Raw genomic sequence first — 230686 nt, forward strand, 5'->3', positions numbered from 1 at the left:
AATTCACAAGAAAAATTGCGACATACATAATATAAAATTCCAGAACCAGCTCCTCTTCCCGTAAGGAGTTCTAGTTCTTCTTCGAGTGATTTCGCTTTCGATTCTTCAATCACAAGCCAAACCAAATTAGGATCCTTTAAAGCTGCCAATTTTTTTCGAATGGATCCAACTTCCTTAGGGTCTTTGTCTCTATACACCACTAGAACTCCTTACGGGAAGAGGAGCTGGTTCTGGAATTTTATATTATGTATGTCGCAATTTTTCTTGTGAATTGCCAAAGGACAATTGGGAAGAAACACTCACTCTTATACAACAATAGGAGTGGCGTCGCCCCAGAGACGATCGAGCGAATAGTAGGTTCTCATTTCGTCTGTCATGATATGAACACAAATTTCACCGTAATCGAGAAGGATCCAACCTGTGGCATCTTTCGGAAGGTCGGCGAGGTTTTGTCTTTTGACTGCGAGTTTTAATGGTTTCATGTATTTATCGATGTCTTTTGCACAAGACCGGCCTTGGGTTTCGGTTTTGACAGTGGCGAGTACAAATAAAGATAAATAACTATGGACATCTTTTAGATCCAAAAATTGGATATTTTCACATTTTTTGTCAATTAACGTCTGTTTGATTTTTTTGAGATGTTCTAATGTCTCGGTGCTGATATTCGGCATTTTAGTCCTTGGAATTTTGAAAATCTTCCCCAAGAATCACAGTGGCATCAAGCCCCAAATCCTTTCGGAGTGCGAAGTAAACCCTTCGTCCTTGGAAAGTATCTGAGATAATATCTGTGTACTGTGTGTTTCCGGAGCGGTTAAGGATGATACTGGATTTAAAACTAGAATCCCAGGCATTGTCAACGGAGAGGACTTTCAGACCCTTATCATTCAGAAGCACCTTACCGTATCTGGCAAGCCCATTTTTCGGGGTTCCGTTCAGGACTTCAATCCTAGCTCTTTCCCCTTCGCTAAAAGAAAGGGATCTAAGTTCGCTTGTAAATTTATGAAAGGCTACCTTTACCGTTTCTTCATTGGCTTTTAGAATTTCATCTTTTTGTTTGGGTCTTCCTGTTGGTTCGCCCGGAACTTCGGAAACTCCAAAATGGATTTTTTCTTTTTTCAAGAAATCAATCAAAGTTTCCCATTCCTTAGCTGATAGATTGGTTGTCATTTGAGAGTGGAGGTAGGCAACTCTTTGTTTTCCTAGTAAGTCTCTTTTTTCGTGAATGGCTTCGAGAAGAGTTAAAAATACTGTTTCTTGAATTTCAAGCCTACGGATATAAGAAAGCATTGATTCATCCGAAAGGGAACTCATCCAATCAAAACAATCATCACCATCTAAAACATAAGTTTGTTTGTTCCTAGCGTAGTTTTTTGTTATATGGAGTGACTTTGGTTCAAAGAAAAAACCTAACCCACCCAGTAAATTAATCCAATTTTGAAATTGTGTTTTGGTCCAAACAATTTTAAAAGGAATGTTGGAATCTAAAGTGTCCTCTAAAACAGATTCCACATAAGAAGGAGCAGAACTTCCTTTTTCTTTGAGTGATTTATCTCCATCATCGAAGCTGGTTTTAGGATTTACAAAGAAAAGGGCAGCTTTCTTTTCATTGGGATAAAATTCCGCATACAAAGAAAACAAATATTCATCCTTATCACCTAAGACGGAGAAGAGGATGGGAAGACGTTTGCTTTGAGACAATTTTTGGTCTAAAGAAAATCCACCTTTGGACTTGAAAACTAAAAAAAGAAGGGCAATCAAAAAGAAGGAACCAGCTGTAATGAGTAAAGTTTTGGCAGGAATCGGTTGTTTTTTGGGAGCTTCACGTAACATCTATTTGGTTTCCTTAAGCAAATTTGCAGATTGGTTGTACGTTTGAAACGTAAAAGGATGGATGACTTCCTTTTTTTCCATAAGAAAGGAAATGGTCTGAAAGGCTTTCATAAAAACGCCATAATTTAGATTTTCCATCGTTTTCTCTACCCAATGCGGAAGCTCTTGGTTACGGAAAGCAAAGTCAGATCCTAAAAAATCCGCCGCATAGAGAATTTTGTCCAAAAGTTCGGGAGAACGATTCCCTAAAGTATGAGATGAGATTGCCTTTGTTATTTCTGGATCCGAAAAACCATATTCTTTCTCTAACCATAAAGGCGCAGAAAAGGCATGGAGGGCCTGGGAAGGAATTCCCGTCACATCCAACGAAAATTCTGTGAAAAGTCCTGTATGGATTTCCTGTTTTTTCTGTTTGGTGATGTCATGGCAAAGTCCCGCGAGATAGGCTTTCTTTGGATTGGGATACCCATGAATTTTTGCTAGCGATTCTGCGTAATCGGCAACTCGAAAGATATGTTGGAGGCGAGTCTCTGTCACATGGTTCGGCACTTCTTCTTTAAAAAACGAAATCCAATCTTCCAATGAAAGATTTCCCTCTAGGGTTTTGTTCATTTTGAATTACCGCTTTCCTTTAATTCTAAAAATCTCAGAAGCCGTTCCTTGGTTTGGGGAAGAAGAAATTCGTTCACCAAGTTTCCGTAAAAAATCCTTCGAATCTCCGTGCTACTAATGGGTAAAACTGGATTTGATAATATGTTTACCTTTGTTTTGGGAATCAAACTAGGAATGAAAATTTCTTTAGGATAGGAAGTAACTCTACGCACAACAATGATTTGTTTAATCAAATCTAGAATTTCCAAATAGGATTTCCATTTGCCAAAAGAATCTAAATTGTCTTCACCCATCACGAGGGAAATCTCTGATTTTGGATGGAGATTTCGAAGCGTTTGTAAACTATCAATTGTAAAACTTGTATTTGGTTTTTTGATCTCTTCGTCCCAAAGAATCACATTCTTTGAGAGTAAACCTTCAAATTCAGTAAGACAAAGTTCCCAAATTTCGCTCGCACTAAACTCCTTTCCACCTTCCTTAAAGGGCGAAACAAAATTAGGGCAAATATAAAGAAGAGCCTTTGGATAGGATTTGGAAACGGTTTCAATCACGTGTCTATGGCCCAAATGGGGTGGATTGAAACTTCCTCCAAAAAACAATACTTCCATTTTTAACCGCGGACTTGTCCACTTCCTGTTACATAAGTTGTCGTAGTTGTTAGGTGGATGAGACCCATTGGACCGCGCACATGGAGTTTTCCAGTGGATATTCCCACCTCAGCCCCAAGTCCATATTCACCACCATCATGAAACCGAGTGGAACAGTTGACAAAAATGGCAGCACTATCTAGTTCTTTTTGGAAGGTTTGGATTTCCGTTACATCTTCGGACAAAATACATTCTGTATGACCTGAACTGTATTTTCGAATGTTTTCCATGGCTTCTGAAAGAGAATTAACTATTTTTACGCTGAGTCTAGTATCTAAAAATTCTGTATAAAAATCATCCTCTGACGCTGGTTTAGCGGCTGGCAAAAGTTTTGTAACTGATTCATCTCCGAGAATTTGGATTCCCGCAGATTCTAAATCTTCCAATAATTTCCTTAGATTGGGATAGTCTTTATGAATGAGTAGGTTTTCCAAAGCATTACAAACCCCAGGACGTTGGACTTTTGAGTTGATTAAAATGGGAAGGACTATCTCTGGATTTGCCTGATTTGAAAGATAAAGATTGGTCACACCTTTGTCATGTTTGATGACAGGGATTTTACTATTTTCTGAAACAAAACGAATGAGGGCCTCTCCACCGCGAGGGACAATCACATCAATGAGATCATCCAATTGGAAAAAAGGAACCATAGCCTCTCGATTTGTATTCTCTACAAAAGTCACAACGTCTTTTGTCACACCAGGTAGTTTTTTTTCTTCAATCGCTTGGTGGAATAAAGAAGAAAGGATTAAATTCGAATGATAAGCCTCAGATCCACCACGTAAGATACAAGCATTCCCTGATTTGAAAGATAATGAAGCAATATCGATGATCACATTGGGTCTTGATTCAAAAATTGTCATCACCACACCAATAGGAACACGTTTCGTGAGAAGTTCTAGTCCATTGGGGAGGATGGTGCCACGAACCACTTCACCCACTGGATCTGGCAAATTACGAATTTCTTCGATACTTTTTGCCATCGACTTAATTCGTTTTGAATCCAGTAGAAGGCGATCCATCATGGCAGAGGACAAACCTTTTTCTTTTCCATTCTGCATATCGAGTTTATTTTTTTCGATGATAACCGATTCATTTTGGATGAGGAGTTCTTCCACCCGGCCCAATACGGAATTTTTTTCTAAAGTGGTAAGACCTTTTAGGGCTCTACTTGCCAGTTTGGCTTTCGTTGCTAAGTCTTTCGCGTAACTTGTTAATTCATCTGCCATAGTTCACTCCGCTTGAAAGGAAAAAAAATGAGTTTGGATTTCGGATGCATTGGGTACTCGGTGTGACAAAGAAGAATCAGCAACCAAAGTTCCAAAGTTTTCAACTTCAAAAAACTTAGCGATTGCATGTTTTTTTTCACCGTTCACAATCCCAGTTTTGATTCCATATGGTAACAAAAGTTTTGCGGCATTGATTTTAGTAAACATCCCACCAGTTCCAGGTCCTGATGGTCCTGTTGCCAATTTTTCTGTTTCTTTGGTGATTTCTGTGAATAAATCAATTTTAGATTGGTCTTTTAAAAATCCATCCACACCAGTGAGAATGAGGAGTAGGTCAGCTCCTACAATGGAGGCAACAATCGCAGACAGAATGTCGTTATCACCCAAATTGATTTCTTCTGTAGAGACAGAATCGTTTTCATTTACTATGGGCAAAATTCCCCAATCCAGAAGTTGACGAAAGGTTTGTTTTAAATTGGTAAAACTCTTTTCCTCATTTAAATCTTTTCTTCCAAATAAAATTTGGGCAATTGGGACATTGACTCGACTAAAAAAACTTTCGTAAAGATTCAGGAGTTTATTTTGGCCCATGGCAGCAAACGCTTGTTTTTCGGCCAATGTGGTTTTTCCGTTAGGCAGAGAGATAGGCCCACTTTGGTCCACCAGAAGTTTTTTTCCTTGGGCAATAGCACCAGAAGAAACAAGGATTACTTCCTTTCCTTGGTCACGGAGTGTACGAATGTCACCGACTAAATCATATAAAAAATCATTAATTTTAGATTCTTCACCGGAAACACGAGCACTTCCGATTTTGATCACAATGAGTTTGGCCTTCTTTATGGAGTCTAAAAAATCCTTACGTGTTTTCATAAACTAACTTTGCTTTGTCTTCAAAAAATACTTTGTCGATTCGTTCCAGTAAGTAATCTAAATTGGATTCCTTGTCGGCAGAAATACAAATGATTTCCCCTAACTTCGAATAATTCTTTTTGATCTCTTCGGTAAAAGTAGGATCGTTATCCCAAATATCCATTTTGTTAATGACAATTAAGAATTTTTTATTCAAAAGCGACTGGTTGTAGTTCCCAAGTTCACTTCTTAACATTTCCAATTCTTCCTCGAGTTGTAAATTTCCACCATCAAAAAGAAAAAGAATCCCTTGGACTCGTTCGATATGTTTTAAAAAACTAATCCCAAGGCCTACACCCCGAGAAGCACCCTCAATGATTCCAGGAATGTCCGCTACTGTATAACGAAACAAATCTTCATGTCTATGCACCACACCAAGATTAGGTGATAGGGTAGTAAAAGCATATCCCGCAATTTTTGGATGGGCGTGGGTGATTTTTGCGAGTAGGGTCGACTTACCAGCATTCGGTAAACCAACAATACCAATGTCTGCCAGTAACTTTAATTCTAAAATTAGAGAAAACTCTCCACCTTCTTCACCGGGTTGGCTGTATCTAGGTGCTTGTTGGACTGATGTTTTAAAAAATGTATTTCCTTTTCCACCACGTCCGCCGGTCGCTATGGTAAAACTTTCGCCGTCGTGGTTGAAATCATAGATGAGTTCCATTGTCACAGAATCAATGATTTGAGTTCCTACAGGAACTTTGAGAATCAAATCTTCTCCGTTTTTTCCATTTCGGTTTTGACCAAGTCCTGGTTCTCCGTTTTGGGCTGCATACATACGGTCAGGGAGGTAGTTTTCTAAAGTCATCATCCTACCTTCGGCAAGAAAGATGACATCACCACCTTTGCCACCGTCACCACCATCCGGTCCACCAAATTCTACAAATTTCTCTTTATGGAAATGGACAGAACCTGCCCCTCCGTGTCCGGCTCGAATTTGAATGGGTACTTCGTCGATAAATCCGCTCATAATTTCCTTTGGTCAAAAAAAAACCCGTTTAAGGGAGATCCTAAAACGGGTTTTGCCTCTCAAATGTATGAGAGGATTACACTTTCGGGTAAACGGAGATTTGTTGTCTTTCTTTAGTTACATGTTCGAAAGTCACAACACCGTCCACAAGTGCGTAAAGAGTATGGTCACGACCAATCCCTACATTTTTTCCGGGTTTGTATTCAGTTCCTCTTTGGCGAACGATAATGTTTCCAGCAATTGCTAGTTGACCACCATAAACTTTTACACCAAGTCTTTTCGATACCGAATCACGACCGTTCTTTGTGGATCCACCACCTTTCTTTGTAGCCATTGTTTACCCCTTTATTATTTCGTCTTGGATGGAAATCGCTTGGGAATGAGAGTGTCCTAAAGATTTTAATCCAAACTCGACCATGGAAAGTAGGCTTTGGTAGCCATCTCTTTGGGTCGGTTTTACTAAAAACCTCAAGTATCCGTCTCGTTTTTCTTCCGTTTTCAAACTGTTTTGTGATGCCAAATATGAGTGAGCACTCTGAACCAGAGTGGAGACCCCTGCACACAAAAGATTTTCGCCTTTCGAACCTAAGTCCTTGGGAGAATGTCCTTCCAGTTGGATTCCTGCGATTTTCCCTCCTAAATCTTTAAAAATCTTACTATAAATCAATTATCCGTTGATGGAAACTACTTGGAGTTTTTGAAGTTGTTGTCTATGACCCCAAGACTTCTTGTAGTTTTTTCTTTTTTTGTATTTAAAGCCGTGGATTTTTTCACCCTTACAGTCTTCTAATACTTTCAAAGTGACTTTTGCACCAGACAATGCTGGGGAACCAATGTTCACTTTGTTGTTATCGGAAAGGAGTAGGACTTTCGTTTCTACTGTGCTTCCAACCGAGTTTCCTGTTTTTTCTGCGACGAATACCTGGTCAGGAGACACTTTAAATTGTTTGGCTCCAAGTTCAATGATGGCGAACATATAACTATCCTAATCTCTTTCTCGAATGTAGTTCTTACCAGGATTTCTGATGGGCACCTCTTGTCAAACTGAAATCCCCATTTACAGCCTAACCGGATTAGAATTTCTGGTAAAAACAATGGAAATTCGCAACATCGCCATCATCGCACACGTCGACCACGGTAAGACGACACTAACAGATTGTATCCTTCGCCATACGGGCGCCGTAACTGCAAAAGAAGACCGAGAAAGAATCATGGATTCCAACACTTTGGAACAGGAAAAAGGGATCACCATCCTTGCCAAGAACACTTCGGTAAAATACAAAGGCACCCGCATTAATATCGTAGACACTCCAGGTCACGCGGACTTCGGAGGGGAAGTGGAACGAGTTCTGTCCATGACAGACTGTACACTTTTACTAGTCGATGCTTTCGACGGTCCGATGCCACAAACTCGATTTGTGCTTGGAAAATCACTCCAACTTGGCCACAAACCAATTGTTGTTGTGAACAAAGTAGACCGTGAAGGTGCAAGACCAGGATATTCAGTGGACAAAGTATTTGATTTGTTTAGTGACCTTGGTGCCACTGAAGAACAGTTAGACTTTCCTATCATCTATGCATCAGCGAAACAAGGTTGGGCAGTAAACCAACTTTCCGAAGTACCGGGTGTAAACATTGAACCACTTCTGGATAAAGTTTTGGAACATGTGGCTGCCGTAAAAAACGAAAGTGACAAAGCCCTCCAATTCCAAGTCACTGCACTTGATTACAACGAATACGTTGGTCGTATTGCCATTGGTAAAATCTACCAAGGAACCATGAGAAAAGGTGCGGATGTAACACTCGCAAAAACAAATGGAACCACTGCTAATTATAAAATTACAAAACTTTATGGTTACGAAGGACTCACTCGTTACGAAATCGACGAAGCTGGATCCGGAGATATCGTGGCTATGGCTGGGATTCCAGATGTGTTCATCGGGGATACAGTTTGTGATTTAGGAAATCCACTCCCTCTTCCTGCCATCCAAGTAGAAGAGCCAACTGTTTCCATGTTCTTTATGGTCAACAACTCTCCGTTTGCTGGGAAAGAAGGTAAATTTGTTACGACACGTAACCTAAGAGAACGACTTGACCGAGAATTGGAAACCAACGTGGCACTTCGTTTGGAAGAAACAGAAGACAAAGATCGTTTTAAAATTTTAGGACGTGGGGAACTCCACTTATCCATCCTCATTGAAAACATGCGTAGAGAAGGATACGAACTCCAAGTTTCTCGCCCAGAAGTAATCATCAAACAAAACGAACTGGGTGAAAAAATCGAACCTTATGAAACCCTTGTGATGGATCTTCCTGACCAGTATTCTGGTGCTTGTATCCAAGAACTGAACCGCCGTAAAGGTGAGTTAACAGGAATGGACGCTCACACTTCTGGAATCACTCGTGTGGAATACACCATTCCGACAAGAGGCCTAATTGGATTTAGAGGTCATTTTATTTCTGAAACTCGTGGTGAAGGGGTTATGTCTAGCCGTTTCCTACGTTTTGATAAATACAAAGGTGAAATTCCTGGTCGTAAAAACGGAGCCCTTATTTCTATGGACTCAGGGGAATCAACAGCTTATGCTCTATGGAAAGTGCAAGAACGTGGGGATCTTTTCATTGAACCACAAGTAGCAGTTTATCCTGGTATGATCCTTGGAATGAATAGCAGGGATTCTGACTTAGAAGTGAACCCAGTGCGTGAGAAAAAACTCACAAACGTTCGTGCTTCTGGATCGGATGAAGCGATTCGTTTGGTTCCACCAAAGAAACTCACTTTGGAACAATCCATTGAATTTTTGGATGATGATGAACTTTTGGAAGTGACTCCACAAAGTTTGCGTCTTCGTAAAAAAGTTTTGGATGCGAGTATGAGAAAAAGATCTGGTGGCGGAAGATAAGTAGAATTTAAAACTCTAACTGATTTCTAAAACCAAACAAAAAAGGGACTAATGATTTAGTCCCTTTTTTTATACGAAAGGAGAAAAGTGAAGTAATGTTTCTTTAGATTAAAATCCCAATCCTTTGAGAGCATCTCCAGCACCTGGAATTTTTTTCAACGCGTCTCCTGCTTTTCCTTTGATCACTTCTTTGACAGCTCCACCAATTAAATCGGTTAAGGTTCCGAGGCCAACGCCCAGTTCCACACTTGGATTCCGAATGTCACCATAAGTTCGAAAGGGAATGAATAACCTTTCGTCTTTGACTAAGTTCCCAACAATTTTATTGCGGAGTGCTTTGGGATCTCCTTGGCCTTTGGTGGCTTGTTTGATTTTTTCATCCACAGAAGCGAGTGACTTTTTGGATTCATCTTCATCATATAACATTCCCATTTTCATTTCATGGTAGTTCGTAGTGGTGATGATGTAGGATCCTTTGGTGATTTGTAAGTCATAGTTTTTGGTTGGGAAAGTAGGTTCATCGAGAAATGTGACTTTTCCATTGCTATATTCTACTTGGAAGGATACGTCTTTTTTTAGTTCCGCTTTTTCTTTTAGTTTATCTAGTTTTAATCCCGCTTGGTTCAGAGCTGGTAATTCCCCTGCGATGGCATCAAAAGCAGCAAATCCAGAAACGAAGGAATCTTCTTTCATGGTAACTTCATAAATGACTTTAGGATTCACTAGTCCAGTTTTGACAACAAAGGGAGTTACTTTTCCTTCGGTTTCTAATATAAACTTAGCAGCTTCTTTTTTATTTCTGCCAATGATAGTGACATCGGCATCAAAATTCACATTTACATTGTTATGCGAATTAAGATCACTTCCGTCAATGTCAATGTCTTTTAATTCTAAGTCCAATTTTTGAATTTGAATTTGTTGGCCTGTTTTACGCATAAACACTTGGATCGTTCCTTCTTGGATCCCAACAAGTCCCATCTTTATGGCGATTGGAATGTCTTTGATCGAAAATGGGCCAGATGGCGGGGCACTCGCTTTTTCTTTTGCTTCTTCTTCCTCTGCTGCTTTTTTTTCCGCTAACGCTTCTTGGGAAAGTGCTGGGTTCTTTTCTCCATCTACAATTTTAGGTGTTTTGAAAAGGGAAGTTAGATTATTTCCTCCATCCTCATTCATAGTCAGAGAGATTTCTGGTTTTTTTAGAACAATTTTGTTTACCTTTAAGGTTTTGGTCAGAAGGGCTAAAAAAGAAATTTTAACTTCCGCTTTTCCAAGTTGGATGAGGCCTTTTGGTTTGGATTTTCTTTGGTCGAGCGGAATGCCTTTGTTTGCCACTTCATCGCGGGGAGCAAGAATGATACCTTCGATCTCGATTCCAGAAAGAACATTGAACAAACTGATATTGACTGATTCGACATGAGCTCGCACATTGATTGCTGATTCGATTTGTTTGACAAGAAAACTAGGGGTGATGAAACTCCCAGCAAAAACTAACGCGATGATTACGATGAGAAGAATGGCAGCAAAAAAAGCCCCAATTCCATACCCTATTTTTTTCATATTGTCTCCTAATTTCGGCACTTATGAGTGGAATAGAGACTAAGTTCAATTTTGTTTCTGTAAAGTAAAAAAGGGAAAGAAATTAATTCAAAAACCGAACCGAACTTATGATATTGGTTAGCTGTTGGAAGAGTTCATCTCCCACTTCTTCATCGGAGTTGTAAGTGACGAGGAGCATTCTTGTATGGTTGGCCACCATATACACCATCCACACTCGGTCTTCTTTTAGAAATTCACAGGCACGAATGGAGGAACCTTCATTATTTTCAAAAACCGCTACGTTTTCGGCATCGTAGTCAATTTCATGGATTTTTAAATAGTTTTCTAACTCGTAGTCTACGTTAAAATCTTCTTGTTTGGATTCGAAGGCATACACCTGTAAGGCCCCACCGCCATCTGGATGGAAAAAGGCAGGAATTTCTTCCACGACCATATGTTCCCAATTGGCTGGGAAAAGAAAGGAATACCAACCTTGGGGAGATTGAAATTGTTTGTACATAGGTTTTGTCATTAGAAATCCCTTTTCTTTCCAATAAATCTTTGGAGTAATGGCAGTAAATGATTTTCAAAAGAAAATGGTATTTCCTCTCCCTTAGTTTCTATCTCTTTGTCTTTCTACCTGGAAGTATCTTTGCACAAATTTCTGGTAATGAATCCGCATACCCTTCCGCCTATTTGCTTGGTCTTTCGTCCTCCGGTGTGGTTACAAAAAACTCAATGGGAAGTCTCTATGGAAATACAGCATTTCTCGCAGATACTGGAAAACATTTAGTCGATGCGGGAGTAAACGCGAGTTATGCGAATTCAAAAATTTCTCCCCTATATCTTGCCGGGGCTTTATATTTTTCTTATTCTGATTCCTTGGGATTTGGATTTCGCGGAAAACCTGTTTTCCTTCGTTCCTTTCCTGTAGATGAAAGGTTTTCCAATTATGCTTTCCAAGGATTTGTCAGTTGGAAATTAAATGAATATTTATCATTTGCCTTTCACCTAGGTCCAGGAGTTTCTGGAAGGCTTGGAGGGTATAGTTCTTATTCTTGGAACGTATCGGCATCCACAGCTTTCCAATACGGCAATTTTCGACTTGGTGTTATCTTGGAGTCTCCAGGAAGTTATAGGTTTGATAAGTATTTAGGATCGGAAAGATTAAAGGAAAAACTTTCTGAACGTTTGTTAGTTGGTATAGGGTATAAAATCACAGAAACGATAGACCTTCAAATGGAAGGAAATCGAACTTTTTATGAACGTTCCCATATTTCTTTAAATGGGGCAAACAATGATTCAAATTATCCGATTCGCACTATGTATGCAGGTAACATTGGTTTAGCGATTGGGAAAATAGAATCCTTCCAAGTTCTTACAGGACTCGGTCGGGAATTCCGGGCTGACTCCAGTTTGAGGGGATTTTATACTGCCTCTTTAGGAATTGCTGGTTCTATTTTTCCATCTGAGTTAGGGCCAGGGTATTTGTATTCGGTTTCTGTTCAAAGAGCGGGCCTCAGCGTTCCCGAAAGAGAAGGGGCAGAAACCAGAGCAGCAGCACAAATCCAGATTCAGTTCCAATGACGAACAGCATTTGCTTAAAATATAAGCAAATTGGATGTTTTCCATAAATACCTAATAGCCCTTCCGCTCAAATATCGCACATAATGTAGAGAAATATATGATATTCTGACTTCTTTAGGCGAGATGCACTGTCGGTACGATACTTGCATCTAAATCAGAAAGGTATCCTATATGGTTGATTTCAAAGTTTCCAAACGAATGCTCGTCAACTTCCGCGGACAAAACAAAGTCGTGGGAGGATTAACAGATAAAGATAAAATCGCGATCCTTCTCTACATTTCCAAAGAATTTGCTAATTTAGATAGAGAAGACCAACTCTTTTCGAAAGTCATCCTGATCTGTCAGGAAATTTTTGAGTCGGACAACACAACACTCCGACTTTGGGACGGAGAGTTTCTCGTCCCCGTTAAGTTTGTCAAAGAAACAGAACCTCCTCGTCGTAATTTAGTTTCAGGAGAAGGTTATTCTGGTTCCGTCTTTGCCACAAGAGAACCGGTTCTAGTCAATGACCTCACTCGTTCTGCTCACTTCTTTGATGAAGGAGAAACCACTAAATCGGTTATGTGTGTTCCCATCATGCAAAAAGAAGAAATTCTTGGGACACTGGCTGTAGAAAGTGAAAGGGAAAATTTTTATATCACTGATGACTTGGAAATTCTCGAAGCATTAACATCACAGTTAGCACTGGCTCTCTATGGAGTTCGACTGATTGAAGGTCTTGTGACAGCAAGAGCCAGAGAAGCTGCCATCCTAAATCAGTTAGAATGGGATTTGAAGATGGGACGAAATGTCCAAAGCCAAATTCTCCCTCAAGATTTAAGCGCTTGGAACGGAATTTATTTTGCAAGCCACTATGAACCGATGGCAGAAGTCAGCGGAGACTTGGTTGACATAGTGAGACAAGGCCATTCCCTCACGGCAATTAACATCGATGTGTCGGGACATGGAATTCCAGCGGCCCTTGTCACCATGGCCATCCACCACCAGTTTCGTAGATCGGTAATGGCGGGACTTGGACTCACGGAAATTATGGAAGAACTTGGTGAAAAACTAAGGGAACAACTTCCGGAGTCTACTTACTTCACTGCCTTTATGGTTCGTATTTTTAGCGATTACACTTTTGGTTATGTAAATGCAGGCCACCAACGTATGTTACATTACAAAGCTGCTGATGATACTTTCATTCAGTATGATACGAAAGGTGTTCCACTGGGAATTCTTCCTGTAAGAAAAATTGATTACGAAGAAAAACAAGGCAAACTAGAACCTGGTGATTTTTTACTCTTAATTTCAGATGGGTTTAGTGAACAAAGAAATCATATGAAAGATGAAGTGGGAGTGGATCGAATTCTCACATGGTTACAAGACGAAAGAGAAAAACTTGTTATGGAAGGTCGTGGAAAAGTTGATTTAAAAAAATTGTCAGCTGCCTTTGTGAATCGGTTTCGTGCTTACCAAGGTGACGTTCCCAATGGAGATGATTTGAGCTTTTTATTCCTCTATTGTGGGGATTCTATTCCAGAAGCTTCGCATTACATTCAAATGGCGAAACAATCCAATTCTAAAATGAAAATGGAAGAGGCTTATGCACAAGCATTGAAAGCCTTTAGCATTGATTCATCTTTAAAGGAAATTTTGGTATTTTTGGGGAAAATGTATTACCGAGACGGAAAATACAACGAAGCCATTCGGTATTTAGAAGAGTATCTACGAACATCCGGGGACAATACAGCGGCATCTCATTTTATGATGGGACGAGCTTATTATAAAGCCGGAATGATTTCAGAAGCAAAACGAGCGTTAAAGATGGCACTTTCTAGTGACCATAGTTTTGCTAAGGCAAGTATCTTACTTGCGCAATGTTATTTGAAAGAAAATGCGAAACCAAAAGCGATCAAAGTATTGCAACAAGGCGTAAAGAACACACCTCAAAGTATGGAATTAAAAACTTCACTTTTAAGGTTAGAATCACATTCGCAGAAAGTCAGTTAAGGAAAATATATGAAACAGTTTGGAATATTATTTAGTTTAAGTATCCTTCTGATTGCTTCCAGCTTAGGAGCGGAAGAATCGGAAGGTAACAAAGAGAGTCTAGAAACATTGGCAAAAGAAATGGCAGGTATCAAAGTTTCATTAGCAGAGACTAAACTTGCTTTAGAAACCACCAAACAGGAGTCAAACTGGGTTTGGACCTGTATCGCAGCCTTTCTTGTATTTTTTATGCAAGCGGGGTTCGCTTACGTGGAGGCGGGATTCACTAGGGCTAAAAATGCAGTGAACATCCTTATGAAAAACTTTTCTGACTTAACCGTCGGTGCCATTGCCTATTGGGTGGTTGGTTTTTCGATAATGTTTGGGCCACAAGTCCTAACAGGATTTGGAGTTGGAGTTCCTGCTTTTGCTGAAAGTCTGATCAATGCAGAGGATGGAAGTATGGATCCAGCTAAGTATACTTTCTTCATCTTCCAAATCGTTTTTGCAGCAACGGCAGCAACGATTGTATCAGGGGCTATGGCCGAGAGGACAAAGTTCTCTGCCTATTTGGTATTTTCCATTATCATCACCGCCTTCATTTACCCTATCTTTGGATCTTTCGCTTGGGGTAGTTTACTCGGGGTCTCTACGGGATTTTTAGAATCCCTTGGACTTGGCGGCGGTGAAGGTGTTGGGTTTCATGATTTCGCCGGATCGACTGTGGTTCATAGTGTGGGTGCTTGGGCAGGTCTTGCTGGTGCCATAGTGGTTGGACCGCGTATGGGAAAATTCCAAACCGACGGACGGGTCTATCCGATTTTGGGACACAATATGTCGATGGCAGCTCTTGGTGTCTTTATCCTTTGGTTTGGTTGGTTTGGGTTTAACCCTGGTTCGACGACTTCTATCGAAGGTGGAAGTTTTGCAAGGATTGCCGTTGTCACTCACATGTCTGCTTGTGCGGGTGCCATTTCTGCGATGATCCTCACATGGCTTTTGTTCAAAAAACCAGAAATTGGCCTCACTCTCAACGGGGGACTTGCCGGTCTTGTTGCCATCACTGCGCCCTGTGATGTCGTAAGCATTACTGGTGCTGTGGTGATCGGATCGGTAGCGGGTGTTCTTGTGATTGTATCAGTCCTTTTTCTGGACAAAATCAAAATTGATGATCCTGTGGGTGCGGTTTCCGTTCATGGTGTCTGTGGCGCTTGGGGGACACTCTCTGTGGGGCTTTTCAGTTTAGAAACAGGGCTTTTTGCGGGAGCAGGTTTTGCTCAGTTTGCTGCCCAAGCCATCGGTGTGGTGACTGCTTTCTTATGGGCCTTTCCGACGAGTTTCCTTATGTTTTATGTAATCAAAAAAACTATGGGACTTCGAGTTTCGGAGGAAGAGGAATTACTCGGACTGGATATTTTGGAACACGGAAACGAGGCTTACCCCGTTTCTAAATAGTCCTTGACCCTAGGCTTTCCACATGGGAAGCCTAGGGTGTGTTTCGTTTCCTTCCGTTTACCCTCATTTTGTTTTTCCTTTTTGGCTGTTTTGAATACGAAGAAACCATTCTCTTTCGAAAACAAAGTTCGGGAACGGTGGAGATTTCCTATACTGTACCTTTAAAAAAGGACTCAAACGACTCACTCATAAAATTCTTACCGACTTCCAAGGAAGAAATTATAGGTTCTATCAAAAAAAAATCGAATAACAACCTACAGGTGAGAGATTTTACTTTTCGAGAACTTGAAAAATCTGAAACAACAGATATGTATTTCAAACGAAAGGGGAAAGTATCCTATAAATTAGATTTTGAAGATCCCTTACATTTGGAAGGAGTTCTTGTAGGAACTTTTTCTATCAAATCCAAACCAAGAACCCTTCTCATCAAAAGAGATTTTCCAAACCTAACAGATAGTTCTGTTATCGAATCGGGTGCGGGTGAAAAAAAAATCATTTCAGAAACTTCAAGACTACTTAGAGAAGGACGAATTCAGTTCAAAGTTTTATTCCCTAAAGATTCGGAATGTAGCTCCAACAGAGGATTCATTGGACTCGGAAATTTAACTTACCAAATCCCCCTCCAAGAAACATTGGAAAATCCGGAATCCAAAACCTGGGAATATAAAATTCGTTTTTTTTAGATCAGATTTAATTCTTTTGCTGTTTTGATAAATAAATCAAACCCATCTAAGTTTTTCTGTTCCGGAATGTAATGTAACTCCTGTTTGAGATACCTGTCGGTCACGGCAATGGGAAGTCTCTTTTCTTCTTTGATGATCGAGTCGAGTTCTTTCAATCCGTATTCCAAAGCAGTTAAAAAAAGGCGGTCGTCCCAAACTTTTCCTTTGGGAAAGGCCCAAAAAGCAAAACTAAAATAAAGTCCAGTAGAATGATTCCACCATTCCGCAAGGTCTACCACTTGGTATCCAGGAACTGGTGTTTGTAAAAGAGCATGGTCACCAAAAAGTAAGTGGGATCCTTTTCCTTCTTTCATCATTTCTGAAATCTCTGAAGCAGGGGTCGGAACTACCTCCACTAACTTTCCAAATTCTCTGAAAAGTAGGCATTGGAGGAGGGCGACACTCGAACGAGAACCTTTGTCGGTATAAACAACCTTTGGCAAACCAGACTCAGATTCGTGACGGAAAAAGAGAACAGAACGAACTACATCTTTTGCGCAAACTCCCACAATTTTCGTGTAGTCCAAAGTCTCACGATTTCTTTCACATTCAATGGATGATACCAGAGCACAATCTAACTCTCCTTGTTTTAAGAGTTCAATCAGGACACTTGGATTCTCGTAAACTGGTATATATCCGGAAGTTCTCTCAAAATAGAGGGTGAGGGGGCGGGCATTCAGGTGTTTTACGATGCCAATTTTCATTATCTAGTATCCCTTCTAAAAAACAACTTGTCAGAACGAGAAAAACGTGTCGAATCACTTACGAGGGCAAATTGGACTTTCGAACATCTTTAAACACAATCGGTGATGCTGAATTTGAATTCATCAAAAATTTAGTGTACAAACAAGCAGGTATCTTTTTAGCACCCCATAAAAAAATTATGGTGCAGTCTAGACTCAATGCACGACTTCGCACATTGGGAATTGTTAGTTTTGAAAACTATGTTGCTAAACTCAAACTAGATCCGAAGTTTGCAACGGATGAAATGCAAGAGCTCATCAATCGTATAACAACAAACAAAACTGATTTTTTTCGTGAGAACCATCATTTTGAATTTTTAAAAACACAATACTTCCCTGCTTTAGAACAAGCTGCGGCTGCCGGTGGCCCCAAAACTTTGCGGATTTGGTGTTCTGCTTCCTCCACTGGGGAAGAACCTTATTCCATTGCCATTACCGTTTATGAATATTTTAATACCAAACCAGGTTGGAATTGTAAAATTTATGCCTCAGACATCGATACACAAGTGATAGCCACTGCGAAAAAAGGACTGTATCGAGATGAAAGGTTAGAACCAGTTTCTGACGCAATGAAATCCAAACATTTCATCAAAACTACGGATAAAGACCATGTGTTTTATGAAGCCAAACCTCATTTGAAAGCACTCATCGATTTCAAACAAATCAACCTCTTACAATTTCCATTTCCTATCTCTGAAAAATTGGATTTAATTTTTTGTAGGAATGTTGTGATTTATTTTGATAAACCAACCCAGAAAACATTATTTCAAAATTTTGAGTCGAGTTTGAAACCCAAAGGATATTTGATTTTAGGTCACTCAGAAACTATGTTTGGAATTTCCGATAGTTTTAAATTTTTGGGTCATACCATTTATCAGAAAAAAGATTAATCGGTAACTTCTTCCGACCAAAGTTTTTTTAAGTCATCCCACATTTGGTAGGGCTCATAGATAACAATTCTCGTATTGGAAATTACATCTAAAAATCCTGCCTCATTGGGAAACCGGGGAACAATATGTTCATGGATATGGGGGATGGAGCCTCCACTATTTTTCCCGAGATTAAAACCAATATTAAAGCCCTGCACCCGCCATTGTTTCTCTAAAATTCTCATCGCTTTTTGTGTGAGTTTATGAATGTCTAAAGCCTCATCTTCTGTTAACTCTAGGTAATGGATGATATGGCGTTTGGGAAAGATGATGATATGTCCCGGGTTGTAAGGGAAAAGATTGACGGAGACAATCGAAAGTTCTGTTTCTGCAATGGTCAGATTGGGAACAATTTCGTTTTTATCGCGAACTCCACAGAGAATACAGTCCACATTGGGTCTATCTCCTTTGGCATAACCCAATTTTCCTATACTGAAGAGGTTTTTTCTAATGGAGTGTTCTTCATAGGAGCTCATTGATACTTTCAATCTCCCTAAAGGATTAAAGGATTGCAAGGATTTTGACAGGTATACAGTAAGAAAGTAACAGTGTCAGAATCACCTCATATTCCCGTACTTCCCAGAGAAGTCATCGATTTGCTACAAAAAACGGAAAACCCTGAACCGTTGTGGTTCCTTGACGGAACTGCCGGTGAAGGTGGGCATTCCAAACTCATCTTACAGACCTTTCCTAATGCCAAACTCATTTTGATTGATCGTGACTCTGTCATGTTGGAACGAGCTAAAAAAGAAATTTTATCTGTGGTGGGTTCCCTTGACCGGGTGTATCCTTTCCAAATGAATTTTTCAGAAGTAGACAATGAACTTTTGGAATCTTTGGGTTGCCCTGGACTTGACGGTGCCCTCGTTGACTTAGGTGTTTCACTTTTTCATTTTTTACATTCGGGTCGTGGGTTTACTTTTAAAAATGAGGAACCCCTAGATATGAGACTGGAACCCCAGGTGGGAATGAAAACTGCCGCTGATGTAGTTAATTACAGCACAGTCCTCCATTTAAAAAAAGTGTTTTGGGAATATGGAGAGGAACGTTGGGCCTTAAAAGTTGCAAATAACATTGTACAGTCGAGGCATAAGAAGAAATTTGAAACCAACACGGATCTTGTCAAACTAGTTGAGGCATCCATTCCTAGAAAGTTTTGGCCTAAGGAATCACACCCCGCCACAAGGATCTTCCAAGCACTTCGAATTGAAGTCAACGAAGAGCTGTTACACGCTGAAAAAGGAATTCGAACGATTGCTTCTTGTTTAAAAATGGGAGGAGTTTTTGCATGCATTTCCTTTCACTCTTTAGAAGACCGAATTGTGAAATGGACCTTTCGAGACCTAAAAGCAAACGACCAGTTTGAAATTTTGACAAAAAAACCGATCCTCCCAACAGACACAGAAATCAGAGAAAACCGTGCCTCTCGGTCTGCAAAATTAAGAGGCATTCAAAAAATCGAACCGATATTGAAAAAGAGATGGGAAAAGTGAAAGGAAAAATAGGGAACATTCCGGGGCAAATTCTGGATTTTTTTTCTCCGCTAAAACCTGCTTTGGTTTTGTTTCCCTTTCTTATCTTCTTTTATTTTGTTGTCTGGCAAGGCCTAACCAAAGCAAAACTCGCTAGACAAATCCACGAACGAACTTCCACAAAAGAAGAACTAAAACGTAAAAACGATGAACTAAAAATTGGAATCGTGGCTTATACCTCCGCCGAACGAATCGAAACTCTCTATCGTCGAACCTACCAATTTTTACCCATTAGTTTAGGAAACCGAACGGTAACTATCGAACTCCCGCCCATCCCCAACTTGGATCCCAAAAACAAATAATGAAATTATCTGAAATCATCAAACGAATCCCCGAAATCAAACTCATCCAAGGGGATAACTCTCTGGAAGTGGATTATATTTGGGGAGACAGTCGCAAACTAAAACCAAAGGATATTTTTGTTTTACCAGAAGATTCCATAGAAAGACAAGAATCCTTTTTGGTGATGGCCAAAGAAATTGGTGTGAAGGTTGTCCTGGTATCCAAACGCCATTTGAAATTAAAAGGATTGGAATCCTTTCCAGTGATCCTTGAAACAGAAGATCCAGCGGGAGAAGCACATGGGAAAATAGCCTGCTTACTTGCAGGAAATCCCGCCAAAAAACTGAAGATTGTGGCGATCACAGGCACCAACGGAAAAACCTCGTTAACCTTTATCCTTTTCCACCTAGCAAGAAAAGTCGGAAAAAATGCGGCTCTTATCGGAACCGTACAAATCCAAATTATGGATAGAGTTTTAGAATCAGGATATACAACTCCCGATGCTTCCTCTCTCAACCTTCTCCTCAAACAAATGTTAGAAGAAGGAATCGAATATGTGTTTATGGAAATGAGTAGCCATGGACTAAAACTCGGTAGAGTTGCTGGATTAGAAATTACTTGTGCTGGATTTACGAACCTCACCCAAGACCATTTGGATTTTCATTCCAATATGGAAGATTATTTTGAAAGTAAGTTTAAAATTTTTCAATTATTAGAACAATCTTCAATAAAAAACAAATTTGGTCTGGTTGCAGGTGATGTTCCTTTTGGATCCGAGATGATCCAAAGAATCGAAAAGGCAAAATTAAAATCTCCGATTTATATCTTTGGAAAAGCAGGTGAATTCAATTTCTCAAACACTAAACTTTCGTTATTACATAGTGAATATAGGTTTCATAAAAAATCTAAAAACTTACCCTTTGTAGAAGTTCGTTCGATCCGAACCAATCTCCTTGGAAATTTTAACGTTTTTAATACTTCTTTCGCACTTGCGATTGCTTATGAACTTGGATTCCCTTGGGAAGAAGTAATTTCTTGTTTGGAGAACATTCCCACAGTTCCCGGTAGGTTTCATGTGGTTCCGTATCCGGACAAATCAAGAATTGCAGTTGTGGATTATGCTCACACTCCTGATGCCTTAGAAAATATCTTAAAAAGTTGTGTGGAAATCTCTCCCAAACAAATCATTTGCCTTTTTGGTTGTGGAGGGGATAGAGACCGCACCAAACGTCCGCAAATGGCAAAAATTGCAGAAAAATTAGCCGATTTTGTCATTCTTACTTCTGATAATCCTAGAACAGAAAATCCAGAATCCATTTTAGATGAAATAGAAGCCGGTTTTTCGCGTGGTTTCAAACGATATGAAAAAATCACTGATCGCAGAGTAGCAATCCAAAGGGCAGTTTCGCTTTTGGAACGAGATGGGATTTTGGTAGTAGCTGGAAAAGGGCACGAAACCTACCAAATCATCGGAAAAGAAAAAACAAAATTTGTAGACTTCGAAGAAATAGAGAATGCTTTTCAAAATTTAGGATTTAGTCGATAGGGGAAATAGAATGTTCCAGTGGATTTATGAATCGTTTGGAAACGATTACGGTTTTTTAAGAGTATTTAGTTATGTTACGCTAAGGGCAATGATGGCGGGCCTTACTTCTATGTTCATCACCTTTCTTTTTGGAAAGGCATTGATTTCTTTTCTTCTCTCTTTAAAATTTCGAGAGTCTGTTCGTAACGACGGTCCTCAGTCCCACGCAGCAAAATCGGGGACTCCAACGATGGGTGGACTCATCATGATTCTTTCTCTGACCGTCTCTACTTTGTTATGGGGAAATCTTTCTAACTTAAATGTTTTGTTATTACTAATTTCAGCCATTTTATTTGCAGGCCTTGGATTTACTGATGACTATATGAAGTCCGTAAAAAAAATCAAGGGAGGGATGAGAGCAAGAACCAAATTTCTTGTGACCATCTTCTTTGCGGTTTCCATCACCACTCTCTATTTCTATTTTACTGGGAAATCCAATACAATTGCGACTAAAGGTGTTGTTTTTACAATCACCGATTTGTTTTTACCTTTTGTCAAAGGTCCAGTTTGGAATTTGGGACTACTCGCAGTTCCTTTTGCCATCATCGTACTCATTGGTAGTTCTCATGCAGTCAATCTTACCGATGGACTTGATGGACTGGCTTCAGGTACGGTTGTAATTGCGACTGCAACTTTTGCTCTCATTTCTTATGTATCAGGTACTCCATCAGCGGCAAACTATTTACACATTCCTTATCTACCGGGTTCCCATGAGTATTCAGTTTTCCTTGCGGGACTTTCTGGTGCCTTACTTGGATTTTTATGGTTCAATTGCCATCCAGCCCAAGTATTTATGGGTGATACCGGTTCTTTGTTTCTTGGATCCACACTCGGTCTTGTTGCCATTATGTTAAAAAAAGAAATCCTCCTTGTGATCCTTGGGGGGATTTTTGTAGCAGAAGCAGTCAGTGTGATTTTGCAAGTGGGATCATTCAAACTCACCGGCAAACGAATCTTTAAGATGGCTCCCTTACACCACCATTTTGAATTGTCTGGCTGGTCCGAAGAAAAGGTTGTGATTCGATTTTGGATCATTGGAATTATCCTTGCCATCATCACTTTATCCACTCTGAAGATACAATAGTCGACCAAGGTCAAACAGAAAGAATGGAAATTTATAGGTCGATTCAAAACCTCTTTCGATTTGGAACTTCGAGGTTTGATGGGCCAGCTCTGTATGGAATTTTTTTTCTTTTTGGAATGGGTGTTGTCGTGATGTACAGCGCCTCTGTCATTCCGGCGGAAAGAGAGTTTTCTGATTCCAATTATTATCTAAACAAACAATTGTTATGGGGAATGATTGGCATTTTTAGTTTTTTAGTTTTTAGCCAAATCCCATACCAATTTTTAGTTAGGTGGTCTTTCCTATTTTCTGTTTTTAGTTTGTTACTTCTAATTTCTGTTTTTATCCCCGGACTTGGAAAATCGGTGGGAACTAGTTATGGAAGGAGTTTCAATCGTTGGATCCAAATTGGTGGGATTCAAATCCAACCATCCGAATTTTCAAAAATTAGTATTTTGCTTTTTTCTTCTTATTTTTTTTATAATTTTGATTTCAAAAAAGTAAAATGGGATCGGAAAAAAATTGTCTCCGTTCTTTTAATTTTTGCCACCTTAGTTTTGATTGTGATAGAACCTGCCTTTGGGACGACAATCGAACTCCTGCTTGTTTTATTTTTCTTTGTGTTACTTGCTGGGTTTCCCATGAAACGACTCTTTATTTTAGGTGCCTCCGTATTGCCTCTACTTGTCGTTCTTGTCACTCAAGTGGGATACAGGAAAAAACGTTTAGAGATTTGGCTTGATCCTTATAAATTTCGATTTGATGAAGGCCACCAACTTGTGACTAGTTTTCGTGCATTTTTTGATGGGGGAAGTTTTGGTCGTCCCGTCGGCTCCGGTTATGCGCATCGTTATTTGGCCTATAGCCACACTGACTTTGTGATGGCTTCCTTTGTTGAAGATTTTGGTTTTTTAGGGTTTTTTGTATTTTTAACCGCCGTAGTTTTTCTATTCCTTAGGATTTATTTTTTACTCCTACGCACAAAAGACAAACTCGGGTTCTTTCTCGGATCGGGGATTCTGATCCTTTTTGGATTCCAAACCATATTGAATTTATTTGTCATCACTGGGATTGTACCTGTGACTGGAATTTCCCTTCCGTTTTTAAGTTATGGGGGATCATCACTCATCACAATTTTTATCCTATTCGGAATTCTTGCCAACATCACAAGTAAAGAGAATTTGGTATTATGAGTGGTTCTTTATTGATTGCAGCCGGGGGAACCGGTGGGCATATATCTCCTGGTGTTGCACTTGCCGAAGTTTTGGCAGAGAAAATTTCTTCCTTTGGATTTGATGCAGTTTATCTACATTCTCTAGTTCGTAACAAAGACAATCCGGATCTTTTGAATCCTCCATGCGAAGTAATTTGGCATAATGTGCCTCAGTTAGGTGGTCTAAAAACGCTAGTTTATCCACTTTTGTTTCTTTTTCCTTTTATTAAAACCATCCTTCTTTTTCACAGGTTAAAAGTAAGGGCGGTGATTGGGATGGGAGGGTATTCCAGTCTTCCTTCGATCCTCTATGCCATTCTTTTTCGCAAACAATTGTATCTTTGTGAACAAAATTGTGTTCCAGGAAAAATCACTCGTATCTTCTCTCGTTTTTCTAAAAAAATTGCCTTTAGTTTTCCATTGAGTGCTGGTTATGCGATTGAAGGAAAAACAATCGGAAATCCCATACGGAAACGTGTGATCCCTGAACACTTAAATATCCGCCAAAACGAAAACTTACATGAGGGCAAAAAGAATACAGTGAATGTACTTGTTCTGGGCGGTTCTCAAGGGGCGAGACAACTCAACCAAATGATTCTAAAAACTATGGAGAATTCAGAGATTGCATCGAAATACAAGTTTCGATTGCTCACTGGAACTTCTTTGTATGAAGAAACAAAATCTAAATCTTCCGGGAATGCAGAAATCATTTCTTATGCCAATGATATGAAACCCAATTATGAATGGGCCAATATTGTGGTAGCAAGGTCTGGAGCGGGAGTTCTTGCGGAATGTTTGGTATTTGGTCTTCCTATGATTCTCATTCCTTATCCATTTGCTGCAGACAATCATCAAAAAGAAAATGCCAATTATATCGAATCACAAGGTGCTGCGGTTACCATTCATTCCACATCGGAAGATCCAACAAGACTTGTACAAATTTTACTCGGGTGGAAAGACCATTCTGAAATTTTAAGAGAGATGGGTCATACATCCTTAGCTCTTTCGAATGTGAATGCAGCTTACCAAACCGTTTCGTATTTTTTTACTGATAAAGATTAAAGTGATCCCTCGATGAAAGGTCCGATTTTATTTTTAGGAATTGGTGGTAGTGGGATGTCGAGCCTTGCCCATATGGCTCTCGACTTAAAACTTTCTGTTTTTGGTTATGATCAAAAAAATTCAGATACAACTAAGTATTTAGAAGAACGCGGAGCCATCATTAAAAACGAAATTTCAGAAATTTCCTTTGAGGGAATGGAGATGGTTGTATACAGTTCTGCCATTAATGACAAACACAAACAAGTGTTTGATGAAATTAAAGAAAAAAATATCCTCCTCAAACATAGATCTGAATTTATGCACCTTTTGGTATCCAATCAGAAGTCAATTTCTGTTGCCGGTAGCCATGGCAAAACTTCCACAACAACCATGGTTTCCCAAATCCTTTCGGAACAAGGGTATGACCCCACCATTATGATTGGTGGCGATACAAGCCTCCTAGAAAAACGTGGGGGAAAAATGGGAGAGGGGAAGTTTGCTGTTTATGAATCTGATGAATCCGATGGTACTTTTTTAAAACATAAAGCACAAGTTCGCCTTCTTACTAATATCGATAACGACCATTTAGATTATTATAAAACTCGCGAACGTTTAGAAGATGCTTTTTTTGATTACATGGGTTTTGGAGTGGAAGGAACCACTGTGCTTTATGCATCAGATCCAGGAATTCGGGATGTGCTCCTTCACAAAACAAAAAATACTGCCATCCATCCTAATTTCAGACTTTACCTTTGTTTAGATTTAGAAGATACAAAATCAGATTGGTTCCTAAACTTAAAAACAAACTTACTGGATAAACTTACGTCTGTTATTTATCAAATCGAAGAGGATCGCTTGGAATTTGAATTTCCGGGAGATGGAAAAATTTCGCTCCACTTACCATACCCTGGAGTCCATTATCTCACCAATGGCCTTGTGGCAATCGTAGGTGCATACAATGCAGGAGTGTCTCCCAAAGTATCAGCAGAGATTCTTTCTCGGTATATTGGAGTGAAACGTAGACAAGAAACACTTGGGGAATGGAAGGGGATTACAGTAATGGACGATTACGGTCACCATCCCACAGAAATTGAAATGGTGATTCGTTCTCTTAAGAATAAATTAAATTCTAAGGGAAGGCTCGTTGTACTTTTCCAACCACATCGTTATACCCGTACAGAGTTGTTACTTAAGGAACTAGCCAAGTCTTTGGAAAATGCCGACCTTCTTTTTCTTTTACCGATTTATTCGGCAGGCGAAACTCCAATTCCAGGAATCACACATGAGTCTTTTATTCCTTTTTTAGATAAAGAACATACTGAATTTCTAAAAGGGGAGATGGATTTGGATCTTTCCATCATCCAATCCAAATTGAAAAAAGATGATCTATTACTTTGTTTAGGTGCCGGTAATGTAAGAGACTGGGGCCTTCACTTATTAAAAGAAAACCCTAAATTATAAATCATGGAAGAGGGGATTTACTTCCTCTAAACTTCCCTTAAAATTCATATGTCCCATCTTTCTTCCGATTTTAGCATCTTTTTTACCATAAAGATGTAATTGGTATCTATCATCTTTTAAGAGAGTTCTTGCAATAACCAAACTTTCCTCATAATCATTTCCAAGAATATTTTTCATTAGAGTTGGCTTTGGTCTAACGTCTGTTGGGGGAAGATTTCCTGTAATGGCGGATACATGCAAGTTAAATTGAGAAAGACTCTGGCAATCTTGAGTGAAATGCCCCGTATTGTGTGGTCTAGGAGCAAATTCATTTAGATACAAGTGATTGTCTTTTAAAAAGAATTCTACTCCTAAAGTTCCCACATAATCCAAAGAATCTGCAAGTTTGGAGGCCATTTCAATTGCTTCCAAATTTAAAGCCGTGGGAATTCTCGCAGGATAAATTGAAAGATCTAGAATATGGTTTTTATGTTCATTTTCCACAGCACCATAACAAACAATCTCTCCATTTTGAAAACGTGTGAGGATGATACTAATTTCTTTTTGAAAAGAGATGACTTCCTCAACAAGATATTCTTCTTCTCCCCTTGGAAAAGCGGATGCTAAAAATTCTTTGTATTTTGTTTGATCGGCAATTTTTACCTGACCTTTCCCATCATAACCAAACCTTAGAGTTTTGATGATCCATGGATAGGGAATAGCGATTTCAAAATTTGACGTATCCTTTGTTAGGTGAAAAAATTCAGCAGTTCGAAATCCTAATTTTCGGAAATGCGTTTTTTCCAGAGACCTATCTTGGGCGATGATAAGAGCTTTTGGAGGTGGGAAAATTGGAGTTTGTTTGGATTCAGTTTCTAAAAATTCTAATGTGGACTTGGGAATGTTTTCAAATTCAAAACTTAAAACATTCACTTTGGAAAGAAATTCTTTGATTTCAGATAATGATTCGTAAGAGGCCACAGTCGCAATCGCACCAGCTTTCGCGGAAGGAGATTCTTTGTCTGGGGAGTAACAATGAAAATCATAACCCAGAGGAAGGGCTTCCAAACACATCATTTGGCCAAGTTGTCCAGATCCCAAAACACCAATTTTCATATTTTTTCTCTTTAAATGAGTTCGCTATTTTTTGAAAGAGCCAGGTTTCGATTTTTGATTGCATAAGATTCCAATTTTTCATGTAAAGAAGAATCCAATACAGAAAGAATACGAACCGCAAGTAAACCTGCGTTTGCTGCACCACTCGTTCCAATAGCAAGTGTTGCCACGGGAACTCCCTTTGGCATTTGGACAATGGAAAGTAGGCTATCCATTCCATTCAAAGCCTTGGATTGAACAGGAACACCTAATACGGGCAATGTGGTTAATGACGCTGTCATTCCAGGAAGGTGGGCAGCACCACCAGCACCAGCAATGATCACACCAAATCCATTTTGTTTTGCTTGTTTTGCAAACTCTACCATTCGTTCTGGCGAGCGGTGTGCAGAAACAATTTCTTTTTCAAATGGAATTCCAAACTCTGTCAAAATATCACAGGTTTCTTTCATGGTTTCCCAATCGGAATGAGATCCCATAATGACAGCTACTTTTGGTAGATTTGTAGGCATACGTGTAATTTAGGAAAAGGCATTTCTTCATCAACCCTTAAATCTTTCTAAGGCTGCGACAATTCTTTCCATTTTCATCGATCTAGAACCTTTCACAAGAATTACCGATTTTTTGGGAATGTTTGATTTGATAAATAAAATGAGTTCCTCTACATCCGTAAAATTCAAAGCGCCCGGAACTTTTTTTACCATAGCTTTTGTTTCTTCGCCAAACCCAAGTAAGATTCCCTTTTTTAAAGAATGAATTTCTTTTCCTACCTGTTCATGGTAGTACTTGGAAAATTTCCCTAGTTCCTTCATGGATCCAAGGATCCAAACAATATTTTGATTCTTTGCAAATTGGTCAGCGGCTCCAATACTGGATAACATAGATTCTGGATTGGCATTATAACAATCATCAATGATGGTATAATACCCTCGATTGATATTCAACCGTTTGTCAGGGCTTTTGTATTTTTGAATGGTGTTTAAGATTTGGTCTACATCAATTCGAAAATGGAGGCCAACAGCAAACATTCCGCGCACATTACTCAGAAGTTTTTCACCTGGAAGTTTCCATTGGATTGTTTTTTCCTTCCATTCCAAAAGAAACCCATTCGTTTCCTTTTTTTTCACTTTTAGGTCGGGATTTTTTTTATGATTCCAAATTACTAATTTTATGTTTTGTTTTTTGGTTCGGAGTTTGGCCCGATTTAAAAAATCTAAATCATCAGGAACAAATAGTACCGAAGATTTTGACATTCCATTGATGATATCAATTTTTTCTTCTGCAATGGCTTCCCTGGATTTTAAATTTTCAATATGGGCAGATCCAATATTTGTAATGAGAGCATGAGTGGGTTCGGCAATTTTTGAAAGTCGGTCGATTTCCCCCCGGTGGTTCATACCCAGTTCACAAATCGCAACTCTTGTTTCTTCTTTGATTCGAAAGAGGGTAAAAGGGAGCCCAATTTCATTATTGTAGTTTTTTTCCGTAACCACCAGAGATTTAGAATTTAAAAAACCGAAAAGTCCACCTAACAAATCTTTTGTTGTGGTTTTACCCGAAGACCCAGTGACAGCAAGAACAATCGGTTGAAACCGTTTCCTATGGTAATTGGCAAGAATTCCTAATGCCTGCAATGTGTCTGGAACGATAATGGCCTTTGCACGTTCGGAAGTGGAAAGTTCCTTTAAGATGGGATGATTCTTTTCGCAAAGGAATCCGGAAGCACCTTTCGAGAGGGCATCAAGAATAAATTCATGCCCATCTCTTGTCCCTTGTAAAGGTACAAACAAAGTCCTGGGTTTTGATTCCCCTGAGGAGGTTGTGATCCAATCAAATCTTGGATTCTCTTTCCGTTCCCAATGTAAGTCTTTAGAAAACAAACTTAGAATAGTTGACAGGGAATATTCAAATGGTGCGATCATAGCTTCTACGCCAGTTTCTTTCAGAAAGAAAGATTTGGAAGAAAAAGATAAATGAAAAGATCCAAAATCAAAACCATCCTGATCGGTCTAGGACGGATTTGTTCCGGATTGGAAGCGGATCCTTTTCGAAAAAAACCCTGCACACACATGGGGGTTTTACAGTCGGAATGGGGCAGGATGCGGTTTGAGTTTGTACTAGGCCTCGACAGCAAAGAAAATCAATCCGATCGTTTTCATTCCCTTTGGAATGCCAAAACAGAAACCATTCCGTCTGTTCCAAAAAACACAAAATTGCCGGACGGGATCGAACTAGCTGTCATATCCACTCCCAGTGTATACCATGAAGACTGGGCCCTTCACTGCATCCATTCTGGGATCCCCAATTTACTCATTGAAAAACCAGTGGCTTTATCGGAATCGGGAGCCAAACGAATCCAAACAGCGGCAAAAAAACACAAAACAAAAATTTGGATCAACCATGAAAGGCGTTACCACCCAAGTTACAGATTTGTGAAAGACCACCTAACAAAAGGTACTTTTGGAAATCTAAAATCCATTCGTGCTTCAGTCTTTACATCGGCAAAAAACCCTGGCCTTGCTTTTTCCCAATTAGGAGGAGGGCCACTCCTACATGATGGAACACATGCAGTGGATCTCATCCATTGGATTTTAGGAAAACCCAAATTAGTAGATGCTAAATTAGAAATTCCTAAAAAGGGAAGTATTGAATCACGAGCCGTCGCCTGGTTTGAAACTAAAACGGGTGTAGAAGTGTTTTTAGATGTTTCTGGAGAAAGGGACTATTTTCAATTTGAACTGGATTTGCATACAGACACGCACCGGATCATCTGTTCGAATGACGGATTTGAATTTTACAAGTCCGAACCTTCTAAATTATACAAAGGGTTTCGCAGTTTGGTTCCTTACGCGCCAAAACAATTTCCAAATCCAGAAACTTCCAATGCATTTATAGGAATTTATGATGAAATCTTCCAAGTTATCCGTGGCAAAAAACAAACGATGGAAGGAACAATCTCTGACAATGTTGAGATTCTAAATTTAATAGAATCCATTTATAGGCGAAAACGATGAACTCGAAAAAAAACAGGTCTATCTCTATTTATTCTTTTGTACTTCGCACTTGGTTTGAATACCTAGTTCTAACAAAAATCAAAAAAAAACTTCGAAGTAAAACAAATTATGAATCACTTAGGATTCAATTTTTAAAAAGAAAGGGGCAAGAAACAAAAAATCTTTTCTTTCAGTTAGGTGGCGTTTACATCAAAATTGGCCAGTTTGTTAGTAATTTATTCCATATTTTACCGGAAGAATTTTTGTGGGAACTCCAAGACTTACAAGACAAAATTCCACCTAGGGATTTCGCAGATATCGACAAACGTTGGATTCTTGATTATAAAAAATCCATGTCTGAAATTTTTACCGATTTAGACAGAATCTCTTATGCAAGTGCGTCAACCGCCCAGGTCCATATTGGTTTTTACAACGGCAAAAAAGTAGCCATCAAAACATTGTATCCCGGAATCGAAGAAGATGCCATTAGAGATTTAAAAACATTGTCTCGCGTTTTATGGCTCATTGATCAGTTTGTATTTAAAATCTCAGCCAAAGAAGTTAGCGAACAACTCACCATAATGATTCGTTCCGAACTTGACCTTCGTAGCGAACTAAAAAACCTCAAATACACCAAACAATTATTTGCATTAGAAAAAGACTTCTTTTTTCCAAATCCCATCGAGGAACTTTGTAACAAACATACATTAGTCACAGAGTTTGTAGAGGGAAAAAAAATATATGAATTGAATTTATCCGAATCTCACACAAAAAAGAATCCCCATTTAGAAAAACTCATCAGAGCCTATATTTTAATGATCTTTGATTACCGGTTCTTTCATGCAGATCCTCACCCAGGGAATCTTATTTTTATGGAAACGGGAGAACTTTGTTTTATTGATTTTGGTGCGGTTCAATCCATCTCAGAAGAAGAAACTCGAATTTTAGAAAGAATACTAATCGGTGCTATGCGAAAAGATTACCACTCGATTACAGAATCCTTATTTGATTTGGGTGCTGTTACCGATTCATTGTCCAAAGAGGAACTGATTCAAATAGTTAAATATTCCCTAGAAAAACTAAATCGAATTTTGGATTCTACGGATCACTTTCGAAACATTGGTTTTGATACACTTCGTCCCACAGAAGACCTTCGTTTTTTAAAGGAAATCCAAGTGAGCTTGAAACGGCTTCTTTCTAGCTTAAAACTTCCGCCAAATTTTTTAAGTTTACACCGCGTACTCGCTTTGTTACTCGGAAATTTCTCGTATTTGGATCCCACTCGGTCTATGATTGATTATGCTGAAAAACCATTTTCACAAATAGTTTTAAAAGGCAGTTCCTTAAAAAAACTTTGGAAAGATGAAGGAGAGGAATTTATCACCAGTCTATTTTCTTTACCCAAGGAATTTAATGAATTTTTATACAAATGGAACCGCGGTGAGTTCCAAGCTCCCGACGCAACCAAAAAGGAAGAACTTCGCTTAAAAGAAATATTTACCTTTGGTGCCTTGGGTTCGATATTTTTCTTTTTCGGAATGTATTATTCGGAAAAATTCTGGAAAGAACCAAGCATATTATTTTATATACTATCAGGACTTAGTTTTTGGTCACTTGCCAAATCAAGTTTGCAGTATTGGAAACAAAAATAAACGGACTCTCTCTAATTTATGAATCTACCTAAAACCCCATTTTTTTCAGTATTTAAACCAGGATACCTTGCTTTTGTAGCATTTGGACTTTTTTTGGATTTAACTTCCAAATACGTCATCATAACAAAAATGTTAGCTCATGAAAGCATTCCCGTGTTAGGTGATTTTTTTAGACTCTCATTAACTTTTAACACTGGTTTTGTATTTGGTCTTTTTCAAAACAATGCACTTCCTTCTCTTTTTGCAACAGGGTTTGCCATCATTTTTTTAATATTCTACCGTTGGCAAAATGCTGATTTAGGAAACGCCTGGGGTTGGAATTTTGTAATGGCTGGTGCGTTTGGAAACTTTTTAGATAAATTTTTTGTTAAAATCCCAGGAGTTGGGTTTCGATTTGGATTCACTCCGGAAAAACCTGGAATCGAATTCATTGGAGTTGTGGATTTTTTAGACTTTGAATGGCCTGATTTTTTACTTTTTGACCGTTGGCCTGCCTTTAACGTGGCAGACTCTTGTGTTTCCATAGGAATTGTGATTCTACTATTGACTATGGATTGGAAAGAACTAGATAAAAAATAATTCCTTCCTCTTGTTTACGACAGACCACTTAAAACGAAAAAACAGAAATTTTAAGTGGTTTGATTTTCCTTTCCAGTAGTTTATAATAAATAACTTCTCATCACATTGACTGATAAAGTTTTTAATACATCTTTATCTTCCTCTAATTTTCCCACTTTCCAATTGATTCCAGAGGGAGAGGCATAAAGACTTCTTGCTGGTTTCCCTTCTGTGGGGCCACAAACACGAATTAAATGGATGGATTTTTGTTTTGCGAGTGATTCAAAGAAGGTTAGGTCTTCTTCATAAGATCGTTTTTCTTCAGCATTTGAGAGATAAAATACGATTTCAATATCTTCTTTTTTAAATTCATCCCAAATGGATTCGTTTTCTAAATCTTCACCCACAAGTAGTCCAAATCGTAATCCTCCCATGATAAAAATGGATTCCGTTTTTCCTTTCACTACACCTGGTTCTTTACTTTGCGAGGGCGATTTTTTTTCATAAAAATCAACGAGCACTAGGGATTGGACAATGGGAAGGGCTGAAACCAAATTTCCTTCCTCATTTTTTCGGTAGTGAGTTCCACCTAAAATAACACCAGAAAAACTTTCAGAAATTTCAAGTAATTGGTCTTGGTATTCCTTTTCATGTTTGGAGGCAATTTCTGGAGTTTCTCCTTGAAAAAAATGAGGAAAACCTTCTGGCAAAAGTAAAAAATGGGCCTTTGTTTGTTGGATTTTAGAAATTTCTTCCGAGCCAATGCGTTTGTGAAGGTTCTTTTGGTAAATTGCGATTTTGATGACTGCCATTAAAAGGGATCCCCGGTTGGTATTATGTCATCATCCAAAGGGTCATCCGAACTGTCATTTTTTTCACTAGAAAGGGACGAATCAGAAGAATCGACACTATCCAAATCTTCCTCTAACTTGGAAGCTTTAGGTTCTAGAGCATCCTTTTCTAAATTGGCAAGTTCTGAATCATTGGCTTCTGCCGTTGTATTCAATTCAACACCGAATGATGATTTCATTTGTTCCGGTGTGAGTTCCACAAGACCTCCAAAAAGATCTCCCGTTTCGATGCGATCATAAAGAGCCATCAAATAACAGTAGGATTCCATAATGCACTGTTTGACTGGTTTTTTATTTAACCTTTTGCGCGACTCCATCGAATCCAAGGTCAAAACATCATTCATATTTGCTACGATTTCCTTTTTGCCTTTCATATCTTTGATAAGAACTAGAAGGGAATCCCTGGACTTTAAACTGAATTCTTTGATGGCCATTCGCACTGTTCTTGACTGGCCTGTGCGTTTTTGTTCAATCCCTGTTAGTTTTTTTGAGGCTTCAATATAATTGGCACCGGGATTTGCTTTGTGTTTATCTAATTCTCTAATGATATCGTTGTAAATGCGGAACTGGTCAATGATGGTTCGTGTTCCCTCATAAATATCCAACATTTTTTGACGGTAATCCACCTTAACCCCGTTAACCGAACCGGGTTTGATATCAATTTTTTTGGTGGTCATGACAAAAGAATATTCATCATCAAATTCGTAAAAATAGAATAGGGCGAGTAAGGCTTTGTCCGAATCAGGAATATGAGCAAATTCATTTTTGGGATCAAATTTTTTACGAAGTTTTGGAATGGAATACATTTGCATTAAACGCAAACCATATGCTTGTTCCTTGGATAAGGTAACCTCTTCCTCTTTTTTATCCTCTTCCTTCGTTTCTTCGTTTTTATCTTCTTTTGTTTCTAATGGTTTTCCACCAGGAACATTTTCTCCCGATTTTCTTTGTCCCGGTCTATCTTCTGGGTTAATTCCTAGAAGATTTTCCATATAACGAGAGATTAGCGGAATGTTTTTATTTTCCCCTCTTAGAACCACGAGATACAATCTGTCAAAAAATCCTTCAAAAAGAGTGTCAATTTCTTGGGTGACCTTTCTTTTTTTATTCGCATAAATGAGAGAAGGTTTTCCTTCTAATTTTTGTAATTCATCATAAGCTTGGACAAATGATTTTTTTAAAGTTTCTTGGTAAGGATAAAGGATGTACATCCTTTTAAAAAGTGCATAAATAGGACCTTTCACTCGTTCAATGGCAACAGGTGATTCTGGAGCCACCATTATCGGATCTGTAATATCTGTTAACTCAGGACCATTATACAATTTTTGTCCCATAGCAAGAAGTTCCACAAGGAGAGGATTGATTCGGTCAAGTGCTTTACTGAGTTGTGGTGAGTATTGTTGGTTGGCTAAAAGTTCATTCCCACTGTATTGCAATTCGATTAATGCTTGTTTAGCGCGAATGCTAAAGTCATGCATAAATTTCGGCGTGAGGTCACTGGTTCCGAAAGGTGTGACCCGAGCAAGCCAACATTTGAGTTTGACTGCGAACCTAGCGGAGAAACTACTGATCTCTTTTTCGTATTGGGCCTTGGAATCAATTTGAGATTTTGAAGGATTGGAATCGGATTTGTTTTGGTTTCCTCCCCGACTGCCTGAACGACCCTCGTCGTTACCTCGAGAGACCGTACTCGTTCGCACCTTGGGTTCCGGACGGTTCTTTTTGTCCTCTTCCCTTTGGGGTTGTTTTTCTTTTACAACCTCACCTCCGGCACTGACAAACTTGTTGAACATATCCTTTCTTGCGGAATCGTCCAGTTTCCCTACGCCAATCGCCCGTTTCGTATTATCAAAATCGCCCATAATTTACTATCGTTCCAATTCCTCAATATGGGAATTCAATTTCTTACAAAAAGCAATTTTTAGTGGATTCCCCTGTTTTTCCGAAAAGATTGGAGTCCAAAAGGTAGAAACCATGGCTGATTACATCCTGTCCGAAGATCTGAAAGAAGCGGTCCAAGTGGCAGAAATTACAAAACGACCGCTCCTCCTCAAAGGAGAACCAGGAACGGGAAAAACTCTCCTCGCGAGTTACCTTGCGGAAACGAAAAAACTTCCGTTTTACAGATGGCATATCAAATCCACAAGTCTTGCCAAAGAGGGGCTCTATTTTTATGATGCTGTCTCTCGTTTGAACGACTCCCGTTTTCCAGAAGAGGAAGCAATGCACCGAGTGAGAGATGTAAAAAACTACATTCGGTTGGGTGCTCTCGGGGAAGCATTTTCTCAAAATGAAAAGGCTGTAGTTTTAATCGATGAAATTGATAAGGCAGACATTGAATTTCCAAACGACTTACTTTTAGAATTAGACAAAATGGAATTTTTCATTCCAGAAACCAAAGAACATATCATCGCTAAAGAAAGACCCATCGTCATCATCACATCAAATAACGAAAAAGAACTCCCCGATGCATTCCTCAGACGATGTATCTTCCATTACATTGAATTTCCGAAAAGGGAAGCAATGAAAGAAATCATTAAAGCCCATTATCCTTCGATTGAAACTGAATTTATGGAAAAGGCTCTCGCTATGTTTTATTCCATTCGTCGGATCGAAAGTTTAAGGAAAAAACCTTCCACAAGCGAACTTCTAGATTGGATCCAAGTATTACTCGTTTCTGGAGAAACTTTGGATTCCAGTAAAATTCCTTTTGCAGGTTCTTTATTTAAATCAGAAGAAGATTACCGAGTCCATTTGAACTAATATGTTTTTAGATTTTTTTTACAATCTGCGCCGAGAGACTGTTCCTTGTTCTACGGGAGAACTCATTGCGTTCTTAGCCAGCGTAAGAAAACTCACAGATCCTTCCGGGTATATGAATTTGGATCAACTGTACCGCGTGGGAAGACTCAATTTTGCAAAAGACCTAAAGTTTTATGATAGTTATGACATTGCCTTTACTAGAACCTTTGGAAGTTGGAAAGAAGAAAGAATCCAATTTAGAGACACACTATTCCAATGGTTAGAGAAAAACATTCCCAAACACTTAAGCGATTCTGAAAAAGCCAATGCTCCCCATTTGAGTATGGAAGAGGTGATTGAAGAATTAAAAAAACGATTGGCTGAACAAAAAGAACGCCATGACGGAGGGAACAAATGGGTGGGAACTTCTGGCACCTCACCCTTTGGAAATTCAGGATTCAATCCGAATGGAATTTCTCTTGGTGGGAATACGGAAGGAGAAGGGAGTCGTTCGGGGGTTAGTCTTTGGAACGAAAGAAAGTACAAAGCGTACCGTGAAGACCAAATTCTCGATACAAGATCCATCCAACTTGCTTTAAAAGAACTTCGGTTTTTAAAAAAGGAAGGAAGAAGGGAACTCCATGTGGACAAAACCATTGATCGGACTTGTGAAAATGGAGGCGAAATAGAACTCATCGAAGAAAGAGAACGTAAAAACTCCCTTCGTCTCGTTCTCATTATGGACATTGGAGGGAGTATGACCCCTCATTCCGATCGGGTGAGCAAACTATTTAGTGCCAGTCGTGGTCTTTATCATTTCAAAGAAGTTCATAATTATTTTTTCCATAATATCTTTCATGAGTATCTCTATGCGGATCACGAATTTCAAACCCGAATCTCTCTCAAACAATTTGAAGAAAAATTTCGAAAGAACACAAAACTGATCTTTGTTGGTGATGCTTATATGGCACCCTATGAACTGATGGGAACACCTTACAATCCTTATGCCTACAACCGCGCCAATCCCAATGAAAAAGAAAGAAAGGCAAAAAGTGGACTCGAATCTCTCAAAGAACTAGTCGGATACTTTCCTGAATCAGTTTGGTTAAATCCCGAACCAAAACATTTTTGGGGGGCGCCAACGATAGAGGCCATTGAAGATGTGATCTCCATGTTTCCACTCACCATTGAAGGGCTTAGAAAGGCAGTAAAAAGTCTGACTTAATTGCCGATTCGTCAGCAATTCTCATTGATTTTCAGGGTTTTTTAGCCGTTAATCATATTAAATGATCAGTCAAATTTCGCTATCCAGCTTGGTCATTTTTCTCATCAATTTTTTAACCTTAGGTTTTTATTATTCCTTTTACCGGTTTCATTTTTACAGATATACCGAATCCTTTTTGCAATACACTGCCTTCGCCTTTTCTTTTTTTAGCGCCGGTGTTGCCATTGGGTTACAAGCGGGATTATTACAACTCGTTCCGAGTGGTGGACCAATTTGGACTGCCTTTTTTTTATCTTCTTTTGTGGAAGAGTTTGCCAAACTACTAGGGATCTATTTATTTTTCAGAAAGAATCAAGATGAGTTTACAGTTACAGACGGAATTTTTTACGGCCTCGTGTTAGGTGGTGGCTTTGGTTTTGTCGAAAATATTTTATATTTTATTAACACAGGTCTTTGGTCTCAAGTCCTTCGTTCCATCACGGCACTTCCCATCCATATGATGAATGGAGGAATTATCGGCGCTTACTTAATGATGTTTTTATTTCATAAAAATCCTGTTTTTAAATGGGGGAAATTGACCTTCGGATTTTCTGTCTGTGTGGCAATCCATGGATTTTATAATCTCTCTCTCTCTCAAGAAATTAATTTACTTTTTGCGCTTCCGATTTGTATCCTTTCGCTTTTCTTTTTACTTGAACTTACCATTGCTAAGTCAAGGATTCTTGTTCCGGGACATATTTTAAAATTAATGAATATGACTATGGAACAATATGAAATTCTAAGCCGCCACAACCGTCATGAAGGTTGGATTCAAAACATTCAAAAACATATCTCTACAGACGGAATTCGACTTTTACAATACCCAAACCTTCGACACACCATTCTCACTGTATTTTTTTTGGTACCAGGAATCTTTTCCGTTTATTTTCTATATGATTCTCCCCATCTGATTTCACAAAAATTTCCCGATCTAGCCATCGAAAATTATTTTGCACTTTTTTTCATTTACCCTATCGTTTTATCTTTTATGTTTTTCTTTGCAGGTGTTTTGAACCCTTATTTTTTTAGGGACCGAATGCTTGCAGTTCCTCTCTTTAGTTCTGTAGATTTACATACAAAGGATTCAGAAGAAAATTCAGCAATTTTTCATATCCAGGCCAATATGTTTTATCTTCCAACTTCGCAAATGTATCCCGAAAACACAAAAGTGAAATTTGATCTTTGGATTGGTTTGGATTGTTTTGTTGGCCTATCTGGAACCATCCTTTGGTGTAAGGAAAACGAAGAAGGAAATTGTGGGGCTATGTGTCAATTGGATGAAATCCCATTTCAATTTCTTTTCAAATGGCATTTCCTAAGATTCAAACAAAACTTTAAAAATTTATTTTTACGTCGAGCATTGGTTTGATCAAAATTTAAAATTTTGATTCAAAACTAAATCCATAAAACAAACTTTCATTTGGTTTCTGGAACTGGTTAGTGTTAGCGGCTCCAAAAACATTTGTATTCGGTTTCATGTCTAAAAATGGTTTTAGATACACTCCATTTGCATTTGTATGTGCATTTTCCTTTTTAGTTTCCATGGTTCCCAAATAAAAACTATCAATCAAACTATATGTGATGATGGAAGTAAACGCGACAGAATACATAAGAAACCTTTGTCTATGGAAATCATAACGATCTGTATTTAGAGTGTTGGCAAAAATAAAAACCCTGCCATCGGAAGTAGGAATGTATTCCATATCATTGTTGATTGCATTTACAGAGGCATTGTATTCGTATAACATTCCTAAGCCGGAAAGGAGGGCACCGCTAAAAATAAAAGCAGCCTTACCATATTTTTTTTCGGTTATGGGTGAGTAACCGGGAATGACCTTGGGAGTTTCTTCTTTGATCACTTTGACAATGACTGATTTGTTTTGGATTTCAAAAGATTTAAAGTCCAAAATATCTACAGATTCCAATGTTTTCGCTTCCGTTTCGATGATGATTCTTCCGCGTTCCAAGGTTTTGAAATTTCCAACCAGTTCCTTATCTCCAAATACCCATTTACCTTTAACTCCTGGTTCGATGTATCTTTCCATTGGGAATCCGGATTCCGCACTGACTCTTAAAGTAGAGATTTTTTTGATTGGAATGACTTCTAATTCTAAGGGACTACTTTTTTTGGAAAAACTAGCGCTTGTTTTATTTAATTTGGTAAGGACAAGGTCGCAGTCTTCCACCCCAAAGGTTTTATAATCGGCACAGACCGGGAGGCCGTCGTATCCCACATCAATCCCTAGAACATCTGCATTTAAAAATTTATAACGTTTTCCTTGGTCTTGCCACTCCACATGAGTTGCCGTCACGTTCACGACCTTTCCATTCAGTACTTCCCCTGATTTTAGCCGGATCTTATCTGCCAAAACAGAAGACCAACTAAAACCAACGATGAGTAGGGTTAGAATGACCCGAAATCGGGTGAGAAAGGATATGTAACTGCCTAAAACCAATGGGAAATTCTCAATTTTGTGATAGATTTCTATCACTTAATTATCGACAATACTAGTAATTGCCGTGAACAAAAGCAAAATCAAAACGACGAATTCCTTACGCTTTAAGATTGGACTCTTTTATTCCCTTCTTGCCTTACTCAATATTATCTTTTTTACGGTGATGATCTTCGAAAATCAATCTGACTTACTTCTCAAAAACTTCCAGTTTCAGTCAGAAAACCTTGCCAACACCATCCTTGCAGACATCCAAACCATTGGTCTTTCGGGAGAAAGGGATGAAACCTATGATGTTTTTCGCAAAACTTTGAAGTTATACGAAATCGGCAAATTTTCCATTTTCGAAGCGGATGGGAAGGTCATTTTGTCGGAACCAGAGTCTGCCACAGCCGAAGTCACAATCAAAGAATCTGTTTTGAAAAAAACTAAAGAAGTTTCCTCCGACAAAGAAGGAAACCTGTTTAAGGCTCGTTATAGTTTAGAACTGAATGAATCTGACTTTACCGTAGATTTTTTATTACCAGTCAAACTTTCTGATTCCAGAGAGGTTTTCCTTTATACTCATTTTAATATTTCGTCTATCCAAGATCGATTGAAACAACTTTACATCCAAGTTGGATACGCCGTCCTTTGGGGGGTTGTGTTTCATATCATTTTTGCAATTTTAGTGTATCGTGCCATTTTCAAAAGAGTTGGGTCTTTGGAAGTTGCATCCAAAGGTATGGCTACTGGAAATTTGCAATCTAGAGTGGATTGGAATTTTAAAAGTAACGATGAGTTGGATAGTTTAGGAAAGTCATTTAATTTAATGGCAGATGAAATCCAAAACAAAGTAACAACCATTACGCGATTAAACGAAGAAATCAACCAAGAACTCCAAATCGGAAAAGAAGTGCAGGAACTGTTTTTACCTTCTGTTAAAAAATTCAAAAAATTTAACATCGGAAAATTATATAGACCAATGAGAGAAGTTTCTGGTGATTTATACCAATACTTCCAAGTTCCAGAAAAAGATTTTTATGGATTCTTTTTAGCAGATGCGTCAGGTCATGGTGTATCAGCCGCTCTTGTAACGGTTGTTATGGCTATGTCTCTACAAGCCATCATGAAAGACAATCATTCTGCCATCCAAGCCATAAACCAACTGGGTGAAGTCATTGCTAACAGATTACAAGCCTCCTTTTTTGCCACTGGAGTTTTTGTAGTTTTCGAAGAACCTGGTGTGGTTAAGTTTGTGAATGCAGGACACAACGCTCCTTTTATTGTACGTCCATCCACAAAAGAAATCACATACATTGATAGTTCGGGTCCACCACTTGGAATGGGAGATGACATCCAATATTCGCTCGATTCGTTCCCGGTTCTTCCTGGAGATAAAATTGTCCTTTATACTGATGGAGTGGTTGAAACTCCCATCAAAGAAGGGGGACTATTTGGATTAGAAAGATTCACTGAAATCGTTCTAGAAAACATCCATCTTCCCAATTCAGAAATAGTAGAAAAAGCAATGGAATTACTCGAAGAAAAACATGAGGAATATAAGGATGATGTAACAATGATCATTCTTGATGTACCGGAATGAGAAAGTTTTTCTTTTTTTCTCTTTTTTTCATTCTGTTTTTTTTCTTCGCAGTGGCTTCTCAAGCCATCGTCAGTGTTAAATTGCAAGAACTTAGGTTTGGTATTTTAAGAGACCAACTAATGAACTACCAACTCTCTTCTAAAACCTTAAGAGAGCGTTTGAAACAAATGTTCCTTTCCAAAGACGATTATATGTCTGAAGTAAAAGTGAATATTTTGGAATCAGGAATTATGAATTCCGAAACAGAAGGTTTGGATTTAAAAATGGCAACACTCGACCGGTTTGGTTTATATGTCATTAACTCCGTCCGGTTTTTAAATTTTAAACCAGCACTCGAACTGGAAGAACAACAAAATACAATCATCCGTTTGCAATTTGCCTTTTATATGGAAAGGACAAGAAAATATCCTATTGCTTCAAAAAAATACCAAGAGTTAGAAGATTCGATCACCTCAGCTTTATCAGATGAAATGGCATTTACCCTCCTTCACCATGGATACTGTTTGGTGATGATGGGGGAAAGAGAAAAGGCCTTTGTCAAACTTACCAAAACCATTGATTTGTTTCCGGGGACTCACTACGCAGAAAATGCCAGCCTTCTCATTAGTTTTTTAGAAGAAGGGGAAAAGAAAAAAGAAGAATTAAAAAACAAAAAAAAATCTCCGGAAGAGTTGGCTTATTCTCTTTTCCAAAGTGGAGATTATGAAGAAACTCTAAAAACTTTAGAAAATATCCCTATTCTCACAAAAGACCAGTCCTATGTCAAAGCACGTGCCATGGAAGAACTTGGAAAAACTTCCAGTGCTGTAAAAGAATACATCCAACTAGTAAAACAGAAAGATAATAAAGAAGTGGCAATCCGGGCCAACAGACGGCTGTTACTGATTGGAAATTTTTACCAAGAAAACAAATCCCTTGTTGCTTTTTCGAAAGAAGAGGCAACCAAGTTAGGTGATACAAAAGCTGCCGAAAATATTGAAGAAGGAAAAAGTTTAGTTTTAAAACCTGTCATCATTGAAAAGGTATTAAAAGCAGAAACTCCAACCAATCTCTCTGCCGAAGAAACCAAAGAACTAAACCAAATCAAAGAGAACATCAGAGAATCACTAGAAGATTCCACAGGGGAAACTAAAAAACTTGCCCTCGTTGTATCAGAAGAAAAAATCCCTCTGGTTCCAGAAAATCTATCAGAACCAGAGCCTAAAAAAACACTCATCCCAGAAAACGTAGCCGTAAAAAAACAAGTCCCAAAAACTCCCGCGAAACTCAAAGTCAAACTGCGAGACGGTCGAGAAGTGGTATGTGATGAAGTTAAAATCGAAGGAAACCTGGCCATCTTACAACTAGGTTCCTTTGGTCTGAATTTACCTTACGATTTGGTGGTTTCTGTAAAAGTTTCCGGAGGTCCGAGTCAGATTAAACTCGTCACTGGATCAGGAGAAAAACTGGAAGCTGGGCAATGGATCCAAAACGAAAACGGAGACTGGACAAAACCTAAATCAATGGACGCGCCAGTAGTGCGCACGGAAGTGAAATCCTTCCGGCTTTAAGGAGAGAGAAAGAGGGATTACGGAAGTTCCGCTTCTCCGCCAAGAATTGTAAAAAATTTGTCCAAACTGGATAATTTCAAAATGACCATCACATCTTGGCTCACATTTAAGAGGAAAAACTGACCTTCCTCTGATTTGAGTTTCTTTTGGAGGTTCGCAAGCAGCGCAATTCCGGAAGAATCCAATAGTTTGATGTTGACCATGTCAATCGCTACCGATTCTGCACCGTCATCGATGATTTTGTGGAGTTCTTTTTTTAATGCGGGTGCAGAATAAATATCGAGGGAACCCTCTAGAGTAACAACTGTATGATTTTTAACTTGTTTTGTTGTGAAATTCATTGAACTTCCTACTGGCACGTATACAATCTGTTTACTTGCCAATTTTGTAAAGAATTTTTGTAGAAACTAATTCTTTCGAATGTTTTGCCATTTTGATTAGAAAAAACCCTAGTTTTGAAGCTTTTTTAAAACTAAGGTGATGGCTTGGTTGAATCCATCATAACCACCTTTGTCGTAGTCATTCAGTCCTTTATAATCCAAATCGCTCATATCCAAGAGTAATTTACGTAACTCATGCTCTAAATATTCTTTTCTGATATAGCAAGTTTCGAATGTTTTAGGATGCATGCTCTATATCCGACGAATTTTCTAATGAATTTTGAATCATTTTTAGGTTGAGATTTTAGGAAAAATACGAATTCTTAGTGGGAGAGATAAGCCACACCGGCAAAAATAATGGGCAGTCCAATCAGCGTTCTAATACTCGAAAACGATTCTAATAGTGTATTTGATCTCGTAAGAGAAATGAAGGCGGGCGGCCTAAGCCCACTATATAGAGTTGTGGAATCCTTCCCATCATGGGAAACTACAGTCCATGAAGAAGATTGGGATGCCATCATCTGTAGCACAAGAAAACCTTTTCATTCTGAAATTCCTATATATTTACAATATCTAAATGACAAAAAGTTAGATATCCCGGTGATTCTACTGAGTGATTCTGATGAATTTACGAAGAACCTAAGTTATATGAAGTCAGGGGTTAATGATATCATTGATCGCAAAAACCTTCTTCGTTTAACAGAGGTTCTAGAAAGAGAAAGAAGGGAACTTGTCTACAGAAAAGAAAAAAACACTACAGAAACTTTCCTATACCAGTCCTTAAAAGAAATCCAACTCCAAAAATTTGCGTTAGACCAAGCCAATATTGTCTCCATCACAGATGCCAATGGCATCATAACTTATGTGAATGAAGCCTTTACTAAGGTAACAGGTTTTAGTGCCCCGGAACTCATTGGCCAAAATCACAGAATCCTGAAGTCACCAGATAAAACAAAAGAGGATTGGACAAAAATCTGGGAGATCATTCAAAAAGGAAATGTTTGGCGAGGAGAAATTAGGAATATCAAAAAAGACGGTGGTGACTACTGGGCAGATACAACCATCGTTCCTTTCACCGGACAAGACAAATCCGTATTCCAATACATTGCCATTCATCATGACATTACTGATAGAAAACTCGCAGAACAACAACTAACACATGATGCATTCTATGATAACCTAACAGGATTACCAAATAGAGCTCTGTTTCTAGCAAGGATTGAACAAAAAATCTTTGCTTATAATATGAAAGATACGGGATACCCAATTTTATTCTGTATCAATATTGATAACTTCAAACGGATCAACCATTCATTAGGAAACGAAGCAGGTGACCAAGTACTTCAAATTTTTGCAAAACGACTCAAACAATTTTCTGATTCTGATGCCATCATCACAAGGATGGGAGCTGATAATTTTGCCATTTTACTCACTCATATCCTATCCATTGATGAAGGTGTTAATTTTGCACAGAGACTACTAGAACGATTGGGAGATCCGATTCCTATCGGTGGTTATTCCATTTATTTAACAGCTTCTTCAGGAATTTCTGGGTTTGGACTGGGAGGAAAAGAAGCAGACGTACTTCTTAGAAATGCAGAAATCGCAATGTTTCATGCGAAGTCACAAAAAGTGGGAACTGTTTCCGTTTTTAACCAAGCGATGCAGGAAAAAATCCACTTCCAATTGGAAATCCAAAATGATTTAAAAAAAGCGTTAACACAAAATGAAATTTTTGTTTATTACCAACCTATTTTAGACATTAAAGAAAATAAAATAGGACACTGGGAGGCACTTGTTAGGTGGCGCCATCCCCAAAGAGGAATGGTTTCCCCAGGAGAATTTATTCCTCTAGCAGAAGACTCTGGTCTCATTGTACCCATTACCAAATTTGTTTTAGAAAGAGCCGCAGATATCATCGAGGAAGTTCAATTAAAACAAGGTCACCACATCTCCATTGCAGTGAACTTAAGTCCACAAGTGTTTTTTGATCAAAATATTTTTCATTGGATTGTTGATTTACACAATCGAAGAAACATTCCTTATACTTCTTTACAAGTAGAAATTACTGAAAGTTTGGCCATGAAAAATTTGTCAGAAACGGTTCCAATCCTTTCCAACTTAATTGATATTGGAGTGAAGGTAGCGTTGGATGATTTTGGGACTGGTTTTTCTTCCCTATCTTACTTAGAAAAGTTACCACTTTCCATTTTAAAGATTGATAAATCTTTTTTAAACAATGTGGAAGAAGGTTCGAAAGAAAGTTTTTTACTCGTATCCATTATCAATATGGCACATGACCTAGGTTATTCCGTTGTTGCTGAGGGAGTAGAGGAGTTGGAACAATTAGAACTTCTCAAATCGTTTCAATGTGATAAAATCCAAGGGTATTGGTTATCAAAACCAATTGGTAGCGAAGATATCATTCCATTTATTATTGACTTTAAATCAAAACAGGAAAAAAAATGATTCGAAACTTTTATCTTTTGTTAGCGGTAACTTTTCTAATCCACTGTAGCACTTCACCCACTGGTAGAAGGCAAATCATCCTCGTAAAAGATGGTGAAATGAATGAAATGGGGACGGATGCCTTTTCAGAGTTGAAAACTAAAACACCGATTGATTCGAGTGTTTCTGCCAATTCTTATGTAAACTGTATCGTATCTGCACAGTTAGCCGTCACCACCGATACAACCGGTGTGGAATCCTGGGAAGTTGTGGTTTTTAAGGATAACACACCAAATGCCTTTGCACTTCCTGGTGGAAAAATTGGAGTCCATACCGGAATGTTCTCTGTCGCTAAAAACAAAGACCAGCTAGCAGCTGTGATTGGGCATGAAATAGGTCACGTCATTGCAAGGCATGGAAATGAACGAGTATCCCAAAACCAATTGGCAGGTGGATCTGTGAAAATTTTGGAAAGTTTGGGTAAACCTACGGTTGCCGGGGCTTTAGGTATGGGAGCAAAATTTGGTGTTTTATTGCCATTTTCAAGAGAACACGAATCGGAAGCGGATTTGATTGGTCTGGAACTTATGGCGAAGTCTGGATTTGATCCTAGGGAGAGCGTCAACCTTTGGAAAAATATGAGTGCTCTTGGTGGTTCCAAACCAAACGAACTTTTGTCAACGCATCCATCGGATGCAACAAGAATGAAAAATTTAAATTCTGCTATGTCAAATGCAATGGTTTTATGGGAAAAAGCAAAGGCAGAAGGAAAACGTCCCAACTGCCACTTGTAAGGTGAGTTTTATTCGCAGAGAAGTTTTCTTCCTGCGATTTTACAATTTCTTGCCTTTCCATCATCTGTGAGAACACCGATTCCTTCTTGGCCATCAGAGGTAAAATCACCGGAAACAGACTTACCGTCTTTGAAACTATAAGTTCCTTTTCCATTGATTTGTCCGTTTTGGAATTCCCCTACGTATTTATCTCCGTTTTTGAAATTATACTCACCGGAACCCTGCTTTTTATCTTCCGAGTAAGTTCCATTGAACTTCTCACCATCAGAATAGACAAAATTTCCGGCCCCTTCACGGAGGTCGTTTTTAAAAGATCCGGTATAGATATCACCGTTATCGTAGACATATTTACCGATTCCGTTGACACAATCCCCTTCAATACAACCAAACTTTTTTCCACCTTTTTCAGGATCTTCTAAGTTGGCATTTCGTGAATTTGATTTTGTATCCGCGTTTGTTTGGTCGGCAACCTCTTTTGTGTCTTGCGAAGCACAAGCCACAAGTAGTGACAAAAGAAAAAGATTACAAACCAAAAGGCGAAAGGATAATTTCATACGTCCTCCAAATATGAATCTATGATAGGGAATCGTTTTTTAGAAATCAATTCAAAAAGTATCGTTGGATGTCCTGGAAGTGGTCGTTTTCTGGTTTCGGATTTATCTCTCGCGGTGTTTCTTCTTTATTTTGAGGGGAATCTTCATCAACCAATTCACTGAGATTAGATAAATCCGACAAAAATCGACTTACGGTTGTTAATTTATTTTTATCAGAAAAAACGGGAGAAGTCAAAAATAACCCTTGTTTGGCCCTTGTAATCGCAACATAAAACAATCTTCTTTCTTCTTCTAAGTCTTGGGTGGTTTTTACACGAGAACTAGGCAAACTTCCTTCAACCACCTGCATAGTAAAAACATATTCCCATTCCAGACCTTTGGCGGAATGAATGGTAGACAGTGTTAAAAACTCGTCTTCCTCTTTTTCTGGAACATTTGTATCCATTTTTTCTGTTGGATCAAGGGTTAAGTTTGCTAAATAATCAGACAAAATAGGAGAAGTTTTACTTAAAATTTTAAAAGACTCCAAATCCTGTTTTCTTCTATCAAAATCATCATACTCCTGTTCTAAAATAGGAAAATAATAAGAAAGCACATGTTCTACGATGGCCATACTATTTCCAAATTTTAAACAAACCTTTAGATTTTTGATTAAATTTTGAAACGATACTTTGGGAGAATCTGGAATTCCCAAAAAAAATGAAGATGAGGATTCAATTGATTCATACTGGAAGTGCCCTGATTCCAAATTTTTATAAAGAACTTGCGCATATTTTTTACCAATATTTTTTTCGAGTAATAAAACTCGATTCCAAGAAAGTATATCCCTTGGGTTTTCTATGATACGGAGGTAAGCAAGCATATCTTTTACATGTGCTAAATCTAAAAAACGTTTTCCTCCAAATTTACGAAAGGGTATGTTTTTGGCACTTAGTTTGACTTCAAGAAGATTAGAAATATATCCCGCACGAAAAAGGACAGACATTTTAGATAAAGGAATATCTTTTTCATACAACTCTAAAATTTGATCACAAATCCAATTTGCTTCTTCCTCAGATGATTCAAACTTTATGAGTTGGGGTTTTATTGGAATCATTTTGACTTGGGTCTGTTTAGTTTCGGCAACCAATTGTTTTTTATAGTTTTCTTTACTCTGTTCTAAAACGGCATTTGCCAAATCCAAAATAGTTTGTGTACTTCGATAATTCTTGGTTAGATGGATTGTTTTTGTGTTTGGGAAAATTTTAGGAAAATCCAACATATTATTCACATTGGCACCACGAAAACCATAAATACACTGAGCGTCATCGCCAACGACTAAGATGTTTCGGTGTTTGCTCGCAAGTAAACAAGCAATATGTGCTTGGATACGATTTGTATCCTGGTATTCATCTACTAAAATATATTGATACTGCAATCCGATTCGTTCGCGAATGGATTCTTGTTCCATCAAAATCTTTCTTGTGAAGTCTAATAAATCATCAAAGTCTAAAGAGTTATGTTTTAGTTTAAGTTCTGTAAATTTGTTTTTGATTTCCTGGATTTCTTTTATCAGCCCAAGAAACATAGGATAATCTTTTTGAATTACCTTTTCTAAAGAAATTTGTAAGTTAAAACAGGCAGAAAACATTTCTGCTAAAGTTTCCTTTTTGGGAAATCTGACTTTTGAATCCTTGGAGACAATTTGATCCCTTGCCATTCCCACAAAACTTACGGAATCATCTTCATCCAAAATGGTAAAATTGGCATTCAGGGAAACAGCTAGGGAATATTTACGAAGGAATTTGTGGCAAAAGGAATGGAATGTACCACCTTGTACGGAAAACATTCTCGAATCAAGAAGGCCACTCGCACGACTGATCATTTCTTTTGCAGCCCTTCTCGTAAAGGTAAGAAGGAGGAGGGAACTAGGATCGACTCCCGCCTGAACGAGAGCTGCCAATTTATGAACAATTGTGTTTGTTTTTCCGGTTCCAGCTCCAGCGACCACTAAGATGGGGCCAGGAGGGGACAGAATGACTGCCTTTTGGGCCTCGTTTAAATCCTCACTCACAATACAGAGATTTGTTGTATGGATTCTGTTGACAAACTCTAATTATTCTATTTGATAGAGGAACCCGGTTTTAGAAAATATGACAGCAGTTGTGGGATCAGATAAAGAAACAGACGTTAAAAGAATCCTTGTCGTTGAGGATGAGAGGATCATTGCTATCAATATTTGTTCCACTCTGAAACAATATGGATATAATGCCACTTATGTTTCAGATGCAAACGATGCCATCGAACATATCGAAAATGAACATTTTGATTTGGTTCTTATGGATATTATGTTAAACGGTCCCATGGATGGAATCGAAATTGCTGCCATTATTAAAAAAACAAAAGAAATACCTGTTATCTACTTAACTGCTTATTCGGATGAAGCAACAATCAATAGGGCCAAAGCCACAGAGCCATTTGGATATTTAATTAAACCGTTTAACAGCCGTGATTTGTATATTTCTGTGGAGATGGCTATTTATAAATCACAAGTCCAAAAACACATTCGCAATGTGGAGAGTAGGCTTGCGGAAAATCAAAAATGGGAAACCATTGCTCTTGTAGCTTCAGGAATTTCACATGAAGTGAATAACCCACTCACATCCATTTTGAATTTAGCAGACTTAATTGCACTGGAAGCAAAAAAATTAGGAAACCAGTCTTTACAAGACAAATCCGCTAAAATTGCAGAAGAATCGGATCGAATTGCTAAAATCATAAAAAACCTAGTTTCCTATTCCCAATCCACTTCCTCACAATGGAACTATTCCAACTTGGGAAGTATCGCGAATGACACTCGTTCTTTCCTCCACCAATACTTTTTAAAAGAAGGAATCCAGTGTGAAATTGAACTAGGGGATGTTCCTTTAGCCTATTGCCAACCTCAGAAAATCAAACAAGTCCTATTGAATCTAATACAAGATGCTAGGGTTCGAGTCAATACCAGAGAAGATACAATTGGTAGAAAAATAACTGTCATTTTAAAACAAGCGGAAGAAGAGGGAACTAGCCACATCCTGATTCAAATCAAAGACAATGGGTCGGAGGATTTGATGAAGGGAATTTCACAAATGAACTCTCTCGAAGTCACAAAAAGTATCATCACAGAACATAAAGGAAAAATGTACCGAGACGAAAGTCTATCGTCTTGGTTTTTTACCTTACCCATCATCAAGCCACTATAACAGTGGTTTAATGTTTTCCCAAAACTAGTGGTTTGGAAAAACGGGGTGCCTCTTCTAGTAATTTAAAAAATAAATCGATCCGACTGGAGTGTAACATCCAATTGTCTTCCAAAAATAGGCCAGCGAGAAAAAAATTAAAATCTTTATAATATGAAAACGAAGTCTGCGGATTTTTTGTGAAGTCAAGAAGGATGGCCAAGGCCAAACGATTGGCACTTTCGTCTGGGCCAAACCCTTCCATAGGAATTTGAATCGAAGGTTCAGGAACCAGGAAGTTATGTTCGATGTTTCCCTCTTTGACTTTGAGATTGTAACGCAAAGTGCCAGGAACACGTTCCCCAGAGTAGGTTTTTGCCATTCAAAACTCCCTGATGCCCAAAGTTTGAGCCATTTGATTATGTCCATTACAGGAATAGTTAAGCAACCTCTTTTTCGGGTAAAATACAAGATTCTGGATCGAAATTCGTCCTGGTTTTCCATTGATTTTTTCGACCGGTGTAAAACTCTCGTTCTATACTTTCAAAGCCCGCTGTGCAAAAATCCATTCGTTTCCTTATATTATTTTATGGTTTTCTCTTCGGAATGGAAATTCTGGCGCAGGATATCAATGGGATCAAACTCCTATTTCCCGAGGCCCAAGGATCTGGGAAAAATTCACAAGACGAAGAAAAAAAACAAACAACCGCCCAAGTCCAAAGAGGACTGGTTCGCAAATCAGTGGATGCCATGTCGGATCGCGAGGTGGAAGACAACCTTCGTAATTTAGGACTGAGTCCTTCTGGAACTATTTATACAAAACGAGAAAGACTGAGAGAAGCTCTTGTTCCCGAAGAGGAACAAACGTTAACACCCGAATCATTACTCAATTCGCAACCCAAAAAAGGGCCTCCCATCCAAATTCAAAATGCAGCAGAAGGCCAATTATTAAATATCGATAAAACCAAAGGTGGTGTTCTTGTTCTTCGGGGAAAAGTTCGTTTAAAAATCAAATCGGGTGAACTGGTTGCAGACTCCGTTTCCATTGATGCGACTAGACAAGAAATTTATGCAGAGGGTGGAGTGGAATACAAAGACGGTAATGCCAAAGTCAATGGCGACCGAATGATTTATGATTTAAAAATCAATCAAGGCGTAGTTTATAATTCCAAACTCAGCATGTTCCCATCTCACTTTATTGGGCAAAAATTAAAACGTTTGGATGAAAAAAGATACCTTTTAGAGATGGGATACTTTACTGCTTGTAATGCGGAACTACCCCATGAATCCTTTCAAGCCTCGAAAATTTTCATTCATGATGATAAGTCAGTCGTAGCCTACAGTGTTTCCTACAAAGTAGGTGGAACTTATATGGCTTGGCTTCCATTTTTATATAATTCCGAATCAGGGAATGGAGTCACAACACAAATAGGTAAAAACAATACCCAAGGTTGGTTTTGGCAAAACTCATACCAATGGTCTGATTCTTATCCCAATAGTATCTTTCTAGCAAACGGTTATAAATTTAGATTTGATATGTATGAAAAAACGGGACAAGCGGCTCAGTTAGAAATGTGGAAATTATCCCCATTTTTAAATTACAATATTAATCTTGGTTATGCAAATTATAAAAATAACGCAATCACACCTGTTTACGAAGATCGTTTTAAAGATTATGGAATTGGGAATGTAGCCACCACAAATAATGTAGATCGCGGAGAGTTGTTTCCTAATACAAACTTACCATACCGCAATACGGGCGTTAACTATGACCCATGGTGGAAAACCGACATTCGTTTGAATGCTAAATTCAACGACTTTGCAAAAGACTATACAAGAAACGTGCAGTTACAATACGAAAACTATAGTAATCGAAATTTTGATTATGAATTTGGAAACAGATACCAACCATCCAATTCATTACAGTCACTTTACACATACCGAGATGTAAGGTTTGGACTCATCCGTAATTTACTGAACTGGAACTTAAGTTATACAGAAAACCGAGGAGATTTGAGTGTTGGATTTGCAATGAGCAGAACTCTGGTTTATCAAATCCAAGCTAACCAGTACTTTGCGGCGCAAGATACATTACCTGCGGTAACCATTAGAAACTCAAGTAATATCGGACTTGTTCCTGGAACTAGTAGTCCAATCTATTGGGACTTACTTTTTCAAACCAATATCAATCGTATTTACGGCGTTCCCCAACAAAAAACCAATCCAACAACAGGGGTGGTGGATCCAAGAAGCCAATACCAAGATTTTGTTTTACGCTCACAAACCAACGTAATTGGGGAAACGGGATTTCGTTCTCCCATTGCTATGGGTGCTTATATGTCCTTTACACCTTCGGTTTATGTAGGTGCCACCAAACAAACTGTGGAATACCCCGGTTCTGGAAATGAATTAAATAGTCCGGATCGGGACATTAACAAGGCTTATGCAACCATGTTAAAACAACAATCCTACCAGTATGTCCGTCAGGCACACACTGTAAGAATGGGAATTCCGGAAATATTTTTATCCACAACATACCGTCGTTTAGATGCCGACAAAGCAGAGGCAAAAGATCCAATCCTTGGGAATTTGCGTCAACATGAAGCTGAATTTGCCTTAGAAAGTTATGCTCTGAATGATTGGGATGTTTCTGTAAGAACCATCCGTGATTTACGACAATTTTCTTCTGCTTACAATCCTGGACTTACCAATATGCAGAGATGGTATTATACTGTTGTGAGAATAGGTGGATTTTTTGATTTTGTAGACGGATTTACAACGCGAAGACCAAGTCTTCTAGAGAGAAAACGAAATTTTTATTCTGGTGTATTTATTAACAATGATTACGTCCACCACACTCCGCAAAACCGCTCGCTTTCCAATAACTTAACAGTTTCGTATAAAATGGGTGGATTTTCTTGGCCTATCATTCGAGCCTTTCGTAGTTTAGAAATTGGATCTACTTGGTATCATGTTTACAAAGATACGTATTTAGACAGTTATCGATTTTTCTTTAAAACAGATGTAAAAGTCACAAGGTATTCTGGACTGGAATTAGAACTCGACTCCCGAGTCACAGAACCTTGGCGTTTGACTGCCCTGGCACAAGGGCAATTTTATGCAATGAATACAAGTCCCGAATTGTATACTTCACAAACAGGAACTAACTATGACCAAACGACTATTTGGGAAGATTTAGCAGCGGGAACTGGGGCTCAAGGTCAAACACAAAGACAAAAAACTGTTTTTAATATCAACCGCTTTATGATGACTTTAAAATTAGATCTCCATAACTGGGAATATCGTTTAGGTTACAGTATGAACTTACGAGCGCTACCAGGAGGTCTTACTTTGAACAACCAATTGACTTTTTACGACCAATCAGTATACTTTTCAGTAAACTTAACCAACTTCAGTTTTGGAGATTCTGCTTCGGCACAGGCGACTCGTGTTCGATTGTATAGATTCCGAAAACGTCCTCTTGATGGAACGTCCACTGACTTAACGGAATAACTTTAGAGCTTAAAATGTTAAAAGAAAGAAGCCAATCCTTCAAACTGCTTTTCCTAGTGACAGACTTTTTCATTGCGCTTACAAGTTTTGTCATAGCCTATGTGATTCGTTATTATCTATCTCCTGATTCTACATTTCAAATCCAAACAATCGAACCTTTTAACTATTTGATTTTAGGGGTTGTGCTTGGTTTTTCACAAGTTTTGGCATTTCTATCGATTGATTTATACCATCCAAGAAGGGGTTTATCATTTTCAGATGAACTCTTTGCCATCATCACTGGAGTCATCTTAAACTTACTTGTAGTGTTATCTCTATTATTCTTCTTTCGAGGGGAAAGTTTTTCCAGGCTTGTGATTGGTTACTTTGCAGTTTGTACAGTAATTCTTACTTCTTTTTCTCACTTTGTATTACGATCTTTGATGCAGTATTTACGAAGCAAAGGGTTCAATCTAAAATCGGTTCTCATTATTGGAACAGGTAAGTCTGCTAGTAACTTCTCAGAAACTCTTAGGAGACATTCCATTTACGGCTATACGGTCAAAGGATTTGTTGCTGGGAAAAAGAATTTATCTTCTAAAAAACTTCATACTGTCACCACGACAGGAAAATTGGAGTCTTATGTAGAAGAAAACAATATCGATCTAATTGTTTATGCACTTTCCCACGAAGAAGGAGATTCCTTAAAAGAAGTTATAGACATTGCTGACTTTCATGGAATCGATTTAAAGGTAATTCCTAGTTACGAAGAAATCGTCACTGCCAAGGGAAGAGTGGAAGTATTAGATGGAATCCCAATCATTTCCATTCGCAACATCCCGCTACGATTGGGATATAATTTAGTTCTCAAAAGAAGTTTTGATATTCTATTTTCTCTATTTTTTATCCTGCTTTTTAGCCCCTTTTATCTTTTGATTGCCTTACTTGTAAAATTAACAAGTAAGGGGCCTGTTTTTTACAAACAAGAACGTGTGGGTTTAGACAACAAAGTATTTGGAATGATTAAATTTCGATCCATGGTTGTTCAGGCTAAAGAAAAATCAGATACACTTTGGACTGTAAAAGATGACCCACGTGTCACTGCCGTTGGGGCCGTATTACGAAAGTTATCTTTAGATGAAACACCACAGTTTTTTAATGTATTACTCGGGGACATGTCTGTTGTGGGGCCAAGACCAGAACGTCCTTTTTATGTAGAAAAATTTAGAAACGAACACCAACAATATATGAGACGCCATGCAGCAAAAGCGGGAATTACAGGTTGGGCACAGGTGCAAGGTTTTCGTGGAGACACTTCCATCGAAAAACGCATCGAAGCAGATATTTTTTATATCGAAAACTGGTCACTCCTTCTGGATATCAAAATCATTTTACTCACACCCCTAAAAACAATTATAGATAGGAACGCATACTGAGGAAAACTTATGGATGAAAAAGAATTAAAAAACATTGCCCACTTGGCAAAACTGAACATTGAAGAAAAGGAAGTTTCCTCTATGTTAGGTGATTTTTCTCGGATTGTACAATACGTGGACGAAATCAAAAACCTTGATACGTCTAGTGTAGGTGATGATGAAATTTATGAACAAATCTTTTATGAACTAAGAAAAGACTTAGCTGAAAACGGTTTAAAAAGAGATGATTTAGCAAAAATTGCACCATCCTATGAAAATGGATATGTTGTGGTTCCCAAGGTAATTGAAACATGAAAGATTTAATATTTCTAACTTATTCCGAAATCAAATCCCAACTTAATGATGGTTCTTTAAAATCAAAAGATTTGGTTTCTGCTTATCTCAAACGAATCGAAGGTGTTGATTCAAAAGTAAAAGCATTCCTGGAAGTAAACAAAGATCACATCCTAAAACAAGCTGAAGAAAGTGATAGTAGAAGAAAGTCTGGAAAATTACTTTCTGAATTTGATGGAATTCCCATTGGAATTAAAGACAATATTTGTATCACAGGCGAAATTACATCTTGTTCATCAAAAATTTTAGAAAATTTTCGTTCCCCCTATGATGCATCCGTAATCCAAAAACTAAAAAACAAAGGTTTTGTTTTATTTCCAAGACTCAATATGGATGAATTTGCCATGGGGTCTTCAACAGAAAATAGTGCATTCCAAACTACCAAAAATCCATTTGATACAACTCGCATTCCTGGAGGATCTAGCGGTGGTTCGGCGGCGGCAGTAGCAGCATCGATGTTACCAGTTTCTCTAGGTTCTGATACTGGGGGATCCATTCGCCAACCGGCTTCTCTTTGCGGAATTTGGGGTTTAAAACCTACTTACGGACGTGTGTCTCGGTATGGACTCATTGCGTATGCATCAAGCCTTGACCAAATTGGTCCTTTTTCCAATGATTTACAAGGGATTGCTGATTTATTAGAAATCATTTCAGGTCTTGATCAGAAAGACCAAACCACAGCCAAAGTCAATCCATTTGAAGCCAATTCGGTTTCCACTGTTGATTGGAAAGGCAAACGAATCGGTGTGATGAAATCAGAAGAGTTTAATTTCTCACCAGATGTAAACAAACGTTATACGGATCTTTTAAAAGAATTAGAATCCAAAGGAGCCACCTTAGTTCCCCTTGATTTTTCACTCCTAAAATATGCAATTCCCGTTTATTATTTAATTGCTACTGCGGAATGTTCTTCGAACCTCAGCCGGTTTGATGGAATTCGTTACGGATTACGTAAGGAAGGAAGTGGAAAATTGGATGATCTGTATTCTGAATCCAGAACCCAAGGTTTTGGCCCTGAAGTCAAACGCCGAATTTTACTCGGAACTTTTTCATTAAGTTCAGGTTATTACGATGCTTATTACGGAAAAGCCCAGAAAGCACGAGTTCTCATCCGCAAACAATATGCAGAATTTTTTAAGTCGGTTGATATCATTTTCCAACCTACATCACCTACAACAGCATTCAAGGTAGGTGAAAAAACTAAAGATCCAATCCAAATGTACCAAGCAGATATCCTAACCACTTCTGTCAATTTAGCAGGAGTTCCTGCTATCAGTTGTCCTGCTGGTCTGGATTCTGCTGGACTTCCGATTGGATTACAAATCACTTCCTCACACTTTGATGAATCAAAACTTTTAAGTTATGCAAAATCTGTTTCTGAATTAGAAATTACAAAATTGCCACTTCCAAACGAGATCACTTAAAATGGATGAACTAACTAAAAGAGTCATTCCTTGTTTGGATATCAAAGGAGGAAGGGTAGTCAAAGGTGTTCAATTTGTAAATTTAATTGATGCTGGAGATCCTGTCTCTTGTGCTGTTGCCTATGAAGAAAACAAAGCCGATGAACTTTGTTTCTTAGATATCACAGCTTCTTCCGACAAAAGGGACATTCTTTTAAATTTAGTAGAACAAGTTGCCAATAAACTCTTTATCCCTTTTACAGTTGGTGGAGGGATTCGTACCATAGAAGATGTAAAAGCAGTATTAAACAAAGGTGCAGATAAAGTTTCTATCAATACCAGTGCCTTTCAAAATCCGAAACTACTCAAAGATTCCAGTGAAATTTATGGATCACAATGTATTGTTTGTGCGATCGATGTTAAATTCCATCCAGAAAGAAAAAGGTACGAAGTGTACTTAAATGGTGGTCGGTTGGAAACAGGAAGAGATGCACTCGATTGGGGAAAAGAAGCCTTTGAGATGGGAGCAGGCGAAATCCTATTAACATCTATGGACAAAGATGGAACCAAAGACGGATTTGATATCACACTCATGAAATCCTTTACCTCCAATCTTTCCATTCCCATCATTGCCTCTGGTGGTGCAGGAAATCCTGAACATATGGCGGAAGTCATTTTACGTGGTGGGGCAGATGCTGTGCTTGCAGCGTCCATTTTTCACTTTGGAGAATTTTCCATCCAAGAGACCAAACAAACCATGAAAGAGATGGGAATCAAAGTGAGACTATGATTCCTTTCCACATTTTTGATACCTTACTATTTTTATTCCCCTTTGTAGTCATTTTATTCCTTCTCCTTCGTTTTCGTTCAAAACAAAAATCCACAAAAGAATATTTCCAGGCCGAAGGGAGTTTGTCTTGGTTCGTCGCAGGAACTGCGATGGTGGCCACAACATTTGCTGCTGATACACCTCTTGCTGTAACAGAGATCATAAGAGGTCAAGGAATTGCTGGAAACTGGATCTGGTGGTATATGGCAGTGGGTGGATTTGTTACCGTATTTTTCTTTTCCAAACTTTGGAAACGTTCGGGTGCTTCTACAGATTTAGAACTCATAGGCCTTAGATACAGTGGAAAAGAAGCCAATTTCCTACGCGGAATCAAAGCCTTTGTCATTGGTTTTTTACTAAATCTAGTCATCCTGGGTTGGGTCAACCTTGCGATGTTAAAAATAATTCCTGTATTTTTTCCAGAATGGACTCCATCTCATATACTCATCTACTTATTGTTATTTGGTGTTTTTTATACATCGATCGCAGGACTTCGTGGGATTTCTTACATTGATGTTTTCCAATTTTTTTTAGCATGGATTGGTTGTATCCTCTTTGCTTATTTTGCAGTCAACTTACCATCCATTGGCGGACTCGATGGTCTAAGATCCAAACTTGACAGTAGTAAAATTTTATTTTTTCCCAACGGAAGTTCCGGAACACTCCCTTGGGATCATTTTTTAATCTTACTAACAGTCCTTTGGTGGTCGAGCTGGTATCCTGGATCTGAACCAGGCGGTGGGGGATATATTGCTCAAAGAATCCTTGCCACTAAAAATGAAAATGCTGCGCTCAAAGGTTCTCTTTGGTTTGTGATAGCTCATTATTTTGTTCGTCCTTGGCCTTGGATTCTAGTCGCCCTTGTTTCCGTAATTCTTTATCCAAATTTGTCGGATAAAGAAAGTGGCAAAGGGTTCCTTATGGTTTTACAAGAGGGAATGCCTAAAGGAATGTTTGGACTCATGCTCAGTGCCTTTCTGGCAGCCTATCTTTCCACTCTAGCCACTCATTTAAATTGGGGTGCTTCTTATTTAGTCAACGACCTTTGGAAACCAATGGTACAACCAGGAAAACCTGACTCCTATTATTTAAAAGTATCGTATACAGTTCAAATCATAACAGCCGTTTGTTCCTTTTTTCTTGCCGTTTTTGGAATGGAAACCATCAAAGGGGCTTGGGTATTTTTACTCGAAGCATCCTCTGGGATTGGATTTATCTTAATTGCAAGGTGGTTTTTTTGGAGGATCTCTGCTTGGACTGAAATTTTAGCTTTTATACTTTCACCTTTGTTGTATTTACTTTTCTCTATTTACTTAAAGATAGAATTTCCTTATTCGATTCTTTATACAGCGGTTTCTTCGGCTGTTTTACTCATCCTTTCCACCTATATATTTCCAAATACAAGTAGTGAAATCTTACTTCAATTTTACGCTAAAACCAAACCGCCATTTTTTTTCTGGAAAGGACTCTTTCAAAAAGAGAATCAAACACAAATCATATATCCCAACAGGTTGAATGTATCTTTACTTGGTACTCTTTCCGGATTGTCGTTTGTGTTTGGTGGATTGTATTTTATCCAATGTTTCATGTGGAAGGATGGAGAAATTTTGATTGGACTTCTCTTTTTTCTATTAGGACTTCTTGGACTTTACCTATCACTTCGTTCCTTACAAAATAGATCTGAAATGTAAATTCTACTTAGTAAGGTGAATTTCGAATTTCCGTAATTACCTGTGTAAACAGATTACGGCTTTTAGTATCATCAATATTCGTAGTTTGAAAAGCCATCATCGAATGATCACAATCAGCTACATTGATTTGTTTGTAAGTTAGGTTTCCCAGTCTGGCACTATTAGCCGGAACAATTCCATCCGATTGAGTAAACCCTGCATTTGATAAGATATTACAACCGGAATTATAATAAAAGGTTTCAGCAACTGTACAATTGCTCATCACTCCAGCAAAACTAATAAACTTACTATTTAAGTTTGTGTCTAGAAAAGACTGGTTCAGTGTATCCAACACTAAATTTTCTGCGCCAGCCAATGGCATTTGTCCAGTACCATTGTTGGTATAACCCAATTCTGAACCACCCTGAGTTCCCACAAGATAATTGCCCAAATCATTTAAGAAGGGATTACTCCCTAAAAAACTAGAAGTAGCAAAAGGAGAACCATACTGGGGACTTCCTAAAGTTACAACCAGCCGAACGAAGGGAAGGACTCCAACATCTTTTGACAAAGCAACTCTTGTGACAAGACCTCCCATCGAATGAGCTACGATATATACTTGATCAGAATCAGCAAAATAACCACGTAAAGTAGAATGAAACTGACGTCCGTTGACAAGAATACTATTCGAGGTGCGATAGGTATAAAGATAAAAATCGAATTCTGAATTCGCTGAATCGCGTCCTTCCTGAAAATGAATGAGACCATTGGAAAAAGTATTTTTTATATTCTGAATCTTTTTCTCATCACCCGTAATGGGATCCGCATCTCTTTCTGCTGGATTCCAACCATGAATGAGAACTATTTTCTTTTTTGAAGATTTTGGAAAAAACTCAGAACCAATAAATTGTAAATTAGAAAGATTACGAGAATATCCAGGAGAAAAACCGAATAACTTTTGATTGGGATTAGGAAGAAGCCCTAACCAAGCAAATAACAAGGCAGCATTGTTCACCCGTTCTTCCGATACAAACTCCTTTCTATAAAAATCATAAACACAGGATTGGAATACAAAACCCCCGATGATTAGAAAAATAAGATATGGCAATATATTTCGCCTAACGCGAAACATTTTGCACCCTATCTAAAGTGATTCCGCAAGCAACTACCACATTAAGAGATGTCACCGATCCAAACAGAGGGATTCTTGCCACGTAATCAGCTTCCTCCAATAACAGACGTTTGACGCCTTCTCCTTCGTTTCCCATGATGATTGCCATCTGCGTTGCGTCTGGTAAAGTTTCCCAAATGGATTCTTCACCTTCTTCATCAGTTGCAAGTATCCAATATTCATTTTTTTTGAGATATTCCATCCCATGCATCAGGTTTGCCACTCGATAGATTTGTAAATGGTGGACTGCACCTGCAGAAACTTTCTCTACAACAGGTGTGATGGGGGAGGTATCACGGTCAGACATTAACACATGTTTGACACCCATACATTCAGCAGTTCGTAAAATATTCCCTAAATTTCCTGGATCTTGAATTCGATCCAGAATTAGAACGGGTCCTGCACCTGCTTCTATATTTTGTTTGAACTGTTCGAAACCAAGTGAGGAAAATGACTTTTGTTTGGTACGAATGATGACATAACCTTGGTGGTTTTTATCAGAAGCGATACGATCAAGTTCCCTTGTGGAAACTGTTGTGAATTTTACGGAATTAGGAATGTATCCCCGGATCCTTTGTTTTTCTTCCGTTCCCATGGAGTCTTTGACGATGACTTCTCGGATGGTTTTGATCCCACGTTCCGGAGCCATCTGCTCCAAGGATTCTAAAAATTCATAAAAATTACGTTTTCCAAAAAGTATTTCTACGGGGCTTTTTTCCATGTGGTATTTCCTTCTTTTGTATCAGCGAGAAGGATTCCTTTTTCTTCCAACTCTTTACGAATTTTGTCGGCGTTTACGAAATCTTTGTTTTGTTTGGCGGTCTTTCGGGCTTCGATTTGGCCAAGAATCCAATCTTCTGAAATTCCATCCAAAGTTTGGATTTGTTTTTCAAATGAAAAAACAGCAAATAGTTCATTAGTTTTAAAAAACAATGCCAGGGATTCTTTTAAAAATACAGAATCCGAAAACTCTGTATTTGAATCCAAAAACTGGTTCACAACTCGAACCAGTTCAAAAACAGAAGCCAGAGCTTTGGGAACATTCAAATCATCAGCCAAAGAATTCATAAAATCCAAATTGAGTTTTTGTAATTCTGGATTAGAAAATTCAAAATTATCAAACGATTTGGGAACTTTATCCCATAACTTACCAGTTTCTAACACTCGGTAGATGGTATTTTGGATTCTCTCCATTGCCGTTTTGGATTCTTCCAATTTGTTTAGAGAGAAATTCAACTTACTTCTGTAATGTGCAGAAATCAAATGATAACGAATTGCGTTCGGATCATATCCTTTTTCTAAAATATCGCGTAAGGTATAAAAATTTCCCTTACTTTTGGACATTTTTTCTCCGTCCACAAGGAGGTGTTCGCAGTGAAGCCAAGTTCCTACAAATTCTTCCTCTGGATAGGCACCGTAACTTTGTGCAGCTTCGTTTTCATGGTGAGGGAAGAGGAGGTCAATCCCACCTGTATGGATGTCTACACCTGATCCGTAAACTTTTCGAATCATCGCCGAACATTCTAAATGCCAACCTGGTCGTCCCGTTCCGATTTTTGTATGCCAACATTTTTCTTCATTTGTCTTTTGGTTTTTCCAAAGAACAAAATCTCTTACATCATCTTTTTCGTATTCATCGGCATCATAACGAACTCCAGACTTCATTCCCGAAACATCAATCTTCGAAAGTTCACCATAACGAGAAAACTTTTGGATGGAAAAATATAGGTTCCCATCTTTTTCATAGACAAGGCCGTTCTTCTGGAGTGTTTCCACAAGTCCGACCATATCTTCAATGGATTCAGTGGCTTTTGGATAATGTTCTAACTTCTGAACATGGAGAGTTTCCAAGTCTTTAAAAAAAGCTTCTGTCCAAGGTTTTGTAAATTCTTCTACACTCTTTTTTTGTTTGATCGATTCATTGATGATTTTGTCATCAATGTCTGTGATGTTCATGGCTTGGTTGAGTTTATACCCACCTAGCAGTAACGAACGGCGAAGTACATCTACAAATAAAAACGAACGGATGTTCCCAATATGTGCAAAATTATAAACCGTTGGCCCACAGGAATAAATGGATACGTTTGAAGGATCTTTGGGAACAAATGTTTCCTTTTTACCCGATTTCGAATTTTGGAAGACAAAGGAAACTAAACTCATAAGGCAAAAATTTCTTTTACAAATTCTAAGTTTGCTTGTGGTTGTTTGTCTTTTCCTGCTTCGTTTCCTTCGGTTGGATACAACTGCATCCGTTTATCACAGTTCATATGGTTGAACAAAGCAAAGGTGGATTTTGGATGTGAGATCACATCTTCCATCCCACAAGAAAAAAGAGCTGGGATTTTTATTTTTTTGGCAAAGTTTAGTGCATCAAAATAAGCCAGTTCCTTTTTATAATCGATTTTTTTAGTGGCTCTTTTTTCTAAAAAAGGAGTGAGTTCTCTCACCCATGGATTTCCTTTTAAAGAAATTTGGTCTTTATCAATATAACAAAACGAAGGTGTTTCTAAGATAAGTCCTTTGATTCGATCGGAATAAGCCGCACCAAATACGGAAAGAGCAGAACCAATGGACTTACCATGGAGAATGATTTGGTCACCATCAATCCCATCGGTCAAACGTAGGAACTCAATGGTTCGAATCACATCCAAATATAGTTTTCGCATATAGAAATCTTCTTTTTGGTCGAGTCCGTGTGCAAAATAATTGGGTGTCCAACCAATCGGTGCCTTTCCTGTCACTGGATCTACTGGTGCATGGATCATTTCTTCCCCATGACCCCGAAGAGTGATATGAAGTTGGGCCACACCCAAATCCGAATATCCTTTCTGGATCTCTTCCGGAACCGCTAAATAATCATGAAAATAAACAACAACAGGCCGATTTCCTCTTTTTCTAGGAATCGCGAGTTTCCCATGTAACACATGATTGTCGATACTTTGAAAACTAATATCATTGAGTGATTCCCAAATAAAAGATCCTTTCAGAACTGTTTTGTAAGCGGCTTTTACAGGAACTTTTTTTAATCCAGAAATCCCTTCTTTCCAAAAACTATCTAAATCCGATGGCGGATCCAGTTTCGGAACGGTTTGGAAACATTCATCAAAACTAACGGTTTGAGGCATGGGAATCCAACTTAGGTGAAAATTGATTTAAAAAACTATACATGGTTTGGAGTAAAAGTACAGAAATTGTCATTGGACCAACTCCTCCAGGAACGGGTGTGTAGTAAGATGTTTTGTCCTTAACTTTCGAAATTTCAATGTCTCCCACATTCCCAACATTATAACCAGCATCCAAAACCACAGCACCTTCTTTGATCCAATCTGCTTGGATGAACTCTGGTTTGCCCACAGCACCAACCACAATGTCCGCTTGTTTCACAAGGTCTGGAAGGTTCTTAGTTTTAGAATGACAAAGGGTCACTGTGGCATTTAGGTTTGTCAGCATAATCGCCATTGGTTTTCCAAGAATGGGGGATCTTCCCACAACCACTGCATGTTTTCCCGAAACATCAATTCCATACTCTTGAAGCAAAAGTACCATCCCGTACGGAGTGCACGGATAATAGGCTTCACTATTCATAGATAATTTTCCAAAAGAAACAGTAGTGACTCCGTCCACATCTTTCTCAAGGGCAATTTCATCAAAACACAAACGTTCATCAATTTGGTGTGGGACTGGGTGTTGTAAAAGAATTCCATTTACAGAAGAATCTGCATTGAGTTTGCGAATTTCAGCTAACAATTCTTCGGTGGTAGTTTCTTCTTTTAGGCGCACATATCGTGATCCCATTCCCACTTTTTCGCAAGCCTTCACTTTCATATTTACATAAGTTTCGGATGCAGGGTTATCCCCAACAAGGATGGTAGCAAGGGTAGGAACTCCCTTACCTTCGGATTTAGCTTTTGCTAATGTTTCTGCGATTCGATTTCGAATTTTTTCGGAAATCGCTTTACCGTCTAATAGGATGCTAGATTTCATTCTGTAAGTTCAAAATTTCAAAGAAAATTGAACTGGCAAACAGAAAAAACCATCCATGATTCCAAGTTTAGATCCAACACAATCCCTTTCCCAAAATTCCACATCCACTCATAGTTTACAAGGCTGGGTACAAGGACTCAGAGGCAATAACCACGTCCAATTCCTCCAACTTCGCACCGAGGGAAAAATCTACCAAGTGGTCGCCGAAAAAGAATTTTTAGGTGAAGAAACCTTCAAACAAATCAAAGGACTTCCTCAAGAAACTTCCCTAATTGTTCGGGGAGTTGCACAGGAAAACGAAAAGGCACCGGGTGGTCAGGAATTATTCCTACATTCCTTTACCCTTGTAGGAGAGTCGGCAAACTATCCGATCACTCCCAAAGAACATGGCCCCGATTTTTTACACAACCACAGACATTTGTGGTTACGCTCCAAAAGGCAACTGGCCATCCAAAGGGTTCGTTCTGAGTTATCTTTCGCCATACGAGAGTTCTTTCGTAACGATGGCTACACCCTGATCGACACACCCATCCTCACCGGTTCCATCGGAGAATCAGCAGGAACCCTTTTTTCCACCGAATATTTCGATTTAGGCCAGGCATATTTAGCCCAAACTGGCCAGCTTTATTTAGAAACAGCTGCTTTTGCCCATTCCAAAGTGTATTGTTTTGGACCGACTTTCCGAGCTGAAAAAAGCAAAACTAGGAGACACTTAACTGAATTTTGGATGCTCGAGGCCGAAACTGCCTTTCTTGGCCAAGACGGAAATTTGGACTTACAAGAACGTTTTGTTAAAACTGTCCTTCGCACCACTATCGAAAGAACCGCCGAAGACCTAAAAGTCCTCGATCGAGATCCAGCGCGGCTTCTGGAACAACTGGCCAAACCCTTCCCAAGAGTGGATTACGGCGAAGCCATCAAAATTCTGCAAACCGCAGGGGAAGAAATCACTTGGGGAGAGGACATCAATTCTGATCGCGAACAAATCCTCACCACCCATTTCGGAACTGCTATCTTTATCCAAAACTTCCCAAGGGCCATCAAAGCCTTCTATATGAAACAAAATCCCAATGACCCAAATACCGTCCTTTCTGCGGATCTCATTGCTCCCGATGGGATTGGGGAGATCATCGGCGGGTCGGAAAGGGAAGAATCCTATGATAAAATTGTGGAAAGGTTAAAAGAAGAAGGACTTCCTCCCGAAGACTATTCTTGGTATTTGGACCTTCGTAAGTATGGCTCTGTTCCTCATGCAGGCTTTGGTATGGGTCTAGAGCGAGTCATCGCGTGGATTTGTGGGTTGTCCCATATTCGTGAATGTATCCCTTATCCAAGGATGATTTATAGGCTAAGCCCTTAATTTTTCTTAAAGGAAATTTTGCACTAAGGCCGATCTTTTTAAGGAAAGAGAGGCACCTTATGGCACAGCAAGCAACCCAAGTCTTAAACACATCTATAGAACAAGAAGCTTGGGATCTTTATGAGGTAGGATCAAACGAAGATGTTGTGGTTCTAGCCAAACGTCATCCAGAGAATTTTTATATCCAACACTTAAGTTATCTAGCGTTGTATGAACTAACTGGCAGAGCAACAATCACAGCTCCTAAAGGGATTTCGAGCCTAGCTCCTCTTGTGGAGGCCATCCAAAACCATGAAATTGGTAAAAGTGATGAAGCATGTAATAGTTTAAATTTATATTTCAATACACAAACCAATCCTCTTTGTTTTTCCATCGTTCAAACTGCGATTAAAATCTATTTTAGAGCGGAAGCTTACGAAGAAGCAAAATCAGTCATAACTAAGTTTAAAAAACAATGGAACGACAATTCTTTTGTAAAAGAGGAACTCATTTGTACATATTATTTGAAACGATATGATGAAGTGATCAAAGTTTTCCGTGACAATATGAAATTGTTAAACGATTCCGATATCCATAAACTTGTGGGTATGGCACTTCTCTTTTTGGATCGTCACAAAGAAGCCAATCTCATTTTTGAAAACATTCCTAATAAATTGAATCTTCCAAGTTTTGAAGAAAAACGCAAAATGTATGATTCCGTTTATAACAAAATTGCTGAGTTAGAAGCTAAATCAAACTCTCTTGCTCATAAAGATTTAGAAGATATGGGTTTTGCTTATCTCTTTCACGGTGATTATGCAAAAGCAGAAAAAATGTTTTTATCTCTTACCGAGAAACTAAAATCAAAACTCTGCAACGTGTAAGATTCTTTCTTGTTTCGGGGTGGCTAAGAAATTTGGCCGCCTCGTCTGTAGGAATGATGAGATCCGTTTGGTTTTTTCCCGCAGTTCCAAGTGCCAAAACAAAGTAGGGGTTCTTTCCTACTTTGGCTTCAATTCCCTTTCCTGTTTGTTCTTCTCTGTACACAATGTACCCAGTTTCAATGGCGTAAGCTTCTTTTACGTAAACAGGGGAATAAATATCTAACCCACGATCGGTTTGAATTTTTGGAAACAAAGCTCTTTTGAAATTCAAGTGGCGGGCATCTACAATCAGGCCAGAAAATTCTACTGGAACTACTTCTTCACTAAATTCAGGAACAGATTCCGTTCCATATTCAAAAGGAATATGAGCAAGAATCCCGTCTTTCCCTTTGAGGGGCAAACTTGCTTTCGCTTCCAAAACATTTTTAACAAATTGAAAATCGTATTCTTCTTTTTCGGAACCAATATAGGAATTGAGTCGAAGCCTTGCTTGTTGGTTCACTTGAGTGTATTCATAAACCGTATAATCTGCATTAAATAAAATAGACTCTAACCTTTGGCTGAGGCGAACCCGAAGTTTTTCCCGAGCTTTTTTACGAGCCATGGAGTGAGCTTTCCCTTGGCTTGTGGCAGTGTTTTTTCCCGAAAACTCAGGGTCTTCTTCATCAAATACAATTTTAGGAATGGTCTCCTTCACAGAAGAAGATACGGAAAGTTCAGTCCAATTGACAACAGATGAATAAATATCCTTATCCTCGATCGGTTTGGAACCCAGAGATACGCTTAAGAGAAAAGCCAAAAGGAGATAAATTCGTTTCATAGTTAAAACTTCGGCAAAAGTTGGAATTTTCTTTCCAATTCATTAAATTCCGTTATGAGGGGAACTCCCTTAGGAAGACTTTGCAAGACGTTTTTTCCATAGGACTTGGTATGCACTCGGGGGTCGAGGATACTCACCATTCCCGTATCTGACTGCGAACGAATGAGCCGTCCAAACCCTTGCCTAAGTAACAAACAGGTTTTTGGAACTTGCATTTCCCAAAAGGGACTTTTTCCCTTTCGTTCCATATCTTCCATCTTTGCTTGCAAAACAGGTTCCGTTGGCACCTGGAAAGGAAGTTTGGTCACAATTACGTTCCTGAGTTTATCACCCTTAATGTCCACACCTTGCCAAAAACTAGACACTCCAAAAAGTACACTTTTATCATTGGCAAGAAACTCTCGTTTGGCGGCGATTGGGCCCATTTCTGTTTGGGAAAAAATAGGATAAGGAACCTGATGCCTTAACTCTTCATAGAGTTCTGACAATAGTTTGTTGGAAGTAAAAAGAACAAAGGCATCCCCTTCCGAAAGTTTGAGAAGGCGCGCGATCCAATAGGATAGATCTGATTTATTTTTTCTAGGGTCTTGCACCGGATCGGCCACTTGTTTGGGAACAAAAAGTAGAGAATGAGTGTTGTAAGCAAAAGGAGAGGCAAGTGTTTTGGTTTTGACTTCCGATGTTCCCACTTCCTTCAAAAAATACTGAAAATTTCCAGCGGTAGGTGAAAGTGTGGCCGAAGTCATCACCACAGAATCCATATTGGGAAACAGTGTATTGGCTAGAATTTCATCCGTGTTTTTTGGTTGGGAGAATAAATAATAAAACGGATCTTTTGCAGACTGTGGAGGGGGTTCAATCCAAAACACCAAGTTAGGATTGGTTTTCAATCGAAAGTCATTTAAAAAGGAGGAAGCCTTCTTTAGATTTCCGGAAACCATTTCTAACCCGAGAGCCATTTCCTTTTCTTCCATATCCTCACTATCTTTTTTATACTTGGATAACAAACCTTCTAGTTGTGAAGCTAAATCAGATAAGGTATCTTCTAAGGCACCATTATCAAGTTTAATTCGTTCTGTATGGCGTGTGGAAAACTGATTGAATTGGAGAGGGATGGCTGAAAGCAACATCCGAAAAAAATCATTCGCATAACCAATAGAAGCCTCTACCGACTTCATTATTTTTTCGCCGTTTTTCAGTTTTAAAACAAGACCTGTCCGTTTTTCAGGGAAATAAAGATAGTGGAGCAAATTCATCAACAAGTCATAACGAATTTCTGATCCAAAAGCCTTTCCTACAATTTCAGGAAATGCATGTGCTTCATCAATGACGAGTTGTGAAAATGGTGGAAGGAGTTTAAAATCACCAGCGAGATGGCTTGCCAAAAGATGGTGGTTCACAATCAGGATATTGGCTTTTTTCCATTTTTCTTTTTCTAAAAAGTAATAGGAGGAACTAAAGTTGGGACAATTTCTCCCCAAACAGTTGTCAGACTCCCTAGAGACAGAATTCCAAAATGAATTGGATAAAAATCCATCAAATTCGGCACGGATTCCTGCTGTGGTTTGTTTTTCCCAATTCACAAAATATGGCAAAGAGGATTCCATCTCCGGGCCAAAATCGCCGCGTTCCATCACACGACCATACTTACGTTTACAAAGATAGTTACTCGCACCAAGCGCCACCATGGCGTTCACTGGCACTCCCAAAGCTTCAGAAACAAGAGGAATGTCTTTATAAAGTAATTGGTCTTGCAGTGCTTTGGTCTCTGTAGAAACCACAACCGTACATTCATTTTCTAAAGAGAATAGAGCACTGGGAATCAAATAGGCTAACGACTTTCCGACACCCGTTCCGGCTTCAATCACCCAATTGGATCCTGTATTAAAAGCCGATTCGATGGACGTTGACATATCCATTTGTTCTTTTCTAACTTCATAATCCTTCCAAAGTTTTGGAAGTTTGGTTGTAAATACTGTTTGTACGTCCAATCGTTAATGCCTGTTACGGAAAAGAAGAACAATACATACAACAGTCAAACTAATCACAGAAACAAGAGACACTGTCATAATGAGTATTCCCTGCCAATTGAGTTCCCCAGATACATTCATGTGGTTACCTTTTCTTTGGAATGGTTTAGGGCCTTGGAAACTAAAAAATAGATAAATCCGTAAATGACAAAAAGGCTAATTACAACCGAACGGGCCACAACAGCCTTTGTTTTGGCATCTTCTACATTTTCCCCTTTATTTTCTGCAAGGAGTCCCATGACCTCTGGATTCATTTTATCCAAATATTCGGGTAGGTTCATATAACAAAAAGAAACGAAGATAAAAAGTAAAAACCAAGGAGTGATGTATTTTAAAACAAATCGAATAGACCGAGGAAAAGGAATGAGACTCCCTTCGTTTGCGTCCTTCACACCCCGATCCACACCAATCTTAAAAACAAAAATAAAAATTTGGATGGATGCCAAAATATAAATCATAATGGTTCCGATATAAAAATCGGCAATGTCAAGTGCTGCAAAGTCTTTGTTGAAGTAGATGATGGGTAGGCAAAGAAAAAACGTAAAAAGAAATAGTAGTAAGGATGATTTCCGTCTACCTACATGAAATCCCTCTTCTAAAAATAAAATTCCAGGTTGTAACATGGTAACTGAAGAGGTGATCGCAGCAAGGAACAATACAAGAAACCAGAGTCCACCAAAAAAAGCCCCACCAGGCATCATTCCAAAAACAGAAGGAAGGGCGATAAAACCCATTCCAAAGGTTCCAAATGAAGTGGCCTGCATTCCTAAAAATAAAAAGGCAACAGGAATTGTGATCATACCACCAAACACAACTTCTGCGAACTCATTCAAAGAAGCAGAGGAAAGGCTAGATAAAACAACATCGTCCTTTTTCTTTAAAAAACTAGAAAACACAAGAGCAATCCCAAAACCAGTGGATAAGGAAAAGAAAATTTGTCCTGCGGCACTGATCCATACTTTTGGTTGGGTCAGTTTTGACCACTCCGGGTTCCACATAACAGCAAGACCCGATTCAATTCCTGGAATGGTTAACACTCGAACAAGGATGATCGTAGCACAAATTCCCATGAGTGGCATGGCAATTTTAGCAAAGGCTTCAAGTCCTTTGGATAGACCACGATAAACGAGTAAAAAATTAAACAATACACAAAGCAAAAAGAATACAATGATAGGAGATTGGAAACTGGATCCATTGGCTTCGGCACCGGTTAAATGCATAAAGAAAGTGGAGGCTTGTTTTGTCATCGCATCTTGAGTGGATCCATCAAGTGACATCTGTCCCGTAAGAAAATAGTAAGCATAAGCCAAACACCAGGATTCAATGAATACATAGTACACATAAATCATCACAGGAATCATGACACCAATGGTTCCCGCAAGTTTGAGAGGGAATCCTTTTAAGTATTCACGAAAGATAAAGGGAGTGCTATGTCCATGTTTGCCACCCATACGACCCATGGTCCACTCAGCCAAACAAACAGGGATTCCAAGAATGAGGAAGCTGATGATATAGGGAACCATAAAGGCGCCACCACCATTTTGTGCAGCTTGCCCGGGGAATCTTAAAAAATTTCCAAGTCCAATCGCACCACTTGCTACAGCCAAAATCAATCCGATACGACTGGCCCAACCTTCTTGGTGGTGTTCCGCTTGTCTCTTTTCCATCAGGGACTATTGAATGTAGGAGGAATTATGTGACAAAATCTTTTTGTCTGAGAGGGAGAAAAAGCTAGGGCCCGTCTTTGAGCCCAGCTTTGGTATTTTTCAAATTAGCCGAGAAATAGCTCGTTTTTTTCCATTTTCAGAACTTTGGAGACCAGATTCTTAAAATCTTCCGGCGGTTCCAAAAGTCCTAGTTCTACTTTTGACAAAAACGGAGTGGAAACCTTTAATTTCTTAGCGAAATCGTATTGTTTGATTCCTAACTCACGTCTGACTGCCCAAAGTTTGTTTTTCAATCCATTGGAAAACTCAGGATAGATGTCTTCCACTGCGCTTTCGTTAAAAAGCTTATCGACAGAGGTTTTGAGATATTTTGCACAAGATGACTTGAATTTTTCAGTCGGATCTTGGGCTCCAGTCTCAATTTTGGATAGGTAACTCGGAGAAACTCCTAGTGCCCTCGCCATATCGTACTGTTTGATACCTCTCTTCTTTCGAAGCATGTAAATGTGATTGTTCATTTATCCCCCCTAACAGTCAAAATATGTCAAATATGGCAAAATTCAATAAAAAAATTTTGCCAACCTGTAAATCTTGTAAGGACTATAATGTAACTTCTTTTAAACGATCAGCGGCAATGACCAAGTTGTAAGTGGTCTTTAAACCAGAAACTTTTTGCTCAATAAACGAATTCCTTTGAGCACCTTCCATTTCTGATTTGATTCTTTCCCTTACTGCTGCATATGGCTTAGGAATACGATTCTGTGGGTTTTTGGGGTCTTGGTCTGCATAAGCATACAATTTTCCTGCTTCGTAAGCATCTCTCATTTGAGTTTCTGTTACGGTTACAGGGATGGCTTTGATTTCATCTTGTAGCGATTTTAACGCCAAAGAAACTTTCATCTTATCCATTTGCATGAGATAACCAATTTCGGATCCTACATCTTGTACATCACCAGAAGTTGCTGCAATTTTTCCTTGGAGGATCGTCGATTGAAACAAATTAACCATATCCCAAGTTTTAGATTTTTCATCTTTGTATTCTTGTTTTAGAATATTCGGAATGGCTTCAAAATCGGCTGACAAATCTTTCCAAGTGTAGTTTTTTCCATCACGAGTAGAATATAAAACATAATCTGGAGTAAAAATTTTTGGATCGATATCCGTTGGACCAGTGAAACGTGGTAAGTTAGCAACTGTGATTCCACTTTCTTCTGTAATTCGTTTCAGTTCTTTTTGATACAATCCTTGTTCATACTCTTTCATTGTATGAGAAGCAAACTGATTTGCTTTGTCTGCGGATTCACCTTCTGTAAAATAAGCAACAGATGCTTTTGTATCTGCATCTTCGTGAGTTTTGGCGTATTCAGCAGCTTCCGCTTTAAACTCATCAAAAATGGATGTGAAATATTTTTTTAGTCTTTCTGGATGGACTTTTTCTGAACCAGTAGAACGAACTACATAAGCAATCCTTCCTTCACCAGCTTTCGCGTAAGATATAAAAGTTCCTTTTTTTGCTTTTTTGACTTCGGTTAAGATATCTTCCAAAGGAGTTTCTGCACAGTTTGTGCAAAAAGGTTCTAATTTTCCTGCAATCGGTCTTCTTGTAATGTCTTCTGTGACTTTAGAAATTTCTTCCGCAATTTCTTTATTCGAAAGAGTATTGAGTTTTGCCGCTAATGCTTCTGCATTTTTTAAATTGGTGGCTTCATCTTCTCCACGAACTAGAGCTAATTGTAAATTTACAAATTCTAAAGGTTTTTCTTTTAAACCATTTTTCACATACTCTCGCATGTATACGTTTAGTTTTAGAAACTGATTTACTAAAGATTCAATTTTTTGAACATCCGCTTCGGCAACCTTTTTGGAAGAAATTGCATCTTTTAGTAAGATTTTTTCTAAAGCGATACTTTCTAAAATTTTTGCTTGGATATCAGCACTAATCGGTTGCGGTTCTGTATTGCCTCGTTTGGAAGCCTCAATCACAAAGTTCATTTCTTTGCGAGTCACAGTTCCACCATCAAAGGTAGCAAGGATTTCAGAATCCTTAGAGCAATTGAGAAGTGGCACGAGTATCAAACCGAGCATACATACTCGAGTCAGAAGTTTGTTTAGATTCATTGGATTTCCTTGTCTATGTTTAAGTATTGTTTTAATATTTGCGGACTGGCTTTTCAGGCTTTTTAGGTTCTGGAATTTCTGGCACTGTTTGTACCGGTTTCTCAGAAACAATGTGAGATTTTTTGGCCAAAGGTTCCGATCTAGAAACATTTAATTTGAGGATCTCTGATTTTTGATCTTCCAATTTGTTCATTTCCGATAAAAACGTTTCTTTGAGAATGGGAGAATATTCCCGATCAGAAGCGAGGCGGTCGGTCAATTTTTTCAGTTCTACGACGTCCCGATCCAGCTCTTCTAGTTTTTTGTATAAATGGGCAACTGTTACCTTCAAACACCGCTCCTTCCAAAAGTTTTATTTACTTGCAATAGAGTGCAAGAATGAAATAAGAAAAATAGCAATTTTTATGAGCCTAGACGATTTAGTAGTTTCCACGGAAAAAATAGACACTGTGTATGTGACCAAATTGCAGGGAAACCTAAATAACTTCACTTCCGAGAAGTGCATCAAATCTGTGCTCAATTCCTTAAAACATGGATCTGTCATTTTAGATCTAGAGGAATTGAATATGGTAACCACTCAAGGGATCATCGCTTTCAAAACTCTCAGCGAAGAAGCATTTCTGCACAAACATAAAATCATCTTAATCAATCTGCCGTTAAGTGTTAGACAAGCATTTTTAATGGCAGGGGTTCGTAATTTATTTCCCATCGCTAATAATGAAGAGGCAGCATTCAAAATGGCCTCAAGGCCCAGTAGGTAAACCGTGAATTCAGGATTTAATTTTTTTCGTAAAATTTGGCATGTACTCGGGCTTATCATTCCCGTGACTCTTTTTTTTGATCCCTTTAAGGACGCCTTCGGACTTGTTTTTGCCACTCGGGCAATTTTGGTGACCGCACTTGGAATCTTACTGATCAGTTTGTTAATCTTAGAATTTGTTCGGCTAAACCATTCAGGATTCGAAAATTTCTTTTATCAGTATTTTGGGTTCCTAATGAAAGAATCAGAAAGAAAAAGATTCAATGGAACCGTTCCTTATTTTTTTGCAAACTTCCTTGTTGTTTTGTTTTTTCCCGCCGAAGTTGCCATTCTTTCCATTTTGTTTTTAGTAGTTGGTGATCCCTTTGCAGCTTACGTTGGAAGTAAGTATGGAAAACATCGATTTTATAATGGAAAATCACGCGAGGGAATCATTGGTTTTTTAGTGCCCGCATTTATCTTTTCAATCCTTGCACTCTTTCTCATTACTAAATCCCAACCAGGAAGTTTTCTTGCGATCTTGGACAACCAAGGAGCCATTCTTTGGACACCCATCTACCTAGTTTTCTTTTCTGTGGTTTCTGCTTGTGTGACAGAGTTTTTTGCAAGTACTACGGCCAAAGGACTTGTGGATGACAACCTTCTGATCCCGATCGTAGGTGCAGTTGTTTTATCGGTTTTATCTTTACTCTATTTGGATTATACTCCAATGGATTTTTTCTTTGATCCAAAAGCGCTTTACATTCAAAAATAGATTTACTAACTTATTTCCAGCGTAGCTCGACGACTCTATGTTTGGTGATTGGTTCCATTCCCGGAACCATCACCGTATATTCTAAAGATATAGATCCTAGATCCTCCAGTCGAAAAGGGGACTTCTCCATTCCTTTACGGCGGAACTCTTCTTTCAAAAGGGCGCCTAAATAATGAAACGAAACCACAATGTTGTTTTGGAATAAATTCCCTTCCATTCGTTCCGAGGAATTCCCATACTTTAAATAGGCTACATACCCCGAACGAAAGGCCTCTTTTCCTAACCCATTGTAAGGTTTAGAAAGTAACATTCGAAACCCAGGTGTTTCTCTCGCGGTAAAATATAAAAAATTACCAAAATCTTCGTAACTAGGATTTTCTTTTTTAAAGGATTTTTTTTCCAGATAAACAGTATCTTTTTCTGTTTTTGGTTCTGTACAATCTAATGGTTCATTGAAATTATCACAGAACTGAAAAGAATTCGTAATTGTCCCTGAACAATTGAGAGATGTTAGGCCCATACCTATGACTAAACTAAATAAAAAAAACTTTTTGGTTACATTAACAGTCAAGTTACGATTTGAATTTATTAAACTCATACGATTCTCTGAGGGTATTAAAAAAATAACTTACATCTCTTTCTCTAAAATAATTTTGTGCAGATTCTGTAATCACAAGCTGGTTTCCCGAAAAAAAGTAAATTGTTTCTCCGTAAACACCTTGGAACAAATACGTGCGGTGGAAATCATCCTTAGATTTCGCAATCACAATGTTATGCGAAGTGACGTAACCGGGGATAAGAAGCACACTTTGGTCTTTTTTTTGCAGGAGAGATTGAAACTCTAAACAATCCTTCTTTTTTTCTACCAGTTCTTCCCTATGAATTCTTTGTTTGAAAGAGAGAACTTTTGTAAACCTTCCCGGGTAAGCAAATTCTCTTTCCGTTTCATCTGGTGTCCACTTGGTGAGTTGGATGGATTCATAGAGGATTTTAGAAAACCGTTTTTCCGCTAGAGCCTTCAGTTCAAAAAGGATTCCTTCCTCTTGGTAGGAAAGAATGACAAAAAACGAAGCTCCCGGTGGTCTTTCTAAAATCTCTTGAGGCATAAAGTTTACTCTTCCGTAACCCCTGTAATGGTAAATCCATCTAGTAGCATATAAGGAACAAAAGAAGACTCACCCAAAAGCTCACCTTCTTTGGAGATGGCTTCGATTTGACCTAGTGCATCAAATGCATTTCCCACAATTTGAACCTCTCTGACGGGGATTTTTTCGCCATTTTCTAAAAGGTATCCGCCCTTGATCACTCCCGAAAAATCACCCGAAGCTCCATCTTTAGTACCTGAAATTCGGTTCACAAATAGAGTTTTTCCAGGGAGTTTCAAAAAATCGTCTTTTGCGGAAGTTCCTGGGGCAATTTGTAATTGTTTGGGGCCGCATCCTGGAAGGCTTTGAGCACCACCAGTGGCCGATCCATTGGATTTTTTAAGACCTGCTTTTTTGGCTTCATAGGTATTATAAAAAAAGGTTTCTAAAACTCCATTCGTCAGCACTGATTTTTTAGAAGTAGGTAGGCCTTCGCGGTCAAACCCAGTGGAACCCATCAAACTATTGTTTGTTGGATAATCCCAAATGGACAAAAGAGGGGAGGCCACTTTTTCGCCTAACTTTCCCGCCATTTTGGATTTGCCTTTCCTTAGGCTTGTTCCATTTAAAGAGCCAATAAAAAGACCAAGAAAAAAGGAATACACAGCTTCGGGAGGAAGTAAAACCTTACCTTGGAATCCAGAGATGGGTTTGGCATAAAGTGCGCCCATACATTTGTCTCCAAAATTCATAAAAGCTCTTTTCCATAGAGTTTGGAACTGGTTTTTATCAAACCCACTCGCAGAATCATAATCAAAACTTCCGACGAGATCCCCGTCCACACCCATTCCCATCACAGACGCTGATAGTTCTGCACCAAGTTCATGGGCCATCACACCCTTGGAAGACACAATGAGTTTATAACCTTTGCTAAGCGAAAAATCTCCCGAGTCAATATTGACCTTGGAATACAAATCATTTCTCCAACCGAGGGCTTCTTTCGCAGAATTGACCAAATCCTCAATTCCCATTGTATCTAAAGAAGGATCATACTGGTTGAAATGATTTTGGATGGGTTCTGGTTCTGGAAGTCCTAAATCAAAATCGGGAGTGGATTGGCTTTTTGCTAAACTATAGGCTTCTTCAATGGACTCGTAAAGACTAGGGATATGATTGGAGATGATAAAACCTTGGTTTCCCTCAGCGATCACACGAATCCCAAACATATTTTCTTCGGTCGCTGTGCAGTTGTTTAAGTCATTTTTTTCTAAACTCACATCTTCCGAGTAACCGTAACTAGAATAAATTTCTACTTGGTCGATCCCATTGGTTTTTGCTTTTTTGACTAAATTAGAAAGTAAATCTTTTTGGTCGTTCAAACGTTTTTCAATCGAAGTACGATCCATTATTTACCACCTAACAATACTTTTGTGCGAACATACGGGCCACCGGCATCTACTTTGGCTGGTTGCCCTTTCCCACAATGCCCTGAACCCAAATCCCATTTGAATTCTTTGGAAACCATATCTACATTTTGTAATACATCAAAGGCAAGGCCAGACACAGTCACACCTTTCAGAAGTTCTGTGATTTTTCCATTTTGGATGCGGTAGGCTTTTTGAACGGCAAACATAAATTCACCAGTCGCATCTGCTTGGCCGTTTTTGGCACCATCCAAATAGTATCCGTCTTTGGTGTTAGCAATCATTTCATCCAAACTAGATTCCCCTGGCACAAGAAATGTATTTCGCATACGAATTAGTGGAACATCACCATATTCCCAAGCCCTTGCCGAACCCGTAGGTGCCACACCAAATCGTTCTGCAGTTTCGCGGTTGTGGAGGTAAGAGGATAAAATTCCATTTTTAATGATCATAGTGTTTGTAGGAATCACTCCTTCATCATCCACAGGGATGGAACCACCGGCTCCTTCGTAATATTCAGAATACCCAGAGTCACATAACGTAACTAAGTCGGAACCAACCCTATGTCCAATTTTTCCTTGAGCCACAGAACCTGAGAGAACAAAGTCTGCCTCTACGGTATGACCAATGGCTTCGTGAACGAGAAGGCCCACAATCGACGGGGATAAAATCACAGTGGAGAGGCCGCCGTCGGGGAGAGAACTGGAAAGTAGATCCACAGCAGTTTTACAGGCTTCGTCAGAAATTTCTGTAGGAGATTGGGAACGAAAGAGGCAGTCCCAACCGCCAGTCACACCAATCGAATGAGAACCCGATTCCATTTTTCCATCTTCTTTGGCAACGGCAGACACTCGAAATTCGGGCCTTACCATACTAAAAAAGCTGTCGGCTCCATCTGTAGTCACAATGGCTTTCTCTTCATAAATTTCAGAATACCCGCAACCCACGGATTGGAGTTTTGTGGATTGTTTGGTGGCAGCATTTTGGATGTCGAGGACGAGTTTTAATTTTTCTTCAACGGTTCGGTTACGAAAGTCTTCGATACCTTTTCCTATAAAATCACCAACGGCAAAATTGGCCTTGGGCAAATGGGGGATTTTATCTTTTCGCAAAGCAGAGGATAGGCGAGCGGCTTTTTTTGCTACCTGGATGGCATTTTGGATGGAGGATTTTGAGATTTCGCTTGTGGAGGCAAAACCCCAAGTTCCCGCTTCTAAAACACGAACACCTACACCGGTTCTTTTGCGTAAGGCAGTGGATTCTACTCTGCCTCTTTCTGCATGAAAGGAACGACTTTCTTTATGATGGTATCTTAGTTCGACAAATCCGGACTCTTCGGCCAAACATTCTTTTAATAGGTTCCGCATACGTACCTGCCTTATATTTTAATGATTATGATGATTACGATTTGATCTGAGAATCAAAAAAATCCAGAAGGATACGAGGAAGCCATCTTCCTTCTGGATTGTCTGGAGAGGGATCACTGATAAATCCTACATGTCCCCCTTTTTCCGTAAGAACGGTTTGTAATAGGGGATAGGACTTCCAACGAATTTCGTGCCAAACTTCGGAAGGAACCACTGGATCATCTTCTGCATGTACAATTAGGCCTGGAACCTTGATCCCACCTAAATATTTAACACTCGAACAAATGTTATAGTATTCCAACACATTCGCATAACCAGAGATTGGTGCGGTAAAAAAATCATCGAAATCAAAAAAAGATTTACTACGTAAAACTCTTTCTTTCATTTTATCAGAGATTTCATAAACCCCTGAGGTTACCTTTTCTTTCATGGTATCCAAAAAATGATCCCGGTAAAAATTTCCAGCACGAGAATCAATAAAGTCACAACTTCGTTTTAAATCCAAAGGAGGGGATGTTGCCGAAAAAGCTTTTGAATAATGTTCCCTTTTTTCTCCAAAAAATTTGATCACCATATTGGCAGACAATGAAAATCCAGAAACAAATATGGATCTCGAAAAGTGTTTATATATGTATTTTAAGACAACATCCAAATCTTCCGATTGGCCGGCATTATAGGGTTTTTTGGCAATTCCAAGGCCTCGACCACAATTGCGCAAATTCATTCGAATTACACCATAACCACGGTTTAGTGCTTCTTTGCCCACACTGACCATATAGTGGGATTCCGAACTGCCTTCCATTCCATGAATGAGAAATAAATAATGTCCGTTCCACTTGGAGGCATTTTTTCGCACTTGGGAGAGAGGAGGATTGTGTTCTAACCAAAGGAGATCCCCAGACCCATCGTTTGTGGGAATGAGGATACTCTCGGAATAATACTCATCCTCAAGCGAATTGTCTGGAGGAAAAAGTACGTTGTAGACAGTTTGTAAATGTCTACCTTCTAAAAATCTTCTTGGTTTGAATTCTCTGTTAGACGACGTCAATTTTGTTTACGATCTTATCTACAATCCCGTAAGCTAGAGCTTGGTCGGCATCCATATAATAATCGCGATCAGTGTCTTCCACCAATTGTTCGTAGGTTTTGCCACAAGCCTCAGCTAACATTTGATTGAGTTTTTCTTTGGTTTTGACAATGTCTTGCGCATGGATGAGTAAATCCGTAGCAGGAGCTTGGATTTGTCCTCCAATGGAAGGTTGGTGGATCATCACTCGACCATTCGGCCAAATATAACGATTCCCTTTTTTCCCTCCAATGAGAAGAATCGAACCCATAGAGGCTGCCATTCCCATACATACTGTATGCACCGGTGAGGAAATCATCTGCATGGTGTCATAAACGACAAGTCCAGAGGTGACAACACCACCGGGGCTATTGATATAAAACGTAATTGGTTTTCCAGGATCTACCATTTCCAAATACATAAGTTTGGCTGTGAGTTCCTTAGAGGATTCGTCAGTCACAGGACCCCAGAGAAAGATTTTCCGTTTTTCCAGGAATTTCTTACCCATGTTTTTGTCGCTAATGAGATCTTGGATGGTTTCGGTGATTTCTTTTTCTGGTGTTTCTTCTTCTGGCATATTAATTCAGTCTTTTGTGATTAGACATAGGTTGCAAGCGTTTCAGCTTGAAGTAAACGCCTAGAATCAGGAAAACACTGAAAGAAATAAAAAAGAAACGTAATAAAAAGAGCGGTGGTTCTTTCCAATCCGCACTCAAACCCGCTGTGCGTAGCGCGGCGGGAAGCACCTTTGGTTTTTCCGGTGTTTGCGAGATTGATTCTTCAAATTTCAATACATGTGCGGTTTCAGAAAGTAGGTAGTACTTCCTTGCTTCCTGTTCTAAGGCATAAGCATCATTTTTAAGGCGGCGTTCTTTTTCTTCCAACCCTTGGTTTTCGACCACAAGCCTCTCTACTTCCGCATTGAGATTTTGTAACTCTTTCTCGAGGCGCATACGTTCTGCAATCCCAGACTCGGACAAAAGTCCGAGGTAGAGACCAGCACAAATATATGTTACGAGTAGGGAGGCTTTGGTTGGTGTCATATTACCTTAGGTTGTAAAAAGTATTTACTCCGCTATAAGTGGCATTTTTACCGAGTTCTTCTTCGATACGAAGGAGTTCGTTGTATTTTGCAATTCGGTCCGTTCGGCTGAGTGATCCTGTTTTGATCTGACCGGAGTTTGTTGCCACAGCAATATGGGAAATGGTCGCATCTTCCGTTTCCCCAGATCTATGAGACACAACGGCAGTGTACTGAGCTTTTTTGGCCATTTCAATGGCACTGAGGGTTTCCGTAAGAGTTCCGATTTGGTTTACTTTGATGAGAATGGAATTACCAATTCCTTTTTCGATCCCTTGTGCGAGTTTTTTGATATTGGTTACGAACAAATCATCCCCCACAAGTTGGATCTTTTTCCCCAGTTTTTCGGAAAGTTTTTTCCAGCCTGTCCAATCGTTTTCATCTAGGCCGTCTTCCATGGTAATGATCGGATACTTGGACACTAAATTTGAGTAGTATTCTACTAGTTCTTCCGCAGTCTTTTCAGGTTTTTTCTCTGCTTTGAGAACGTATTTCTTTTTCTTCTCATCGTAGAACTCAGAAGCGGCACAGTCCAAACCAATTTTGATGTCCAGGTCTGGTTTGTATCCAGCCTTTTCAATGGCAGTGAGGATCACCTCAATGGCTTCGCTATTACTTGTTAGGTTTGGTGCAAATCCACCTTCGTCACCCACAGCAGTATTCAGACCTTTCCCTTTCAGAACGGACTTCAAACTATGGAATACTTCTGCACCCATACGAAGGGCTTCGCGGAAGTTGGGAGCCGATACAGGAAGGATCATAAATTCTTGGAAGTCGATATTGTTATCTGCGTGCGCACCACCATTGATGATATTCATCATAGGCACCGGAAGTTCACGAGCAAAGGTTCCACCGATATAACGGTATAATGGAAGGCCTGTATGTGCAGCGGCCGCTTTTGCCACAGCCATAGAAACCCCAAGAAGTGCATTGGCGCCTAACTTAGATTTATTGGCTGTTCCATCTAGGGAAATCATAGTTCCGTCAATGAGGAGTTGGTTGGTTGCCGAAAGGCCTAAGATGGATTTAGAGATTTTAGAATTTACATTTTCTACGGCTTTGAGTACACCTTTTCCGGAGTATCTTTTTTTATCACCGTCACGAAGTTCTACGGCTTCGTGTTCACCAGTTGACGCACCAGAGGGAACCGCCGCACGACCAAAGGAACCGTCTTCTAGTGTGACATCCACTTCAACGGTTGGATTTCCTCTGGAATCCATGATTTCACGGGCTTTGACGGAACGAATGCTATCTTTTTGGGACATCGGGAATTGTTTCTCCTAAGGGATAATTTCCTCCCAGTGTTAGGAATTTTAAGCCTCTGACAATAAACTTTTTCGACAAAGAGCCTAGTTCCAGGAAAATGACTTAAAAAGAAGAGGGAACCGTGAACGAACGCCAAAAATTCACCCGCAATTTTTCCATCATCGCCCATGTCGACCATGGAAAATCCACTCTGGCGGATCGTTTGCTTGAGATTGGCCTTGTCACAGACCAAAGGACAAAAAAAGACCAAATCCTCGATTCCATGGACATCGAAAGAGAACGTGGGATCACCATCAAGGCGAACAATGCGTCCTTCGATTACCATGCCAAAGATGGAAATATTTATCATTTAAATTTAATTGATACCCCGGGCCACGTGGACTTTACGTACGAAGTGTCTCGTTCCCTTGCTGCCTGCGAAGGGGTTCTTCTCATTGTGGATGCAAGCCAAGGGGTGGAAGCCCAAACTTTGGCCAATTTGTATTTGGCAATGGATCTTGATCTTCGCATAATTCCCGTTATTAACAAAATCGATCTTCCTTCTGCTGATATTGACAAATGTAAATTGATGATTGAAGAATCATTAGGATTAAATCCTGATGAAGCCATTCCGATTTCAGCCAAAACCGGGCTCAATGTACAAGATGTTTTAGAGGCTATTTGTTATTTGCTTCCACCACCGGTTGGGGATGTGGATGCTCCTCTCAAAGCACTGATTTACGATTCCTTCTTTGATACGTATATGGGTGTGGTTGCCAAAGTGCGTTTGTATGACGGTAAACTTCGCAAAGGCGAAATGATCCATATGATGAACATTGGGCGCCAATTTACGGTGACCGAAGTCGGGATCAATCGTCTCTCCATGGTATCTTGTGAAGAACTCCAAGCGGGTGACGTAGGTTATGTGGTCGCTGGGATGAAAAAGATGGGAGATGCCAAAACAGGGGACACCATCACCCATGCCAATAGACAAACTGCAGAAGATGTAAAAGGATTTAAAGATGCAAAACCAATGGTATTTGCTGGACTTTTCCCGATTAACGGGGAAGACTTTGATGCCCTTGTGGATGCCATCGAAAAACTAAAGTTAAACGATTCTGCCCTTACCTTTGAAAGAGAAAATTCTGCTGCCTTAGGATTTGGATTTCGAGTAGGGTATCTCGGACTTCTTCATATGGAGATTGTCCAAGAACGTTTGGAAAGAGAATTTAATTTAGCCCTGATCACAACGGCTCCGTCCGTTAAATTTCGAATCACAACAACGAAAGACGATGTGATCGAAGTGGATAACCCTAGCAAATGGCCAGATCCCATACTAATTGGGAAATCAGAAGAACCTTTTGTCAAAGCAACCATCATTGCTCCTGAATCGTACGTCGGAAATATCATGTCCCTTGTGATTGAAAAACGAGGGATCCATATGGATACGGTTTATCTCTCCAAAGACAAACTCCAACTCACATACGAACTTCCGTTAGCTGAGCTAATTTTCGAGTTTTATGACAAACTCAAATCCTATACCAAAGGGTATGCTTCCTTGGATTACGAAGAAGTGGGTTATAGAGATTCCAAACTGGTTCGAATGGACATCCTTGTGAATGGGGAACCGGTGGATGCACTCTCCTCAATTGTTCACAAATCCAAAGCGGAAGAGCGGGGACGGGTCATCATTGAAAAATTAAAAGACCTGATCCCTCGCCATCAATTTATGATTCCACTCCAAGCAGCCATCGGTTCCAAGGTGGTGGCTCGGGAAAGTATTTCTGCCCTTCGTAAAAACGTAACAGCAAAATGTTACGGTGGAGACATTTCACGTAAGAAAAAACTCCTAGAGAAACAAAAAGAAGGAAAAAAACGGATGAAACAAATTGGAAATGTTGAAATTCCGCAGGAAGCCTTCCTATCCATTTTGAAAACTGGGGACTAGATTCTAAAATTGTGCCAAGCATTCCCTTGGCACAAAATAGGTTCGTGTCAACCCGCACCAAGTCCATATATCCAAGCAAACAAGGTTAATACAAAATGAATCTTGTTCCTTCTGATATTTCCGATCGTTCCCATTTTTTTCCTGAACTCCCGATCCGAATTTCAGAAATCCCATTTCTCGCATTTGATTTTATACAAAAAGAAAGTAAGTTAACCACAGACCCGCACACTACGCCCTCCCTTACGGCACTCCATTTCATTCGGGATGATTTACTTCCCCTTGGTTTTGGAACCAAGTGGAGAAAGGCTTTTGGTATTTTCCAGTATTTGCAAAAAAATCAGATTCGCAAAGTACTCCTTTGGGGTGCCATCCACGGAAATTATTTGGCAAGTTTTACTTATATTCTTCGTCGCAGCGGAATCATCGTAGATTCGATTGCCTATACCAGGGATTCCCATCTTCGGTCGTATAATGAAAGATTGGTTCGAGGTCATTCTCATACTTTAAGCTGTTATGCGAATCGAAAGGAAGCTCATGCGGTTTGGCTAGAAAAGAAACAAAATTACCCAGGTCTATCTTTACCGGAATTTGGAATCCACGTTGGACAAAATCTGGGGCTCCGTTCTTTCTGGCAGAAACTGGAGAAAAAAATCTTTCAGTCTCTAAATACCTCTCTAGATCAGAAGGATCCAAATTCACCTACCAATCAAAAAAACAAAGCCATCCTACGAATGGAAATCGGATCTGGAGCGACCTTTCTTTCTGCCTTAGATTATTTTAATGAAACATCCATCCTTGTCCAAGGAGTGATGGTAGGAGAAAAAAAAGAAACTTGGATATCCCACAAGGAGAATTTACAAAAACAATTAGGCCTCAGAACCATTGCCGCAAGAGAAGGACAGATTTTGGAAATCGTGAGAGAAAACAAATCTCAAATAGAATCTGAAAAGAATAAAATCACAAAGACAGTATCCTTTGGAAAACAAACCCAAGTCCAAAAACAGTGGATTTACGATTTCTATCGAAATACAGATATTCTCCTAGAACCCATATATAGTGGAATGACGATGAAACCCTTACTACGGGAAATATACGAAATGCAATTATCTCCGTCTTCTGTAATGCAAACATCTCCAATTTTTTATCTCCACCAAGGGGGCCAAATCCAACATCTAGACTTGATTTTGGAAAAAGAATCGAAATGATCTCCCTTGAAACACCGCTTGTTTCCATCATTATCCCAACCTATAACCGAAAGGCAATTGTAGACAGGGCAATACAATCCGTAATCAACCAAACCTATCCCCATTGGGAACTGCATATCGTAGATGATGGATCTACAGATGATACATGGAAGGATCTACTTTCCAAATTACCTCGGTGGAAAGGGAAACTATCTTCCTTTGGTAGAAATCAGAAATCCATCCAAGTCCACCAAACAGAACATAGAGGAGTGAGTGAGGCAAGAAACTTTGGAATTCAAAAAACAAATGCAGAGTGGATTGCCTTTTTAGATTCGGATGACGAATGGTATCCAGAGAAACTTTCCAAACAAATAGAATTTCATAAATCAAATCCTGAATTTTTCTTTTCTCAAACGAGAGAGGTCTGGAACAAAAAAGGGAATTTAATGGAACCAAAAGGAAAATACAGGAAACGTTCTGGATGGTTTTTAAAAGAATCCTTAGAACTTTGTATGGTGACCTCTTCCAGTTTTTTGGCGCATAAACCAACATTGGAAACTATTGGGGGATTTCGCACCGAACTACCCATATGCGAAGATTATGATTTATGGAACCGAATCCTTTTAGCTGGATATCCCATAGGGTTACTCGAAGAAAATCTTATGGTTCGTTACGGAGGTCATGAAGACCAACTCTCAAACCAATATCTTGCTTTAGAGAGATTTCGATTGTATTCTCTTTTATTAACGAAAGAAGAATTGCGTGAAAATGGGAAATGGGATTTGTTAGAACCACTAACAAAATCTCTTTTTCAAACTGCCATCAAGTCTCGTCTGGATACGATCCTCAAAGGTCGTATCAAACGCGGAAAAGATTCAGAATGGATCGAGAATTTACTTACCGATTTTTTATCAGAAAAACCAATTCCAAAAAAGGATTTATCCTCTTTGTTAGTTGACTCTCTATTTTAATCTAAAAAAACTTGGGATCTATGTTCCGATTCCGATCTTTGATTTTCCTTCTACTAACAGTTTATAGTTTTTCACTCGTCCATTCAGAAGGTACGTCACCTAATGAAATTCGCTTTCGGATCGCAAAAAATAACGTTCCCTTTAAAACAGAAACCAATCCATATTATCTCAGCCATATCCTAGAATCGAGAATCTTCCAAGTTTTGAAATTAGATTTTTCACCTGAGGAAATTGTGACCTTAGTCAATTTTATTTTGACCCATGCTTCCAAGGAGAATCCAAACCAAATTGTCATTCCTGGATACGAAAAGAATTTAGAACTTGTCATTGGGTTTCGTTATATTGAAAAAGCAGGGGACACTTTATTTCTTGTTGTTACCAATTACAATATAGAAACAGAAAGTATCGATACAAGTGATCTTCAAAAACAACTTGCGACCATCTGTCAGGTTAAATCGAATCGGTTTGTATATTTTGAAGATCTGAATTCTGAGAAAAAAATTGCAGAATACAAAGAATCGGGAAATCTTTTAAGTCTTGCCAATCATTATCTTATGGATGAAGATCCTGATAATGATAGTTTGGTGAATCCAATCTTGGAATCCATCCTAGCCGATCAAAATAGAAACGAATTAGAGAAATTTTTTGCTTTTTTAACAAAAGGGCAACTAGCCCTCATCCAAAAAAATCTAAATTTAGCAGAAGAAATCAAATCCAAATCTCTTTTAAGGATTCAGAAAATCAAAGCAGAAGATAAAGAAAAAGCAGAATTCATCTTAAAACTCTATTCAAAAGAATTGGAATGGATGAAAATTTTCGAAAATAAAGGAACTGACCCTTTGAAAACATAAAAACCCGACTGTTTCCAATCGGGTTTTCTCGTCGTTTGCCGCAAAACAGGAATCTTGCGGCAATTCTTTTCACAGAGGTTTCTACCTAAAGTTTATTTACTTAGCTAGAGATATACTCTCTATTTAATCTTGTGATGAAGTTTACCGAAATTTCTTTCGGGCAAGCTGCTTCACATTCGTATTGGTTTGTACAATTTCCAAATCCTTCTTTGTCCATTGCACTTACCATTTTACGAACACGTTCTTTCTTTTCGACCACACCTTGTGGAAGGAGGGCTAAGTGAGAAACTTTTGCAGAAACAAAAAGCATTGCCGATGCATTTTTACATGCAGCCACACAAGCCCCGCATCCAATACAAGTTGCTGCATCCATCGCTAGGTCAGCATCTACCTTTGGAATCGGGAGTGCATTTCCATCGGGAGCTCCCCCTGTATTGACGGATACATACCCACCAGCTTGGATGATACGATCAAAAGCAGAACGATCCACAATTAAATCTTTTGTCACAGGGAAAGCTTTGGCTCTCCAAGGTTCAATGTAAACTGTGTCTCCATCTTTGAACTTACGCATATGCAATTGGCAAGTGGTAGTTCCTTTTTCTGGACCATGAGGAACCCCGTTGATCACCATAGAACAAGACCCACAAATTCCCTCGCGACAGTCATGGTCAAAGGCAATTGGATCATCACCTTTTTTGATTAAGCCATCGTTAACAACATCCAACATCTCAAGGAAAGACATATGTTCGCTGATATTGTTTGCTTCATAACTCACCATGCGACCTTTATCGTTTTTATCTTTTTGTCGCCAAACTTTAAGGTGTAACTTCATAGTATCCATTATTTGTAGCTCCTTACGGCTAGGTGGATGTTTTCATACTCGAGTTTTTCGCGGTGTTCTTCTGGAGCTTTTCCTTCACCCTTATATTCCCAAGCAGTTACGTGACAGAATTTTTCATCATTACGTTTTGCTTCGCCATCTTCTGTTTGGTGTTCCTCGCGGAAGTGACCGCCGCAAGATTCTTCGCGTTTGAGTGCATCTAAACACATTAACTCGCCAAACTCTAAGAAGTCGGCTACGCGACCGGCTTTTTCCAACTCTTGATTGAGTTCCGAACCAGAACCAGAGACTTTTACGTTTTTCCAGAATTCCTCACGGAGTTCAGGGATTCTTTGGAGTGCGTCTTTTAGGCCTTTTTCATTACGAGCCATACCACACTGATCCCACATGATTTTACCAAGAGCTCTATGGAAATCGTCTGGAGTTTTTTTACCGTTGATTGCTAATAATTTATTAGTCATCTCACGAACGCGGGCTTCTGCTTCTTTGAATTCCGGTCTGTCTGTAGAGATATTTTTATGACCTTCTTTGGCAAAATAATCACCAATGGTATAAGGTATCACAAAGTATCCATCAGCGAGACCTTGCATAAGAGCGGATGCTCCAAGTCTGTTGGCACCGTGGTCAGAGAAGTTTGCTTCTCCTAGAACGTGAAGGCCAGGAATGTTAGACATTAAATTGTAATCCACCCAAAGCCCACCCATAGTGTAGTGAACCGCAGGGTAAATCCGCATTGGCACTTTGTATGGGTTTTCTCCCGTAATGCGTTCATACATTTGGAAGAGGTTGTCATAACGGTCAGCCACCACAGGTTCACCCAATCGTTTGATGGAATCAGAAAAATCTAGGTAAACACCAAGTCGTTTGTCACCGACTTTTGGACCCACACCAAGACCATTGTCACAAGCTTCCTTTGCAGAACGGGAAGAGATGTCGCGAGGAGCTAAGTTTCCGTAAGAAGGGTATTTTCTTTCGAGGTAATAATCTCTTTCGTCTTCTGGAATTTCATGAGGAGCACGAAGGTCATCTTTTTTCTTAGGTACCCAAACCCGTCCGTCGTTACGGAGAGATTCAGACATAAGAGTAAGTTTGGATTGGTAATCACCAGCTTGAGGGATACAAGTAGGGTGGATTTGCGTATAACAAGGGTTTGCAAAACCAGCACCTTTTTTGTAAGCTCGGTAAGTAGCAGTTACGTTTGATCCTTTTGCATTGGTAGAAAGGTAAAATACGTTTCCGTATCCACCAGATGCTAAAATGACCGCGTCACCGGAATGAGAAGAAATCTCTCCAGTCACTAGATCACGAACCACGATTCCTTTGGCATGTCCATCTACTAGAACCAGTTCTAACATCTCTGTTCTTGGATACATTTTGACTGCACCACGAGAGATTTGTTTTTCTAGAGCCGAGTAGGCACCAAGTAACAACTGTTGCCCGGTTTGTCCTTTTGCGTAAAAAGTACGGGATACTTGCGCTCCACCAAAAGAACGGTTGGATAGGGTTCCACCATACTCACGAGCAAAAGGAACTCCTTGTGCCACACACTGGTCAATGATGTTTGTGGATTCATGAGCCAAACGGTATACGTTAGCTTCTCTCGCACGAAAATCCCCACCTTTTACAGTATCGTAAAACAAACGATAAACGGAGTCACCGTCGTTTTGGTAGTTTTTTGCCGCATTGATACCACCTTGGGCAGCAATGGAGTGCGCTCGTCTTGGACTGTCTTGGAAACAAAAAACAGATACTTGGTATCCAAGTTCTGAGAGTGTGGCAGCAGCAGAAGCTCCAGCAAGTCCTGTTCCCACTATGATGACTTTGTATTTACGTTTGTTAGCCGGGTTTACAAGTTTGATGTCTTGTTTGTGTTTGTCCCATTTTTGTTCCAATGGGCCCGATGGAATTTTTGCGTCTAATTTCATAACTTCTCCTAAAAACCCTTAACGAACATACCCGAGTAAAATCGAGATTGGCATGGAACAATTTCCAAGGAAAACAAGAAGACCAAGTCCTGTAGAAATTTTCTGAATGGTAGGGTTGTGTTTTGGTGAAAGGATTCCCAAAGTCTGAAACATTGATCCCAAAGCATGGGAAAAATGAAGAGCAAGGAAAACCATAAAAACAATGTATGTTCCTGAAATGATCGGATCTTGAAATCCTAATATCACCATCGCATAAACATCATGCACCACATCGCCGTTTTTAAGAATGTATTCAAAACTGTAATGTTCTGGGTTAGTGATTCCTAAAGTAAAATGTGCAAGGTGGTAAACAAGAAACGTGAGTAAAAGAAGCCCACTATAAGCCATTGTGCGAGAAGCAACAGATGCTTGGATGGTAGAACCCTTAGCATAAGATACAGGCCTTGCACTAGAGTTCTCAAATTTTAGAAGGATAGCTGTACAAACATGGCCAAAAAAAGCCACAATCAGTCCAATCCTTGCTACCCACAGTAGGGGTCCTAAATCCTTGAGAAACTTTGCATAGGTGTTTAATTTTTCTGGTCCTTGGAAAACTTGAAGGTTTCCGACCATATGAACGATCACGAATCCAAACCAGATAAATCCGGTAATGGCCATTATGATCTTCTTTCCAATTGAGGATCGAAAGAAGTCTAGACTCAACGTCATGGAAGAGCTCCTGATAGATTATAGGTGTAAATTTTTCTATTACGTCCAGTTTCAGACAGATTCCAGTTCTCGTAAATTCATAAATCTTATCCAAGCCAAACTTAAGAATTTGAGTTTGTTTCTCAATAAAAGTCCATTCGAACCTCATATCTTGGAAAAGGGGTTGAGGGTGAATCCGAAGCTAGCAATTCTTGGAAAATCTTGCAGCGAAAACAAAAAGGGAATGTTCGATTTCGAGCCCACCTGGTGTGGGCTCCCGTTTTGGTTCTTTTTTGGTTCCCGCTATTGTTTTGTGCCAAACCAAGTGGTAGTTTTGCTGAAAACCGCAGAACCTATTTAAAAGAAGTGGGACTACCCATCTTAGTTACAATTCATCCCAGACACAAAATGAACGCGAAAGAATTACAATTATTTATCAAAACAGAGAACCTAACGAAAGATAGTATTTCGAAATTTCAAATTTTATTTTTTGCCAGAGACAAAGAGAACCAGATTTTAATTCCAGAAGATAAAAAAACACCCGAGTTAATTTGTTCGATCGAAAAAAACATCCAACCTAACGTGACCATCAAATGCCATGTTGGTCCTTATGTTTATCCAAATCTTTGGTCATCCATCCAAATCCAATCCATTTCTTTTACGACAGAGAACCAAATTCGCCATGTCATTAGTGAGGAAGACTTGGACGATGTGACCATTTGGTTATAAGTTTTAGTCATTTAATTGCAAAAAAAAATCTGTAATTTTAAAATTCCCACTGAACTAAAATCCAATGGGTTGACACCCATGAAATAGAATTTTAACCTTCCAAGACCATTATGTTTTCCAAACTCAAAAATGATCTTCCCGCAAGCCTAGTTGTCTTTTTAGTCGCACTTCCTCTCTGTTTGGGGGTGGCTTTAGCAAGTGGGGCACCGCTACTTTCTGGGGTGATTTCAGGAGTGATCGGTGGGGTCATTGTTGGATTCTTAAGCCACTCGAATACAAGTGTTAGTGGCCCGGCTGCTGGTCTTGTCACTTTGGTTTTAGCTGCCATTGCAGGACTCGGGGATTACCGAACCTTTCTCCTTGCTGTTTTTCTTGCGGGGTTCATCCAAATCGCAATCGGATTTTTACGCGGTGGATTTATCGCCAATTACATTCCTTCCAACGTAATCCAGGGTTTACTCGCATCCATAGGAATCATCCTCATCCTCAAACAAATTCCCCATGCAGTAGGATTTGATGTGGATCCGGAAGAAGACTTTATTTTTTTCCAAAAAGATGGTGAGAACACTTTCTCAGAACTTTTTAATATTATAAACTTTTTCTCATGGGGTGCCGTCGCCATTGCCATATCTTCTCTTATTTTAATGATTGGTTACGACAAATCCAAATGGAAACCTTTAAAGTTTTTACCATCACCAGTGCTTGTCATCCTTCTTGGAGTTTTGATTAATGGAATCTTTCAAACCTTCTATCCTGGACTTTATCTTTCCGAAAAACATTTAGTATCAATACCTAATATAAAAAACTGGGAATCTGTATTTTTCTTTCCTAACTTTTCTGCAATTGCTGAAACCAAGGTTTGGTATTTTGCATTTACCATTGCTGCTTTTGCCACTTTGGAAACTTTATTAAACTTAGATGCAGTAGAAAGGATTGATCCCCACAAACGGCTTGCATCGCCAAACAGAGAACTGGTGGCACAAGGAGTAGGGAATTCTATATCTGGTTTGATTGGTGGTTTACCGATCACCTCAGTGATTGTCAGAAGTTCCGTAAATATTTATGCGGGAGCAGAAACCAAACTATCGACAATTTTTCACGGAATATTACTTTCACTGAGTGTCGTATTTTTTGGTTCTTTTTTAAACTTAATTCCACTTTCGTCTTTGGCAGTCATTCTGATTGTCACAGGATTTAAACTCACCAACCTCAATCTCTACCTTTCAATTTATAAAAAAGGATTTTATCAATTCCTTCCTTTTATTGCGACTATCGTTGCCATCATTTTTACAGATCTTCTAACAGGAGTCCTAATTGGTTTATCCATTAGTTTTATTTTTATCCTTAAAAATAACTACAAAAACCCGTTTATGGTGGAAACCGAAACTTTAAACATTGGCGAAACAGTTCGTATCGAACTTCCGAACCAAGTTTCCTTTTTGAACAAAGCCTCAATCAAAGATACACTTTGGGCATTGCCAGAAAACTCAAAACTGATTGTGGACGCTTCCAATTGTAATTTCATTGACCACGATATTTTAGAAGTTTTGGAAGAATTTAAAACTGTCGTTTCTGTAGAGAAAAAAATCCAACTGAATTTAATCGGGCTAAAAGATTCTTATGAACTCAGCGATCAAGTTCAATTTGTGAATATCTTAGATAAAGAAGCCCAACAAAAACTCACACCAGATGAAATCTTAGATTTTCTAAAAAGAGGAAATGAACGATTCGTAAAAGGAAAATGGTCTGAAAAATATTTCAAACACCAAGTCAATGCTACTGCCTTTGGACAAAATCCGATCGCAGTTGTATTATCTTGTATTGATTCCAGAACCAGTCCTGAGATTATTTTTGATGCAGGGCTTGGGGACATCATTTCCATTCGTATCGCGGGAAATATTGTAAATGATGAAATTTTAGGAAGTTTAGAATTATCTTGTGATAAAATTGGAACCAAACTGGTTGTGGTTCTCGGTCATTCCAACTGTGGTGCTGTATCTAGTGCCATCTATGCACTTCGCGAAGGTAACATTGCAAGTGTGACTAAAAAAATCCAAAAAGCCATCGATGAGTCTGAAAAAATCATTCAACCCATCCAAAAAGAAAATGAACATATTTTCAATCATGTAGTGAAAGCCAATGTGAAAAATTCCATTGAAGAAATTTTGGCAAAAAGTCCTTACCTTTCTGAAAAAGTAAAAACGAAAGAAATCAAAATTGTTGCCGGATTTTATGATACATCTTTAGGAGAAGTTCAGTTTTTCGAAACTTAAAAAAAAATAGCAGAAACCATCTTGTCTAAACCGTGAGAATAAAGGCTAAAGTGTCTCAAAAGATTCTAAAGCCTTTATTGGTAAGCAGTTATTTGCCTATTTATTTACAGGAACAAACAGTGGTTTGTAGACATTCCAATTCACATAAGCAAGAAAAGCATTTGCCACAACTACAAAAATCCCCACAGGAATTCCTTCTGGAGCAATGGTTAGGTGGACAAACAAAATATTAATGGCAATGGGAGCAATGACAATCGAAGCCAGTGGGACAAATCTTCCCGAAAGGAATGCAATCGCAACCACAAGTTCAGTCACTTTAATGAGAGTCATTAAGTAACCTGAAGCTTTGATCCCGTCATTAAATATCTTTAAATCTCCGGTAGTTTCTGGCTGCGGAACCAAGTTAAAGAGGACTACAACCGAAGAAAATAGGAATAATGCACCAAGCAAAATCCTAACAATTAAATAAGCAATTTTCATACCATTTTCCTTAAAATACGCGTATTTCCGATCTAGAATTTTCTTAAGAACCATCCCAGATTTCGAGAATTATATAGCTGGTAACTAGAAAGTCACTTCGTTTTCAGAAAAATGATTCTGATTGAAAGTACAAATTGGTCATAAATCTAGGATTTTTACCGAACCCATTTGCAATAAACTTATTGTTTGGTGGCATTAATCAATAGGTCGCACTTATGAAATTCTTCATCATCTCAATATTTAGTTTTGCCATTTTGTTTTCCAATTGTTTGGCATCCTCCCAACAAGCAAGAAATCCTGAAAAAGAGAATTCAGAAAAATCACTACAACTTCAATATGCGGAAGAACTGGAAACCAAAGTCCTCAAAGTGGGTCCCACACAAGAAATTACGATCGGACAATTAGCACTCAAATCTTTCTCGAATACAAGTTCTAAACTTTTTTCAATCAATTCACTTTCACCGCTAAAAACCAATGATCCGATCGAACCGGGAGTGATTGTTCTACGAAAAGTACAAGTTGATAGAGCTTTAGAATTTGAAGAAGGAACCACAAAATTTCGCCAAGCCACCTTTGCCTCTATCGTCGAATTTTTGGTGGTCGATCCGGAGGGAAATCAAAAGCGAATTTTAGGCCACTCGGAACAAATCATATCAAGAACCATTCCTTTCAGTGCAGAAGATACCGAGTCAAAGGAAAAGATCGCAACGAGCATCCAATCTGCCATCGAAGAAGGATTGATTCAAATTGTTTCTTTGAAAGATTTTCAATCGGTTTATCGAAGTCATAAAAATCTCTGACAGACCTATATAGAAACAAAACTGTAAAGGATGTACGAGTACACTCAAAAAACCCCCATACCTAATGCGACATAATACTAATTATGGGAAGTAACTCAATGCATCACGTAATTATCTACAAAGAAACACGAGTCGTTGCATATTGATTTGGTCCGGTGAGCTGTTCTTCTTATACTTCCGAATTAAATGAGTAAACATTTTTCTTCCAAAGGTCAAAAGTAACTTTCCCATTGATTGCAAGAAGAAGACTTAGAATGGCAGCAGCACTAAGACATCCAGATAACGATTCTCGATGAAACATCCTATAAATGGCTGCAGAAAAACTGATAGATAGAAGAATCAAATTTAACACGGAAATCGAAGAATACAATTTCCTACCGAATTCTATCCAAATACTTAGCTAAATTTCCGACATGTTGTTTTCCACCTTCAATAGCACCATATTTGGCATTAACTCTTTCTAACTCTTGTTTGCTGGAAAAAATCTGTTCCATGATGAGATTAGTTCCTTCACCCGAAGACTCAAAAATAATTCTGGATTGGAAATTTACGTCTTCATCTCCTTCGCCATCCCCAATATGTTTGTAAGAAATGAGTTTCGGTTTTTTGATTTCAATAAACTGGATTTTGTTTTTGTAATCATGACCGTCTGGGCCGTGCATAACAAATTCCCAAATTCCACCGTCGGAAAAATCTAAACTTTTAATCGTTAAGGTAAATCCATCCGGTCCCCACCATTCAGAAAGGTGTTCAGGTTTTGACCAAACTTCGAAAAGCAAATTGGCATCTACATCAAAGTATCGTTTATAAGTAACTTTATTATTCTCGATGATTGTCTCTGTATTTTTATTGATCATTTGATCTCTCCGTTTTTAATTTCATTACATATCTGTCTAAATGATCCAAACGTTTCACCCAAAGGTTTTTGATTTCTAATATCCAATCTTCCATTTCCTTTATCCCTTTTTGGTCGAGGCTATAAATGCGTCGTTGTGCATCCTTTTTCATCTGGAGGATATTTGCTTCTTTTAACAACTTTAGGTGTTGCGAAATGGCGGGTGGACTCATCTGAAAATTTTGGCTGATTTCAGTGGAGGTTAATTCCCCATTTTTTGCCACAAGCCTGACAATGTCCCTTCTTGTATCATCTGCCAAAACAGCAAAAGCATTCATATGAGAATAACTAAGAATATGCTTAATTAAGTCAATACTTAATTAATGATTTGATATGATTCTAATTAAAAAACACGGTTTCCTTTTTTATCACATTTATGTTTTTTTTATTGCAAACGTTTTTTAATCCGGTGTCATTCTCTCCATTGAGGGAATTCGGAACAATGTTCTTAATAGAAAGTTTCTAGAATTTCACGAATGAGGAAACAGATGACAACAGCAATACTTAGAAATCCGTCCGTTGTGGTGATCGGTGCTGGGATGACTGGTATCCTTCTTGCCATTGAATTGGAAAAAGCAGGGATCACAGACATTACGATTTTAGAGAAAAAAAATGATCTTGGAGGGACTTGGAGAGAAAACACCTACCCTGGTGTGGCCTGCGACATCCCTGCTCATATGTACACTTATAGTTTTGAGCCTAACCCAGAATGGAGCCATCGTTTTGCCCATGGAGATGAAATCCAAGCCTACTTCAAACATGTGAGTGAAAAATACAAGGTCACACCCAAAATTCATTTTAATGAAGCCGTTTCGGAAGCATCGTATAACAATGGAAAGTGGACAACAAAAACAAACCAGGGAAAAACTTACTTATCCGATTTTCTGATTTCTGCCACAGGGATTTTGCACCACCCAGCACGCCCAAACATACCAGGACTCGATTCCTTTCAAGGGAATTGTTTTCATACTGCCGAATGGGATCATTCAGTTGAATTAAAAGGAAAACGAATTGGAATCATTGGAACGGGATCCACTGCCGCCCAAGTCATCCCCGAGATGATCAAAGTAGGTAAAAAAGTTTCGGTTTTCCAAAGAACTCCACAGTGGATTGTGAAAGTTCCTGATACCAATTATACAGAAAAGGACAAAGAACGTTGGAGAAAAGATAGTAATATTCTCAAAAAATTTCACAAGTGGTACACTTTTGCTGTAGAACAAACATTTTCAAAAGCGGTCATCGGAAAAAAAATTCCCCACTTACTCATGAGTTTTCTATGTAAAAGAAATTTAAAAAACTCCATCAAAGATCCAGTCCTTCGTGCCAAACTAACACCTAACTACCGAGTGGGATGCAAACGTGTCATAGTGAATGGAACCTTCTATGAGGCCATCCAAAAACCAAATGCTGACTTAGTCACAGAGGGAATCGAAAAAATCACGGAAAAAGGAGTGGTTACTAAAGATGGAAAATTACATGAACTAGATGTTCTCATCCTTGCGACAGGATTTCATCCTTTTAACTTTATGCGTCCAATGAACCTAACCGGAAAAGATGGTGTCTCCATTGAAACTGTTTGGAAGAAAAAAGTCCAAGCCTACAGGTCTCTCTTCATTCCGCATTTTCCAAACTTTGTGCTCATGCTTGGGCCAAACACTCCAATTGGAAACTTTTCGGTCATTGCGATGAGTGAAGTCCAAACCAAATACGTTTTGAAGATCATCCAAGATTGGCGAAAAAAGAAATTTGATTCCATTGAAACCACAGAAGATGCTCTGAAACAATTTGCTGCTTACCTTAAAAAAGGAATGGGAAATACCGTCTGGCTCGGTGGGTGTCAGAGTTGGTATTTGGATCCAGATGGTGACCCTGCCATGTGGCCTTACACCTGGAGTCGTTGGGAAAAGGAAATGAAAACTCCTGATTACAAAGACTTTGAATTGAATTCTTTCTAACTTTTTTAGAATCCTAAACAACATTTTTTGCCGGTATCGCAGATTCTGCTACCGGCTTTTTTTTATACTCATCCAATATCTTTTGTTTTAAGAAATACTTTTTATTTCCATGTGCCCCTGCCATTCCATTGAATCACTGCACTGGATTCTTTCCGCAGGTCCCGCTCTCCGTTCCAATCTTTGCTTTCGCAAAGGATTTCCACTGCGATCGGTGGCGTAAAATTCCATCCTCATTCCAAAATTTGGATTACAAAACTTGGGTGTTTATTCCCATCTAACTTGGATACAATGGTTTCTAATATTTCTTTAGAAACTCCTACACATCCAGAAGTTGGTTTTTCTTCATTCCATGGATGTAAAAAAATCATACTTCCTAAACCAGGGATCGGCGGATTTGTATTGTGTTCGATCACAATAAACAATTCATAAATACTAGAATCCCAAAGAGAAACAGCACCCTTTTCTTTCTGTTTTAGGAATTGATTATAGTTTTTGGAAGTAGAGAGATCCGTCCAATAGTGATTTTTAAGAATTTTTGTATATTCTAAACTTCGAACTTCCTTGTTTCTTTTACCAAAGATTCTTTGGATTGGAAAAACACCTGTTGGTGTGTGCCCATCCCCTTCTCGTTTCTCTTCTCCCATTACCATTCCCTTTTTGCCTAGTCGCACAGGGAGATTTTCGAAAACAACCTTCCATTCCCCTTCCTCGACACTGTAAAAATGTAAATTTCCCTGAGTTTCTCCAGCACTTGCGGTGATGAAGAGGATTTGTTCGGAGTCGGTAAGATGAGTTTTGGGATTTGATGTACTGGCGAAAGCAACGGGAGCGGCTTTTAAAATTGAGGTAAAACTATAGAAAATGATAAAAAAACAGATTGAAATGCGGGAAATTGGTGAAATTCTAAGGGATATAACTAAGATTTCAGGGATTTTTGGGGGAAGATTTTGTGGATTGAAGGATTTCAAAACGCAAAAAACATCCGATGGCTCCCCCTGCTGGGCTCGAACCAGCGACCCAATGATTAACAGTCATTTGCTCTACCGACTGAGCTAAAGGGGAATCTCGAATCTCTGACCATGCTACGTAGGAAGGTCGCTAGGTCAATGAAAAAAAATATTATGACTCAAAAGAAATTTTGAAAAAATTCTAAGAATCGAGGGAACCTTAATAGAAAAAATAGATGTTTCCAACTAAAGATACCTTCATTGTGACATAATCCTCTCCGCTCCTGGTAGGGGAAAAAAATAGAAATTGTATATGTTGTTGTAGATGGGGTCTGCATGAAAATTGAGAGGCATTTTACCAAAGGGAATAAGGGTCTTTACCCGAATTTAACTTGGGTCCGTAAGGATTCTAAAATTACGAATACTGACGGGTCAGTTGTATTTGAGGCCAACGGAGTGGAAGTTCCGGATTTTTGGTCACAGGTAGCAACAGATATCCTCGCGCAGAAATACTTTCGTCGGAAAGGTGTTCCCAAATATTTAAAGAAAGTGGCGGAAAAAGGAATTCCAGAATGGTTGCAACGTTCTGTTCCTGATGATGAAAAACTTTCCGCTCTCAATCCAGAAGACAGATTTGTAGGAGAATCGGATTCCAAACAAGTATTCCAACGCCTTGCGGGATGTTGGACTTATTGGGGTTATAAATACGGTTATTTTACAGATGAAGATAGCGCTCGAGTCTTCTATGAAGAAGTTATTTTTATGCTCGCAAGCCAAATGGCTGCACCCAATTCCCCACAGTGGTTCAATACAGGACTCCACTGGGCTTATGGAATTGATGGAAAATCGCAAGGCCACTACTATGTGGATCCAAAATCGGGAAAACTTGTAAGATCAGCCTCTTCTTACGAACACCCACAACCTCATGCTTGTTTCATCCAATCTGTGGATGATGACTTAGTCAATGAGGGTGGAATCATGGATCTTTGGGTTCGTGAAGCTCGTCTTTTCAAATACGGTTCAGGAACGGGAACAAACTTCTCAAACTTACGTGCTGCCAATGAATCTCTTTCTGGTGGTGGAAAAAGTTCCGGGCTAATGTCTTTCCTTAAAATTGGGGACAGAGCTGCGGGAGCTATCAAATCGGGAGGAACCACTCGTCGTGCGGCAAAGATGGTTTGTCTTGATATGGACCACCCGGACATCGAAGAATTCATCGATTGGAAAGTGCAAGAAGAGAAAAAAGTGGCTTCCCTTGTTACAGGTTCCATTCTCAATAACCGCCTCCTCAATGATATTATGAGTGCTTGTACTTCCGCCAAACAAACACTTGGCGAAGAAGCCTACAACCCTACTGCCAATTTAGATCTAAAAAAAGCGATCCAAAAGGCAAGAAAGGCATTTGTTCCGGACAACTACATCAAACGAGTCATCGACCTTTCCAAACAAGGTTACAAAGACTTACTTTTTGAAGAATTAACCACTGACTGGCAATCCGAAGCCTACAACACGGTTTCTGGACAAAATTCCAATAACTCTGTGCGAATCACAAATGAGTTTATGGAAGCAGTCGAAAAAGACCTCCCCTTCCACCTTTATAACAGAACCGAAAAAGAAAAAGCAAAGGCCGCAAACAGAGAAGCAAAACCTTCTAAAACTTTACGTGCGCGTGATCTTTGGGAAAGAATTGCCAATGCTGCTTGGAACTCTGCAGATCCAGGAACACAGTATCACAGTACAATCAACGAATGGCATACTTGCCCAGAAGATGGTGCGATCAATGCATCGAACCCATGTTCGGAGTATATGTTCCTCGACAATACTGCATGTAACTTGGCTTCTGCGAATCTTGTTAAGTTCTTAAAAGAAGACGGAAGTTTTGATGTTGCGGGATACCGTTATTTAAACAAAATTTGGACCATCATCTTAGAAGTATCTGTCCTTATGGCACAGTTCCCTTCCAAAGAAATTGCCGAACTTTCCTACAAGTTTAGAACCCTAGGACTCGGGTATGCCAACCTTGGTTCTCTTCTTATGGTCATGGGAATTCCTTATGATTCACAAGAAGCGATGGCTGTGACTGGTGCGATTTCTTCCATCATGCATATGACTTCTTATGCAACCTCAGCAGAGATGGCAAAAGAACTCGGACCATTTGCCGGATACGAAAAAAACAAAGACCATATGCTTCGTGTCATTCGTAACCATAGACGTGCCGCTTACAATGCACCGAAAGAAGAATACGAAGGCCTTACTATCACTCCAGTGGGAATCAATCCATCTTTTCTTCCTTCCTACTTACTCGAAGCAGCGAAAGAAGATTCCGACAGAGCTTTGGAACTTGGTGAATTGTATGGGTATCGCAACGCACAAGTAACTGTGATTGCGCCAACGGGAACCATTGGTCTTGTCATGGACTGCGACACCACAGGAATCGAACCAGACTTTGCTCTCGTGAAATACAAAAAATTGGCTGGTGGTGGATATTTCAAAATCATCAACCAATCTGTTCCGGCTGCTTTAAAAAAACTTGGTTATAGCCAAGCAGAACAAGATGCCATTGTGAACTACTGTAAAGGCCATGCTACTTTCAACGGTGCTCCTGGTGTCAACACGGCTCGTTTGAAAGAAAAAGGTTTTACAGAAGATGTATTGGAAAAACTCGAAAAACAACTTCCATTTGTTTTTGATATCCAATTTGCTTTCAACAAATTTACGCTAGGCGAAGATTTCCTTTCCAAAACATTAGGAATTGAGGCAAACGTTTACAACTCAATGAGTTTTAATCTTTTGGAAACACTTGGGTTTTCTGCAGATGAAATCACACAAGCGAATGATTATGTTTGTGGAACCATGACCATCGAAAACGCACCTTTCATCAAAGAGAAGGATCTAGCAGTTTTTGATTGTGCAAACAAATGCGGAAAATACGGAAAACGTTTCTTATCTTATCAATCACATATCCGAATTATGGCTGCGGCACAACCATTCATTTCGGGTGCGATCTCCAAAACGATCAACCTTCCTGAGGAGGCAACCATCGAGGATGTTAAAAATGCATACCTCATGTCCTGGAAGGTAATGATCAAAGCTAACGCACTTTACCGTGACGGATCCAAACTTTCACAACCTCTTAACTCTGTATTCCAATTGTTAAGTGCTGTGGGTGAAGAAGAGGAAGAACTTCAAACTTCTTCTGCTCCAAAAACGGTAACGGAAGTGGCGGAAAAACTTGTTTATAAATACATTGCGGAAAGAAGAAAACTTCCTCACCGCCGTGCAGGTTATACACAAAAAGCAATGGTCGGTGGTCACAAAGTATATCTCCGCACAGGAGAATACGAAGATGGCCAACTCGGTGAAATCTTTATCGATATGCATAAAGAAGGAGCAGCTTTCCGTTCCCTTACGAACGCGTTTGCGATTGCAGTTTCTCTTGGCCTCCAACATGGAGTTCCGTTAGAGGAATTTGTCGAAGCATTCACTTTCTTCAAGTTTGAACCAAACGGTATGGTTTCTGGCAACCCTCACATTAAGATGTCAACTTCTGTGATCGATTACATCTTTAGGGAACTTGCCATTACTTACCTAGGAAGATACGACTTGGCACAAGTATCTCCCGAAGACTTAAGAACAGATGAAGTAGGCAGAAAAGCAGATCCGACAAAGGATCTGGTGGGAAAGCAGGAAAGTAGCGGACTCCGTGTTCCGCTACAAGTTTCTCCCATTTCCATGAAATCTGTTTTGGAAGAAAAACCGGAAGTTGTGGCAGTGGCTACTGGAACACAACCAACAGCAGCGCAGTCGGCAGCGGCAACTCTCAAAATCATTGGGGAAGCAAGAACCAAAGGTTATACAGGAGATTCCTGTACGGAATGTGGTTCCTTCCAAATGGTTCGTAACGGAGCTTGCCTGAAGTGTATCTCTTGTGGATCCACGACTGGTTGTTCGTAAAAACACAACAAACATCACTAAACTCTAATCTTTAATGTTAGAGTTTAGAGTTTAGAATTAATTAGAAAAAAGATCTCTCGGAATCATCCTTGAGATCTTTTTTTATCTCCTAATTCAACTACAGTTCACATTGAATTTCCGTTACCTGGAGTTATGCGACATTTTTCAAAATTACATCTATATGATCAGGAAGTTTAAAAATATATATTTGTTCTTACTAAATAATATTGGATTTTTAATTCTAATTCCAATCGTATTCTTTATTACACCCTTTACTTGCAACAATCACAACCAAGAAAATATACAAAAAGCTAGAAACATAAGAATAAAAGAAAATAAGTTGATTCTAAAAGCCTTCATAGCTACTAAATTGAAAGATGATAAATGCATTCCGGAAAATGCTTACTACAAGAACGTTTTTTTAACTTTGGATAAGAATAAGGAAACATACATTGTCACAAGCAAAACATTCGATTTATTAGAAGAAATAAGTATCGTTTATATCTTTGATTCCAAATTAAACAAAATTTTTGGGCCAGAAACTCAGGAAAGTTTTTCCCCTATCAATTATAGAGATTTAGATGAAGATTCTCAATTAGAAATTATCAACAACAACAGAATCTGGAAACTTAACAATAAAAGAAACATATTTGAAGAAAGTCAGGAGCTTTCCGATTGGAAATTTAATTTTTACAAAAGACTTTCTGCTGGCACTTTCGAAATATTCTTTATTGTAATCGCAATACTAATTACTATCTACGGATTTATTATTCACAATACTGTTCAAGATACTCTGGCCTCTCTAATTATTTGCTTTATATATCTAATAATTTTCTCTATCATTATAATACCTTGCTCATTTATTTTTGGAAAAATTGGATTTTTCTATTATCTTACTTATCCTTTTTTCTATAAATATATACATAAATTTACTTTATTTCTGCTTCTAAAACTAAACATCAAAACATTGGAAAAATTAAAAATTTTCTACGCAAAAAACGTCATATAACAGAGACTAACTGCTTCGCTTCGACACTTGCGGCCTCGTTCGGTCTGCGACACATAGGCTTCTGTCACTCGTTTGCATTCGCAAGCGTCGTGCCAGTCCATAACGTCCCGTTGGGACTCAGGACCAGCCTATGTCGGTTAGTCTAGTTCGATCTTAGCTGTTGTTGGTAATGGAAGATGAATTTTGAAGCATTGGGATTTAAGGAACTGGAGCCGGTTCGATAGAAGTATCTTCTGCTTTAGGAGAACCACCACCTAACTGATTCAAGTTGGGGAGATCCACCTTAGGAGCAGAAAAAGTACCACGAATCGGAATACAGGTTTTTCCGCCTTCTTGAGGAAGAAGTGCCACCATTCCAACAAGATCCTGGCGTTCCTGAGCAAATTTTTCATTCAATGTAAAACAAACCTTAAGATCCAACTGGGAAAACGAGGTAGTATCCGATAAACGAATCACACCTTGGAATTGAAATTTGGCAAGAGAAGACTCTAAACTTCCCCGTTCCAATAGTAACTTACCAGAACGAATTTTGAAAACAATATTCGCCTTACGAATGTCAGTTCCTTTAAGGCTACCTAAAAATGGAATTTCAGCAGATTCTTTGATTTTTCCACCGGATAGTTCAATTTCCCCTTCTCCATTCCATTTTGTAATTTTATCATCGAGTGGAGAAAGGCGAAGGGGGATGTCCAAAGACTGAATGCTCATCGCCCATTCGCTTCCTTCTAAATTAAAATAACCAATATTGGCATCACCATCTAATCTGGACTGCAAAAGTCCAAGGAGAGAAACACCTAAACTAATCTCTTCTGCTTTGATCGAAGTTCCTGTTGGGAAACTGGCAACAAAACTATCAAAAGATTTTCTCCCGATCATAGGGAAATGGATTTCTTTCGCATCCATAAAAATCCCAGTTTCTTTTCCGGATTTAATAAGAACAGAACGCACAATTTCGTTGAGTGGAAAAATAAATAGAGTAAAAACTAGAAAAGAAACAACAGCAATGGCAACTAAAGTAAAAATCTGTTTGCGGTTTACTTTGGAATGTTCTTCATCCCCATCTTCATCAAACAAATCACCATCGTCTTCTAAAAGACTTTCTTGAATCTCTTGGTCTTCTTCGTTAAGGAAATCTTCTTCCAATTCATTTTCTTTAGGCATATTATTTCCCTTTGGACAATCGACTGTAGGAAGAAACTTTTAAGTTCACGTCGTAGATTTCTTTTTCTGCAAATGGCTTTCGAAAACTAAGTAAATCCACTTTGGCTTGAATTTGTTTATTTTTTTCTATATCATAAACAAGTTTGATGATATCTTGCAAAAGGACGGAACGAAAAGATACATCAATCGTAATTTTATTATAGTCCTTTTGGATGACATTACTTGTATCCTTCATGGTTTGGACTTTGTCTTTTAAGTTGTAACGAACTAGAATTTGATCCAGTTTCGAATACATCACACTTACATCTTCTTCGCTTCCACCGGACTGTAATCCACGTAAATAATTGTATTCTCGGATCACTCGGTCAAGTTCTGTAGCTTGGGATCTGGTTTCAAAAATTTCTTCGGTAAGACTATTTCTCAAATCAGAAAACAGGGTGATGATTGTATAAATTCCAAGAAGTGCCACAAAACTGATGAGTCCAGTGACTAAAACACGTTCTCTATCATTCAAACGATCAAACATTATGGTTCATCCTTAGGAGTCACAACATCCATTTTGATTTTAAAACTGACTTTGAATTTGTTGACCCCAGTGATGAGTCTTTTGTTCTGAATTTGTATATTGGTAAATTTTTCAGATTTTTCTAGTGCGGACTGGATGGTTCCAATTTCACCAAATTCATTCACCCGTCCGTAAATTTGGATTTCCTTTTCCTCAAAATTAAACTGGTCTAAAATAAATGGTAAAACTTCTGGAGAAGGGAATTGTTCTGTGGCTTCGTTCAAAACATCCAGAACACTTTCTTGTGATAAAAACAAACGGTAAATTTCTGTTTTTTTCCGTTCTGCCTTTAATTTTTTATTAGCTGCAGCCAGAGGATCTTCTTCTTCCCCAAGCTCCCCACCAATTCCGTTTTTATATTTCTCCATTAACACACGTTTATTGGCAGAAATTTTGCGTTTATCCAAAACAATTCCAATCAAAAATACACCGAACAAAAGCACCAAGGAAATACTAACAAGAATTAGATGAGGTTTAAAAGCAGCTATCTTAAACCGATTGGTATGAATTCGTTTCGCAAATCCAGTTTCTAGAAAGTTGACTCGGTTACGCGACTCAAAATGAGTGCCAGTTGCCACAGCAGTCACAAAACTAGGGTCATTGATTCCTAAAAATTCATAACGTCCGGTTCTAATTCCAAGTTTTTCTTCTAAATAAGCAGTCAGGCCAGGATACAAACTTGCCCCACCAGATAATAAAATAAGGTTCGGCCTTTCTGTTTCAGGAAGAGAAAAAATACTATTTTCCACTTCATGGATGAGTTGGTCTAATTTCGCCAAAATAAACTTTCGAAGGGATTTCCACTGCGTGGAATTCATGTGAAATTTCGAAAGAAAACTGGACTCTTCCGATTTTTCCATCGTATCAAAAAGAAAACCAACTGGTAAAGATTCCTTTATTACGCGTGCATCTTCTAATTCAATCTTAAGTAGGTTTGCTATTTCGGAACTTACCTCTTCGCCACCGATATAAATTTGGCGGGTATGGCGAAGTTTTCCTTCAAAAAGAACATTTAAAATACTATACCTTCCACCCAAATCAAGTTGCAAGATGGTTTGATCTGCAAGTAACAAGGGATAGTTTTTTGTCACTAAAGAAGATAATGCAAAGGAATCGAGAGACAAACAAGATAAGGAGAGATCACCCTTTGCAAAAGGTTTTAGGGCACGTAGTAATTCCGAGTGATGGACATTAAACGATATTACTTCTGAGTTTTCTTTGTTTGCTCTCCAAGTTTTACCGATGACTTCCAGTTCCTCCATGGGATAAGGAACTAAGTTTTCTACTTCAAAGGGCAAAACTTCCTGAATGGCTTTTTCCGAAACGAGAGGAACGGTAAGGTCTCGAACAAATAAATTATGGATTCCTAAATTTAATAAAAACCTATTTTCTTCGGGAAAAAAACTTTGAATGAAACGGATGATATTGTATTCGAATGGGTCTCCCTCGGAATCATCTAGTTCCACAACAGGAAGACTTTCTGTTCGTAGGATGACAACTTTCCCCAGAACCTTTTTAAAAAGGACTCCCTTTAGAAACGTAGAACCATAATCGATAGCTAGGTATTGGTCAAATGATAACATAATTAATCTTCAGTATAGTATAACATTTGGTTGTTGGTAAGGTCAAAAAGACCAGATACCTTACGAACCACTTTATCCTTTATAATCCCAACCCCTGTGATTTTATAAACTTCGCCTTTGGTTTTGATTCGCCCACCAGAGACATCCGTTCCCTCTCCCGCAAGTTCCTTATACAGAGTGAGATCCCCTGTTGTTTTGACTTGGAATTCTGGTTCAGTCTCCAGATCTTTCAATTCTTTAATATAGCCTCCTTTCTGCAACTTGAGTTTCAAAATTTTCATGGCGGCTTGTTTGGTCATAAAGTCGGAAAGGGAAATGAGGACAAAATAGGGAGCCGTATTGATATTGATCCGGTCATCATAAGAATCACCCGCAGGCAAATAGGCAGTCACATTATTAGAGAGCACATAATCTTTATCGGAACGAAGGGCTCTTTCCTCCTCAGTCATAAAATCTTTGGCGTTATTTTTATCATAATCTTTGGGTTTTAAACTTTCGTAAACCACGGAACGGTCGAATCCTTTGACATTCAAAAGCTCTGAAAGGGAATAAAATGGGGCATTTTTGATTTTCCTCGGTGGAGTGAGCCTGTTATAGTAATACTGTTCGGCGCCACCCCCCGTTTCCTGGTGGTTCTCATCAATCCAGTCCAAAATGGGGGAAATCATTTCTCGTTTTAAACCAAATTGGTAAAAAAGTCGAGTCACCATCTCAATCGTTCTTTGGTTGGGCTGGTCATCATATATCTTCACGAGAGAGTTAATATTAATCTTTCCATCTTCAGGACTCATGGTGTAATAGATGACACCTCCACCGAGGGGGATGGGTGGTGGATCCATCGCAAGGCCAGACTGGTATAAAACCTCCTCTGGAATTTTTTTGAGTGCTCCGACTGCCCCCATAAACCCTGCTTTGGCGAGCATATGAGCACGAAATCCATCTGCCTGGGAACGAGCCACTCGGTATTCAGTAGCTGCGTCTTCAAAGAATTTGGAAGCCGTAAACAAAGATGCCGTACCTATGGCCATCACAAGAAGATAGACCATAAATCCTTGTTTTGCTTTTTTATTTGTAGAGGATAACTGGATGCGCCAGCGATTCATATTTAACAAATGCATTCCCCACAAGTGATATAATTTCAAACCGAATCAGTCTTGGAATTTTTTTTGTCGTACGGGAATTCCAATCATCAACCCATTTGTCTCCACGTTCCGAAAACTTCATTTGGAAACTTTTAACATTTTCAAGTAATACATGTTCGACTCCGCCTTGGGTAGGAAAGGTATCAATCATTTCATCTTCTCGTCGAATGAGATAAGACAATCCTTCCATTTTTGGATTGGGCATCTTACGTAAATAAAAAGAAACTTCTCTGACAGATGCTTGGCCTTCTTCTTCGGAATTGGGATTGGCTGTGGCAAAGACAACACGGTCATTCCTAGCTCCAGTCACTCCTTCCTGTTTGCCCACAAATAAAATACGTTTTTGGTTATCGATAAAATAAGTTCGAGTCAGAGTTCCCCGAATGTTCTCCATTGCATAAAGGATGTCTTTACGGTTTGCACCTTTGTTTGAAGCCCCTTTTCTTGAGATTTTATTTGCTGTGTAAAATACAGAAAAAATTCCTGTGAATATTACCGCCATAATCATCACAACGATGGATATCTCCACCAGTGTGAACCCACGTTTATGACGATAAACAAACATTAGTATTTTGTACTCCTGAATGTTTCTACGCTATAGGTTTCTTTTTTGTTCCCATCCATATAAAAAATAGAAACCTTCACTCGAAATACTTTTAAAACCCCTCCTGTTTCAAAACTTTTTTTCTGCCCCCTTTTTTTCATGAGATCACTAAAACCCAAATCCTTATCACCTAACATATCTTTTGGTGCTTTGTTACGAAGGGCTTCCGCATTGGGTCCACCTGCTAATTTCAGCAGATCCATTTCTTCTTCTTTGATTTCTGTTTCGAATGTGTATCCAGGGAAGGCTTCGATGGATCCGCGGGAGGTATCTGTTTGCATGGTGGTGGAAGAATCCACTTGTGCCATTTTGATTTTTGCTAAATGAACAGCATTAGCAAGCAACACTGCTTTTTTTTGGTAAGAGATTCCTTCTGCAATCAAAGAGTAAGTATAGGTCATCACCATGGCAGCCATAGCCATAGCAATCGTCACTTCAAAGAGTGTGAAGGCAGATCGAAAACGGTTATTTTGGTGGAGTTTTTGCATTGGAGTCCACCTGTTCATCTCTTTCATCTAAACCATATGACACTTTTTGAATTGGCCCCGAATCTGGTTCAGGAAAATACTCTGTTTTATGAATTTTGATTTTTCCGCCATACCTGTAAATTTGAATGGTACGTTTGATTTCGGAATCAGAGCCAACATATAATAGTAAATCCGTTGTGGTTCCTTGTGGAGTAAAAACAATTCGAATTTTACCTTCTGTTTTCGGTTTACCACCTAAGTCACGTACGCTGACAATTTTCGAATAGAAGGGAAGTGTTACTTTTTTTAAAATTGGTTCTTCTTCGAGCCCACCCTCTTCTCTTTTTAAAAGGAAAAACTGGTATTCTCTAGTTTCGAACTCATACTGGAATAAAACAGCTTGGTTAGTGAGTTGTGCTTTGTTGTATCCGAATTTAAAAGATTCTTGTAATTTAACAGCAATATCTTCCGTAGAAGGAATGATGAGGTTACGAAGAGTCCCTCCCACAATCACCATAATCAATCCAAGAATGGAAATAACAACGGCGATCTCAATGAGAGTGAGACCACCACGTAATTTCCGTTTGGCTTTCAAAACCGACTTTTTATCGGAAAGCGGCCGGGTAATCATCCGGGGAAAGGATATTAAAATCTTTATTTTTACCTTCTCCACCTTCTTTTTTATCTTCACCCAATGTAAAAACTTGAGGGATGGCACCTTCAAATTTCAAAACATATGCTGTTTTCCATGGATCTTTTAAAACTGCTTTTTCACGAATGATTGGCTCGTAATCATCACCAACTTTATCGTCATCTGGTTTTTCGATTAACGCCTGTAACCCTTGCTCTTCTGAAGGGTATTTATCATACACTTCTAAATAACGTTCAAGGGCTGTTTTTAGTACAGCACTATCATTTTTCAGTTTCAGTTTTTTTTCGCCTTCACCCCGGTTTCCGATACTGGAGTAAAGAATCGCCATAAGAGATCCCAAAATGAGCATTACCACGGTAATCTCAATTAGTGTCAGTCCCTCACGTATCTTTCTGTTTTTCCCTTTAGTTTTCATAAACCCTACATCCCCTGGATTTCTTGCGTTAGTTTGTACATTGGCGTCATAATGGCCGCCATAATCGTAAAAATAATTCCACCCATTACAATGATCATCATTGGTTCTAATGATTGGGTCAAAGATTTTATTGCCGTGTCCACCTCGGATTCATAGATTTCCGAGAGTTTATTCATCATTTCGGGAACTTTATCAGAGGCTTCCCCAGCGCTCAGCATCCCAAGAACCATTTGTGGGAGGACTTGCGACCCTTGCAAAGAATCAGAAAGTTTTCCCCCTTCCTTGATTTTGACTATGGCAGATTCAATTTCTTCTTTAAAAACTGTATGTCCTACGACATCAGAGACAATGTTCAATGAAACAATGAGAGGCACCCGGTTCAGGAGCAAAATGGATAGATTTCTAGCAAAATTCGAAACCAAAATTTTACGAAGTAAGGTTCCAATGACAGGCAATCGTAGGAGGAATTTGTCCCAAGTTTTTTTCCCTTCACCTCCACTTTTCCATTTCATAAACCCAAGTAGGCCACCGGCAATCGCTCCCAAAATAAAAAACCAATAATTGGTCAAAACATAAGATAAAAAAATCACACTTCTTGTGAGTAGCGGAAGTTTGGCATCAAAGGAAGCAAACAACTGTTCGATTTGTGGAATCACGACCACAAGAAGAAAGATAGAAACTCCCAAAGAAAGTAAACCCATAATCATAGGATAAATCATGGCCACTTGGACTTTTGATTTTAATTCAGAAGATTTTTCCTCGAGTTCCGCTAATCTATGTAAGGTGTTTTCGTAGTTTCCCGTGGATTCACCCACAGAAATCAAACTGGGATACTGGTCAGGGAAAACAGTTTTGTGTTTTTTCATGGACTCGGAAAGGCTCATCCCCTCCGTAATGTCCGCTCTCATCTCAATCAAAACTTTTTTGAAATAAATATTTTCGACTTGGTCAATGATGGAGAGTAAACATTTATCAAGAGGGATCCCTGCACCAATCAGGGTTCCGAGTTGTTTACAAAATAGTCCTACTTCTTTTCTAGGAATTCGATATAATAACTTGGATAAAAATGGGAACAGTTCCCGTTCTTCCTTTTCTCTATCTTCTTGGATAGAGCGAACGTAAAGTCCTTTCGCCTTTAGTTTATTACGCGCCGCCTGAAGGTTCGGGGCATCGATGATATTTTTTTCTTCTTTGCCTTTTCTGTTGAATGCAACGTACGTAAATAATGGCATAAAAATTAAGATACCCGAAGGACTTCTTCTGGAGTCGTAACACCTTCAATCACCTTAAATTTGCCATAATCTTGCAAAGTAGAAAGTCCATTTTTCAATGCGATTTCTTTAATGCGATTGGCATCAGCACCTTGCAAAATGGCACGTTTGATTTCATCATTCATAGTGAGAAGTTCATACAAACCTGTTCGGCCTTTGTATCCAGAATTTAGACAAGAAGAACAACCTTTCCCCCGATACAAAACTCCATTTTTTAATTCTTTTCTTTGGATTCCAAGACCTGCTAAATCTTTATCTGTAGGTTTGTAACTTGTTTTACAATCCTTACAAATCACACGAACAAGCCTTTGTGCCATAAAACCTAACACAGAACTTGTGATAAGGTATGGTTCTATCCCCATATCCACAAGCCTTGTCACAGCAGAAGAAGCATCATTGGTGTGGAGAGTAGAAAACACTAAGTGACCAGTGAGCGAGGCTTGGATGGCAATCCTTGCCGTTTCCTCATCCCGGATCTCCCCTACCATCACCACATCCGGATCTTGACGAAGGATGGAACGAAGGCCCGCAGCAAAAGTGAGGCCAATTTTTTCGTTCATTTGCATCTGCGAAATTCCATCCATCTGGTATTCCACCGGATCTTCGCAGGTGATGATGTTTCGTTCTTCCGTATTGATTTCAGAAAGTGCGGAATAGAGTGTTGTCGATTTACCGGATCCCGTAGGACCTGTGACTAAAATGATTCCATAAGGTTTATAAATTAAATTTTTAAAGTCATTCAAAATTTCCTTATTAAAACCCATGGTTTCAATGGAATATTTTTGATCAGTTTTATTTAGGATCCTCATTACGATCCTTTCTCCGAATTGACATGGAATGATGGAAACCCGAACATCCACATCCTTTCCAGCTAACCTAAGCTTGATCCTACCATCTTGTGGCAACCGGTTTTCCGCAATGTTCAAATTCGACATGATTTTGATACGCGTGGAAATTCCCGCCAAATAAGACTTAGGTGGATTTAAAACCTTTTGTAAAACACCGTCCACCCGGTAACGAACCACAACTGATTTTTCAAATGGTTCCACGTGGATATCCGATGCCCTTTCGGAGACCGCTTGTGATAAAATCACATTCACCATTTTGATGATGGGAGCTTCGTTTGAAAGATCTAATGCATCGGATTCAAAGGCATCGGAGAGATCACCGAAACTTCCATCCATTTCATCCATCATCTCTTTGGCTTCGGCAGTGGTTTTGTCGAACTGAGAATGGATGATCCTCATAATTTCGTTTTCTGTTGCGAGAACGAATTGGATTTCGTAACCTTTTAAAAATGACCTCATATCATCCATCGGATGGAGGTCAGTCGGATCAGAAGTGGCAACGACTACTTTTTTGCCTTTGACAGAAACTGGAACAATTTTGGAACGTTGGACAAGTTTCAGAGGGATTTTTCCAAAAACTTCATCACTACCAATAAACTCAAGTTTGTCGACAAAATCCATTCGATGGAGTTTCGATAGCGCTTTTAGAATGTCTGTTTCGGAAGCGAGACCTTTTTTTTGGATGATATGAGTGATGGGAAGATTGGTTTTTTCCTGTTGTTTGGAAATATCCTCGAGATCCTTAATGGTAAGGATCCCATCTTCTAGTAGGATTTGGCCTAAACTCTTTCTCATCGTAGTTTCTTTTCTCGTTCGTCGACCATCCTTTCTTGTTCATTTTTCTTTTGGATGGTGATACGATCTGATTTGTCTCGGTCGTCTAGGATATGCGGTGTTAAAAACACCATCAAATTGGTTTTACGATTTTGATTCGTAGTCCTTCGGAATAGGGTTCCGAGTAATGGAATCTCCCCTAAAATCGGGATTTTTTGCACTTTCTTCTGTTTGTCATTAGAAAGTAAACCCCCAATCACGATGGTTTGGATATTATCCACAACGATAGTTGTTTTGATATCCCGTTTGTTAAACGTCGGGTTACCGCCTGTGGCTTCGGAAGATATCCCTGCCACGTTTTTAATCTCTTGGTAAAGATCTAAAGTGATACGGTTGTTTTTGTTAATATGTGGAGTGAATTTGAGTTTAATCCCAGTGGGGCGATATTCAAAGTTAGCAACGGTTACCGCGTTGTCACCACCAAGACCGGCATTCCGGTTCTGGGTTCGAACGGGAACATCTTGACCCACATTGATTTCAGCCTCTTGGTTGTCCAAGGTCAAAATCTGTGGAGCAGACAATACATTAAAATTTTCGTTGGTTGAGTTTGCGTTTAAGATACCAATGATTTGTCGGCCCCCACGTTGAATGAAACCGAGGGAAAATCCAGAAAGTGTGTTTACGGTTGTGGGCCGACCATTTTTATCAATCACACCACCTGTAGCCGCAAGACCCGTGTTAAACTGTCCGTAAGCCAATTCCTGGTAACGCCAATCGATACCGAAATCATTTAAGTCAGTGGAACTTAGTTCCACGATCAGAACCTCAAGTAACACTTGTTTTCTGGGGGTATCTAGAATTTTAATGATTTTTTTGATTTCTTCCCATTCTTGTGGGGTCGCTGTCACAATCAGTGAGTTTGATTCTTTGTGCGCAACAGCTTTGATTTTATCTTGTTTGCCAGGAACTTTTGGTGCTTGTGCTACTGGTTGTTGCTGCGGCGGTTTTCCATCGGGCCCAGGTTCTCCTGGTGGTCCTTGTGTAGGTGCCGCAGGGGCATCGGGCATATCCAACTTTACTAAAATGGCAGCCAGCTTCTCAGCTTCATTGTATTCTAAAGTATAAATATGAATGTCTCCCGCAGAGGAGATGGAACCTGGGCCATCTGCACGAACATCCAAATTATCAACTAACTTGAGTAATTTGTTGATATCGGCAGTGGATCCGGAAAAAATCAAAGTGTTTTGGTTTTTAGGAATGATGATATCGGTATCAGGAGAGGTAACTCTTTTTAAAATGGGTTCGAGTTCGATAGCATTTGAAAATTCCAAAGGAACAATTTGAGTGATCGTTTTATTCAGCGAAACTTCTGATTCAGAAACAGGATCTTTACCAATCCGAACAATGGGTGATTTGGCAAGAGCATCTTTGATTTTCACCACTTTGATGAGATCGTTTTCTTCGATCAGACCAAAACCTTGTGTTTCCAAAACGGATTTCATAAATCCGTAAGCGTCTTCGATTTTAACGCGTTTCTGAGAAATGATGGTGATTTTTTTTCCTTTCACCGCATCATCAATGAGAATGTTTCTTTTGATGATGGCACTCATCCCCATTAAAAAGTCTTTGAGTTCAGTGTCACGCCAATCAGCTGTAAAACTAGCTGGTTCTGGAGAAGATTTGGATTTGATTTGTTTCCCTTTTTCTTGGGAAAATCCAGGTGTTACAAATACATAAAGGCAAATACTGATTACAACGATGGGAAGACGATTTCTCATTTTAATTCCGAATGATAAATTCATATGTGATTATTTTGCCTTGTCTCTCTAAATCCACTGTAATTTTCGGGGCTTGTTTGATCGAACCCCAAATTTCCAACATTTTCTCTGTTTCGTTCAGTGGCATTCCATTGACTCGTTTGATGATATCCCCACCACGAGCGCCGAGGGAATAAAACACATGGTCTTTTGCCACCTGATAGATCTTGTAACCCTCGATCTTTCCGTCTACCAAATGAGGGCCAAACCTTGCATTTTTATAGATGGTATTCGGGTCTTTTAGTTTCCGATTCACGTCCTCACGGGAAAGAACTTTTTGAACCGTTTGGCTGGATGGCCCTAAATTCGAGACGGCAGCTGCATCTTTCGGACGAATTCGTTCTTTGGCTTGTGCGGGAGTTTCACCAATATTCACCCGAAGGCTAAGTCCACCCTTTTTTAGTACAACGTAATGTTGTTCAATGGTTTGGACTTTGTAACCACCCACCATCTCACCGGTTCCATATTCTTCCGAATCGTTGTTTTGTTTTTCGCGGACGGTAACCCGAGCAAAAGACCAGTGTCCAGATAGTGTCCCGGTGATGAGCATTTGGTCATCGTCCCCATTGTCCTGGGCAATTTCTGGATCGAGTGGAGCCCCATCTGCCCCACGTTTGGTGGCATCATTGGGATCATAGACCTGACCACGAATGAGGTTTCCTGTGACCACATCTTCATAGGTACTTACGGCCAAAATGACTTCTTGGCGCATTTGTTTAGGACGAGTATTGCCTGCGACACTGATCCCCGTTTCTGTAGAAAACAAAAGTAAGAGGACAAGTTTTAACAGGTAAGCAAGAGAAAAAGAAAAGAGTAAAACTGCCGGAATCAATGTCAAAAACTGACTCGACTGGATTCTTTGAAGGATTAAATTCATGCTCCCCACAAACCGGAGGTGGGCTCCGATTACATTCCGGCTACTTCAGATTTAGGGAGTCGAGTGACTTGTTTTTCCGTGATGCTAAGAGCTGATTCAGGATTCATAATTTTCCCGTTTCGAAACACTTCAAAATGCAGATGTGCTCCTGTTGCTGTTCCTGTCCTTCCGACAAGGGCAACCACACGACCCATCTTCACCGTTTCCCCAACCTCAACTAAAATCTGTGAACAATGGGCGTAAACTGTTTTATAACCATTTTTATGTTGGATGGTGACTGAATTGCCATACCCACCGTTGCGGCCAGTAAATACAACTTCCCCATCGGCAGAAGAAAGAACCGGAGCCCCTACTTTGGCTGCAAGGTCTAGGCCCGTATGATAGACTCGATTATATTTATTAAAAGGATCCACACGCCTTCCAAAACGAGAAGTAACGCGACTTTGTGGAACTGGCATAATGAAGATTTTTTTCAAAACCACTCTCGAAGAAGAAGCATTCTTAACTTGGACTGGAACTTCCAAAACTTGGCCAATTTTTAATTGGTCATTTGTCAGCCCATTGTGTTTTTTTAATTTAGCGAGTTCAATGGAAAAGGAACGAGCAATCTTCGATAGATTGTCTTTTTTTTGTACAGTATATTTTTTTAATACAATTCCTGATTCGTGTACAACAGTATTACTCACAACTGGGGACACATCAATGTATTTTGGTAAGTCGAGGGAAGCAAGTTCCACTTCTTCGTCTTCACCTGCGGCGTTGACACCAACAGAAAAAAGTTTATGGATCTCTGCTTCTTGTGATTGGGATCCAAAGAGGCGGAACATTCCTTGTTCCCCACCGGGAAGGGATTCATTGATTTCTGCATGAATTTTTTGAAATGGGTTTGCCGAAAGGCCAGTCCCCGAAAGAACCAAAAGCAAAAATGATACCAATCGGGAGATCTTCACAGATAAAATATCGGGCAACCGAGGGAAGAATCTTGAACTAGAAACAAAGAAAGAAAAAAAACGAACTACTTGCAACTAAACGACTTCCCAAAACTTTATTTCTTTTTTTTAACACTGGGTTCAACAAGAGTGAATTTTTTTCCCACCCACTCTTCAATATCTTCCAAGTCATACTGCCTTTTTTTCACATCATCATTGATGATGTAATCAGCCAATTTTCCAAGAGAAGACTCTCTCGACTCTGCTACAGGATAAACCTTCAATTTCAAAAGAGAAGGTGTGGATTCAATGTAGATCTTAACAAGAGTACCTTTCTTCCAAACTTCTGCTTGTGAAAACTTGATCTCTTCTTGTGTCAGATACGTCTTTCCATCATAGTATTCATTGATTTCTCTTAGTTTTTCTTTTTTGATCAACCGTTGGGAACAATGACTGAACGCAAGGAGAAGAACGAGGGGAATTACACGAATGATACTACAATCCAAAGCAAACTCTCAGGAAAAGTCACCATGATGCCTTAATTATGAAAAGCCTTTTTTATTTTTTGGCCCAAAAGAGGAATTTCCAGACCCAACATGGATGTGATCCCCAAACGCGCAGAAGTTGGAAGTTTGTTATACGAGTGGAATGGAACCAAAGAAATCCAAGTGGAAGTGGGAATTCGGAGGGGACTTCCGCAGTTCCAAATTTTAGGATCTGCTTCCGTATCCACAAAAGAGTCCAAAGATCGCATCCGTTTGGCTCTAGAGGCCTCTGGGTTTCAGTTTCCACTCGAAACCATCATCATCAATTTAAAACCCGCCCATATCCCTAAACGAATGGTCTGTTTGGACTTAGCCATGGCCGCTGGAATCCTTTTAGCAACAGACCAAATTCCAAACCCAAATTACCCCATTCGGTATTTGGGTGGCCTGGGTCTTGACGGACGCATTCTAGGCGGAAAGGAACTTCTACCTTACCTTTGGCAAAGTCCGGAATCCATAGACCAATCCTTTTGCCTCCCGGTCTCTCTGGAAAAGGAATCTCTCCCCAGAGGCCGGTACCAATTCCTAAACCATCTCGAAGATTTAAAATACCTACCGACAACAACACCTAACAGAAGAGAAGTGGAAGTATTACCATCAGAGAATCCGAGTTGGGATACCGTCCATTTAGATCCCTACCAAATGAAGGTTTTTCAAGGTTTGTTATATTCCCTTCTGGGAAACCACCATAGCCTACTTCTGGGAAGTCCCGGAACAGGAAAAACAATGCTTCACCGGATGCTAGAATCCCTACTCCCACCAAAAGGATCCAGAGACCAAGCAAACCAAGGCATTTGGACATCCAATGGTGAATTTGAGGTTCCTTCCACCAAACGTCCCTTTCGTTCCCCACACCATTCCGCAACCGAAGTGGGTCTCGTCGGCGGAGGCCTTCCCTTCCAACCAGGAGAAATATCCAAAGCCTATGGCGGGATTTTATACCTAGACGAAGCTTTGGAATTTAAAGATCGAATTTTAGAGAGCCTTCGAATGCCCATGGAAGATTCCTATTTGGAAATCGTTCGAATGAATGAAATCACAAAACTAAAAACAGATTTTACTCTTATGCTTTCTACCAATCCATGCCCTTGTGGAAACTACCACAGCAGTCATACATGTCATTGTTCCTTACAAAAGATTCGTTTGTATTTGCAAAAAATAAGTGGAGCTTTTTTGGATCGTATCACCATCTTTCAAACGTTATTTGAAACTACGAATGATCGGTGTATCAAACTTGAAGAATTAAAAATGAGACAAATGATTCAGGATCGTTTTTTATTTCGAAACTCTCGAGTGGTTTCAGAAAATGAAGAAACTAAATTTCAAAAAATCTTGGATCAGGAACAACAAACCAAACAATTATCCTTACGAAAGAAAAAACAAATCATTTCTCTTGCAAGAACCATTGCTGACTGGAACCTCTCCTCCCGAACGAAGGAAGTACACATCTGGGAGGCAGTTGAATATTGTATCGGATACCAGTGGATTTATAGTTTAGGGTAATTACTTCGAAATAAAATGCGAAATTTCCATCGCGATTTTATTTATCGCATAATCCATGTAAGCTGGATCATCGATCTTTTTTTTGTAATTCTCGAATTTTTTCTGAATGGTAGATGCCATTCCCCTTTTCCGGAGTAATACCGGATCTGGTCCAAATTCGTCGGTTTCTGCTAAATTCCCAAAAATACTAAATTGACTCATGTGGTTACTTCCTTGTAACAATCAAACTCTCATCCTTGAGAGCGTTTTCCCTTATGGGATACATGATCAATCGGCCCGGTACAAAAATCCCTTGATGAAGTATTTAGAAGATTGACGAATAAAAACGAACTTCCTTTTTTTCAGTGATATGGATCAAATTAAATGAAGGTGTTAGGTGATAAAAAGCAGGAATCTCTTTTAGTAAATAGTAATATACCTTCCGCATTCTCCTGCGTTTTGTCTCATGAAAACATTCTAGAGGGTGAAATCCGCTACTTTCCTTCCAGAACTTCACCTCGGAACAATGGAGAAAATCGTCTTTAAAACTAATTATGTCTAATTCGCCGTAAGCCTTTCGGTAGTTTTGAAAAAGAACCAAATGCCCTTCTGATTCCAAAAAACCTTTTGCCAGACTTTCACCAACCCTACCTTTTTCTGTTTTTTCCCAAACCATAGAGAAAACGGACTAAAAGAGATTAGTAAATCTGGGAAAAGGGTATGGCTTGTTGGATGTACAGATTTAAGTCTTTCATTAGATCCACAAATTCTAAATGTTTGAGGCGTTTGCCTTCTGGATCTTTTGTGACTCGAATGACTGGACGAAGCGGTTTGTCTTTATTGGATTCAATGACCATACCCATTCTTAGGTCAGAAAGAATGACTCCGGATCCCACGGGAAACATAGAAAGTTTATTTAAAAACAAACGCACCATTTTTAAATCAAAACGGTTCACGTTTTCACTGATCATGATCTTCATTGCTTCATAAGGAAGTATGGCCTGTCTGTAAGGCCTTGGATGGATCATGGCAGCAAATTGGTCTGCGATCATAAACACTTTTGTGAGTTCTTCAATTTGGTTGGCAAGAATTCTCTGCGGATACCCAGATCCATCCAAGGCTTCATGGTGTTGTAAGGCTACAATGGCGAGTGAGTTTTTTAATTTTAATCTTTGGGTGAGAATTTGGTATCCGGTCACCGGATGGCGTTTGATGGTTTTTAAATCTAGTTCCGAAAGGGCACCTTTTTTTTCAGAAACCTCTTCAGGAACAGTTACCATTCCAATATCAGCAAAAAGAGAAGCCAATGCCAAATCAATCAGTTTGGGTCTAGAAAACTCTAGAAAATTTCCGAGCATCACTGAAAAAAATGTCGCATAACAAATATGAGTGTATAAAAAATAACCGGAATGAGAATGGGATAAAAGTAAAATGGGGATTTGTGCGTTTGCTTTCGTATGGTCAGCGATTCGTTCTGCAATTTCTCGAAACTCACGAATCTCCGTATAACGTCCTTCAGACGCTGATTTATAAGTTTTTTGAACCAAATCAAAACAATCTTTAAATACAGCATTGAACTCTACCTTAGTGGTATTTGCTTTTTCTAATAAATATTTATATCGCGTGGAATTTTCATCATCTTGGTAAAAAGGAAGATTGGTATCGAAGTAACCAGGCCCAGCACCTGAGGCAGTTTTATCTCCTCCATCGGCCATTACCTTTTCTCCATCAGTTAAAACAAAGGTGATTCCAAATTGAACCAGTCGGTCTAAGTCTTGTTGTGTGATGGGTTGGTCAGCGCCGACAAAAACAGTGTCTTTATCCAAATAAATTGACTTAGTAAACTTCGAACCAGGTTCTAAGTCACGAATGGAGATTTTCCGCATAATTGCGTAAATCCTAGTAAGAAGCGTAGAAACTTCAATTGTTTTTCTTTTGTCTCTCCAAAACGAGGATTCGAAACACTGCCGCCACAGCTTCATACAATTCTCTGGGAATTTCTTTCCCATTAGGGAGATGATCTAAGGTTTGAATCATCACTTCATCACGTATGACAAGGACACCTGACTCACGAGCAATCCGAATCAGATTTTCCGCAAACCTTCCTTCTGCTTTCGCAACCAGTTTCGGTGCAGCATGTAAAGTTGGATCATAGGCAAGGGCTGCCATTTTTTGTTTCATCTATAATCCCCGTTAAAGGAATCTCCCACCCAAGTTTCGATTTGCACCGATCGAACTTGGGGAAAGTCCCGAACAAAACCGAGAAATGAATTGGTAAAATCCTCTCCTTGGATTGACCTTTCTGTCGTAAGTTGTACGAGGATGGGTTTCTCTTTTTCGGGATCATAATGGAACTGGATTCCCATAGCACCAGTCTCTTTGGATTCCCAAAACACATAGAGAACCAAACCCTTGTTTTTTGGTTCCACAACCATTTGTAATGATTCCTTGGCATCCGGATTTACATAAGAAAGAAGATCTGTAAAACCAGTTTCCCCCAATAGATAATTCCAAAGGGGTTTTAGATCTGAAACTTCATTAGCCTTTGGATCGGACTGGGCCGCAACCCACTGGGACCAACGGAAAAGGTTTTCCGCTTTCCTTGCGTTGGTTTGCATTTCCGGATCGGAACCTTTTGCCAGAAGAGAGATCGAATGGTTTCCATCGTTTGATTTCGTGGCACTCATTTTGGACTTAAGAAAACTTCCTTCCAAAGGGAGTAACCGTTGTCCGAATGTTTTGGTTTCTTTTGAGAAAAAGTGATCCTTACTCTGGTGGGTCAACTTTCCCAAAGAAAAAATTTGCGGGAGAGAATGGAAATTAGAAAAGAGAGGGCTCACTTCCCTCTCTTCGGAGAAATTTACAAAAACTCAACCTGTGTATGGGAGAAATTCCAAGTTTCAAAAGGGCATCTCTATGTTCTTCGGTTCCGTAACCCTTATGTTTGGCAAACCCATAACCCGGATACTTTTGATCCATCTTTTCCATATACTCATCTCTGTAGGTTTTGGCAAGGATCGATGCCGCAGAAATCGAAGGAATCAAATCATCCCCCTTGGGAAGAGAAAAATAACCTTCTATGGGTTTTGTGATCTTTAGTTTATAATTTCCATCTGCCAAAAGATAGGGCTTACCGTTTAACAATTTGTCTTTATTGCGATTTGTCTCTTCATCGTAAGCAGAAGTTGACAAATACAATTTTTCATTCTCTGTTATGTTTGGTTCAAATGGTTGTAGGTTTGTTGGCAAACACCGGTTCATCCCATAAAAGATGGCTTGGTTGATATTATAACGATCGATAAACTTTGCACTCACAAAGGTCACACGAAAATAAGAAACATACTTTAGAATTTCTGTACGGAGTTCGATTCGTTTGGGTTCAGGAATTTTTTTGGAGTCTCGAAGACCTTTTAAGATTTCGCCACTTTTTATTTTTTCTAATGTTTTGAGGTCAAAGGAAACACAACCCACAGAAACGGGGCCGGCAAGCGTACCACGACCTGCTTCATCCAGTGAAAAACAGGTCAGGTGAGGGATTTGAAATTCAGGAAAGAACGGCCGAGTGACGACCGTTTCAAGAGAAATTATGCGCTAGGTGCTTCTGCAGCTTTTGCTTGTGCAAGAGCGGCTTTAGAAGCCTCATCCTGTCTCTTTTTATCTTTGGCAACAATAGCTTGTCCGCCTTTTCTTTCTTTGATACGTCCTGCTTTTCCTTTTTTATCACGGAGATAGAAAAGTTTTGCACGACGAACAGATCCTTTACGAACGAGTTCGATCTTTGCAATTCTTGGGCTATGAAGTGGGAAAATTCTTTCCACTCCAATATCATAAGACACTCGTCTTACCGTGAAAGTTTTGCTTTGTGATTTGTTCGCAATGGAGATCACAATGCCTTCGTAAACCTGAACACGTTCTTTTCCAGATTCAACGATTTTGTAGTGAACTTTTACAGTATCACCAATTTCGAAATTAAGTTCGTTCTTTGCTTCGCCTGCGAGTGCTGTTTCTAGAATCTGATTCATGACTTCCTCTAAGAATGATTTCTTGTTTTGCGGTTTTTTTGCCGCCATTTCCGGATCTCTTCATGATGTCCACCGAGGAGCACATCAGGAACTGTCCAACCCATAAAATCATAGGGTTTTGTATACTGGGGGTATTCTAATTCTTCCGTTTCGTTGTGCGACTCTTCTAGAAGGCTTTCTTCTTTTCCTAAAAATCCCGGAACAAACCGAGAAAGGCAATCAGCAACAACGAGAGCAGCTAAATCCCCCGATGAAATAACATAGTTTCCAATGGCCACTTCCCTGTCAATTAAATGCTCCGTGACACGATGGTCGACCCCTTCGTAATAGCCAGAAATAAAGGTCAGAGTCTCTGAGGACTCGTAAATCTCCCGTGCCAGAGTTTGGTTGAAAAGTTCCCCCGAGGGGCTAAGTAAGATGACCTTCCCTTTATTTTCGCCGAGGGATTCTAAGGCCCGGTAAATCGGACCCACCTGTAAAAGCATCCCCGGTCCACCCCCATAAATGGTATCATCCACCTTTTGGTGTTTGTTGTCAGCGAAGTCACGGAGATGGACGGTATTGATTTCGACCACCCCTTGTTTCACCGCTTTGCCCGGAATTCCGCTATCAAAATAGGAGGTAATTTTTTCTGGGAAAAGGGTGATGAAATTAAACTTCAATCCACTGCTCCCAGCCTATGATTTCTAAAGTTTTAGTTTCTAAGTTCCAATCACCGACAAACCGGTTGAGGAAAGGAATGAGAACAGTTTCCCCTTCGCCGTTTTTTGGTTTTAGTTCCAAAATGGGATGAGCAGGGTTGTCAATGACTTGGGTCACAATATAATTCAGCGATTGGCTCGTTTCTTTGGAAATGGCAAGAAGGCCGACTAAATCTTCGGTGTAAATTTCGCCTTCTGTGGGTTTGGGTAAATCTTCCCTTTTCCATAACAAAGAAAATCCACGGTATTTGATGACAGTTTCCGGAGTTTCAAAACCCTTTAGTTTGGCTAGGTAATGATTTCCATTGAGTTTGAGTTCCTCGATTTGAATCGTGGACTGATTCCCACGAGGGTCTTCGACTGTGCAGGTGAACGGTGGTTTGACAGAATTTAAGGTATCACCTTCAGTGAAAACTTTGATGAACCCTTTGATTCCATGTGAGGATCCAATGACCCCCACTTTCACTAAACTTGGTTTAGTCGACAATTTCTAAAGTATAGTTTTTGCCTTGTTTGGTTCCGGCTGCTTGTAAAACAGTACGCAAAGATTTTGCAATCCTTCCGTTTTTTCCGATCACCTTACCTAGGTCTTTGGCTGCTACCCGAAGTTCGATCACTGTTTCTTCCTCTCCGGGGACTTGGTTGACAGCCACTTGTTCTGGTTGGTCAACGAGAGATGTAACGATATAACGAACTAAGGATTCCATGTATCAATTAACCTTTGAATTTTGACCAAACGTCGTCTTTTTTCAAAAGAGCAAGAACTGTATCAGTAGGTTGAGCACCTTTTTTTAACCAAGAAAGAGTTTTCTCTTCATTGAAAGTTGCTTTTTTCACAGAGGAAGTGGATGGGTGAAAATGCCCAATCGCTTCAATGAACTTTCCGTCACGCGGAGCACGAATGTCTGCTGCTACGATGCGATAGTGCGGGTCTGCTTTTGTTCCCGTTCTTTGTAATCTTAATTTAACCAAGGAAAAATACCCCTTTTATAGCGAGTTTTTTAAATAAGGACGATCTGTCAAGAGCGAGTTCTAGCACTTGCAGCGAGTTCTTTTAATTTTTTGCCCTGTGCGTTCGGATCTCCCGTTTTATAGAGCCCAGAACCCACAACTGTAATGTCCACACCGAGTTTTGCGAGTTCTTCCATATTGGATTCGTTCACACCCCCATCCACTTCGAGTTCGATATTGTAGGGTTTCGTGAGTTTACGAACTGCTGCGATCTTTTCAAATCCTGATTTCACAAAGGACTGTCCATAAAATCCAGGATCGACAGTCATGAGTAAGACAAGATCCAAATAAGGAAGGATTTGCGAAATGGATTCTGGAGGTGTTTGGGGATTGAGAGACACACCCACTTTGATTCCAGCTTTTCGAATCTCTTCTGCAAGTCTTACCGAGAAATTCGTAGTTTCAATATGGAAAGTGATACAATAAGGATTGAGGTCAAAGTATTTGGGAACATGAAGTTCCGGGTTACTCACCATCAAATGAACATCGAGCGGTATTTGTGTATGGGACTTTACTTCTTTGGTAAAGGCTTCTCCAAAAGAAATTTGAGGGACAAAGTTTCCATCCATCACATCAATGTGAATGAGGTCGATATTTTCCTGTTTGTAAGTGGGAAGTTCCTCTGAGAGTCCCGTCAGTTTTGCAGCAAGGATTGATGCAGAAATTTTCATATTAATAAGTTCCCTTTAATTTCCAAACCTTGGCGACACCGGTTTCTTTACCGAAAAGAGTCACCTTTACATTTCCAGCTCTATGAATGAGAAATCGAACTGGTTCATCTTCTTTAAGTTTTTGGTTGGTAAATATTTCTTTTTCGATTTGTGTATCTTCCCCAGGTTTTGTAAACTCGAGTTTTGCTGAGTACAGATCATCATCATCCACTTCATATTCCAAAAATTCATAATCTTGAACAAAAGTTTCAGAAGGTTTTAAAAAGAAGGCACCAACTTCTGCACCAGTTTGTTTTAACTCGAAAGAAGAAACTAAACCATGATCTTCACGAAACTCTGGTTTGGTGGCTTCTTTTAGAAGATAAGGGATTTTTTTTCTTTGTAAAAAATCGACAACAAAAGGAACGGGTGTTCCTACAAACTTTGTTGAATCCAAAGGTTCATTTAAGGATTGGGTGGATTTTTTTTCTGTATTTGGTTCTGTAACGAGTAAGTAAATTTTTTCGCCGGAATGTGTTTCCTTTCCTGGAGCCGGAATTTGGTCAATGATTGTGTCAGCAGGTTCATCACCAACAGCAGGAACATAAGTGATCCCACCAATTTGTAAAGGAACATATACTTCACCGGATAATACTTTTTCTAAAATGGCTTTGGCACGTTTTAAGTCTTGTCCTTTGACATCAGGAATGGTCACCCGATCAAATCCAATGTTTACCGTGAGATAAAGTTTGGAACCCGCTTCGACTTCTTTACCAGGATCAATGGATTGAGCCAGAATGATCCCGTCGGTTTTTTCAGGGATTCTTTGGGTTTCTAAACGGACTTTGAGTTGGAGTCTTTGTAATTCGTTATGAACCTCAATGTAGTTTTTACCAATCACATATGGCATCATTACCTTTTGTTCTTCTTTGGTTCGAACAACGACCACAAGAAAGGCTGCAACAAAAAATACAAGAAGCCCCAATCCAACAAATAGAACATAACCACTGTAAGGTAGGATTTTTAGAAACTTTTCTTTCACGTAAATGATTCTCCGGCTAAAACCCGCGCCCCATTAAAAAACTCAAATCCTTTCATGGGTTTTTTCCCTTCGGGTTGTAAGGTATCTATACCAAGCAGGTTTCCGTCTCCACAGAGGCAGAAAAGCCTTTTTTTCTGGTATAGGAAAAAGGAACCAGGTGCGAGATCCGGTGGAATTGGAACGGGTTCCTCATCGGCTTTGAGGAGAAACGAAGAGATAAGGATCAGTTTTTTTCCTCGAAATTCGGTCACAGCCAAAGGATCTGGGAACAAGGCACGAATGCGGTTGTGGATGTTTTTTGCCGGTTCCGACCATTGGATGGGACGGTCGTTTGCCGTGATTTTTTTGCAGTGAGTGGCCTCATTGGCATTCTGCGGCTTCGAAGTCCAAGCGGTTCCCGTAGATTCCAGTTCCCTTAAAAGCCGAATGAGTTCTTCAGCCCCTTCTTTTGTAATCGATTGCAAAAGGGAAGCTGTAGTTTCTATGGTTTCCACCTTCCAAGATTTCTGGGAAATGATATCGCCCGAATCCACTTCCTTGGCTAAAAACTGAATCGTAAATCCTGAGTTTTCCTCTCCACTCAAAAGAAAACTTTGAACAGGGGAAGCTCCGCGGTATTTCGGTAACAAACTTCCATGGAGATTGATGCTTCCAAATTTCGGATCTTGGAAGACATTCTCTGGAACAATCGATCCGTAGGCATACACAATATGAACGGGGGAAGCATAGGATAAAATTTGTTTTTGTGCCTCTTCATCGGTTCGGAGTTTTGGAGACTGGATGACGGGGATTCCTTTGGCAATTGCCAGTTCCTTTACGGGTGTGGGTGTGATGATTTGTTTTCTTCCCACAGGTTTGTCAATGTTCGTCACAACAAAATCCACTTGGATTCCTGCATCCAGTAAGATAGAGAGTAATTCCTTGGAATGTTCTGGTGATCCAAAGTATCCGATTGAAAGTTTCATCATTTTTCCTATTAAACAAGTTCCAGAGGATCCAAATCATATTCAATATAACATTTGGAATCGACTTTAAATTTAGATTTTGTTTCCCGTAAAAGATTACGTAAACCAGTTATGGATTTGGATTTTAACAAAATATGATATCTGAAGTTATTATCAATTTTATAAAAAGGACATTGGCTTGGCCCAAGAAGGGTAACAGATGCATCCATATTTTCTTTTAAAAGTTCTGAATATACAACAGATTGTTTGTTAGCAATTTCTTCATATTTAGACCGAAACACAAGTCTCGCCAAACGAGAAAAAGGTGGATAAAACAGATCTCTACGAAATGTTAACTCCCAGTCAAAAAAAGCAGGGTAGTTTTGTTCCATCGCCATTTTGAGTACAGGATGTTCTGGATCATTGGATTGGATGAGGACTTCGCCTTTTTTTTCACCCCGACCCGCCCTTCCTGCTACTTGTGAAATGAGAGAATACGTTCTTTCGCTACTACGAAAGTCAGGAACCCCTAGTCCATGATTGGCATTTAAAATTCCTACAAGAGTCACATTCGCATAATCAAGACCCTTCGCTATCATTTGTGTACCTGTCAGGATGTCTAAATTTCCTTCGCCTAACTTTTCGAGAACGTCGCGAGTCACTTCTTTATTTTTGGAACTGTCCTGGTCTAATCGTTCGATCCTTGCTTTTGGGAAATGGGATAACAAATACTCTTCTAATTTTTGAGTCCCTGCCCCAAACAAGTCCAACTCATCTCCATGAATTTGTTTTAGGTTACTAAAAGTCGACTTATATCCACAAAGGTGACAACGAACGGTTTTGTCAGAATGATAACAAAGTGTAGCTGTACATTTTGGGCAATGAACGAATTCTTTTGTGGTCGTAGAATAAATAAAAGGATTATACCCTCTCCGATTCAGAAGGATGATGGTTTGTTCTTCCTTTTTCAAACGGTCTGCCACTTTAAACTGTAAATCACCAGAAAGAAGTTCGTTATCTTCTTTTTTCTCTGTAATTTCTACAGTGGGAAGTGAGGCGTGAGGATTGGCCCTTTCTTTTAGTTCCGAATAACCAATTTGGCCTGCTTTTGCTAAGTAAAAAATCTCAAGGCTCGGTGTGGCAGAACCTAATAACAATTTACCGTTTGTTTTTAGAATTCTTTGTAATGCCACTTGGCGGGCATGGTAACGAGGGGCACCATGTTCTTTGTAAGACCCGTCATGTTCCTCATCTAAAATGATCAATTCGATATCGGACAAAGGAGCAAACACAGCAGAACGGGTTCCGATACAAATTCGTTTTTTTCCTTCCTTTAAATCCAAATAGTTTTGGAATTTTTCTGAAGTTCGGAGATGGGAGTGTAATACAGCCACTTGCCCTGGAAAAATCCTTTCAATCCTTGTGATGGTGGGGTAAGTGAGAGAAATTTCTGGAACAAGAAAAATCACAGATCCTTTGGGTTTTCGTAAAACCTCTGCCATGAGATGCAGATACACTTCCGTTTTTCCACTTCCGGTAACACCGTATAACAAATATGTGTTGGAATTTTGACCTGTCCTTATTTCATCCAAGGCTTTTTTTTGTGAACTATTTAAGGGATGTAATAAATCTGATTGGATATGGACTGGGCTTTGTTTTTCTTGTTTTCTTTTTTTTCCTTTCGGAACCATAAGAAACAAAGCTTCCCCGAGAGAAGACAAATAGTTTTCAGCCATCCACTCTGCCAAATCCAACTGCTCTTCGGTAAGGACTGGATCCAAATCAATTTGTTTTAGAATGGAAAGAGTTTCATAATTTGGTTCATTCGAATGAATTTCAATGACAACCCCTTCCCATTCCTTTCCATTCAGTGAAACAAGAACTCGAACTCCTCTAGTCAAATTTTCCATTGATTGCGGAATTTCATACGTGAGAGTTTTACTTTCCCAAGATAGATTGAGGGCCACTTCCGCAAATTGAATCATATTAGAGATATGGTTTTAAAAGACTTAGGTGGGAGATAAAACTATCTTCCAATTCCTGTTTCTCTTTTCCGTATTGAAAAAGATTACTTTCCGAATCAGTTTTTTTAGCCTTTTCACCAAGGAACACAAGAGCTTCTGGAGACCTGGTAGTGACAATAGGAATAGAAAGTCCAGACAAATCCCACTTCGTTTCTTTACCCAGAAATTCTTTAGCCTTTTCGGCACCAAACAATAATTTGGCGGATGATCCTAATATCACAATGGATTTGATTCCATATTCATCTACGGTATCTTTTACGTGAAATTTACAGTTTTCGACTCTGGTTTGCCAATCGGTTTCTTTTGAATCTGTATTAGAAAAATTGCAAGCAGGGTATTCTTGGTAATAAAACTCTTCGAAAGAAAATCCAAATACCTTTTGGATGAGTTCCCCCCAGCTACTTTCCGTTAATTTGTCTTTAAATATCTGATTTGGTTTGGTTTTTGTAAATGGTTTTTCTTTAGGACCTGTTGCCCCGGAATAGTGTAATACTAGGACAGGTTTCCTTCCTTTATGAAGGAACTGGCGCACACCACTGAGTTTTCCCTGACAAAGGGTACAAGAAAAATTTACCAAATCTTTGTTATTTCTCTGGTTTTCTTTCTGTTGTTTTTTCTGGATTTCTATGGATTCGGGAACCTTGGATTTCCATGGAAAAACAAAGTCGCTAGGATCTTGTTCCTCTTGAAATCGGTAAACAGATACCGATTTGTTTTGGATTAAAAATTTGGTTTCTTTGAGAATGTCTGTAAAACGTTCTAATATTGATTTTTGATCCATACTAACCTTCGTTCAACTGTTCCACAGAAATATTTAAGGAACGTAATTTCCGATACAAGTGAGTTCTTTCAATTCCTAATGCTTTAGATGTTCTTGTCACATTCCCTTCGCAAATTTGTAAGGTTTTGATGATGTATTGCCTTTCGAACTCTTCCTTGGCATGTTTCAAATCTCCACGAGCCACCATTTCATTGGCTTTTTTAAATCCGTGTAAGGCTTCCTTTACATCTTTGGCGCGGATGGTATCTCCTGGAACAAGAATACTCAATCGCTCTAAAATATTTCCAAGTTCTCTGACATTTCCTGGCCAAAAATGTGTGGTAAGGGCATCTAGTCCTTCTCTATCAATGGTTTTGGGTGAAAGTTTATTTTCCGAAATGGATTTTTTTAAATAAAATTCTGCAAGTAAAGGGATGTCTAAATTCCTTTCGCGTAATGGCGGTAACTCGAGTGGAATCACACTGAGAGCATAATATAAATCTTCGCGAAATCTTCCTTCTCGAATGGCCTCTTCCACATTGGAGTTTGTGGCCGCAATGATTCGAACATCCACTGGAACCGAATCGTGTCCGCCCACACGTTCTAATTTTTGTTCTAAAATCACCTTTAAAACTTTGGATTGGATGGAAAGAGGCAAATCACAAACCTCATCCAAAAACAAAGTTCCATTCCCGGCAGCTTCCCATTTTCCAATTTTGATTTCGTTTTTGGTTTGGTTTCCATGGATTTCCATTCCAAATAACTCTTGTTCTAAGGTCTCTTCGGGAATGGCTGCACAATTGAATTCGATATAAGGTTCTGATTTTCTTTTGGAATTTTGGTGGATGGCCCTTGCCGTTAGTTCCTTTCCCGTTCCATTTTCACCGAAGATAAAAACACGAGCGTTGGTTTGTGCGGCTTGGAAAATCGCAAACTTAACCCGTTTGATGGATAAAGACTCTCCTAAAATTTCATCTACTTCGAGTTGGAATTCTGGAATTTCATGATCTTTGGTTTTTTCCAATGCAAGTTCAATGGTTTGAATGACCTTTTCAATCGAAAGTGGTTTTTCTAAAAAATCAATCGCGCCTTTTTTGGTAGCATTCACTGCTAGTTCAATGGTTCCATGTCCCGAAATCATCACAATCGGCAAACCAGAATACAATTTTTTACATTCATCTAAAATACTCAAGCCGTCTTCCTTTCCGACCCAAACATCGAGTAAAACAAGAGAAGGTCTTTCCTTGGCTAATGCTTTTAAGAGTGCTTTCCCATTCGCAAAATCTTCAACCAAATAGTCTTCATCTTCCAAAATCACTCGTAAAGATTTTCGAATTTCTTTTTCATCATCCAAAATATAAATGAGTTTTTGCATTAATGACTATCCAACGGGAGTTCAATTCTAAATTTACAGCCACCTAACTTTGAATCTTCTACTAAAATATGTCCATGGTGGTCAATGATGGTTTTTTGTACGATTGCAAGTCCAATTCCCGATCCATGGTTTTCCTTAGTGGAAAAATAAGGTTCAAAAATTTTTTCTTTCCATTCCGCCTTCAAACCTGGGCCAGAATCATCAATTTCAATCACAATGGACTTTCTGAGTGCTCTTTTTTGTAACTTGGACATGATTCTAATTTTTTTCCGTTTTAGGCTTAAAATATCCATTTCTTCTTTCGAATTTTCGGTAGATTGGATTGCCTCAACGGCATTTTTGACTAAGTTATTGATGACACCGAGAAACAAACGTTTATCGAGAAAAACCTCAGGTAAATTTTCTGCTAACTTTAGTTCAAATTCAATGTCAGTGGTATCTTTAAAGAGGGCAACTGCTTCTTCCAAAATAGGATTTAGTTTTTGATTGATAAGAACAGGAACTGGCATTCGTGCAAATTCACTAAACTCTTTCACAAGATGTTCAAGAACTCTTACCTGACCAATGATAGTTTCCGTTGCATCAAAAATTACAGATTCTAAATTTTCTGATTTTGGATTCTGAAATTTTCTTTGAATCCTCTGAGCAGATAGTTGAATCGGAGTAAGAGGATTTTTAATTTCATGAGCCATTCGTTGTGCCACTTCTTTCCATGCAGCAATTCTTTGGGTATGCATTAACTCTTCCGATTTTGCATCCAAATCACGTACCATTTGGTTGAAACTATCGATGAGAATTCCCATTTCACCTTCTTCCGTTTTTTCCAAACGGATATCTGCTTCTCCTAGAGAGACTTTTTTTGTTGCGTTGGCCAAGTTGATGATAGGGCGTGAGATCCTTCTTGCAAACAAAAAGGAAAACAAAATGGCTATGAGAAACATAGCAAAGGAAAAGGAAGCAATTGTAATTCGAACACTAAAGGGTATTTTTTCTTTCCACAAACTTACTTTTTCATAAGTAGAAGTCGCATTAACAATGTTTAGAACATCCGCCTCCATCCCCTTGTGGATTCTCTGTCCTACATAAACTTCCCTACTTTCATCTAAAAAAAATTTACAAAATAAATAAGAACGATCATTCAAATACAGCCGAGAAATATAGATCCCTGGCTGTTTGGATTCTAAAAATTCAAGACCTTTAATGTATCTGTATAAACCTTTAGATTCAAAACTGAGAACCCCATAGTTGATAAATCCCAAGTAGTATTCGTTATGTTCAAAAAGTCCATTTTCAACGCCCTTTTGAAAAACAGTATACCCATCGGATGTTTGACCATACAAACGAGAACGTAAAATACTTACCTTTTCTAAAAATTCAGACTCTATTTCTTTTTCCTCATTTTGAATGATCAGACCCGCTGACCGAAGTGCATTGGAAATATCAACTCGGTAAAAACCCTCAATTAATCTCCCTGTTAAGTTAGAAGAAAGAATGAATATAGGCAAAGAAGGGATCAGGGCAACAAACAAAAAAGCAAGCGTTAGGCGATATCGAATCGAACTACGAATTTTTCCAGTTTCTCGGTTACGGCGGTTGCGATAGACGTAACTTAAGATTAAGGAAAGGATAAAAAATGGTATTAAAATGAAAACATAAGTATCTATTTTAGAGAAAAAAGAAATGTCTTCTTCTTCTCGAAAAAAAACCAACTCGGAAAATCCGATAGATATTCCTAAGGTAAGAAAAAAGATAAAAATATCACGTAAATAGTATCTGTTTTCATCAGACAAACGTGGGATGAGTTTCAATAACCTAATTGGCATTGGTTTCAAAATTACGACTAACCAAAGATTCTAAAGCGAGAATTGCCTCCTCTTCTCTTTTCCCATCAGCCTTAACAGAAAACTCGGTTCCAGGCCCAAGCGCCAACATCATTAGGCCCATAATGGATTTCCCATTCACTTCTATGTCGTCCTTGATGACAAAAATTTCACAAGGAAAACTTGCTGCCATCTTTACAAACAAAGAGGCAGGTCTTGCGTGAAGGCCCGAACTATCTTCTCTAATCTTTAACTGGATTTGTTTCAATGGAATTCTGTTGGATGTAAGTATTTAGTTTATTCGAAAATTCTTTTGCGCTGTTTTTTCCCATTTTGCGTAAACGTTGGTTCATTGCTGCCGTTTCTACAATGATAGGAATGTTTCTTCCAGGTTTGACTGGAATTTCAATGTATGGAACTGAAACACCTAAAATTTCTTCCGTACTTTGTTCGATTCCGGTTCGTTCATAATCACCAGAAGTTTGTTCTTCCCATTCTTTTAAGTTTATGATGAGTTCAATGAGTTTATGATCTCTTACCGATCCAACACCAAACAGATCTTTGATGTTTAGTATACCCAGACCACGAATCTCCATATGATGACGGAGTAAATCGGAACAAGAACCAATGAGATAACTTTCACTTAGGCGACGGATCTCCACCATATCATCGGCGACGAGCCTATGACCACGTTCAATGAGTTCAAGTGCTGTTTCACTTTTTCCAACTCCCGAACGACCCGTAAGCAAAGTTCCAATTCCAAATACTTCAATGAGTACACCATGACGCATCGTTCGTGGAGCGAGGGCTCTATCTAAAATTTGGGAAATTAAAGTAATGAATCTATGAGTGGCAATTTCCGTTTTAAAAAGCGGGATCCCTTTGGTTTTGGCTCTTTCGACAAAAGGAATTTGTGGTTCGTTCCCATGTGTATAAATAATACAATTCAAATGGAATTCAAAAAATTTATCAGTGATTTCATTGAGTTTTTCTTCTGATAAAGAATTGAGATAAGCCCATTCCCCTTTGCCTAAAATCTGAATGCGATCATTGGCAAAAAAATCAAAAAATCCAGTGAGTGATAATCCAGGTCGATTGATTTCTGCATTATTGATACGATTCGATAACCCGGCTTCGCCTGTGATCAAATTCAACTGTAGATCTTCATGATCTCTTAAAATTGTATCAACTGTGATCCCAGGAACTGGCATTGGTTTACCCCTTTAGAGAACTGATCCGTTTCCTTTCATTGGAAGGCAGGATTCTTAAGACCTTTCTATATTTTGCAACCGTCCGCCTTGCAATTTCAATTCCTTTTTTCTCCATAAGTTCCACGATATCCTGATCAGATAAAGGATTGTTTTCGTCTTCGTCCTTTACCAAATTCCGAATGATCTCGTGGATTTTTTTGGAACTCTCTTTTCCTCCTTCAGAAGACTTAACTCCCGAAGAAAAAAACCATTTGAGTTCGAAAATTCCCCAAGTGGTTTGGATGTATTTATTTGTTGTTATGCGAGAGATTGTAGACTCATGTAAATTTAACTTTTCAGCAACTTCCTTTAAGGTGAGTGGTTTGATAAAACCGATTCCTCCTCGGAAAAAATCCACCTGAAAATCAATGATACAACTGACAACACGTTGTAAAGTTTGTCTTCTTTGTTGGATGGAACGAATGAGCCACTGAGCGGAACTAAATTTTGTTTGAAAATATTCCTTTTCCTTCGGTGGTAATTTTTGATTTAAAAGCTCTCTGTATTCTTCTTGGATGGATAGTTTTGGCAACCATTCATCGTTAATAAAAATATTAAATTCGTTTCCTATCGCTTTTACAACTACGTCTGCGACGACGTAATCAATTTTTCTACCTTGGTAGGTTGTGGCAGGGTATGGTTCTAATTTTTTAATTAACCGAGCCAAGGTTAAAATTTCTTCTTCCGTGATTTTTAAGTTTTTAGCGATTTTTTTATAATCTACTTTTTCAAGGTCAGACAAAAACTCCCCAATCAGTTGGTGCAAAAGGTGGTTATCGGGAAAAAGAATTTTTCCCTGGATGAGAAGGGTTTCCTGCATATCACGAGCACCAATCCCAATGGGATCGAGTTCGTTCACAACCTGCAAAACTCGCCGAACTTTTGTTTCGGGATATCCCATTTCTTTTGAAACAAGAGTTAAGTCATCGGTGATAAATCCTTTGTCATCAATCATACTAATCAGAACTTCACCAATTTCAAATTCCAATTTGGTAAGTTTGATAAGCCTTAATTGGTTGAGTAAATGTTCTTCTAATGTTTCCCCACGAGTGGATGATTCTATGTATTTTTGGTTCCTATCACTGGCTTCGGTATCATAAGAACGTGGCCCCTCTAAAGAATAAGAATCCTGCCAATTGACATCTGTACTTTTTTCATGATTTAGTTTTTCTAAACGTTTTACTTCATCGATCGAAAAAAGTTCAGGCATTTTTGTTTTTTCATCCACTCCGACTTCATCCAATAATGGATTTTCCAAAAGTTCATTTTGAATTTTATCGGAAAGTTCTAATGTAGATAAAGATAACAATTCGATGGACTGACGTAAGTCCTGGGTCATCACTAATTTCTGCGTTTGGCGTTGTGAAAGTGAAGCCCCGAGTTTCATTTATAATTTAAAATCCTCACCTAAATAAATTCGTCTAGTTTCTGGGTCATTAATCAAATCATCAGCCGTACCAGAAATTAAAATCCGTCCGCTGTACATGATATAGGCTCTATCAGTAATTTTTAATGTTTCTCTAACATTATGGTCTGTAATCAAAATTCCAAGCCCCCTTTCCTTTAAGGATTGGATTACATTTTGAATGTCTTTCACCGCAATTGGATCAACACCAGCAAAAGGTTCGTCAAGTAGGATAAAGTCGGGATTGGTAACAAGGGCTCTTGCAATTTCACAGCGCCGCCTCTCACCACCGGACAAAGTGTATCCTTTTTGGTTGGCCACTCGCATGATTTGTAATTCCATAAGGAGTTCGTCCCTGCGACGAATGATTTCATCACCCGGGAGGTTCATGGTTTCCAAAATGGCTTCTAAGTTTTCGGCAACTGTCAATTTGCGGAAGATACTTGCTTCCTGTGCCAAATAACCCACACCCATCCTTGCGCGGATATGCATGGGTGCCTTTGTCAAATCTTCATTGTCAATAAACACATGACCTTCATCAGGAGTGACAAAACCTACACTCATATAAAAACTCGTTGTTTTTCCAGCCCCATTAGGCCCAAGTAAACCAACAATTTCGCCTTTTCTAATATAAAAACTAACGCCATCGACTACTTTGCGTTTGTTATAGATTTTTACTAAATTTTCCATCCGGAATGTTTTTACATTCGGATCCATTTCTTTTGTAATTATTTGTGTTTTACTTTTTTTCGCCATTCGGTATTACCTTAAGCCCATCTGTAAGAAAGGCTTTGTCCGACTTGGGAAAGAGAATGATCTTTCCCGCTGAAACTTTGGTATTGTCTTTTACAAGAGTAGGATTTCCTTCCATGACCAATTCATCTCGTTTTTCATGATATGTTGCATATTCACCGGTTGCAGTAGCTGTTTGTGTTTCTACCTGAACATTACCACGCGCTACAACCTCAAAACGTTCATCAAATCTTTCCAAAAAAACAGCCGTTAGCTGACCACGTTCACTCAATTCTTTTTTATCTAAAAACACGATCCGTGGACTTTCTGTTAAATAGGAATAACCTTTATCTTTATCATAGGAAAGTAATCCCCCTTCCATTCGGTATCCATTTTCACGATCCAAATAACTGACATTTCCAGTGGCTTTGATATCTTTATTATTACGGCGACTTTCCAAAAGATTGGCCTTAAATTCAGAACTGGTTCGATACATAAATGCATCACCATTCATGGAAGTGATTGTTTCTTTTCCTTTGTTCTGGTGCGTTAGAGTTTTACCTGTAAACAAAGTGACCACACGTTCTTTGGTTGTGGTATCTTTTTCTTTGTCTTTTTTATTTTCGTAAGATACTTGGTAAATGGTAGCATCCCCATCCAATTGAATACTCCCTTCTTTTACAAAATAAGAAAGTGTTTTCCCAATTAGAAATCGATTTTCAGAAAACAAAAATGGCTCACCCGCTAAATCAATCCGATCTTCTTTTTCAGAAAATACGGCATCCTCACCGAAGACCTGAAATTCGTCTGAGGTGACCACCACTCGGCCAGCTAAATTTGTTTTTGCTTCTTCTAAATACCGAACAATGGATTGGCATTGGATTTTAACAACTTTCCCATCTTTTTTCTGATTGAGAACTGGGTTATTTTCTAAACTAACCGTACCCGCCATTTTATTATAAATGCCTTTTGATGCAGTGAGAGTGACGCCGTTTTGGAAGTCTTCGACAACCACTTGGCCTTTCAAATTTCCTATAAGTGCATCTTCTCCAATGATTTCAATTTCTCTTGCACTTAGTTTGATGGTTTTATGCATAATGTAAGCACCACCACCTAAAATAAATACTTTCACAGGAAACCCATTAATAGTGCGTTCTTCTTGGGTGAGACTACTTCCTCCCCAAACCACAGGAATTTTATCTTTTTTATCCTTCTTTTTTTCGGGAGAAAAAATAGAATTTTCATTCTTTAATAAATCTTCAGAACCGTATAACACGGGTATAGGGGATGGATTAACCCGAAGGATAGAAACAAACAAAAGATAAAACAAAATTTGTTTTTTCATTATTTTTCCTTCAGCGGATTACTTCCGCCAACCGTCACAGCTTTTGGTTGGATGATGGTAAACTTATTGAGACTTTTATCGGCACGAAGTCCTTTCCCGCGAATGGTAGTTCCATCTGAATACACAAGTACATCATCTTCAGATGATAAGGTTTTATCATCCAAGTTGTAAGTAAGAGTTTCAGACTCTATATATTTACCGTCGTTTGTTTTTAATTTAACCTTCCCACTAAGGACTACCGTTTTTGTGGAGTGGTTGATTTCCCCTCGATCGCCGGTCATTGCAGACGTAACTTTCCCTTTTTCTAATTGTTTGAACTCGAAACCATACACGATGGTTTTGTTTTCTTTAGGGAAAATATATGATTCATCCCCTTTGAGTTTCCATTCCAATTCCCCCGATTCTTTATAAGAAGACCGAGAAAAATTACGCATAGAAATCATAGAACCTGATTCTTTTTCCACTTCAATACGAAGGTATTCTTTATCTTTACAGCTAACAATTGCTAAAAGATAGAAAAATATTTTCAACCTTCGCATCATAAAGAATGATTAATCCTCTAAAAATTTGGTTTTTACCAAACGATCGAGTTCCAAAAGTTGGGTTAATAGAGTTCTGGCTTTTGCTAATGGAAACTGAGTGGTGGCATCAGATAATGCTTTTTCTGGATCTGGATGTACTTCCATAAAAAGTCCTTCCACTCCAACAGAGACAGCTCCGCGAACCATATGAGGAATGAATTCACGAACCCCACCTGTAATGTTTCCTGCAGCACCAGGAAGTTGTGCGGAATGAGTGGCATCAAAAACAATAGGAATTCCATGTTTGTGCATCATAGGAATCCCGCGTAAGTCAAACACCAAGTTGCCGTATCCGAAACTAGCTCCCCTTTCGGTCACCATATACTTTTCAGATCCAGACTCTTGGATTTTTGTTTTGATATGACGGGTGTCATCTGGTGCCATAAACTGGCCTTTTTTTACATTCACCCATTTTCCAGTTTCCGCTGCCTTTGCAATGAGATCAGTTTGGCGGCTAAGAAAAGCTGGAATTTGAAAGATATCAACTGTATCTTTTAAAGGATCTACTTGGATGGTTTCATGAATGTCAGTAAGCACGGGAACATTGTATTTGTTTTTGATAAAATCCAGAAGTTTCCTTCCTTCCTCTAAACCAGGTCCCCTATAAGAATTGATGGAAGACCGATTGGCTTTGTCAAAAGAAGATTTAAAGATATAAACAATCCCTAAATCATCACAAATGGCTTTCATCTCTCCACAAACTCTGTCGAGTAAATCTTTGTTTTCCATGACACAAGGTCCGGAAATTAGAAAGAAGGGATTACGACCCCCGATTTTTTTACCGAAAAACTCTCTTTCTTCAATTAAATCGTACATCTTAATCCTCCGTTTTTTTAGCTAGTTTGGATGCGGCGCGAATGAAACCGGCAAAAAGTGGATGTGGATCTGTTGGCTTGGATTGGAATTCCGGATGAAACTGCACTCCCACAAACCAAGGATGGTTTGCCACTTCTACAATTTCCGCCAAACTTCCATCAGGTGAGAATCCCGCAAGATTCATACCTTTTTTTTCGAAATCATCTTTGTATCGCAAAGTGAATTCAAATCTATGTCTATGTCTTTCAGAAATTCGTTCTGCCTTGTATTCAGAATAAGCAAGACTTCCCTTTTTTACGATACAAGGATAAGCCCCAAGTCGCATGGTTCCACCCATACGTTCGATTTCTTTTTGTTCTTCGATCATAGAAATCACAGGATGATCTACATTGGGTTTAAATTCTGTGGAGTTAGCATCCTTATAACCCAAAACATTTCTTGCAAATTCAATGACAGCACACTGCATCCCAAGGCAAATTCCAAAAAATGGAATTTGTTTGGTTCTGGCATATTGGATGGCGGCAATTTTGCCTTCAATCCCTCGTTCCCCAAATCCGCCGGGGACTAAAATTCCATGTACACCTTTTAAATGGTCTTTGATATTTTTAGAATCGATATCTTCTGGATTGATTTTGATGACATTCACTTCTACGTCATTGGCAATCCCACCATGAGCCAATGATTCATAAACCGAACGATAGGCATCTTGTAACGAAATGTATTTTCCAATCAACGCTACCTTTACGGTCTTCTTCGTGTTACGAATTTTTTTGACCATATTTTCCCACTGGGAAAAATTCAGCTTACGAAGATCCATACCAAGAGCATTGAGGACCACTTCATCCAATTTATCTTCCCGATACATGAGAGGAATTTCATAGATAGAAGTTGTGATATCAACCGCTGAGATTACATTTTGTTCTTTAACGTTACAAAAGAGAGAAATTTTATTTTTCATCTCCTTTGACATTGGTTTGTTGATCCGGCAAATAAGGATGTCTGGTTGGATTCCAAGTGCCAGGAGTTCTTTTACAGAATGTTGTGTTGGTTTTGTTTTTGCTTCGCCCGCTGCTGTAATGGTTGGGACAAGAGTTAGGTGCAAAAACAAAACTTGGCCTGCACCATGTTCATAACGCATTTGCCTGATGGCTTCGAGAAAGGGAACGGACTCAATGTCACCTACGGTTCCACCGATTTCTACAATTACAAAATCTGTTTCTTGGTCTCGTGTTAAGTTATAAATACGGTTTCGAATTTCATTGGTGATATGTGGTACAACTTGTACGGTTCTTCCTAAATAATCACCTTTTCTTTCTCTTTCAATCACCGCATGATAAATTTGACCAGTGGATACGGAATTTTTACGAGAGAATTTAGATTTTGTAAATCTTTCGTAATAACCTAAATCTAAATCTGTTTCTGCACCGTCTTCGGTGACATACACTTCCCCATGTTGGTACGGACTCATCGTACCTGGGTCAATGTTGATATAGGGATCCATTTTTTGTAAAGAGACGGTATAACCCCTGGCTTCTAACAAACAACCGAGAGCTGCAACGGTAACCCCTTTGCCTAAAGAAGAGGAAACGCCACCGGTAATAAAAATATATCTGGTCTTGGACAAAATGGACCTCAAAAAAGAATGTTTTTTACAGAGTGGTGGGATTTGGGTCCAAAATCAATACGTTTAGGAAGGAGATTTTGCTTTTTCTAAAATCTTGGTTGTGGATTTTCCCTGAACAAAAGGCAAAATTTGAATATCCGCTCCCATCTCTTTTAAAATTTGGTATTCCGGCAGGGTTTCTACTTGGTAGTCTCCTCCCTTGGAATGAACCGATGGTTTTACTTTTTTCAAAATTTCGAGAGGAGTATCCTCTGCAAACGAAGATACAAAGTCTACAGAAGAGAGACCGGCAAGGACTGTCATTCGGTCTTCACAAGAATTGATGGGTCGAGTCTCCCCTTTTAGTCGCCTAACACTGGCATCTTCATTGACCCCAATCCATAGTAAATCCCCTAAATCACGAGCCTGAGCCAAATAACTCACATGGCCTGGGTGCAAAATATCAAAACATCCATTGGTAAAAACAATTCGTTTCCCTTCGAGTGACTTTCTTTTGGATTCAATTTGATCTAAAGGAACAATTTTGGAATTTAATTGATCGTAAAAACTCATGCGGTTACATCCAAATAACCAAGTGTTTGTAAGGCCTCTTCAATTTCTGTTTGTGTGACAGTGGCAGCACCTAACTTACCTACAACGATCCCTGCACTGACATTGGAAATGAGTGCTGCATCAGCAATCGGCATTCCTGTAGCAACAAAGGCAGTGTATGTGGTAATCACAGTGTCCCCCGCACCCGTCACATCAAAAACTTCTTTGGCCACTGTTGGGATGTGGTAAAAGGAATCAGTCTTTCTTTCATAAATGGACATTCCTTTTTCCCCACGAGTGATCATCATGGCATCGGGTGTGAGTTTTTCAGAAATTTCCCGACAAGCCGTTTCAATTTCAGAATCACTGATGAGTTTTCTACCCAAAGCCTTTCCGGCTTCATGATGATTCGGAGTCATAATATGGATATTTTTATATAAGAAAAAGTGGCTTACTTGCGGATCAACTGTCACAATTTTATTCTCAAGGTTACAAAGAGCAATGACGGACTGAATGAGTGAAGGTGTGAGATACCCTTTATCATAATCTGATAAAATAACAGCGGAACATTCTTTTAATTTTGATTCAAATTGTTTGAGAACAGAACTTTCTTCTTCTTTTGTCAGAGGAACTACTTCCTCTCTGTCCACCCGACAAATTTGTTGGTGGGTCGCTATGATCCTAGTTTTTAAAATGGTAGGAAGGGTTTTGGATTTTAATAAAACTAAATCTTCTTTCGAAACCGAATTTTTGAGTAAAAGTCCTTCTAAAGAATCCCCAGCTTTGTCCTCTCCAATTCGTCCAAATACGGCTCCAGAAACTCCAATGGATGATAAATTCTGAACCACATTGCCCGATCCACCTAAGGATTGTTTTTCGTTTCGAACCCAAACTACGGGTACAGGAGCTTCAGGGGAAATTCGTTCCACAGAACCAATCAAATATTCATCCAAAATCAAATCGCCAATCACAAGTATTTTGATTTTGCCTAAATCCTCGAAAGATTTACGAAGTGAAGTTTTCTTAATTTTCAACAAAGCCAGATCCTTGAATTAGTTTACAACTAAACATAGAATCTAAAACCTTTCTCTGTGTCAACCTTCCCCTTACCTCTCTTTCCCTTACCAGATGTATTTCTGTTTCCGGGAATGTTTTTGCCTCTCCATATCTTCGAACCTAGGTATCGGATGATGTTAGATTTTTGTATGGAAAACGGCGGGGAACTGGGAATGGCACCTTATCCGAAAAATTGGATTGGGGCTGGCCTTCCTCCCATCCCGGAAGTTGTGGGGTATGGACATATCATCCAAAAGGAATCCTTACCGGATGGAAGATCCAATATCATTCTAGAAGGAATTGGAACTGCTGAAATTGTGAGTTTGGATTCCACAGAACCATTTTACATTGCTCAAATTGTTCGCAGGGAACACCAAAGAAATAAAAATGTTTCTGAAACCTTAAAAGAAAAAATTGAAGAATTACTCGTTCTCACCAAACGGATATTACTTGCCGAGGGCGCTGAAGAAGATTTAATTTTAAAAATGAACCAAATTTTGGTTCATCCTTATCCAGTCGATTTTATTGCATCCCTCATCTACTTTGATTTTAAAACGAAACAAACCATTTTGGAAACCACACATTTAGAAACCAAAGCGGATCTTCTCAAAACAGTTTTACTTGGTCTTAATTTAAGTGAGTAGAAGGTTTTGTTTTTAATTCAGCGACTAAAAATAAGAATTCAGGCATATCGGTTGGATTTTCACGGAAAAACACCCTAGGGTTTGTTTCTTTAGAGTTCAAATACAAATAACTAGAATTTTCTTTTCGGATGTATGCCCGTTCTAAGTAGTGATTGGTTTGTGAATAGTGTAAAAAATCTTTCATCAAATCACTAATGGCAATGTCACCTTCACTTTGTTTGTTTGTTGCAGAAAAGAAAACAGAAGTAGTATCATTCTCTTCTCTCTCCCAATGGAATTCACTAGTCCAATGTCCTTTCCCACCAAAAGCAAGAGTCGGATTTACGGAATCGGAAACTAAATTGGGGATAAATTCTTGGGATTCCCAAGGAACTCCTTTGCCTAAAAAATTCACTTTGGCTAGGTAAGTTTTCCAATGTTTGGAAAGCCCTCTCACTTGCAGTTTTGGCAAAGACAAACTTTCACGTAAAAATCCACGTAAGGTGAGAAATCCTAAAAATCCCAGATGCACTTGAGTCACGGATTGGAAGTCCCAAACCTCTTCTTGTTTCATGTGCGATAAAAACAAGGAATCCATCGCATAAAAGTCCTGGTGTTGGTAGGGGTAAAAAACGCCTGTAGATGAGGAAACTAAAGATCCGTCCGATCGATTCACAATAAGAATATCGACGGGAGGAGAAAAAGGGAAGAGTAAAAACCGCCCGTGAACCAGGCGGCTTAAAATTAAATTAGCTTAATCAGCTGCATACAAAGCAGTGATTTTGTCTTTGTACTTTTCCGTGATTAAGTGGCGTTTCATTTTGAAAAGGTTTGTCAATTCATCACCCACTTCAAACGGTTTGGTAATGAGAATGAACGGAGTCACCTGTTCAAAAGACTTAAATCCAGTTTTGGTATTGTTCAGAGCTTTGATTTCCTTTTTGTAGAAATCGAGAACCTTCGGATTTTCTATGAGTTTCTGTTTATCAGTCTCAGAAATTCCGTTTTCTTTCGCCCATTCTGTCAATTTGTCAAAATCAGGAACAACGAGTGCACCCAAATTCTTTTGGTCTTGTCCAATCACCATGACTTGCGCAATGAATGGAGACTCTGTGAGTTTGTCCTCGATAGGAACTGGCTCCACGTTTTCTCCACCAAGAAGAACCACAGTATCTTTCGCACGACCAGTGATGGTAAGGGTCTTTTTGAAATTGAACATTCCAATATCTCCCGTATCCATCCAACCATCTTTTAGAACTTTTGCTGTTGTTTCTGGATTTTTATAATACCCTTTCATCACTTGTGGTCCGCGGATGTGGATGACCCCACGAGCTCCGTATTTTCCAGAAATGAGTTTTTGGTTGGCATCCACATGTGTAAGAACATTTCCTAAATCATCCCGGATTTGTACGGAAGTTTCAGGAGTGATCACCCCAACAGAACCTTGGACTAACTTTTTGAAAGTTCTTACAGAAATTACCGGAGAAGTTTCCGTCATTCCATATCCTTCCAATACATTAATTCCAATATCATTGAAGAATGCATCCACATGTCTTTGGAGAGCTCCACCACCAGAAACAGATGCCTTTAGTTCTCCACCAGTAGCCTCTCTGATTTTGGAAAGCACCACTAAATCCAAAAGGAAATAAGGAACTGCCAAAACAATGGCTACAACCAAATAATAGAGTCCTCTAAAAAGGGAAACGATTGGGTTTCTTCCTACATAATCTACTTGGTTTCCTTTTAGGAACCTTGTTGCTGCGTTGAAATGTTTAGAGAAAAAATAAGCCAAATTGAATAAACCACGACGGATCGCAGGGGTTTGTTTTGGATCATTGATTCTAGTATAAATTCCGTTATAGATACTTTCCCAAAGTCTTGGAGCGGATGCCATAAAAGTCGGTTTTGACTTTTTCATATCATCGCGAAGGTCACGAACATTGGTATAGTATGTGGCACAACCAGCAGCAATTGCTAGGTATTCAAATACTCTTTCAAATACGTGCCAAACAGGAAGGATGGATAACATCCTTTCATCTTTTTTGATTTCGATCATACTTCCCAAGATGGCAGAGGTTTGGTGGATCATGTTGCTATGTTTCAACATAACACCTTTTGGCATACCTGTCGTTCCAGAAGTATAAATGATTGTGAAAAGGTCATCAGGGGCGATTGCTTTCATCCGCTCTTCTGCTTTTTTAGAACCCTTTGCACGAAGTTCCTTACCTTTTTCGATAAGATCATAAAGTTTCAAAACACCTGTAGCAGTGGACTTGTTGTCCATAACAATCAAGGTTTTCGCAAATTCCAATTGGGAACGATTCTTTTGGAATTTCTCGAGCATTTTGTCATTCTCGAGAAACACAACTTTCGCTTCACAGTGGTTTAGAATATAAGCAATTTCTGAATCGGTAATGTCTGTTCCGCGGGGAACATCACAAGCACCACTCATAAGAATTCCATAATCGGAAACAATCCACTCCAATCGGTTATCTGCAAGCAAGGCAACATTTTCTTTGGCAGCGACACCCAAATCAATGAGAGCTTCTGCTAAGTTGATACCAAGATCGTATACTTCTTTAAAAGTGACGGGTTTATAGGACTTAGATTCGTCTTTACTGACGAACGCGGGGCGGTTCCCAAATTTTTCAGCACTCTGCTGGAAGAGTTCGGGCAAATTGGCTGGCATTATTCTGACTCCTTTCTCAAAAGAAAACGTAAAAAGGTATCTTTAAGGGACTTTTTTAACGAACATGAGTCAAGACATTTTCAATCTTGTCATTGAAATCAATAGAAAATCAAAATGTTGTTTCGCATTGCACAATTATGGCAGATCCGACTCGGCCCATACATGTGAGCGAATCACAAGCCCGGAAAGGTCTGACCCAATGATCCCATACTGCCTATGCACAATTTTTCCGGCGCGATCAAAGACAAGGAGACATGGAATTCCTTCTACATGATAAAAATCTGTCATTTTCCAGTCTTTGTCAAGTAAGGTGGGATAACTCATCTTCAATCGATCCATATCTTTTTGGATTTTTTCCAAAGGTTCAGAGGTATCTGTATTGATTCCTCGGAATACAAAGTCCTTTTCTGAAACCGAAGACTTCCACTGGTTGATGGTAGGGACTGCTTTGGCACAAGGTTCACACCAAGTGGCCCAAAAATCCAAAACAACAACCTTCCCTTTAAAATCCTCTAATCTTTCTTTTTTCCCTGTAAGTCCTGGGAGAGAATCGGGATAAAAATCACTCACTTCCTTTGAGGGTTTACAAAAAAAGAGAGAAAGGAGAAAGATCAGATAAAAACTGGATGTAGAACGTCTGAATACTTGGATCATCATTTTTGAATTCACTAATTTATAATTACTTCTCCAACTTAGACGAATGGAATGATTACGTAAAGGGAAACTGGAGTGGAAAAGGAATTTCCATGATTCCTTCCATGGTGCAACCCTATGAAACGGGAGATGGAACAACCGTTATCTGGAAAGCAGGCCCTAAAGAAATCAAATCCCATTTCAAACGTGGAAAACAAGAATTTTCTCTGGTTTGGATTCTCGAATCGGAAGTTCTATGTGATAGAATCAAACTAACCGCAAAAGACGCAGATTGGGAATGTGAAATCCAAGCCATGACAAAAGACAGGTTTCATTTACATGTCCAACCAAAATCGGATAAATCCAAAATTCTATATTCGGGTGTGGTCACCAAAAAGACGGGTTTATTCTCCTTCCTCTAAAACCTTTCTAAAAACTTCTTCCGTAATCTTTGCTGCATTTTCCCAAGTAAACTCGGAGATGGAAACTTCTGGAGGGATTGGTTTCTCAAAGAATTTTTTGATTGATTCCGCCCAGGCCTTCGCATCCTCCTTTGTTTGGTAAGGAAGGTAAGTCACACCATCTTTGCCAATTTCACGAAACGTAGGAATGTCAGAAACAACACAATTCAAACCGTGGAAGATGGCTTCTACCATGGGAATTCCAAACCCCTCATATTTACTCGCAAAAGCAAACAGTCCCGCTCTTTTGTAGAGGTGTTGTAATTCAGAGTCAGAGACAGAATCTAAAATATGAATGTCTTTAAACAAAGCACGTTCTTGTCTTAACTCTTCTATAAATTCCGAAGACTCCCAACCGATTTTTCCAACAATCACCCAAGGTCTGTAATGGTGTGGGTCTATTTTTCGATACTCGCGAAAGACTTCGAGTAAAAATGGATAGTTCTTTCTTGGTTCAATGGTGGATACAGAAAGTAAATAATCTGTACCCAAATCTTTCACCCGTAGAGATGGTTCCGTTTCCAAAAGTTTCAACATTTCCTCTGGATTCACTCCTGGGTAAGAAACACCTGTTTGGTCTACGGGATAATCAAATTTACGACACATATCATCGCTAGTTTGTTTGGATATGGATAGGATAAAACTTGACCGTCTAACAGAGTAACGTTGAAACAACCTTTGTTGTACTTTGGCAATCCAACGCATAGTTTCGGGATACAAATACAAAACCAAATCACAATAAGTCAAAACCGCAGATAAGGAACTAGGCAAAAAAGGAGGTAGAACTTGTTGAGAGCCCCAAAACAAATCCAATCGATGTTTTAGTAGATAAAAAGGAATGAATAGATTGTAATACAATCCACCTTTCCATTTGAGAAATCCCCCACCTTTCACCCAAGTTACATTAGGTAAATTTAAAACTGCTTTATGATCTTCATGAATCGGCAAATGAGAAAATAAAAAGAAATCATATTCTTCTTTATGAGGAAATGCTTTTAAGGTTTCAGCAATTAACCTTCCCACTCCCGATACTCGTGTGGACAATGGCCTGGCATCGAGGCCAATTCGTTTGGTGGTTCTTACCATCGTTCCTTTACCTTGAGGGACAATTGGTGGAAATCAATTTTAGATTCCAGATAAGTAACCGCTGTTTTTTTACCTGCGACAAGACCGAAGGATAAAGTCTCCGCTTGGTTGAATTTGTATTCCTTATCTTTTAATGGGAAACAAGTAAAATTCTCTTCATCCAAAAGAGCAATGCCCCCACAAATATCCCATTCGTTTTTTGGTTTCAATGAAACAATGAGATCAATGAATCCTGCTGATAACAAACCTAACTTATACGCAATACTTCCCATGGAACGAATTTCAAAATCTTCCTGCCAAAAAGAATCAGAGAACAAACCTTCTTTCATTTCTGATAAAGATACAAGTAGAATTGGTTTTTTGGAAACTGGTTTCTCTTCTGCTAAAGGTTCCAATACAGAACCACTTTCAACAACCAAGGTTCTAAAATTTTCTTCTGTGGCAAAGGGAGGTTGTAACTTAGCAAAAAAAGTATTTCTATTTTTGGAAAAAAATTCACCAGTGGCTGGATTAAAAATAACACCCCAAATGGCTTCGCCGTTACGAACGAGTCCTAAACTGAGTGCAAATTGGTCGTTTTTTTTGACAAACTCGCGAGTTCCGTCAATGGGATCCAATATCCAAACCCATTCCTTATCCAAACGCCTGTTTGTATCTAATTTTTCTTCGGATAAAAATCCATGGTTTGGGAAACGAGCAGATATTTTTTCAAAAAGAAATTCACTCGCAAACAAATCCGCTTCGGTGACAGGATCGTTGCCACCTTTGTCACGAATCTGGAAGTCTGATTTATAAATGGAAAGAATTGAATCCCCTACCGATAACACCCACTGCCAAACTTCCCTAAAATCGTTTTCTTCCATTCCGTCCCGATATAAAATCTAATTCTTTTTTTCTTCTTTATGTGCACCCGCACCGAGATCCAGACCTTCTGGTTTCTCTAACACAATTTCTTCTGATGGTGAAGTCACATATGTTTCAGGATCAACTGGAAATTGGTATTGAAAATAATAGTTCTTATACTTTACAAAAAAAGTATTGGTTCCTTCTGGACGTTCTGTTTGTAAGTCTTGGAATTTAAGATCTTTTAAATCCTTTTTTGGATTGGATAGTCTTTTGGAGAGAGTACTTCTTACCGAACTTACCATATTGGTTTCAAAATTTTTTTTCTTCTGTTCATCGGTAAGTTTAGGATTTCTTAAATAGTCTTCAAGTTTTGTAAACTCTTCCGCCAAACCGGAGTTTTGTTGCGAATATACAAAAGTCACCGGAAATAATACAACCATACAAAAAATCCAAACTCGTTTCATTGCCAATCCTCTTCTAGATTATGAAATTATCTCTAATGGTGTGTATGCCAATAAGAATTTTTTATCCAAATGGGAACCAAATCTGACCTCTACCTTACGGTTATCTCCTGATCCCGAAACAGATAAAATCCGACCCTCACCGTAAACTTTATGACGAACTTTCGTTCCCACTTGGTAGTCTCCACTACCGGTTTTTGCAAGCACCGTTTCAAACTTTTCTTCTGATTTTTGGAATCTTTCGGCTCTTGGAGTAAACTCAGGCCTTCTCACCCCGTAACGGCTTTCAGTGAATTCCCCATCCACAAATTCTTTGGGAAGTTCTTCCAAAAATTGGGAAGGGAGCCTTGCATCCACGTCTCCAAATTTACGGGTGAATCTTGAAAAACTTATCTCTAGATTTTTTCTAGCCCTAGTGATCGCAACATAGGCAAGCCTTCTTTCTTCTTCCAACCCGTCGGCAGAATCAATCGATAAAAAATGAGGGAACGTTCCTTCCTCCATTCCTGCCATAAACACATGTTGGAATTCTAATCCTTTCGCGTTATGTACGGTCATTAGGATCACATAATCAGGTAAATCCTTGGTATTGTCTTCACTTGTGATGAGCGAAATATTTCCCAAATATTCTTCGAGTGTAGCCTCGGGGTTGTTTTCCTCAAACTCTTTGAGGGCGTTGACAAACTCGTTTAAGTTAGACAATCTCGAAAATGAATCCTCTGTTCCTTCATTTTCCAAAAATTCACGGTAACCAGAATGTTCCAATACTTCATAGGCAATTTCAGATGGAGTTTTTTTTCCCAGATCTTCCATTGCAGAATCAAACATTCGATGCAAAGAAGCTAACTTTTGCGCCGTGCCCTTTTTGATATCGGGAACAGTTTTTCCCAAACATTCAAATAAAGAAAGACCCTCACTTACAGAATACTTTAACAAACGATTTACAGTCGTATCTCCAATTCCTCTTGGTGGAGAATTGATGATCCGAAGGAGCGATGTAGAATCCACTGGGTTCACAACAACAGAAAGGTAAGCAATGAGATCTTTTACTTCTTTTCTGTCAAAAAAACGAAAACCCCCAAAAATTTTATAGGGAATGGCTTTTTTTCTTAAGGCTTCTTCAAAATACCGGGATTGGGAATTCGTTCTATAAAATACTGCAAAATTTGAATACTTCTGCCCTCTTCTTGCAGCCATTTGGATTTTTTGGACAATCCCCTCTGCTTCTTCCATTTCATTCTGATAAGAAGTGAGTTTGATTTTATCCCCAATGGAATTTTCTGTTCGGAGAGTTTTATTAGTTCTTTGTTTATTATTAGAAATTAAGGCAGCGGCTGTTTCGATAATCGTTTTGGTAGAACGATAATTTTCTTCTAACTTAACTACGACAGCATCCGGATAATCTTTTTTGAAATTTAGAATATTCGAAATATCAGCACCACGCCAGGAATAAATGGACTGGTCGTCATCACCCACCACACATAAATTTTTATGAAATGATGAGAGAGACTGAACTAAGTGGTATTGGATTTTATTTGTATCTTGGTATTCGTCTACCATGATGTATTTCCAAAGCCTTTGGTATTTCTCCAAAATCACAGGAAAATCTCGAAACAAAATAACCGTTTTTAAAATCAAATCACCGAAATCCAAAGCATTCCTGAGATCTTTTCGTTTTTCATATTCGATAAATACGGAAGCAATGGTTTTTGTATAAGAATCATCTGCTTTTTTTCTAGCATATTCTTCAGCTGTCATAAACGAATCTTTTGCAGCAGAGAATGTATTGGCAAGACTGGAAGGTCTAAATTCCTTCGTATCCATATCTTTGGATTTTAAAATTTCTTTGATGAGTGACTCTTGCATATCACTGTCATAAACAGTAAAATTATTTCCGAGCCCCAAAACCTTTCCTTCCCTACGAAGTAAATACAAACAAAGAGAGTGAAAGGTTCGCACCAAAGGTTCCCCAGCCCCTTCGGGGATCAAACTCCTGCAACGAGTCCGCATTTCTTCTGCGGCTTTGTTGGTAAAAGTAACCGCTAGGATTTGATTGGGATAAACTTTATGATTTAAGATAAGGTTCGCGATTCGATAAGTAATGACACGAGTTTTCCCAGAACCCGCTCCAGCCAAAATCAGTAATGGGCCATCAACCGATTCAACTGCTTTTTTTTGTTCGGAATTGAGTCCAACTAACTCCACTTAGAACCGCATATCTCCAATACCAAAAACAAACTGAAAACTGTTATTGTCTGGATAAAGTCCAAAAGGCCTGTCTTCCACACCCGTATAACGGATACGCTGCGCAAAATACAAACGAAGAGGTAATACGGGAATTTGAATCCTCAAACCAAAACCCCAAGAAAATCTAAAATTTGACATAGAGAGGTTTTTACTAGATAAAACCAAATTTCCAGGGTCATTCACAACCAGTGGAGACTCAGGCAATTTTTGACCATAGGAATTATAATTTTCATAAAGATATGTTTCCACTGGTTCTGAAGTACGTTGTGCCTGGACTAACGAATCATAATTTTTAAAGAACTCTTTTCTTTCACCCACAGCACGATTGATTTGTTCATACATGGATCCCGCATCAAAGAAAATAACAAACCATAATAATGATGGTTCGATAGGAAACCTTAACTCCGAAGTAAATAAAACCCTGCTGGAAGCTCCATCTTTCCATTCATCTGGATAGTATTTATCATCAAAAAACCATCCACGAAGGGATTCATATCCCCCAAGAAAAAGACGGTCTTGGACTTGGATGTAAGGAATTCTTTCTTTGTCCTGATTTTTATACTTTGGTGTCCTTTCAAAGGTAAAAACTGATGAAGTTCGGAACTGTTGCACCACGCGCCATCGCCTAAGTGCATTTTTGCGAATGAGTCCAAAAAATGTATAATCGAACCAAGTATGGTAGTATTCCAAAATAGGGCTGAACTGGTCGAAATGACTTTCTCCACCAAGGAACTGACCCACGTTATCCACTGAAAAAATTAAATTAAAACCTTGTGTGGAGTTAAACACATTATCACGGCTATCATAAGCAATACCATTCGTTAGTTGTGAACGGAATTGCCAGCCGCGATCCACTTCCGCAAGTACTTGATCAGAAACAAGAGAGGTTGGTCTCGTAGACGCAAAAAAGGAAGGAGAATAACGATGGAAGTGGGTCCAGTTGATGAGGAACCTATGACCAAGTCCCGCACTCACACCAACACCCGAACGTTCGTAAGACGCAACTTCCTTAATCCCTTGGTTGTTGTTTTCAGTGATGGAAGTGGCTCCCACATACAAAGTTCTAGAGGAATAAAAGGCAGAAAGTGTCAGTGACCAAGGTTTGTCCATAAACCAAGGTTCGGTCCAAGATATTTGTAAATAACGACGGATTGGTCCAAATTCCACACGACCTGTAATCTGTTGTCCAGATCCGTTCAGGTTATTTTCACCTAACTGAGTAAAGATGGAAAACCCAGTAATGGTTCCATACCCTCCCCCCATCGATACAGTTCCTGTCGGTTGTTCCACAAGTTCAATGATGAGGTTCATTTTGGTTTCATCAGAACCGGGTCTCATATTAAAGTTTACTTCTTTAAAATAACCCAAGTTAAAGATACGTTCCCGAGATCTGTTTACTAGTGTTGAGTTAAAAAGGTCACCAGGTTTAAAGAGAAGTTCTCTTCTGACTACCCGGTCTTGGGTTTTTTTATTACCTTTGATGATGATATTTTCGATAAAAGCTAAGTTATTTTCACGAATGGTAAAATCGACGTGAATGAATTTTTTTCCTCTTAGTTTGGGCTCATCTTCATAAATTTTTCTTAATCGAGCAACATTGAGCCTATTGTATTCTTCATTACAATCAGAGATAGCATCACCACTCCCTCGTTTTTCACAATTTTCATAACGAGACAAGGATCCATCACTGAGCTCTATTACTTTTCTACGAGGAATGACCTGCGCAAACAAATACCCTTTTGCTGAATATGCTTCGTTGATGGAAGCCCTATCTTTTTGGAATTTAGTTTCGTCAAAAACCTCACCCACATCAGCTGGTGCAAATTCATACTGGTCCTCTAAAAATTTGATCGGATAAACCGGAGACCATTCTTCTTTAGGAGTTCCAATTGGGTTATTTTCTTTGTTTAGAAATTGCGGCATCCCGTTTGGGGCAATGGTTAGATCATGACTTGTGGAATAACCGTTGTAAAAATATTGTTCCCCTTCAATGATTTTGAAGTTAACAATCACAACACGTTTGTCTTTTTTTTGTGGATTTTCCCAACGAATTTCCCAGTTGGTACCTTCATTGCTGAGTTCAGCGTCTACATAACCTTTGGATTTTAAGTAACCGACAATTTTCTGTTTATCAGATTCAAACGCAGATTCTTTAAATACACCAGATTCAATGATTCCACTTTCTTTTAAGTCCATGATCCCTTGAAGATCATAAGTGTCCACTTCGCTGTTTCCAAAAATATTGATTTTGCTGACGGGAATTTCTTCCCCCTCATCAATAATAAACTTCACCTTTACCGTGTTTGTTTCCGGATTTACCGGTTCCGTTTCAAAACGAACGTAAGCGAGAAAAAAACCTTCATCTCGGTATTTCTTCAAAATCACTTCTTTCGAAAGAGTCACCTTTTTAGGGGTGATGACTTCATTTTCTTTTAATGGAATTTTATCACGTAAGTCAGATGGGAAAACTTCATCGGCACCGATAAAATCGATGTCTTTCACCCTAGGTCGTTCTTTTACGACAACAAGGATTTTGACTCCATCCCCGTCGGCTTCCCCCTGGATATCAATATGGTAAAAGAATCCCGAAACAAATAGAGCGCGCATATCGGCATTCAAAAGGCCTTGCGACAATTGCATCCCTGGACGCATGTCCATTAATTCCAAAATGTCATCTGAGGCAGTATTAATATTCCCCTTAAATTCAACTTTGGTAATGACTTTATCTATAAATACAGATTTGTTCGACCAAAGGGAAACCCACTCTGCCGAAACTAGTAAAAGGAGAGATAATACAAAAAGACTAAAGAATTTTATTTTTTTTCGAATATTCAAAAAATCACTTAGATGTGCCTTTTACCATTGCTAGGTTAAAGCGACTAACACCCGCAGCATTGACTGCATCGATTACCTTAACCACAACTTGGTAGGACGCACCACCATCTCCACGAATAATGACTTTGTTTTTTTTAGGATCCCTTTCTTTTTCTGGACCGAGAAACCCATTGATTTTTTCGGTGAGACCTTCCAAAGCAACAGGGTCAGGACTTTGGTCCAAATAAATTTTACCTTGTTTGTCTACAGTGATTACAAGTTCATCTTTCTGTTTTTCTTTGGCAACACTCGATGAACGTGGCAACTCAACCTTAAGCGCTGTGTTTTTTTCCAAAGTTGCATTCATCAAAAAATAAATCACTATAAAGGAAATAACATCAATCAGCGGTGCAAGTTCAATGTTATTAAATGATTTTTGCGTTTTGCGAAATTTCATTTAATTCTATCGTTTGTTAAGGTGAGGTAACACCAAATCTGTTACGTTTTCCATTTCCGTAATTCTTTCCTCTTTCATTCGAGAGAAAAGATTATAAAAAATGTAAGCAGGAATCGCAATCGCAAGGCCCATAGCAGTGGTAATCAAAGCTTCTGAAATACCAACTTCCGCACCTTGTGTTCCTGCACCTTCAGCAAAGGAACGAACAATCCCGATAACCGTCCCAAGAACCCCAAGTAATGGACCAATCGTTGCAATGGTTCCAAGACCAGTTAGGTAACGTTCCATCAAGTAAATTTGTCTAAAACCTTCTTGGCGGATGTCCTCTTCCCAGAACTGAACTCCCCGGCGTTTGAGATCAAATGCCATACGAAGTAGAACCGCCGCAGGAGACTGAACTTCTGCAGTGAGTATATCTTTTGCTTCATCCCATTTTTGTTCACGAGCCAACTCTCGAATGCGACGGAAATGATCTTGTGGGATGGCCTTGAGTCGGAAATAATACACAAGTCTTTCCACGATGATGGTAAAACCAACAATCGAAACAAAGATGATTAAAATGGGAATGGTTTGTGGTGGAACCGAGGAAATGATTGAATCTGATTTAGCGAAAGGAAAAGACATGAATGGGACCCCATTGAAGGATTACGAATAGAGTTTTCAGTCTTCCCTTTTTCGCCAAATACTATTTTTAAATGACTAACCTGCTTTTTTCATCAGTAGGTCAGTGGCTGCTTTTAACACCGCGGATGTCACCTGTTTGCCACCGATCATCCTTGCCAGCTCCCGTTTTCGTTCCTCAAAGTCAAGAACCGATGCTTGAGAGACGGTTCTACCACCTTCCTGTCGTTTTTCGATCTTAATTTGGTGGTCTCCTGAGGCCGCAACTTGTTGGGTATGCGTGATGAGGAGAATTTGAGAGTTTCTTGCTAGTTTTTTAAGCTTTGCCGCCATAGCCTCGGCTGCCTCTCCACCTAGTCCCGTATCTACCTCATCCAAAATCAACATTTGAGGGGAAGGAGCCTGTTTTCCCAATACACTTCTAAGTGCAAGCATCACCCGAGACAATTCTCCCCCAGAAGCAACTTTCCGAAGTGGGCGCGGCTTTTCTCCTGGATTGGCACTGAAATAGAACTCTATTTGATCAAGACCAGATTCGGAAAGGAAATAGGATTTGGAGCCTTCTTCCACTTCGCCTTCAGGATTTTCTTCCCAACGGAGAACCACTTGGAGTTTTCCTCCCTCGAGTCCTAAATCGGCCATTTCCTTTTGGACATCTTCCTCAAATTGCGAAATGACGTTGCGACGTAACTTTGACAATTGGAATCCCAGTTCCTTCATCTCTGTAAGGCATTGGTCTTTTTTGATCCGTAAAAAATCTTCATCTCCAGCCTGTTCTTTCCATCGTTCGAGTTCCGATTTTTTTTCTTCCAATAATAGGTTGATTTCTGTTAAACTTACGTTATATTTTTTCTTTAATTTTTTGATGTCTTGAAGCCTGGACTGAACCATATCCAATCGTTCAGGACTAAAAAATAATTCTTCCTCTTCCTCGCGAATCACAGATTTGAGAGATTTTAGCCTGTCATAAACCTCTTCCCATTCATCTAACATTTCCTTTTTTTCAGGGATTAAAATAGAAATCTTTTGGATGGCATGAATGAGAGTCGGAAACACTTTCAAGATGGAATTTTCTTTTTCAGTCAATTCTTCTAACACCAAACGGTAGTTTTCTGCTAATTTTTCTCCGTTTGCCAAAAGAGATTCTTCGGTAGATAAACTTTCATCTTCTCCTTCTTTCGGAGAAATGGATTCTATTTCTTCAATTTCATACTCAAGGATTTCTTTTCGTTTGAGCATTGTCCTTCTAGTTTCTTCAAAATCGCTGAGTTTTTGTTTCCAATGCCGATACTGTTGTAATGCGGATTTGAATTTTGACTTTAAAGATTCCAAATTACCGAAACGATCTAAAAATTCCAATTGGTTGGATTTTTCGAGTAGAAAGAGTTGTTCGTTTTGGGAATGGATCTCCGCCATGGTTTTGCCCAGTTCCCGCAAATGGGTTGTGGATGCTAAACTCTCTCCAATTTTCACCCTTGCCTTTCCATCCTTCATGAGTTCCTTAGTGATGATGATTTCATCTCCCGTATAACGAAAACCCTGCTCCATCAAATAGTCTTTTGCCAAGTTTTGCCCCGTTAACGAGAGGACAGCCTGCAAAGAATACCTTTCCTTTCCTTGCCGGATATTAGCCGTGGAACAACGCCCACCAAACAAAGAAGCCAAGGCATCGAAAATTAAGGATTTTCCGGCACCTGACTCGCCAGTAAAGACAGAGAGACCATCCGCAAGGGAAAGTTCCAGGGATTCAAAGAGTGCAAAATCTTTAATTTTCAAATGTGTAATCATATAGACTCCTGTTTGCTAAACATACAATTACTACTATACAAACAAGTAGTCAATGAAATTTTTTATTTTTGAGTAAAAAACGAAATTTCTCTATCTTTCCCTTTTGAAACCCTGGTGGAAGAGGCCCGTATGAAAGATTTAGAAGGAAAAATTCACCTTGTTTCCAGCCTTCCCCTATTTCGAAGTTTGTCTCGGAAGGAAAAGGTTTGGGTGGCAGAGTCTGTTCATATTGTGGAATCAGAAAGGGAAGAAACTCTATTCACGGCCGGAGACTCAGACAGAAGTTTATATTTAATTCTTTCCGGCGGGATAAAATTGTTTCTCCCTAAAAAGGGAGAAGGAAAAAGAGAAGAAGAAGTCCAATACCTCAAAAAAGGGGAATATTTTGGTATCCAATCCCTACTCACTGGCGAAAAACACAGTCATACAGCTGTTACTGTTTCTGAATCCAGATTTCTTGTCCTCTCCCAATCCGGATTCCAAAAATTAATCCAAAAAATTCCTTACTTATCTCTTACATTTTCAAAAATGCTCACAAAGTCACTCCGAGGAGAACTTTTAGGTGGAAGGGAATACTTTCGTAACTCTGTGGTTTGTTTGGTGCATTCCGATCCCATTGCGAAGGAAACATTGGCAAAAGAATTAGTAACTTCCATAGAAGAAGAATCCGGAAAAAAATCTGTGATTTTACACTTTGGACAAAATGGGCAAACCGAAAATCCTTATGTAAAATCTTATAAATTTAAAGACTCCGAAAGAGTCAAAGAAACTCTAGGAAAACATTATGCTAGTCATTCATTTATTTTTTTAGAAGTATTTCCTGAAACAGAAGAAGAGCTAAAACAACTGTTAATTGATGAAGCTGACCATATAGAAAACTATATTTCTCCAGATAAAAAAATAAATCTTTGTGATTCCATCACAAGTGAATCCAAAGAAAACGAAATCTTATATCATGAAACTCAAATCCAAGATCTGATTAGTCATGGAAAATGGGAAATCCATATTAGAAGAAAAGCGAGGGAACTTTCAGGAGTTCAAATTGGTGTAGCCCTTGGTGGTGGTGCCGCCCTTGGCCTTGCCCAAGTGGGAATCATGAAGGTCATGGAAGAGGAAGGACTGGTTCCCGATATGATTGCAGGAACTAGTATCGGAGCCGTCATTGGCGCCTTTTGGGCGAGTGGCCTCGGTTACAAAGGAATCTTACCTCTTCTTGCTGAAATTGATAGTATCTTCAAAATGTTCAAACTGGTGGATTTATCCTTTCCCGGGCAAGGACTCCTCCATGGAAAACATGTGCGAGCCCTTCTGGAAAAGTATTTGGGTGATTTGTATTTTGAAGACCTACCCATCAAACTCAGACTCATCAGTTGTGATATCTCAACAAGACAAGAAATTGTTCTATCGGAAGGAAAGGTTTTGGATGCAGTGATGTCGAGTATATCAATCCCGGGAGTCTTTGTTCCTCAACCCCAAGAGAATGGAAAAACTTATGTAGACGGAGGGATCGTCAACCCACTTCCCGTTTCTGCTCTCAGCCATGAAGGAGTTGAGAAAATCATTGCCATCAACTCGATGCCTAGTTCGAAAGATGAGATGAAAACAAACAAACTATTGAATTTGAATGTTTTGGATATCATCGTAAATAGTTTGTATTCTTTGCAATACCGGATTGGAAAGTACAGTGCCCAAGAAGCTGATGTGTATTTAAACCCCATCCTTCCCAATTCCAATTGGTTTGAATTTTGGCGGAGTTCCGAATTCATACAACTCGGAGAAACCGTTACCAAAAGTTCCCTCGAGGAAATTAAACAGTTGTTTAGCGAAAAAAACTAATCCCGATCGGGAGAAAGGATCACTATGTTAAATGGGTTTCTTTCGTTTTTTTCCGATTCCGGTAGTGACTCAGAAAACCGAAGGGCACCTGTGATTACCGTTCCCGTTGTAAGCCCCGCAAAAATTCCTTCTTTTTCATAAAGGTCAGCTTGCAGATGTAAGGCTTCGTCTAGATTTACGTGAAAGTAATGATCAATGAGTTTGGGATCATAAACTGCAGGAAGTTGGATTCTTTCCCTTTCTTTGGGATTGTCTGTTTTTCCATATTCCATAAATGGAGAGTTTGGTTTTCCAGCAATGATGACTTTTACACGTCGGTCTTGGGATTTTAAATACCTACCAATTCCTGTGATGGCCCCACCAGATCCAGGTGCAGAAATCACTGCCCCCACTTTGCCTTGTAAATCTCTCCAAATTTCAGGCCCTGTGGTTTTGAAATGAAAATTTGGATTTGCGGGATTGGAGGCTTCGTCAGGAATCCATCCATTTAGTTTTTTAGCTTTTTCTTCGGCAAGTTCATACAAACGACTGAGGTCACCTTCGTTTGTGACAGTCACCTCTGCCCCATAACTGCGAAGCATTTGGATTCGTTCTGAACTTGTATGCAGTGGGACTAAACAATAAACAGGATAACCTTTTACCTTTCCAATCCAAGTGAAACTCACAGAAGAAGAACCCGCACCAACAAGTACGACACTCATTCCCTTTTTTAGTTTCCCTCGTCTTTCTGCATCGATATACATAGCAATGGCAGTACGGTCTTTAGCAGAACCTGTTGGATTTAAAAATTCTGCTTTGAGATAAAACTGAACTCCCGTATATTCCGAACCTATTCGATTCAATCGAATCAGTGGAGTATTTCCAATGAGTTGGAGGATATTGTCCTGAATGGGTCTGGCAACGGAAAGTTCCTTTCCAAAGATACCTTGTACGTTGTTAAGCGCTTGAAGTAGGCTATTGCCTAGGTCATCGATGCCTTTGGAAATTGGATCTATCATTATTTTACTTTAATCAGTTCCACATCAAAGATGAGAGTAGAATTCGCAGGGATCGGGCCAACAGCACGTGCACCATAACCAAATTGTGGAGGGATGGTGAGTTTACGTTTTCCACCTTCTTTCATTCCGACAATCCCTCGTTCCCAACCTTGTATGACTTGTCCTTGGCCAAGTTGGAAACTAAATGGTTCCCCACGATCCACAGAGGAATCAAAAACTTTTCCGTTGGTAAGTTTACCAATGTAATGAACCACAACAGTCGTTCCGCGAATGGCTTCTCTCCCTAATCCTTGTTTGGTGTCCTGGATAAGGAGTTCGTCTGCAAAAAGACTACCTGTTAGAAATAAAAATCCGAGTAAAATTGAAAACCGTTTCATAGTGTGATTATACTGTTTTTGCGTACAACCAGGGAACTTCTTTTTGGTTCTTTTCCTCAAATTTTTGAATAAATTCAGCCTTTTGGAGAGTGAGTCCAATATCATCCAAACCATTCAGGAGGCAATGTTTCCGAAAACCGTCCACTTCAAATGGGTATTTTTTTCCCTCTTCAGTGATCACCACTTGGTTTTCCAAATCGATTTCCAAGTTAGCACCTGGTTTTTTATCGATGGTTTGGAAAATTTCTTCTACTTGGTTTTCTGGTAGAACAATTGGTAACATTCCATTTTTAAAACAGTTATTGTAAAAAATATCTGCATAAGAAGGAGAAATGATGGAACGAAATCCATAATCTTCTAAGGCCCAAGGAGCGTGTTCCCTTGAGGATCCACAACCAAAGTTATCTCTTGTGACAAGGATATTGGCGCCGTTGTATCTTTCTGCATTGAGAGCAAATTCTGGATTTGGTATTTTCCCAGCATCATCCAAAAATCTCCAGTCATGGAATAGATGTTGTCCAAACCCTGACCTTTCAATTTTACGAAGGAATTGTTTTGGGATGATTTGGTCTGTGTCTACGTTTGCCTTATCTAAAAGAGCAGCGATACCTTTTAACTTTGTGAATGCTTTCATTTTATTTCCACTCCCGAATGTCTACGAAATGTCCTTCGACCGCTACGGCCGCTGCCATTGCCGGTCCAACTAAATGAGTCCTTCCACCTTTTCCCTGTCTTCCTTCAAAGTTTCTGTTGGAAGTGGAGGCACAACGATCCCCCGGGGAAAGAACGTCATCGTTCATGGCAAGGCACATAGAACAACCAGGGTTACGCCATTGGAATCCGGCTTCTAAAAAGATTTTATCAAGCCCTTCCTGTTCTGCTTGTCGTTTCACACGACCAGAACCAGGCACAATGATGGCCTCTACTTCTTTGCTAACTTTTTTACCTTTGACAGTGTCCGCAACCACACGTAAGTCTTCGATCCTAGAGTTGGTGCATGATCCAATAAATACTTTATTTACTTTGACATCAGAAAGTTTCTGACCAGGTTTTAAATCCATATAAGCAAGGGCAGACTCCGCTGATTTTTTTTGGACAGGGTCTGTAAAATCAGAAGGTGCAGGCACTGCCGATGTGACAGGAATCACTTGGCCAGGAGAAGTTCCCCAAGAAACCATAGGTGCAATTTCATTTGCATTCAAAACGACTGTTTTATCAAATTTCGCGCCTGCGTCCGTTGCATACGCTTTCCACTTAGCAGCCGCTATATCAAAAGCCTCACCCTTAGGAGCAAAGTCTCTTCCTTTGATATAGTTGATAGTCGTATCATCTGGGGAAATGAGTCCGGCACGAGCACCAGCTTCAATCGCCATATTACAGATGGTCATACGACCTTCCATACTGAGAGAACGAATGGCTTCACCTGTGAATTCAATTACGTATCCAGTCGCCCCGTCTGTTCCAATTTTACCGATGATCGCAAGAACAATGTCTTTTGCTGAAACAAGGGGAGACAACTTTCCATCCACTCGGATCTCCAAAGTTTTTGGTTTCTTTTGGACTAGGGTTTGTGTTGCGAGAACATGTTCTACTTCCGAAGTTCCAATTCCAAAAGCAAGTGCTCCAAAAGCACCATGAGTGGCGGTGTGTGAATCCCCACAAACAATTGTCATACCAGGATGGGTAAGACCAAGTTCAGGTGCGACCACGTGGACAATTCCGTTGTCCGGGTGGTTGATATCAAATAATGTAATTCCGTTTTCTTTACAGTTGTCCATCAGAGTTTGCATCTGCAAAACAGAGATAGGATCTACTGATTTCCAGTCACGAGTCCTTGTGGATACGTTGTGATCCATAGTTGCAAAAGTGGCATCAGGACGTCGCACTTTTCTGTTGGTTAGTTTTAAACTTTCAAAAGCCTGTGGGCTTGTCACCTCATGAACTAGGTGTCTATCAATATAGATAAGGCAGGTTCCATCGTCCTCGTGAACCAAATGGTCATTCCAAATCTTTTCAAACATGGTTTTCATAACTAGACTCCCTCACTTCCAGTCATAACTCGGACACGGGGTAGTCTGTCCAGGGAATTTGGAAAAATAGAGAAGTTCTAAGGGGTCTGGACTGTCGCCCCGTCTACATAGGTTCCCGATATCCCTGAACAATGTGTGGCAGCAGTCCCTGCCCCTCCCGTCAAAGGAGCGGTATAAACGCTGATGATATAACCAACACTGGACTGGGTGACCTTACAAGAACCCACGACACTCGTTTCAGTACATTTAGGCGTCTGTTTGGTTCCAGAAAGACAACTTGTAAGATACCCATAGTAGTTTTGGCAGACACCACCACCCACAGCACAAGCAAATTTAAAGGTCTTGGTGGATCCCCCGTTGAGAAGGTCAGATAGGTCAGAATCGGAAATGGTTTGTACGGGTGTTCCATCCGTTAGAACCGTGAGTGGATTTGCCTCTGCACTTTCTTTTTGGTAAAGGTAAATTAAATAACTTCCTGCCTTTGTGAAAGTAAGAACAGTTGCTGGTGAATCTACTTTAGAAAATTCCGTTCCATCCTTCGCGAGGACAGCCGAAGAAAGATCCAAGGGACAACTCGTCGAAACATAAACCGAAAGTTTCGCATAACGAGAAAGTACGACCCTTGTTCCAATTTGTGCTCCAGCAATTTGCATGACTGCATAATAGGTATCGCCGGCAAGAGCAAACGAGACTGACTGTGAACTAGTTGTGATTCCTGTATAACCCGCTTTGATTTGTGTTCCGAGTCCTGCTACAGTACATCCATCAGCCCCAGTTTCTTTAGCTAAAACGAGTGAAGTTGCTGCATCGTTTTTAGAAGTTTCTCCAGAACATCCGAGAAAGACAGAAAAAAGAAAAAAATTCATGAGTAAAAAAACTTTGAATGAGTATATCCGAAACATAACTCTACCTTCCTCGAAACGATAAGACAGTTTTTCCAATTTGGATTTCGTCCAAATTATGAAGAACTTTTGGGCGAAGTAACTTTTTGCCGTTCAAGTATACACCTGTTTCCGATACACAATCAAACAATATATACTTTCCTTTTTTGTTTTTTATCTTCGCATGAAGGCCGGCCACAGAGGGGTCATGGAGAACTAAATGATTGGATTCTGACTTACCAATGGTCATTTCCTCAAATTGTAATGAATACTGCTCTGAGTTTTGATTTCCATCTCTTCGTAAGAGAACAGCGTATGAATAGGATGTACCAGCCGGAGGTGTTTTTTCCGCAATGGTAAGGGCAATTTCACGGTCACGAGCGGCCTTCTCCATTGTTTCTCCATACATCCGATCGTAAACTTGGAGTTCCTCTTTTCGATCAAAAGATTCAAGCGAGGAAGGCGGAGTCGTTAAAATTCCCTGTTCCCTTTCTTCATAGCCACGTAAATAATACAATGCCGCCAAACAAAGAAAAATGAAAAATAAACTGACAGGGAAAAAGAATAAGGGATCAGAAAGTTTCAAATAGACAGATTTGAAAAAAGATAGTTCATACCGAAATTCAAATCGTATCCCTTGGTCTACCGAAACCAAACTTCCCGCCACAGAATTTGTTTTCCACTGCGACAAATTCCAAGGAGAAAAATATACTAACTCATAATCTGGATTTCCCAAAAGACGCAAATAGGAAAAAAGTTCCGAATAACTATCTGACTTAGTTATGGGATAATGGTTTCCATTCGCATAACTTGCTAACTTTGTTGCTTCTAAGGAACTAGGTGCAAGAACAATGAGTTGCAGATTTTTCTCTCGAATTCTTTTCGCAAGTTCCGGGATCTCAAATCGATCCTGCCATTCAGGAGAAAAACTAACGAATATTAGAATATGGTCTTCAGTGGATGTATTTTTAGGAATCCCTTCTAAAAAATTTTCCCAGTTTCGAATGGGATACACTGGAGCCGGTTCCTTGGGAAAAGGAAAAGAAATATCTAAAACATTCGAACGAATCCTTTCAAAGGAATGTTTGTTTGTATCTGATTGAATTTGTAATTTTGAAGTCCCACCAGTTTGTTCCGAAATTTTGACCAACTGGTTTGCCAATTGGATGATCCAACGTCTGTCTTCAGCATTGGTATAACTGGGAATGGATATGTATAAGTGGACAGGATTTTTTGATTCCAGAGGATCCAAGCGATACGACTCAGTAAGTCTCACCACAGAACTTAGTTCTTCAGAAAGAATAAATCCTTGGGGACCAACAATTGTGTTGGAATGGAATCGAACTTTGACTTCGGGATAAGCACGAACGTCTATGGATCGGAGTTTGAATCCTGGTTCCGCAGAAAGGTAAACAGGTAAAAATAGAAAGAGGAAAATCCCGTTACGAAAAGAGGAGAGAAGCTTCCTTAAGTTGTTTTCCATATTCTGTTTTTGGCTCCAGGTTTTGGTTTAGAACCGAAATGGTTTCTATGACTTCCCCTTGTTTCATTATCGTAACTTGGGAGGCCAGACTTTCGACGATCCGAAGCTCGTGTGTGATAAAAACAACTGACATCCCCATTTTTGCAAGATTTTGGATGGTTTCCAAGACAATTTTTTCGGAAAAGGCATCAAGGCCAGTGGTGGGTTCATCCAAAATCAAAATTTCAGGAGTTCTTAAAAATGCGAGAGAAAGTAGAATCCTCTGTTTTTCTCCGCCGGAAAGGGTTCTTGCATATTCCTTCCAATGAGCTCTGGGAATGGACAATTGATCCCAGGTAGAAAGTAAAGATTCATAGGGAACCTTGTTTAACCCCGAAAGTTTGAAAAAATCTTTGATTTGTGCTTCTATGGTGCGGAAAGGATGGAAGGCAGTATTCGGATTCTGCGGAACCATAAACAGCCGAGAACGGTAGGATTTCGAAAGGACATCTTCGCCTAACACGAAAAAGGAATCGTATTGAAGCCTGCAACCTTGAGGGATCATTCCAAACAGAGAAAATCCCAGAGTGGATTTTCCTGATCCTGATTCTCCAATGATCCCGTAAATGATTCCTCTCGGAATTTCTAAAGAAATTCCCTTCCAAATCTTTTGCCCATCCTTTGTTTCGATGGTTGCATTTTTGATTTGGACAACAGGAAACTCAGTCGAGCCCAAAGAGTTCCTTTTCAATGATGCTACAAAGAATGTGACCTATAAGGATATGACATTCTTGGATTCTCGCTGTGACTTTCGAAGGGACAATGATTTCCACGTCTCCCTTACCCTTTAGTTTTCCACCGTCTCCACCCAAAAACAAAACCACCTTCATTCCAATTTTTCGAGCTTCTTCTACCGCCAAAATGATGTTTTGCGAATTCCCTGAAGTGGTGAGTCCTACAAACACATCTGTCGGTTTTCCAAAAGCTTGCACCTGTCTTTGGAATACATATTCGTATCCATAATCATTAGAACAAGCGGTAAGGACAGCCTGGTCACTATTGAGTGCCAATGCAGGGATGGCTTTTCTTTCATTCCCAGATTTGTAACGAACCACAAGTTCGGCTGCGATATGGGAAGCATCACAACTGGAACCCCCGTTCCCACAAAAATACAAAAGTCCATTTTGTTTGAGTGATTCAACTAGAAGTTTCCCAGCACTTTCAATCGATGGCAGAAGAACAGGAAGTAACTGTTGTTTTACGGCAATCGAATCTTCGATTTGTGTTTGGATGAGTGATTTATGATCCATGATTTTGTTCCTTATCTCTTCTTTCTTTGATGGTATTCACAGCATTTCCGAATTCAACCAGTGCCGAACCGAAACCAAATAAATTTTTTGCTTTTGAATACGGGTTATTTTGATCCGTCAGACCAAGATTCAGATAAAATAATTCATCTCTTACCAATTTCTTTTGCCTATCGGTTGCTACAGATTCAAAAAAAATCCGGCACTCTTCCCCAATAGCAAGCATCGCCAGTGCCATCGAGTTTGGTTTCATTTGTAGAACCAATTGTTCTTTCCAAAATCGTTCCCAAGTTAAAACAATCCTCCAATCTTCTTTAGGAGCATTGGTATCTAAAAATAAATCTGTTTTGGGAATTGCAAGGCTAGAGAGAAGTCCATCCAAACTAGAAATATCTTTAGTGAGATTTTTATTTAAATCCCCTTCATCGACAAAAAGAACCCCTGACCATTTATCTTCTTTATTTTTATACAGATGGTTTCCTGTAACTAAAATCAAAGAATAATCTAAACCTTCAACACGAAACAATTTCTCGTTTGTTTTGGTTAAGCGAAACTTCGGTGATTCGAAAACTACCCCTGAACTCACTTGTTTTGTGCGTAGTTTTTTTTTCCAGTTGTCAATGGCTACGGCCCATTCCATAGCGAATGTTTTTGGTTCTTTTTTTCTTTTTGCGGAATCCAAATCTTCTGTTTTCCCGTTCGAAAGGAAAAGATTTAAGAACCTAGAGAAAAATCCGGGTTTGGATGGTTGTTTAGTTTTTGCCATATTCTTTTCTGATATTGGACGGCCTTTCTATCTGCTTTCTATCTAATTCATATAATTTAGCATATTTCAAAAAGGTGGAAAAGGAGGAGGCAGTCGCAATCCAAAGTCCAGGGATTCCATCCAGAAACCCAAATTTAAAAATATAAATTTCTAAAAATTTCCCAAATGGTTTGAAAATTGTTTTGAAAAGAGAGAATCTTTCTCCTTTCGCATAACGTGTATAAGCAACAATACTTGAGAATTGGTTGATGGTAGTGATTTGGTGACTAAAATCTGTAAAACTATAATGAAGGATATCTCCCTTCATCACTTTTCCTATGGATCCAGATTTTAATTCAATATAATCGTGGGGATTTTCTCCGACCCAAGTGGCAGCATTTTTTTGGAACAAACGAAAGCGGCGCAAAGGATACCAACCACTATAACGAATCCATCTTCCCAAATGATAAGTAAGCCTTGCTATTTTATATCCATCGGCATGAACCTGATCGGAATCTAAAAATGATTGGATAGAATGAACCAAAGTTTCGTTTGCACGTTCATCGGCATCTAGTGACAAAATCCAATCATGAGAACATAAACCAATGGCTTTGTTTTTTTGTTCCACATGTCCCGGAAATGGGGACTCATAAAATTTGACTTTGGAAAAGGAAGTGGCAATTTCTTTTGTTCGGTCTGTACTTAAGGAATCTAAAACAATGATTTCATCGGCAACGGGCTCTACGGATCGAATACAATCCCCGATATTTTTTTCTTCGTTGAAGGTGATGATGGCCACCGACAAATTTCTTTTTCTCTTGCCTTCCATAGGAGTTAAAACCTATTCTTTTAACCAAATATGATTGGGAAAGAAACATTTCATAAGATTTCCGTTGTTTTTCTATACCTTTTTTTTGTTCTTTCTCCCGTATCCATTAGCCTCTGCCAAATTTTTGCCGGTGCGTCCCTGTTCTTTTTGTTTTTGGACTACATTCAAAAAAAGAAATTTCCGAAGTTTGAATCCCAAATCCTTTTTTGGATTTTACTCTACCTGAGTTTTCTTTTCACCCCCATCCTTAATTTTGAGGAAACAAACTGGAAAAAAGTAATACTAAAATCGGAATTTGGGGACGTATGGATGGCCTTTTTATTATTACACCATTCAAACTTATCTCGCATTGAAAAAACAAAATTAAAACAAGCAGTGCTTTTGGGAGCGGTTTTTCTAGTTTTATCCGGACTTGTTTCATTACTTTCGCCTTACAGGCTTGCTCCTTTTGTGATGGATGGATTTCAGTATATAGAAGGTAGACGCCTTCCCCATTTACTTGTGTTTATTTTGCAAAAACTTCCTCTCTATTTACCCATTGGTTTTCAAAGTACTCATCTCACTTACGGCGGATTACTTGCCATCTACCTTCCTTCTCTTTTCGAAAGAACCATTCGCATGTTCCCAATCACAAAAAAAGGAAGGTTTTCTAGATTCTATACGTGCTCTCTTTTTACATGCAGTTTGGTTGGTTTCCTTTTACTTTTCCTCAACCAAAGCCGATCCATTTGGTTTGGGTTATTATTCGGTTTGGTTCTACTCTCTCTCCGAAAAAAAATTTCAATTAAGAAATACCTTCCTTGGTTTGGGTTTGGTCTTATTGGTTTTGTTTTCCTTTGTTTTTTACTCTACCAAAACAATTGGTTATTCCAAAGAGCTATAGACGATTTATTCGCTAAACGATCGTTAGAGAACCAAAGGGTGTGGATTCATAAAATGAATTTTGCAATCCTTAAGGATTTTTATTTTTTAGGAATTGGTTCAGGAAATTATCCCACAGAGTTTGTCGCAAATGCCAAGGAACTAGTTAGAGAAATTCCTGAATTGTATTATGATTTATCCATCACACCTAAGTCTCACGCTCATTTTGATTTTTTGGAATTTTGGATCTTGGGTGGGGTTTTCGGAGGAATTTCTTTTTTTAGTTTTTTGTATCTGATTACAAAAAATATTTTGGAAGTTCCTAAACATAACCTCTTTTATTTAGGTTTTTACGCGATTGTTTTTGCAGGTAGTTTCCAATGTTTTTTGTTAGATGATGAAGTCCTTTTGCCTTTCCTTGGGATTTTATGTTTATTACCAAACACTAATTTTCAGAAAAATGGGTTGGAAGAAATACCCGAAAAAAAACTTCAATATAAGATCTTTGGAATCCTTCTATTTTGGATTTTCATTTCCAGTATGGGTGCTCTGTATTTATCTAAAACTCCCGCAAATGACTTATTCATCCACAGAGCTCGCACTGAACACAACTTCCCCGCAACCTTAGCGCAAAGCTCTATCAATGCCAGAGGTCCGGTAGCCCTTCCTTGGGAAACAAAGGAGATGTATTTCAAACTTGCAGGTTGTTTGGACAAGAACATAAACTTTGACCAAGATGCAGAATTACGGCAAATTCCCATTCAGTTTCAGATCCATTGGGAAGATTTATCCACTGGAAACCTACCTGCATCCTTAGAATTAGAAATTCGTAAACGCGAAAGTTTTGACCAAGACAAAGAATACAAAGTACATGCAGAACGAATTGTAAAAAAAGAAAGTTTTAAAAATCCAAAACAAATTCAAAGAGTGATCGTCCACCCGAAAGACTATCTGACTGAGGGAACAGAGTTTATTGATTTTGGGTTTAGGTATGTTTGGACGGGGGAAAGACCCTACTTGCCTCGAATTGAAATTTCAGGGAATTGTGTAGAGTAAGAGATGTTGATTTTAGTTTTGTTTGATTAGGAATGTTCGCGGGAATCGCTTCAAACTTCGGCCATCCTGGCCTTTCGATCTCAGCCCGTCTTGCTCGTCACCTCAGGCCTCCTGCCTTCGGAAAAAACGCTTACGCTCCTTCCACCCTTGGCCTTCCTCGCCTCCGGCTTCTATAAAGCTTGCGCTGGGTCTTAAGAGATGTTGATTTTAGTTTTGTTTGATTAGGAATGTTCGCGGGAATCGCTTCAAACTTCGGCCATCCTGGCCTTTCGATCTCAGCCCGTCTTGCTCGTCACCTCAGGCCTCCTGCCTTCGGAAAAAACGTTTACGCTCCTTCCACCCTTGGCCTTCCTCGCCTCCGGCTTCTATAAAGCTTGCGCTGGGTCTTAAGAGATGTTGATTTTAGTTTTGTTTGATTAGGAATGTTCGCGGGAATCGCTTCAAACTTCGGCCATCCTGGCCTTTCGTTTTCAGCCCGTCTTGCTCGTCACCTCAGGCCTCCTGCCTTCGGAAAAAACGCTTACGCTCCCTATGGGTCGCTACGTTTTTTTTGACTCGCAATCGTTCGATTTATACCTGGAGCGGGAATCGAACCCGCACGGGATTACTCCCACAGGATTTTAAGTCCTGTGTGTCTACCAATTCCACCATCCAGGCGAATTTTCAGTGATAGGCGTCGGCCGGATTCGAACCGGCGGTCAAGCTTTTGCAGAGCCATGCCTTACCACTTGGCCACGACGCCAATCGTGACTTTGGATAGGCTAAAATAGGAAGGCTAGGTGTCAAATGGAAACTGAATTCACTTTTCATCGGATTGTAACATTTCTCCAGAAAATCAAATTGCCTAAGCTTTCAAAGAGGATGGGCTGTAAATATGAACCGAATGACCCTTCTCACTATATCAATTTTAGCAATTCTCACACAAAATTCTTATGCGGATACGGTGACAATAAAGGCAACAAAAGAGGTAATGGAAAATGTAAAAACTTCCTCACCGACTGCCAATTATGTTTTAGTTGAATCAAAAGACGGCACCAAACAAGCGTTTAAGAAAGCCGCTGTCAATGTAGTTTCTCTTCCTGTGGTTTGGGAAGAAACTAAGGAAGAAAAACCAGGAGTTTTTGCGTCGCTTTTTGCTTCCAATGGAACCAAAGAAACACCAAAGACAGAATCCACAAATCCGGAAGAACCAAAAGAAAACCCCGAAAACCAAAGTTTTTTCAAAAGAAAGTTACCGGAATTGGCAATTGGCGGAATGGTTATTCTCTGGCTTCTTCTCCCATAAAAAATCTTCAGTAGTATTTTGATTTCATCAAAATACTACTTTGACCTCACTCCCACTCGATCGTTCCCGGTGGTTTGTGAGTGAGGTCATACAATACCAAAGAAATTTGAGGCAAACCTAATAACTCTTTGGTGATTCTTTCCAAAATCTTTCTGTCCATTGCATAAAAATTAGCAGTCATGGCTTCGGTGGATTCCACTGGCCGTAACACTACCCCATAGGAATTTGCGCGTAGGCCCACAGGAACTAAAACCACAGGCATTTGCCAGATAGATGTATGGATGCATTCTTCAAATAGGATTCGGTTCACAATAGCATCAGCTTCCCGCAAAATATCCGAATGTTCTTTGTCTAAAGTCAGTTTGGTATAATGAAAACTACCGGAAAAATTAGAAATTCCGGGTGCAAATACTACACGATTGATTTCCTTTTTGAAATTAGTGATCTCCACTGCACATTCGTCTAACTCATTCCAGTTGGTGGTAAAGTCATTTAACACCGCACAGTGGGCATAACTTCTTTGGTCACCTTGCACACCCACTGAAAGGATGGGTAAAATTTTCACTTCAGCTTTTTTACCCGAAAGAGCCAAATCAGAAAAATGAATGGAAGGTGGTTTTGATTCTGGGCTTGCAATCATTCTTACCACAAGGCCAGGTCCAGGGAAAGGATGCCTTTCAATCCAACGTTCGGGAAGGCCAAGGAGTCTTCCTAGTTCTCGCACTTCATCTTTGTACAAGTCGGCAATGGGTTCGATGATTTTCCCTTCTTGGATGAGTTTTTCAATTTGAGGGACACGGTTGTGGTGGGTTTTGATTTTATGAGAATGTTTGGTTCCCCCAGACTCAATGGTGTCTGGGTAAATGGTTCCTTGGCCAAGAAGCCAATGTTCCGAATCCAAACCAAGGGAATCGGTTGCTTTCCCTTGTGCTTCTAAAAATAAGTCTCCCACGATACGGCGTTTTTTTTCTGGTTCAAATTCCGATTCTAAATGTTTGTAAAAAATTTCACTTTCATCCCAAATGGTTAAGTCGAACCCAACTTGGTGGAGGTTGTCCATAAGATCCTTCACTTCGTTTTTACGCATAAACCCTGTATCCACAAGTAGGCCCTTCACTCGGTCTTTCCCAAGTGCTTTTGCGAGAAGTAAATAAGCAACAGAAGAATCCACTCCCCCAGACACTAGTAAAAATACATTTTTTCCTTGCGGAACTTTCTTTTGTAATTCAGCTATTTGTTCTTCTAGAAACTGCGAGATACTCCAACTGGATCCGGCATTACAAAGATTGACAAAATTACGAAGTAAAACTTCCCCTTCTTCCGAGTGAGTGACTTCTGGATGGAATTGGATCCCAAATTGTTTTTTAGACTCATTAGAAACAAACGCATAACGGCAGTTACCCGAAGAAGCAACGATTTGAAATCCGTCCGGCATCTTAACCACTTCATCACCGTGACTCATCCAAACTTTTGTCTTAGGAGAAATGGATTTAGAAAGTAAGGAATCTGGATTTTGAATTTCTAAAATAGCAGGGCCATATTCTTTTGAATTAGATGAAACAACCTCTCCACCGAGGGCCTTCATTAAAAGTTGGTGACCATAACAGATTCCGAGAATGGGAACAGAAGTTTTAAAAAATCCATCTGGCAGAAGTGGTGCACCCTTTTCGTAAACACTACTTGGGCCACCCGATAGAATGATTCCAGCATAGGACTCGTAGACAGACAAAGGTTCTTCGTTGGAGAGAATTTCCGTATAGGCTCCAAGCCTACGAATTCGGGAAGCGATGAGGTGAGCGTATTGACCGCCGAAATCGACGACTGCAATTTTTTTATCACTTTTCATGGGATGATTCCAAAATAATTTTGCAATTGTCGGGGTAAACAAATGTCGGAAAAAAAATCAGAATCTTCTTACGAGGACAAACAAGACCATATCCCGTCCTGGAAAACCCCAGAAATCGAATGGTTTGCCAATGTGTATGCCGGAAAAGAATACAATATTGAATTCACCATCCCCGAATTCACTGCGGTTTGCCCAAAAACCGGACTTCCCGACTTTGGAACCATATATATCGATTACATCCCTAGGATGCGTTGTGTTGAGTTAAAATCCCTCAAAGAATACATGATGTCCTTCCGAAATATAGGAATTTTCCATGAAAACGTTGTGAACAAAATCCTCGAAGACTTTGTTTTGGCCGTAGATCCCCTATATGTAAAAGTGGTGGGTGATTACAATGTTCGGGGTGGAGTCAAAACTGTCGTAAAACGAGAGTACAAAGCCTAAATGGAAAATCTCATCGGCTACGTTGCCGCTTTTTTAACGACAGTCTCCTTTCTCCCACAAGTATTACGAGTGGTGATGACCAAACAAACCCGAGATATCAGTCGGAATATGTACATTATGTTTTTTATTGGTGTACTTTTGTGGTTTGTGTATGGAGTTTTAAAATCCGATTTGCCCATCATTCTCGCAAACGCAGTCACTATATTTTTTGTATCCATTATTTTATATTATAAACTGAGAGAGAACGTATCATGAGAAAAGCTTATGTAGACAAAGACAATTGTACTTCTTGTAACCAATGCGCTGATAATTTACCAAAATACTTTATGATGGATGAGGATGATGTTTCCCAAACGCATATTGCAGGGGAAGCCATCAACGATGCGATGATCCCAGATGAAGACGAAAAAAAAGTGCAAAAGGAAATGGATGAATGCCCAGGGGAATGCATCCACTGGAAAAAACATTAATCTAAGCCTTTAACCATTCATCCAATGGTGAAAGGTTCGAAATTTTTCTTCTAAAAAATCGATATCCTCTTCTCGACTCACTAGATACAGTTGGTTCTCAAAACCCTGGCAATCTTTTTCATTTGTATACAATGAAGATTTTTTCCCAAGTAAATACGTAGGCAAAACCGAAACACCGCTGCCAAGTTCCAATGCCGTCTTGATATCATGAAGATTCGGTAACACCGAATACTCTTTCAATTTCGGACGAGAGTCAAAGTTTACCTTCCAGAACCTACGAACAATCGCAAAGTCTTCGCTATACACGAACCAATGTTGGTTTTCCATCCAAGTTTTGATCATTTCATTTTTGGGTTTGATTTGTCCACGAAAAGGGAAATTGTCTTTCGAACTGATGGATTTTGATGCCACAAATACAAATTTTTCCTTGTATAATCCTTCTAACAAAACTCCAGGAACACTTAACTTTTGATTGGTGATGACTAGATCGATTTCCTTTTTTTCCAAAGAATCCAAAAGTTCAGGAGGATGACCGTACAGTACATGAAAACTTTCCCCCGATGCAGAAAGTTTAGGCAAAATTTTTTCTAAAAAAATCTCCTTGGCAGAACCAATCCGGATTTTGCCTATTTTTTCTTTGGGTCGAATTGTCCCTTCCATACGTTCTAATTCTTCAATGGGGCCTGCAATCTGCACATACAAACGTTTGGCGGCATCAGTGGGAATTAAATCTCTAGATGTGCGACGAAATAAAACTTCTTTTCTATGCCTTTCCAATGATTGTAAATGTAAACTGAGTGCCGGTTGGGATAACCCAAGAATTTTCCCCGCTTTCGTTAAATTTCTCTCCCGGTAGATAAGGTAAAAACTCTGGTACAATTCGATGGGATTCATCTTGGTATAATATTATTAATAACAAGGAATAAACACCATCATATTTTTAATAATAACTTTCTCTTGTCTAAAAAAACAGATAAGGAAATATTTTCTTTATAGAGTGATTCAATAAAAGGAATCAAAGAGAGGATCCAATGAAAAAAGTATTATTTGTATTAACAAGCCACGGAGAAAAAGGAAACGCCGGTTCCACTGGTTACCATTTGGGAGAAGTAGCTCACCCATGGAAGGTCTTACACGACGCCGGTGTGGAAATGGATTTGGTAAGTCCGAAAGGGGGAGAACCTCCTGTGGATGGATTTGATTTGGAGGATGCGGCAAACCAAGAATTTTGGAACCATCCCGTATATAAAGAAAAACGAATCCATACCAAAACACCAAATGATATAAAGGCAAACGACTACTCTGCCATTTATTTTGCCGGCGGACACGGAACCATGTGGGACTTCCCTGACAACAAAGAACTCCAAGACCTAACTCGGACTATCTATGAATCAGGAGGGATTGTAGGCGCCGTTTGTCACGGACCATCGGCACTTGTCAATGTCACCCTGTCTGATGGATCGAAACTGATAGCAGGAAAACGAGTGAATGGATTTTCCAATGAAGAAGAAGAGATTGTGAAACTGGAAAGTGTGGTTCCTTTTCTTTTGGAAAACAAACTGATTGCTGCGGGCGGAAAGTATTCCAAATCAGCGCCTTGGAACTCTCATGTGGAAGTGGATTCAAGACTTGTGACAGGACAAAATCCACAGTCAGCAAAAGCAGTTGGAGAGGCCATCCTTAGTTTATTAAAAAATTAAGAATTTAGGTTTTCCTTTTGAGTCGATTCCAATCGATTCAGATTTTAGATCAGGGCTCCGTGTGCGTAGGCAGACGAGGCCCTTTGGTTTTCTTTTCTTTTAAACCTAACATATCTTTAACAATTCCAAATACATCCTTTACGGATTCAAACTTGTGTTTTTTTCCTGTTGGGTCATAAACAAAACCAATGGTATTCATCTCAGGGTTTCCATTCCAATACCCATGACCGTGGATCTTTGATTGTGATTTGGTAAATAACTCCCCTTTTCTGGTTCCACTAAAGAATAATGACTGTTTTGTGTAAAAAATTCCCAAAGCCTGCGGGTGGATTTTCTTTTGAAGGAAACCTGTATCAATTTCCCCAGGAATTGTCTTTCCCAATTCACCTAATGGCTCACTTTTAGAAGCGGAAGATGAAATCCATTCGGCTCCTGGACAAGCCTTGAGAATTTCAGAGACAATCGATTGGACTTCCGTTTCTGGTATTTGGAAACCGGAGCCTGGTAAAAGAATGGCTGTGCCACCAGAACTTTTAAAGGTTAAATTGTAGGTGCCAGCTTCATCATTGATATAACCTTTTTGTTTCAAAACCACATTCGGTGCACAAATAGAATCAGCAGAATGAAAGCCGTGATCAGAAACAATCACGATAGCCGGTCCTTTGGGAGTGAAGGCTCCTACCGATTGCAAAAAAGAAAAGATGGACTGGTCAAGTTCCGAAAGTCGTGAAAGGGCTCTTTCTGATCCTGGGCCAAATCCATGGTGGTTGGTATCCAAATCCGTAGTGTAAACCAACATCAGATCCGGTTTTTTATTTTGAAAGAGCCAAGTGGCTGTTTTTAATTTCACTTCATCTTTTGAGACGTCGTTTAACGGAGATCCTACGGCAAGTTCTGCTTCTTTATGAAGATCCTTTGTGGAAAGCACTCGAAGGAGTTTGTCATCCTCTGGGATTTTTTTTCTCCAGTATTGGGGAAGGTTCCAATCAATCCCAGCACCCACAGTGACAGGCCAAAATACATTCGCAGTGGTTTTGTGATTCTCTTTTGCTAAATCCCAAAGTGTGGGACTTGAGATATCTTCCGCATACCACATCCATCCCCCATCATTTTTTTCAAAAGGATCGGACAAGGTATTGTTGTAGATTCCATGTTCTGCAGGATCTTTTCCCGTCACCATAGAGGTATGTGCTGGATAAGTAACCGAAGGATTGATGGTTGCAATTTCGGAAACTCCGTATTTCTGAAAGAGTTCGCTTAGGTGGGGGAAATAAGAATGGTATTTGGGATCTGACCAGTAGTAAGCTGGAAACCCATCAATAGACAAAACAATCGTTTGGCGAATCTTTGCAGACTTTCCAGTATGTTTTTCCAATGTTTTTTTAGGTTTCGCATCTATGGAAAAAACACCGAAAAGGACCATCAAAATCCCAAAGGCTGAAACCAAACGAACATGCATTTCCAAGGATAAAAATACCTGAGAGACAATTTCTAAAGAGAATGAAATTGGATGCAAAAGCCTCCCGAAAGCGGAAAATCTTTTCAATCTTTTCTCTGATCTTTCTAATCTTCGCATAAACTCTGTTTAGCGAAAAATCAGTATTCTTGTTCCGATCTTGTAGATCCAAGGAGTTCGTCTGGAATGTCCTCAATGCTATCCCCAATTTGGATGGCGAGGCGGTTCCCCACGCGGCCCGGTGTGGCCTTGAACTTACTGCGATCCCCTACTTTTACCATAAGGTCGGTTTTAATCGGTGTGTTTTCCAGTTTGATCACATCCCCCACATGTAAGTTCATGAGATCATTCAGAGAGATGTCCACGCTTCCCACTTCAGAAATCAGAGGGATTTTGACTTGGTCGAGTCGCTCTTGGATGACGGCTCGGTTTTCGTCCACTTCCCCTTTACGAATCGAGGAATACCAATACTGCGCAGAAAGTTTATTGATGATTGGTTCAATCGTGATGTAGGGAATACAAAGGTTTGTCATCCCTTCTACTTCTCCCACTTTGGTTTCTAGGGTAATTAATACCACCATGTCATTGGGTGGAACAACTTGAGCAAACTGTGGGTTTGTTTCGATGTTTCCAAGTCGTGGACGTAAATCGATTACCGTGGACCAAGACTCTCGTAAGTTTCCAAGAATCCTAACAATGATCCCTTCCATTACCGATAACTCGATATCAGAAAGTTCGCGGTTTACCTTTGAGGACTCACCCTTGCCACCAAACAAACGATCGATGATGGTGAAGGAAATGGATGGATCGATTTCTAAAATCGCAGACCCGCGGAGTGGATCCATATTGATCACCGCAAGTGTGGTGGGGTTCGGGATGGAACGAATGAATTCTTCGTAGGTTAACTGATCCACCGAAGCCACGTGCACCACAACCAGGGCTCGTAACTGAGCAGATAAACCGGTGGTTGCCAAACGGGCAAAGGTCTCGTGCATCATCTGGAGTGTACGAATTTGGTCTTTTGAAAATTTATCCGGACGTTTGAAGTCGTAGATTTTGACTTTCTTTTGCTCCCCAACCGATGAGTATTCATCCTCCGAAACTTCGCCAGAGGAGATGGCATTTAACAGGGCATCAATTTCGTCTTGGGAAAGGATTTCCGTCATTTTTTTACCTTTACGAGTAAGTTTTTAATCTGCCAAAATCCAACTCGGCTTCCTTCTTCTTGTCGCAAGGTGTATATATATTCGTACCTTGTTTTGAACCGACCCATCATTCTTTCTACGTAAACTTGAACTCGGGCATCTCGTTTGGACGGATAGTCCACGTTCATGACCTTAAAGTATTTTAAAACACCGGAGGGTGTCTCCGTCAAATACTCTTTGAAATCTTCAATGATTGTTTCGCGTTCGCCAAGACCGGCTTCGGTATAGGCACTGCTGTAACGATCATAAGCTAAAATATATTCTGAAAAATCGATCCACTTAAAATGGTATTCCCAATGTTTCTTCATCTCCGCACCGAGAAATAGGAAGATGGTTTCTTCTGGAGAAAGCCCGCCATTTTCAGTAATTTGGCGAGTGACTGTTTCCTTTCTTTCTGCTTTGGAATTCTGGAATAAAAAACCGACTGTATTCTGTGAACGAAGGAAAGCTGATTTATCTTCCGTATAGTTGGGATAAAAATACCCGGTCACATAGAACTTATTTTCCGGTAAAAAACTATAATGTTCATCCAGGTAAATCGTCTTGGAAAAAGATTCATTTCTATGGAGGCTTACTTCTTTATTTTCATCTCCCACCAAATTGACGATGGTTGTCCTTCGTTTGAGGATGGGATCTGGAAATTCAGGATCTTCAATGGGTGTTAGGATGCGGTCATTTTCGTCTTTTACAATGATTTGGAAAGAATACCGGTAATCAAAGGAAGGAAAGATACGAACCACTTCTTTTCCCGTATTGGTCACAGTAAAGGTAAGCGGTACTCGTTCTCCGGCTTGGTAACTCCGTTTGGTTAAGGAAAGGCTGATTTTTGACTGTAGAGAGACAAAATTATCAATTCTCTCTCCCCTGGCATCTCTGTCAGGAAATGCATAGAGGGAATCTACCAAGAGAAATCCTAAAATCATGAAATTTCGGAGAGACCGCCGCATACAGTTTAAGATTTCGGCAGAACTTGAAATTTTCGAAAGAAATTTTAGGACATAAAACTTGTTAACCAGCACTCATTTTGGCTTCTTCCAAAATATAATCAGCAATACGGATGAGCCTTGTCGTGATCCCCACTAGTTTTTTGTATTGGTAGTAGTTTTCCCTTTGTTTGTCTAAATGTGGTTCCACAAGGGCTACCGTTTTTGAGGAAACTTTTAGGTTTTTGATCTCATTTTCCGTCACCCCATAGAGATTGGCTTCGGAAACAAAACGATTCAGCTCTTTCACCAAACTCTCGTCAGTGAGATCCTGAATTTCAAATACCTTTTCAATTTTTAAAATAAAATCAGTTAACGTTTTTTTAATTTTAGATTCTTCTTCTGTCGGGCGGCGTTTGGATGTGACCTGGTTTAGGGATTCGTATCTTTCCAAAGCCGTTTCATACAATTGGCTCATTTTTGATTTTTGGCCGAGGATGAAACTGATAAAACTAAGGAGTCCCACGAAAGTATCAGGGTAACGATTGATTCCCCCAATTTCATCGAGTGCATTCGCAAATCCTTCTTCATTATGCGGTACGGTCGTAATGAACTTTAACACCGGTTCCACGGAGGAACCCGATGTGTATTTTTGAATGACCTCGATTCCTTCTAAGTAGTTCATTGGCGTTTGTCGATGATGAGAACCTTACGGATGGTTGTCTGTAGGTTGCCTTTTTCAATGATTCGGTCAAGCACATCGTACCCGGTAACCAAAAATCCAAATACGGTATGAAGTCCATCGAGATGGGGAGTGTCCACTTGGTTGATAAAAAACTGTGACCCGTTGGTATTAGGACCTGCATTTGCCATCGCAAGAGAACCACGAACTGCTTTTTGACTAGGAAGTGCTTCGTTATAACGATAACCCACTCGGTGTAAAACTTCTAAAACTGGTAATTCCATGGCCTCTTGGTAAGCCTTTTCTACCTCAGTTCGTTTTTCTTCAAACTCAGCTCGCGATTGGATTTTGAATTCTGTGAGAACAGCACGTTGTAATTGGGATTGGTATTGGGGTGCGTCTTTGATTTTGAGTTTGTCAAGACCAAGTGCCTTTCCATTGATTTCATCTTCTGTTTGGTATCCAGGCCCACCGGTTCCATCACCACGAGGGCACCCACCTTGTGCCATAAAGTTTTCAATCACTCTGTGGAATTTTAAACCATCGTAGAACGGTCGTCTTTCGGAACCTTTATCGGTTATAAAGTCTTTTTCGCCTTGGGCCAAATCGATAAAGTTCTGCACCGTTTTAGGAGCTGCTTTATCATAAAGCTCTAAAACCAAATCCCCTGCTGAGGTATTGAACACAGCGTAAATGGCTGGTTTTTCAGGTAGTTTAACAGTGGTAACATCTTGTCGTTTGACTATGACTTTGGAAGGAGAATAAGAAACCGGTTCATATGTGATTTTTTTGAAAGTTTGGTCACTACAGAAAATGGTTTGGGAAAGAGCCAGAAAGAGAAAGGCAAAAAATGGGGCTTTGTTGATTACAATGGATTTCATATTTACTTTTTACCTTTAGATTCTATCGATTTTAACTTTTTGGTCAATTCGTTTACCTTCGCTTTAGCCCGTTTGATTTGTTCTTTTTGACGAAGGAGCGAGGTTCCTCCCATCACATCTTTTTTGTCACAAGAGGTTTCAAGAGAGATTGCGGCCTCGTATCCAGGGTCTGTTAGCACCGCATGGATTTGCCCCCTTTCCCCACTTGGAATATTAAATAGGTCATAACCCTTGGATGAGCAGTATTTTACGAGTTCTCCCACAATTTCATGGGCAGAACGAAACGGCATTCCCTTCGCACTGACAAGCCAATCAGCAAGGTCGGTTGCAGTGGAAAAACCAGACCTAAGGCTACGGATTGCATTTTCAGGAAACACTTGGATTCCCTCTACCATGTCCCTGATCCCTTCCATACTCAGTTTGATTTGTTTGACTGTGTCAAATAACGGAAGTTTGTCTTCTTGGAAATCCCTGTTATACGATAAAGGAGTTCCCTTTACCATCACAAGTAAATGCGTAAGGCTTCCCACCACACGGCCTGCTTTACCTCTGATGAGCTCTGCCACATCAGGATTTTTCTTTTGCGGCATAATGGAGGATCCCGTGGTTAAGTGGTCAGGGAGTTTGAAATAACTAAATTCTTGGGAAGTGTATAAAATGATCTCCTCACAAAACCTAGAGGCATGGATCATAAACTGTGAAGCGGCAAAAAGAAATTTAAAAATATGATCTCTTTGGCTCACCGCATCCATTGAATTTTCGGAAATTCGAGAAAGAGATAAATCCTTTCTAAGAAACTCCCTATCTGTAGCATAGTTGACTCCAGCCAAAGCACCGGAACCTAACACAAGTTCGTCTGCTCTATCATAAGCATCTAAAAAATCTTCAAAGTCACGAACATTGGCCCAAAAATGCGATAAAAAATAATGGGAAGCACGAATGGGCTGGGCAATTTGTAAATGAGTGTATCCAGGAATGATGGTCTTTGTATGGGCTTCTGCCTTACTAACCCAAGCGACAAGTAAATCCATAAGAAAAACCAAAATGGATTCCACTTCTGTTTTGATGTACAAACGAACATCTTGCGAAACTTGATCATTGCGACTGCGGCCAGTGTGAAGTTTTTTCCCCAAATCTCCCAAAAGTTCCGTTAGGCGAGATTCAACAGACATATGGATGTCTTCGTTTTCGATTTTGAATTCAAACTTTCCGGAATCGATTTCTTTTTTGATTTGTCCGAGCCCTGTTTCGATTTTTCGTTGTTCGGATTCTGATAAAATTCCAATTCGTTTTAACATCCGGGAATGGGAAATGGAACCTTCGATATCGTGAGCATAAAGTTCTTTATCAAAACTTATGGATTCTCCAATACGAATCATCAGTGAGGATGGTGGGGCATCAAAACGACCACCCCATAATTTTTTTTCTTTCATTCGGATTCCTTATTAAAACTCTCTGTCCACTGTTTCAAAATCTCTTTGTCTTTTTCAGATAACGTTGCATTGGAATGAAGTAATAAATAATCTTTTGGAGGCATCTCACCTTCTTCTACTTGTTCCCAAACTTCATATATTTTTTTGTTTTGTTTTCGTTCTGCCAACTTTCCAAATTCAGAAAAGTTTAATTCTTCACGACCTTCTTCTACATGGTGAGAGATGAGTAAAGACGCAGGGAAGATATAAGAATAAGCCGGCCAAACCGTTTCATTGGAATGGCAGTCGTAACAACTTCGTTTTAAAATTTCTTTGACTTCTTTACTTATTTGGATTTCGGAAGTGACAGGAGGGTTGTTTCGAGAGACGGGAAAAAACTGGAGGATGAGAAAAACTCCCAGTACAATAAGGAAAATTCGTTTCACACAAGACAGGTTCTAAGCCTTCCTCCGAAATCAAAGTATTATTTTTCTTGCCTTACATTAGAATTTAGTGATCCTTCTCCAGAGAGGTTCCCTTTGGATTTTATTTTTGCAAACTCACCCTATGTCTGGATTCTCCTCGGAATCACCTTATTATTTTCTGAGTTCCTACTTCCAGGAACCTTTGTGATGTTTTTAGGAATTGGGGCCATATTTACGGGAATTTTGACTCGTTTGGTTCCACTCGAGTTTTATAACCAAGTGGTGGTTTGGGTGGTTTCCAGTTTAGTATCCATTCTTGTTGGTGGATCTGCGGTAAAACGATTTTTCAAATCAGAATCTTCAGTGGATCCTTTCATCCAAGATGATTTTTTAAACCAAATTGTTCCCGTAGAAACTGATATTTTAGTAAAAAGGCATGGAGGAAAAATTCGTTTCCAAGGTACTCTTTGGGATGCCGTCTCCACTGATTCGAAAATACCCAAAGGAAATTTTGTTCGTATCTTATCTAGAGAAAATCTAACCTTCACCGTAGAACAAGTGGATTCATAAATTTAAAATTCACTTTTTTTAATCATAAATAAAAAAACCTTTTCACTTTTCCCTTATCTAAGTAGGGTCGAACGTCACAGAGGGGGAAATTATGGGCGCAACCGTCATCGTTGTATTTTTGATCATTGTTTATATTGTCAAAAAGACAATCATCATTGTTCCAGAACAAAGTGTTTATGTTAAAGAAAGATTAGGTGTTTTGAACGGGGTTTTAAAATCGGGATTTTATTTTATGATTCCATTTGTAGACCAAATTCGTTACCGCCAAAATTTAAAAGAACAAACCATCGATATCGATCCACAAGTTTGTATCACAAGGGATAACGTATCCGTTGAAGTGGATGGAGTTTTGTATTTAAAAGTCATCGATGGAGAAAAGGCATCTTACGGAATTGATAACTTTATGTTGGCAACCACACAACTTGCCCAAACCACTCTTCGTTCTGAAATTGGAAAATTAATTTTTGATAACTTACTTTCTGAAAGAGATGAAATCAATGGCCGAGTGGTTTCCAATATTGATCGTGCTACCGATCCTTGGGGAATCAAAGTCACAAGATACGAAATTCGTAATATCACTCCACCCAAACAAATCCTTCTCGAGATGGAAAACCAAATGAAATCCGAAAGGGAAAGACGAGCAGAGATCACCATCTCCCAAGGAGAAAAGGAAGCTCGGGTGAATCATTCGGTGGGAGAAAGACAAGAATCAATCAACATTTCCGAAGGGGAAAAAATTCGATTGGTGAATGAAGCCGACGGACGTGCCCAAGAGATCACACTCATTTCCAATGCGACAGCAAAAGGTTTACAACTCATCTCGGAAGCCATTAGTAAAAAAGGTGGAAAGGAAGCAGTCAGTTTACAAATCACTCAAGAGTATTTGGATGCCCTTGGTCAAATCCTAAAAACTTCTAAAACCACTGTGGTTCCAGAAACTTTAGCAAACATCGGTGGAGTGTTTGAAGGTCTTTCCAAAATCACCACAAAAATCCCACAGGTAGGAGAATAGTATGGAATTTATATACTTAGGATTTTGGTCGATCATCGCCATTTATTTGATTTATAAAATCTTCCGCTGCATCCGCATCATTCCGGCACAGGATGTTTTAATTGTAGAACGATTAGGAAAATACTCTCGGAGTTTACGAGCAGGTTTTCATATCCTCATCCCATTCATTGATCGCGATGCGTATTACCACACTCTCAAAGAACAATCCATCGATGTACAACCACAAATTTGTATCACACATGACAACGTACAGGTGAAAGTGGATGGAGTGATTTATTTAAAAATCATTGATCCCGTTCGCGCTTCTTACGGAATCGAAGATTTCCAATTTGCAGCCATCCAACTCGCACAAACAACTATGCGTTCTGTGATTGGAACGATGGAACTCGACAAAACCATCGGTGAAAAAGATTTAATCAACTCCACCATTGTAGCTGCCATTGACCAAGCTTCTGAACCTTGGGGGATCAAAGTCAATCGTTATGAAATTTTGAATATTGTTCCACCAAAATCGGTTCTTGATGCCATGGAAAAAGAAAAGAAAGCACAGATCGCCAAACGTTCGCAGGTGCTTCTTTCGGAAGGAGAAAGAGATTCTCGAATCAACCGCTCCCTCGGTTTCAAAGAAGAAGCTGTGAATAAATCCGAAGGGGAAAAACAAAGAAGGATCAACTCTGCGGAAGGAAAAGCAACAGAGATTGAAGCCCTTGCTGTTGCAACGGCCAAAGGAATTGAATCCATCGCCGGTGCTATCTCCGACCAAGGAGGTGCCTCTGCGATCAAACTCCAAATCACAAAGGCTTTTATCCACAATTTCCTGAATGTTGCCAAAGAGAATACGGAAATCCTCATCCCTGCGGATGTGATGAATTTACCAAATCTCATTGCCAACTTAACCGAAGGGAAAAAACCAAAAGCATAATAGGACAATCCTAGAATGCAAAAAAGGTAGCTTAATATTTGTCATCCGGTGGATTTTCCACCGGATTTTCTCGAAACAATCGAAAACTAGGTTTGGCCATAGCTTGTGCAGCAAGCGAAACAAGGAGTGCCTCGTTATCGTCAGGCCCAATGCGATTGGCATGGATCACCCCACAACCTTTGCAGCGGTGTAAAATCACCCATTCCCCTTTTCTAACCCAAATGGAAATTGCTTCCATCTTACTTCCGCAAATGGCAGCTCGGTCACCAGGAGAATTGTCCAGATGCAAACTCGTCAAACAATTGGGACAATGGTTCCTTTGGTCAGTTCCAAAACCGGGAGGAAACACCATTTGTTTGCATTCCACACAACGAAATTCATCTACATCAGAACGAAATCGATGGGATTTTGTTTTAGGTTTTTCGGACAAAAAGTCTTCGTCTTCATCATCAAAACGTTTTTTCTTAGAGATCTTTTGAAATTTAGATAGATCGGATTCACGTACCATATCCAGTTTTTGCGGCAAAACAAAAAGAGGAGACCAAAACAGTGGATGAGAGGAATAGACCGCCTGTGCGAAGATAGCCGCCTCCTAATTGAATTTAGGCGGGGTATCCAAAACAAGTTCACCGTTTTGGCGGTCTACGCAATGGCTAGAGCTAACATAAGATACAATTTGAAAGAGATAGGATTGGTGTCAAGGAGAATCAGTTGTCAACTTTTTGCAGAGGAAATAACAATTTTGACCTTCCGGGTAATTGGGAATCATTCCCACCTCTTCGTATCCTAGTTTTGTGTAGAATTTGGGAGCTTGGAACCCAAACGAATAACCAAATACAAGAGTAGCTCCTAGAATTTTGGCCTCTTCTTCAATTTGATTTAACAATTTGGTTCCGAAATCCATTCCACGTTTTTCTTCGGCCACCCAAAGGAGTTGGAGGTTCAGTCCTTTAAAAAATAAATAACAAAGGGCGGCAGCAACCAAGGTCTCTCCCTCTTTGACTAGGATGGCAAAAAATTCTTTTTTTTTCATGTTAGGATCACCTAACTTAGATACGCTGAATTCATGCAGAAGGTTCCAGAGTTCTGATTGTAAGTCTTCAGAAGGGTTTACAATCCTTTCTAGTGAATAAGGAGATTCAAATTCCATAAGTGAATTGATTTATTGGTTCAGGTAAGGTGGAAACCTATAAAAAGGCAGGGCCACCCAGTCTTTCCATCGGATCTACAATTTGAGTGATTTGTACTCCGTAGTAATCATCTAGGATAATGAGTTTTCCTCGTCCAACAAGTTTGCCATTCGCTAAGATATCGAGTTCTTCCCCAATATTTTTATCTAATTCTACAACAGTTCCTTCTGTGAGTTGCAAAACATCCTTAATAAACATCGTTGTTCTTCCGAGTTCAATCGTTAGTTGGAGGGTAACATCTAAAAGTAAATTGAGGTTTGCGGTATTACTTCCTGGACTGGCTTGCGATTTGGAAGCGGATCTAGCAGGACCCGGAGTGGCACTTGGACCAAGAGCAGCAGCAATGTCAGCAAAAGAGGGACCATTGTCATCCCCACCACCACCTCCGACGAGGGCATCCAAATCATCCAGACCACCACCACCTCCGGAACCACCAGCAGGAGAATTGCCTCCGCCACTAAATCCGCCGAGTAGAGCGTCTATATCCTCTTGTGATAGTGAACCTTCACCCATATCTTTGCAACCTCTCCAATGTATTCGTCGGTGGAAATCAAAATCCTTCCTTGAAAAAAAAGGGAAAGTTCCGCATTTTGTTCCTTATGTCCAATTCTACGACCCATCCGGATTATTTTAAGGCAAAGGAAGTATTTAGCTCCGAACTAAAGAACGCCAACTATCAATTTGTTCAGGAAAAGGAAGAGACTCTATTTCGTTTTCGTTCGGAAAATGCGGGCAAAGACCGAATCTTGGACTGCTTCGGAATCATTAGAAATTATATCGAAAACTATCGGATTTATAATTTTGAAGATGGGTATATTAGCATCCAAGCCTTAAACGAAAATCTATTTGAACCCCAAAAGAACCTTTCTGGTAAATTTAGGATTCGATTTTCATTCAAATCGGATTTAAAAGTCGAATGTTCCAAACATGGGGATTTTTCCACCAAGGAAATCCAAACCTGTGTCAGCCTCTTTCATTTTTTAAAATCAGAAGGATCTGAACCAAAAGACCCAAGGATCCTCCTCCACCAACTCGGAGCCGAAGTGTATGACCCTAATTTGGAAAAGGCAAAAGGGAATGATTTAGGTTTTGATTCCGTATTTGGATATGAAGGTGTGAAGTCACAGATTTTGGAAAGTTTGGTTTTTCCGATTTTGAAACCAGAACCATTTTATGAAATTACCAAACTCACTCGAAAAAAACCAAGTCCCAATCTCCCGCGGGCTGTGCTCTTTGAAGGAGAACCAGGAGTGGGAAAAACCAGTATGGCAAAAATTGTATCCCATCTCTGCGGGGTTCCCATGGTTTACGTTCCCGTTGAATCCATCCTCAGTAAGTACTACGGGGAATCGTCTCAAAACTTAGCCATGGTTTTTGATGCTGCTGCCTTATTTCCGAAATGTATGCTTTTTTTGGATGAAATCGATTCCCTTGCCACTTCCCGTGAGGATGGGCTTTTTGAGGCCACACGAAATCTCCTCAGTGTCTTACTCAGGAAACTAGATGGATTTTCCGAACGCAGCGGAACCATCACCATTGGTGCTACCAACAGAAAAGCCGATTTGGATTCTGCCCTTTTGTCCCGGTTTGACAGAAAAATCTACTTTCCTTTGCCAAACAAGGAAGAAAGATCCAAAATTTTAGAAGGATATGCCAAACAACTCGATTCCAAGGATAGAACTAGGCTTGCCGAATCCTTAGAAGGAGCCTCAGGAAGGAACCTTAAAGACTATTGTGATTATGTGGAACGCCGTTGGATCACAAAAAACTGGGAAAAAGAGGATCTTTTGTCCGCTCCCGGGATTTCGTTTTATTTGGATTCCTTAACGGATTTTGGATGGAAACGCTAAAAAGTAAGAGTTTAGGCTTCAATCTTCTAGGTGAATTACCGATAATTTTTACAGGATAGTTGTTTACGACCATCGGTCGTTCTTTGGTATCCTCAAATTAACCTTTTAGGAAGATTCGGACATGAAAATAAAATTAATACTCCCCATCCTTTTGCTCAACATTGGGGTTTTCGCTCAAACTGGTAGCTCGGAAACAGGTTCCACATCTGCGGGAATTGATCCTACTCAATCCGGTAAATCCATTACTGAGACGGAAAAAGAATTAGATGATAATATTTCTGAAGTGAATAAACGCCTTCGTTTACACACAGTTTTATTTAAAATGAAAGTGAGAACTCTTCCTCACCGCACGATCCTTTACAAAGGAAAACCAAGTGCTGACGGAGAAAGATGTGAAGCTGCTGACAAACAAGAAGCACAAGATAACACTTGTTTGCATCTAGAAGTTTTTGACTTTGTTGGTAGTGAAGATGGTCGTTCTGGAAAAAACTTAGGTGCAAAATTCAAAAAGATGGAACTCTTTTTTGAAGGTGCTAACAATGCTGATCCAGATCCAAGAAAAGAACAACCACGTAACCTAACTAAAATTAGAACTTACATCTACCAAAACAACTTTGTATTAGAAGACAAAATTATCTCTGTGATTGCTGACGTTGCGCCAAATGGAGCTGCGGCTCATGATGATAAATTGGAACTATTCTACCAACATGATGATTATCCTGTTTGGGGAACTCCAGAAACTCCTTCTGAAAAAGGTGTTGGTAAATACATTCTTTCTAATGTGGAAAATACAAAAACTAACCCAATTCGAAACAATTTTAAAAAACAATTCTACTTCAAAAACTTGGACTACTTCGACAAACTGTTTACAAAACTTTTCGATTACAATGATCGAGATTCCAATAAACATTATAAGAAAAACGTAGAAGCATTGAAGAGTTCTTTAAAATACTAAGAACAACAGGTTCTTAATTGAATCTCGTTAAACAATGTCCGAATTGTTCCACGATGTTACGGTTCCCTGCCACACAGGGAACCATTTTGGTTCAATGTCCCGTTTGTTCCCACCGTTTCACCTTTGTTCCTGATTTAGAAAGTTCTGAAGATTTTCAAAACGAATCAGAACCAATCCCCTCTTTTCAATTCCAACCTTCTTTTCAAAGTTACAAAGAATTATTCTTGGATTTGCTTTATGCTCCCATTGATTATTTAAAATCGCGAACTGGGCCAAAAAAAAGAGAAATTCGCCTGATTCCTATTCTGCTATTTACTATCCTTATGTTGTATTTTTGGAAATGGTCATCTTTTCCTAATACTCCAAAACAAAATACTGCAAAAGAAGAAGAACTCCAAAATCCTATGTTGGAAGAACCTAGGAATGAACAAGAACCAGGTTTTCCGGAAGAAGATTCAATACCCAATACGAAACCCAATTACGAGATCTAACAATTGAATTGGATTCTTGTTTATGAAGAGGAACTAAATTCGAATCATTTAGTCCAACTAACAGATGAGAGACATACTCACATTAGAACCATCTTAAAAAAAGACAAGGGAGAAAAGATCCAAGTAGTCATTCCAAGTTCCGGTAATTATCTTTTCCAAATACAAGATATTTCTGATTCTTCCACAACATTAGAAAAATTGAATTATCTTCCTGATGTTCTAAAACCCCTTTCCATCCATACCTTCTTTTCCTTACCAAGGCCCCAAACGGGGAAAAAACTTTTACACTTAAGCGGAGCTTATGGTGTGGATTCTGTATATTTTTATGCTACAGAATCAAAAAACAAAGAATATTGGACTTCTCCTGTTTATGTGAAAGATACCCTTTCTTATTTAGAAACAGGACTTATCCAAACAGGAAATTACAAACTACCCAAGATACAACTGGCCCAATCCTCACCTTGGAAAACATTTTTAAAAACATGGAAGGGAAAGGTTTTTGTATTAGACCGTGAGGGAGAAAATCACTCTTCAGTTTTATTAGAATTTGCGAATGCAGCAGATAACGATAATCCAGTATTTGTTTTTGGTTCAGAATCTGGATGGAAACCTGATGATCTTTTGTTTTTTAAAGAATGTGGATTTAAAACGGTAAGCCTTGGGCAAATTAATCTTAGAACAGAATTTGCATATTCTGCTCTTTTACACCAATTGTTTTCGATTAAAAACTAATCCCACCCGAAACTAAAAATCGAATTTCATCAATACTCACAAAAGACTTTTCACTGGTATCTAAGTAGTACTTTCGATAGTTTTGCAACCGTAATACAATTGGACCAAAGGATTTGGAAATTTCAGCGGCAGCTTGTGTGTTGTTGTCTAACTCAAAAGCCTTCCCTTGGGACTCATATCCTTTTTTTGTATAATAAAAAGACATTAAAAAAGAAGATCCTAAAGGAATGTATGCAGCAGCAAACACACGTTTGTTTCCTTTTAACCCGTAATCTTCCACTGCAAACTCAAAACCCAAATGATAAAAATTAATATAAATGGTATGATAGTAACCTGTGACTTTGGAATTAGATTGGTTGTCTAAATAATCATATTTCGGGCGAATGGGTGCAGAAATGGGAAACTTTTGAAACCGTTCCACTTCGTAAAAACTATCAAAATACATGGGTGCATAATTGGCAGTCATCTGACGAAACTCAGGTTTTAAAATGACATTTAAGTCTTTCGTTCCTAAACGAAAGATAGTTCCATAATGTGTACCTTGGGCTCCATCAAGTCCTTTGATTTTATTAAAGTCCAAATAAGGAGTGAGTTCCACAAAAGGTAAATTGAGAAGTCGGTATTCAATATCCATTCCTTCCACAGAAGCGCGAGTCACTTGGGTAGTTTTGGGATTATCCAAATTCTTTTCTGTAACAGGAGATCCATTGGTATTATAAGACATTTGTACGGGAGCTGCCCTATCCCATGCTCTAGTATAACCAATCGTCAATCGGTTGTACCATGGATCATTGTCCACAAGTTCCATCCGAGAATCTTTGTTAATGGGCCTTAGTTCTTTTTTTTTGGCTTCTTCTGCCTTTTTGTTTTTGGATTCTTCCGAACCAGCTTCTTCTTCTACGCTGATTCGACCTGATTCATCTAAAACATTCCCTCGTAAGTTCATAAGGTAAACCAAATCAGAGGACTTGTCAAATAATGAAATTAAAGATCTCCCTATAGCAAGAGGTTTGATATAAACCCGAGCCGCATTCACTTCAAAATTGACAACAGAATTAGCAAAATACTGAACTCCCACGTAATCAGTATTTAAGTCTGCCATTACACCTGGATTATAAGAATCAAACCTTGAGGAACTTTGGTATTTATTGACAATAGTTCCATGGCCAACATAACCATCCACCATCTTACCTGTGTAAGCTGAATAAGTAACCTTTCCTGGAATTTGTTGGTTGTAGGTTCCGTAAGAAATATAATTTAACACTCGTGCATAATCATTTTTACTATTGTAATCCATCTCTCGGATTTTACCGGGTTTACTATCTAGTTGGAGTGGATCCTTATCAACAGCCAGGGCATTGATCGGAAGGGAAAAGGAATAACCGAAATTACTACCATGGTTGTAAGTAAAATTCGGTGAAATATAACCGTAATAATCCTTTTGGAAACTGGCAGCACCGGCATCAAATTGTAAAGCTGAGGCTCTCCGCGATTCAGTCCCTGTGGGAACCCACACCTGTGCTTCCAAGGCAAATGCCAAAGGGAAAATCAGGAACAAAAAACCTTGGGTCAGAAGAAACTTCATCACGATACGATCATTATCGTATGGTTTTGGGCTGAAAATAAGAAATAATCTTCTCAGAGTCGATCCAATAAATTGAACCAATATTCTGCTTTATTGGATTTTTTCTTGACAATTAGGAGAGCGAAGGCGAGGATGGCAAGACCATCGGGGGAATTTATGCCACGTAATTTTAAACCAGAAACCATCGCACTCCACGGAGGACAAGAACCGGATCCGACAACTACATCGAGAGCTGTTCCATTGTACCAAACCACTTCTTATGTATTTAAAGATACTGACCATGCCGCACGACTATTCGGCTTACAAGAGTTTGGAAATATTTACACAAGACTCATGAACCCAACCACAGACGTTTTAGAAAAGCGTGTGGCAGCTTTGGAAGGTGGTGTAGCAGCTCTGGCAACAGCATCAGGTCAAAGTGCGGAAACTCTTGCACTTCTGAATATTGTAGAGGCAGGACAAGAAATTGTAGCTTCTTCATCACTCTATGGTGGAACATACAACCTTCTCCACTATACATTTCCGAAACTCGGAATTAAAGTTCACTTTGTTGACCAATCAGATCCTGAAAATTTTCGTAAAGCTTCCAATGAGAATACAAGAGCGTTTTATGCAGAAACTTTAGGAAATCCAAAACTCGACACCCTCGATATTGCAGCCGTCAGTAAAGTTGCAAAAGAAGTGGGTGTTCCGCTAGTGATTGATAACACGATGCCTTCTCCTTATTTAGTGAACCCCATCAAACATGGTGCTGACATTGTTGTCCACTCGCTCACTAAATTTTTAGGCGGCCATGGAACTTCTATTGGAGGGATCATCATTGATGCAGGTACCTTCAATTGGGGGAATGGGAAATTTAAAAACTTCACTGAACCAGATCCATCTTATCATGGACTTAAATTCTGGGATGTGTTTGGAAAATTTGAACCATTCGGTGGAGTGAATATTGCTTTTATTTTGAAAGCTCGAGTGCAAGGCCTAAGAGACCTTGGTCCAGCAATCTCTCCTTTCAACGCTTGGCAAATTCTACAAGGTGTGGAAACTCTTCCACTTCGTATGGAACGCCACTCAAGCAATGCTCTTAAAGTGGCTGAGTTTTTACAAAAACACCCTAAGATTGAATGGGTCAACTATCCAGGTCTTCCAACAGGCAAAGACTTTGCGACAGCTAAAAAATACCATGAACGTGGACTCTTTGGTGCCATCGTAGGTTTTGAAATCAAAGGTGGTGTGGAAAAGGCAAAAAAATTCATCGATGGACTTGAGCTTTTTAGTCTTCTTGCTAACATCGGTGATGCGAAATCTCTTGCGATCCACCCAGCTTCAACAACCCACCAACAGTTGACTGGAGCAGAACAAATTTCAGCCGGAGTCACTCCAGGGTTTGTTCGTTTGAGTGTAGGACTTGAAAACATCGATGACATTCTGGTAGACTTGGAAGAGGCATTAAAAAATATCTGATTAAGACTATGCCTACCGCCGAACAGAACGAGTTTTCCCACGGATCCGTAGGCGTAGTACGTACTCAAATCATTCAATTTGACTCTTTGACTTTAGAGGGGGGTGAAACCATCACTCCTCTCGAAATTGCTTATGAAACTTACGGCACATTAAACGAAAAAAAAGACAATGCTATCTTAGTCTGCCATGCCCTTTCTGGCGATGCCCATGCTGCCGGTTTTCATGAAGGGGACAAACGACCTGGTTATTGGGATTTTTACATTGGACCTGGAAAAGCATTTGATACCAATCGTTACTTCATCATCTCCTCGAATGTGATCGGAGGGTGCAAGGGATCTAGTGGACCACTTACCATAAACGGAAAAAATGGAAAACCATTCCAATCAACATTTCCTTTTGTCTCCATTGGAGATATGGTCAACGCACAAGAAAAATTAATCAGCCATTTTGGAATTCATAAACTTTTTGCCGTTGCTGGTGGTTCCATGGGTGGAATGCAAGCCTTACAATGGTCAGTTGCATATCCAGACCGACTGAAAAATTGTATTGTGATGGCATCCTCTTCCGAACACTCTGCACAACAAATTGCTTTTAATGAAGTGGGAAGACAAGCCATCCTCTCTGATCCTAACTGGAACCAAGGTTTGTATACACAAGAGAATCGACCATCAAAGGGTCTCGCCCTTGCCCGAATGATGGGTCATATCACTTACCTAAGTGACGAGATGATGCGAGAAAAATTTGGTCGTAAACCGCCCAAAGGGAATATCCAATCCACAGACTTTGCTGTGGGAAGTTATTTGATTTACCAAGGAGAGTCTTTTGTTGACCGGTTCGATGCAAACTCATACATTTACGTCACCAAAGCACTAGATCATTTTAGTTTGGGTACAGGAAAGGAACTTACAAAAGTATTAGCAAAAGTTAGATGCCGATTCTTAGTAGTCGCTTATACGTCGGATTGGCTCTATCCTCCTTACCAATCAGAAGAAATTGTGAAATCTTTGGAAGTCAATGCAGTTCCCGTTAGTTTTGTGGAACTCAACAATCCGGCGGGACACGATAGTTTTTTATTACCGAGTGATCAACAGGATTCCATCCTTCGAGATTTTTTAAGTTCTACGGACGAAGGAGTTTTCCTTTGAACATCCATACAAATGAAACCTTGGGTTTAGATTTAAAGAACAGACCGGATATCTCTTACATTGCCAATTTGGTCAAACCCGGAGAAAGAGTTTTAGACCTTGGTTGTGGGTATGGAGAACTCATGTTAATCCTAAAAAACAAAGGGGTTCGTGTCCAAGGAATTGAAAAGGATGATAAATGTATCATCCAATGTGTTAAAAAAAGTTTATATGTGCATCATGGTGATATTGATGATGGACTCAAACACCATTTGGATCATAGTTTTGATTTTGTCATCCTCAACCAGACCATACAACAGACGTTAAATCCTGGTCAGATCATCAAAGAATGTTTACGAATTGGAAAACAAGTGATCATTGTATTTCCAAATTTTTCTCACTGGCAAATTCGTTCTTCCATCTTACTTAGCGGAAAAACTCCCGTTACGGAGCTTATGCCTTTCCACTGGTATGACACACCTAACTTACATTATTTATCTGGCAAGGATTTTGAAGACTTTTGTGATTTTGAAAGGATCAAAGTTTTACACCGAGCTTTTTTTAACAGGACAAGACAAATCAAACTGTTTCCGAATTTGTTTGCGACTCTTGCTTTATTTGTGATTCGGGCGTAAAAGATAGGTAGGATTTCTTCTGTTAGGAGAGGTTACAAGTTAGGGACTCGGTAGGTATACCATCCCCGCCCTATTCGAACTGGGTGGGGTTATCCACCCGCCACCCAATGACGCCTGTTTACCACATCCCACTTAAAAAGAAAAGACTCTTGCCAAAAGTTTCAATTTTATATTTAAAAAGTTCATAGTTATACAAAAGCCCGGCAATCACTCCGGGCTTTTAGCTGTACGACGATCATTCAATCATTATAACTATCGAAAGATTTCAAAAATCCTTTAGGGAATTCCTGAAATTTTAGCAAAAGAAATAAGAAAGATTTTTGGTAAAAAAAATATTTTCTAAAGTATCCAAAGATAGTAAATTAGCGGATCACCACCTAACTTAAAATATTCTATTAGATAATAAACCTATATCAGATATTCAAATAAATTTTCATCTTGGTTCACCAAAGTAAAGTTAAGGAGAAGGGAATCCATTCTCTCGAGTAAACTTTCGAAATCATCTCTAGATTTTAATTCAATACCAATTAGGGCAGGCCCCGATTCTTTATTGTTTTTTTGAATGAATTCAAATCGAACGATATCATCATTTGGACCAAGAATCTCATTAACAAATTGTTTTAAAGCTCCGGGTCTTTGTGCAAAACGTACTATAAAATAATGTTTTAATCCTTCAAATAGGAGCGACCTTTCTTTGATTTCTTGCATTCGATCAATATCGTTATTACCGCCACTAAGGACGCAGACTACTTTTTTCCCACGAATTTGATCGGCATATTGATCCAATGAAGAAATACTCAATGCTCCTGCCGGTTCCGCAACAATGGCATCTTCATTGTATAAATTCAAAATGGTGGAACATACCTTCCCTTCTTTTACGAGCAACATATCAGAAAGAACTTCTTTACAGATCGGAAAAGTGAGATCCCCTATTTTTTTTACCGCAGCCCCATCTACAAATTTATCGATTTTTTCGAGGGAAACGGGCCTTCCTTCTTTCAGTGCTTCTGTCATGGAAGGGGCACCGAAAGGTTCGACACCAATGATTTTTGTGTTGGGTGATTTTTCTTTAAAATAACTACCAACTCCAGCACAAAGCCCACCTCCACCAATGGGAACAAACACATAATCGATGTCAGACTCTTCGTCTAAAATTTCTTTAGCAACAGTACCTTGACCTTCCATAATTTTGATATGATCAAAAGGTGGGACAAAAACTTTGTTATGAGTTTTAGTATATTCTAAAGCAAAGGATTGGCATTCATCAAAAGTATCACCAACTAATATAATTTCGATCCAATTACCACCAAACATTTTTACTTGGTTGATTTTCTGTTTGGGTGTGATGGCTGGCATATAGATCACACCATGAAGGTTCAAAAGTTTACAAGAATAAGCTACCCCTTGCGCATGATTTCCGGCACTCGCACAAACCACTCCCCTTTCCCGTTCTTCCAAGGTTAAACTTTGGATTAAGTTGTACGCACCCCGAATTTTATAAGAACGGACTAATTGTAGATCTTCTCGTTTGATGAAAATTTTCGCGCCAAAACTTTCAGATAATTTGGCATGAAATTGAAGTGGAGTTTTCAAAACGATTGATTGGATCGCTTCGTAGGCAGAATCAATATCTAATTTCATAGAGTTTACTCACTATTTCAAATAAATAGAATGTTCCGTTTTTGGAGAATGAATTTATCTTTTGAAGTAAAAAAAGGAAAGTGATCAATGAAAAAGGGAGGTTTGAGTTTGGAGGGAATATCAAAAAAAGAAAATCGAGAAACCAAAGCCAGGGCCCCAACCACCCTGCCCGGCCTTTAGTTTCTCTTATCCTATTACTGGAGCAATCTCATCACTGACTGAGACTTCATGTTTGCTTGCGCAAGCATTGATGTAGCAGCCTGAGTTAAGATTTGGTATCTCGTGAAGCTGGTCATTTGTTCAGCCATGTCAGTATCACGGATACGAGACTCAGAAGCTTGTGTGTTTTCATAAGCATTCATAAGTCCTTTCGCAGCATGCTCCATACGGTTGTAATAAGCACCAAGGTCAGCTCTTTGTTTAGAGATCACTCTTAGGGCATCATCACAAAGTCCGATTACGGAGTTTGCTTTACCTGCAGTCGAAAGAGAGATGAAAGTAAGAACCGTAGGGTTTCTTAATCCCAATGCCGCAGTGTTCATTGTTTCAATGTACACGCGCTCTCTTTGGTGCATGTTAGCTCCAATATGGAACCACATACTAGCAGTTGGGTTGAGACGAGCGAAAGCTCCTGTAAGCAGTTTCATTTTGTTGAATTCTGCTTGAGAAGCGATACGATCGATCTCGTCCACTAGCTGTGAAACCTCGACTTGGATCTGTTGTCTATCTTCTTCCGAGTAGATACCGTTCGCAGCTTGCACCGCGAGTACACGAACACGTTGAACGATTTCGTGTGTTTCTTGAAGATATCCTTCCGCCGTTTGAATGAGGGACATACCATCTTCAGTATTCTGTTCTGCACGTCGAAGACCAGCAATCTGAGTTCTCATTTTCTCAGACACTGCAAGTCCAGATGCGTCATCTCCGGCTTTGTTAATACGCATACCAGAAGACAACTTCTCGATATCTTTGCTCAGGTTCGTGTCGTTAGACTTCAAAGTTCTGTGTGCAAAGATCGCACTTACGTTGTGGTTGATAATCATCCGGGTTCCTCCTTGAATCCGTTCCTTCGCAACTTGAAGTTTTTGCCTCAAGTCCGAAAAATTGATGAATTTTCGAAGAGGCCGTCCTTGGCCCTTTCATCAAGATAAGGATCGGTCATTCAGGTACGGAGGATAATAGGGAAAAAGAAATAAAATTTGAATAAAAATAGAACTTCCCCTTTTCTAAAATATGTCCTCCGAATTCTATGGAACTGGATTTCAGAAAAAGGCAGGCTTTTTACGTGTTAGAGACCATATATTTAGCGAACCCCCGAGGATTTTGTGCTGGAGTGAAGTATGCTATTTCTTATGTAGAAACAGCATTCCAAGAAAACCCTGAAAACCCTCTTTATGTTCGAAAAGAAATCGTCCATAACCAGAGAGTTGTGGAAGAAATGAAAAAAAAGGGAATTCGCTTTATTAGTGAACTGAGCGAAGTTCCAGACGGTGCCACAGTGGTTTTTTCTGCCCATGGTGTTTCCCCGGAAGTTGTGAAAGAAGCCACGGAACGTAAGATGAAAATTGGGGATGCCACCTGCCCCCTTGTCACCCGGGTGCACAAAAAAGCTCGGAATATCAAAGACACCCACCAAATCATCTACATAGGTCACAGAGGACATGACGAAGCCATTGGAACCATGGGAGAAGCTCAAATGTTTTTAGTAGAGTCCCCAGAAGATGTAGAAAATTTAAAAAATAAAATTTCCAATGATAAACCCCTCACTTATCTGATGCAAACCACTCTTTCTGTGGAAGACACAAAAAATGTAGTAAAAAAAATTGAAGAAGTATTTCCCTATGTCGAACATCCTCAAAAGGATGATATCTGTTATGCGACAACGGAAAGACAAGAGGCAGTTAGATCCATGTTGGATTCTGTGGATGCAATGCTCGTTATTGGTGCAGAAAATTCTTCTAACTCGGTCAGACTTTGCCAACTCGCTAAAAAAACAAGACCTGATAGTTTTCAAATTTCTCGTAAAGAAGACGTAAATCCCGACCATATCAAAAATTCTAAAATTAAAACTTTAGGAATCACAGCAGGTGCTTCCAGTCCACAAGTCCTTGTGGATGAAATTGTGGGAGAAATATTAAAACATTTTCCAGATGCAAAAGTATCTTTATTTCCCGAAAGCAGAGAAGATACAATGAGTTTCAAACTACCAAAGGAACTACTCAAACAATATTAAAATGCCTTTAGATGCTTGGTCACTACTAAAAGCCTCCCTAGAAGGAGATGATTCAGGCACAAGCATTCTATCCATTGATAAAACGACAAAAAAATTTGAGTTTATTTTGCGAAATAAACTCTTTGATACCTTAGAATTTGGATTCGATTTAAATAGTTTTCTCACAAAAAAAATAGAAAATTCTGATTTTTCTAGAGAACTAATCTACAAAACAGATGGAACCATCATAGAATCCCACTTTGGAAAATTCACTGTTCCTGAAGAAAGTAAAAACAAAGAATACACAAAGTTTTGTATCAAAGATATTACCGCCAAACAAAGACAAGAAGAAGATATTGCCTGGCGATTACGATTTGAAATTGGAGTTGCCTCTTCCATTCAAATTCTGATCCAACAACCTTCTATTAGAGAAGGATTACCTCACGCCCTCTATCAACTCCTATACTTTACGGAAATGGATTCTATTTTTTATCTTAAATATGAACCGGTGGAATCACAAACTAGATTCCAAATTTGGGTGAATGAAAGAAAATCTACGAAATACCCACTGCTACCCCAGGAATGTCAAAATTCAGATTGGTATGAACTCGGACTCACTCGTTGGGTTCATAAACTAAAAAAAGAAAAAACCATTCACTTAACAAAAGAAAGAGCTCTAACTCGAGAAAAATGGTTCTTTGACCAAACACAAGCCGAAACCCTCCTTCTCATTCCCGTTCTTTTTGAAAATCAATTCCTAGGTGTTATGGGTTTTTTAAAATACAAACCAAACTCTCCGATCAAACAAGAAAACCTTTTGATTTACCAAACTGTCAGTCGGTGGATGGGCCTTTTTGTCCAAAGAGATTTGGACCTCATGGAAATCAATCGTTACAAATCCACCTTAGAGTCGTTAGTTTTGGAGCGAACACTAGATCTCACAAAAACCAAAGACGAACTGGAGAGAGCCTATCGTGCCAAAACTGAATTTTTAGCACATATGAGTCACGAACTCAGAACCCCATTAAACTCAATTATTGGATTTTCCAAACTCATCCAAATCCCAGATTCAGACAGTACCGGAAAAGAATACCTAAACTACATTTACACGGGTGGGACAAGACTCTTAAATATGATCAATGAGATTTTGGGTCTGATGAAAATTGAGTCGGGCCAAATCAAAATCCAATTAACAACGTTTAAACCAGAAGATCTATGTCGCCAAACTTTAGAATTAATCCAACCACAAGCTAACGCGAAAGGGATGGACATTCGTTTCAAACCCCCTTTGCAGTCGAAAAATCTAACCTCAGATTCCGGAAAAATCCAACAAATCCTCCTAAACCTTCTTTCCAATGCGATTAAATACTCAAATCAAGCGTACATTGAATTTGATTGCCATTGGGAACTGGACAACTTGGTCATTTCTGTTCGTGATTTTGGGCCCGGGATCTCCGAAGAGGATCAAAACCGCGTTTTCCATACCTTCACCCGGTTAAACGACGATGGCAATATAGAAGGAACAGGGTTAGGATTGTCCATTTCTCAGGGTCTTGCGGTAAGACTCGGAGGGTATATCGAACTTACCTCCCAACTCGGCCAAGGATCGAATTTTAAACTCAAGTTACCTGAATTAATAAAATAAAGGAATTGAACCCTGTAGGATTCTCCCTTATGATTTCCGATAATCTATATGGTGGAATCGAACTTAAATCCAAACAGTGCCACGTCTACACGGACGAAGGAGTCCCAAAGACGACCGAAGGAACCAATCCTCATTATCGAGGATAAAAAAGAAAATCAAGTCCTTCTTGAGGCGATTTGCAAACGGATTGGAATGGAAACCGAAATTGCAGAGGATGGAAAAGTGGCCCTCGAAATGGCATCCCAAAAGCCGTATAGCCTATATTTGGTGGATTTAATGATGCCTGTGATGGATGGGAAGTCTTTCATCCTAGAAAGAAAAAAATTAGAACCTTCCGCAGTTTTTATTGTTCAAACAGCAATTGACCAAATTGATGAAATCATCGAAATCATGAAACTCGGTGTTTATGATTACCTTTTAAAGCCACTTCATGTAGAAATTGTTTCTGATCGTTTGGAAAAAGCATTAGAATACGTCTACTTAAAGCGAATGGAATCTGTTCTCATTGATGAGGAATCGAAAGAGTTAAAAAGCCAACTGGAGTGGCTTAACTACAAAGAATCCCATAGAAAAACAAACGAAGTCAATTCAGAACTCTACTCAATCCTCAATCTAAAAACTACTTTAATGCAAGGATCTGGCCTTGGAGCCATGTCGACCATCATCGATTCGATCCAACAAATCAAAGTAGACCAAGGTAAAGATTATCTCATTAACAAAGAGTTTTGGGATTTGTTATTCGAAAACCATGAACATAATATGGCAATGATGTCTGGACTTGACCTAGCGGTTGATATCATCCAAAACAACGCTAAATTAGTTAGAAGAAAAAGTGAAGAGTTACTCCGAATTTTACCATCTCTTGTTGAGTCCTTTAGAGCAGAAATAGAAGAACGAGAAATTAAAGTAAATTTGCCCGTGATCAAACAATCTGTATATTTAGATTTCGATATAGAATCGATGAAACTTGCCATCCATGAAATCATCACCAATGGATTAAAATACTCCAAAAAAAAATCACATTTTGATGTATTTGTTACCTTTGTGGATGGATACTTTTGTTTGTCAGCCAAAAACAATATTATTGAAGACGAATATGCAAAACAACTAGCTCATTCGGAAAAAAGACTAATTGAACCTTTTTATCGCATCCACCCACCTGTCGAAAGTTTTTACTCGAAAGAAAAATTCAGTTTAGGCCTTGGTTTGACGATGGTTGATTTTATCCTTCACCGACACAATGGAATGTTTTTCATTCGTAATGCCATTGACCATACAACAGAAGTCAAAGCTGACTGTATCATTGCCGAAATATTTTTACCAATTCAAAACGAAAAGGAAACAAAACATGAATAGAAAAATTCTGATTATCGATGACTCTGCGGTATTTCGCAAAATCATCTCCGTCCATTTAAAAAATGCAGACTTTGATTTGATTGAGGCCGGTGATGGTATCGAAGGTTTGAAACAACTAGAAAGTAACGAAGTTGATTTGATTGTGTCGGACATGAATATGCCGAATATGGATGGAATTAGTTTTGTAAAAAAGGTCAAAGAAAATCCGAAATACAAATTTACACCGATCATTATGTTAACCACCGAATCCCAACCAGAAAAAAAACAACAAGGAATGGATGCCGGTGCAAAAGCATGGTTAACCAAACCATTTTCACCAGAAGAGTTATTGGATACTATTTCTAAATTATTACCATAACCATGGAACCAGTCCAAACACTTAGAGAATCAAATTCTGGTTTTGAAATTATTTGGCAAGGGTATCTCACTGTACCTTTTGTCAAAGAATGGAAAAATTTATCTGACGTTTGGACAAATACAAAAGGAAAAATCATCCATCTGGACTTACAAGGAATTGAACGAATTGATACCGCAGGAATCCAACTTTTAGTTTATTTAAAAGAATTCAGCCAGTCAAATCACTACTCCTTCCATTTAAAAAACCACTCTCTTGCAGTGCTAAAAGTTTTGGATTTGCTTGGCCTTGTGAGTTTTTTTGGAGATCGTGTTAAGGTAAAAAAAGAGCATTCAAACGAAGTTGAATTTAAATATGGCACGAGGAAATTTAGTTAATGGATTTAACAGAGGTTATAGACGCCTATTTAGTTGAATCTGATGAATTCCTTCGGGATATGGAGGCAATTTTACTTCGTACAGAAGTTTCTACTCCTTCAGATGATGACTTAAACGCAATCTTTCGTGCTGTTCATACCATCAAGGGGACAGCGGGAATGTTTGGATTTGAATCCACTGTAAAATTCACCCATGTAGTGGAAAATTTATTAGATGGACTACGTTCTCACAACATTCCTTTCCAACAAGAATTAACAGAAATTTTATTACATGCAAAAGACCATTTATCTTATTTAGTTTTTGAAGAAACAAAAGGTAAAATTACAGAAGAGAAAATTAGTTTCGGTAATTCTATTTTAGAAAAAATGAAACCCTTTCTAAAAGAATCAAATGGAGAAGTCCCGACAAAAACTCAGGAAATTACTCCTTCTACTGAATCTAAACCAACGAAATCAAATTCTAGTTTTGGAATTCCAGGTTACCTGATTTCCTTTCGACCCAATCGGAATGTATTTTCACAAGGACTAGATCCAATTTCCTTTATTGGGTATTTAAAAAAAATAGGAACGATTCGTTCTTTAAAAACTGTATCGGAAATTACAAACAACCTAAACGAGTTTGATCCAGAAAATTGTTATTTAGGTTTTGAAATCCACTTTGATTCAAATTACGATTTAGAAACTGTAAGAAAAGTATTTAACTTTATTGAAAGTGATTCCTTTTTACATATCCTTCCTCCGGGTGCCGGAATCGAAGATTTGTGTAACCTTTCAGGGCAACTTCCGGAAGAGGAAATTTTACTTGGTAATCTTTGGAAAGAAATTGGAATACTAACTGATATTAGTTTAATTACGTATTTAGAAGAATTGAAAACTCTAAAAACAGGAATCGTTTCTACTGCCAATCTTTCAAACGTTACCTCTCCACCCGGATCGACACTTGAACCAACACAAGGAAATACGGCAAACCAATCCGCAAAAGATACAAGTAAATCGTCCACCATCAAAGTTGATTCCAAAAGAATCGACAATTTGATCAATCGTGTTGGGGAACTTGTAGTTTCCTGTGCCAATATGAACCAACTCATTGGAAATATGGATGATTCAAACTTACAAGAATCATCAATCCTTGTGATGAGACTCTTAAATGAAGTAAGAGAAATTTCCCTCAAACTCCGGATGGTTCCTATTGGAGATAGTTTTCAAAAATATACAAGAACCGTCAGAGATCTTGGAAAAGAACTAGGCAAAGACATTCGGCTCATCACAGAAGGGAACGAAACAGAACTGGATCGTAATATTGTCGATAAGTTAGGCGATCCACTGACTCATTTAGTCAGAAATGCATGTGATCATGGTTTAGAAACCCCCGAAGAACGAGAAAAAAAAGGGAAAACAAAACAAGGTACAATCAAACTAAATGCCTATCACGAAGCAGGAAGTGTTGTTATCGAAATCACAGACGATGGAAATGGTATCCAAAAAGAAAAGGTATGGCAAAAGGCTATTGATAAAGGGTTAGTTTCGGGACCAATGCCTGATTCGGAAGAAGAAGTATTTCAACTTCTATTTCATCCTGGACTTTCCACAGCTTCGCAAATTACCAATGTTTCTGGTCGTGGTGTAGGCCTTGATGTTGTTTTACAAAACATTGAATCCTTACGAGGAAACATCACTGTAAAATCTACACCTGGTAAAGGCAGTGCATTTATCTTGCGGTTACCTTTAACACTCGCCATCATCGATGGATTTTTAGTAGAAGTTGGCAACAATCAATTCATCATACCGATGGATATGGTTCTAGAATGTTTGCACTTTACAGAAGAAAACAGAGCAGAAACAAACCAATTTTTTCCACTTCGAGGCAGTTTGATTCCTTACCTCCGTTTAAGGGATTATTATCCATCCGAATCAAATGACAAGAATTTACGCGAAAATATCGTAATTGTTCGGAACGGTGAAAAAAAAGCAGGGATTGTGGTCGAAAGACTTCTCGGCGAATACCAAACAGTCATCAAACCAATGGGTTCTGTTTTTCGACATGTAAAAGGTGTTAGTGGATCTAGTATTTTAGGAAGTGGGAATGTGGCTCTGATCATAGACATCCCTTCTCTTTTTGAAAGAACGATCGCTTTAGAAAATGAAAGATTAAATCAATAATGAGGATGATATGAAAAATAATAAGATAAACACGAAACTAATCGTTTTTTTCCTTACGGGATTACTATTTTCGATTTGGACATCAGTGTATTCCTGGAGAACATTCTCAAGTTCTTTCCCTACAGAAGAAACAACCAATGCTCATTTAAAAAAAATGGGAAAACTGGAATCTGCTTGGAACTTGAGTCAATCGATCCAATCAGATCTTGTGGCCCTCCTCGGATCCCCTGACATTGACAAAACCTTGGTAGCAAAGGTAAAATATGATTTGGAAAAATTATCCTCTTCACTGGAACCAATGGCATCGGCACCAAATTCCAATGAAGAATCCGCCGTTTATAAAAATTTCCAATCAGAAAAAGAAGAATATATTTCTGCTGCAAAGATTTACATCGCAGATCCAGAAGACCAAACAAAAAAAGAACTTCTAAAATCTTCCTTACCTTCTTTATGGAAAGTTTATTCCAGTTCTATTTTTAAACTGAATGCACAACTTACCAAGGATGGTATTTTAGATATTGCAGAAAGATCCACCTCTGAAAAAGGAAACCTCATCCCCATTTATCTTTCTAGCGGATTCTTTCTTATCATCATAGCTTACCTACTTTTTACTTTGTTAAAACAAATTGAAAAACCAATGAAAGATGCAATCCAAATCAAAACCGCTCTGGACTGTGTTTCAACCAATGTTATGATAGCTGATTTGGATTTAAATGTGGTATATATGAATAAATCCATTCATTCTATGTTTGCAAAATCAGAAAACGAAATCAAAAGACAACTCCGCAATTTTTCACTCAAAGATTTAATGGGTAGCAATATTGATGGATATCATAAAGATCCAAGCCACCAAAGAAAACTTTTAGCTACGTTTACTGCCGAATACAAAAGCAGTATCACCATTGGTAGCCGTGAGTTTAATTTAATTGCAAATCCAATCATCACAACTACCGGGGAAAGATTAGGAAGTGTTGTGGAATGGGCGGATGTAACGGAAGCCAACGCAAACGCGAAAGCAATTGATAGGTCGCAAGCTACAATTGAATTTTCAATGGATGGAACCATTACCACCGCAAACGAAAACTTTTTAAAAGCAATTGGTTATAGTTTGAGTGAAGTCAAAGGCCAACACCACAGAATGTTTGTAGATCCACAAGAAGCAAATTCAGAAGCGTATCGGCAATTTTGGGCGGCTCTTGGCCGAGGAGAATTCAAAGCGGCAGAATACAAACGAATTGGTAAAAATGGAAAAGAAGTTTGGTTACAAGCGACTTATACACCTATCAATGATGCCAATGGAAAACCATTTAAAGTCATTAAATATGCGACAGACATTACCGAACAAAAGAAAATCAACCTGGAAACGGCAAGAATTGTGGATGACCTAGTCATTGGACTGGCCGCTTTAGAAAATGGAGATCTCACCCAACTCATTACCAATGAATATGATGGTGGATTTGCAAAACTAAGAGATTCTTTTAACAATACTTCCAAAAAGTTAGTAGAGATCATAAACGACGTCAGAACTAATACGGATGCATTAGTCAATGCCGCAGATGAAGTAGCATCAACTGCTAGTACACTTTCTCAAGGCGCCAGTGAACAAGCAGCCTCAGTGGAAGAAACATCTGCTTCTTTAGAAGAAATGGGAGCCTCTATTGATCAAAATGCAGAAAATGCAAAACAAACTGATACCATTGCAACTAAATCTGCTAAAGATGCAAAACAAGGTGGTGAAGCGGTAAAAAATACAGTATCAGCGATGAAAGAAATTGCGGATAAAATATCTATCATTGAAGACATTGCTTATCAAACCAACTTACTTGCATTAAATGCTGCTATCGAAGCAGCAAGAGCAGGAGAACACGGAAAAGGTTTTGCGGTAGTTGCCTCTGAAGTAAGAAAATTGGCAGAACGGTCTCAAAAATCAGCAAATGAAATTGGAAGTTTGGCTGGTAGTTCCGTTCAAATTGCTGAATCGGCTGGTAAACTCATCGAAGAGATTGTACCTGCGATCAATAGAACAGCGGATCTTGTCCAAGAAATCACAGCAGCAAGCCAAGAACAATCCTCCGGTGTGAACGAAGTCAACAAAGCAATGGGACAACTTGACCAAGTCTCCCAACAATCAGCAAGCGCCTCAGAAGAGTTAGCTGCCATTGCAGAAGAATTACAAGCCCAAGCAGAAAAACTCCTCTCTTCTATTAGTTTTTTCAAATTAGGGAAACAAGGGAATTTTCCAGCAGCTTATGATTCTAAAATAACAAAATCATCGGGAAAACAAAGTACTTCGAATCCAAGAAAGATGGATTCCGCAGACGAAACAAATAAGTTCCAAAAGTATTAAGGGAGGATATCCATTATGCAGGAGCTCCAATACTTAACTTTTCTCCTTTCCGAAGAACTTTTTGGTCTGGGAATTTTATACATCAAAGAGATCATTGAATATGAATCAGTGACTCATGTCCCGATGATGCCCGATTACATTCCAGGTGTGATCAATCTCCGAGGGAATGTGGTTCCGGTGATTGATTTAAACGCACGGTTCTACAAAAAGAAAACAGAAACCAACCGTAAAACCTGTATCATCATCACAGAAGTAAAAATGGAGAATGAAATCATTGATGTGGGTCTCCTCGTGGACGCGGTCAATGAAGTAGTCGACATTACCCCTGAGTCCATTGAAGAACCGCCAAGTTTCGGTTCAAAAATTCGCCTCGATTTCATCCAAGGATTAGGGAAATTAGAAAACAAATTTGTCATCATTTTAAAAGTGAACCAAATTCTGGAACTTTCTGAGTTACAAGCCATTCAAGAATCTTCGTCCAATGTTTTGTAATGGAACCACCAAAGGAAGTCATTGATAGGTTTTTGAATCCAGGCGATATATTTTTCGGAGGTTCTGATTTTAGAGTTCGAACCTTACTCGGATCTTGTGTATCCATAATTTTATGGCATCCAAATCGACAGATCGGGGGAATGTGTCATTACCTACTTCCAAATCCGGCAGACATTCATTCCAGTAAAACACATAAATATGGAGTGGATGCTTTCTCCTATTTTTTATCTGAAATAAAAAAACACAAAACTACGCCGAAAGAATATTATGCCAAAATTTTTGGAGGATCCAATATGTTCTTACATGAAGAAAGGGAAATTCTAAAAGATAGTTCCAATAGTTTAGTAGGCACAAGAAATGCAGACTTTGCTAAAAAAATTTTAGAAGAAAATGAAATCAAAATCATTTCTCAAGATACCGGTGGGAATGTATCAAGAAAAATATATTTTACTGTTTGGGACGGTGAAGTATGGGTAGAAAAAAAGTAATTTTATGAAAAAAATAAAGGTATTTGTCATCGATGATTCAGCTGTCGTAAGACAGGTATTAGCTGAAATTTTCAAAACAGATTCTGTTTTCGAATTTTTAGGAAGTGCTTCTGATCCAATTTTTGCTCTGGATAAAATGAATAATGATTGGCCAGATGTCATTGTTTTAGATATCGAAATGCCAAGAATGGACGGGTTGTCCTTCCTTAAAAAAATCATGTCCGAGAGACCAACTCCCGTTGTAATTTGTTCCACCCTAACGACAGAAGGTTCGGACACTGCAATGATTGCCATGAGCCTAGGTGCTTGTGAAGTCATCACTAAACCAAAAATCGGATTAAAAGATTTTTTACATGAATCTACGATTGAACTGACGGATGCAGTTTTAGCTGCCGCTTCGGTTTCTTTAAAAGCATTACCAAACCCTTCGGAAAAAAAGGAATTTTCAGTCAAAACCGATAAAAAACAAGACATCTCACAATTACATGCAACGGAAAAAATTGTCGCGATAGGTACTTCGACTGGAGGCACCATCGCATTAGAAGAAGTTCTAACAAAACTCCCCAGAGACAAAACGCCGGGCATTGTTATCGTCCAACATATGCCAGAAAAATTTACTGAAACTTTTGCCAAACGATTGGATTCCATTTGTGATATTAGTGTGAAGGAAGCAAAAGATGGAGACCGGGTTGTGAGAGGACTTGCTCTCATTGCTCCAGGAAATCACCATATGACAATTAGGCGCTCTGGTGCACAGTATTATGTGGAAGTGACAGATGGCCCACTTGTCAATCGACATAGACCTTCTGTGGATGTACTTTTTCGTTCAGTTGCGAGACAAGTTGGGAAAAATTCGAAAGGAATTATAATGACAGGAATGGGTGATGACGGAGCGTCCGGCCTACTCGAAATGAGAGAAGCGGGGGCAGAAACCATTGCCCAAAACGAAGAGACTTCTGTTGTATTTGGAATGCCCAAAGAGGCAATTAAGAAAGGAGGAGTGAATCACATCCTCCCTCTCACTGAAATTTACAAAACAATTGTGGGTTACGGTTAATTAACCGAGACCCAATTCTTTTGTTATCTTTACTTTTCTAGCTCGAATTTCTTCCGGAGATTCTTCCTTCAAAATTTCATCTGGTTTGATTTTAAAGATAGGTTGTGCTTTTGACACAATTTTTCCATCTGAATCTACCATTAGATTTTTTACGATGGTTCCACTCACAGGAGCAAGGATTTTGTTAAACATCTTCATCACTTCGATGATAAAGAGAGGTTGTCCTGCTTGGAAATGTTCCCCTTCACTTATGAGCATAGGAAGATTAGGAGCTTCTTTTGAGTAGAACATTCCACCCATAGGAGCCACAATTTCATCCCCAGACATTTTTGGTGGAGGATTTAGTGTTTTGATAAACGCATCTCTTGTGTCTTTGTTTTTGAATTCATCAGGAACCACTCCGTCCAAATCAGCATTCACATCCAAACCAAAGAAGTTGGATTTGATACCAATTTTAGGCAGAAGTAAAAGTGTTTCAAGACCCGCTTGGAAACCATTATGGCTAGCAACAGAGGCATTCCAAAGATCTTCAGAAAGAGATTTCGATGGATTTTTACCTTTAGCCAATGCATCCGATAAATCTTTCCAAGAACTAAGGCCAGTTCTTGTAGAAAGTTCAGAATAAAAAGCTTTGGCTTCTAAAAGTAAACTTGCATCATGATCCCAAATTTTTTCAGAACTTGGTTTTTCTTCCGTTGTATCTAAATTCAAATAGTAATACAAAGAATCCAAAAATTGAATTGGGTTTTCGTTGAAAGTCACACCTGACCCAGTCCGAGTCCAAAGTTTTCCGTCAAAGTATCCGAGGAAACCACCAAGAAGGTGTGGGTTGGCAAGAAGTCGTTCCATAGGACGAATGACAAGAGTCATCTTTTTGTTTAGGATTTTTTTAAGGTCAGCATCGGCGGCCTTAGTTTTTTCCGTCCATAGATACTCTAAATCAAGATCACTAATGATGGATTGTAAGGCACCAATCCCGGCCAAATAGGAAATCATAAACGCAGTGGATGGTTTGAACATCGCATCCTTACCTAAAATCCACTGGATGAGTCCGTAGTGAACAAGTAAGTTCGTTTCGAGATTTTGTCCCCTAAGTTCTGTTTTGCGAAGGATGTTTCCTAAAATTTCTAGGTTTTCTGTTCTGCTAGTTCCATAAGAAACAAGTAGAGCCACGTTTGAGTCGTAAGCACCCGCTAGGTTGTAATGAACAAAGGCACCTGTGTCTGGGTTACGAGTACAAATCCCTTGGTCATCTCGAATTTCTTCAGGAAGTGCATTTGACCAGTTTTGGATGATTCCCCCTGCGTGAGGTTGGAGCGCACGGTTTGTTGCATTGATCCGAACTTCCGCACCAGATACATTGCGAACAATACGTTCTGGCTTAGGAACTCTTGGTCCATGAATGGAAAGAACGGCCATTGCTTCCACAAGAGAATCAATATAGAAAAAATCATTCGGATCATTTGGATTGGTGAACTTCATTTTGTAAACCATCTCAGTCACCCGGTGTTCCACCTGGATCCTTGTGTTTACTTCCATAAAGAAGAAACTATTTCCTTCAACGATACACTCAAAAGTAGAAACAGAGTTTAGGCGAATTGCCTTTCCAAACACTTCTGCTTGGTGTTCCATATCTTTTAAAGTTTGTACATCTTTATCAAGGATGGCCGCTTTTTTGGCATTCGAAGAACGAACGAGGTCGGCTTCCTTTTGTAACAACTCAACCGTTTGCGAAATTTCCAAAAGTTTTTGTTCGTGCATTTGCAAAGAACAATCACGACCACCAAGGGACAAAGACCACTCTCCGTTACCGATGAGCTGGATTTCGTTATGGCGTGTATTTTCAATGTTAAGTTCAATTAGGAAGTTTCTGTTGGAACCAACGGCAGTGACTTTTGATTCTGCTAGGATTTCCATAACAGCAGCATCAATTTCGGATTTTTCACCGATAACACGTTGTCCCTTTCCACCACCACCACCGATGTATTTGAATCGGATTCGTTTTCCAGGATACTTTTTCCAAATCTCTTCACAGAGGATGGCAGATTCTTTTTGTAAGTCTGGAATGGATGTGATGTCTATGGTTTTTTCGTAAGAAAGTTGGAGTAAATCTTCTGCATTGTCTTCCAATGCACGAGCCTCGTTGAAAGAAAAGTTTATGTTATTTTCTTTAGCAACTTTGAGTAGTCCGTCTTTTGAATTACCTGTTTTACGAAGTAATGCAAGGGCAGTGATGTTATCAACCCCCGGAGTTACCGATACATTCAGACTTCTTGCGAGTTTTTTTGCTTCGTCTTTGGCACCAGCACCTTTTGCCACATGGGAGCTTGGTCCCATAAACGTGATCCCAGCTTTTTCAATCGCTTCTATGAATTCAGCATCTTCTGCCATAAATCCGTAACCGGCAAAGATATGAGTGTATCCATTGTCTTTAGTGATTCCAATGATTTGGCGGATTCGTTGTTCTTTTTCTTCTTTTCCTGCACCCATATAGTCAGGAACTCTGTGGATGTTTTCTGGGAATCGAAAGTTACGAAGTTCCGGAGCCAGGGCTTTTGGATAAACGATGGAATCTTTTTCAGATAATAAAATTCCATATTCTTTCACACCAATTGCATCAAACACATCCATGGTTTCCTTACGAACAGGGCCACGGCATACGATGAGGCATTTGATTGATTCCACAGTAAAGGAACGAATCCATGCGGACTCGGACTCTTGGAACTGAATGCGTTTTAAATTCTTATCTAACATGGAATTATTCAAACTCCCTTTGAGGACCAGACATTTCTGCCGGTTTGTATTTGGACATGAGGAAACTCAAGTTTTTGGATAATACATTTCTTGTGTATCCAGGTAAAATGATGGAGGAAACAGAACCTAGGGAAAGTGCTTCCTTTGGATTCATCAGTTCTTTTTCGTATCGTTGTCCGATTTCGAAAAGTTTGGCATCACGAATGGAAGCCGCTTCCTTATCGCTCATTCCTTTTTTCACATTGGCCAAAAATTCTTTTTGGATACTAGTGATTTCGTCTTTGTAAACATACTCTTTTCCAGCAGGACCCATAACAGCAATCCTTGCCGTAGGAAGTGCAAACACCATCGATGCTCCAGTAAAGTAGGAGTTAAATGTTGCATAAGCACCGCCAAATGCGTTACGAATGATAAGAGTGAGTCTTGGAGTTCTTAGATCAATGATGGAATCGAGGAGTTTTCTTCCTTCGAGAACAATACCATTATGTTCTTGGTCACGTCCTGGTAAAAATCCAGTTGTATCTTCTACAAAAACCATAGGGATATTGTATAAGTTACAGAATCTTACAAAACGAGTTCCTTTGCGTGAGGCTCCAATATCAATCTGGCCTGAGGATACTGCAGAGTTATTGGCAAGAAATCCCACCACATGACCACCGATACGACCAAAAGCAGTAACGATGTTTCTTGCTCTTTGAGGTTGTAATTCAAAGAACTCACCATGGTCACAGATTTGTTGTAAATACAGTGTGATGTCAAAAGGAGTGTTCATTCCTGTTGGGGAATTGAAAGTTTTCCTAAAAAGAATGTCTTCTTCGTAAATGAACCTATCCACTGGATCTGAAGTTGGATAAAACGGCGCAAAACTATGGTTATTGTCTGGCAAATAGGAAAGAAGACGGATCGCAGTTCGTAGTGATCCTAACTCGTCTCCAGTGACAAGGTCAACCACTCCCGATTGACCATGAACTTTTGGCCCACCCAAATCCTCAGCAGAAATATCTTCCCCAAGAACGGACTTTACCACACCAGGGCCAGTGAGACCAAAGAAAGTTCCATCACATTGGATCATAAATGATCCTTGGCGTGGGAGGTAAGCTCCCCCACCTGCGTTAAAACCAAACATTAACATGACGGAAGGAACCACACCGCTGATTTTGCGAAGTGCGGTAAAGGCTTCCGAATATCCGTCGAGTCCACCCACTCCGGCAGGAACATAAGCACCGGCAGAGTCGTTCATCCCAATGAGAGGGATCCCGTGAGTTCCCGCCATTTGGATGAGACGAGCGAGTTTACTTCCGTTCGTTGCATCCATGGAACCTGCACGAAGGGTAAAATCGTGTCCGTAAACCGCCACATCACGGCCTTTGATATTTAAAATTCCAGTAACAATCGAAGCTCCATCTAAATTGGGGCCCCAGTTTTGGTAGGTGATATTAGGTTCTTCGTCAGTAAGGACTTTGATTCTCTCCCAAACCGTCATACGGTTTTTGGAGTGTTGGACGCGGATTCTATCTTCCCCGCCTCCAAGGAAAGGTTTCTCAATGAGTTCCTTTCCTAGTTTGAGAGCATCATCATAAATTCCGGTTTGAGTTTCCGGAGCCTTAGTTTCTTTAAACGGGTTGTTTAGGGAATACTGCTTGGTTTCCATAAGTTTTTTTCCAATGTTTTGTTTAGGATCACTTAGAAAAGTGATTTTTAATTCAGGGCAGAGTCTAAATCAGGATAAATTGTGAATAGCTGCTGCATACCGATGATATCGAATACTTTCTCTACCGCAGGTTGTAATCCGCAGATAGAAATGCTTATTTTCTGCTCTTGGCAAAGGCGTAGTGTTGTGACGAGCAACCGAAGTCCTGCAGAAGAAATAAAGGGAACATCACTCAAATTAAAAACTACCGGTTTCCCAGCTGCACCAACTACTGCCATTAAGTCTTTTTCAATTTTGTGTGTATTGTGAACGTCCAAATTGCCTTGAACATATACAACCAACTTGTTCCCAATTGCTTCCGAATGGATTCCAATTTTGTCTTCGTTCATACGATTGTTTTCTCCAAATAGGTTATGTTTTGTTTCCCGTTGAAGTCATAGGACACCTTGTCCATGAGAGTCTCCATTAGATAAACGCCAAATCCGCCCTTTCGTTCACCTTTTACATTGGCTTCCACGGAAGGTTTAGGAACTTTTTTTCTGTCAAAGGGTTTCCCCTCATCGATGAGGACAACCTTTAGATTGTCTCCTATGAGTTCGAGTCTACATTCAAAACTAGGATGGTCTAGTTCCGTTCCTTTGTAACTATGCATGACGATATTGGTCGCCGCTTCATCCAAAGATATCAGAATATCATCAAAGGCAAAGGGTTTTGTGATTTTGCCTTCTAAATGTTCAGAAATAAAATCACGAAGTTTCGGAATTTCGTCTGGCAGAGCCCGAAAAGTCCGAGAGATTTCAAAACTAGATACTTCGGCAAATTTGAGAATCATAACAGTGAAGTCATCGTATTGTTCATCAGAACGAGAAAACTCCCGGATATCGTCATAAACTTCTTCCACAATTTTCTCTGAAGATTCGTTCCTTCGTTCAATGATAAAATTAACAAAACGATCGAGGCCATATTCCTCTTCTTCCGGATTTTTTTCTTCGATGGCTCCATCTGTGTAAAAAACCAAAATGTCTCCTGGTTCGATTTGGATTTCCCCACCTTGGTAATTGGTTTGAGGAACCACTCCAAGAGGCGCCCCTTTTCCCTTGAGAAGTTCAAAACTACCATCTTTACGAATCCAAATTTGGTCGTTATGGCCCGCAGAAGCAAATTTCAAAGTCCGAGTCCGTCTTTGGTAATTGACTAGGAATAAAGTAACAAACATCCCGGATTGGGAATCTTCATAAATCAATTGGTTGGCACGAAACAAAAGTTCCGAAGGCGAAAGGTCTGTCGTTCTAGAAAGTGTGCGAATGATGGAACTAGACATGGCCATAAAAATGGCAGCGGGTAAACTTTTTCCCGACACATCGGCCACTAAAAATGAAAATTGATCATCTCCGAAAGAATGGAAATCATAAAAGTCACCTGACACTTCTTTGGCGGCAACGGACATCACCCCCAAATCAAAGAGCGGAGACTGTAACAAAGAATTAGGTAAAATGTTATTTTGAATTTTTCTAGTAATTTCGATTTCTTTTTCAATCGACTTCTTCGTTATGATTTCCTGATTGAGACGTAGGTTTTCATAAGCCTTGGCTAAAGGGGAAGAAAGAGTTTTTAACATCCGAAGATCTGTTTCGTTAAAAGAATGAGCCGATTGTTTTCCACTCACATAAAGGGCAGCACGTAAGTTTCCACCGCGCGGGGCAATTGGTAAAATCAGAAAGTTTTTCTTTAAGGTGTAAGACTCTAATTCCAAAAAAGATTCTTCGAGTTGGGGAGTCACCACTGCCATTCTAGGATTTCCCGATTCCATAAGGCTAAGGAAAAGACGACTCTCCGGCATGGGAAAAAATGACTCTCGAACAATTCCGAGTTGTCTGGCATAAACCTGGATGCGATTTTTATTTTTTTCCTCAATGATGACCATTCCAGCATCTTCACATGACAATTCTTTGGTGAGGATACTCAAAGTTTTGGACATAAGGCCCAGTTCGTCGTGAGATTCTAATACAGCTTGGCCTAAATCAAAAATAGATTCTAAAGTACTAAGTTTTTGTTTGAGTTCAAAGTTTGTTTCATTTAGGTTTTCGAGAAGTCTCGTTTTCTGGATGGCAACAGCACAAGCACTAGAAAAAGACAAGAAGGTGTCAATATCGTCTTGGCTAAAATTATTTCTATCGATAGTGTTGATTGCTTCAATCACACCAATGACTTCGTCACCCACAATCAGTGGACTTGCTAGGATATTCCGTGTTATGAAATTGGAGGCTTTGTCTACATCCCGAAATACCCGGTTGTCATTTTGGGCATCATTAATGATCATAGGTTGTTTGGTGACAGCAACCGTTCCGGCGATCCCCTGTCCTACGGGAACCTTAATTTTAGACACTTCTTCTCTTTTTTCACCAGTAACTGTGTGAAAAACAAGATACTCCTTTTTATCATCTAATAGAAGCAAGGAACTGGCTTCTGTACGAAACACGGATTTTGCAGATTCCATAACCATCACAAGAACATCTTCTAAATCGACACTTGTATTGATGAGCACTGCCACCCGAATGATTTCTTCTAAAAAATACTGAAGCCTGTTGTTGTTATTATGAATGTTAGCATTGTCGATTAGAAGTAAAATCGAAGTGGTTAGGGAATTAAAAAACTGAGGTTCCGCTTCTGAAAGAACCGTATCTTTAAAGAGTGCATTTAAATTGGCACTAAAATAATTGATTAGATCCAAATCCTGTTCAGAAAAGTTTTGGAAATGTTTGATCCCCTCTAAAACTAGAACTCCAAGAGCTAAATCCCCAATTTCATCCCCCACATAACACGCAATATACGATTCGGAAAGTGGGCCAATTGAATCCTTTAGTTGAGAACCCTTTTTGATGAGGATACTTTTGCGATTTTTAAAAACATGTTTGGCGATGGATCCGGCAGTGGATTTGTCGTTCACCAGTCCAAAACGGCTTAAATTTCCTCTTTCATTTCGAAAATAAAATGCAGCCGATTTTGCAGATACAAGTCGTTTTGCCTGACCAAGAATAAAATGGTACAAGTCATCCAATTCTGAAGAAGATGAGAGGTAAAATCCACCTTCTTCATTTTTTCGGATGATCGGCGGGAGAACGCTTGGTTTCAATGGTTTAATCTTTGTTAAATTTTAGTGATTCTTCTCTTAGTTTACGATTTGCATCTTCTAGTGACTTAATTTTATCGAAAGCAGACATGAGTTCGTCCCGACTGAGGTTCGATACCATAGAACTTGCTTGGACAGTTTCTTTTGCTTCCCTAAGTTCCACTCGAGAATAATCGATGATTTGTTCATACATCCGAATGATCTCATCAGCATTGGCTAATTCTTGTTCGTTTAGTCTAAGAACCTTTTCATAGCCTTTGATGATATCCGATTGGATTTTCAGTTTTTTATTCAGTTCTTCTACCGTATCTTGTCCCATAAAATCTCTGGTTCCTTAGCCATTTTGGGATTCTGTTGACAAGCAAACACTATCACCCACCTTGGATTAGCACAAGGGGACGTAGCTCAGTTGGGAGAGCGTTTGAATGGCATTCAAAAGGTCGGGGGTTCGATTCCCCTCGTCTCCAAAATCCCTCCCGAGATTTCAGCGCTCTAACCTTCCGCTGTCAAATTCTTTTTCATTTGGATAGGAGTTCACTTGATCAATCAGTGACCTTTTTCAATCTATTCCATATTAGATTATGGCTGTTAGAAAAATCCTCAAGATTGGCAATCCCTTACTCCGTCAAACGAGCGAAGACGTTACTGAATCCGAAATCCAAACCAAGGATTTTAAAAAACTGATTCGAGATATGTTTGAAACCATGCGTCATGCAGAAGGTGTGGGTCTTGCTGCCCCTCAAATTGGTGTGATGAAAAAATTGGTCGTGGTTGGCCAAGACGATGACAACGGTAGGTACCCAGGAACTCCCGAAGTTCCCAACCAAATCATCCTAAATCCAGAAATTACTCCTCTTTCTCCTCCTGGCGAAGGGTTTTGGGAAGGTTGTCTTTCTGTACCTGGAATGCGTGGGTATGTGGAAAGGCCCGATAAAATACGGATGAAATGGCGAGATGAAAATTTCGAAGAACACGAAGAAATCATTGAAGGTTATCGTGCCATTGTATTACAACACGAGTGCGATCATTTATTCGGAGTTTTATATGTGGACCGCCTCAAAAGTACAAAATTATTCGGGTACAACGAAGACATTGATACTGCAGGTAAGTTGTTAGATTAAAAAAGTTTTTTCTCCTAAAGGAGTTATATGGGCACATCCATTGTTGAGTATTTTCTTTCCAAAAGTTTATTCGTAAACCTTCTTACCTTTCTCATTCTCCTCGTGGGTGGGTTCACAGCTGCCACAATGAACCGGGAAGCATTTCCCAATATCAATTTTGATATTGTCAGTGTCACAACGGTTTACCCAGGGGCTGCTCCCGCTGACGTAGAAAAGTTAGTCACCAAACCTTTGGAAGATGCCATCAAAGAAGTGGATGGAATCAAAGAATTCCGATCTGCTTCTCTTGAAAATAGATCCGGAATCATCATTACCATTGATCCCAATACCAAAAATACTCAAAAAGTAGTCGATGATCTAAAGTCCGCTATAGACCGGATTCAAGACCTACCGGAAGACGTAGAAGATCCCATAGTCACAGAAATCACAACCGCAAGACAACCAGTCATAGAGATCCATTTAAGTTCCGGCCTAAAAGACGGTAAACCATTGTTAAATGGAAAAGAACTACGTGACCAAGCAAAAATTTTAGAAGAAAAACTAAAAGACCTGCCTGCTGTGGCAAGGATCACCAAACGCGGATGGCGAGAAAGAGAGATGAAAGTGGATCTCGATCCAGAGAAACTCCGAGCCCTTTCTTTATCATCCACACAAGTCATCAATGCCCTTCGTCTTAGAAACATCAATTTCCCAGGTGGAAATATCAATGAAGCTACTCGGGAAATCATTGTTCGTACTGTTGGTGAATTTGATACCGCAGAAGAAATAGCCAATGTATTTGTTCGTTCCAATGATGCTGGACGATCCGTTCGGATTCGTGATATTGCTCGTGTCACGGAAGGATTTGAAGATTCAGAATATTTAGACAAATCTAATGGAAATATTGCCATTGCTCTCACTGTCATTAAAAGGGAAAAAGCGGATGCCATTACTGTTGTGGATGATTCCAAACTAGTTGTTGAAGAATTTATTAAATCGACAGGTGGCACAGTCAAACACGCGTTTGTCAATGACCTTTCCAAATACATTCGGCGTAGGCTTGGAGTTTTAACATCCAATGCTGTATCGGGACTCTTTCTTGTAACGGCATCTTTATTTGTATTTCTCGGATGGCGGATGGCGCTAATGACGGCACTCGGAATTCCGATCTCCATTGCGATGACTTTCGTTGCGATGAATTATATGGGATTAACTTTGAATTTAATCTCTATGATGGGACTCATCATTGTTGTAGGGATTTTGGTGGACGATGCCATCATCATTTGTGAAAACGTATACCGCCATTTGGAAATGGGAGAAGAACCTTTCGAAGCTGCTATGCGCGGAACCAGTGAAGTTCTAGCTCCAGTAACCGCTACCGTAACAACCACCATTGCTGCCTTTGGTCCAATGTTATTTATGACTGGAATTTTTGGAAAATTCATCCATTCCATTCCTTTAGTAGTCATTTTATCTTTATGTAGTTCTTTATTCGAAGCCTTCTTTATGTTACCTTCCCACTTGTATGATGTGAGTAAAACCACTGATATGAAAGGAGAAGTCAAAGAAGAATCACATTGGTTTTTGAAATTTAAAGAACGAACCTATTTACCACTCCTCAGGTTTGCATTAACGAATCGTTGGAAGATGGTTGGTTTACTTATGGGGCTTTTTGTTTTTTCACTCGCCATCCAAGTGAAATTCGGAAAATTCAAACTTTTTCCAGGTGCCATTGAAACTTTCCAAGTCCGAGTCACAGCAGAAACAGGTTTAAAATTAGAAGAAACAGATCGTTTCATTCGTGCTATTGAAGATGCTGTGGGGAAACTTCCCGAAGGAGAAGTAGAAAACTATATCTCTCGTGTAGGTATCATCCAAAAAGATCCAAATGATCCATTTACCAAACGAGGAAAAAATTACGCCCAAGTCATGGTGTATTTAACTCCCGATGATAACAGGGAAAGATCCACTGAAAAAATCATAGAAGCGGTTCGCGAAAACACCAAATTTATGTTAAACGAAAAAGCACTTTTACTTTTAGAAGAAAAAATAGCAAAAGAAAATACCTCTCCTAAAGATGGAACCGTTACCCCAAATGCTGATATACCACAGGAATTCCTTACTTTAAAAGGAAAATTGGTCAACTTAGAATTTGAAAAATTGGCCGGTGGACCTCCCGTGGGAAAACCCGTTGCTATAGAAATAAAAGGAGATGATTTTGCCACCTTACTTAAAATTGGTGGGGAATTCAAGGCAGCTCTAGCAAAAATCAATGGAGTCACTGACATTGGGGATGATTTTAACGAAGGAAAAGATGAAATCCGCGTTTCCGTAGATGAATCACTTGCTTCCTTTGCAGGAGTCAACGTACAATCCGTTTCCCTTGCCATCAATACCGCCTTACAAGGAACAGTTTCCACAAAAATCAAACGGGCCGATGAAGAAGTGGATGTTCGCGTTCGATTTCCAGAAGAATATAGAGCCTCCCTCACCCATTTAAACAAAGTATATGTCAATAACCTTACCGGAAACCTAATCCCCGTTTCCAGGCTAACCAGTTATGACAGAAACCCGGGGAGAGCCTCCATCAACCACTTAGACGGGAAACGCTTGTTAACGGTTACATCCAATATCGATGAAACAGTCTCCACTTCTAGACAAGTAAACATGGAAGCAAAAAAACTCACAGAAGGGATCATAGCCAAATATCCGGGTTATTCTATCCGTTTTTCTGGTGAAAACAAAGATACAGAAGAATCGATGGCATCTCTCGGAAGGGCTTTCCTTGTGGGTCTTCTCATCATCTACATGATCCTTGCATCTCTTTTCCGTTCCCTCGCCCAACCACTGATTGTGATGAGTGCCATTCCTTTTGCAGTGATTGGAGTGATTTTTGCTTTTTTACTCCATGGACAACCATTTTCCTTCTTGGCATTCCTTGGGATCATTGGACTTGCAGGGGTAGTCGTCAACGACTCCATTGTCCTTGTGGATTGTGCCAACCAACTTCGTTTGGAAGACCCAAGTAAATCTACTTTTGAATTACTCGTGGAAGCAGGAAGCATTCGCCTAAGAGCCGTAATGTTAACGACAGTCACTACGGTTCTCGGACTCCTTCCTACTGCATATGGAATTGGAGGGAAAGACCCTTTCCTTGTTCCTATGGCTTTGGCTTTTGGATGGGGCCTTGCCTTTGCAACATTCATCACCCTAATTATGGTTCCGGTTTTTTACTTAAACCTATATCTATTTAAAGATTGGGCTGTGCTAAAGTTTCAATCCCGGAAAAAACAATTTGTTTAGAGAAAACTAAATGTAGAGAGGAAAAGAAATCGGAAGAGATTCCTTAGTCTTTTTTATCGTTAAGAACTTCGGATAATGTCACAAACTTATACCCTTTCTCCTTCATTCTTTCAATGAAGGTAGGGAGGATATAAATCAGTTTATCAAATTTTCTAGGTCCACCCAAATGCATTAGGATAATGGCTCCGTTCATTCCATTTGGATCCGCTTTCTCCCAATTATCTAAAAACGTGAGAGTTTCTTCTCCAGTTTTGTAATGAGGATTGCGAACCACTTCCTTTTTGCCTTTGGATGTTTTTTTATAAAGGAATTGTTTGCTGATATAATCAGGCAAATCAAGAGAACCTTTGGAGTTATTGGACCACATAATATGATCCGTATAACCAAGACTTGCATGTGCATCTAAAATCAACTGACTGAGTGCCCCGTAAGGGAGTCGGTAATATTTTTTTAATTCTTGTTTGGTGAGCGAATGGAAAGTATCTTCTACTCGTTTTAACTCTTCCGCCATTCTTGGTAAATCCAAAACTGATTTGGATAAATACTCAAGAACCGTCCTTTTTTTTAAGGAAGTTTCCGTCACCGATCTCTGGTAATTAAAATGCGACCAGGTATGGTTTCCAAATTCCACTGAACCAGTTTTTGCCATTCGTTTGATATAATCTAAATTATTCCGAATGAAAAAAGATCCGTTAATGTCTGATGGTCTCTCATTCGAAAGAAAGAGAGTCACTTTGATTTTATGTTCTTTGATATAATTGTATAAAACAGGGAGTTCTTCGCCCGTTGCCAAATCAAAGGTAAGGGCGATTTCTTTTTGAGATTCATTTCCCCGAAGTATGTTACGACCTTTGGTATTTTGGCTTACCTCTTTTAGAAACTGAATGTTTTCTTCAACTTGTTTGGCAAGTTCTGTATCTGGTTCCGCGTCCCCTGCCAGTGCATATTCTTCCCGGAGTTGTTCTTGGTACATTAGAGAAAATAGAGATTGTTCCAGTTCTCTTAAGTTCTTTTCTTTTTCTTTGACTTCGGTTTCGAGTTTGGTTACACTGAGGCTTAAATAAAGTAAATACCCGCAAAGGACAAGAACTGTGATCCCAACAAAACTGAGTGCGGAAACCAGTGCGATTTTCTTCAGTTTTTTAGCGATTAATCTGTCCTTCTCGATGTCCTGGGAAAGTTCATGAACAATATCTTGAATTTCCTTTTCTTCATTTGTCGGGTCGAGAGACATTTGGGTACGGGTTTCCTTACTTTCGATTATCGGATTTGCCTCCTCCGTTCTAAAACGAGAGGTCATCCTCTTTAAGTCTTTATCTTTAAAAATTTTCCTTTCTTCCCTTGGCGGACTAAGTATTCCTTTCCCTTTTCCAAAGATAAGGAAGGATCTGTGATTTTTTCTTCATCTAGATACAAACCACCGGCTTGCACGAGCCTACGCCCTTCCGAAACACTAGGAATGAATTTTAATTGGGAAAGAACATAAACCAGAAGTGGAGGTTTTTCAGCAAAATAAGAGGAATCCAGCGTTTCCGTTGGAATTTCATCCGGAAGGGCTCTATTTTTCGTATTGTGGATGGCAGTCCACTCTTCCACGGCTTTTCTATTTTCTTCTTCCGGGTGGAGTTGGTCCATCACAAGAAGAGCAAGTTCAGTTTTGACTTCTTTTGGATGAAGGGATTTGGAACGGATTCCATCCTTTCTTTTTTCCATTTCTGCAATCGGCAGGTCTGTCAAAAGTTCAAAGTAATTCCACATCAGGTCATCTGAGATCGACATGATTTTTCCGTACATGTCGATGGGTTTTTCTATGATGCCTACATAGTTTCCAAGTGACTTGGACATTTTTTTGACACCGTCTAAGCCAACAAGTAATGGCAAGGTAACGACAGATTGTGGTTTTTGTCCGTATTCTCGTTGTAAGTCGCGACCGACTAACATATTAAACTTTTGATCCGTTCCCCCAAGTTCCACATCGGCTTTCATGGCAACGGAATCATAACCTTGCACAAGTGGGTATAAAAACTCAATCATGGAAATGGGAGTTCCAGCTTTATGCCGTTTGGTGAAGTCATCTCTTTCTAACATTCTTGAAACTGTGTACTTCGATGTTAAAACCAAAACATCTTCGAACTTCATTTCGGAACACCAGTGAGAGTTATATAGGATTTTGGTTTTATTGGGATCTAAAATTTTAAAAACTTGATTTTGGTAGGTTTTGGAATTTTCCAAAACCTCTTCCTTTGAAAGACGTTTTCTTGTTTCGGATTTACCTGTTGGGTCTCCGATCATGGCAGTAAAATCACCAAGCATAAAACAAACTTCATGGCCCAGGTCTTGAAAGTGTTTGAGTTTTCTAAGCAAAACAAAATGGCCCAAATGCAAATCGGGTGCGGTCGGATCAAAACCGGCTTTGACGGTAAGGGAAGGTTTAGATTTTATTTTTTCGAGTAATTCTGCTTCGCTAATGATCTCGACAGTTCCGCGGCGGATGGTATCTAATTCTTGGTTCAATTCTCTTTCAGTTTTCATAACAAATTCAAAAATTTTCGATGGTAGAAATGGTGACTTTTGACAATACTAACCGTAGAATCTTTATAGGCAACCACCAAAGTACGTAAAAACCCTTATGAATCATTTAGATGAAAGAAAACAAACGCTAAAACAATTAGAATCAACTGAATACGATGTCTTAGTACTCGGCGGAGGCGCCACAGGATCCGGCACCGCACTGGATGCAAGTTTACGAGGATACAAGGTAGCCCTCTTAGAAAAACAAGATTTCTCTGCAGGAACTAGTTCTCGTTCCACAAAACTCATCCACGGAGGGGTCAGGTATTTAGCCCAGTTCCATTTTAAATTAATCTACGAAGCTCTATCCGAAAGAAAACGCCTACTCATCAATGCACCCCATCTTGTAAAACCTTTGCAGTTTGTTTTACCAACATACGTTTGGTGGGAAAAACCTTTTTTCTCCATTGGTCTTACTATGTATGATATCCTCGCCGGAAGGTCCATTGTTCCCGGACACGAAAGAATTTCAAAGGCGACAGCAGTGGATTATTTTGCATCCATCAAAAAAGAAAAACTGAGAGGTGGGATTTCCTATTACGATGCTCAGTTCAATGACTCAAGGCTCAATGTAACAACTGTTCGTGCTGCGAAAGAAAACGGGGCAGATGTACTTTCTAGAATGGAAGTTTTATCCTTTCTAAAAGATGGAAATGGAAAAATTACTGGTGTGACAGCCAAAGATCTACTCACCAAAAAGAAAATTAGCATCAAAGCAAAAGTTGTCGCAAACACCACCGGAGTTTGGATTGACCAACTTCGTAAATTAGATGACCCAAATGCCGAAAATGTCCTCGCGCCAAGCCAAGGAATCCACCTTGTCTTCGACAAATCAAAGTTGCCTTGTCGCACGGCAATGATCATTCCGAAAACTGCTGACGGTCGTGTTGTTTTTGTCATCCCTTGGGAAGGTAAGGTTCTCCTCGGAACCACTGACACTGCGATCAAACAAATCGATGAAGAACCCCTTCCCCTCCAATCGGAAGTGGAATTTTTATTAAAAACAGGAAATGATTACTTAGATACAAAGTTAACCAAAGAAGACATTGAATCTTTATTTTCTGGGCTACGCCCTCTCATCTCTAGTGGTGATAAAAAAGATACAAAGTCAATCTCTCGGGAAGAAGCCATTCTTGTCTCAAACTCGGGTCTTGTGACTATGTCTGGTGGAAAATGGTCTACCTTTCGTAAAATGGCAGAAGACCTAACAGACAAACTAATCTCTGTCGGAAACCTTCCCTCTAAGATGAAATGTGTCACTGCTAGTTTTGCTTTCCCTGGTGCCGAAGGTTATTCCAAACACTTAATCGCAAAAATCCAAACCTTATATGACCTCTCCTATGAAACCGCGGTTCGGTTGGTGGATGCATACGGTGGTGAAGTATCGTTTATCCTTGGAAAACAACCCAAGGAAATCAAAAAAGGAACCGGTTACTTTGTCGAAGAAATCAAACATTTTGTAAAAAAGGAATTTGCCCTTTCTGTTACCGATGTGCTTTCCAGAAGATGGAGAGTTGTATTCCTAGATTTAAAGTTAGCGGAATCTCTCGCAGTTCCAGTTGCCAATGCACTCTCCAAAGAGCTAGGTTGGAAAGAAGCGGAAAAAAAATCTTCTTTAAACGAACTGACTAGTCATATCAAAGATTTAAAGAAAACGATAGCTTAAGGCGATTGACAGTATAAAAAGGTGTAGTCTAGGTATGGACTGACACCTTTCCTATGTTACAGCGAAGATACAAATTCAGATTTAAAAACAAAGTGAATTGCTTTAGGAAAAATTGTTTTCGATGAAGTGGAAGGAATCCTTAGAAAAACTAAAACTTGTTTTGAAAAAAGTTTGGCTCAGAGAAAGGTATATACTATACACAAATCTTTCGCAAAAAGAAATTATGGATCGAATTGACTCGATCTCAGATCAAAAATACTTTCATCGGATCATCAAAAATCAATTTCAAATGTATCGAATGATAGAATACCGGAACGCATACCTTCCATTCTTACAAGGAACCATTTTTCCTGAATCCAAAATTACTTTTATTTCAATCATTGTAAAAATACATCCAGTGGCAGCTTTTCTCACCTTTTTATTTTACTGTATTGTATTTGCATTGTGCATCACATCTCAGCTGAATATGTTTGATCTAGACAAAAAAGTTTCCCCAGTCATCCTATTGGCACCAATTGGTTGGTATAGCATTGGATTATTTCTATTCAAAAAAGAAGCAAAGATCGTAAAAGAATATCTTCTTCAACTTCTCGAAGCCAAGTCCTCTTAAACCAATTTCAATCCAAACGGATAGAATTTATCCAGAATACACCAAATGAAAAAAATGGATTTTCCTATTTGGGTTTTGGAAGTTCGTAATGATAAAACGTTCTTCCCGATTCCTTTTCTTTTAAAACAAGTAGGTAATGAGTTTTGGGATTAAACACTTCGGAAAACTTAGTGCCTAGTTTGGTTTTGAAATTTTCGTAATCTTCATCGCCTACTTCGGCACGTTTGAAAATCCAGGAAATATTTCTTTCGATACCGCCCCCATCATAATAACTTAAATTTAACTCCAAACCTTCTTCAGAAGATTGAAGGATGGTATAGGTTCCCACAATGGAAGGTAAAAATCCTAAAGGATCACCATCTCCATACATTTCGGAAAAACTAAAGGTTTGGTCGGCTTTAAAAAAAACAGGAAGGATGGTTCCTTGGTCATAAAAGGAAATGGTTCCCTTTTCGTTAGCCAAAACCAATTGTTTGAATCCAGAAAAATGCCTTTCTGCCTTTCCAAATTGTTCGATGGTTCGTTTGATTTTATCAAAAGAGACCCAAGGATAAGCAAGGAAACTATCTTTCTTAATTTCTCCAAATTGAAGATCAGAAATACAAACACGACCCGTCGAACCCAAACCATGTGTTTCTAAAATTTCCAAACGGATTACATTTCCTTGGAACTTAGAATCTAAATCAAAAACTTGAAATCCTGATTTTCCAAATTTAGGTTTACTGACTTCCAAATCTAGTGTAGAACCAATATTCATTTTTGATTTTAAATCATCGGTTTCCATTTCAAAAGTAGTGATCCGCAGTTTTTTAACGGAATCATTTGTTTTCAAATCATTCGCTGATTTATGAAAGCCGTTAAACATACGCAAGGCGGAAAACTGCGAATAAGAATGAAGGTAAAGAGTAAACCCTGATCCTAATTCTTTGGCATTGGCACAGAAGGCAGTGGTAGTTTTATCATCCAAAGCGAACTCAGGACTAAACTTCCAAGGTTCTTCTGGACTCACCTGGCCAAGACTTTGTGTGCGAAGGTAATCTAGTTGTTTTTCTGATGCTTTACAGTGAAAGAATATAGGAATAAAAAGAAATACGAAAACAATACTAGAAAAGGATTTTGAATTTTGGAAAAATAAAGAAGACTGAGAAAATGATAATTGGTTCGAACCCATGGACTTTCAAACCATGGATCCGAACGAAACTTCGATCAAGCGAAAAACAATTTCTCTTAATCGATATAATCTTTGAGTTTTTTGGAACGACTTGGGTGGCGGAGTCTACGAAGTGCTTTTGCTTCGATCTGACGAATCCTTTCCCGAGTTACTTTGAATTGGTAACCCACCTCTTCGAGAGTTTGCGCATACCCGTCATCCAAACCAAATCGCATCCGAATGACCTTTTGTTCCCTAGCAGGAAGGGTCTGTAAAACCTGACGGATTTGTTCCGACAAAATAGAGGAAGCTGCGGAGTTTAGTGGAGAAATGACTTCTTTGTCTTCGATAAAATCTCCGAGTTCCGAATCTTCTTCCGAACCCACTGGGATCTCAAGAGAGATTGGTTCCCGAGCTACGTTTTTCACAGCCTTCACTTTTTGCACTGGCCAGCCGAGTCGTTCTGCAATTTCATCATTGGATGGATCGCGACCAAACTCTTGGACAAAAAGTCTTGTTTCCCGAATCACTTTGTTCACTTGTTCGATCATATGAACTGGAACACGGATGGTACGAGCTTGGTCAGAAATCGCACGAGTGATGGCTTGTCTGATCCACCAAGTGGCGTAAGTAGAAAATTTATAACCTTTTTTGTATTCGAACTTATCAACCGCACGGATAAGACCGATGTTTCCTTCCTGAATCAAATCAAAGAAGTGCATTCCACGATTGGCATAACGTTTTGCAATGGATACCACCAAACGAAGGTTTGCTCGCACAAGTTCACGTTTGGCTTGGGCAATTTCTCTTTCGCCTTTGATGATTTTTTCACCCCAGTCTTTGATTTCCCCAACAGGAGAACCAGCTTCCTGTTCCATACGGCGGAGTTTTCTTTCGTTGTTGCGAATGTCTTTGATGACTTCTCTAACTTCATCAATATCACAACCCATCATCTTTTCAATTTCATCTAAGTTTTCATTTTTTTCGATGAAACGATTGAGGGCTTTGATTTCGCGGACATCATGTCCGTATTTGGCTTTGATTTTAAGGAAATGTTTTTCGATTTCCTTAACTCGAAATACCATTGATTTGATCTTTTGAGAGATCTTTTGGATTTCTTTTTGAGAAACTCCAATTTTACGAATGGCTTCATCGATTTTGCCGGTAGACATATCGATTTTTTCTTTGAGTTCTTTGAACTTCTTAGAATTTTCAGAGTATTTACGAATGCGGTTTGTGGATTCGTTTAAAACTTTTTCATCCTGTTGGATGAGTTCCATGTTTTCAAAAAATACTTTTTCTAATTTGTCCGCTTGCTCTTGGTTGAGTGCGTACATTTTGTCCACTTTCACCAAGTCATAAACTTTGATTTTTTTGGACTTAATTTTCGGAATGAGTTTGGCAAAGTTTTGGCGTAGGATCGAAGAACTTAAAATTGTTTCTTCGATAATTTTTTCACCCTTCTCAATCCGTTTAGCAAGAAACACTTCTGTTTCCCCTGAGATAAGGGATACTTTACCAATTTCTTTTAAATAAAGACGAATTGGATCTTCCGAACTGGAGGAAACACTGGACTCTCTTTTTTTACGTGCAGGTTTCTCTTTCGTTTCTTTTGCGGATTCTTCTTTTGTAGTAGTGAGCGAACTCGATTCTTCCAAAGATTTTTTGGAATACTCTTCTACAATTTCGATCCCCATTTCGTGTAACAAAGTAAAGACATCATCAATTTTTTCGGAATTTAAAATTTTATCCGGAAGTATTTCATTGATTTCATCATAAGATACCTCTCGATTTGCTTTTCCGATCGAGATGATCTTTTGTACTTCTGGTAGGCTTGCTAGATTTTCCATTCTACCTTTATCCTCTTTATACTTCTAACGTTTGGATCGTTCGGAGATACACGGATCTCTTATTTTTTTCACTTTTTAAAAGCGAAAGTTCTGACAGAAGATTGTTCTTTTCTTCAATCGTTAAGTCAGGTTTGGCCATCTCTTTGACAAGTTCTTCCATCCTTGCGTCATCCAACAAATCCGCATGGTAAAGAAACATCCCTTTAAATAATCCTGGTGACGTCGATTCATCGGCCGTAAAATGTTCGGCGATCATTCCCAGGTATTCCGAAGGAATTTCTTCCCTCGAAAGAATCTCAGCAGCTGTTAAGTTCTCATTCTGCAAATACTTCGTATATAAATAGTCCCAAAGAAAAGCGGATACTTCATCCCGAAATTCTAAGCCTAACAAATCATCAGCGAAACTAAACAGTTCCAAATTCTGAATGAGCATTGCGATCATCTTACGTTCACAAACCAAAATAGGAGATAGTTTCCCCGGTTTGGCCGCCGCCCGTTCTTTTTTAGTATCGACCATGGAGGGGGTCGAAGTTACACCTGGTTTGCCACGAAAGTCCTGAAAAAGCGAAGAAAAAGAAAGTCCGAGTTGGCGCGCCCCTTCTTCTAAATAGACTTGTTTGTCCGTTTCTTTTTCCATGGGTTTCAGGAATTCAAAGAGTTTTTTGACACTGGCCTGCTTTTCTTCCGCCAAAGAGGAAGGGCCGGCACCACCTAGGATTTCGCGAATCATAAATTGGGAAGCAGGAGCTGCCGCTTCGAGTAAATCCCGAATTTCTTGTTTGTTATGATGGAGGGAATAATCAAAAGGATCTTTTCCTTCCGGGATATGGCAAACCTTTACCACCACACCTTCTTTCGAAAGGAGATTCACAGCGCGAAAGGCACCTTTGGTTCCTGCTTTATCAGAATCCATCATTAAGTACACTTTGTCCGCCATGTTTTTTAAAATCCGAACATGGCCTTCTGTAAATCCTGTTCCAAGAGGTGCGACGACAAACTCAATTCCTTTCCGGAAAAGGCCAATGGCATCAAACACACCTTCGACGATGACAGCTTCTCTTGTTTTTCTAATTCCGTCTTGGCTCAAATTTAAATTATAAAATGTGCGACTTTTGTCGTAAATGAGTGAGTTCGGACTGTTGATGTATTTTGCTTCTTCTGATTCACCAAGAATCCGTCCCGAATAAGCAATCACTCGGCCCCTTGTGTCAATCACAGGAAACATGATCCGATTTCGAAAAAAATCATAAGGATCTTTGTTTTGGTCTTGTCGTTTGAGAAGGCCTAACTGCTCCCCAAGTTTGACTTCCGCCTCTGTTTTAAACAAATCTTGGCGTAAATTTCCAAACCCTGGAAGGCCAAACCCAATTTTAAAAACTTTTAAATCTTCGCTGTACAATCCGCGTGATTCTAAATATTTTAAAGCCACTTCACCACTTTGTGTATTTAAATTTCTTTGAAAGTATTCTAAGGCTTTTTGCGAAACTTGATACAGTGCTTCTTTTTTTCGTTCCGACTCTTCTTCTTCTTTGGTTCTTTCCACAAGAGGAATTCCAGAATAGTCAGAAAGGATTTCTAAAGATTTGAGAAAGTCTACCTTTTGGTAGTCCATCACAAACCGAAACAAATCTCCAGATGCCTTACATCCGAAGCAGTGGTAAAATCCACCTTCTGCGTTTACATTGAAGGAGGGTGTTTTTTCATTATGAAAAGGACAAATTCCAACGAGGTTTCTTCCCATACGACGTAAGGGAACAAATCTGTTGATATAGGAATCAATGGAGACTTCTCTGCGAACTCTTTCTTTAAAACTTTGGTAAGGATTCACAGTATAACAGTAT

General features: G+C 39.3%; 218 protein-coding genes and 4 tRNA genes (1 of these 222 cut by a window edge). 79 read left to right on the plus strand and 143 right to left on the minus strand.

Going from position 1 to position 230686, the window contains the following annotated elements:
• The 11 genes from EHQ24_RS03125 to rplU form a co-directional block, all read right to left on the minus strand.
• Positions 1 to 200 (minus strand): hypothetical protein (locus EHQ24_RS03125; protein ID WP_244310281.1); only part of this gene is annotated, 200 nt, incomplete at its 3' end.
• A gap of 105 nt (positions 201 to 305) precedes the next feature.
• On the minus strand, positions 306 to 671 hold the full coding sequence (rsfS, locus tag EHQ24_RS03130; protein WP_135583415.1) for a ribosome silencing factor: 366 nt from the start codon (positions 669 to 671) through the stop codon (positions 306 to 308).
• A 1-nt stretch (position 672) separates the two neighbouring features.
• Entirely contained in the window at positions 673 to 1830 is a 1158-nt protein-coding gene (locus EHQ24_RS03135; RefSeq protein ID WP_135600251.1) for a LytR C-terminal domain-containing protein, read from the minus strand.
• The gene (yqeK, locus tag EHQ24_RS03140) at positions 1831 to 2442 is read right to left on the minus strand and encodes a bis(5'-nucleosyl)-tetraphosphatase (symmetrical) YqeK (RefSeq protein ID WP_135600252.1); all 612 of its coding nucleotides are present in this window, start codon (positions 2440 to 2442) and stop codon (positions 1831 to 1833) included.
• Positions 2439 to 3050, minus strand: a complete 612-nt coding sequence (locus EHQ24_RS03145; RefSeq protein WP_135600253.1) for a nicotinate-nicotinamide nucleotide adenylyltransferase — start codon at positions 3048 to 3050, stop codon at positions 2439 to 2441. The genes yqeK and EHQ24_RS03145 overlap by 4 nt, the downstream gene beginning before the upstream one ends.
• Positions 3051 to 3052: 2 nt before the next feature.
• A complete protein-coding gene (locus EHQ24_RS03150; protein ID WP_135600254.1) occupies positions 3053 to 4318 on the minus strand; it encodes a glutamate-5-semialdehyde dehydrogenase in 1266 nt (421 codons plus the stop codon).
• A 3-nt stretch (positions 4319 to 4321) separates the two neighbouring features.
• The gene (gene proB, locus EHQ24_RS03155; RefSeq protein WP_135600255.1) at positions 4322 to 5188 is read right to left on the minus strand and encodes a glutamate 5-kinase; all 867 of its coding nucleotides are present in this window, start codon (positions 5186 to 5188) and stop codon (positions 4322 to 4324) included.
• Positions 5175 to 6200, minus strand: coding sequence for a GTPase ObgE (gene obgE, locus EHQ24_RS03160; RefSeq protein WP_135600256.1), 1026 nt, complete (start codon positions 6198 to 6200; stop codon positions 5175 to 5177). Before obgE ends, proB begins: the two co-directional genes overlap by 14 nt.
• Before the next feature lie 76 nt (positions 6201 to 6276).
• Positions 6277 to 6534: a 50S ribosomal protein L27 gene (rpmA, locus tag EHQ24_RS03165; RefSeq protein WP_135600257.1), complete on the minus strand. Its 258-nt coding sequence runs from the start codon at positions 6532 to 6534 to the stop codon at positions 6277 to 6279.
• Positions 6535 to 6537: 3 nt separating this feature from the next.
• The gene (locus EHQ24_RS03170) at positions 6538 to 6867 is read right to left on the minus strand and encodes a ribosomal-processing cysteine protease Prp (RefSeq protein ID WP_135600258.1); all 330 of its coding nucleotides are present in this window, start codon (positions 6865 to 6867) and stop codon (positions 6538 to 6540) included.
• Positions 6868 to 7176 carry a 50S ribosomal protein L21 gene (gene rplU / locus EHQ24_RS03175; RefSeq protein WP_002974492.1) on the minus strand — a complete coding sequence of 103 codons (309 nt, stop codon included), beginning with the start codon at positions 7174 to 7176 and terminating at the stop codon, positions 6868 to 6870.
• A gap of 118 nt (positions 7177 to 7294) precedes the next feature.
• Here rplU and typA point away from each other — a divergent pair, with 118 nt between their 5' ends.
• Entirely contained in the window at positions 7295 to 9103 is a 1809-nt protein-coding gene (gene typA, locus EHQ24_RS03180) for a translational GTPase TypA (protein WP_135600736.1), read from the plus strand.
• Positions 9104 to 9211: 108 nt separating this feature from the next.
• On the opposite strand, the gene EHQ24_RS03185 is transcribed toward typA, so the two are convergent.
• Both EHQ24_RS03185 and EHQ24_RS03190 read right to left on the minus strand, forming a co-directional pair.
• Entirely contained in the window at positions 9212 to 10660 is a 1449-nt protein-coding gene (locus EHQ24_RS03185; RefSeq protein ID WP_135600259.1) for an AsmA family protein, read from the minus strand.
• 82 nt (positions 10661 to 10742) lie between these two features.
• Positions 10743 to 11171: a hypothetical protein gene (locus EHQ24_RS03190; protein ID WP_135600260.1), complete on the minus strand. Its 429-nt coding sequence runs from the start codon at positions 11169 to 11171 to the stop codon at positions 10743 to 10745.
• A 47-nt stretch (positions 11172 to 11218) separates the two neighbouring features.
• Between EHQ24_RS03190 and EHQ24_RS03195 the strand changes: the two genes are divergently transcribed.
• The 4 genes from EHQ24_RS03195 to EHQ24_RS03210 all read left to right on the plus strand — a co-directional run bounded on the left by EHQ24_RS03195 (position 11219) and on the right by EHQ24_RS03210 (position 16335).
• Complete coding sequence (locus tag EHQ24_RS03195) at positions 11219 to 12226, plus strand: hypothetical protein (protein WP_135600261.1); 1008 nt, start codon at positions 11219 to 11221, stop codon at positions 12224 to 12226.
• A gap of 171 nt (positions 12227 to 12397) precedes the next feature.
• A complete protein-coding gene (locus tag EHQ24_RS03200) occupies positions 12398 to 14218 on the plus strand; it encodes a GAF domain-containing SpoIIE family protein phosphatase (RefSeq protein WP_135600262.1) in 1821 nt (606 codons plus the stop codon).
• Positions 14219 to 14227: 9 nt separating this feature from the next.
• Positions 14228 to 15652 (plus strand): ammonium transporter, encoded by a 1425-nt coding sequence (locus EHQ24_RS03205; protein WP_135600263.1) that lies wholly within the window; start codon positions 14228 to 14230, stop codon positions 15650 to 15652.
• Positions 15653 to 15690: 38 nt separating this feature from the next.
• Positions 15691 to 16335: an LIC11874 family lipoprotein gene (locus tag EHQ24_RS03210; RefSeq protein WP_135600264.1), complete on the plus strand. Its 645-nt coding sequence runs from the start codon at positions 15691 to 15693 to the stop codon at positions 16333 to 16335.
• Here EHQ24_RS03210 and EHQ24_RS03215 read toward each other — a convergent pair.
• Entirely contained in the window at positions 16332 to 17078 is a 747-nt protein-coding gene (locus EHQ24_RS03215; protein WP_135600265.1) for a menaquinone biosynthetic enzyme MqnA/MqnD family protein, read from the minus strand. The genes EHQ24_RS03210 and EHQ24_RS03215 overlap by 4 nt on opposite strands.
• A 71-nt stretch (positions 17079 to 17149) precedes the next feature.
• On the opposite strand from EHQ24_RS03215, the gene EHQ24_RS03220 reads away from it, so the two are divergent.
• Positions 17150 to 18007 (plus strand): CheR family methyltransferase, encoded by an 858-nt coding sequence (locus EHQ24_RS03220; protein WP_135600266.1) that lies wholly within the window; start codon positions 17150 to 17152, stop codon positions 18005 to 18007.
• Here EHQ24_RS03220 and EHQ24_RS03225 read toward each other — a convergent pair.
• A complete protein-coding gene (locus EHQ24_RS03225) occupies positions 18004 to 18522 on the minus strand; it encodes an HIT family protein (protein ID WP_135600267.1) in 519 nt (172 codons plus the stop codon). The genes EHQ24_RS03220 and EHQ24_RS03225 overlap by 4 nt on opposite strands.
• A 72-nt stretch (positions 18523 to 18594) precedes the next feature.
• Between EHQ24_RS03225 and rsmH the strand changes: the two genes are divergently transcribed.
• The 7 genes from rsmH to murC are packed head-to-tail and all read left to right on the plus strand — an operon-like array spanning position 18595 to position 26223.
• Positions 18595 to 19539: a 16S rRNA (cytosine(1402)-N(4))-methyltransferase RsmH gene (gene rsmH, locus EHQ24_RS03230; protein ID WP_135600268.1), complete on the plus strand. Its 945-nt coding sequence runs from the start codon at positions 18595 to 18597 to the stop codon at positions 19537 to 19539.
• Complete coding sequence (locus EHQ24_RS03235; RefSeq protein ID WP_135600269.1) at positions 19527 to 19880, plus strand: hypothetical protein; 354 nt, start codon at positions 19527 to 19529, stop codon at positions 19878 to 19880. Before rsmH ends, EHQ24_RS03235 begins: the two co-directional genes overlap by 13 nt.
• Positions 19880 to 21406, plus strand: coding sequence for a UDP-N-acetylmuramoyl-L-alanyl-D-glutamate--2,6-diaminopimelate ligase (locus tag EHQ24_RS03240; protein ID WP_135600270.1), 1527 nt, complete (start codon positions 19880 to 19882; stop codon positions 21404 to 21406). Before EHQ24_RS03235 ends, EHQ24_RS03240 begins: the two co-directional genes overlap by 1 nt.
• Before the next feature lie 10 nt (positions 21407 to 21416).
• Positions 21417 to 22529, plus strand: coding sequence for a phospho-N-acetylmuramoyl-pentapeptide-transferase (mraY, locus tag EHQ24_RS03245; RefSeq protein WP_135600271.1), 1113 nt, complete (start codon positions 21417 to 21419; stop codon positions 22527 to 22529).
• Positions 22530 to 22552: 23 nt separating this feature from the next.
• Complete coding sequence (locus tag EHQ24_RS03250) at positions 22553 to 23701, plus strand: FtsW/RodA/SpoVE family cell cycle protein (protein WP_135600272.1); 1149 nt, start codon at positions 22553 to 22555, stop codon at positions 23699 to 23701.
• On the plus strand, positions 23698 to 24783 hold the full coding sequence (locus EHQ24_RS03255; RefSeq protein WP_135600273.1) for a UDP-N-acetylglucosamine--N-acetylmuramyl-(pentapeptide) pyrophosphoryl-undecaprenol N-acetylglucosamine transferase: 1086 nt from the start codon (positions 23698 to 23700) through the stop codon (positions 24781 to 24783). The genes EHQ24_RS03250 and EHQ24_RS03255 overlap by 4 nt, the downstream gene beginning before the upstream one ends.
• Positions 24784 to 24795: 12 nt before the next feature.
• Positions 24796 to 26223 carry a UDP-N-acetylmuramate--L-alanine ligase gene (gene murC / locus EHQ24_RS03260; RefSeq protein ID WP_135600274.1) on the plus strand — a complete coding sequence of 476 codons (1428 nt, stop codon included), beginning with the start codon at positions 24796 to 24798 and terminating at the stop codon, positions 26221 to 26223.
• Here murC and EHQ24_RS03265 read toward each other — a convergent pair.
• From EHQ24_RS03265 to EHQ24_RS03275, 3 genes are read right to left on the minus strand one after another with little or no spacing between them, the layout of a single operon-like run.
• A complete protein-coding gene (locus EHQ24_RS03265) occupies positions 26218 to 27318 on the minus strand; it encodes a 5-(carboxyamino)imidazole ribonucleotide synthase (RefSeq protein ID WP_135600275.1) in 1101 nt (366 codons plus the stop codon). The two genes, murC and EHQ24_RS03265, sit on opposite strands and share 6 nt — an antisense overlap.
• Positions 27319 to 27329: 11 nt before the next feature.
• Positions 27330 to 27827, minus strand: a complete 498-nt coding sequence (gene purE / locus EHQ24_RS03270; RefSeq protein ID WP_135600276.1) for a 5-(carboxyamino)imidazole ribonucleotide mutase — start codon at positions 27825 to 27827, stop codon at positions 27330 to 27332.
• A 30-nt stretch (positions 27828 to 27857) separates the two neighbouring features.
• A complete protein-coding gene (locus EHQ24_RS03275; RefSeq protein WP_135600277.1) occupies positions 27858 to 29237 on the minus strand; it encodes a UDP-N-acetylmuramoyl-tripeptide--D-alanyl-D-alanine ligase in 1380 nt (459 codons plus the stop codon).
• Positions 29238 to 29288: 51 nt separating this feature from the next.
• Between EHQ24_RS03275 and EHQ24_RS03280 the strand changes: the two genes are divergently transcribed.
• The 3 genes from EHQ24_RS03280 to EHQ24_RS03290 are packed head-to-tail and all read left to right on the plus strand — an operon-like array spanning position 29289 to position 32539.
• Positions 29289 to 30329 carry a Gfo/Idh/MocA family oxidoreductase gene (locus EHQ24_RS03280; RefSeq protein WP_135600278.1) on the plus strand — a complete coding sequence of 347 codons (1041 nt, stop codon included), beginning with the start codon at positions 29289 to 29291 and terminating at the stop codon, positions 30327 to 30329.
• Positions 30326 to 31960, plus strand: coding sequence for an ABC1 kinase family protein (locus EHQ24_RS03285; protein ID WP_135600279.1), 1635 nt, complete (start codon positions 30326 to 30328; stop codon positions 31958 to 31960). Before EHQ24_RS03280 ends, EHQ24_RS03285 begins: the two co-directional genes overlap by 4 nt.
• Before the next feature lie 18 nt (positions 31961 to 31978).
• A complete protein-coding gene (locus tag EHQ24_RS03290) occupies positions 31979 to 32539 on the plus strand; it encodes a lipoprotein signal peptidase (RefSeq protein WP_135600280.1) in 561 nt (186 codons plus the stop codon).
• A gap of 80 nt (positions 32540 to 32619) precedes the next feature.
• Here the strand turns inward: EHQ24_RS03290 and EHQ24_RS03295 are convergent, their stop codons facing one another.
• Together EHQ24_RS03295 and EHQ24_RS03300 are read right to left on the minus strand one after the other, a co-directional pair.
• Positions 32620 to 33330, minus strand: coding sequence for an amidohydrolase (locus tag EHQ24_RS03295; RefSeq protein ID WP_135600281.1), 711 nt, complete (start codon positions 33328 to 33330; stop codon positions 32620 to 32622).
• Entirely contained in the window at positions 33330 to 35231 is a 1902-nt protein-coding gene (locus tag EHQ24_RS03300; RefSeq protein WP_135600282.1) for a hypothetical protein, read from the minus strand. Before EHQ24_RS03300 ends, EHQ24_RS03295 begins: the two co-directional genes overlap by 1 nt.
• A 112-nt stretch (positions 35232 to 35343) precedes the next feature.
• On the opposite strand from EHQ24_RS03300, the gene EHQ24_RS03305 reads away from it, so the two are divergent.
• The 3 genes from EHQ24_RS03305 to EHQ24_RS03315 all read left to right on the plus strand — a co-directional run bounded on the left by EHQ24_RS03305 (position 35344) and on the right by EHQ24_RS03315 (position 38744).
• A complete protein-coding gene (locus tag EHQ24_RS03305) occupies positions 35344 to 36132 on the plus strand; it encodes an AAA family ATPase (RefSeq protein ID WP_135600283.1) in 789 nt (262 codons plus the stop codon).
• 1 nt (position 36133) lies between these two features.
• Positions 36134 to 37336 (plus strand): VWA domain-containing protein, encoded by a 1203-nt coding sequence (locus EHQ24_RS03310; RefSeq protein WP_135600284.1) that lies wholly within the window; start codon positions 36134 to 36136, stop codon positions 37334 to 37336.
• Between the two features lie 61 nt (positions 37337 to 37397).
• On the plus strand, positions 37398 to 38744 hold the full coding sequence (locus EHQ24_RS03315; RefSeq protein WP_135600285.1) for a PrsW family intramembrane metalloprotease: 1347 nt from the start codon (positions 37398 to 37400) through the stop codon (positions 38742 to 38744).
• Between the two features lie 7 nt (positions 38745 to 38751).
• Here EHQ24_RS03315 and EHQ24_RS03320 read toward each other — a convergent pair whose 3' ends face one another.
• Positions 38752 to 39867, minus strand: a complete 1116-nt coding sequence (locus EHQ24_RS03320; RefSeq protein WP_244310282.1) for an LB_137 family protein — start codon at positions 39865 to 39867, stop codon at positions 38752 to 38754.
• Positions 39868 to 39895: 28 nt separating this feature from the next.
• On the opposite strand from EHQ24_RS03320, the gene EHQ24_RS03325 reads away from it, so the two are divergent.
• Complete coding sequence (locus tag EHQ24_RS03325) at positions 39896 to 41413, plus strand: SpoIIE family protein phosphatase (protein WP_135600286.1); 1518 nt, start codon at positions 39896 to 39898, stop codon at positions 41411 to 41413.
• The gene (locus tag EHQ24_RS03330; protein WP_135600287.1) at positions 41410 to 42963 is read left to right on the plus strand and encodes a tetratricopeptide repeat protein; all 1554 of its coding nucleotides are present in this window, start codon (positions 41410 to 41412) and stop codon (positions 42961 to 42963) included. The genes EHQ24_RS03325 and EHQ24_RS03330 overlap by 4 nt, the downstream gene beginning before the upstream one ends.
• A gap of 17 nt (positions 42964 to 42980) precedes the next feature.
• Here EHQ24_RS03330 and EHQ24_RS03335 read toward each other — a convergent pair whose 3' ends face one another.
• Positions 42981 to 43304: an STAS domain-containing protein gene (locus EHQ24_RS03335; protein ID WP_020777405.1), complete on the minus strand. Its 324-nt coding sequence runs from the start codon at positions 43302 to 43304 to the stop codon at positions 42981 to 42983.
• Positions 43305 to 43700: 396 nt separating this feature from the next.
• On the opposite strand from EHQ24_RS03335, the gene EHQ24_RS03345 reads away from it, so the two are divergent.
• Both EHQ24_RS03345 and EHQ24_RS03350 read left to right on the plus strand, forming a co-directional pair.
• Complete coding sequence (locus tag EHQ24_RS03345) at positions 43701 to 45812, plus strand: putative bifunctional diguanylate cyclase/phosphodiesterase (protein ID WP_135600289.1); 2112 nt, start codon at positions 43701 to 43703, stop codon at positions 45810 to 45812.
• The gene (locus EHQ24_RS03350; protein ID WP_135600290.1) at positions 45809 to 46585 is read left to right on the plus strand and encodes a M48 family metallopeptidase; all 777 of its coding nucleotides are present in this window, start codon (positions 45809 to 45811) and stop codon (positions 46583 to 46585) included. Before EHQ24_RS03345 ends, EHQ24_RS03350 begins: the two co-directional genes overlap by 4 nt.
• Positions 46586 to 46593: 8 nt before the next feature.
• On the opposite strand, the gene EHQ24_RS03355 is transcribed toward EHQ24_RS03350, so the two are convergent.
• Entirely contained in the window at positions 46594 to 47139 is a 546-nt protein-coding gene (locus EHQ24_RS03355; protein ID WP_135600291.1) for an MORN repeat-containing protein, read from the minus strand.
• Between the two features lie 46 nt (positions 47140 to 47185).
• Entirely contained in the window at positions 47186 to 49192 is a 2007-nt protein-coding gene (locus EHQ24_RS03360; protein ID WP_135600292.1) for an ATP-dependent helicase, read from the minus strand.
• 79 nt (positions 49193 to 49271) lie between these two features.
• Here EHQ24_RS03360 and EHQ24_RS03365 point away from each other — a divergent pair, with 79 nt between their 5' ends.
• The gene (locus tag EHQ24_RS03365) at positions 49272 to 50363 is read left to right on the plus strand and encodes a response regulator (protein WP_135600293.1); all 1092 of its coding nucleotides are present in this window, start codon (positions 49272 to 49274) and stop codon (positions 50361 to 50363) included.
• Between the two features lie 7 nt (positions 50364 to 50370).
• On the opposite strand, the gene EHQ24_RS03370 is transcribed toward EHQ24_RS03365, so the two are convergent.
• Positions 50371 to 50721: a hypothetical protein gene (locus tag EHQ24_RS03370; protein WP_135600294.1), complete on the minus strand. Its 351-nt coding sequence runs from the start codon at positions 50719 to 50721 to the stop codon at positions 50371 to 50373.
• 224 nt (positions 50722 to 50945) lie between these two features.
• Here EHQ24_RS03370 and EHQ24_RS03375 point away from each other — a divergent pair, with 224 nt between their 5' ends.
• The 6 genes from EHQ24_RS03375 to EHQ24_RS03400 are packed head-to-tail and all read left to right on the plus strand — an operon-like array spanning position 50946 to position 59523.
• Entirely contained in the window at positions 50946 to 53852 is a 2907-nt protein-coding gene (locus tag EHQ24_RS03375) for an LPS-assembly protein LptD (RefSeq protein WP_135600738.1), read from the plus strand.
• Between the two features lie 14 nt (positions 53853 to 53866).
• Positions 53867 to 55267, plus strand: a complete 1401-nt coding sequence (locus tag EHQ24_RS03380; RefSeq protein ID WP_135600295.1) for an undecaprenyl-phosphate glucose phosphotransferase — start codon at positions 53867 to 53869, stop codon at positions 55265 to 55267.
• 9 nt (positions 55268 to 55276) lie between these two features.
• Positions 55277 to 55561 (plus strand): Asp-tRNA(Asn)/Glu-tRNA(Gln) amidotransferase subunit GatC, encoded by a 285-nt coding sequence (gatC, locus tag EHQ24_RS03385; RefSeq protein WP_135600296.1) that lies wholly within the window; start codon positions 55277 to 55279, stop codon positions 55559 to 55561.
• Positions 55558 to 57024, plus strand: coding sequence for an Asp-tRNA(Asn)/Glu-tRNA(Gln) amidotransferase subunit GatA (gatA, locus tag EHQ24_RS03390; RefSeq protein ID WP_135600297.1), 1467 nt, complete (start codon positions 55558 to 55560; stop codon positions 57022 to 57024). Before gatC ends, gatA begins: the two co-directional genes overlap by 4 nt.
• 1 nt (position 57025) lies before the next feature.
• The gene (gene hisF / locus EHQ24_RS03395) at positions 57026 to 57793 is read left to right on the plus strand and encodes an imidazole glycerol phosphate synthase subunit HisF (RefSeq protein WP_135600298.1); all 768 of its coding nucleotides are present in this window, start codon (positions 57026 to 57028) and stop codon (positions 57791 to 57793) included.
• Entirely contained in the window at positions 57790 to 59523 is a 1734-nt protein-coding gene (locus EHQ24_RS03400) for a sodium:solute symporter family protein (RefSeq protein WP_135600299.1), read from the plus strand. Before hisF ends, EHQ24_RS03400 begins: the two co-directional genes overlap by 4 nt.
• Before the next feature lie 7 nt (positions 59524 to 59530).
• Here EHQ24_RS03400 and EHQ24_RS03405 read toward each other — a convergent pair whose 3' ends face one another.
• The 5 genes from EHQ24_RS03405 to folD are packed head-to-tail and all read right to left on the minus strand — an operon-like array spanning position 59531 to position 64657.
• Complete coding sequence (locus tag EHQ24_RS03405) at positions 59531 to 60634, minus strand: esterase/lipase family protein (RefSeq protein WP_135600300.1); 1104 nt, start codon at positions 60632 to 60634, stop codon at positions 59531 to 59533.
• Positions 60621 to 61394, minus strand: coding sequence for a 23S rRNA (guanosine(2251)-2'-O)-methyltransferase RlmB (rlmB, locus tag EHQ24_RS03410; protein ID WP_135600301.1), 774 nt, complete (start codon positions 61392 to 61394; stop codon positions 60621 to 60623). The genes EHQ24_RS03405 and rlmB overlap by 14 nt, the downstream gene beginning before the upstream one ends.
• Entirely contained in the window at positions 61376 to 62833 is a 1458-nt protein-coding gene (gene cysS / locus EHQ24_RS03415) for a cysteine--tRNA ligase (protein WP_135600302.1), read from the minus strand. Before cysS ends, rlmB begins: the two co-directional genes overlap by 19 nt.
• The gene (locus EHQ24_RS03420) at positions 62830 to 63798 is read right to left on the minus strand and encodes an acetylxylan esterase (RefSeq protein ID WP_135600303.1); all 969 of its coding nucleotides are present in this window, start codon (positions 63796 to 63798) and stop codon (positions 62830 to 62832) included. The genes cysS and EHQ24_RS03420 overlap by 4 nt, the downstream gene beginning before the upstream one ends.
• Entirely contained in the window at positions 63782 to 64657 is an 876-nt protein-coding gene (gene folD, locus EHQ24_RS03425) for a bifunctional methylenetetrahydrofolate dehydrogenase/methenyltetrahydrofolate cyclohydrolase FolD (RefSeq protein ID WP_135600304.1), read from the minus strand. The genes EHQ24_RS03420 and folD overlap by 17 nt, the downstream gene beginning before the upstream one ends.
• Positions 64658 to 64712: 55 nt before the next feature.
• Between folD and asnS the strand changes: the two genes are divergently transcribed.
• A complete protein-coding gene (gene asnS, locus EHQ24_RS03430; protein ID WP_135600305.1) occupies positions 64713 to 66017 on the plus strand; it encodes an asparagine--tRNA ligase in 1305 nt (434 codons plus the stop codon).
• Between the two features lie 59 nt (positions 66018 to 66076).
• The gene (locus EHQ24_RS03435) at positions 66077 to 66880 is read left to right on the plus strand and encodes a hypothetical protein (protein WP_135583470.1); all 804 of its coding nucleotides are present in this window, start codon (positions 66077 to 66079) and stop codon (positions 66878 to 66880) included.
• On the opposite strand, the gene EHQ24_RS03440 is transcribed toward EHQ24_RS03435, so the two are convergent.
• From EHQ24_RS03440 to EHQ24_RS03465, 6 genes are all read right to left on the minus strand, one after another.
• The gene (locus tag EHQ24_RS03440) at positions 66843 to 67700 is read right to left on the minus strand and encodes a hypothetical protein (protein WP_135600306.1); all 858 of its coding nucleotides are present in this window, start codon (positions 67698 to 67700) and stop codon (positions 66843 to 66845) included. The two genes, EHQ24_RS03435 and EHQ24_RS03440, sit on opposite strands and share 38 nt — an antisense overlap.
• Before the next feature lie 2 nt (positions 67701 to 67702).
• Positions 67703 to 69691 (minus strand): ATP-dependent DNA helicase, encoded by a 1989-nt coding sequence (locus EHQ24_RS03445; RefSeq protein WP_135600307.1) that lies wholly within the window; start codon positions 69689 to 69691, stop codon positions 67703 to 67705.
• 116 nt (positions 69692 to 69807) lie between these two features.
• A complete protein-coding gene (locus EHQ24_RS03450; protein ID WP_135600308.1) occupies positions 69808 to 71397 on the minus strand; it encodes a sodium:neurotransmitter symporter family protein in 1590 nt (529 codons plus the stop codon).
• Positions 71398 to 71501: 104 nt separating this feature from the next.
• On the minus strand, positions 71502 to 71897 hold the full coding sequence (locus EHQ24_RS03455) for a helix-turn-helix domain-containing protein (RefSeq protein WP_015678327.1): 396 nt from the start codon (positions 71895 to 71897) through the stop codon (positions 71502 to 71504).
• Positions 71898 to 71997: 100 nt separating this feature from the next.
• Positions 71998 to 73515 (minus strand): LIC12015 family putative lipoprotein, encoded by a 1518-nt coding sequence (locus EHQ24_RS03460; RefSeq protein WP_135600309.1) that lies wholly within the window; start codon positions 73513 to 73515, stop codon positions 71998 to 72000.
• Positions 73516 to 73546: 31 nt separating this feature from the next.
• Positions 73547 to 73846: a hypothetical protein gene (locus EHQ24_RS03465; protein ID WP_135600310.1), complete on the minus strand. Its 300-nt coding sequence runs from the start codon at positions 73844 to 73846 to the stop codon at positions 73547 to 73549.
• 73 nt (positions 73847 to 73919) lie between these two features.
• Here EHQ24_RS03465 and EHQ24_RS03470 point away from each other — a divergent pair, with 73 nt between their 5' ends.
• Both EHQ24_RS03470 and EHQ24_RS03475 read left to right on the plus strand, forming a co-directional pair.
• The gene (locus EHQ24_RS03470) at positions 73920 to 74276 is read left to right on the plus strand and encodes an STAS domain-containing protein (RefSeq protein ID WP_100742913.1); all 357 of its coding nucleotides are present in this window, start codon (positions 73920 to 73922) and stop codon (positions 74274 to 74276) included.
• Between the two features lie 3 nt (positions 74277 to 74279).
• Positions 74280 to 75029 (plus strand): diacylglycerol/polyprenol kinase family protein, encoded by a 750-nt coding sequence (locus tag EHQ24_RS03475; protein WP_135600311.1) that lies wholly within the window; start codon positions 74280 to 74282, stop codon positions 75027 to 75029.
• 10 nt (positions 75030 to 75039) lie between these two features.
• Here the strand turns inward: EHQ24_RS03475 and EHQ24_RS03480 are convergent, their stop codons facing one another.
• The 8 genes from EHQ24_RS03480 to eno are packed head-to-tail and all read right to left on the minus strand — an operon-like array spanning position 75040 to position 82317.
• On the minus strand, positions 75040 to 75549 hold the full coding sequence (locus EHQ24_RS03480) for a hypothetical protein (protein ID WP_425270069.1): 510 nt from the start codon (positions 75547 to 75549) through the stop codon (positions 75040 to 75042).
• A 52-nt stretch (positions 75550 to 75601) separates the two neighbouring features.
• Complete coding sequence (locus EHQ24_RS03485; RefSeq protein WP_135600313.1) at positions 75602 to 76135, minus strand: DUF4416 family protein; 534 nt, start codon at positions 76133 to 76135, stop codon at positions 75602 to 75604.
• A gap of 5 nt (positions 76136 to 76140) precedes the next feature.
• On the minus strand, positions 76141 to 77520 hold the full coding sequence (locus EHQ24_RS03490; protein WP_135600314.1) for a TldD/PmbA family protein: 1380 nt from the start codon (positions 77518 to 77520) through the stop codon (positions 76141 to 76143).
• Positions 77520 to 78905: a TldD/PmbA family protein gene (locus EHQ24_RS03495; RefSeq protein WP_135600315.1), complete on the minus strand. Its 1386-nt coding sequence runs from the start codon at positions 78903 to 78905 to the stop codon at positions 77520 to 77522. The genes EHQ24_RS03490 and EHQ24_RS03495 overlap by 1 nt, the downstream gene beginning before the upstream one ends.
• 34 nt (positions 78906 to 78939) lie before the next feature.
• Positions 78940 to 79953: a YheT family hydrolase gene (locus tag EHQ24_RS03500; RefSeq protein WP_135600316.1), complete on the minus strand. Its 1014-nt coding sequence runs from the start codon at positions 79951 to 79953 to the stop codon at positions 78940 to 78942.
• Entirely contained in the window at positions 79940 to 80548 is a 609-nt protein-coding gene (locus EHQ24_RS03505) for a ClpP family protease (protein ID WP_135583481.1), read from the minus strand. The genes EHQ24_RS03500 and EHQ24_RS03505 overlap by 14 nt, the downstream gene beginning before the upstream one ends.
• A 1-nt stretch (position 80549) precedes the next feature.
• Complete coding sequence (locus EHQ24_RS03510; protein ID WP_135600317.1) at positions 80550 to 81014, minus strand: FtsB family cell division protein; 465 nt, start codon at positions 81012 to 81014, stop codon at positions 80550 to 80552.
• A 1-nt stretch (position 81015) separates the two neighbouring features.
• Positions 81016 to 82317 (minus strand): phosphopyruvate hydratase, encoded by a 1302-nt coding sequence (gene eno / locus EHQ24_RS03515; RefSeq protein WP_135600318.1) that lies wholly within the window; start codon positions 82315 to 82317, stop codon positions 81016 to 81018.
• Between the two features lie 122 nt (positions 82318 to 82439).
• On the opposite strand from eno, the gene lepA reads away from it, so the two are divergent.
• The 4 genes from lepA to EHQ24_RS03535 all read left to right on the plus strand — a co-directional run bounded on the left by lepA (position 82440) and on the right by EHQ24_RS03535 (position 87251).
• Positions 82440 to 84245, plus strand: coding sequence for a translation elongation factor 4 (gene lepA, locus EHQ24_RS03520; RefSeq protein ID WP_135600319.1), 1806 nt, complete (start codon positions 82440 to 82442; stop codon positions 84243 to 84245).
• A 95-nt stretch (positions 84246 to 84340) separates the two neighbouring features.
• Positions 84341 to 85450 (plus strand): hypothetical protein, encoded by a 1110-nt coding sequence (locus tag EHQ24_RS03525; protein WP_135600320.1) that lies wholly within the window; start codon positions 84341 to 84343, stop codon positions 85448 to 85450.
• Positions 85447 to 86400, plus strand: coding sequence for a glycosyltransferase family 2 protein (locus EHQ24_RS03530; protein ID WP_135600321.1), 954 nt, complete (start codon positions 85447 to 85449; stop codon positions 86398 to 86400). Before EHQ24_RS03525 ends, EHQ24_RS03530 begins: the two co-directional genes overlap by 4 nt.
• Positions 86401 to 86420: 20 nt before the next feature.
• Positions 86421 to 87251: a hypothetical protein gene (locus EHQ24_RS03535; protein ID WP_135600322.1), complete on the plus strand. Its 831-nt coding sequence runs from the start codon at positions 86421 to 86423 to the stop codon at positions 87249 to 87251.
• A gap of 100 nt (positions 87252 to 87351) precedes the next feature.
• Here EHQ24_RS03535 and EHQ24_RS03540 read toward each other — a convergent pair whose 3' ends face one another.
• Genes EHQ24_RS03540 through EHQ24_RS03550 form a run of 3 tightly spaced genes read right to left on the minus strand, consistent with a single transcriptional unit; the run spans position 87352 to position 90725 of the window.
• Complete coding sequence (locus EHQ24_RS03540) at positions 87352 to 88083, minus strand: succinate dehydrogenase/fumarate reductase iron-sulfur subunit (protein WP_135600323.1); 732 nt, start codon at positions 88081 to 88083, stop codon at positions 87352 to 87354.
• Positions 88084 to 88091: 8 nt separating this feature from the next.
• Positions 88092 to 90017, minus strand: a complete 1926-nt coding sequence (locus tag EHQ24_RS03545) for a fumarate reductase/succinate dehydrogenase flavoprotein subunit (RefSeq protein ID WP_135600324.1) — start codon at positions 90015 to 90017, stop codon at positions 88092 to 88094.
• Between the two features lie 18 nt (positions 90018 to 90035).
• Positions 90036 to 90725: a succinate dehydrogenase cytochrome b subunit gene (locus tag EHQ24_RS03550; protein WP_135600325.1), complete on the minus strand. Its 690-nt coding sequence runs from the start codon at positions 90723 to 90725 to the stop codon at positions 90036 to 90038.
• 201 nt (positions 90726 to 90926) lie between these two features.
• On the opposite strand from EHQ24_RS03550, the gene EHQ24_RS03555 reads away from it, so the two are divergent.
• Positions 90927 to 91433, plus strand: a complete 507-nt coding sequence (locus EHQ24_RS03555; protein WP_244310284.1) for a hypothetical protein — start codon at positions 90927 to 90929, stop codon at positions 91431 to 91433.
• Positions 91434 to 91543: 110 nt separating this feature from the next.
• Positions 91544 to 93706, plus strand: coding sequence for a SulP family inorganic anion transporter (locus EHQ24_RS03560; RefSeq protein WP_135600326.1), 2163 nt, complete (start codon positions 91544 to 91546; stop codon positions 93704 to 93706).
• A gap of 96 nt (positions 93707 to 93802) precedes the next feature.
• Here the strand turns inward: EHQ24_RS03560 and EHQ24_RS03565 are convergent, their stop codons facing one another.
• The gene (locus tag EHQ24_RS03565) at positions 93803 to 94186 is read right to left on the minus strand and encodes a DoxX family membrane protein (RefSeq protein ID WP_135600327.1); all 384 of its coding nucleotides are present in this window, start codon (positions 94184 to 94186) and stop codon (positions 93803 to 93805) included.
• 215 nt (positions 94187 to 94401) lie between these two features.
• On the opposite strand from EHQ24_RS03565, the gene EHQ24_RS03570 reads away from it, so the two are divergent.
• The gene (locus tag EHQ24_RS03570; protein ID WP_135600328.1) at positions 94402 to 94986 is read left to right on the plus strand and encodes a hypothetical protein; all 585 of its coding nucleotides are present in this window, start codon (positions 94402 to 94404) and stop codon (positions 94984 to 94986) included.
• 374 nt (positions 94987 to 95360) lie between these two features.
• On the opposite strand, the gene EHQ24_RS03575 is transcribed toward EHQ24_RS03570, so the two are convergent.
• Both EHQ24_RS03575 and EHQ24_RS03580 read right to left on the minus strand, forming a co-directional pair.
• Positions 95361 to 95843 carry an SRPBCC family protein gene (locus tag EHQ24_RS03575; RefSeq protein WP_135600329.1) on the minus strand — a complete coding sequence of 161 codons (483 nt, stop codon included), beginning with the start codon at positions 95841 to 95843 and terminating at the stop codon, positions 95361 to 95363.
• The gene (locus tag EHQ24_RS03580) at positions 95833 to 96159 is read right to left on the minus strand and encodes an ArsR/SmtB family transcription factor (RefSeq protein ID WP_135600330.1); all 327 of its coding nucleotides are present in this window, start codon (positions 96157 to 96159) and stop codon (positions 95833 to 95835) included. The genes EHQ24_RS03575 and EHQ24_RS03580 overlap by 11 nt, the downstream gene beginning before the upstream one ends.
• A 210-nt stretch (positions 96160 to 96369) precedes the next feature.
• Here EHQ24_RS03580 and EHQ24_RS03585 point away from each other — a divergent pair, with 210 nt between their 5' ends.
• Complete coding sequence (locus tag EHQ24_RS03585; RefSeq protein ID WP_135600331.1) at positions 96370 to 97836, plus strand: flavin-containing monooxygenase; 1467 nt, start codon at positions 96370 to 96372, stop codon at positions 97834 to 97836.
• 230 nt (positions 97837 to 98066) lie between these two features.
• Here EHQ24_RS03585 and EHQ24_RS03590 read toward each other — a convergent pair whose 3' ends face one another.
• Together EHQ24_RS03590 and EHQ24_RS03595 are read right to left on the minus strand one after the other, a co-directional pair.
• Complete coding sequence (locus EHQ24_RS03590) at positions 98067 to 98804, minus strand: L,D-transpeptidase family protein (protein WP_135600332.1); 738 nt, start codon at positions 98802 to 98804, stop codon at positions 98067 to 98069.
• Positions 98805 to 98822: 18 nt separating this feature from the next.
• Positions 98823 to 98898: transfer RNA gene (locus tag EHQ24_RS03595), tRNA-Asn, on the minus strand.
• Positions 98899 to 99119: 221 nt separating this feature from the next.
• Here EHQ24_RS03595 and EHQ24_RS03600 point away from each other — a divergent pair.
• Positions 99120 to 102737: a vitamin B12-dependent ribonucleotide reductase gene (locus tag EHQ24_RS03600; protein ID WP_135600333.1), complete on the plus strand. Its 3618-nt coding sequence runs from the start codon at positions 99120 to 99122 to the stop codon at positions 102735 to 102737.
• A 181-nt stretch (positions 102738 to 102918) separates the two neighbouring features.
• A complete protein-coding gene (locus EHQ24_RS03605; protein WP_135600334.1) occupies positions 102919 to 103746 on the plus strand; it encodes a hypothetical protein in 828 nt (275 codons plus the stop codon).
• Positions 103747 to 103944: 198 nt separating this feature from the next.
• Here the strand turns inward: EHQ24_RS03605 and gspN are convergent, their stop codons facing one another.
• The 14 genes from gspN to EHQ24_RS03675 form a co-directional block, all read right to left on the minus strand.
• Positions 103945 to 104907: a type II secretion system protein GspN gene (gene gspN / locus EHQ24_RS03610; RefSeq protein WP_135600335.1), complete on the minus strand. Its 963-nt coding sequence runs from the start codon at positions 104905 to 104907 to the stop codon at positions 103945 to 103947.
• Between the two features lies 1 nt (position 104908).
• Entirely contained in the window at positions 104909 to 105433 is a 525-nt protein-coding gene (locus EHQ24_RS03615) for a hypothetical protein (protein WP_100720138.1), read from the minus strand.
• A complete protein-coding gene (gene pilM / locus EHQ24_RS03620) occupies positions 105433 to 107055 on the minus strand; it encodes a cell division protein FtsA (protein ID WP_135600336.1) in 1623 nt (540 codons plus the stop codon). The genes EHQ24_RS03615 and pilM overlap by 1 nt, the downstream gene beginning before the upstream one ends.
• Positions 107056 to 107057: 2 nt before the next feature.
• Positions 107058 to 108158, minus strand: coding sequence for a type II secretion system minor pseudopilin (locus EHQ24_RS03625; protein WP_244310285.1), 1101 nt, complete (start codon positions 108156 to 108158; stop codon positions 107058 to 107060).
• Complete coding sequence (locus EHQ24_RS03630; protein ID WP_135600337.1) at positions 108121 to 108762, minus strand: type II secretion system protein GspJ; 642 nt, start codon at positions 108760 to 108762, stop codon at positions 108121 to 108123. Before EHQ24_RS03630 ends, EHQ24_RS03625 begins: the two co-directional genes overlap by 38 nt.
• The gene (locus tag EHQ24_RS03635; protein ID WP_425270070.1) at positions 108762 to 109223 is read right to left on the minus strand and encodes a prepilin-type cleavage/methylation domain-containing protein; all 462 of its coding nucleotides are present in this window, start codon (positions 109221 to 109223) and stop codon (positions 108762 to 108764) included. The genes EHQ24_RS03630 and EHQ24_RS03635 overlap by 1 nt, the downstream gene beginning before the upstream one ends.
• Before the next feature lie 43 nt (positions 109224 to 109266).
• Complete coding sequence (locus tag EHQ24_RS03640) at positions 109267 to 109785, minus strand: type II secretion system protein (RefSeq protein ID WP_167483055.1); 519 nt, start codon at positions 109783 to 109785, stop codon at positions 109267 to 109269.
• 88 nt (positions 109786 to 109873) lie between these two features.
• Positions 109874 to 110335: a type II secretion system protein GspG gene (locus tag EHQ24_RS03645; RefSeq protein WP_135600340.1), complete on the minus strand. Its 462-nt coding sequence runs from the start codon at positions 110333 to 110335 to the stop codon at positions 109874 to 109876.
• A gap of 5 nt (positions 110336 to 110340) precedes the next feature.
• A complete protein-coding gene (locus EHQ24_RS03650; protein WP_135600341.1) occupies positions 110341 to 111567 on the minus strand; it encodes a type II secretion system F family protein in 1227 nt (408 codons plus the stop codon).
• A 5-nt stretch (positions 111568 to 111572) separates the two neighbouring features.
• On the minus strand, positions 111573 to 113249 hold the full coding sequence (gspE, locus tag EHQ24_RS03655; protein WP_135600342.1) for a type II secretion system ATPase GspE: 1677 nt from the start codon (positions 113247 to 113249) through the stop codon (positions 111573 to 111575).
• Positions 113246 to 115006 (minus strand): type II secretion system secretin GspD, encoded by a 1761-nt coding sequence (gspD, locus tag EHQ24_RS03660; RefSeq protein ID WP_135600343.1) that lies wholly within the window; start codon positions 115004 to 115006, stop codon positions 113246 to 113248. The genes gspE and gspD overlap by 4 nt, the downstream gene beginning before the upstream one ends.
• Position 115007: 1 nt before the next feature.
• A complete protein-coding gene (locus tag EHQ24_RS03665) occupies positions 115008 to 115922 on the minus strand; it encodes a general secretion pathway protein GspC (protein ID WP_135600344.1) in 915 nt (304 codons plus the stop codon).
• Between the two features lie 29 nt (positions 115923 to 115951).
• The gene (locus EHQ24_RS03670; RefSeq protein WP_135600345.1) at positions 115952 to 116947 is read right to left on the minus strand and encodes a peptidoglycan DD-metalloendopeptidase family protein; all 996 of its coding nucleotides are present in this window, start codon (positions 116945 to 116947) and stop codon (positions 115952 to 115954) included.
• Between the two features lie 20 nt (positions 116948 to 116967).
• Complete coding sequence (locus EHQ24_RS03675; protein WP_341867235.1) at positions 116968 to 117333, minus strand: type II secretion system-associated lipoprotein; 366 nt, start codon at positions 117331 to 117333, stop codon at positions 116968 to 116970.
• Positions 117334 to 117447: 114 nt separating this feature from the next.
• On the opposite strand from EHQ24_RS03675, the gene EHQ24_RS03680 reads away from it, so the two are divergent.
• Positions 117448 to 118899 (plus strand): ATP-binding protein, encoded by a 1452-nt coding sequence (locus EHQ24_RS03680; protein WP_244310286.1) that lies wholly within the window; start codon positions 117448 to 117450, stop codon positions 118897 to 118899.
• On the opposite strand, the gene EHQ24_RS03685 is transcribed toward EHQ24_RS03680, so the two are convergent.
• The 28 genes from EHQ24_RS03685 to rfaE1 form a co-directional block, all read right to left on the minus strand.
• Entirely contained in the window at positions 118900 to 119100 is a 201-nt protein-coding gene (locus tag EHQ24_RS03685; protein ID WP_004788727.1) for a hypothetical protein, read from the minus strand.
• 103 nt (positions 119101 to 119203) lie between these two features.
• Positions 119204 to 119554: a YraN family protein gene (locus EHQ24_RS03690; RefSeq protein WP_135600347.1), complete on the minus strand. Its 351-nt coding sequence runs from the start codon at positions 119552 to 119554 to the stop codon at positions 119204 to 119206.
• 22 nt (positions 119555 to 119576) lie between these two features.
• Positions 119577 to 120764 (minus strand): cyclic di-GMP phosphodiesterase, encoded by a 1188-nt coding sequence (locus EHQ24_RS03695; RefSeq protein ID WP_135600348.1) that lies wholly within the window; start codon positions 120762 to 120764, stop codon positions 119577 to 119579.
• Between the two features lie 34 nt (positions 120765 to 120798).
• Entirely contained in the window at positions 120799 to 121059 is a 261-nt protein-coding gene (locus EHQ24_RS03700; RefSeq protein WP_135600349.1) for an EscU/YscU/HrcU family type III secretion system export apparatus switch protein, read from the minus strand.
• Positions 121056 to 121718: a hypothetical protein gene (locus EHQ24_RS03705; RefSeq protein ID WP_135600350.1), complete on the minus strand. Its 663-nt coding sequence runs from the start codon at positions 121716 to 121718 to the stop codon at positions 121056 to 121058. The genes EHQ24_RS03700 and EHQ24_RS03705 overlap by 4 nt, the downstream gene beginning before the upstream one ends.
• Positions 121699 to 122349, minus strand: a complete 651-nt coding sequence (locus tag EHQ24_RS03710) for a ribonuclease HII (protein WP_244310287.1) — start codon at positions 122347 to 122349, stop codon at positions 121699 to 121701. The genes EHQ24_RS03705 and EHQ24_RS03710 overlap by 20 nt, the downstream gene beginning before the upstream one ends.
• Positions 122350 to 122462: 113 nt before the next feature.
• Positions 122463 to 122900, minus strand: a complete 438-nt coding sequence (gene rplS, locus EHQ24_RS03715) for a 50S ribosomal protein L19 (RefSeq protein WP_167481627.1) — start codon at positions 122898 to 122900, stop codon at positions 122463 to 122465.
• Between the two features lie 8 nt (positions 122901 to 122908).
• Complete coding sequence (trmD, locus tag EHQ24_RS03720; protein ID WP_135600353.1) at positions 122909 to 123562, minus strand: tRNA (guanosine(37)-N1)-methyltransferase TrmD; 654 nt, start codon at positions 123560 to 123562, stop codon at positions 122909 to 122911.
• Positions 123552 to 124088, minus strand: a complete 537-nt coding sequence (gene rimM / locus EHQ24_RS03725) for a ribosome maturation factor RimM (RefSeq protein ID WP_135600354.1) — start codon at positions 124086 to 124088, stop codon at positions 123552 to 123554. Before rimM ends, trmD begins: the two co-directional genes overlap by 11 nt.
• A complete protein-coding gene (locus EHQ24_RS03730) occupies positions 124078 to 124308 on the minus strand; it encodes a KH domain-containing protein (protein WP_002974362.1) in 231 nt (76 codons plus the stop codon). Before EHQ24_RS03730 ends, rimM begins: the two co-directional genes overlap by 11 nt.
• Before the next feature lie 7 nt (positions 124309 to 124315).
• On the minus strand, positions 124316 to 124573 hold the full coding sequence (gene rpsP, locus EHQ24_RS03735; protein WP_002973959.1) for a 30S ribosomal protein S16: 258 nt from the start codon (positions 124571 to 124573) through the stop codon (positions 124316 to 124318).
• 47 nt (positions 124574 to 124620) lie between these two features.
• Complete coding sequence (rpe, locus tag EHQ24_RS03740; RefSeq protein WP_135600355.1) at positions 124621 to 125283, minus strand: ribulose-phosphate 3-epimerase; 663 nt, start codon at positions 125281 to 125283, stop codon at positions 124621 to 124623.
• A gap of 1 nt (position 125284) precedes the next feature.
• Positions 125285 to 126304, minus strand: a complete 1020-nt coding sequence (locus EHQ24_RS03745) for a PASTA domain-containing protein (protein WP_135600356.1) — start codon at positions 126302 to 126304, stop codon at positions 125285 to 125287.
• The gene (fmt, locus tag EHQ24_RS03750) at positions 126301 to 127269 is read right to left on the minus strand and encodes a methionyl-tRNA formyltransferase (RefSeq protein WP_135600357.1); all 969 of its coding nucleotides are present in this window, start codon (positions 127267 to 127269) and stop codon (positions 126301 to 126303) included. Before fmt ends, EHQ24_RS03745 begins: the two co-directional genes overlap by 4 nt.
• An 11-nt stretch (positions 127270 to 127280) precedes the next feature.
• Positions 127281 to 129233, minus strand: coding sequence for a replication restart helicase PriA (gene priA, locus EHQ24_RS03755; protein ID WP_135600358.1), 1953 nt, complete (start codon positions 129231 to 129233; stop codon positions 127281 to 127283).
• A gap of 1 nt (position 129234) precedes the next feature.
• Positions 129235 to 130053: a hypothetical protein gene (locus tag EHQ24_RS03760; protein WP_135600359.1), complete on the minus strand. Its 819-nt coding sequence runs from the start codon at positions 130051 to 130053 to the stop codon at positions 129235 to 129237.
• A gap of 1 nt (position 130054) precedes the next feature.
• Positions 130055 to 131407 (minus strand): sigma-54-dependent transcriptional regulator, encoded by a 1353-nt coding sequence (locus tag EHQ24_RS03765; RefSeq protein ID WP_135600360.1) that lies wholly within the window; start codon positions 131405 to 131407, stop codon positions 130055 to 130057.
• Positions 131407 to 133230, minus strand: coding sequence for an LIC_11548 family sensor histidine kinase (locus EHQ24_RS03770; protein ID WP_135600361.1), 1824 nt, complete (start codon positions 133228 to 133230; stop codon positions 131407 to 131409). Before EHQ24_RS03770 ends, EHQ24_RS03765 begins: the two co-directional genes overlap by 1 nt.
• Positions 133220 to 133495 carry an HPr family phosphocarrier protein gene (locus tag EHQ24_RS03775; RefSeq protein ID WP_135600362.1) on the minus strand — a complete coding sequence of 92 codons (276 nt, stop codon included), beginning with the start codon at positions 133493 to 133495 and terminating at the stop codon, positions 133220 to 133222. The genes EHQ24_RS03770 and EHQ24_RS03775 overlap by 11 nt, the downstream gene beginning before the upstream one ends.
• Positions 133470 to 134438, minus strand: a complete 969-nt coding sequence (gene hprK / locus EHQ24_RS03780) for an HPr(Ser) kinase/phosphatase (protein ID WP_135600363.1) — start codon at positions 134436 to 134438, stop codon at positions 133470 to 133472. The genes EHQ24_RS03775 and hprK overlap by 26 nt, the downstream gene beginning before the upstream one ends.
• A 4-nt stretch (positions 134439 to 134442) precedes the next feature.
• Positions 134443 to 135864: an RNA polymerase factor sigma-54 gene (gene rpoN, locus EHQ24_RS03785; protein ID WP_135600364.1), complete on the minus strand. Its 1422-nt coding sequence runs from the start codon at positions 135862 to 135864 to the stop codon at positions 134443 to 134445.
• Positions 135865 to 136572: an LPS export ABC transporter ATP-binding protein gene (gene lptB, locus EHQ24_RS03790; RefSeq protein ID WP_135592366.1), complete on the minus strand. Its 708-nt coding sequence runs from the start codon at positions 136570 to 136572 to the stop codon at positions 135865 to 135867.
• Between the two features lie 49 nt (positions 136573 to 136621).
• On the minus strand, positions 136622 to 137959 hold the full coding sequence (locus tag EHQ24_RS03795) for an LptA/OstA family protein (protein WP_135600365.1): 1338 nt from the start codon (positions 137957 to 137959) through the stop codon (positions 136622 to 136624).
• Complete coding sequence (gene lptC / locus EHQ24_RS03800) at positions 137959 to 138501, minus strand: LPS export ABC transporter periplasmic protein LptC (RefSeq protein ID WP_135600366.1); 543 nt, start codon at positions 138499 to 138501, stop codon at positions 137959 to 137961. Before lptC ends, EHQ24_RS03795 begins: the two co-directional genes overlap by 1 nt.
• A 9-nt stretch (positions 138502 to 138510) precedes the next feature.
• Positions 138511 to 139356 (minus strand): 3-deoxy-8-phosphooctulonate synthase, encoded by an 846-nt coding sequence (gene kdsA / locus EHQ24_RS03805; protein ID WP_135600367.1) that lies wholly within the window; start codon positions 139354 to 139356, stop codon positions 138511 to 138513.
• Position 139357: 1 nt separating this feature from the next.
• Entirely contained in the window at positions 139358 to 140980 is a 1623-nt protein-coding gene (locus EHQ24_RS03810) for a CTP synthase (RefSeq protein WP_135600368.1), read from the minus strand.
• A 63-nt stretch (positions 140981 to 141043) separates the two neighbouring features.
• Positions 141044 to 141532 carry a D-glycero-beta-D-manno-heptose 1-phosphate adenylyltransferase gene (gene rfaE2, locus EHQ24_RS03815; protein WP_135600369.1) on the minus strand — a complete coding sequence of 163 codons (489 nt, stop codon included), beginning with the start codon at positions 141530 to 141532 and terminating at the stop codon, positions 141044 to 141046.
• Positions 141529 to 142545 carry a D-glycero-beta-D-manno-heptose-7-phosphate kinase gene (gene rfaE1, locus EHQ24_RS03820; protein WP_135600370.1) on the minus strand — a complete coding sequence of 339 codons (1017 nt, stop codon included), beginning with the start codon at positions 142543 to 142545 and terminating at the stop codon, positions 141529 to 141531. Before rfaE1 ends, rfaE2 begins: the two co-directional genes overlap by 4 nt.
• A 114-nt stretch (positions 142546 to 142659) precedes the next feature.
• On the opposite strand from rfaE1, the gene EHQ24_RS03825 reads away from it, so the two are divergent.
• Entirely contained in the window at positions 142660 to 143211 is a 552-nt protein-coding gene (locus tag EHQ24_RS03825) for an LON peptidase substrate-binding domain-containing protein (protein WP_238838076.1), read from the plus strand.
• Here the strand turns inward: EHQ24_RS03825 and EHQ24_RS03830 are convergent.
• The 3 genes from EHQ24_RS03830 to EHQ24_RS03840 form a co-directional block, all read right to left on the minus strand.
• Positions 143195 to 143866, minus strand: coding sequence for an LIC11631 family protein (locus tag EHQ24_RS03830; protein WP_135600372.1), 672 nt, complete (start codon positions 143864 to 143866; stop codon positions 143195 to 143197). The genes EHQ24_RS03825 and EHQ24_RS03830 overlap by 17 nt on opposite strands.
• 78 nt (positions 143867 to 143944) lie before the next feature.
• On the minus strand, positions 143945 to 145879 hold the full coding sequence (locus EHQ24_RS03835) for an AMP-dependent synthetase/ligase (RefSeq protein ID WP_135600373.1): 1935 nt from the start codon (positions 145877 to 145879) through the stop codon (positions 143945 to 143947).
• Between the two features lie 135 nt (positions 145880 to 146014).
• Positions 146015 to 146536 carry a TlpA family protein disulfide reductase gene (locus EHQ24_RS03840; RefSeq protein ID WP_135600742.1) on the minus strand — a complete coding sequence of 174 codons (522 nt, stop codon included), beginning with the start codon at positions 146534 to 146536 and terminating at the stop codon, positions 146015 to 146017.
• Between the two features lie 2 nt (positions 146537 to 146538).
• Between EHQ24_RS03840 and EHQ24_RS03845 the strand changes: the two genes are divergently transcribed.
• The gene (locus tag EHQ24_RS03845; protein ID WP_244310288.1) at positions 146539 to 146934 is read left to right on the plus strand and encodes a hypothetical protein; all 396 of its coding nucleotides are present in this window, start codon (positions 146539 to 146541) and stop codon (positions 146932 to 146934) included.
• Here the strand turns inward: EHQ24_RS03845 and EHQ24_RS03850 are convergent.
• The 8 genes from EHQ24_RS03850 to recN all read right to left on the minus strand — a co-directional run bounded on the left by EHQ24_RS03850 (position 146917) and on the right by recN (position 157293).
• Positions 146917 to 148059 carry a glycosyltransferase family 4 protein gene (locus EHQ24_RS03850; protein WP_135600374.1) on the minus strand — a complete coding sequence of 381 codons (1143 nt, stop codon included), beginning with the start codon at positions 148057 to 148059 and terminating at the stop codon, positions 146917 to 146919. The genes EHQ24_RS03845 and EHQ24_RS03850 overlap by 18 nt on opposite strands.
• Complete coding sequence (locus tag EHQ24_RS03855) at positions 148053 to 148922, minus strand: 3'(2'),5'-bisphosphate nucleotidase CysQ (RefSeq protein ID WP_135600375.1); 870 nt, start codon at positions 148920 to 148922, stop codon at positions 148053 to 148055. The genes EHQ24_RS03850 and EHQ24_RS03855 overlap by 7 nt, the downstream gene beginning before the upstream one ends.
• Before the next feature lie 18 nt (positions 148923 to 148940).
• Positions 148941 to 149369 carry an LIC11625 family surface-exposed protein gene (locus EHQ24_RS03860; RefSeq protein WP_135600376.1) on the minus strand — a complete coding sequence of 143 codons (429 nt, stop codon included), beginning with the start codon at positions 149367 to 149369 and terminating at the stop codon, positions 148941 to 148943.
• Between the two features lie 18 nt (positions 149370 to 149387).
• Positions 149388 to 151571, minus strand: coding sequence for an ATP-dependent helicase (locus tag EHQ24_RS03865; RefSeq protein WP_135600377.1), 2184 nt, complete (start codon positions 151569 to 151571; stop codon positions 149388 to 149390).
• Complete coding sequence (locus EHQ24_RS03870; RefSeq protein ID WP_135600378.1) at positions 151572 to 154448, minus strand: BamA/OMP85 family outer membrane protein; 2877 nt, start codon at positions 154446 to 154448, stop codon at positions 151572 to 151574.
• A gap of 4 nt (positions 154449 to 154452) precedes the next feature.
• Positions 154453 to 154884: an ExbD/TolR family protein gene (locus EHQ24_RS03875; protein ID WP_135600379.1), complete on the minus strand. Its 432-nt coding sequence runs from the start codon at positions 154882 to 154884 to the stop codon at positions 154453 to 154455.
• A gap of 6 nt (positions 154885 to 154890) precedes the next feature.
• A complete protein-coding gene (locus EHQ24_RS03880; RefSeq protein WP_135600380.1) occupies positions 154891 to 155508 on the minus strand; it encodes a MotA/TolQ/ExbB proton channel family protein in 618 nt (205 codons plus the stop codon).
• Between the two features lie 75 nt (positions 155509 to 155583).
• Positions 155584 to 157293, minus strand: coding sequence for a DNA repair protein RecN (gene recN, locus EHQ24_RS03885; protein WP_135600381.1), 1710 nt, complete (start codon positions 157291 to 157293; stop codon positions 155584 to 155586).
• A 129-nt stretch (positions 157294 to 157422) separates the two neighbouring features.
• Here recN and EHQ24_RS03890 point away from each other — a divergent pair, with 129 nt between their 5' ends.
• Positions 157423 to 159129, plus strand: coding sequence for a patatin-like phospholipase family protein (locus tag EHQ24_RS03890; protein WP_135600382.1), 1707 nt, complete (start codon positions 157423 to 157425; stop codon positions 159127 to 159129).
• Here the strand turns inward: EHQ24_RS03890 and EHQ24_RS03895 are convergent.
• The 10 genes from EHQ24_RS03895 to EHQ24_RS03940 form a co-directional block, all read right to left on the minus strand.
• Positions 159126 to 160127 (minus strand): PLP-dependent cysteine synthase family protein, encoded by a 1002-nt coding sequence (locus EHQ24_RS03895; protein WP_135600383.1) that lies wholly within the window; start codon positions 160125 to 160127, stop codon positions 159126 to 159128. The two genes, EHQ24_RS03890 and EHQ24_RS03895, sit on opposite strands and share 4 nt — an antisense overlap.
• Positions 160127 to 160504 carry an FKBP-type peptidyl-prolyl cis-trans isomerase gene (locus tag EHQ24_RS03900; RefSeq protein WP_135600384.1) on the minus strand — a complete coding sequence of 126 codons (378 nt, stop codon included), beginning with the start codon at positions 160502 to 160504 and terminating at the stop codon, positions 160127 to 160129. The genes EHQ24_RS03895 and EHQ24_RS03900 overlap by 1 nt, the downstream gene beginning before the upstream one ends.
• 7 nt (positions 160505 to 160511) lie before the next feature.
• A complete protein-coding gene (gene leuD, locus EHQ24_RS03905) occupies positions 160512 to 161138 on the minus strand; it encodes a 3-isopropylmalate dehydratase small subunit (RefSeq protein WP_135600385.1) in 627 nt (208 codons plus the stop codon).
• Position 161139: 1 nt separating this feature from the next.
• Positions 161140 to 162534, minus strand: coding sequence for a 3-isopropylmalate dehydratase large subunit (leuC, locus tag EHQ24_RS03910; protein ID WP_135600386.1), 1395 nt, complete (start codon positions 162532 to 162534; stop codon positions 161140 to 161142).
• A gap of 77 nt (positions 162535 to 162611) precedes the next feature.
• A complete protein-coding gene (locus tag EHQ24_RS03915) occupies positions 162612 to 163400 on the minus strand; it encodes a hypothetical protein (RefSeq protein WP_244310309.1) in 789 nt (262 codons plus the stop codon).
• 40 nt (positions 163401 to 163440) lie between these two features.
• The gene (locus EHQ24_RS03920) at positions 163441 to 164898 is read right to left on the minus strand and encodes an FHA domain-containing protein (RefSeq protein WP_135600387.1); all 1458 of its coding nucleotides are present in this window, start codon (positions 164896 to 164898) and stop codon (positions 163441 to 163443) included.
• Positions 164858 to 165613, minus strand: coding sequence for an ATP-binding cassette domain-containing protein (locus EHQ24_RS03925; RefSeq protein WP_135600388.1), 756 nt, complete (start codon positions 165611 to 165613; stop codon positions 164858 to 164860). Before EHQ24_RS03925 ends, EHQ24_RS03920 begins: the two co-directional genes overlap by 41 nt.
• Positions 165600 to 166187 carry a D-sedoheptulose 7-phosphate isomerase gene (locus EHQ24_RS03930; protein ID WP_135600389.1) on the minus strand — a complete coding sequence of 196 codons (588 nt, stop codon included), beginning with the start codon at positions 166185 to 166187 and terminating at the stop codon, positions 165600 to 165602. Before EHQ24_RS03930 ends, EHQ24_RS03925 begins: the two co-directional genes overlap by 14 nt.
• Positions 166177 to 166950 (minus strand): LBBP_01157 family protein, encoded by a 774-nt coding sequence (locus EHQ24_RS03935; protein ID WP_135600390.1) that lies wholly within the window; start codon positions 166948 to 166950, stop codon positions 166177 to 166179. Before EHQ24_RS03935 ends, EHQ24_RS03930 begins: the two co-directional genes overlap by 11 nt.
• Positions 166937 to 167758 (minus strand): glycosyltransferase family 2 protein, encoded by an 822-nt coding sequence (locus tag EHQ24_RS03940; RefSeq protein WP_135600391.1) that lies wholly within the window; start codon positions 167756 to 167758, stop codon positions 166937 to 166939. The genes EHQ24_RS03935 and EHQ24_RS03940 overlap by 14 nt, the downstream gene beginning before the upstream one ends.
• Positions 167759 to 167788: 30 nt before the next feature.
• Between EHQ24_RS03940 and EHQ24_RS03945 the strand changes: the two genes are divergently transcribed.
• A complete protein-coding gene (locus EHQ24_RS03945) occupies positions 167789 to 169675 on the plus strand; it encodes an O-antigen ligase family protein (RefSeq protein WP_135600392.1) in 1887 nt (628 codons plus the stop codon).
• Positions 169676 to 170248: 573 nt separating this feature from the next.
• On the opposite strand, the gene EHQ24_RS03950 is transcribed toward EHQ24_RS03945, so the two are convergent.
• Positions 170249 to 170332, minus strand: a tRNA-Leu gene (locus EHQ24_RS03950).
• Between the two features lie 14 nt (positions 170333 to 170346).
• Positions 170347 to 170417 (minus strand) — tRNA-Cys (locus EHQ24_RS03955).
• A gap of 132 nt (positions 170418 to 170549) precedes the next feature.
• Here EHQ24_RS03955 and EHQ24_RS03960 point away from each other — a divergent pair.
• Positions 170550 to 170960, plus strand: coding sequence for an LIMLP_04285 family protein (locus tag EHQ24_RS03960; RefSeq protein ID WP_135600393.1), 411 nt, complete (start codon positions 170550 to 170552; stop codon positions 170958 to 170960).
• A gap of 46 nt (positions 170961 to 171006) precedes the next feature.
• On the opposite strand, the gene guaA is transcribed toward EHQ24_RS03960, so the two are convergent.
• Complete coding sequence (gene guaA, locus EHQ24_RS03965; RefSeq protein WP_135600394.1) at positions 171007 to 172806, minus strand: glutamine-hydrolyzing GMP synthase; 1800 nt, start codon at positions 172804 to 172806, stop codon at positions 171007 to 171009.
• Between the two features lie 42 nt (positions 172807 to 172848).
• Between guaA and queF the strand changes: the two genes are divergently transcribed.
• From queF to EHQ24_RS03980, 3 genes are read left to right on the plus strand one after another with little or no spacing between them, the layout of a single operon-like run.
• Entirely contained in the window at positions 172849 to 173250 is a 402-nt protein-coding gene (gene queF, locus EHQ24_RS03970) for a preQ(1) synthase (protein ID WP_135600395.1), read from the plus strand.
• Positions 173251 to 173505 carry a SemiSWEET transporter gene (locus EHQ24_RS03975; protein ID WP_135600396.1) on the plus strand — a complete coding sequence of 85 codons (255 nt, stop codon included), beginning with the start codon at positions 173251 to 173253 and terminating at the stop codon, positions 173503 to 173505.
• Complete coding sequence (locus EHQ24_RS03980; RefSeq protein ID WP_135600397.1) at positions 173502 to 173720, plus strand: ferredoxin; 219 nt, start codon at positions 173502 to 173504, stop codon at positions 173718 to 173720. The genes EHQ24_RS03975 and EHQ24_RS03980 overlap by 4 nt, the downstream gene beginning before the upstream one ends.
• Positions 173721 to 173729: 9 nt before the next feature.
• On the opposite strand, the gene EHQ24_RS03985 is transcribed toward EHQ24_RS03980, so the two are convergent.
• Positions 173730 to 174614 carry a LysR family transcriptional regulator gene (locus EHQ24_RS03985; protein ID WP_135600398.1) on the minus strand — a complete coding sequence of 295 codons (885 nt, stop codon included), beginning with the start codon at positions 174612 to 174614 and terminating at the stop codon, positions 173730 to 173732.
• Between the two features lie 137 nt (positions 174615 to 174751).
• Here EHQ24_RS03985 and EHQ24_RS03990 point away from each other — a divergent pair, with 137 nt between their 5' ends.
• Entirely contained in the window at positions 174752 to 175420 is a 669-nt protein-coding gene (locus tag EHQ24_RS03990; RefSeq protein WP_135600399.1) for a type 1 glutamine amidotransferase domain-containing protein, read from the plus strand.
• 49 nt (positions 175421 to 175469) lie between these two features.
• Here the strand turns inward: EHQ24_RS03990 and EHQ24_RS03995 are convergent, their stop codons facing one another.
• The 7 genes from EHQ24_RS03995 to EHQ24_RS04025 form a co-directional block, all read right to left on the minus strand.
• A complete protein-coding gene (locus tag EHQ24_RS03995) occupies positions 175470 to 176843 on the minus strand; it encodes an alkaline phosphatase family protein (protein WP_425270071.1) in 1374 nt (457 codons plus the stop codon).
• A 173-nt stretch (positions 176844 to 177016) separates the two neighbouring features.
• Positions 177017 to 178042, minus strand: a complete 1026-nt coding sequence (gene fliM, locus EHQ24_RS04000) for a flagellar motor switch protein FliM (protein WP_002974265.1) — start codon at positions 178040 to 178042, stop codon at positions 177017 to 177019.
• Entirely contained in the window at positions 178039 to 179028 is a 990-nt protein-coding gene (locus EHQ24_RS04005; protein ID WP_135600400.1) for a hypothetical protein, read from the minus strand. Before EHQ24_RS04005 ends, fliM begins: the two co-directional genes overlap by 4 nt.
• A 61-nt stretch (positions 179029 to 179089) precedes the next feature.
• Positions 179090 to 179689, minus strand: a complete 600-nt coding sequence (locus EHQ24_RS04010; RefSeq protein WP_135600401.1) for a hypothetical protein — start codon at positions 179687 to 179689, stop codon at positions 179090 to 179092.
• Positions 179686 to 180567: a peptidylprolyl isomerase gene (locus tag EHQ24_RS04015; RefSeq protein ID WP_135600402.1), complete on the minus strand. Its 882-nt coding sequence runs from the start codon at positions 180565 to 180567 to the stop codon at positions 179686 to 179688. Before EHQ24_RS04015 ends, EHQ24_RS04010 begins: the two co-directional genes overlap by 4 nt.
• 2 nt (positions 180568 to 180569) lie before the next feature.
• Entirely contained in the window at positions 180570 to 182000 is a 1431-nt protein-coding gene (gene argH / locus EHQ24_RS04020) for an argininosuccinate lyase (protein ID WP_135600403.1), read from the minus strand.
• Positions 181997 to 182425 carry a heme-binding domain-containing protein gene (locus EHQ24_RS04025; RefSeq protein ID WP_135600404.1) on the minus strand — a complete coding sequence of 143 codons (429 nt, stop codon included), beginning with the start codon at positions 182423 to 182425 and terminating at the stop codon, positions 181997 to 181999. The genes argH and EHQ24_RS04025 overlap by 4 nt, the downstream gene beginning before the upstream one ends.
• Positions 182426 to 182518: 93 nt before the next feature.
• Here EHQ24_RS04025 and EHQ24_RS04030 point away from each other — a divergent pair, with 93 nt between their 5' ends.
• The 3 genes from EHQ24_RS04030 (at position 182519) to EHQ24_RS04040 (ending at position 184908) form a co-directional block, all read left to right on the plus strand.
• Positions 182519 to 182974 carry an NfeD family protein gene (locus EHQ24_RS04030; protein ID WP_135600405.1) on the plus strand — a complete coding sequence of 152 codons (456 nt, stop codon included), beginning with the start codon at positions 182519 to 182521 and terminating at the stop codon, positions 182972 to 182974.
• Positions 182975 to 183065: 91 nt separating this feature from the next.
• Complete coding sequence (locus EHQ24_RS04035) at positions 183066 to 183986, plus strand: SPFH domain-containing protein (protein ID WP_135600406.1); 921 nt, start codon at positions 183066 to 183068, stop codon at positions 183984 to 183986.
• 1 nt (position 183987) lies between these two features.
• Positions 183988 to 184908, plus strand: a complete 921-nt coding sequence (locus EHQ24_RS04040) for an SPFH domain-containing protein (RefSeq protein ID WP_135600407.1) — start codon at positions 183988 to 183990, stop codon at positions 184906 to 184908.
• Between the two features lie 31 nt (positions 184909 to 184939).
• Here EHQ24_RS04040 and EHQ24_RS04045 read toward each other — a convergent pair whose 3' ends face one another.
• From EHQ24_RS04045 to fliN, 3 genes are all read right to left on the minus strand, one after another.
• Entirely contained in the window at positions 184940 to 185416 is a 477-nt protein-coding gene (locus tag EHQ24_RS04045) for an RNHCP domain-containing protein (protein ID WP_135600408.1), read from the minus strand.
• A gap of 189 nt (positions 185417 to 185605) precedes the next feature.
• Complete coding sequence (locus EHQ24_RS04050; RefSeq protein WP_135600409.1) at positions 185606 to 186058, minus strand: GNAT family N-acetyltransferase; 453 nt, start codon at positions 186056 to 186058, stop codon at positions 185606 to 185608.
• Positions 186059 to 186095: 37 nt separating this feature from the next.
• Positions 186096 to 186611, minus strand: coding sequence for a flagellar motor switch protein FliN (gene fliN / locus EHQ24_RS04055; protein ID WP_135600410.1), 516 nt, complete (start codon positions 186609 to 186611; stop codon positions 186096 to 186098).
• Between the two features lie 86 nt (positions 186612 to 186697).
• On the opposite strand from fliN, the gene EHQ24_RS04060 reads away from it, so the two are divergent.
• The 4 genes from EHQ24_RS04060 (at position 186698) to EHQ24_RS04075 (ending at position 190126) form a co-directional block, all read left to right on the plus strand.
• Positions 186698 to 187948 (plus strand): AAA family ATPase, encoded by a 1251-nt coding sequence (locus EHQ24_RS04060; RefSeq protein ID WP_208725710.1) that lies wholly within the window; start codon positions 186698 to 186700, stop codon positions 187946 to 187948.
• Positions 187949 to 188069: 121 nt separating this feature from the next.
• Positions 188070 to 188903 carry a flagellar-coiling protein FcpB gene (fcpB, locus tag EHQ24_RS04065; RefSeq protein WP_135600411.1) on the plus strand — a complete coding sequence of 278 codons (834 nt, stop codon included), beginning with the start codon at positions 188070 to 188072 and terminating at the stop codon, positions 188901 to 188903.
• Positions 188904 to 188920: 17 nt separating this feature from the next.
• Positions 188921 to 189394 (plus strand): zinc-ribbon domain-containing protein, encoded by a 474-nt coding sequence (locus EHQ24_RS04070; RefSeq protein ID WP_244310291.1) that lies wholly within the window; start codon positions 188921 to 188923, stop codon positions 189392 to 189394.
• A 3-nt stretch (positions 189395 to 189397) separates the two neighbouring features.
• Positions 189398 to 190126 carry an RsmE family RNA methyltransferase gene (locus tag EHQ24_RS04075; RefSeq protein WP_135600412.1) on the plus strand — a complete coding sequence of 243 codons (729 nt, stop codon included), beginning with the start codon at positions 189398 to 189400 and terminating at the stop codon, positions 190124 to 190126.
• Here the strand turns inward: EHQ24_RS04075 and EHQ24_RS04080 are convergent.
• Positions 190116 to 191711: a hypothetical protein gene (locus tag EHQ24_RS04080; RefSeq protein ID WP_135600413.1), complete on the minus strand. Its 1596-nt coding sequence runs from the start codon at positions 191709 to 191711 to the stop codon at positions 190116 to 190118. The two genes, EHQ24_RS04075 and EHQ24_RS04080, sit on opposite strands and share 11 nt — an antisense overlap.
• A 156-nt stretch (positions 191712 to 191867) precedes the next feature.
• Here EHQ24_RS04080 and EHQ24_RS04085 point away from each other — a divergent pair, with 156 nt between their 5' ends.
• The 3 genes from EHQ24_RS04085 to metW are packed head-to-tail and all read left to right on the plus strand — an operon-like array spanning position 191868 to position 194931.
• The gene (locus EHQ24_RS04085; protein ID WP_135600414.1) at positions 191868 to 193172 is read left to right on the plus strand and encodes an O-acetylhomoserine aminocarboxypropyltransferase/cysteine synthase family protein; all 1305 of its coding nucleotides are present in this window, start codon (positions 191868 to 191870) and stop codon (positions 193170 to 193172) included.
• 8 nt (positions 193173 to 193180) lie between these two features.
• Entirely contained in the window at positions 193181 to 194317 is a 1137-nt protein-coding gene (gene metX, locus EHQ24_RS04090; RefSeq protein ID WP_135600415.1) for a homoserine O-acetyltransferase MetX, read from the plus strand.
• Entirely contained in the window at positions 194314 to 194931 is a 618-nt protein-coding gene (gene metW, locus EHQ24_RS04095) for a methionine biosynthesis protein MetW (protein WP_135600416.1), read from the plus strand. The genes metX and metW overlap by 4 nt, the downstream gene beginning before the upstream one ends.
• Before the next feature lie 408 nt (positions 194932 to 195339).
• On the opposite strand, the gene ilvA is transcribed toward metW, so the two are convergent.
• Both ilvA and EHQ24_RS04105 read right to left on the minus strand, forming a co-directional pair.
• Positions 195340 to 196572, minus strand: a complete 1233-nt coding sequence (gene ilvA / locus EHQ24_RS04100; RefSeq protein WP_135600417.1) for a threonine ammonia-lyase IlvA — start codon at positions 196570 to 196572, stop codon at positions 195340 to 195342.
• A gap of 194 nt (positions 196573 to 196766) precedes the next feature.
• Positions 196767 to 197615, minus strand: a complete 849-nt coding sequence (locus EHQ24_RS04105) for a flagellin N-terminal helical domain-containing protein (RefSeq protein ID WP_135600418.1) — start codon at positions 197613 to 197615, stop codon at positions 196767 to 196769.
• A 242-nt stretch (positions 197616 to 197857) separates the two neighbouring features.
• Here EHQ24_RS04105 and ispH point away from each other — a divergent pair, with 242 nt between their 5' ends.
• The 10 genes from ispH to EHQ24_RS04155 are packed head-to-tail and all read left to right on the plus strand — an operon-like array spanning position 197858 to position 209060.
• Complete coding sequence (gene ispH / locus EHQ24_RS04110) at positions 197858 to 198805, plus strand: 4-hydroxy-3-methylbut-2-enyl diphosphate reductase (protein ID WP_135600419.1); 948 nt, start codon at positions 197858 to 197860, stop codon at positions 198803 to 198805.
• A 1-nt stretch (position 198806) separates the two neighbouring features.
• Positions 198807 to 200429, plus strand: a complete 1623-nt coding sequence (locus EHQ24_RS04115; RefSeq protein WP_135600420.1) for a sensor histidine kinase — start codon at positions 198807 to 198809, stop codon at positions 200427 to 200429.
• 48 nt (positions 200430 to 200477) lie between these two features.
• The gene (locus EHQ24_RS04120) at positions 200478 to 201785 is read left to right on the plus strand and encodes a response regulator (RefSeq protein WP_135600421.1); all 1308 of its coding nucleotides are present in this window, start codon (positions 200478 to 200480) and stop codon (positions 201783 to 201785) included.
• On the plus strand, positions 201778 to 202143 hold the full coding sequence (locus EHQ24_RS04125; protein WP_135600422.1) for a response regulator: 366 nt from the start codon (positions 201778 to 201780) through the stop codon (positions 202141 to 202143). The genes EHQ24_RS04120 and EHQ24_RS04125 overlap by 8 nt, the downstream gene beginning before the upstream one ends.
• 2 nt (positions 202144 to 202145) lie before the next feature.
• Positions 202146 to 202517, plus strand: a complete 372-nt coding sequence (locus EHQ24_RS04130; RefSeq protein ID WP_135600423.1) for an STAS domain-containing protein — start codon at positions 202146 to 202148, stop codon at positions 202515 to 202517.
• Positions 202517 to 204676, plus strand: a complete 2160-nt coding sequence (locus tag EHQ24_RS04135; RefSeq protein ID WP_135600424.1) for a chemotaxis protein CheA — start codon at positions 202517 to 202519, stop codon at positions 204674 to 204676. The genes EHQ24_RS04130 and EHQ24_RS04135 overlap by 1 nt, the downstream gene beginning before the upstream one ends.
• A 10-nt stretch (positions 204677 to 204686) precedes the next feature.
• Positions 204687 to 207023: a methyl-accepting chemotaxis protein gene (locus EHQ24_RS04140; RefSeq protein WP_135600425.1), complete on the plus strand. Its 2337-nt coding sequence runs from the start codon at positions 204687 to 204689 to the stop codon at positions 207021 to 207023.
• Positions 207024 to 207038: 15 nt separating this feature from the next.
• Positions 207039 to 207515, plus strand: coding sequence for a chemotaxis protein CheW (locus tag EHQ24_RS04145; RefSeq protein WP_135600426.1), 477 nt, complete (start codon positions 207039 to 207041; stop codon positions 207513 to 207515).
• Positions 207515 to 208003, plus strand: a complete 489-nt coding sequence (locus EHQ24_RS04150) for a chemotaxis protein CheD (RefSeq protein ID WP_135600427.1) — start codon at positions 207515 to 207517, stop codon at positions 208001 to 208003. The genes EHQ24_RS04145 and EHQ24_RS04150 overlap by 1 nt, the downstream gene beginning before the upstream one ends.
• 4 nt (positions 208004 to 208007) lie before the next feature.
• A complete protein-coding gene (locus EHQ24_RS04155; protein ID WP_135600428.1) occupies positions 208008 to 209060 on the plus strand; it encodes a protein-glutamate methylesterase/protein-glutamine glutaminase in 1053 nt (350 codons plus the stop codon).
• Here EHQ24_RS04155 and EHQ24_RS04160 read toward each other — a convergent pair whose 3' ends face one another.
• The 5 genes from EHQ24_RS04160 to EHQ24_RS04180 are packed head-to-tail and all read right to left on the minus strand — an operon-like array spanning position 209061 to position 216914.
• Complete coding sequence (locus tag EHQ24_RS04160; protein WP_135600429.1) at positions 209061 to 211814, minus strand: ATP-binding protein; 2754 nt, start codon at positions 211812 to 211814, stop codon at positions 209061 to 209063. It lies immediately after the preceding gene.
• Positions 211815 to 211818: 4 nt separating this feature from the next.
• On the minus strand, positions 211819 to 213465 hold the full coding sequence (locus EHQ24_RS04165) for an acyl-CoA carboxylase subunit beta (protein ID WP_135600430.1): 1647 nt from the start codon (positions 213463 to 213465) through the stop codon (positions 211819 to 211821).
• A gap of 47 nt (positions 213466 to 213512) precedes the next feature.
• Positions 213513 to 213854 (minus strand): STAS domain-containing protein, encoded by a 342-nt coding sequence (locus EHQ24_RS04170; protein WP_135600431.1) that lies wholly within the window; start codon positions 213852 to 213854, stop codon positions 213513 to 213515.
• Positions 213851 to 216598 (minus strand): SpoIIE family protein phosphatase, encoded by a 2748-nt coding sequence (locus EHQ24_RS04175; protein ID WP_135600432.1) that lies wholly within the window; start codon positions 216596 to 216598, stop codon positions 213851 to 213853. The genes EHQ24_RS04170 and EHQ24_RS04175 overlap by 4 nt, the downstream gene beginning before the upstream one ends.
• Before the next feature lie 4 nt (positions 216599 to 216602).
• Positions 216603 to 216914 carry a hypothetical protein gene (locus EHQ24_RS04180; RefSeq protein ID WP_135600433.1) on the minus strand — a complete coding sequence of 104 codons (312 nt, stop codon included), beginning with the start codon at positions 216912 to 216914 and terminating at the stop codon, positions 216603 to 216605.
• A gap of 75 nt (positions 216915 to 216989) precedes the next feature.
• Here EHQ24_RS04180 and EHQ24_RS04185 point away from each other — a divergent pair.
• The 3 genes from EHQ24_RS04185 to EHQ24_RS04195 all read left to right on the plus strand — a co-directional run bounded on the left by EHQ24_RS04185 (position 216990) and on the right by EHQ24_RS04195 (position 220998).
• A tRNA-Ala gene (locus EHQ24_RS04185) sits at positions 216990 to 217062 on the plus strand.
• Positions 217063 to 217176: 114 nt separating this feature from the next.
• Positions 217177 to 217716 carry a peptide deformylase gene (gene def / locus EHQ24_RS04190; protein ID WP_135600434.1) on the plus strand — a complete coding sequence of 180 codons (540 nt, stop codon included), beginning with the start codon at positions 217177 to 217179 and terminating at the stop codon, positions 217714 to 217716.
• Between the two features lie 27 nt (positions 217717 to 217743).
• Positions 217744 to 220998: an efflux RND transporter permease subunit gene (locus EHQ24_RS04195; RefSeq protein WP_135600435.1), complete on the plus strand. Its 3255-nt coding sequence runs from the start codon at positions 217744 to 217746 to the stop codon at positions 220996 to 220998.
• Between the two features lie 43 nt (positions 220999 to 221041).
• Here the strand turns inward: EHQ24_RS04195 and EHQ24_RS04200 are convergent, their stop codons facing one another.
• Together EHQ24_RS04200 and tyrS are read right to left on the minus strand one after the other, a co-directional pair.
• The gene (locus EHQ24_RS04200) at positions 221042 to 222232 is read right to left on the minus strand and encodes a polysaccharide deacetylase family protein (RefSeq protein ID WP_135600436.1); all 1191 of its coding nucleotides are present in this window, start codon (positions 222230 to 222232) and stop codon (positions 221042 to 221044) included.
• A gap of 71 nt (positions 222233 to 222303) precedes the next feature.
• Positions 222304 to 223530 carry a tyrosine--tRNA ligase gene (gene tyrS / locus EHQ24_RS04205; protein WP_135600437.1) on the minus strand — a complete coding sequence of 409 codons (1227 nt, stop codon included), beginning with the start codon at positions 223528 to 223530 and terminating at the stop codon, positions 222304 to 222306.
• A gap of 97 nt (positions 223531 to 223627) precedes the next feature.
• Here tyrS and EHQ24_RS04210 point away from each other — a divergent pair, with 97 nt between their 5' ends.
• Together EHQ24_RS04210 and EHQ24_RS04215 are read left to right on the plus strand one after the other, a co-directional pair.
• Positions 223628 to 225235, plus strand: coding sequence for a glycerol-3-phosphate dehydrogenase/oxidase (locus tag EHQ24_RS04210; protein WP_135600438.1), 1608 nt, complete (start codon positions 223628 to 223630; stop codon positions 225233 to 225235).
• A 121-nt stretch (positions 225236 to 225356) separates the two neighbouring features.
• Positions 225357 to 225845, plus strand: a complete 489-nt coding sequence (locus EHQ24_RS04215) for a hypothetical protein (RefSeq protein ID WP_135600439.1) — start codon at positions 225357 to 225359, stop codon at positions 225843 to 225845.
• Positions 225846 to 225909: 64 nt separating this feature from the next.
• Here the strand turns inward: EHQ24_RS04215 and EHQ24_RS04220 are convergent, their stop codons facing one another.
• The 4 genes in view from EHQ24_RS04220 to EHQ24_RS04235 are tightly spaced (at most 56 nt apart) and all read right to left on the minus strand, a layout consistent with a single transcriptional unit that may run on beyond the window.
• Positions 225910 to 227016 (minus strand): NADase-type glycan-binding domain-containing protein, encoded by a 1107-nt coding sequence (locus EHQ24_RS04220; RefSeq protein WP_135600440.1) that lies wholly within the window; start codon positions 227014 to 227016, stop codon positions 225910 to 225912.
• Between the two features lie 56 nt (positions 227017 to 227072).
• Positions 227073 to 228845 carry an RNA polymerase sigma factor RpoD gene (gene rpoD, locus EHQ24_RS04225; protein ID WP_135600441.1) on the minus strand — a complete coding sequence of 591 codons (1773 nt, stop codon included), beginning with the start codon at positions 228843 to 228845 and terminating at the stop codon, positions 227073 to 227075.
• A gap of 16 nt (positions 228846 to 228861) precedes the next feature.
• A complete protein-coding gene (gene dnaG / locus EHQ24_RS04230; RefSeq protein ID WP_135600442.1) occupies positions 228862 to 230673 on the minus strand; it encodes a DNA primase in 1812 nt (603 codons plus the stop codon).
• Between the two features lie 12 nt (positions 230674 to 230685).
• A protein-coding gene (locus tag EHQ24_RS04235) for a GatB/YqeY domain-containing protein (RefSeq protein WP_135600443.1) crosses the window boundary here: on the minus strand, position 230686 shows a 1-nt sliver of it. It continues 455 nt past the right edge of the window; a 1-nt sliver of its 456-nt coding sequence is all that appears in the window; its start codon lies beyond the right edge, outside the window; the stop codon is cut by the window's right edge — 1 of its three bases falls inside, at position 230686.

It is taken from the genome of Leptospira noumeaensis, from assembly GCF_004770765.1.
Taxonomy (GTDB): Bacteria; Spirochaetota; Leptospiria; order Leptospirales; family Leptospiraceae; genus Leptospira_A; species Leptospira_A noumeaensis.

Bases quoted from the DNA above. Each gene is read 5' to 3' on its own strand.
- EHQ24_RS03685 (WP_004788727.1), bottom strand. From the start codon at position 119,100: ATGAGTCAATTTAGTATTTTTGGGAATTTAGCAGAAACCGACGAATTT.
- EHQ24_RS03700 (WP_135600349.1), bottom strand. From the start codon at position 121,059: ATGAAACAAAAAATGGCAGCCCTTGCCTATGATCCAACTTTACATGCT.
- EHQ24_RS03255 (WP_135600273.1), top strand. From the start codon at position 23,698: ATGAGTGGTTCTTTATTGATTGCAGCCGGGGGAACCGGTGGGCATATA.
- EHQ24_RS03345 (WP_135600289.1), top strand. From the start codon at position 43,701: ATGGGCAGTCCAATCAGCGTTCTAATACTCGAAAACGATTCTAATAGT.
- eno (WP_135600318.1), bottom strand. From the start codon at position 82,317: ATGTCCCAAAAAGATAGCATTCGTTCCGTCAAAGCCCGTGAAATCATG.
- fliM (WP_002974265.1), bottom strand. From the start codon at position 178,042: ATGACGGAAATCCTTTCCCAAGACGAAATTGATGCCCTGTTAAATGCC.
- tyrS (WP_135600437.1), bottom strand. From the start codon at position 223,530: ATGAAAACTGAAAGAGAATTGAACCAAGAATTAGATACCATCCGCCGC.
- EHQ24_RS03290 (WP_135600280.1), top strand. From the start codon at position 31,979: ATGAATCTACCTAAAACCCCATTTTTTTCAGTATTTAAACCAGGATAC.
- EHQ24_RS03305 (WP_135600283.1), top strand. From the start codon at position 35,344: ATGGCTGATTACATCCTGTCCGAAGATCTGAAAGAAGCGGTCCAAGTG.
- EHQ24_RS03585 (WP_135600331.1), top strand. From the start codon at position 96,370: ATGACAACAGCAATACTTAGAAATCCGTCCGTTGTGGTGATCGGTGCT.
- ilvA (WP_135600417.1), bottom strand. From the start codon at position 196,572: ATGAAATTAGATATTGATTCTGCCTACGAAGCGATCCAATCAATCGTT.
- EHQ24_RS03455 (WP_015678327.1), bottom strand. From the start codon at position 71,897: ATGCTTCGAAAGAAGAGAGGTATCAAACAGTACGATATGGCGAGGGCA.
- EHQ24_RS04010 (WP_135600401.1), bottom strand. From the start codon at position 179,689: ATGAACTACTTAGAAGGAATCGAGGTCATTCAAAAATACACATCGGGT.
- EHQ24_RS04125 (WP_135600422.1), top strand. From the start codon at position 201,778: ATGAATAGAAAAATTCTGATTATCGATGACTCTGCGGTATTTCGCAAA.
- EHQ24_RS03450 (WP_135600308.1), bottom strand. From the start codon at position 71,397: ATGGAAAAGAGACAAGCGGAACACCACCAAGAAGGTTGGGCCAGTCGT.
- EHQ24_RS03200 (WP_135600262.1), top strand. From the start codon at position 12,398: ATGGTTGATTTCAAAGTTTCCAAACGAATGCTCGTCAACTTCCGCGGA.
- rplS (WP_167481627.1), bottom strand. From the start codon at position 122,900: ATGAATCAGATTCTAGAAACAGCACTCGCAGGCGAAGCAAAGAACGAA.
- EHQ24_RS03900 (WP_135600384.1), bottom strand. From the start codon at position 160,504: ATGAAACGGTTTTCAATTTTACTCGGATTTTTATTTCTAACAGGTAGT.
- EHQ24_RS03365 (WP_135600293.1), top strand. From the start codon at position 49,272: ATGACAGCAGTTGTGGGATCAGATAAAGAAACAGACGTTAAAAGAATC.
- EHQ24_RS03195 (WP_135600261.1), top strand. From the start codon at position 11,219: ATGATTTTCAAAAGAAAATGGTATTTCCTCTCCCTTAGTTTCTATCTC.
- EHQ24_RS03895 (WP_135600383.1), bottom strand. From the start codon at position 160,127: ATGATAGATCCAATTTCCAAAGGCATCGATGACCTAGGCAATAGCCTA.
- EHQ24_RS03890 (WP_135600382.1), top strand. From the start codon at position 157,423: ATGAAAGATTTAGAAGGAAAAATTCACCTTGTTTCCAGCCTTCCCCTA.
- EHQ24_RS03570 (WP_135600328.1), top strand. From the start codon at position 94,402: ATGAAATTCTTCATCATCTCAATATTTAGTTTTGCCATTTTGTTTTCC.
- EHQ24_RS04130 (WP_135600423.1), top strand. From the start codon at position 202,146: ATGGAACCAGTCCAAACACTTAGAGAATCAAATTCTGGTTTTGAAATT.
- EHQ24_RS03540 (WP_135600323.1), bottom strand. From the start codon at position 88,083: ATGAAGTTACACCTTAAAGTTTGGCGACAAAAAGATAAAAACGATAAA.
- guaA (WP_135600394.1), bottom strand. From the start codon at position 172,806: ATGAAAAGTGATAAAAAAATTGCAGTCGTCGATTTCGGCGGTCAATAC.
- EHQ24_RS03135 (WP_135600251.1), bottom strand. From the start codon at position 1,830: ATGTTACGTGAAGCTCCCAAAAAACAACCGATTCCTGCCAAAACTTTA.
- EHQ24_RS03840 (WP_135600742.1), bottom strand. From the start codon at position 146,536: ATGATGATCCAAGTATTCAGACGTTCTACATCCAGTTTTTATCTGATC.
- EHQ24_RS03285 (WP_135600279.1), top strand. From the start codon at position 30,326: ATGAACTCGAAAAAAAACAGGTCTATCTCTATTTATTCTTTTGTACTT.
- recN (WP_135600381.1), bottom strand. From the start codon at position 157,293: ATGATTACACATTTGAAAATTAAAGATTTTGCACTCTTTGAATCCCTG.
- EHQ24_RS04155 (WP_135600428.1), top strand. From the start codon at position 208,008: ATGAAAAAAATAAAGGTATTTGTCATCGATGATTCAGCTGTCGTAAGA.
- EHQ24_RS03625 (WP_244310285.1), bottom strand. From the start codon at position 108,158: ATGAATCGCTGGCGCATCCAGTTATCCTCTACAAATAAAAAAGCAAAA.
- def (WP_135600434.1), top strand. From the start codon at position 217,177: ATGGCTGTTAGAAAAATCCTCAAGATTGGCAATCCCTTACTCCGTCAA.
- EHQ24_RS03880 (WP_135600380.1), bottom strand. From the start codon at position 155,508: ATGTCTTTTCCTTTCGCTAAATCAGATTCAATCATTTCCTCGGTTCCA.
- EHQ24_RS03145 (WP_135600253.1), bottom strand. From the start codon at position 3,050: ATGGAAGTATTGTTTTTTGGAGGAAGTTTCAATCCACCCCATTTGGGC.
- rlmB (WP_135600301.1), bottom strand. From the start codon at position 61,394: ATGGAAAAAAGCCCCGTAGAAATACTTTTTGGAAAACGTAATTTTTAT.
- hisF (WP_135600298.1), top strand. From the start codon at position 57,026: ATGGATGAACTAACTAAAAGAGTCATTCCTTGTTTGGATATCAAAGGA.
- EHQ24_RS03535 (WP_135600322.1), top strand. From the start codon at position 86,421: ATGTTCCGATTCCGATCTTTGATTTTCCTTCTACTAACAGTTTATAGT.
- EHQ24_RS03335 (WP_020777405.1), bottom strand. From the start codon at position 43,304: ATGAATTTCACAACAAAACAAGTTAAAAATCATACAGTTGTTACTCTA.
- EHQ24_RS03860 (WP_135600376.1), bottom strand. From the start codon at position 149,369: ATGAAACGAGTTTGGATTTTTTGTATGGTTGTATTATTTCCGGTGACT.
- EHQ24_RS03355 (WP_135600291.1), bottom strand. From the start codon at position 47,139: ATGAAATTATCCTTTCGCCTTTTGGTTTGTAATCTTTTTCTTTTGTCA.
- leuD (WP_135600385.1), bottom strand. From the start codon at position 161,138: ATGAAAGCATTCACAAAGTTAAAAGGTATCGCTGCTCTTTTAGATAAG.
- EHQ24_RS04165 (WP_135600430.1), bottom strand. From the start codon at position 213,465: ATGGAAACCAAGCAGTATTCCCTAAACAACCCGTTTAAAGAAACTAAG.
- EHQ24_RS03240 (WP_135600270.1), top strand. From the start codon at position 19,880: ATGAAATTATCTGAAATCATCAAACGAATCCCCGAAATCAAACTCATC.
- pilM (WP_135600336.1), bottom strand. From the start codon at position 107,055: ATGTTATCATTTGACCAATACCTAGCTATCGATTATGGTTCTACGTTT.
- murC (WP_135600274.1), top strand. From the start codon at position 24,796: ATGAAAGGTCCGATTTTATTTTTAGGAATTGGTGGTAGTGGGATGTCG.
- EHQ24_RS04220 (WP_135600440.1), bottom strand. From the start codon at position 227,016: ATGGGTTCGAACCAATTATCATTTTCTCAGTCTTCTTTATTTTTCCAA.
- EHQ24_RS03275 (WP_135600277.1), bottom strand. From the start codon at position 29,237: ATGATCGCACCATTTGAATATTCCCTGTCAACTATTCTAAGTTTGTTT.
- hprK (WP_135600363.1), bottom strand. From the start codon at position 134,438: ATGCCAGTTCCTGGGATCACAGTTGATACAATTTTAAGAGATCATGAA.
- EHQ24_RS03940 (WP_135600391.1), bottom strand. From the start codon at position 167,758: ATGGAAGGCAAGAGAAAAAGAAATTTGTCGGTGGCCATCATCACCTTC.
- EHQ24_RS04160 (WP_135600429.1), bottom strand. From the start codon at position 211,814: ATGTTAGATAAGAATTTAAAACGCATTCAGTTCCAAGAGTCCGAGTCC.
- EHQ24_RS03550 (WP_135600325.1), bottom strand. From the start codon at position 90,725: ATGACGTTGAGTCTAGACTTCTTTCGATCCTCAATTGGAAAGAAGATC.
- EHQ24_RS04210 (WP_135600438.1), top strand. From the start codon at position 223,628: ATGAATCATTTAGATGAAAGAAAACAAACGCTAAAACAATTAGAATCA.
- EHQ24_RS04115 (WP_135600420.1), top strand. From the start codon at position 198,807: ATGCCTTTAGATGCTTGGTCACTACTAAAAGCCTCCCTAGAAGGAGAT.
- EHQ24_RS03630 (WP_135600337.1), bottom strand. From the start codon at position 108,762: ATGTTTGTTTATCGTCATAAACGTGGGTTCACACTGGTGGAGATATCC.
- EHQ24_RS03930 (WP_135600389.1), bottom strand. From the start codon at position 166,187: ATGGATCATAAATCACTCATCCAAACACAAATCGAAGATTCGATTGCC.
- EHQ24_RS03190 (WP_135600260.1), bottom strand. From the start codon at position 11,171: ATGACAAAACCTATGTACAAACAATTTCAATCTCCCCAAGGTTGGTAT.
- queF (WP_135600395.1), top strand. From the start codon at position 172,849: ATGTCGGAAAAAAAATCAGAATCTTCTTACGAGGACAAACAAGACCAT.
- EHQ24_RS03980 (WP_135600397.1), top strand. From the start codon at position 173,502: ATGAGAAAAGCTTATGTAGACAAAGACAATTGTACTTCTTGTAACCAA.
- EHQ24_RS04085 (WP_135600414.1), top strand. From the start codon at position 191,868: ATGCCACGTAATTTTAAACCAGAAACCATCGCACTCCACGGAGGACAA.
- EHQ24_RS03330 (WP_135600287.1), top strand. From the start codon at position 41,410: ATGAGAAAGTTTTTCTTTTTTTCTCTTTTTTTCATTCTGTTTTTTTTC.
- EHQ24_RS03915 (WP_244310309.1), bottom strand. From the start codon at position 163,400: ATGAATTTTTTTCTTTTTTCTGTCTTTCTCGGATGTTCTGGAGAAACT.
- EHQ24_RS03400 (WP_135600299.1), top strand. From the start codon at position 57,790: ATGATTCCTTTCCACATTTTTGATACCTTACTATTTTTATTCCCCTTT.
- EHQ24_RS04105 (WP_135600418.1), bottom strand. From the start codon at position 197,615: ATGATTATCAACCACAACGTAAGTGCGATCTTTGCACACAGAACTTTG.
- EHQ24_RS03600 (WP_135600333.1), top strand. From the start codon at position 99,120: ATGAAAATTGAGAGGCATTTTACCAAAGGGAATAAGGGTCTTTACCCG.
- cysS (WP_135600302.1), bottom strand. From the start codon at position 62,833: ATGAGTTTAGTTTCCTTTGTCTTCCAAAATTCGAAATCGGGTAAAAAG.
- EHQ24_RS03215 (WP_135600265.1), bottom strand. From the start codon at position 17,078: ATGAAAATTGGCATCGTAAAACACCTGAATGCCCGCCCCCTCACCCTC.
- EHQ24_RS03995 (WP_425270071.1), bottom strand. From the start codon at position 176,843: ATGGTCCTTTTCGGTGTTTTTTCCATAGATGCGAAACCTAAAAAAACA.
- EHQ24_RS03650 (WP_135600341.1), bottom strand. From the start codon at position 111,567: ATGCCATTATTTACGTACGTTGCATTCAACAGAAAAGGCAAAGAAGAA.
- EHQ24_RS03205 (WP_135600263.1), top strand. From the start codon at position 14,228: ATGAAACAGTTTGGAATATTATTTAGTTTAAGTATCCTTCTGATTGCT.
- EHQ24_RS03235 (WP_135600269.1), top strand. From the start codon at position 19,527: ATGGGAAAAGTGAAAGGAAAAATAGGGAACATTCCGGGGCAAATTCTG.
- gspN (WP_135600335.1), bottom strand. From the start codon at position 104,907: ATGCCTAAAGAAAATGAATTGGAAGAAGATTTCCTTAACGAAGAAGAC.
- EHQ24_RS03435 (WP_135583470.1), top strand. From the start codon at position 66,077: ATGGCACAGCAAGCAACCCAAGTCTTAAACACATCTATAGAACAAGAA.
- EHQ24_RS04195 (WP_135600435.1), top strand. From the start codon at position 217,744: ATGGGCACATCCATTGTTGAGTATTTTCTTTCCAAAAGTTTATTCGTA.
- lptB (WP_135592366.1), bottom strand. From the start codon at position 136,572: ATGGAAAATTTAGTAAAAATCTATAACAAACGCAAAGTAGTCGATGGC.
- EHQ24_RS04005 (WP_135600400.1), bottom strand. From the start codon at position 179,028: ATGCGGCGGTCTCTCCGAAATTTCATGATTTTAGGATTTCTCTTGGTA.
- EHQ24_RS04015 (WP_135600402.1), bottom strand. From the start codon at position 180,567: ATGAAATCCATTGTAATCAACAAAGCCCCATTTTTTGCCTTTCTCTTT.
- EHQ24_RS04170 (WP_135600431.1), bottom strand. From the start codon at position 213,854: ATGAACGAAGACAAAATTGGAATCCATTCGGAAGCAATTGGGAACAAG.
- gatC (WP_135600296.1), top strand. From the start codon at position 55,277: ATGGATGAAAAAGAATTAAAAAACATTGCCCACTTGGCAAAACTGAAC.
- EHQ24_RS03855 (WP_135600375.1), bottom strand. From the start codon at position 148,922: ATGGAAGAAAACGATTTTAGGGAAGTTTGGCAGTGGGTGTTATCGGTA.
- EHQ24_RS03185 (WP_135600259.1), bottom strand. From the start codon at position 10,660: ATGAAAAAAATAGGGTATGGAATTGGGGCTTTTTTTGCTGCCATTCTT.
- EHQ24_RS03640 (WP_167483055.1), bottom strand. From the start codon at position 109,785: ATGGTGATTGTGGGAGGGACTCTTCGTAACCTCATCATTCCTTCTACG.
- kdsA (WP_135600367.1), bottom strand. From the start codon at position 139,356: ATGTACGATTTAATTGAAGAAAGAGAGTTTTTCGGTAAAAAAATCGGG.
- EHQ24_RS03665 (WP_135600344.1), bottom strand. From the start codon at position 115,922: ATGAATTTAATCCTTCAAAGAATCCAGTCGAGTCAGTTTTTGACATTG.
- EHQ24_RS03645 (WP_135600340.1), bottom strand. From the start codon at position 110,335: ATGAAAACTAAAGGGAAAAACAGAAAGATACGTGAGGGACTGACACTA.
- EHQ24_RS03380 (WP_135600295.1), top strand. From the start codon at position 53,867: ATGTTAAAAGAAAGAAGCCAATCCTTCAAACTGCTTTTCCTAGTGACA.
- EHQ24_RS03680 (WP_244310286.1), top strand. From the start codon at position 117,448: ATGGATGTGATCCCCAAACGCGCAGAAGTTGGAAGTTTGTTATACGAG.
- typA (WP_135600736.1), top strand. From the start codon at position 7,295: ATGGAAATTCGCAACATCGCCATCATCGCACACGTCGACCACGGTAAG.
- EHQ24_RS03300 (WP_135600282.1), bottom strand. From the start codon at position 35,231: ATGGGCGATTTTGATAATACGAAACGGGCGATTGGCGTAGGGAAACTG.
- EHQ24_RS03615 (WP_100720138.1), bottom strand. From the start codon at position 105,433: ATGTTTGATCGTTTGAATGATAGAGAACGTGTTTTAGTCACTGGACTC.
- leuC (WP_135600386.1), bottom strand. From the start codon at position 162,534: ATGAAAACCATGTTTGAAAAGATTTGGAATGACCATTTGGTTCACGAG.
- obgE (WP_135600256.1), bottom strand. From the start codon at position 6,200: ATGAGCGGATTTATCGACGAAGTACCCATTCAAATTCGAGCCGGACAC.
- EHQ24_RS03730 (WP_002974362.1), bottom strand. From the start codon at position 124,308: ATGGAATCCTTAGTTCGTTATATCGTTACATCTCTCGTTGACCAACCA.
- EHQ24_RS04035 (WP_135600406.1), top strand. From the start codon at position 183,066: ATGGGCGCAACCGTCATCGTTGTATTTTTGATCATTGTTTATATTGTC.
- EHQ24_RS04140 (WP_135600425.1), top strand. From the start codon at position 204,687: ATGAAAAATAATAAGATAAACACGAAACTAATCGTTTTTTTCCTTACG.
- EHQ24_RS03545 (WP_135600324.1), bottom strand. From the start codon at position 90,017: ATGAAATTAGACGCAAAAATTCCATCGGGCCCATTGGAACAAAAATGG.
- EHQ24_RS03580 (WP_135600330.1), bottom strand. From the start codon at position 96,159: ATGAATGCTTTTGCTGTTTTGGCAGATGATACAAGAAGGGACATTGTC.
- EHQ24_RS03295 (WP_135600281.1), bottom strand. From the start codon at position 33,330: ATGGCAGTCATCAAAATCGCAATTTACCAAAAGAACCTTCACAAACGC.
- EHQ24_RS03485 (WP_135600313.1), bottom strand. From the start codon at position 76,135: ATGCCTCAAGAGATTTTAGAAAGACCACCGGGAGCTTCGTTTTTTGTC.
- purE (WP_135600276.1), bottom strand. From the start codon at position 27,827: ATGCCTACAAATCTACCAAAAGTAGCTGTCATTATGGGATCTCATTCC.
- EHQ24_RS04120 (WP_135600421.1), top strand. From the start codon at position 200,478: ATGGTGGAATCGAACTTAAATCCAAACAGTGCCACGTCTACACGGACG.
- priA (WP_135600358.1), bottom strand. From the start codon at position 129,233: ATGATTCAATTTGCGGAAGTGGCCCTCAATCTATCTTGGGAAAGTAAA.
- gspE (WP_135600342.1), bottom strand. From the start codon at position 113,249: ATGAGAAAGAGTTTAGGCCAAATCCTACTAGAAGATGGGATCCTTACC.
- EHQ24_RS03575 (WP_135600329.1), bottom strand. From the start codon at position 95,843: ATGATCAATAAAAATACAGAGACAATCATCGAGAATAATAAAGTTACT.
- EHQ24_RS03635 (WP_425270070.1), bottom strand. From the start codon at position 109,223: ATGGCTATGGCTGCCATGGTGATGACCTATACTTACTCTTTGATTGCA.
- EHQ24_RS03560 (WP_135600326.1), top strand. From the start codon at position 91,544: ATGTTTTCCAAACTCAAAAATGATCTTCCCGCAAGCCTAGTTGTCTTT.
- EHQ24_RS04050 (WP_135600409.1), bottom strand. From the start codon at position 186,058: ATGGAATTTGAATCTCCTTATTCACTAGAAAGGATTGTAAACCCTTCT.
- EHQ24_RS03525 (WP_135600320.1), top strand. From the start codon at position 84,341: ATGAATCTTGTTCCTTCTGATATTTCCGATCGTTCCCATTTTTTTCCT.
- gspD (WP_135600343.1), bottom strand. From the start codon at position 115,006: ATGAGAAATCGTCTTCCCATCGTTGTAATCAGTATTTGCCTTTATGTA.
- EHQ24_RS03505 (WP_135583481.1), bottom strand. From the start codon at position 80,548: ATGCCAGAAGAAGAAACACCAGAAAAAGAAATCACCGAAACCATCCAA.
- gatA (WP_135600297.1), top strand. From the start codon at position 55,558: ATGAAAGATTTAATATTTCTAACTTATTCCGAAATCAAATCCCAACTT.
- EHQ24_RS03150 (WP_135600254.1), bottom strand. From the start codon at position 4,318: ATGGCAGATGAATTAACAAGTTACGCGAAAGACTTAGCAACGAAAGCC.
- EHQ24_RS03985 (WP_135600398.1), bottom strand. From the start codon at position 174,614: ATGAATCCCATCGAATTGTACCAGAGTTTTTACCTTATCTACCGGGAG.
- EHQ24_RS03990 (WP_135600399.1), top strand. From the start codon at position 174,752: ATGAAAAAAGTATTATTTGTATTAACAAGCCACGGAGAAAAAGGAAAC.
- EHQ24_RS03225 (WP_135600267.1), bottom strand. From the start codon at position 18,522: ATGAGCTCCTATGAAGAACACTCCATTAGAAAAAACCTCTTCAGTATA.
- EHQ24_RS04150 (WP_135600427.1), top strand. From the start codon at position 207,515: ATGGAACCACCAAAGGAAGTCATTGATAGGTTTTTGAATCCAGGCGAT.
- EHQ24_RS03975 (WP_135600396.1), top strand. From the start codon at position 173,251: ATGGAAAATCTCATCGGCTACGTTGCCGCTTTTTTAACGACAGTCTCC.
- EHQ24_RS04145 (WP_135600426.1), top strand. From the start codon at position 207,039: ATGCAGGAGCTCCAATACTTAACTTTTCTCCTTTCCGAAGAACTTTTT.
- yqeK (WP_135600252.1), bottom strand. From the start codon at position 2,442: ATGAACAAAACCCTAGAGGGAAATCTTTCATTGGAAGATTGGATTTCG.
- fliN (WP_135600410.1), bottom strand. From the start codon at position 186,611: ATGGGTGAAGGTTCACTATCACAAGAGGATATAGACGCTCTACTCGGC.
- EHQ24_RS03825 (WP_238838076.1), top strand. From the start codon at position 142,660: ATGTTTTTGCCTCTCCATATCTTCGAACCTAGGTATCGGATGATGTTA.
- EHQ24_RS03770 (WP_135600361.1), bottom strand. From the start codon at position 133,230: ATGCCAATTAGGTTATTGAAACTCATCCCACGTTTGTCTGATGAAAAC.
- rpoN (WP_135600364.1), bottom strand. From the start codon at position 135,864: ATGAAACTCGGGGCTTCACTTTCACAACGCCAAACGCAGAAATTAGTG.
- EHQ24_RS03370 (WP_135600294.1), bottom strand. From the start codon at position 50,721: ATGGCAAAAACCTACTCTGGGGAACGTGTTCCTGGCACTTTGCGTTAC.
- rfaE2 (WP_135600369.1), bottom strand. From the start codon at position 141,532: ATGAGTTTTTACGATCAATTAAATTCCAAAATTGTTCCTTTAGATCAA.
- fmt (WP_135600357.1), bottom strand. From the start codon at position 127,269: ATGAAACTTTCAATCGGATACTTTGGATCACCAGAACATTCCAAGGAA.
- EHQ24_RS04040 (WP_135600407.1), top strand. From the start codon at position 183,988: ATGGAATTTATATACTTAGGATTTTGGTCGATCATCGCCATTTATTTG.
- EHQ24_RS03760 (WP_135600359.1), bottom strand. From the start codon at position 130,053: ATGGATCAAAAATCAATATTAGAACGTTTTACAGACATTCTCAAAGAA.
- EHQ24_RS03835 (WP_135600373.1), bottom strand. From the start codon at position 145,879: ATGCCAGCCAATTTGCCCGAACTCTTCCAGCAGAGTGCTGAAAAATTT.
- EHQ24_RS03310 (WP_135600284.1), top strand. From the start codon at position 36,134: ATGTTTTTAGATTTTTTTTACAATCTGCGCCGAGAGACTGTTCCTTGT.
- EHQ24_RS03490 (WP_135600314.1), bottom strand. From the start codon at position 77,520: ATGGATCGTACTTCGATTGAAAAACGTTTGAACGACCAAAAAGATTTA.
- EHQ24_RS04215 (WP_135600439.1), top strand. From the start codon at position 225,357: ATGAAGTGGAAGGAATCCTTAGAAAAACTAAAACTTGTTTTGAAAAAA.
- metX (WP_135600415.1), top strand. From the start codon at position 193,181: ATGCCTACCGCCGAACAGAACGAGTTTTCCCACGGATCCGTAGGCGTA.
- EHQ24_RS03315 (WP_135600285.1), top strand. From the start codon at position 37,398: ATGATCAGTCAAATTTCGCTATCCAGCTTGGTCATTTTTCTCATCAAT.
- asnS (WP_135600305.1), top strand. From the start codon at position 64,713: ATGATTCCAAGTTTAGATCCAACACAATCCCTTTCCCAAAATTCCACA.
- EHQ24_RS03250 (WP_135600272.1), top strand. From the start codon at position 22,553: ATGGAAATTTATAGGTCGATTCAAAACCTCTTTCGATTTGGAACTTCG.
- EHQ24_RS03935 (WP_135600390.1), bottom strand. From the start codon at position 166,950: ATGGCAAAAACTAAACAACCATCCAAACCCGGATTTTTCTCTAGGTTC.
- proB (WP_135600255.1), bottom strand. From the start codon at position 5,188: ATGAAAACACGTAAGGATTTTTTAGACTCCATAAAGAAGGCCAAACTC.
- rsfS (WP_135583415.1), bottom strand. From the start codon at position 671: ATGCCGAATATCAGCACCGAGACATTAGAACATCTCAAAAAAATCAAA.
- EHQ24_RS03280 (WP_135600278.1), top strand. From the start codon at position 29,289: ATGAAAAGATCCAAAATCAAAACCATCCTGATCGGTCTAGGACGGATT.
- EHQ24_RS03795 (WP_135600365.1), bottom strand. From the start codon at position 137,959: ATGAAAAAACAAATTTTGTTTTATCTTTTGTTTGTTTCTATCCTTCGG.
- EHQ24_RS03375 (WP_135600738.1), top strand. From the start codon at position 50,946: ATGGAAATTCTGGCGCAGGATATCAATGGGATCAAACTCCTATTTCCC.
- EHQ24_RS04080 (WP_135600413.1), bottom strand. From the start codon at position 191,711: ATGAAGTTTCTTCTGACCCAAGGTTTTTTGTTCCTGATTTTCCCTTTG.
- EHQ24_RS03530 (WP_135600321.1), top strand. From the start codon at position 85,447: ATGATCTCCCTTGAAACACCGCTTGTTTCCATCATTATCCCAACCTAT.
- EHQ24_RS03945 (WP_135600392.1), top strand. From the start codon at position 167,789: ATGATTGGGAAAGAAACATTTCATAAGATTTCCGTTGTTTTTCTATAC.
- EHQ24_RS03440 (WP_135600306.1), bottom strand. From the start codon at position 67,700: ATGAAACGAATTTATCTCCTTTTGGCTTTTCTCTTAAGCGTATCTCTG.
- EHQ24_RS04135 (WP_135600424.1), top strand. From the start codon at position 202,517: ATGGATTTAACAGAGGTTATAGACGCCTATTTAGTTGAATCTGATGAA.
- rplU (WP_002974492.1), bottom strand. From the start codon at position 7,176: ATGTTCGCCATCATTGAACTTGGAGCCAAACAATTTAAAGTGTCTCCT.
- rpmA (WP_135600257.1), bottom strand. From the start codon at position 6,534: ATGGCTACAAAGAAAGGTGGTGGATCCACAAAGAACGGTCGTGATTCG.
- EHQ24_RS04045 (WP_135600408.1), bottom strand. From the start codon at position 185,416: ATGGTACGTGAATCCGATCTATCTAAATTTCAAAAGATCTCTAAGAAA.
- EHQ24_RS03565 (WP_135600327.1), bottom strand. From the start codon at position 94,186: ATGAAAATTGCTTATTTAATTGTTAGGATTTTGCTTGGTGCATTATTC.
- EHQ24_RS03420 (WP_135600303.1), bottom strand. From the start codon at position 63,798: ATGCCTCAAACCGTTAGTTTTGATGAATGTTTCCAAACCGTTCCGAAA.
- EHQ24_RS03495 (WP_135600315.1), bottom strand. From the start codon at position 78,905: ATGCGGAACCTATTAAAAGAATGTTTGGCCGAAGAGTCCGGATTTGTC.
- EHQ24_RS03960 (WP_135600393.1), top strand. From the start codon at position 170,550: ATGAACCGAATGACCCTTCTCACTATATCAATTTTAGCAATTCTCACA.
- mraY (WP_135600271.1), top strand. From the start codon at position 21,417: ATGTTCCAGTGGATTTATGAATCGTTTGGAAACGATTACGGTTTTTTA.
- EHQ24_RS03850 (WP_135600374.1), bottom strand. From the start codon at position 148,059: ATGGTAAGAACCACCAAACGAATTGGCCTCGATGCCAGGCCATTGTCC.
- EHQ24_RS03875 (WP_135600379.1), bottom strand. From the start codon at position 154,884: ATGAAATTTCGCAAAACGCAAAAATCATTTAATAACATTGAACTTGCA.
- EHQ24_RS03480 (WP_425270069.1), bottom strand. From the start codon at position 75,549: ATGGGCCTAACATCTCTCAATTGTTCAGGGACAATTACGAATTCTTTT.
- EHQ24_RS04200 (WP_135600436.1), bottom strand. From the start codon at position 222,232: ATGTCTCTCGACCCGACAAATGAAGAAAAGGAAATTCAAGATATTGTT.
- EHQ24_RS03265 (WP_135600275.1), bottom strand. From the start codon at position 27,318: ATGAAAATTGGTGTTTTGGGATCTGGACAACTTGGCCAAATGATGTGT.
- EHQ24_RS04180 (WP_135600433.1), bottom strand. From the start codon at position 216,914: ATGGGACAAGATACGGTAGAAGAACTGAATAAAAAACTGAAAATCCAA.
- argH (WP_135600403.1), bottom strand. From the start codon at position 182,000: ATGAAAGAAAAAAAATTATGGGGTGGTCGTTTTGATGCCCCACCATCC.
- EHQ24_RS03470 (WP_100742913.1), top strand. From the start codon at position 73,920: ATGAGCCTAGACGATTTAGTAGTTTCCACGGAAAAAATAGACACTGTG.
- EHQ24_RS03605 (WP_135600334.1), top strand. From the start codon at position 102,919: ATGATCAGGAAGTTTAAAAATATATATTTGTTCTTACTAAATAATATT.
- EHQ24_RS03510 (WP_135600317.1), bottom strand. From the start codon at position 81,014: ATGACACCAACCAAAGCCTCCCTACTCGTAACATATATTTGTGCTGGT.
- EHQ24_RS03350 (WP_135600290.1), top strand. From the start codon at position 45,809: ATGATTCGAAACTTTTATCTTTTGTTAGCGGTAACTTTTCTAATCCAC.
- EHQ24_RS03920 (WP_135600387.1), bottom strand. From the start codon at position 164,898: ATGGAAAACAACTTAAGGAAGCTTCTCTCCTCTTTTCGTAACGGGATT.
- fcpB (WP_135600411.1), top strand. From the start codon at position 188,070: ATGAAAATAAAATTAATACTCCCCATCCTTTTGCTCAACATTGGGGTT.
- rpoD (WP_135600441.1), bottom strand. From the start codon at position 228,845: ATGGAAAATCTAGCAAGCCTACCAGAAGTACAAAAGATCATCTCGATC.
- EHQ24_RS04060 (WP_208725710.1), top strand. From the start codon at position 186,698: ATGTCCAATTCTACGACCCATCCGGATTATTTTAAGGCAAAGGAAGTA.
- EHQ24_RS03695 (WP_135600348.1), bottom strand. From the start codon at position 120,764: ATGCGGAAAATCTCCATTCGTGACTTAGAACCTGGTTCGAAGTTTACT.
- EHQ24_RS03405 (WP_135600300.1), bottom strand. From the start codon at position 60,634: ATGTTTCGCGTTAGGCGAAATATATTGCCATATCTTATTTTTCTAATC.
- EHQ24_RS03460 (WP_135600309.1), bottom strand. From the start codon at position 73,515: ATGAATCTAAACAAACTTCTGACTCGAGTATGTATGCTCGGTTTGATA.
- folD (WP_135600304.1), bottom strand. From the start codon at position 64,657: ATGAAATCTAGCATCCTATTAGACGGTAAAGCGATTTCCGAAAAAATT.
- lptC (WP_135600366.1), bottom strand. From the start codon at position 138,501: ATGATGCGAAGGTTGAAAATATTTTTCTATCTTTTAGCAATTGTTAGC.
- EHQ24_RS03765 (WP_135600360.1), bottom strand. From the start codon at position 131,407: ATGCAAAAACTCATTTATATTTTGGATGATGAAAAAGAAATTCGAAAA.
- rpe (WP_135600355.1), bottom strand. From the start codon at position 125,283: ATGAAAATTTCTGCATCAATCCTTGCTGCAAAACTGACGGGACTCTCA.
- EHQ24_RS03690 (WP_135600347.1), bottom strand. From the start codon at position 119,554: ATGGTTTGGGAAAAAACAGAAAAAGGTAGGGTTGGTGAAAGTCTGGCA.